Source organism: Mucilaginibacter sp. HD30 (genome assembly GCF_054061755.1).
This window is the reverse complement of the sequence record NZ_JBSSEO010000001.1, coordinates 1-230,686: the sequence shown is the minus strand read 5'-3', so window position 1 is coordinate 230,686 and position 230,686 is coordinate 1. Positions and strand designations below refer to the sequence as shown.

The following is a 230,686-nucleotide window of genomic DNA, read 5'->3' as shown; positions in this document are numbered from 1 at the left end:
TTAATGCCACATCAAGTTACTTGCCCATTCTTTATAGTATTGATAACACAACCTTTCAATCTTCAAATGTTTTTGCAGGGGTAGCCGGCGGCCTAAAAACGGTTTATGTTACTGACGCTAACAATTTTGGCTGCGCGGTTAACCAAAGCGTGACTGTACGCACACTTAATAGCTTATTAGTAAGCGACCCCTCTGTTACCGTTGCCGGAAACGTTAGCCGCTGGAATGCGGCGTTTAACCCGATCGTTTTTACTTATCAACGGCAGGACTTTGAGGTTTACAGCGTTGGGATGGACGGCGCGACCAGCAAGGCCAAATTGCTCATCAACGCGCCTATAGATAAATTGAGGAATGGCGACAAAGTTTATGTAAACGCGGGCAATTATAACGGTGTTTTTGAGGTGGTAAGCAGCCCGGCAGATAATACCTTGGTTATTGATGCCCCCTTCACAGCAAACGCTACAGGGTTTATCAACATTAATAAACTGAGACCTTACTATGCCATCAACACAAAAATCACGTACCAGGACCCCGTTACCGGTCAGCAAAAAACAATAGAATCAACCAACCGGCCTAATAATGCTGGTATGGTTAAGGCGGATATCTCTAACTTTTTGCAAAGCTTGATAAGCACGAAGGACGACAGCAACTTTACGAACATAAATTATAGAGATACCAACCTGAGCGCCAGCTACCGCATAAGTTTTGCCCAGCAGTGGGATGACGAAAACGGCAAAGAAATAACATCAGAATACACAGAAATTGCAGATACCTTTTTTGTGGCTTATGCCGCAAAGCAACTGGGGCAACGTTACGGTGGCAACCTGGCTGAGTATGTGCCATTCAAAACAATTACAAGCGGGGCGCAACCTGCAAGCTGGATAACAGATTTTGTAGAGCCGGCTTATTCTAACGCTTATCCATTTGATATTGGCTTTATTTATAGTGAAGACCTGCTTGGCTTGCAACTATACTGCGAGTTGAACCTACTCGATATCAATAGAAATCCAGTAGGTGGTGCAACCGAGACCATTGAGTTATTAAACGAAGATGGCTCATGGCTGCTTAATCAGGATGGCAGTAGATATGTAATTGCTAACCAAACGGCGTCAATCAATCCGCTGGCAGAGCAATTGGGTTTAAACCGTTTACTCATCAACAGTAGTTTTGCGCCGGAGGCGTATTATTTTACCCTCACCATTAAATATAACGATGATAATGATGTGAGGCACACTGTTACCCAAACACAAACCATACGCATTGATGATGCTATTGATGACAATTCTGTTTACCTGCGCTGGATAGGTTTAAGCGGGTCATGGAACTACTATCGCTTTGTTTACAATCAGGAAGTGTCCTTAGATGTGCAAAACGCAACAATCGTTAAAAATTATGTTAGCGATTGGGAACACCAGGAAAGTATTGAAGAGGTGATCAGCAAATCTGCCGGGCAAAAAATAAAAGTAATGGCAGAGGATTTAACCGTAAATGATATTAAAGGGCTGCAATCCATTAAATACTCGCCCAAAGTGCAAATGCTGGTGAACAAAAACCCGGTTAAATGGCAAACAGTTGTTCTTAACACCGCCACCTTCAGCGAGTACGAAACCCGTAATGGGCAGGCGCCCTTTAGCGTTACGTTTAATCTGCCATCCATTAATATACAGACACAGTAGTTTTTTTTAAGTATCAAGTAGTTAGTATCAAGTAGCAAGACTTAACATATTGAAAACGCTATATCTGATACCAATAGCTTACTTATTTGGAAGGAAGTCTAAGCCAAAAAAATACTTGATACCTGATACTAACTACTTGATACTAAAACAATGAACCAACTTCAACTTTTCATAAATGATTCCCTCGTCGACTTGAGCGATGACAGCCCCATTGCGCTTACCTTCCAGATCAATAACCTGGCCGAGGTAAAGAACCAGCAGGGCAACACATCCAACCAATTTAAGCTGCCGCTTACGCAGCACAATAAGCGCATATTGGGTTTTCCAGATGATGTTGCCTTATGTTCAGAAGCGCCTTACAAAAAGTATCCGGCCAAGTTGGTGCAGGATGGTTTGGAGATCATCCCCTATGGGGTTGCCGAATTGAACGGTGTTGATAATGATACCGCCAGCCTTACAGTACTTTCAGGCAATGTTGATTTTTTTGACGCTGTCGATGCTAAGCTGTATGATATGGGTAAAACCTTTAAGCAATATGAGCATAAATGGAATGTGGAGAATGTTGCAGCATCACAAAGCCGTACAACGGGATGGATCTATCCGGTTATTGATTACGGCAATTTGCCAAGCCATCCTAATGATATCAACGTAAATAATTTACGGCCGGGATTTTTTATAAAAACCGCGATTGATGAGATAGTAAAATCAACAGGTTATAAAGCCAGTGGCTCTTTATTGACAGATCCCCTGTATCCAAAATTGATAGCGCAGTTTAGTAACAGCAGTTGGGAACATGGCTCAGATTATCAGAATGATAATGCTAATAACCCACACACCTGCCTTGTAAAAACACACGCCGATCAAAACTTTGGCGACAATAATGCTTATGTGGGTAGGGTGGCCTTTTATAACCAGTCTGAAGATAATAACCATTTATGGCAAAATTCGCAGCAATATTACCGCGCACCTGCCAGTATATCAGCGTCGGTTACGCTTGAGTTTTCTGTGGAGATAACAGGCGACCTGAGTAAAAACAAACAAGGCGAGCACTTTGGCATTGTGCTGCGTTTGAGGAAACTACTTACTTCGGGCTACTGGGAGCCGATAAATGATATAACTATTGATCTGGGTAGTAATACACAGCATGTATCAGTTAATTTTTATAAGCGGGTGGCCAACAACATCAAACTGTCTTATGACCTCGACCTGGCAACCGGCGAGGGAGTATATGTAGAGTACAACGTTAATCACAATAAGCATGGCGTTATCACCCTTAAAAAAGACAGCACCCTAACAATTACCACCAAACGCCAAAAGGTGTTATTTGGGCACGATGTACAATGCGAACGCATTTTCCATGACATATCTGCCAAGGACCTGCTAAAAGACACCCTACAACGCTTCGGCATAATTTGCCAGACTGATAATGCCAAACGTACTGTTACATTCAACTCCTTCAGGGATATTGTGAATAACATCCCGCTGGCCAAAAACTGGTCGGGTAAGTGTTTAGATCAGGGTAAAAGTATTAGCTTTCAATTAGGTGGTTACGCGCAGGAGAACAAGCTGAAATATAAGGAAGATGAAGCTGTGTTGCCCGCAGGTTTCGCCGATGCGGTGATAAAGGTTAATGATGCCACGCTACCCGCCTCGGCAGATCTGTTTGAGAGCCAGTTTGCTCCTACCCTTCACACGCCTTACCTAAGCAGCAGCGTAGCTCAAATAAAAATGAACGATGCCGACAGCAGCGATTTTAGCACGGGTGTAACGCCGCGTATTTTAATTGACCAAAAACTGCCGCTTGAAGATGGTAAAACCGTAAAGTTTATTGACGGGCAAGGCAACAACCGGGTGGTTAACGACTACATAAGCACCCCCTACTTTTATAAACCCGATGCGCCCAAACTAAACGACACATATGGCCAGCCCAGTCTTAAGTTTGACGACCTGCGTAAACGTTATTATCCTGAGTTAGAGAAAATATTAAAGCAAACCAAGAAATTAGTACGCTATTTTTTACTAAGCCCGCGCGATATTTTAGAACTTGACCTGATGATACCTGTTTATCTGGAGCAAGACAGCGCCTATTACTATATTAATAAAATTGATGCCTGGCGCAAGGGGCAGGCTGCCAAAGTGGAGTTGGTGAAGTTGGGATAAAAAAGTTAATTTTATTTGCTTGGTGTATCTCTTAAAATTATATTTACCAAAAAAATTAGCAAATCTAAACTTTATTAAAATGAAAAAAATCCTATGCGTTTTTTTAATTGCTGTAACTGCTTGTAGTTGTAACCTGGGTGACACCAAAAGTAAAGCCGTCCAAAAAGCGAACTGGCTTTAATAAGGGAAATAAACATAGCTGACTCCAATTATAGGGCTCAAATTAATGAGATAACGCAGAATGAGGCTTACGAAATGAGCGTGAAAAGAATTTCTCATTTTATAGTAAACGACTTAAAAGGTAAAGCCGAAAATTGGGAAGCCCGAATTCAGGAGATTAATTTAGATGATGATGTTATAATTATAGACTTAATAATATCCAAAGGATTTCAATTTGACGAAAAAATTCCGGAGTACGAGGCGATTGCATTACAATGCAGTATAACAAACGACGAACGACTAAAAAATCTGATAAAGCCTTTGCAAAAGGGCTATGATGTGATAGTAAGTGGTAATTTTTTGACTGATAAAGATGCTGAGGGTAATATTACTTTCAAATCTTATGCCTTCGCTTCCTTAGGAAGCGAAGGCATCCTGAGAAATCCGGTATTTGACTTTAGCATTACTGATATTAAGTTCAAATAAATATTGCAGGTATTGTGCTTGAGGGCAATGCGGTATATGATTACATATGCCAAACGGCATAATTTTCACTTTTAAGACAAGCGGTCTATTTATAGTTTATATGCAATTACTCAAAGCATAAGGATGGGTCCTTATCTACATCCCTCATAGTAGTCTTTTCTATTATATAACGTTACACTCAAAAATTACCAGCCATGGATGATCATAATCAACTCAATCAATAAGCTAGGTGAAGGTAATATTTCACTTAGTAGTACTATCGGGAACGTGGGTATTGCATTCTCTAGTTTGAAAGGTATAACGGAAGGTGTGAGAGAGGTACTTGGATTACTTAAATTACAAGCAGCTGCGTTAAATACGACCTTAACTGGAGGTATTGGACTGGTATTAGCTTTTTTGCCGGAAATAATAAACATTGCCACATCCTTCTTCAAAGGCAAAGAAGCCGTTGCACAAATGACGGACAAAATGAAAGGCTTTAACGAGATTATCAAAACCGCTAACAGTGATACCGCCGCGCAAACTATAAAGCTTAATCTATTTTATAAATCGGCAACAGATGTTAAGAACTCTAACGAAGCCAGGGCTGAGAGTATTAGGTTATTAAAAAAAGAATATCCTGATTACTTTGGTAAGTTAAATGACGAAGATATTAAAAACGGAAGAGCAAATTCCACTTATTTAACACTTACGCGCACTATAATTGAAAACGCAAGGGCAAAAGCCGCATTGAATAAGATTACTGAAGAATCCGCCAAAATTCTGGATGCTGAGTATAAAGTACAGCAGGTTGCAGAAAGCTGGACGATTGCAGCTTAGGTAACAATAACACGTTAATTCCATGCGTACTACAAATCCCAAAAGCCTTTTTTAGGCAACTCAACATTTGGGTCGCCATAAAAAAAAATGACGTAATTACTTGAGCTAACTCCAGGTTCGGTAACAATAGTGAGAATGTCTTCTCGCTGGATATTTTGTTGATTAATAAATTTTGTCAATGCGTAATGAGCGGCAAATGTCTCAGATTTTACAATTTTCATGGCTGTATATTAAAACTAATCAATAATAAAAATAATGGCAGATAATAACAAAAACATATCTATAGATATAGAAATCAATGCTTCCGGGCAGCAACATATCAATCAATACAAAGCTGCATTTGATACGTTACGAACATCAATAAATAATCTATCACAACCAATAAATAAACTTAATAGTGAAATATCTAAACTATCCGGAGTTGTCGGTGATTTGAATAAGCAAAACAGTTCAGTTGGTGAGTCAATAATTAATGTAGCGGCAAATTACAAAAGCTTTAAAGAGACTATTGAGAAAGTTAAATTTGCTATAGAAGCTTTAAAAGCAGGAACTTTAACCTTATCAACTGCGTTAACCGGCGGCCTATCCATACTACTAACTTTTGCACCTGAGATTATTAGTCTTGTGTCCTCCTTCTTCAAAGGCAAAGAGGCCGTTGCCCAAATGACGGATAAAATAAAAGGTTTTAACGAGGTAATTAAAGCTGCTAACAGCGATACTGCTACGCAAACCACCAAGCTTAACTTACTTTATAAATCGGCAACGGATGTAAAAAACTCAGATGAAGCCAGGGCGGAAAGCATAAGACTTTTGAAAAAAGAGTATCCCGATTATTTTGGCAAATTAACAGATGAGGAGATTAAAAACGGGAGAGCAAACACCACATATTTAACACTTACCCGTACAATAATTGAAAATGCCCGCGCAAAGGCAGCGTTGAATAAAATTACAGAAGAGTCTGCTAAGGTCCTGGATGCTGAGTATAAAATAGAGAAAATAAAAAACGCACACGCGCAGGAACAGCAAATACTAAATAACAAGAAAAAAGATCTGCAGGAAAAGGCAAAAAGAGGCGGCGGACACGGATTAGGCGCGTTGTGGCAAGTGGATGAGGAGAAAAAGAAAAGCGATGAACGACAACAACAAAGCATTGCTGAAGCACGAAAAATAATTAACGATACCAATAAACTTATTGAAAGTTTTACCAAACTGGGCGGTGGGGCAAATAAGATTGCCGCTGCGGCAGCGACGGAAAACAGTGGTGCAAATACATCTGTCTCATTAGGTATGAGGAGGGGCAGCACAAAAACTTACCGACCCAAAGCCCCGAAGTCTGTTGAAGCCGATAGTAACAAAACTATGGGGGAGGCAATGCCCGGCTTAGAGTTTAACACAGGCAAATTTCTCAAAGATTCGCTTGATCAAAGTGTCCAGCAATCTTTAGATGCTAAAAGTAACGCGATAGTTAAAAGCACAGAACGAACTATTCAGCGTGTTTCTGAGCTTGATGCCGAAGCTGCAAAGAAAAAAATAGCCTTAGAAGAAGGCTTAAACAAAGCCAAAATAAACTTCGGTGATAAGTTTATTGACGCCGCTTTAAAGAACAGTAAAAAAGATTCGGCCATTTATAAAGCGGCTTTTCTGGCCAAAAAAGCAACGGCCATTGGAGATACCGTTATCAGCACCAAACGTGCCGTAATGGAATCATTTAAAGCCTACGCAGGTATTCCGTTCATAGGGCAGGCTTTAGGCATAGCCCAGGCAGTGTTTATGGGTGCGCAAGGTGCCATGTCAATATCAGAAATTGCCAAACAAAAACCAGGCTTTGCAAGCGGTGGTCAGTTTCGGTCAGACGGTAGAGGTTCCCTCCTATCCGGTTATAGTCGCACAGACGACACCAATGCCTACCTACGCTCGGGCGAGGCTGTGGTAGTATCAGAAGCTATGCGCAACCCCTGGGCGCGTAACCTGGTAAGCGCTATTAACGTGGCCCATGGCGGCAGGGATTTCTCTGTTGCCAATCCGGGCAGGGGTTACGCTATTGGTGGCATATTTACTGATGGCGGTAATGCTAACAGGTATTACAGTCAGCCTGCTAATGATGTTAAAGATTTAGCCAACACGCTGGCTTACCAAATGATCAACAACTTCCCTCCTGTTTATGTAGATGTTAAAGATATTAACACACAACAAAGCATAGTGGCCAGGACGGTGGATAGGGTAAATTTGTAGCCCCCTAACCCCCTAACCCCCTAAAGTGGGAATTATCAGCTTAAATAAAAATCTATTTATTAACCAATAAAAAAGCTTCCCCTTTAGGGGACGGGAGGGGTATGAATATAAAAACAGCTAACGCCTTATTTGATGAAGGCATATTTTCTGAATTATATAAAGCCGGTTTTATAACGGCCAAGGTATTTACATATCGCGAGATCTATTTATGGGTAATGGCCCAGATGCAGATACGCGGCATTACAAAAAACCAGGCGGTGCTGGAGGCCGAAGTTAAGTTCGACAAAGACGAACGCACCATTTGGCGGGCATTGAACAGCTTTACTGATGGTGACAAAACGGTGTCACCATTGGATAAAAATAATTTTACGACATTTGATATATGCCAATAGGCATAGTTTTCAATTAGCCTGCACTGTCATTCTGAGCGACAGCGAAGAATCTTGTAAACCATAACTGTACAGCGCGCTCGGTTAGTAAGCGTATAAGATTTTTCGCTATCGCTCAGAATGACAAAAACGATTACTGACAAAACAGTGTCACCACCAAGCCGGAAAATAGTACCGACATTTGTATAGTTCACATCTGAACAAAGATTCGCAGGATTTAAGGATTATAGGATTACTACCAGCGAATTGAGACTACTGACAAAACAGTGTCACCATCAGGTCGGAAAATAGTACCGACATTTGTATAACACCAGGCGGCAAGCCAGCCACCAAGCAATCTTTTTTACACCAATTAAACCTTCCGGACTTTCCGTCTTCCCGACTTCCGGACCCAAAAAAATGAACTACAAAATTTACTTATATGATACTGATACCGAGGGTATCGGATCGGGCAAGCTGTCATCCGCCCAAATAAAATTGCAGTTAGCAGCAGCGGCCGGCCAGGATGTAGACGTTCACATTAGCTCGGCGGGGGGCAGCGCGTTTGATGCCATAGCCATCTACGATCTGTTGAAGAAATACCCGGGCAATGTAACTACTTACATTGATGCGCTGGCCGCCTCAGCTGCCTCGGTTGTTGCCATGGCTGGTGACGACGTTGTGATGAGCAAATATGCCCTGCTGATGATACACAAACCCATGGTGGGCAGCGGCGGCAATGCAGACGAATTGCTGAAAGATATTCAGTTACTAAATGTGGTACAATCGCGCCTGGCGGCAATTTATGAAGACAAAACCGGGTTGGACGGCGTCACTATTAATAGTTTGATCGACTCCGTCACCTGGCTTACTGCCGACCAGGCGCTTGACCTCGGGTTTATTGACCAGATTGAGGATTACCAGGCAGAAATAACCAATACCGCCATTATTCAGAATTACACCACAACTGCACCAGTATTTTATCAGCGCTACATTAACAAAATCTTACAAAAACCCAATAACAACAGTATGAACACAGAAAATCAAGAACTGATCCAGAAAACCGCCTCGGTTTTGGACAAGATTATGAACTTCTTTAAAAAAGTGGTAAACAAACAAACTATTACAGACAAAGGCACCCTGCACCACGCCGGTGAATTATGCGAAGGCACAGAAGTTTACCAGGACGAGGAATGACCACCCCCGCAATTACCGACAACTACACTACAGCAACCGGCAAAAAAATAAAGATAAAAAGCGGCCAGGTTGAGAAGATTGACGGCGAAGATACAGACCCCGAAGCGGAGGAAGAAGAAGATATTTTGCCGGAAAGCATATTTAAATCTGGCAAACAAAAAGAAATTAAAAATCGCGTGCAGGAAATAAAAGCTAAGCTACATGCCCAAAATGGATTACTTACCGAAGCAAAAGCCGCGTTGGAAGAAGCTGGCCGCAGGCTAAACAAAACCCACACCGAAATTAAGAACGAAATTAAATCAGACTTTACACCCGAAGGTTCAAAACGCAGCAGCAAAGCAAAGACCGAAACCCAACCTTTTTTTGCGCCAAAAACCACCCTGGCGCAAAATGCGGTTAAGAAAGCAGTTTCTAAATAGTGTGTGGTGAATAGTGAGTGGTTGATTAGGTTAAATAGCTCTTACCCCTCCTCGATACTCACAAGCACTCACCTAATAAACATAATCAACTAATAACTCAATAAAAATTAATGGCTCAATTTACATTTACAAACAATACCTACGCCGGCGAAGCGCTGGCCGGGTTTATGGCAAGCACGCTGCTTGAGGCCGATTCGGTTAAGCGCGGTTTGCTAACCGTTATCAACGACGTAAAATCGCGCAAGGTGATACTTGACGTTGACGACGATGTGGTGCTGCAAAATCCATCAGGCACCTTTACAGACCAGGGCACAACCGCATCACAAAAAGAAAGCTACCTGGACCCTGTTGTGTACGAATTTATGAAACAGGAACAATGGGATAAGCTAGTACAATCATGGGAGGCGCAAAGCCTTAAACCAGGCGCCTTTATGGATTACGAAGGCGTGGTAGACCTGTCTGACTTTATGGTGCAGCGTTACCTTACCAAAATACAGATTGCTAACGAGCGTTTGTACTGGTTGGGAAAAGCATCAACAAGAGAGGCCGCATTTACGGCAAGTTTTGATGGCTTACTGCCTACCATCGCCGGCGCCTCAGGCGTCTACAAAGTGGGCTTGGGCAAGCTGGCAACTTCAATGGCTGCAACCGCTATCAACGCGTCAGGCATAGTAACAGTATCAAGCACCGCAACACTGGCAGACGGTGATGTTGTAAGCATTACGGCAGTAACCGGATCAAGCAAAGACACCACAAATGGAGGTGGCGGAATTGACGTGCAAGGACAATCGTACTTCATAAAGGTACTAAGCTCAACCACTTTTCAATTGGTGCGCAATTACAACGAGATCAACACACGCAAAGCGGCAGCATTCTCTGGCTCTTCTACCGCCGCCACTGTAAGCTACATTAACGCAAGCAATGTGCTGGATGTGCTAAGCGGAGTTTATGCGCAGCTGGATCCGGCTGATAGAAGTCAGGATGATTTCAATTTGCAGATACCTTTCCACGTGGGTTATGCTTACGCACAAGCGCAGGCTAACAAAGCGGTGAACGTATTGAACGCCTTTACCGACAAAAAGAAAATGGATTACCTGGGTTTACCATTGCAACTGATGAACCACTGGCAGGCCAATACCATTTTGGGCGCCCGCTCATCAAACCTTTTCCTGGGTGTTGATTTACTGGGCGATGCTTCAGAACTTTCAACCGTTTACATGAAGCCTTACACCAATGACAATGTGGTGCGCATGAAAGCCCGTATGAAAGCTGCGGTTAACTACAAATTTGCTAACGAGTTATTTTACCTGTCGGCGTAATATTAATGAGTGAATTAGTGATTGAGTGAGTTAGCGATTGCTGTCTTTAACTCACCAATCACATTCACTCCTTCACTCAATCACTAATTAAATAAATAATTACTCTATGTCAATTTACAATAAAATAAATGCAGGCTTTGCCCTGGGTGCTGATGACCCTATAACCTCCGGGGTTGAGGATGTGATCTACATCTTTAATCAGGATGACATTACCATCTCTTACGATACACTTAATCCCCTGATAGTAGAAGATCTTACAGCGGTCGGATCAGCTAAAGTTTACAAGTTTCAAGGCACAAATAACAGCTTTAACTCCATATCAAAAATTGCTAAAACAGCGGTCGGTCCGCGTTATACGGAAGAAATAGACTTTAACATTGCCGGTCTTTCTGTTGATATCAAAGCACAATTGCAAGCAATGGGCTACGGACGTGTATGCGCCGTGTTAGTTAACAACTACAAATCAAGCGACTCGGCAATTGAGTTGTTCGGTGCGGTAAACGGCTTGATCCTTACCGAAGCAGAGCGAAACGCAGCTGATGAAAGCCTTGATGGCGGCTACAAATTAAAGCTAACCAATCCTGATAAGTTGAAGGAGCCCTACCCCCCACGCGCGGTTTCTATCCCTCCAGTTAGCGGAAGCGCTACCTATGCGAGCACTATTGCAGCATTAGAGGCCCTGGTATCCTAATTATTTCCGGCGGCGGGGTGATACAGCCTGTCGCCGGAATCACCAAGTCCTTTTATAAACGTAAAACAATCAATACAACATGAAAACCTATCTGCCACAAATTGAGCGACGAATTTTAGTGAGACCCAACCAAACGTTTGGCATACTTAACTATGATCTGGACAACGCTTACCCTCAACGCATGCTTGAGCTGGTGGCGCAATCGCCAACTGCTAAAGATTGCTGGAACAAGCGCGCGAAATTCATTGCAGGTAATGGCTTTGAAGAACAAGACCTGGGCAAACAAATAATAAACCCCAATGGCCTCACTCTTGCTAAATTACTTAAGGCTGTGGCGCAGGATCTGGCGCTGTTCACCGGCTTTGGCATCCATATAAACTACAACGCCAACTTTAAAATAAGCTCCGTTAACTATATTAAGTTTGAAGATATCCGCATGGGCGATATTGACAATATTGAAACTGCTGATAAATACGGCATATATTCTGACTGGGGTAAAAAAACTTGGAAACACGTCTCGCGCAGCAAAATAGCCTTTATTGATAAGTACGATCCGGACGCCGGAATAATAAAAAAACAGGTTACCAAAGCGGGCGGTTGGAAAAATTACAAAGGGCAGCTTTACTACTTTAATCCTGCTGTTGATGATTACCCATTAATAGAGGCCGACAGCGTTTGGGAAGATTTTGAAACCGAGGCCGGTATAAAAACCTTCAATAATCGCGAGGTAACTACGGGTTTTTTGCCATCAACCATGTTGTTTATGCAATCGCGCAGGGAAGAGGCGGACAATGCAGGGCCAGATGTTGAACAAAGCGCGGGCAATCAAATATCGCAACTTGAAAAAGACCTTGGAACTTTCCAAGGAGCAAAAAGTGCTCAAAAGATCATCGTTATAGAGTATGAGGATGAAAGCCAGAAGCCAGAGTTTCAACCTTACTCTATTCAAAACAACGATAAGCTTTTTGAAGCGACCGAGAAATCTGTTGAAGCGCGGATAATTAAAGGCTTTTCTGTACCGAAAGAACTTATCAATGCCGAAAAATCATCCGGCCTAAGTAACGGTGGCGAGAAGAAACAAGCCATCAGGGAGTTTAATGACAACACTGCAGCAGAAAGGTCGGCCTTATCAGAAAGCTTTGAGGAAATATTCAATAACTTCTGCACTCCTATCAACCCGTCAGCTAACTGGAACATTATACCGGTTCCGGCAACTGTGGCCGATGACAGTCCGGGTCGTACCGCCGGTTCAAGCATCAATCAATTACTGTTGTCAGATCTACCTGCCGACAATAAAATAGCCATAATGGTTTACGCATACGGCTTTAAACAACACGAGGCGGAAAGCATGGTGACTCAATAATCCATCGGCCACGCAATAAATAATATATATGATTTTAATAGACCAGCTAACGTTTCAGCGGTACGAGGATATCTCTGCAAACATAAAACCCGAACGCCTGAAAGTTTTCGTTACCAAAGCCCAGGATCTTGATCTTAAGCCTTTTTTGGGCAGATCGCTTTACTATGATTTTATCAAGCATTTTAATGAAGACGGCACGATAAAAGACGATGCCTCGCAGCATTACAAGGATCTTTTGAATGGCAGTGAGTATTTAGACAAACGCGGACATATTGTTTTATACGAAGGGTTGCTACCAACGCTTTTATACTTTGCTTTTTCGCGATTTATTGAGGCTGATGCCATAAGGTATACCGCCACAGGGCCGGTACAAAAACAAGCCGACCAAAGCATTCGCCTATCACATTCCGAAATTACAAAGTTGGTTCAGCAACAGCGCAGCGTTGCTAATGCTCACGCTAACGATGTTGATAAATTTCTATGGGATCATCGCGCTGACTTTCCTCTTTGGGAACCTGGGAGCAAAAACCGCAGCGCAAGGCAGTCGGGACCGCGGATACGTAGTGTTGATAAATCGGATTATAACTACCCGGGCGACTTATTTAATCAACCTGATTACTTACCCATAAATAATTAACAATGGCAGATAAAAAACTAAGCGAATTACCTTTAACATCCGCCATAAACGCCGAAGATATATCGCTGTTGGTAAGCGATGGCACCGACTATAAATTCGCGTTCGGCACGCTGCTGCAATTTATTGGCAGTAATCTTAACGTTGGGGCAAAAGTAACTGTCGGCACAGTAATGCCTTCAAATTCAACCGGTAAAAACGGCGATCTTTTTATTAAAACGGATACCGGCGCGTTTGCCCAGAAAGGCTCAGGGGTTTGGACGGTGGTTTACACTATACCGTCATCTACAGGGGTAACAAACGGCACCATTTTATATGGCGTAGGCGCGCCGGGAAGTGGCACAGGTAGTGATAACGACACCTATATTAACACAGGTACCGGGATATTTTATAAAAAGACTGCAGGAAGCTGGAACCAGGCATTTTCTATGCAAACCGGGCCGCAGGGACCACAAGGTACTGCCGGAACCAATGGCACCAACGGAACAAACGGTTTCAGCGTACTTAATGGCACCACCACTCCCTCCAATATAAGCACCGGCGTAAATGGCGACTTTTATATTAATACGTCAACTTACACCATTTACGGGCCAAAAACCGGAGGTGTTTGGGGAGATGGGATGTCTTTAATAGGAACCAGCATTCCTAATGGTGGTACTGCCGGCCAGGCATTGGTTAAAACCAGCGATGATGATTTTGATGCGAACTGGGGCGATATTGATGTCGCGTTTGAGAATATAACAGGAGATGTCAACGATAATGCTTCACTATTGGCTGCGTTAGGTGGCAAAGCTGATCTGGTAGCCGGCAAAGTTCCATCGGCGCAACTGCCCAGTTATGTAGATGACGTTTTGGAGTTTAGTAATTTTGCCGCACTGCCGGCAACCGGCGAAACCAGCAAAATATACGTAACACTGGATACTAACTTTGAATACCGATGGAGTGGATCTGCTTATATTCAGATAGTTGCTTCACCGGGTAGTACTGATGCAGTACCCGAAGGGAGCGCTAATAAATATTTTACTGCGGCAAGGGCTTTAGCATCACTGTTAACCGGCATTGGCTTTGGCGACGCTACTGCAATTACGGCTACTGATAGCTTTTTGAGCGCCTTTGGTAAGCTGCAAAAGCAAATCACCAACTTTTTTGACATAGTTTATACAAAAGCGATATCTGTAACAAATAATGGCTTCATTTCGATAAACCGTACTAACAACACCAGGGGTATTTTTTTGACTGCTGATGGCCTTAAAATCATCACAGGTGATGGCACTGTTGTTGACGGTACATCAAATTTCACGGAGGTAAGTAAAGGCTTATTGTCGTTTAGGGATTTAGGTACTTACTGGCAAGAGATAAGGCCTAACGATGGAACACTAACAGGCAACGGTACCTTTAGGTTACCAAATAAAACAGGAAATAAGATTTTAGCAACTATAGATGATATAACGGGCGGTGGGACTACAACACCGGTTTGGAACCGTAAGGGCGTCGCTATTGAAGCTGAGTTACCAACTGACGAAAATGTGACTGGCGAAGCTACTGTATTGTACGAAACCGCCGCAACTATATTTACAACCACACAGGATGGTAAAGTTTTCAAATGCTGGTTTACGGTAGGCTGGGATAATCCTAATATTTGTTATGCTGAAAGCTTGGATGGCATAAAGTGGATTCGTCGTTCGGGCTTTGTGGTTGTGGATCACTATCGCAGCACTGTCCTTAAGGTAGGATCTACTTACTATATGTACGCCGCGTACAAAGGAGCCGCGCGAATTGACCGCTTAACGTCTACAGATGGCGTAACGTGGACGCTGACTAACACAGGTGTTGTAGTAAAAAACACCGGCAGCTGGAATAGCGGTACCGTACAAAATAGCTGTGTTATTTACGATTCGGGCACCTGGAAGATGATTTTAGAAGGTTATAACGCAGGGACAGGAGTGGCTTCTTTGGGCTATTATACGTCTACGGATGGCATTATTTGGACAGAATACGGGAGCAATCCTGTGTTATCCTTAAGTGCACGTTCGTGGGGTGGCCCCAATATCCATAAGGTTGGCTCTACCTTTTATATGTGGTGTCACGGCACCTCCGTTCCAAATTCTCAAACTCCTACTGATCTTTACCGATTTAGCTCAACCGATTTAATTAATTGGACAATAAACGCTGCTGGCGCACCTATTTTAAAACGGTTAATGAGCGATGAGGGGGTGAACAATTCACCCGGCCAGGTAGGTGATGCAGATGTAGTAGAAGCTAATGGCAAAACCTATTTATTCTACGCAGGGGTGATTAATGGGCTGGTGCAGTCAACGTACCATCTAAAGGTAGCGGTTGCTGATATGACAATGGCAGAACTTGTAACTACAAACGAAGGCGACGGTGGTATATTAGAGCACTCCACACCAGATGTTTACACAAAGACGCAAAGCGACGCTAAATATTTAACAAAAGGAACTCCGAACCCATTACAGGTTGGAAATATTGGTATACAGGGCTATTTGAGAGTAGCACGTAACGCGGGGGGTACATCTTCTCGGCCCCAAGCGCAATATGATGCAGATCAAATATACTTTTATAATTCAGCAGACGGCGGTGATGGTGTTAATTTTATAGGTGCGGGTGCTACCGGCTGGAATATCACTTCTATGGGGAGCGTAGCATTTACAAAATACGGCGGTGGTACTATGGCTGTTTTAGGACTCGATGGTAGTCTGGCGTTAGAAGGAGGTATAAGTGTAAAAGGTATAGGTTCCGATTATGTAGGTGGCGCGGCTTACGATGTTTTAGAGATGGGTAATAGCGGTAACGGCGGAATAGTTAGGGCTTCGGGTCGTACGTTTCGACGCGCTTGTTTTTCTAACAGTGACGCGGCTACGCGAAGCAACACCGCCGCTGAAGGCAGTGTTACGCCGACAGGAAACGGATCAGCATCCTTGCATTACCCTTACCCAAATTTAGTAGGGCGGCACTTTGTGTTTACGTTTAGTGGGGTATATTCTACGCCTGTTGGAGGCGGGGCTATAACTTTCCGGATTAAATACTGCGGCACTAATGTAGCCACTTGTACTTTAGGAGGGTTGGCAGCGTCCGCAAGCGCTTTGAGATTTGATGGTCAATGTAATATAGTTACAAAGTTTAAAAGTCCGGGTGAAGATGTACTGACCGGCGAGGCTTATGTAGACGGCGCAGTTACTTATTCAGTAGGAGACGACGCCGCGCCAAAAATGACGCAATTAAATAATGGCGGTGCTTTAATAACCGGATTGAATAATGGTTATTACAATGGCACCTATGATGTTACAGCGCAGTGGGACACGGCAGACGCAGCCAAAGTATTGAAAGTGACCCGCTTGCTAGTGGAAATGGTAGGCTAATCAGAAATCAATTTCTTGCCGACTTTTTGCATAGGTATTTCGATTAAATGATATAGCGGTATTGAAATTATAAGGCTTAATGAAAATGTCAATAAATAGTTCACGATAAAATTCAAGATAGCAGTGGGTTCATTTGTCGCGCCAATAGTGTTCCATGCAGCAGACTTTTGCAGCAGATAAAGCACGGCCCAATGCGTTACAAATATGGTATAACTTAACTCGCCAGTTAATTTAAAAAAAGAGTTGAACAATAGCCCATTATGATACCGATGCAATGAAAATATTATCATCGAAAATACCGCTGCTATTAAAAGATAGTCTGGCATAAAATTTGAAAAATCAATCGCCAGACCACAAGTTACAATGCACGTTCCTATAAAAAGAACTTTAGGCGAAATGCGATCATCCGTTTTGTAGATTACAAAGTATAATAAAATGCCCAGGCTAAAACACGGTAATTGGCTCGGTAGGTATAAGAACAAATAATCATTCCATAGCCTCGTATCAGATATTAACGGGTGCCTTTGTAAGGTAATGTGTAAAGCAAAGCGTAAGCAGATAGTAAACACTACGAAGATGAAGGCATGCTCCAAATGCCTTATTTTGTTAAATAAAAATGGCATAAACAAGTAAAACACTGTCTCTATTGCAACTGACCATTGCCCTGGAAATATGCTATTTATCCAGTATGGATTAAAGCTATTGGTGAATGTTAGTGTGCTTAAAACGTTGCCAACAGTTATGCCTGACGCATTGCCCAAAAAATAGCGGGGCCCGGTTCCATATAGCCAAAGATAGTAGCCAACGGCGACAAAAAATAGCGGGACTATTCTAAAAAAACGCCGAATAAAGTAATTTTTGATTGGTGTTTTTTCACCCTTTCTATTGCTGAACGACAAAAACAATGTGAAGGCACTTAAAATATAAAAGAGTTGAACGCCTCTCGCTCCATTGTCAAAAACAGAAAGTATATATGGGTGAATGTGCTGCATCCCGTCTGAATACATTCCGACATGCACCAATAGCACCATCAAAATAGCCACAGCTCTTAAAATTGTGATGCAGTCCAGTCGATTCATCATAAACAAATAAACAAAAACAAATTGTATCACATGAATAAAACTATATACTCTTTTCATGTGCTAACAATACTTAAACTAACCAACAGCTATGTTTGTCATTACTGTCATGAAATAGCCCATTTCACCAATTATCCGGTACCAGAATATCCTTTTCTTATAAAACCCACAAATTTCATTGCGATTGCTTCCAGCCAATCGGCTGAAGTATGTATTCATTTAAAAAACAATACCATCCCCATGCCGCTATCCTCACTACTACCCTTACTGTGCTCGGCCGCGTTCGGTACATTGCTAACTTTATTTGCAACACGAAAAAAAAACAACGCCGAAACGCAATTATTTAACACCGAAATATATAGCACCATGTTGGGTGATCTGCGTGCGCAACTTAATATGCAGGGCGAACAGTTAAAAAATCAGGCACAACAGATCCTTAATTTACAGAAAAAAGAAACAGAGAACGTGCGCATTATTAACCTGCAGCAAAAACGGGAGCGTGAGCACCTCACTAAAATAAAACAATTAGAGGCTACCATCCGCCAGATGGAAAGCCGCATTAATCACCTTCAATATCAATTATATGGAAAACAAAGCTAAACCCGGCTCAACATCGCCGTTTTACAAGTACTTATTAAAACACAACGAATATCTGTTGCTTGCATCAGCAATATTGATTTTCTGGCTCTCGCCGTTTGTATTAAGGGCCATTGACCCTACCGCCGGAAGTTATGATGTGGGCGTGCTACAAATACCTATAACCGCAATTATAAGCTTTTGCATTTTTCAGTCGGTAGTGTGGGTAACCATGAAGTTAAACTGGTTATCGCTTCGCACTTATTTTGAAGAAGAATTTATTTACGATTTTAAACAGCTTCCCTCATGGTTAAAAATTATTATCTCATTATTGGTTTACTTTTTATTAATGTTTTCGTTGGTGCTGCTCAACCAGGTAATACAAGGGCAAGCGTACAGCATACCTATGCCAGTCAAGTAGGCATACACGAGCTAACGGGCAATAACGACGGTAAGCAGGTGGAAGTTTATTTAAAGTATGTTGGTCTGCAAAAAGGCAATCCCTGGTGTGCGGCGTTTGTTTGCTGGGTGCTTGGTCAAAACGACGTAGCTAACCCTAAAAGTGGGTATTGCCCCATACTATTCACTGCTCAGAACAAAATATGGAAACGCATGTCAAAAACTAGTTTAATCCCATTAATGGGTGACGTCTTCGGAATTTACTTCCCGGAGAAAAAGCGCGTCGCTCATGTTGGCTTCGTAGACAGTTGGACTAGCAAAACCGTAATTACGGTTGAAGGAAATACCAACGATGCCGGTAGTAGAGAAGGCGATGGCGTTTACAGAAAAATAAGATTAACCAGGCAGATCTACGCCGTAACCCGATTTATAAAATGAAAAATAGTCACTTCTTATTATTGGCCTGTATGCTACTCTCTGCCTGCGCTAAAAAAACTTATTTAGCAGATAGCAACACACTTTCACATCAAATTAAAGCGATCACAGACTCAACAGAGCACAAAACATCTTTAATAACCGACAAAACCATCACCTTTATTAACAGAACAATTGATACTAATATAGTTGTTACCGGCAAAGCGCTTAGCGGTTATTTAGTTCGCTCTCATTCGTTAGACAAAGACACAAGTGCGCATTTTGAAAACGACGATTTAAATCTGTTTCTTCAGATAGATAGGACCGGTAAGGCCACAGCCACAGCCATTCCAAAAGTAAAAACCATAAAAGCAAAAGTGTTTGAGCGGATAGCTGTTTATAACAACCTAACAAGGGAAGAAAAAGCTGACGTTAATGTTAAAAGTGAATTAGCTGTTAAAACAAGCGATACTGTTAAACACACTAAAAAAGAAGTTTCAGGTAACACCACATTTAGCTTTAGCTTGATAATAATAATATTGTTGGTTAGTGTTCTTATCTGGATTACACAGAAATTTACTTTTCTGGGAAAGTTACTTAGATAATATATTAAAGGAGAAGTGCCCGGAACGAGATTCGAACTCGTACATCCTTACGAATGCCACCCCCTCAAGATGGTGCGTCTACCAATTTCGCCACCCGGGCCTGTAATCACTAAGTCCGGATGCTAAATCTAAATTCTGATTTATGCATCCGGACTTTTCTTTTTGGATGTGCCCGAAGAGAGACTCGAACTCTCAAGAGACAATTCTCAACGGCTTCTGAGACCGCAACGTTTACCAATTTCGCCATCCGGGCATGTAAGCGGCAAAAACCGGCCACTTATTGGGGATGCAAATATAATGCTTTCGGTCAATTTGCCATTTATTTAAATAAAATATGCTGCGCTAAACTTTCAATAGCTTAAATAACTTAATTTAGGTTAAATACATCTCAACATGAAAGTTAAATATCCGCTGGTTGTAACCTTTGTTTTATCGATGATGATAGGCCGCCTAAACGCGCAAAAGATACAGGTGATTGAAACAAATAAACCGGTAAGCATCCGCGGCTTGTCTGTTGTGACCAATAAAGTGGCCTGGCTAAGCAGCAGCAGTGGTTACACAGCAATAACGCGCGATGGTGGCCATACCTGGAACTGGCAACAGGTTAAAGGTTTTGAAAAGGCCGATTTTAGAGACATAGAGGCGTTTTCTGACAAGGAAGCTATTATAATGAGTTCGGGCACACCGGCGTTAATATTAAAAACCACCGACGGGGGCGCAAACTGGCAGTTGAAATACCGGAACGATGACAAGGCCTATTTTTTAGATGCCATGGATTTTTCAAACAAGAAGCATGGTTTAATTTTAGGCGATCCTATCGATAAAAAGTTTTTATTGCTGGAAACGAATGATGGTGGAGATAGCTGGCATAAGTTTGCCAATCTGCCGGATGCAAAAGAAGGCGAGGCTGCTTTTGCCGCGAGTGGGACGTGTCTGAGAATTAGGTATGGTGGTGAGTTTTTTTCCATCGTAACAGGAGGCACGATTGCCCGACATTTGGTATTAGAAAAGCCATTTAAAGAATGGGCCTATTATGATTTACCTATTACCCAAGGAAAAGCAAGCAACGGAGCGTTTTCAGTTTCAGAAGGTGGGCTTGTAATTGTTGGTGGCAACTATTCAAACGACAAATATGTCGACTCTATAAGTTCTTACTTTTCAGGTCACACACTATATGTCAAAAGCAGACAGGGTCCAAAAGGATACCAATCATGTGTTGAATTAGTTGCTCCGCAAACTTACCTTTCTACCGGCACACCTGGCAGTAATATTTCACTAGATCATGGCGTTACCTGGCACCAAATTGATACCACAAGTTTCAACGTTTGTCGTAAAGCAAAAAGCGGAAGGCTCGTTTTATTGGCGGGAGATAAAGGTAAAATTGGCATTTTTACCCCGTAGTTTACTGTTAATGAAGTGCTTAAAAATATATTAAAAAATAGCTTGCAGCGTGTACTGATAAATCCTATATTTGCACCACTTTAAACAAAACGTTTAAATGATTCCGTAGCTCAGCTGGTAGAGCATAACACTTTTAATGTTGGGGTCCTGGGTTCGAATCCCAGCGGGATCACTGGAAGACCCTCCAAAATTTGCAAAACCCTTCAAATGACACGATTTGAAGGGTTTTTTGTTTTCAGATTACATCAAAAAATCCATTAAAATCGGGCGTAAAAGGGGCTAAATCGGGAGTCGGTACCAATGAAATTAATCGACTCCCGATTTAGCTCATAAACATCTGTTTATCAACTTGTTCATTAATTGAACATCTTGACTGGAAAGAACACAGGGACTACTTTTATTCATCTTTAAAATTAAAAAAATGAAAAAGACATTTAAGGTGCTGTTCTACCTCAAAAAGTCAAGAACAGCCAAAGAAGAGCGATTTCCGATCTATTTAAGATTAACAGTAGACAGCAAACGGGTGGAATGGAACACACAAAGAATGTGTAGCGCAGAGCAATGGAGCACAAAATCCTGCCGGATTTCGGGAACAAGTAAAGAAGCGAAAGCAACTAATGCCTGGCTGGAACAATTGAACGCAAAGTTGTATGAAACACAACGAGAATTGCTTGCGTCCGGAAAAGAGGTGACGGCCAAATCAATCAGAAGCCTTTATAACGGCGAATCCGTTGATGATATTCCAATCCATAAAATTTTGGAAGTATATCAATATCATAACGATCAATTTGCCAGTTTGGTGGGCAAAGAGTTTGCCATAGGTACGCTGAAAAAGTTCAAGACGGCCTACAAATCGTTAGAAGCGTTTATCAAGCATAAATACAAGGTAAATGATTTGTCGCTGGACAAGTTGAATCACCAATTTATTACCGAGTACGAATATTATTTAAAGACGGTTAACAACATCCAGCATAATACCGCTATGGGAATGATCAAAAAGCTGAAGAAGATAGTCCGTCAATGCGTAGCTAATGACTGGCTGGTGAAAGACCCATTTATGGCCTACAAAATAAAAACACGGGAAACACACCGTGCCTATTTGAGTGAAACGGAGATCGAAGAACTGACAAAAAAGAAATTCTCGACCGCTCGCCTCGAACTGATTAAAGATCTTTTCCTGTTTAGTTGCTTTACGGGGCTATCCTATGCCGACCTAATCGCGTTGAAGCCTTCAGATCTTGTTATCGGTATTGACCGGGAAATTTGGATAAACACCACCCGTACAAAAACGGGCACCTTATCACGTATACCACTACTGCCTCAAGCTTTAGAAATTATAGCCCGTTATCGTGATGATCCGAGGGCCCTTAATGCCGGTACTGTTTTCCCTTCGATTACTAATCAAAAAGTAAACGCCTACCTCAAAGAAATAGCAGATTGCTTAGGCATACAGAAGGAGTTGACCTTCCATTGTGCGCGTCATACATTTGCCACCACAGTTACTTTAACTAATGGCGTACCTATCGAAACCGTAAGCAAAATGCTTGGCCACCGTAGTTTGCGAACTACCCAAATTTATGCAAAGGTATTGGATAAAAAGGTGAGCGATGACATGGCTGTTTTGAAGAAGAAATATAGTAATGGCTAGTATTATATTGATCTGTACACACTAGGTCATTACACCGCTTAAACAACCGGAGCCGGAAGCAGGGAATTTGTCAAGGGCAACGGCGATAGCCGTTGTTCATATACCCTTGGCTATTTCACTGCGCGGGTATCTTTGTGACGGCGGTGCGGTGACCGTACTTGTTATGTGCGTTGGAGAAGCAGGCGTGTAGGAGGAACAAATACTACCTGCGTGAGTCGGCGAGGCGGATTGCTGAATGGAACCCGGCGTTAAGCGCGTGGTGCAATGCAGCAACCTGCCGCAGCCGCATAGTGTTTATTTTCCATTACATTGAATATCCCTGACTTTGATCATTATCGTGTCCATAGCCGCGACCTCTCTTTCTTTTCCGCCGCTGGTGGTCATCCTGAGTAGGTGAGCCTCCAATAGACTGACCACCTTTCAACAAGATATCAATCAGGCTGGCACCATGGCTATGACCCTGCTCGACAACAATCTTGTTAGCCTGCTGCACACGGTACTGTTCTTTTACTTCCTTTTTCTGCTCGTAAGAGCCATGTTTAAGCGTATTGGCATACTTAAACGACTCCTTGACATCCCGGTCGTAATCAAACATCCGGTCAAACAAAGCTTCTGACATCTGCTTAAACGCAACCCTGTCAAATTGCCCGACCTTTTGGCTATGAGCGGCATTTTTCCCTTTTGAATTATTGAGCGGGCTCAGCTTTATTCTATCGCTCGCGTCCTTACGGCTAACAATGATTTGAACGTGCATCTGTTCGCCTGGCTTGATGTCGCCTTTAGCTGCCTTTCCTTTTCTTACCTCCAGGTCTTTATAAGTATAGTAGCGGTTCTGCTCCAACTTGCCGTAATAAACCAGGTCTTTGTTGCTATCGATGCCGCTGCGCTTAAAGTTTCTGGCATAAGCATCCATGACCAGGTTAGCATAATCTTTCAGGTAAGCCTTCGCGCCTTGTCCGCCATACAGTTCCTTTAGGTATCGGATTTCCTTTTCGCTTGGGCTGATATTGATGAGAAAGAACTTGGTATCGTCCTTTGAAAGCTTTGCTATATTACCATCGATGCCCTGCCTGACCTCATAAGGCTGAATGTTATTCCGGTCATGGCTGAACCAATATTCCGGCTGATGATTTTGATCCAGCTTTTCGGCCAGCCGGTTTTCCTTTTCCAGGTAAGCAACCAGTTGACTGCTGCTGCCTTTGTTGTTGCCGGTCTCGCTCTTAGTAATATTAATGTGCATAATCGTTATTTTTGAAATTGTCACAGCTCCGTATACGTAATTATCTATAAATTATTTACCTGTTCCCTGGTAAAGCGCATTAGTTCGTCTTTATCCGCCTGCTTACTGAGCATGGTCATCTTTTCCCGCTCGGTCATGTAATATTCCAGAATTCCGCTGAAGTGTTTCTTTAATTTGTTCTTATCAAGCTGTGCGGTATCTAACCTGTTTAAAAACTCGGCAATACGATTGATAGCCGTTACCTGTCCTGTATAAGCTTCCCGTTGCTGCTTGTTATGGACGATAACATGCTGGTTAAAGCCATCCAATATCTTACCCTGCGCCGCACTCATTCTTTCACCATCCTTCTTGATCGGTATCAATAAATCTTGTTCCTGCGTTTTGATAAAAGCCACGATGTTATCGGTCTTACGGTTGATTGCGTTCTTTAGCAAATCATCGTTCAAGTCCCTTGGATCTTTCTTGGTCTTATAGAAATAATCTACCATGTAAGTAAACAAATCCAGCTTCGATAGCCCGCATTTATTAGCGACTGTTTGCAGCTTATTATCCGTTTTCTCCAAAAATCGTATCGTCTTGTTATTTTCATTTGTTGCCATCATTCACACATTATCATTGTCTGGTATACCGCCAGGTATACTGATTTCCTTTTTAATAGTAGAAAGCGGGGGCAAAGTATACCATCGGTATACGCAAAACCGCCTTAGCCCCGCAGGGCGAGCGGAAAAAGTCGGGTGCGCCCGACTTCCGCTCGCTCCCCCCGCTTTCGCGGAAGCACATGAGATACCCCGATAGGTCGATCCATAGATCGGTCGATATAGAGATATTCTTTTTCATCAAGATTTTAAGATTTGCCAGTCGTCGGGCCAGCAAACCTGGCTGCCGAGTTTTGGATGATAAGACGGTTGGTAGCTGATGTAACCATAAGCATCCAGCTCCCTGATACCTTTATGGTAAGTCGCTATCGATGCAATCTTGCTGTAAGCCATCAGTGTCTTGCGTGTAATGGCAAATGGACTAACAAAGCCGCTTCGCCGCCAGTGGACGAACAGTCCGGTAAAAAGGCTAACATGAGTTGCGTTTAACCGTTCGTCTTTACTCATGCATCGGAGCAATTTTGCATAGCCTGAAAGTTCTGGTGTTAAAACAGTCGCCTTCATTTCATACCACCTTCCAACAGCTTGTTGATGTCCTCAAGCTTATAATAGATGATGCTGCCGATGCGGGTAAAGCTGAGTGAGCCATTGATACGCAAATTTTGCAAAGTACCTGGCGAGATTTTCAGCAGCTTCCTAACCTCGTTACTTTTCAGCCATTTCTTGGATGCGCCTTGCCCATCAAGTTGCACAAGCTTTTTTATCTCTGTTAATAGCCTGCTTTCAAACTCTCTTAAATCTTCTTTGGTGATGATCTCTAAATTCATTCTGCCCTCCGTGTTTTGGGTTAATAACTAAACCGGTTCGCGGGAACGATCATTTGGATTCCCTTGAACGCAATGGTTCAAAGGTCAAGGGCAAAAGAGCGAAATGAATGACCAATGATGGCGTTTGGTCAGATTTGAAGGGCAAACGCTATTCCCTGTCTTTAGGAACTATTTTGAAAAGCTTGTCTTCTTCAGCGATATTAATATACTTGGCAGGTTTATCATCCTTATTAGCCGGGAAGTAGTTATGGGCAGTGTCAATGGAGATGTCCTTATCGCCGTGTTTGAAATACTTAGCGATCATTTTATACCAGGGACTTTGCCCTTGTGAGCGGCCTAGCTTATTGTCATTAGGCAATTTCAAATCCTGTATCTGATGTATAACATGTATGAACGGAGCTAGGCCGCCCTTGCTTAATACGATCTTTTCACTGGCATCATATTTGGTTGCTTCTTTCAATTGTGCTTCCAATATTTCAATTTTAGAATTCAACCTGTCGATCTCCCGGTCTTTTTCTGCTATGACTGATTCAATAGGTTCAAGCTTATGCCAGCGGTCAACGGTTTTAATAAAGCTCAGGAATACTTCCAGCTTCCTGACGCTTGCCATGTGATTGGGATAGCTGGATGAAAACGGGTCCTTTTTCTTATAATGATCAATACGGTTGATGACGATATCCGTCACATGATTAAAGTACTGTTCTTCCTGGTCAGGGAGGCTTTTTGAAAAGTAATCAAAGTGGAAGTAGTAATATGGGCCGTATTCTTGTTCTTCCAAATCATAAAGCTTCTTCAAAAAAAAGTTGTCAGCAAGCCCTTTGTTTTGGATAATGGCATTACCTATCTCGAAACGGTGAGGTGAAAAGTCAAATGGGTTGCGGAATTTGAAGTAGGGTCTGTGTGTTGGCATATTATAAATTTGACAGTCTAAATCATAGCACAATGTGGATTCGGCATCACATAAAAACAATAAATATCATCTTGACTAAATGTTGCTATTTTTAGAAAATATTGTTGAATGTTTTTTTATCTACAAAACATAAAGTAGTTATTTAACAATCCTAATTTAAAACAAAATGTGTTTATTTATTCAAATTGGGCATAATATGTTAAATTGCGAGCATTATTACTATTATTATGCGCGATGTAAAATCGTAATTATAAAAAGATTTGACAAAACTCATTAAATTAATGTGAACTTTTTTATTAAAACGCCAATAAGCTATTTCGCCATGATATTTATTTATACAATAATTATACGGAGTACCCCCAGTTCATTATTAAAATCCAATGTGTTCCACTAATGAATGAAATAAATTCAAACATATTAAGCAAGCAAAGTAACAACGATGAAATGTCAATAAAGGAAGTGTTTGCATCATTACAAAGAGTCTACAGATATCTAATGTCAAAATGGCTACTAATAGCAGCTATAACATTTGTAGGCGTTTTGTTTGGCTTAATATATACTTACTATAAACCAACTATATATGTTGCTGATACTACATTTGTATTAGAAGACAACGATAAATCTGGAGGTTTGTTAGGACAATATGGAGGTATAGCATCTATGGTCGGTATAGACGTGGCTGGAGGTAATAATGGAATTTTTCAGGGTGATAATATCCTTGAGCTATATAAGTCAAGAAATATGATACGTCGCGCATTATTAAGTTCTATTGAAAACACGACAAATAAAAAACTGATAGACTATTACATTGATTTTAGTAATTTAAAGAAACAGTGGACAAGCCCGTCTTTGAAGTATATTAACTTTGATGTAAAGCCAAATATATCATTCTCAAGATTGCAGGATAGCGTGATCGATAAGATTACCGACGATATCAGTAAAAATAATTTAAATGTAAGTAGACCAGATAAAAAGTTAAGCATTATTGAGGTGGAAACGAAATCAACAGATGAATTTTTTGCAAAAAACTTCAATTTGCAAGTTGTAAAAACTGTAAACGATTTTTACATAGAAACTAAAACTAAGAAGGCTTTACAAAATTTATCAGTTTTACAAAAACAAACAGATTCAGTAAGGAATATATTAAATGATGCTATTTATAATACCGGTTCTACAACAGATGCAACACCTAATTTAAATCCAAACAAACAAGTACTTCGTATTCCTATTCAACGCGCTCAAATAAATGTAGAAACAAATAAGGCGATATTAACACAATTAGTACAAAACCTCGAACTGGCTAAAATTTCGATAAGACGAGAAACGCCACTGATACAAATTATTGACCAACCAATTTATCCATTAGTTAAAGAAAAAACAGGCAGAGTTAAAGGAATGATTGTGGGAGGATTTTTGTTCGGATTGATTTCTACCCTTTTATTTACCTTATCATTTACAATTAGAAAAATTATTAAAGGTCTTATTAGTGAATAATTCATCATTAAAAAAAATCTCCAGTTTCTTTATAAAAGGCCACCAAAGAACCTTAATAGCTAAAAAAAACATCCTTATATCGCTAATTGCTAAGGGCGGGTCAATGTGCGCTACGTTTTTATTGGTACCGATGACCATCAATTATGTTAATCCTAAACAATATGGTATTTGGTTAACATTGAGCTCCATTGTTGGATGGTTCAATTTTTTTGATATGGGATTGGGGCATGGCTTAAAAAACAGGTTAGCGGAGAGCAATGCTTTGGGTGAAAACGAAAAATCAAGAATATATATCAGTACAACATATACAATTATCGCAGCAGTTGCTCTGATAATTTTTATCGTTTTTTCAATTATAAGCAAGTTTATTGACTGGACAAAAGTGCTCAACACATCCGATTTATCTGACATTAAATTATCCACACTCGTTTTAATTGTTTTTGGTGCTTTTTGCCTTCAACTCGTAACACAGCTTATTTTTAGTATACTTACAGCATTTCATATGATATCCATTGTCTCTGTAGTAAATGGACTGGGACAAGTATGTTCTTTGATATCTGTGTTCTTACTGACGAAATTTGCACACCCATCCTTATTATATTTAGTACTAGTACTAATTATTTGTCCTATTCTTTGTCAGGTTATTACTTCTATAATATTTTTTTTAGGCAAGTTTCATAATTATTTTCCTAGATACAGTGATGTTGATTTTCAATATGCAGGTAAATTATTAAGCATCGGAGGAGGTTTCTTTTTTATCCAGATAGGTGCTTTATTATTATTTCAAACAGATAATATTGTGTTAACGCAAGTCTTCGGGCCTCAAGAAGTAACAACATTTAATGTAACTTATCGGTTATTTTATATGATTATTGCATTCTTCACCATTTTTATGGACCCTTTTTGGGCTGCATTTACAGACGCCTATACAAAAAAAGATTTTGATTGGATAAACCACACCTTTGTTAAAATATATAAAGTATGGGGGATAACTATATTAGGAACTCTAATAATGCTGTTTCTATCACCTTATATTTATAATCTGTGGGTTGGAAATAGTGTTAAAGTTAGTTTTATGGCGTCAACAATCATGGCTATTTATGCGATAGGGGTTTGCTGGATGACCATACACAATTATTTTGTAAATGGGTTAGGAAAAATAAGAGTACAAATAATTTTATATGTAGTTAGTACAATCATTAATATACCTTTGGCTATCATTCTAGCAAAGGTTTGGGGTATATCCGGTGTCATTTTTTCTAACTTTTTTATGGTTCTTTTGATGGGATCTATATTATATGTTCAAACTCAGATGATCTTAAAAGGGAAAGCTTTGGGTGTGTGGAATAAATGATTAAATATTAATAGTAATGAACAAAACATTTATTTACTTAAAAAAAAGTTATTTTTTCTTATACTTAAGGTATTGTCATTTTGTTACTAAGCTTTCCTTTAAATTAAACGGCGTAAAATTCAATAGTTTTTCTGCTATCGGGATCCCGATATTAGATGTTGATCTAAAAGGAAGTTGTGAATTAGGAACTGACGTTGGTATAGTAAGTGCTGCAAGATATGCTACACTCGGAAAAAGCAATCGATGTAAATTCGTTGTATGGTCAGGAGGCAAACTTATAATTGGAAATAAGGTAGGAATGAGTAATACAGCAATAATAGCCACTTTATCTATTACTATCGGAAATAACGTGCTTATTGGTGGTGGCGTGACAATTGTAGATACCGATTTTCACTCTTTAAACTCTGATCATTGGCATACAATGGCAGATTATGATCATATGATAAAAATGCCCGTAGTTATTAAGGATGATGTATTTATCGGTATGGATTCAATAATATTGAAAGGTGTAACTATCGGCTCTGGTGTAGTTATAGCGGCAGGATCAGTAGTAAGCAAAGATATTCCTGACAACGAAGTTTGGGGTGGAAACCCAGCAAAATTTATTAAAAGCAAAACTTCTTAATGGACGTAATAATTATTTTTAATGGTTTAGGTAACCAAATGTCACAGTATGCCTATTACCTAAATAAAAAACAAAAATCAAAATCAGTTTATTTACTAAATCTATGTGAAAGCAAAAGTCATAATGGATTTGAGCTTGGGAACGTTTTTGGTATAATTGTAAAAGAGAACATTATAACGTACTTTTTTAAATTGATTTTTAAATTCCTAACCGTTAATAAATATTTGTTTCTTACAATTCCTTTAAGGCAGGTTCTAAAAAAAATGAATTGTCGCATTATTTACGAAAATTTTGATTACACTTTTAAACCCGAGTATTTATTACCATCTGCGGGAATTACATTCTTTTATGGAGGTTGGCATTCTGAAAAATATTTTAATGCCTCAGAAACAATAGTTAAAAATACATTTGAGTTTACTCATTTTGATGATAACGATATTTTAAATATTGAACACCTTGACAATATTCACCATTCTAATAGTGTAGCCTTGCACGTTAGAAGAGGTGACTACCTTAACACAGAAAATATTTCAATCTTTGGAAACATTTCTACGAAAAAATACTTTGAAAATGCGATCTCCATTATGAATGGCAGTATTGATAATCCTCATTACTTTGTTTTTTCAAACGATGTTGAATGGGTAAAAGTAAACCTTGACATTAAGAATGTTACTTATGTGACAAATAATTCTTCTAAAGATTCATGGAAAGACATGTATTTAATGACCCAATGTAAACACAACATTATATCAAATAGTACATTCAGCTGGTGGGGGGCCTGGTTAAATAGTAATGAGAAGAAAATTGTAATTTGTCCGGCTAAATATTTAAATAATGATATCGTTTCAGAGATATATTCCCCATCATGGCATAAAATTATGGATTTATAACTGCCATTATATTCTTACCTTTATGCAATTTAATGTTTCTTTAACTTTATGACGGAAGTAATATTTACAATTTGTGCAAAAAATTATTTATCACAAGCACTAGCTCTGAAAGCATCTTTATTAGAAACTAATCCAGAAAAAGACTTCGTAATATTTGTTTCAGACACACAATCTGGAATTGAGGACGTAGATGTAATTTTCCCACATGAATCCTGGATTAGTGATTGGCAAAAGATGGCATTTAAATATAATGTTATAGAATACTCAACAGCAATTAAGCCTTTTTGTATCAATTTACTTAAAGAAAAATATGATAAGATAATTTTTGTAGATCCTGATACTTATGCTACTCATAGCTTTGATTATATTTTTCAGTGCTTAGATAGTGCGGATATTATGATCACCCCTCATATCAACAATATACAAGAAGTTTTTACAGGTGCTGTAAGTGAAGAAGAAATACTTTTTGTTGGAATTTGCAATTTGGGCTTCTTGGCAGTAAAAAAATCGGAAACCCTTAACAAAATGATCAAATGGTGGATGAAGAGATTACATGATAAGTGCTATGCTGATAAATTTGATGCACTTCATGTAGATCAAAAGTGGTTTGACTTTATCCCTGCATTTTTCCCCGACAAAGTGCATATATCTCATCACTGTGGGATTAACACGGCTATATGGAACTTACATGAAAGAGACCTATTATTAAAAGATGGAAAATATTTTGTAAAAAATGTTGATACCGATGAAACATATCCTTTAATATTCTTTCATTTTTCGGGTTTTAACCCTAATAACCCTACCTTAATCAATAGAAGGCATCCGAAGTACAGCCTCAAAACTTTTCCAAGTTTTGAATTACTGTTTAACAAATATACAAAATTGTTGTTTGAATCCGGTTATGACCGCTTTATAACTCTGCAATATGGCTATAATACTTTTAATGATTTCGAAAAAATCACACCATTGCACCGACGCCTATTCAGAGAAATCGAAAAAGTTATTGAATGTAAAAACCCGTTTGATATTAATGACTCGTTTTATCAAATCATGAAAGATGATAAGCTTTTAACCAATACAAAAATCTCAATTTCTTTCAATTCTAATCCTAACATTATACGTACCAGGGACAAAGAAATACAAAAAGGAATTCTATTTTTGAAATTCCTGAAAAAATTAATCGGCATTAAGTTTTATAATTATATACTAGTGTTTTTTACTGAATACCATAGATTAGAACGTCAAACTTTTTTAATCAGTAAAAAGAATATCGATAAGTTTAAAAGACAATAGTTTGCAAAAGAAATTAGAATTTAATGTTATTATTTGTGCGTTGGCCCGTGATTGTGCCACTGCATTGGAAAGAAATATTCCTAAAATTGAACAATTGAGGAGTCGATTTTTATCATCGTCAGTTATTGTAATAGAAAATGATAGCAAAGATTTGACCAAACATATACTAAAGCACTGGAGCGAAACCGAGAATGATGTAACTGTCATTTCGAATGATTTTAACAGTCCAACCATCCCAAATGCATCGCAGGAAAATCCATTCCCTCAAACCAGTTTGGAACGGATTAGCAAAATGGCCAGTTATCGCAATATGTATTTAGAATGGATCAAGCAATCTGATAAAAAGGTTGATCTTGTTATTGTTATAGATGTGGATATTAAAGGCTTTTCGGTTGATGCAATTATATCTTCAATAACAACAGCTCCTTTAAATTGGGGAGGTATTTTTGCAAATGGATATACGGATACCAGGATATTTAAAACACCGATTTATACCATGTATCATGACATGTATGCCTATGCTGAACATATACCTGCAAAGAAACCTTATTTTACATATAACGCTGCTTTTGCATTGAAGAAAACAATGAACCAAAAGTTAAAGGCAGCTAAATTTGTTCCTGTTATATCTGCTTTTGGAGGTATAGGGATTTACAAATGGGCTGCTATTTCTGGGAATCATTATGAAGCACTTGAAAACGGAGATATATATATGGAAGCTGTGTGCGAGCATATAACATTTAATGATAAAATACGCCAAAGAGGCTTTAGAGCTTACATAAGCTCTGAATTAAAAGTTTATTACGGCAAAAGTAATTTGTTAATAGTAATAAGGAATATTTTACCTCTTAGTGTATTTAAATTTTTATGTCTTATTGTAAAATTCAAAAAACTTAAAGCGTAAATTACCGCTTATAAAATAATTTGATAATTGATTTTATACATAGCATTATATTTCTTTTTTTTAGGTCTGAGTTTTTTAGACTATATAAAACTAATGCCCAAAATACGATGGCTATTAGTTTATGTGGGAGGAACCTTATGTTTTTTAATTTTGTGGTTGTTAGCCACGATCAGATGGGAAACCGGAACTGACTGGAATTCATATTACGACACCTTTACCTATTTTTCAGAAATTTATCGACAACTCTTTGAGCCCGGTTTCGGTTATTTGGTTTCGTTCATAAGAAGTTTGACAGACAATTACACCGTATACCTCCTGATATTCTCTTTTCTCTGCTTATCATTAAAATTTATATACATTAATAAGTATCATAAAGACACATTATTTACCGTTCTTTTGCTTTTCTTATGTTATTATTTTGCCGACATATTTGCAGTAAGACAAAATCTCTCGATTTCGCTTACATTAATCAGTACAATTTTTATTATTAAAAGAAAACCTATTTTATTTATTGTAGTAGTTGCTTTAGCTACATCCATTCATTTTACTTCTGCTTTATATTTTAGTGCATATTATATTTATTGGCGGCCTATTAAAGACAGAACTTTTTACATTCTAATAATAATTGCTGTAATATTGGGGCTAGTTGGTGTGGGTACAATTTTGCTGAATGGACTTCTTCAGATAGTCGGGGTTACAGGCCATGTAGGCGAAAAAATAACAGGTTACTTGAGTGGAGATAATGATACGCTAAACACGAATAATAATCCATTAGTAATTTATTTATTAGGAACCCTAAAGCGGTTTATATTCATACCTATCTTTGTCTGGGTTAAAAATGAAGCTAATAATAATAATAATACAAATTTAAACGGCTACTTTAACCTTTATATGGTAGGAAATTTTGTCTACTTTTTATTCGCAAAAGATTTGGCCGTTTTTGCACGGGCATCCGTGCCTTTCCTATTCTTTGAAATATTTTTAGTTGCTTATACTATGAGCTACTTTAAAAGTTCAAAAATTAAACTGGCCATAGTTTTCGTTGCCATGTCTTTTGTTGCTTTGAGTAGGTTTAATGCATTAATCAATTCTTATTATGATTTATATGTTCCATACTACTCCATATTTGATAAAAATATTAAGCGTGATTTAGAATAGTATGATTCTGATTAATGAGGTTGTTCACCCGGGAGAAGTCCACTTAGAGATTAATACAGCACTTTTAAAAATATTTTATCTCCAAAATAACAAATCTAATATTGCCTTCAGAGCCGAAGCGACCCATTGCCGGGCAGTCAAAAAAAAAATGGATGAAGATTCCAAATTCATTAGTTTTTTAGATTTTCAAACTTATTATAATCCGAAGTCTTATTCTTGGGCCAAGCGGATTAAAGGAGAAATAATTGAAATTTATCGTTCATTAAAGATTGGCAGAAAACTTGGCGCTGATATTTACATATGGAATTGCCTGTTTCCAACTGGTCACTTGTTTCTTAATTTATTGCTAATTTTCAAGCGAACAAAAAAGAAGCATGTTATTGTTTTACATGGTGAATTAGAATATCTAAAAGCAAAAAAATCCAACAGGTTTAGATTTGTTTTAGGGAAAATATTAAAAATAGCATTAAACATAAGTAAGAAAAATGTTGAATATATAGTTCTGGGAGATCGTATTAAAGAAAACCTTTTCGCCTATGTTAATAATGATTTAGCCGACAGCCTAGTTTCAATTGTGCATCCGTATAATTACAAGTCTAATCATGCGGTAGCAAATACAATAAAAACTATAAATAGCCCAGTCACATTTGGAGCGGTGGGAACGCAAATGCTAATAAAGAATTCTCAAAATATTTTTCATTTAGCTTCAAAAATAAAAAATCAAATTCAGACACGACAAATTAACTTAGTGACTATCGGAATGGTTTTACCAGAAATAGAACCGTATGATAATAAACTTGTTAACCATATTTATCCACATAGTTTTGTTCCTACTAACATATTTGATGAGCAGCTTGAGAAACTTGATTTTGCATTGTTTTTTTACGATAATGAAGCTTATAAGTTATGCGCAAGTGGAGCTATTTTTGAAATGATTAATGCAAATATCCCAATTATCTCCATTCACAACGATTATTTCGACTGGTTATTTTCGTTGTATGGATATATGGGTTTTTTATGTCGCGATTTAAACGAAATGGAAGCCGTAGTGCTATCAATTTTGAAAGGGCAGAGGAACAATGAAATAGATAACATACATAGAAATATTTCAAACTTTAAAATAAACAACAGTATAGAGGCAATTGCTTCTCGTTTTGTAATAAAATGAATAAAGATATTACTATAGCAGTTGTTATACCTTGCTTCAACTCTATCACTACAATACAAAAGTGCATCGAATCAGTATTTGAACAAACTGACAAAGTAAACGAGATTATCATTGTAGATGACGGAAGCACCGATGGATCTCAACTGAAAATAAAAGAGCTGTTTACTGAAAATAAAAATGATATAGTTAGTATCTTAATTGAGCAGGGTAATAGCGGACCTTCAGTTGCGAGAAATGTTGGAGTAAACGCTGCAAAATCTGATTATATTGCTTTTCTTGATAGCGATGATTATTGGTATGCAAACCATATAACTACGCACAAAACTTTTTTACAGTCATTAAATTGTCCTTCATATGATATTATCGCTACTAAATACAAGTCGGCAAAAATAAACTATAGCGGAAACGTTTCTTTTAAAATGCAATTGTTAAAAAATTATTTTCTTACTCCTGCAGTGATTGTAAAAAAGGAAAAATTCCAGGCATTGGGGGGCTTTGATAAAAATATGCGTTTTGGTGAAGATTATTTTTTGTGGCTTAAATTTGTTCATGATTCTGATGGTTATTTACTCCCATACATTGGTTCGTCAAACATTGAAAATAAAAAGATTTTTGGAGAGAAAGGTCTATCTGGAAATTTGATCAATATGCACAAAGGAATGATAATATGTTATAAGTCTTTGTTTGAAGAAAGGAAATTATCCAAAATAAATTACGCAATGCTTAGACTACTTGAAGAAGTAAAATATTTAAGGCGCAAGTTACTTTCATGATTGAATTTAAAACATGTTAATAAAAATGAGAACTATAGTTTTAATTGTGTTGTTCTGTGCTGGTATTTCAACTACGCAGGCGGCACATTCATCAAATACTACGATTACAAAACTTAAAATAACAGAAGTATCCGTATTAAGTTTTGGAGCAAAAGGAGACGGAATAAGTGATGACAGCAGAGCTATTGAGAAAGCTTTAGCATTTTGTATAACAAACAACAGAACTTGTTATATACCTAAAACAACCAAATTTTATAAAATCAATTCAACTATTAGAGTATCAATTAATCCTGGGCAACATGTGAAAATAAATTCTAATGGAGCCGTTATTAAACCTTTAATAATACCCACTAATAATACAGCCTATAATTTAACATCCTTTAGAGAGCACATTTTTATGTCAATTGGCAAACAAATCACTTCAATTAAAGATGTTAGTATGTTCAACTTTAGCACTAAAACAGCGGTTAGTATCTCTGGAATTACCTTTGACGGGAGTGATATGCCGATAAAGCTAGAATCTGCATCATTTAATACAGACATTTTTGTTGGCCTTCAGATATTATCAGAAGATGTCAATATCGTGAATTGTACTTTTAAAAATATTTTTGGGTATGGCTTAAGAGTGCACAATCTCAAGAATGCAGTAGTTGCTAACTGCACGTTTCAAAACGTAGGCGGGCGAGGCGCAACACCATATGCTCAAAAGATTGACTTTGATGGTTTAGGAGATGGAGTGTATTTTGCACTCGTTAAAAGTAATGGGAGCATTGAAGTAAAAAATTGTACTTTTAATGGGTTAAAATTTAAAAATATAAGGAGTCGGTCTGCCGTTACCTTTGAGTATTCAACATGCCCATATAAGATAACACTTTCAAAATTAACGATTTCGGGATTTGCGAAATGTATTCATGTAGAAGAACCAGCGCCTACTATAATTACGGTAAAAAAAGTGAAAATGTCTGATTTTAACTTTGGCATCGCTAATGTATTAAATAACAACACTAAAGTGTTTTTTAAAAGATGCCAAATAAATGTTGGTATTTCCGATGGACAGGATAATGGAGATGCTTTGGCTTTTCTGAATTATGAAAGTAAAGCTAAAGTTTACGTTGATAGTTGTTTCCTGGATTTTAATGGTCGAAAAGGAGCTTATCAAAGTGCTGTAGGATTGGCAGAGGTGAAAAACTCAACAATAAATGGACATCAAACCAATTTTTTCTTTGCAGACGGTAGTACAATTTTTAACAAGTGCATTTTTATAGGTTTTGGTGGCAAAGGTGTGTCATTTCAAGGGAACGAAAACAGTACTTACACACTTATTAATTGTAATCTAAAACAAAGTCAAAAAATTTCGGCTTTAAATCAAAAACTTAAGTTAATTATTAAATAGAAATATGAAGGTTCTTCAAACGGTAAAATATTACCTTCCGTCAAAAGGCGGTATGGAAACCGTTGTTAAAAATATAGTTGAGGGCATATCTGCTATTACGTCTGATACAAAATTTACGATATATGCAAACCATAACCATAAGAACTCAAAGGAGATCATTGAAGAGCGAAATATTAAAATTATTAAAGAAATAACTCCTTTTTTGTTCAAAAGTCAACCTTTGAATTTTAGATATTCAAGCTTACGATCTCTAATTGATGATGCTGATATTATTCATCATCATTATCCATTCCCAAACATGGAACTTGCTCTCATCAGGAATTTAGATCTTTTAAAAACAAAAAAATTAATAATTACCTGGCACGCTAATATTCAAAATTCACGATGGCGAATGTTGGCAAACATATACGACCCTTTAATAGAGAAGCTACTAAATATTGCCTTATTTATTGTTGTTACATCCCCCCAATTATTAGAATACTCAGATATTTTAAAAAAACACCAAGAAAAGGTCGTAGTAATTCCGCTAAGTTATAGCCCGAAAATGAATGTAAGCGAGGATTTTGTCCGAACAATTATTATTGATCGGCCCCGCAATGTCCTTTTTGTTGGAAAACTTAGGGCGTATAAAGGTGTGTGTTACTTGATAGATGCTATTACTCACACCGATTATTTACTAACTATTGTTGGAGATGGGGAAGAAGAAAACTCCCTTAAACAGCAAGTCGCAAATTTGAGCTTAGAATCACGAGTTCGCTTTTTCAAAAATGTTAGCGATGAGGAACTTTCAAATATTTATAAAAATTCAGACCTATTTGTATTGCCATCTGTTACAGAAGCTGAAGCATTTGGAGTGGTACAGCTTGAAGCGATGGCCAATGGTTTACCAGTAATAAATACCAATTTAAAATCTGGAGTTCCTTTTGTTTCCATACATCAAGTTACTGGGTTAACAGTAGAACCGCGAAATGTTGAGCAATTAACGTCAGCGTTAAAATATATTTTAAATGATTCAGAAGTATATAATAAATTTTCTGTTAACAGTAAAGAACGAGCAAAACTCTTTTCTATAGAGAAACTTGCCGAATCTTATCTGAAATTATACGAGTCATGACGTCCGCAATTCAAATAACAGGTTATTCAGGATTTGTTGGGAAAAATCTCATCAACTATCTTACAAAAAGTCAGCTTTGCATTTCTGTAATTGATAGAAAGCAGCTTTATACCCCCTTCCCTTTACAACAAGAATCTGTTTTTATCCACCTCGCCGGCAAAGCCCACGATCTCAAAAAAGCCTCAAACCCTCGCGAATATTATGAGGTGAACTATGAGTTAACCCAAAAACTTTATGATGCCTTCTTACAGTCTAATGCTAAAAAATTCATTTTCGTCAGCTCAGTTAAAGCAGCAGCCGATAGCGTTGATGGAACTCTGACAGAGGATGCTAACCCTGATCCTAAAACAGATTACGGCAAGTCCAAGCTAATGGCAGAGCAGTACATCCAAAGCCAGCCATTGCCGGATGGTAAATCATATTATATTTTAAGGCCGTGTATGATTCATGGCCCAGGGAACAAAGGGAACCTTAATTTACTATATCAGTTTGTTAAAAAAGGCATCCCTTATCCTTTAGCCGGTTTTGATAATAAAAGATCATTCCTAAGTGTCAAAAACTTATGCTTTATTATTAAAGAACTGATCGAAAAAGATAATATTCCTTCAGGAGTATATCATGTTGCTGATGACGAGCCTTTGTCTACAAATGAAGTAGTAAGTATTCTATCTGCTTCTATTAATAAAAAACCAAAGCTCTGGAAAATACCCCCCGGTTTAATCCAAACCGTTGCAAAAATTGGGGATGCACTACACCTACCCCTAACTACGGAACGTTTAAATAAACTAACCGAAAGCTACGTGGTCAGTAATCAGAAAATTAAGCAGGCTATTGGTAAAGATTTACCGTTATCCGCAAGAAATGGACTTGAGATTACAGCAGCTTCTTTTGCAGATAAATAAGATGCTGGTGATAAGTTGTTATGAAATCAGCCATCAATATTCCACAATTCCACCACTTTTCCCTATATTTACATAAGTTCTTTCCAACCAAGAAAAATTCAGGTGTCTATAAAGGGCGCAAATTTCAAGAGTAAGTTAATCAGCTAACAATCAATTAGCTAAAGAAATACAAGTGGTTCCAGCGGCATCACTGAAAACTCTCCAAAAGCTTCAAAAACCTTCAAGCTACAACTTTTGAAAGTTTTTTCCGACCATATTTGAGATTTCCCCGAAACTAACCAGCTTAATAACTGAATCAAAAAACAAAGGCCCTTGTAATTTAATTCTAGTTTCATCATCTAAACATGGGGAAGTTGGAAGTCACTTTTGAAATGCATTTTTAACAAGCAATTAACACAATGAAGTTGCGCTCAACTGCCAAGAAACTTTTAAAAAAGTTAAAAATCTCTTCATCTGCGGCGCAAACCACTCCTCCTCCGTCAATACATGATAGAGAGGTTGCGCGCTGTTTTGCTGATGGCGGCGATGAGATGTTTCGTTACACATTTGATTTAACAAGCGAATCTTTGGTTATTGATTTAGGCGGTTATTTGGGCCAATGGGCATCAGACATATATACAAGGTATAACTGCAAATATTGGTATTTGAGCCTGTCGGTACTTTTTTTGAAAAAATTCTACCCGCTTTAAACTAAATAAAAATATTACTGTATTTAATTATGTGCTTGGTAGTTCAAAGAGACAGGAGATGATAAACTTATCGCAAGATGGGTCTTCAGTATTTATTGAATCTGAAAATAAAGAAACGATCAACTTTGAGGATATTGTATGGTTTTTGAGCTAAACAAAGTTGTGTGGGCAGACTTGATAAAAATTAACATTGAAGGTGGTGAATACGATATCTTACTCCGAATGATAGAGTCGGGCTTGATCAGTAAAATAAAACGCCTTCAAATACAATTTCATGAATTAGAAAAAGACTCTTTTAATAAAATGAATAAAATTCGTGAAGGTTTATTGCTGACACACCGCCCAATTAATCAGTATGAGTTTGTATGGGAAGACTGGATCTTAATTTGAGTGCTGTGAATATGTGATCGCCCTGTTGATGATATGCATAATGAAGGGTGATTTGGCAATCAATGTTTACCGTAATAGGTTTTGCTAAATAACCTTATATTGCTAACTTAACATGAACTCAAAAAGGGTTGCTCCATTGGCTTTGCACTAACAATTACATGAAAAAAATTGCTGTTATAGGTTTAGGATATGTGGGACTTCCGCTTGCGATTGAATTTGCTAAAAAATACGAAGTTGTAGGCTTTGACATTAACAAATCAAGAGTTAAAAGCTTGCAAAGCGGATGTGATGTAACCTCTCAAATTAGTGAAACGGAGTTACAAAAGGTTTTATCCGGTTACGATGTTGTTTTGAAATTATCATCCAACCTGACAGACATAGCTCACTGTAATACTTACATCATTACGGTGCCCACTCCAATTGATAGATTTAAATCTCCAAACCTGTCTCCTTTATTAAATGCATCAAAAATGATTGGGAGTGTGCTAAAGAAAGGTGATATTGTGATTTACGAATCAACAGTCTATCCCGGTTGCACTGAAGAAGAATGTGTACCCATATTGGAAGAAGCGTCTGGTCTAAAATATAATAAAGACTTTTTCTGCGGCTACTCGCCAGAAAGAATAAATCCCGGCGATAAAGTAAACACGCTTACCAACATAAAAAAAGTAACGTCGGGTTCAACTCCGCAAATTGCAGATGAGGTCGATGCGCTTTATGCAAGTATTATCACTGCCGGCACCCATAAGGCGCCCAGTATAAAAGTTGCAGAGGCATCCAAAGCCATAGAAAATGCCCAGCGCGATATTAACATATCGTTTATGAACGAACTGGCCCTTATTTTCGATAAAATGGATATTGATACTACAGATGTTATTGAGGCTGCCAGCACAAAATGGAATTTTTTAAAATACACACCAGGCTTGGTTGGCGGGCATTGCATTGGGGTAGACCCTTACTATTTGGTGCATAAAGCACAGGCTTTAGGTTATCACCCCCAAGTTATTCTTTCTGGACGAAGAGTTAATGATAACATGGGGATATTTGTGGCCAACAAAGTAGTAAAATTGATAATAAGCAACGGGGGCTTGGTCAAAGGTGCAAACGCCCTTATTTTAGGCGTAACATTTAAAGAGAACTGCCCGGATATCAGAAACTCTAAAGTAATAGACATCTATAACGAGCTTTCTCAGTTCGGCCTGACGGTTGATATTTACGATCCTTATGCTGATAAAAAACAAGTGAGTGACGAGTATGGCTTGATTTTGATTGATAGTATTGACAAACAATACGATGCTATAGTGCTGGCCGTATGCCATGATGACTTTAAAGATTTAAATTATGCAGGCCTTAAAAAGCACCAGAGTTCTGTTATTTTTGATACAAAATCATGCTTAGATCGCCATCTGGTTAACGGAAGGCTTTAATCGCGACAGATATGAACATACTGATAACCGGAGGTGCTGGTTTTATTGGCAGCAACTTAGCTTTAAAACTCATTGAAACGGGCCACACGGTTACAGTATTAGATAACCTTTCCATCCAAATACACGGCGCTGATCCCGAAAGCACATCAGATCTGTTCAAATCAATAAATGGAAAAGTAAAATTTATTCGCGGCTCTGTTACCAGCCGTGAAGATTTGAGTAACGCCATCCAGGGTCAGGATGTAATTGTTCATTTAGCTGCCGAAACGGGTACGGGCCAGTCTATGTACCTCATCCAAAAATATGCAGATATAAACGTGGGTGGCACGGCCTTGATGTTAGATATTTTGGCTAACGAGAACCATCAGGTTAAAAAAGTAATTGTTGCTTCTTCCCGGGCTATTTACGGTGAAGGTAAGTATAAACTGATTGACGGCACATTGGTGTATCCTCATCATCGTTCGGCCGTGGATATGGATCGCGGCGATTTTGAGGTAAAGTTTAATAAACAAACCGTTTATCTGATGCCGACAGACGAAGAATCGAAAATACATCCATCTTCCGTGTACGGCATTACCAAGCAAACCCAGGAGCAACTCATCATGACGGTTTGTAAATCAATAGGCATTAATGCTGTAGCATTCAGGTATCAAAACGTTTATGGGCCGGGGCAGTCTTTGAAAAATCCATACACGGGTATATTGTCCATCTTTTCAACTCAAATAAAAAACGGCAACGATATTAACATTTTTGAAGACGGCGAGGAAAGCCGAGATTTTGTTTTTATTAATGATATTGTGGATGCTACCTTACTGGGTATTGAGAGAGAAGAAGCAAATAACGAAGTTTTTAATGTAGGCTCGGGCATAGCCACGCCGGTTACTGCTGTAGCCAACCATTTAATTAAAGCTTATAATGTAAAGGTGAAGCTTAACGTTACGGGCAACTATAGGTTGGGAGATATAAGGCATAATTATGCAGATCTCACCAAAATAAGCACTATTCTTGGCTATAAACCAAAGGTGTTTTTTGAAGAAGGAATAGAAAGGTTTTCAAAATGGGTTAATACACAGGAAACCGAGGCAGACAATTATGAGCAATCCATCGAAGAAATGAAGTTGCGCGGGCTGTACAAATAGCAATAACTTTATGCCAGTTATTCTACTTAAAAATATGATACCACACTTTGCCATATAGCTCATCGGGCAAAAAAGGCTTTACAACAATATCATCAATTCCTACATCTTGTATTTCCTGTTTTACTTCGTCTGGTAAGTTTGCCGTTAACGCAATTATTGGTATGGTAACCCCTTTTTCGCGCATCGCCCTCGCCGCCTGATAACCGTCCATAACAGGCATGTGCAGATCCATTAAAATGAGTTTGTGTTTGCTAATATCTAATTTCTCCAATGCTTCTGCGCCATTTACAGCTACATCAATACCGGCGCCCCAACGTTTAAGGAAAGTTTGCGCAACCATCACATTCAACGGATTGTCCTCTACCAGTAAAATGTCCATATTGGCAAAAGGCTTGCCCTGTTTTGGTAATTGGTTTTTAGATTTTTGTTCGGGTAATGACTCGCCCGCTTTGTCAAAACTCTGGATAAAGTAGAAGACAGATCCCTTTCCCTCTTCACTAATAAGTTGCAGCGTTGTATTTTGCAGTTCCAGTATGCGTTTACTGATAGCCAGCCCTAAACCCGTACCGCCAAAACCTCTTGAAGTTGATGAATCTGCCTGGGTAAAACGTTCAAATACCAATGCTTGCTTCTCTTTAGATATGCCAATGCCTGTATCCTTAACAGCTATCTTCAGTTTGATGTTTAATTCGCTTTGCTCTATCGCGTTTATGCTAACCTCTACATATCCGGATGGCGTGAATTTAATAGCGTTATGCACCAGATTGGTTATCACCTGAGACATGCGGATAGGATCGCTCAGCACTTTACTTTTTACCAGTTCATCTGTTGTCAATTTAAGTGCTATGCCCTTATCCTCTGCTGATGTTTGTAAACTATTTACTACGTTGCGCGCAATAGCAATTACATCCGTTTCAATATGTTCAAAGGTTACTTTTCCCGCCTCAATTTTGTTATAATCAAGAATATCGTTTACAATTCCCAGTAGGTTATTGGCAGAAAATATAATTACATCCAGTTGTTCCCTTTGGTCCTGGCGCGGATTGTTTTTTAGCAATAGATGACTCATCCCAACTACCGAGTTAAGCGGCGTTCTTATCTCATGGCTCATGGTACTTAAAAACTCTGTTTTGGCCTTAAGCCCCTCTTCTGCCTGGTGTTGCGCACTTTTCAAGATGAATGACACCCGGTGCGAGAGAACCAGCGATTGCAGAAAGAAAAAGCTAACGTAGCCCAAAAAGCTAACCACTTGCAACTGTGGAATAAAGGCCCAATAATGAAATAGCGATATGGCAAAAACTATCATCAATGAAATAGAGCTTAGCAATGAATACACAGAGCCGGGACGCTTACCCCTATAAGCCCGCAGATAAACAAAGGGGATATAAACCAGGCAAAACACCATCAATACCAAAAAAGGATTGATAAGCTGCGTAAAATAGTATGGCGGAAGTGTTAGCGAAGCCAACGCAAAAGTGAAACATATGGCGCTGATTATGTTAAGAATTGGCATGTGTACATCAAGCGGGTACAAGTACCTGCTATATAGGCCAAATAACCCTATTCCGGCAAATAAAGTAACATATTCCAACCTAACGGTAATGTACCAATCCAAATCGGGCAAAAGTGTGTGCAATACATAATTATCAATACCAATAATACGGTAGCTATAAACCATTACGTATACCGAAAAAAGCAGAATAGCTTTATCCCGGTTACCAAACAGGTACAAACCGAAGAAGAATAAGCCGCCCATAATTAAACAGCCAGTAAGTAACAGATCAATCGCTTCGTTACGCTGCCTGTCAAGTCTTATTACTTCCTTGTCACCGAAATATAAGGGCTTGGTTATTCCGCCCTTGCTATGCACAAAGTTGGCAATCTGCAATACCAAGTTAAGGGTATCAATGTTTTCGTTAAAGTCTATCGTTTTGTACTGCCAATGGGGTTCAAACCCTTCAGCAGTTTGGCTTACTTTACCGTTATCTGCGGCGGGTACGCCGTTTATATACAATTTATATGCACTATACATATCAGGCACAGATAAGCGCAATTCGCTGTGTCGTTTCGGCAAAAGAATGGTAAGTTGATATGTGGCATAGCCAAATGCGGGCAATTTCTTACCGCCTGTCTGATTCCCTGTGGTCCAAAGTGAAGGGAACTTTATTAAAGCGGGCTTGCCCTTGGCCTTATTTCCAGGACCTATTAATTGTTGCCAATAAAAAAGCCATTCTCCGTTAAGTTCAATCTTATCTGTTAATGCGGCCGAGCGCAGATCAAGCACACCATTTTCTGCCACCGGATGAGCAGGTACATTCATTGCAAAGGAGCCCTGACTTATAATGAATAATACGCTTAATAATCCGGGCAGCCGCTTTAACTGCCGAAATGTTTTAACGTAAAATGTAATTAGTGACATGGAGGATTAAAAGCAGCAGGTACAACAGGACGGCTGCATTCCAAAGATAAGCTTTAAATAGCTAAATGTGTAAGCGATAATAAACCCCAAGGCTTTGTGGCCGTTATTACGTACCCAATATGCCATTTATAGCAACTAAATCTTTGCTGTCGAAATTAGTTTTGGTAAAGCTATTCAGGGCATCTGTTATTTGCCATGGCTTACTGGCCCCTATTAAAACGGAAGTGATCCGGTTATCTTTCAGGATCCACGAAAGCGCCATTTGGGCCAGCTTTTGATCGCGCTGTTGCGCAATCTCATTCAGCTTTTTTACCTTCTCAATAATTTCGGGTTTTATGCTATCCACAGTAAGAAAATCACCGACCTTTAATGCTCTGGAATCAGGCGGGACACCATGCACATACCTGTCTGTTAGCAGGCCCTGCGCCAGCGGAGAAAAAGGAATACAACCAACTCCCTCCTGCTCAAGCAGATTCAGCAAACCATCTTCTACCCATCGCTCAAACATTGAATATTTGGGTTGATGAATAATTGCGGGTGTGCCCATTTCCTTAAGCAACGTTATTGCCTTTTTTGCTTCGGGCGCCCTGTAATTAGATAAACCAACGTACAACGCCTTGCCTTGGCGCACTATCAAACTAAGGGCAGCCATGGTTTCTTCCAACGGTGTTTCGGAATCTGGCCGGTGATGATAAAAAATATCCACGTAATCCAGTTTCATACGCTTAAGGCTTTGGTCAAGGCTTGAAACAAGGTATTTTTTTGAGCCCCAATCGCCATACGGTCCATCCCACATGGTGTAGCCCGCTTTTGTGGAAATTATCAGTTCGTCTCGATGATCGTGAAAATCTGTATGCAGTATCCTCCCAAAATTCTCCTCAGCAGAACCCGGTGGCGGCCCGTAGTTATTAGCCAGATCAAAATGCGTTATACCATTATCAAAAGCGGTGCGTAAAATCTCGCGGCAATTCTGTGGCGTATCATAGTCGCCAAAGTTTTGCCACAAACCCAATGATATTCTTGGCAGCTTCAATCCACTCGCGCCACTGCGCTTGTACTCCATTTGTTGATAGCGGGCCGGGGAAGGGATGTATGACATTATAAATTTTAACTTCTATTTTACCTGCGGATTATTCTTTTTAAAAAATGTACTGAAGTATAAAAGCTCATAATTAACAGCATTCGACCAATATCTCCAGTCGTGCGCGCCGGGGCGAACTATAAAATCATGCGCTATGTTGCGCTCCACCATCTTGTCGTGTAGTTCAGTGTTCACCTTATAAAAGAAATCTTCTGTGCCGCAATCAAAAATTATAGCCAAAGAGTTTGGCGTAAGCAGGTGCAATTGGTTAGTCACCGTATATTTTTCCCAATTGTCCGGATTAGTTGCATATTCGCCCAAACGCTTTGCCATGTCCCAGTTTTTGGGGAAGGGCCTGATATCAACTCCTCCGCTCATACTACCCGCGGCGCCAAACAAATCCTGATGCCTAATGCCTAAGTATAAGCCGCCATGGCCGCCCATACTAAGGCCGGTTATAGCGCGGCCACTACGGTTTTTTATAGTTTTATAGCTTTTGTCAATAAAAGGTATAAGCTCATTGGTTATATAAGTTTCGTATCTGTAGGTAGGATCAACCGGGCTGTCCCAATACCAACTGGTTACGCCGCCGTCTGCGCATACAATTATTATATTGTACAGGTCGGCGTTATCTGCCACCTTACCGCCCTTTTTAACCCAATCAGCATAATTACCACCTGCGCCATGCAATAAATAAACTACAGGGTATTGCGTGCCGGCAGCATAATTATCAGGCGTAACCACCACAGCCTTAATTTTCTTTTTCATTGCATCGCTGTAGGTTTCAACGGTGTCAATTTTGGCCGCTTTTACATTAACTACAAATGCGGTTAAACACAGCAGCAAGAGTAGGTTTCTTTTCATGATATTAGCTTTACTTATATAGATCCTAAGCGTTTGAATAAGCCTTTACAGTCTGCTTTGATGTTCCTAACCCATCAATGCCCAGTTCCATAACATCGCCGGGCTGTAAATATGCGGGTGGTTTAAGTCCCATAGCCACCCCTGCAGGTGTACCGGTTGTTATCACATCGCCTGGTAACAAGGTCATAAATTTGCTAACGTAAGCCACCACAAACGGCACATTAAATATAAAGTTGGCTGTGCTGCCGTTCTGCATCATTTTTCCGTTTACAGACAGCCACAATTTAAGGTTGCCAGAGTCAGCAATCTCATCTGCAGTAGCCACAAATGGTCCTATAGGTGCAAAAGTATCGCAGCCTTTTCCTTTGTCCCATGTTCCACCACGCTCTAACTGAAACTCGCGCTCAGATACGTCGTTGTGCAAGGTATATCCGGCTACGTAATTTAAAGCGTCGGCTTCTTCAACATAACTTGCCTTTTTACCAATTACCACAGCAAGTTCAACTTCCCAATCTACCTTATGTGCGTATTTAGGTATAACCACATCATCAAACGGACCAACTATAGCGCTGGTGGCTTTCATAAAAATAACCGGTTCGGCAGGCGTTGCTGCGCCTGTTTCTTTAGCGTGGTCGGCATAATTAAGGCCGATACAAATTAATTTTGACGGACGCGCAATTGGGCTGCCCCAACGTTCACCATCAGCAATTACCGGTAGTTTGGCTTCGTTATCAGCAACAAATTTCTCCAGGCGGTCTAAGCCTTCCGATTCAAAAAACAGCTCATTGTAATCTTCGCCAAAAGCCGAAGTGTCATAGCGTTTTTGGTTAATGATAACGCCCGTTTTTTCTTTACCGGTGCTGCCCCATCTTATAAGTTTCATTGGTGGTATTTAATTGGATCTAAGTATGCCGATAAAGCTATTATAAAATTTAAAATTATTAAAGCCTTAATTGGTTTTATCCTGCTTTTCTATTTCTGCCCGCTCTTTTTTAATGTCTATCTTGATTAAGGCGTAAATGCTCATGTACATATTGGCTATCCACACCACCGAGAAACCAGCCAGCAAATAACCCCTCCAATCGGGCAGTAAAAATTTAAAGCCCGTAAGTATCAGCATAAAAACTGTAACATAGTGGCTAAAGCAATACTCGCAGGTAAACAGGTAAAAAAACTTGCGCCCCAATATGGTTTTGCGGGTGGTGCTTTGCTTGGTGCAATATTCGCGTGGTTCTCGAAAAACCTCTTCGTGCGTAACTGTCCATGCAATGCAGGCTGTGGGTATGGCCAATAAAAAAAGCCAGGCAACCTGGGTTAATAAAGCGGGCATATTGTTGTGTGTTTTGCTTAAGCGTGCAACTATAGTACCAAAAAAGGCCGTAGCAGGTTTGTAGCAGGGTGTAGCCCCCCTTGCTCCGCTACACCATAATGCATCGTCATTTATTTATCTCAAACTGCCGCTCATAATAGGGGTTGTCGTTTTTCTTCTGCTTGTAGATGTCTCGGTCAAAAACCTTGTTCAGGTTGTTGCCGGCAAGGTCTTCAAGGCGTGCCGCAATACGCAGTTTATACGCTCCCATGGGCCACTCAGCATCGGGCGTAAACATCCATGCCTTGTCTTTATTAGCAAGCGTTACCTTACCCTCAACAGTTTTACAGCTCTCCGTTAAAATACTTAACGACTCCTGCAAAAGATAATGATCAACCGGGTAGCCTAAAGAAACAATAACCGGCGCTTTGGTACCCGCCTTGGACCCTGCAATGCGCCATTGGTTAATATTAAGCTGCGCATCGACACGAGGACCTACTACGAACTTTTTGCTGATGCCTTTCTGGAGAGACAAGCCGCGACGGTCTCTCCATCTACCGGCGATCACTAACTCGTACGCCTGGTGGCTATGCAACGGTTTACCTAACTCTTTATTCAAAACCAGATCGCGCTTTATACGCCCTGGATCTATCCACACGGTTAAAACCTTGTCTGCGGGGTCCCACAGTTCGGGTTTTAGATCCAAAAATATTCGCTGCAAGGTATCACGGTTCTTATCCAGCAAAAAAATGTGCTCAAGTGCGCTACCCGTTTGCATAGGCTCAGAAAACTCGATGTAAAACTTGAGTAAGTTTTCCGGCACGGTATCAGCCTGCGGATAAATTGTGCGCACGATTGGCGGCTTGCCGGAACTATTTGGCACCGCTATTTTGCCCACTACCCTGTTGTTTTGTAAAACGCCATATTCCATTCCCTGCGATAAGGGGATAAGCGGCTCAAATAATGTACCGCTATCTGTTTTAATAAAATCCCCTAAAACGTTGTGGTCGCTTCCGTTTAGCGATACAGCAAGCGGGTATTTATCCATATCCTCGATTAACTGCTCGGGGATGAGGATGCCTTTAGCTAAACCACTTTTCCATACCAAAGTGATTTTATCCGACCTATGCGATTGGCAGGCGGCAATAAAGCACAAAAAAAACACCAGGCTATATTTGAATAACCTGGTGCTCGTTATAAAATTTAAATTATATAGTCTTACCATCTGAGGTCCAAAGGTCTACATCGCCATTGGCTTTTTTCTGGATCACCACTGCCCGGCCATCATCAAGCTTGTCTAATTGCAATACCTTTTCGTAAGGCAATTTGGTAAAAACTGTACCACCTGAACCCGGAATAGGTGCAGTTAAGGATTCTTTAAATTGCTTAATATCATTATAGCCAACTTTAGCCGCAGGGCGGGCACTGTTGGCCATTACCAGGTAATTCTGATCGGTTCCTTTTAACCAGATCATGTCTGACGGAGTATTCATATTGCCCATTTCGGCAATTGTGCGGCCCTTAACATGCGCACCCGCTTTCAACTCATCCATCGCAAAAAGAACCAACGGGGTACAGGTATAGCTGGCCACCATGTAATTTTTACCATCAATAGTGGTGGTGGTAAAAGTACGTATCGGCGAAGTGGTTTCGTAACGGCCGTGAGAGGTGTGGTACATTTCTAAACTTGCTTCATCCTGCTTGTTAGCCGTAAACGGAAAACTGATAGTGCGGAATGATGAGCTAAACTCTTTATTACTTAAACCACTAACCATTAATTTACCATCTGCAAACCCCATATCAGATATTGAGGTCAAGCGCACTAAATTTCCGCGACGGTCCTTTTCATCCGGTCCGGCAACGTTATTAAGGGTTACGGTTGAGAAGTTTATATCCTTTAACGAAACTGCCTTTATTTGGTTATCGGCACTCATAGAAAGTAGTGCCGGCGTTCCATCTGCGCTTTTAACAGCTACATACAGGTTTTTTGAAACCGGATTAACCGCCATATCTGTTATGGTAATGTTCTCCTTGGTTGTACCCAAAGCAGCGGCAATTTTTTCATCTATTTTAGGTAGATCAAATGCCTTTACGTTTGATGCTTTCTTAGTGTCTTTGGTGTCAAAGGCCACAATGCTCGCATTTTGCGAATCGCCGATGAATAATACTCCATTCGGGCCAAAAGCTAAAGACGTAATTGATTTTACCTCGGGCGTGCCACTTGTAAAACCATAAGGCAACGCGGGTTTGCGGTTAATACCTGCAAAGAGCAACACGCCAACTATGGCCGCAGTACTCATTAAATAGATCTTTTTCATTGCATAAACGTTAAATGGGTTCTTTTTTAGATTCGGGGTGGTTTATAACAAATATAATATAAGCGCCTGCCCAATTGTTTAAATAAATTACTGATAACAAGAATATTACAAACGGCAAAGCCTGTTAATCAGCGTCGTGTGCTGTGGGTATTGTTGAACCATATCGGCCTTTTTGGCCATTTTAAACTCGCTAAAATCAAACCCAGGCGCAACCGCACAACTCACCAATGCATAGCCTTCGCCACTGGGCAAGTCTGCCGCAAACCATTGTCCAGCCTCAACCACAATCTGCAGATCACCGGTTATTTGGTCGGAAAGTTCATGTGTTGTAAGCCCGCCGTTTACGTCAATAACATGAATATGAAGTGGTCCGCCCTTATGGAAATACCATAGTTCATCAGATTCGATACGGTGAAAGCCTGAAAAATCAGCCTCGCTTATCAAGTAATAAATTGAAGTGCAAGCCGCTTTAAGGCCACCTGGTGGGTTACGCATAATCTGTTTGGCCGAGCGGTAAACTTCCTTGTAAAAGCCACCCTCGGGATGAGCATGCAGCTGCAGATGCTTCACCCAATGGTTTGCGTCTTCTATTATCATAATCAGTTAATTGGTGTAACTAATGTACACATTATTGATAATAGATAACATATATCATTAAACAACCCTATAGAATAAAACACTACTTTTTGGTGTATTGCTTATAGTTGATGAGCAACACACTTAAAAGTATGATACCCAAACCCACCAATTGCCACACAGAAATGTTTTCATTACCCACCCAAACGCCCAGCAAGACTGCTATTACAGGGTTAACATAAGCATGGGTGCTCACCTGTGTAGCGGGCCTTACCGAGAGCAGCCAAACGTATGCGGTGAATGCTATGATAGATCCAAATACGATTAAAAAGCCTATGGCCAGCCAGGCTTGTGTAGGTACTGTGGAAGGATTAAAGCCGGCAAACTCATTATGCAATGCGCTTATGGGCAGATAAACTATGCCCGCCGTAAGCATTTGCCAGGCGGTAGTTATACGCGCCGGACTACTGCCCGGTCGCTTTTTTGAGTATAAACCGCCTAACGCCCAGGCGCCCGGACCAAATATCAACAAGCCCAGGCTAATCAATTGCTCGCGGGTAAAGCTGCCATCGAGTGATTGTAGGATGGCTTCACCGAACAGCATACAAACGCCTGCGAAACCTATTACCAAACCGCCAACTGTACTTGCACTGCGCAGGTTCTTGCTCCAGTTGGGTTTATCCAATATCACAAACCACAGAGGGCCGATGGATACAATTATAGCCACCATAGCGCTGGGGATGGTGCGCTCTGCCCAGATAACTATGCCCATGCCGCCAACCAGCATAAGGCAGCCGCTTACCGCGGCGGTAGCAACATCGCCTTTAACCCAAAGTTTATCACCTTTTATGCCGCACCAGGCCAGCATTAGCCCGCCTGCTACAATAAAGCGCACCGCACCCATTAAAAACGGCGGGAAACCGTGGATAGCAACCTGGATAAAAAAGTAAGTGGACCCCCAAACCACATACACCAGCGCAAAGGCGATGATTACCCAAAGGGTTGGCGCGGGTTTGGTTGTGGTTGTCATTTTGTGCGGTTGTTGCTTAAACTGCAAGATGTGAATATTACTTGTGAATAGCGAACAGCTTTCATCACCCGAAGGTAAAGGATGTGTCTCGCTTGTCCCACGTGGGAGTGAGACATAGCGGGACATCGTGGGACACATTTTTTATTAATCGGCTGGCAACAAGCACTTTGCAGTTTTTGTGTGGGACAAAGTGAGACTACTTATTCGTCAGGAAATTTAGCTGTAAACAATATTTAATAAATTCATTTTCAGTGGGTTGTGAAAATGGGTTTTTTTGTCCCAAAAATCTGATTTTTTATAAAAATTCGCTATTGTCACCCCATCAACACCTTTCGCTTTTAACCTTTCTGCTTTAAGCCGCCACTATGTATATTTGTACTATGAATACAGCCGATCTGTTACAACGCGCCGCCGGGTTTGATTTTTTGAGTATGGAGGAGGGCGTTTATCTTTACCACAACGCCCCTACTGCCGAGCTGGCTTATGTAGCTAACGAGCTGCGTAAAAAAAAGGTGCCGCATGGTAAGGTTACCTGGCAGATTGATCGGAATGTTAACACCACCAATGTTTGTATAGCCAATTGCAAGTTCTGCAACTTCTTTCGCCGACCTGGGCACGAGGATAGCTATATAACCGATATTGAAACGTATAAACAAAAAATAGAGGAGACTTTCCGTTACGGGGGCGACCAGCTGTTGCTGCAAGGCGGTCATCACCCTGATCTGGGTCTTCAGTTTTATACCGATCTGTTTAAACAGCTAAAAGAGCTTTATCCTTCGCTTAAACTGCATTCGTTAGGTCCGCCTGAAATTGCGCACGTTGCCAAGTTGGAGAACATGAGTCATTTTGATGTGCTCAGCGCCATGAAAGCCGCAGGATTGGATTCATTACCAGGTGCGGGAGCAGAAATATTGAACGACCGGGTGCGCCGCCTGATATCAAAAGGCAAATGCGGTGGCAAGGAGTGGCTGGATGTTATGCGTGCTGCCCATCAACTTAATCTGCCCTCGTCTGCAACGATGATGTTTGGGCATGTTGAAACCATTGAAGAGCGTTTTGAGCATTTGGTTTGGATCCGCGAGGTACAGGCCGAAAAGCCCGAAGGGCATTATGGGTTTGTTGCTTTCATCCCATGGCCGTTTCAGGATGACGGAACGCTGCTGCGTAAAGTTCGCGGCATAACTAATAATGTATCGGGCGATGAATATATCCGTATGATAGCCCTGAGCCGCATTATGCTGCCTAACATAAAAAACATCCAGGCATCGTGGTTAACCGTTGGCAAGCAGGTTGCACAATTGTGTTTACACTCAGGTGCTAATGATTTTGGCTCTATAATGATAGAAGAGAACGTGGTATCTGCCGCAGGCGCACCCCACCGTTTTACGGCTAAAGGCATTCAAAACTCCATTGCCGAAGCAGGCTTTGAGCCGCAGCTGCGCAATCAAAAATACGAATGGCGCGAAACTCCTGCAGAACTGGAAGAACAGGTTATTAACTATTAAATTTTATTTAAAATCTGCAAAAAAGCTTCCCGGTACGAGCTTGATACCGATATTTTTTTTCCTGCTACAGTCAATTGATGTTTTTCAACCTTCTCAACTTTTGAAACCGCAACAACGAATGATTTATGTACCTGTACAAATTCATCCTTCGGCAGTTTAAGCAACAGTTTACTGAGAGTTGTACGCGTTAAAGTACTCTTTTGCCCTTCAACAATAGTTACGTAATTACCCTCTGCCTCGGCGTAGAGCAAAGCGTCAATATTTATTCGCACCCAATCATAACCATCTTTTACAAAAAGGCTGTTATCATTTACAACACTCTGCTGAACGGGGGCCGACAATCTTTTTTCTGCTAACTCACACGCTTGCAAAAACCGCCCGAAATTAATGGGTTTAAGCAAATAATCAGTGGCGGCGAGCTCAAAACCTTTTATAGCATGCTCCGGGTGCGCAGTTGTAAATACAATCTGCGCACGCCGGTTTACCAAACCCGCAAATTCAAGACCCGACAGATCGGGCATGTTAATATCCAAAAAAATAAGCTGCACCGGATTGCTCCTGATATACGTTAATGCCTCTGCTGCACTTAAAAAAGTAGCTACAAGGTCCAAAAGCGGGGTTTGTTCTGCATGATTGCGGATGATATTCAGCGCCATGGGTTCATCGTCAATAGCAATTGCCTTTATCATTTATAGGTTTTCGTTATTTTAAAAAAGTTAAAATTTCATCACTATCCGGGTTTGGAGCAGTATACGCCGCTATTTTACCGCTCTCGTCTATCAACAAATAATGTGGTATGGCCTTTATATCATAATCACCGGCGAATTCATTTTTAAATCCGCCCTTTCCTGCGTATAGCTGTAAGCCCCTCATTGGATATTTTTTAATAAACGCCCGCCATTCGCTTTCATTATCATCTAAAGAAACTGTAATAAATACCACATTTTCATTATTTCCATACAGCGCACCCAGCTTATTCCAGGCGGGTATAGCTGCAATACAGGGGCCGCACCATGATGCACTCATATCAAAATATAGTTTTTTTCCTTTAAAATTGTCCAGGGTATATACCTTGCCTGCTGTATCTTTTAAAATAAAGTCGGGAGCCTGAGCTCCTTTAGCAAACCTGACATCAGCAATTATCTTATCTATATTGGCTTTAACAATTTTTAAATTCGTGTTGTTATTACGTAAAAGCACCTTGATAAGATCATTGACAACGGCAGCCCTCTTTGCATCTTTACTATACTTCACATCGACAAGTACATCATTTAAAAATACAGCTTTAAAATCGTCTCTAACTTTAGTATTTGTTGTTAGCTCGTCAATAATATTCATGCACAGATCAAGGTATTTATTATCTGAAAACTTTTCGCCGGTTACTTTTATTTTTTTGAGGGCCATATCCCGTATCAGCGTGCAATAGAACGAGCGGTAATAATTGAGTGATAAAAGTTTAGGATCGTTAAATTCAGCGACGTCAGAATATTGATAATGATCCGGGCGATTGATCTTATATCTGTTCTGAATGAATTTAAATTTTTCAAAGTCAGATCCCTCAAAGGTCATCTTATAATAAAGGTCCATATAATGGAAACCGTTGGCTTGCTGTTCAATAAACCGCTGTTTTTCAGCGTGGTTTATTTTTGAAAAATAAATTTTAAGAAAGTTTACCCTATCATTTGTTATTGAATCCTGTACCAAGAAATATTTACCGCTGAATAATTTAGATTCACGTTCAAAATCCGGATTTCTTTTGTTGTACTCAGCCGCAATCTTTCTCCAAAAATCACGATCATCTGCATAATAATTAGCAAACACTGCTGCGTCGCCACTAAATTCCGGCTTAGCCTTAAGGTCAATATTAAGCGAATTGCCGGGTACCGCCCACAGTTGCACAGTTGATTTTCCGTACCGCAGGTAAACACTTTGCGGTGCTTTTATTTTAACAATGTATTTAAGCTTTTCGGCACTATTCAATTTAACTGTATCGGTAACAGTACTAATACCGTATTTATCGGGTACTGCTACAAGTAATTGTGGATTGCTCCCGTCAGATGTTATAAACAACGTTGCACTGGTAGCTTGCGCATTTACTTTTGGAAAGTAAATGATACAGCAAATGCTTAGCATATAAGCTATGCTTTTAAAATTTTTCATATTGATTGGTTAAATAAGTTTAACAGAGAGCTCTACTTTATAAATTTCGCCGGGGTCTTCATGCCGAAGCGAATAGTTATTTTCGTAGAGTAGTTCAAGCCGTTTGCGGGTATTGACAATACCGGTGTTATTGCCTCCCACGTCAACGTGTTCAGTTATTATACGGTTTTTAATGCTCATGGTGAGGTATCCATCGCGTATGTCTATCGTTAAATCAATAAAACAGGGGTGATCAATACTAATACCGTATTTAAAAGCATTTTCTATAAAAGGTAAGAGTATAAGCGGCGCTATTTGGTAGTTACCATTGTATGCAGTTACATAGGTTTTTATGTTGATAGAATCTTTTTGGGGCAAACGCGCACGTTGTAACGATAGGTAATTGTTTACAAATTTTAGTTCGTCTGTTAAAAGCACAAAATTATTACGCATGCCTGCAATGGTATACCGCATCATTTCGGATATCATGTTAACAATCTCGGCAGTTTTACCAGCTTTTTCATCAAGCGCTGTACCATACAAATAGTTAAGGCTGTTAAAAAAGAAGTGAGGGTTTAACTGCGATTTTAGCGCGTTCAGTTCATTCTCGCTGCGCTGAAGTTTCATTTCTTTTGATAGCGCGCGTTCATGCAACGCTTTGCGCACAAATCCATATGCTAAAGCATAACAGGCAAAAACCAGCGTGGCTTGTATTATTGAAAACGGCTCATTATTAAAACGGTCCCGATTCCAGGGGATGTGATGAATTACTGCAATTAAAATACCAATAGCAAAGCAAGACAGTATAGCGGAACGCATCAAATTTCGCCTGAATAGAAACCACCAGGTAATTTCCACTAACGGAACAAAAAGAAAAAGTTTGCATATAAGGTAGTATACATTGCTTGGGTAGTAATTCAAAAGCAGGAAATACTCCCAGGCTGTGGTAGCGGTACCATCGGCTTTCCATAGATAATTACCATGCAGATGTACACGGTATACGTAAGGCAAAACAAAATTGATATTCAATATAACCCACCATGCCAGCATGTGAATTATTGTTGAGCGTATGATTTTCTTATTCATTTTGACTGACCGTTTACCAAAGGAAGCAAACAGTTTGGCCATCAAAAAATAAATGTGACAAAGTGCTATGGGAATGTTGTAAAACAGCAATGCCCGGTGATATACCGGGCATTGCTGTAATTAAGATTAACTGATCTTTTTGCTTATTTAACCCCAAAAGGCGTTACCAACGGCAGCACTTGTGCCATGGTTAATGGTTCGTCAAAGCTGGCAGTTGCAGCGTTAATAGAAATGTTACCGCCTACGCCTGCTAAACTTGTTATAGTAACAGGGCCTTGTGTTATGTTATCCTCGCCTGCGTAGTTAGCATTTACAGCAGATATGCCTGTATCATTGGCGCCGGTTATCCAAGGTTTGGTGCCGGTAGCGCCACGGCTTCTGCGCAACTGGCGCACAGCAGCCGCATGGCGTGCTTCAACCGAGTGAATGTTTAATGCTGCAGAAAGTGCCACACCATCTTTTTGTAAGTTAGGTGCCTGTCCTTTATAAGCACGTACGCCTGTATCTTCTAACGCTTGTGCAACCGCTAAGAAAGTATCAACGCTGGTAAAAACTGTTGGGAACGTGCCACCGGCTGTAAAATCGTAAACACCGGCTGTACCTTGGGTTGATTGCGCAACAGCGGCACTACCTAAAACATTTTTCAAAAAGGTAACGTGTGCATTCTCGTGACCTTGAATGGTTTGCACGTATGATTTTTCGCTTGCAGAAAAAGCAAGGCTTGATGCAGCACCTGTGTTGTAAAACGCAGCTTCTAAGTACTCTAATTTTAAAGCATAGTTAAGCACATCAGCTACAGACGGAGTAGCCGTTTGACCGTAAGCTTTTTTAAACAAAGTGGCAAACGCAAATGGCATAGCTGCTATGGCTACTTTTGAGCCAAAGCTTGTAATATTGCGTATTGCTGCGCGGCGTGGGCTGATCCTGTCTTTAAACTCCGGATCAACGTTTTCTATTTCTTCAATTATGTTCAATAAATTCATGATCGTTATGTTTTAAGCGGTGTAACCATAAGCGTAAGCATTCACCTTAGTTTTCAAAAAGGTGTTGGCAGTTGCTAATACCATAGGGATTGTTTTAGGTTTATCCATCCCGAAACCATCAAGAATGGTGGCATCTGCAAAGCTGCCCGGGTTAACCAAATTGCGTATATAAGCCGCGTGCCTTGCTTCAACAGAAACAATTTTACCCGCTATAGTTAAATAAGCAGCATCTTTTATCATAAAGCCTGCACCATTATATGCAGATACGCCCAAATCTTCAAAAGCCTGTGCAGTAGCTAATACGCTTGCTTTGTTGCTAAAATTTACAGCAGTAAAATCAGGCGTAAGTGCCTGTATGGCGTTGCTGCCTAAAGCTGCTTTAAAAAATTCGCGGTGAGCCAGCTCATGGTCGCGGATGTCTGTAAATAAAGCTATCTCATCAGCAGATGCGCCGGTATACATATTGGCAGTAACCTGGGTGTAAAATGCTGCTTCTAATTGCTCTAAGGCATAAGCGTAGTTAAGTATGGCAAAATCGCCTTGTGCGCCTAAGTCAATGCCAACGTTGCCGCCGCCTACAACTCCGCCCTCATCTTTTTTACAAGCGCCCGCTGCTAAAATGCCAACCCCGGCAAGGCCTGCACCTGCGTAACGCAAAAACGACCGCCGCCCAAGGCTGGCGCCATCTTTTTCGAATAGTGTTTCTGTTTTCATAATGATGTTACTTTATTATTAAATACTGGTAGGTTTGTTTACATTATCTACGCAATTTTCATACTACGGTTTTGCGCGGGCAAGTATTTGATACTTCTTTATGGAATAAAATCTTTCTTTCAAGTATAAGCCACTCCAAAATGGAGTAAATTATATTTCCCGAAAAGTAAAAACCATCATTTTCATATAGTTTGAAGTGGGCAGAAAGATTAGTAATTTAGGACAATGGAGCAGCCGGAACTTTATATTGAAGCCTTGATCTTCGCATCAGAACAAAGCATACGTATTGAAGAGATAATGTATTGCCTGCAAACAGTATTTGAACGCGACTATACTACCGAGGAAGTGAGCGGCTATATTAACAGCATTGAGCTTAAATACAAAGAAAATAACACGGCTATTGAACTGGTAAATATTAATAACGGATACCAGTTTCTGACAAAAAAAACATATCACCCGATAATAAATTTGTTGCAGTTACAGCGGGCTAAAAAGAAACTGAGCCAGGCCGCTTTAGAGACCCTGGCGGTAGTTGCTTACAAGCAGCCGGTAACCAAAACAGAGATTGAACAGATACGGGGGGTTAATTGCGATTACTCCATACAAAAACTGCTGGAAAAGGAACTGATAAGCATTGCGGGCAAATCTGATACGGTAGGTAAACCGCTTCTTTACAGCACAAGCGGGCAGTTTATGGATTACTTTGGCATAAACAGTATAAACGAATTACCTCATTTAAAGGAACTTGCAGACAATTCATCAATTATTGGCGAGCAGGTAGAATAATTTGTATTTGTTTTTCTTTAAAAATGATTTTTAATTATTTTTACTAATAATAACACCACACTATAACCAGTACTAAAACTATACACAAAAAATTCAACGCACATGGGAGCGCCAAAAAAAATTGCAGACAAAAACATTCCTAAAAGCACAGAGGAAGATGATGACGATGATGATTCGTTAGAGACGGGCACAAAAGGAAAAGTAGTTGAAGATGAGGACGATTTTGACGGCCCGTTAGACGACCTTGCCTTTGAAGATTTCGGCGACGAGGATGACGACGACTTTTAAGTAATAAATTATAAATAGAGATTTAAAAGCATTCGCAGGTTTAATGCCTTCGGATGCTTTTTTTATATTCAGACGGTTTTAAATATTGAATGACAGTTTTAGAAGTAACAGACAGCAAAACCAAAAAGGCGTTTTTAGATGTGGCGCGCGCTATTTATAAAAATGATGAGAACTGGGTTTGCCCCCTTGACAATGATGTTGAGGCGGTATTTGATCCTAAAAAAAATAATTTCCACCAATTTGGGAAGTGTGTAAGATGGATACTAAAAGATGACGCGGGGCAACTTATTGGCCGCATTGCTGCTTTCATTAATAATAAAAAAGCATTTAACTATGAGCAGCCAACGGGTGGCATTGGCTTTTTTGAATGCATAAATAACCAGGCCGCAGCCAACCTGTTATTTGATACCGCGAAAAGCTGGTTGCAGCAAAATGGCATGCAAGCTATGGACGGCCCTATTAACTTTGGCGAAAATGATACCTTTTGGGGCTTGCTGGTTGATGGTTTTAATCCACCATCATACGGCATGAACTACCACCTGCCCTACTACCTTGCCCTTTTTGAAAGTTATGGTTTTAAAACACTTTACGAACAGATAACCAACCAGCTATCTCCGCGTGTTCCGTTCCCGGCGCGTTTTGAAAAAATTGCACGCTGGGTATCGCAAAAGCCGGGCTATGAGTTTAAGCACTTAAAGGTTAAACAGATAGAAAAATTTGCTGCAGACTTTGTTGAAATTTATAATGACGCCTGGAGCGATTTTGAAAACTTTGTACCCATAAACCATGGCACCATATTAGAAAGCTTTAATAAAATGAAACCCATTTTAGATGAAAAGCTAATATGGTTTGCCTATGTAAACGGCGAACCGGCAGCATTTAACATTGTTTTGCCTGATGCCAACCAGATGATAAAACCCTTAAAAGGTAAGCTAAACCTTATAGGTAAATTGATATTTGCTTATCGCAGATGGAAGGGTGTTAACCGTATGCGCGCCATTGTAATGGGCACCAAGAAAAAGTTTCAAAATCACGGCATCGAGTCGGCGCTGTTTATCACATTAGGCGATTATGTTTTACCGCTTGATCAGTATGATACGCTGGAACTATCGTGGGTAGGAGACTTCAATGAGAAAATGCTGGCGCTTCACCACTCAATGGGTGCTACATTTGCCAACAAACATCTTACAATGCGTTGTATATTTTAAACACAATGGGTTAGCAGTTAAGCAGTTGCTTTATTATGGCGCAGCTCTTCAAAAAGTTCAATAACTTTCTTTTGCAAGTCAATTATCTCTATCTCTCTATCGGTTAACTTTTTGTTTACCACCTCAAGCTCATTCACAAATTTTTGCTCTTGCTCGTGGTCGTTAAAGGTAAGCAGCTGCACAACAGACATGTCAAACAATGTAGAGATCTGCTCAAGGCGAGACAGGTTAATATCTGTTATTCCGGTTTCTATCTTGGAAAAAGCAGGAATAGATATGTCAAGCCTTTTTGCAACATCTTCCTGGCTCCATCCTTTTTGATGACGCAATAACCTGATTTTTTTTCCTAATGATTTCATTTCAGCTCAAATAGTGGTAAGGGTTTCTCAATAGTTAATAAAGTTACTATTTTTTTTGAAATCCAAACACTAATTATAATATTTTATTTTTTAGTTCAATTAAATCCAATCCCCCGAAATTTCCTGAACTCATCATTAACAAATTGGCATTCAGCACTTCAATACTTTCCAGGTAGGTTTTTAAAGCTGCCGGTTGGTTAAAAAATATAATATTTCTTGCAAAAGCTTTCTCAACAATCTCTGCCGGATAGGGCTCCATTTTCTTTTGCTCGAAAGTTTTGTTATCTATAAAGACAATTGCTTCGTCGGCTTCGTCCATTGTGCCGGCATATTCCGCTAAAAAATCTTTGTTCAGGCTGCTAAAAGTGTGCAGTTCAATACAAGCTATTAGTTTGCGTTGCGGAAACTGTGTTTTAACAGCCTTAATTGTGGCAGAAAGCTTGGACGGCGAATGCGCGAAATCTTTAAATAAACTGGCGGTATCATTCTTGCCCACCAGCTCCAACCGTCGCGCTGCGCCTTTAAAGGTGGTTATATAACTGTAAAAATCGGCCGATGAAATACCCTGACTTTCGCAAGCCAAACGTGCTGCCTGCATATTTAACAGGTTATGCTCGCCAAAAACCTGTAAAGGGTATTTTTTTCCTTCGGATAAGATGGTGGTGATGCCGTCTTCAATAACATATTCAGGCAAGGTATAAGGCAGCTTATCAACGGGTGCCGCGCTTTCCGTTACAACCTTATTTAAAACCTCGTCATCTTCACTGTATATCAACCTGCCACCGGGTTGTATGGTATCAATAAATATTTTAAACTGATCAATATAGCTCTGAAAAGTTGGGAACACGTTAATATGGTCCCAGGCAATGCCGCTTATAATGCCAACGTTAGCCTTGTAAAGATGAAATTTTGGTCGCCTGTCAATTGGCGAGGCCAGATACTCATCGCCCTCAATAACCATAACCGGCGCTTTTGCCGTGAGCTTCACCATGGTGTCAAAACCTTCCATTTGCGCCCCAACCAGGTAATCAAAATCTTTACCGGCCGCCTGTAAGGCATGCAAGATCATGGATGTAATGGTAGTTTTGCCATGGCTACCGCCGATAACAATCCGCTGCTTATCTTTTGATTGCTCGTATACATACTCGGGGTACGAGTATACTTTTAAACCTAATTCCTGTGCTTTAAGCAGCTCGGGGTTATCTATCCGCGCGTGCATACCTAAAATAACAGCGTCCAATTGGATTGTTATCTTTTCAGGATACCAGCCGTTTTCGGCAGGTAATATGCCATGTTTTTTTAGGCGAGAAACGGAAGGCTCAAACAACACATCGTCTGATCCGCTTACCTCAAATCCCTTTTTATGCAGCGCGATGGCAAGATTATGCATTGCCGCACCGCCTATAGCTATAAAATGTATCCTCATACCCTATTATTTTTAGCTGAGTTTTATAAATTTTGCCGCCACCCAGTCTTTATCTTTTTTGTGTGCTATATAGCTTAAACCACATTGGTTGGCAGCCTGCGTTATAATATCCAGATCGGGTGTTTCATAAAAACCACTGAAAAATATGGTGCTATTCGGTTTTAATACCTCAGCATATTTATCCATTTGATCTAACAGGATGTTACGGTTAATGTTGGCCAATATAACATCAAATTGCTCCGCAGGAATGGCTTCCTTTGATCCGCATAGCGCCTTAATATTTGCTATGCCATTCAATTGCGCATTCTCTATAGCACTCTCATAACAAACGGGATCATAATCAATGGCTGTAATATCACCTGCATTTAGTTTGGCAGCCATTATAGCTAAAATACCGGTACCGCAGCCCATATCCAACACTTTTTTATGGGTGAAGTCTTCATCCAACATCAATTGCAATATCATTGATGTAGTTTGATGATGCCCGGTACCGAACGCCATTTTAGGGTCTATAACTATCTCGTATTTCACATCCGGCCTGGCCTCATGAAAAGTGGCGCGCACAGATATTTGGTCGCCGATAACCAATGGCTCAAAGTTACTTTCCCATACCTCGTTCCAGTTTTTTTGCTCAATTAAATTGTCTTTATGGCTAAACGGAAACTGCTCAAAAAAAGGATTAAGCGTTGCGGTAAGCATTTCCTCGTTAAAGGTATCGGCAGGTATATAGGCGTTAAAGCCCTCTTCATTTTCTTCAAAAGTGTCAAAACCTATTTCGCCTAAAGCGTGGATCAACAGGTCGCGGCGAAAGCCTTCATCGTCCTCAACAGTAAAAGATATTTCGTAATAATTCATGCTTCTTTTTCTTTCTTCGCTTGTGTTTTTTTTATGATAAGGTCTATAATAAATAACAACGCAACATTGATAAGCCAGTACATTCCCTGCACACCAAACAGCGCCCCTATTGAACGGTATAAACTGTCTGTGCCTAAAGCCTTATCCCAAATAGCATAGCTAACACCTACAGCCAACACCAAACTTGCCGATACCACCCACAGCAGCGTGATAAAGGCTGCACGAAACAATCTGGCATTTAACCTGTCCCAAATAGGGAGGACAACAACGTATTGCGTTAAAAAAAGTATAACGTATAAATAGGGAGATGCGTACCTGAAATAATACATCAGGCTGGCGAGGGATATTTCTGTTAATTGCCCTGCAATGTCTTTATGCGCTTCATCCAAAGCGGTATACCTCGCGAATATAAGGTACGGGATAAGTGTAGGAAGGAGCAGCTTTAAAACGGTTTTCATTGGCAGGATAAAAGATTGGATATTAAAGATCAAAGATTGGCTTTTGTTTGCTTTGTAACCAATCTTTAATCTTCAAATGCTAATCTTTATTAGTTGAAAGCCTTTACTATATCCGTAAAATTGCGCGATTTTAGTGATGCGCCGCCTATTAAACCGCCATCAATATCAGGCTGTGCGAACAGCTCGGCCGCGTTTTTAGGATTGCAGCTGCCTCCGTATAAAATGGTAGTAGCATCAGCCAGAGCCTGGCTATATTTTGCAGCAATTTCTTTGCGGATAAAAGCATGGATCTCCTGCGCCTGTGCAGATGATGCGGTAACGCCTGTACCTATGGCCCAAACGGGCTCGTAAGCGATAACTATTTTAGCAAAAGCCGTTTCATCTAAATGGAAAACACCTTCAACCAACTGGCTTTTTATAATATCAAAATGCTGGTTAGCTTCGCGCTCCTTCAAGGTTTCGCCAATACAGAAGATGGGTTTAAGATCATTAGCTAAGGCAGTATCTGTTTTTTTAGCCAGCAGTTCATTGCTTTCGCCAAAATACTGGCGGCGCTCTGAGTGCCCTAAAATAACATATTCAGCACCTACAGATTTTACCATTTTAGCAGAAGTTTCGCCGGTAAACGCACCCGACTCATTTTGATGCGCGTTTTGTGCACCTACCGCTATATTAGCATAACCTTTAGCCAGCTGCGCCAGGCTGTGTAAATGAATAAACGGACTGCATACCACCACCTGCTGGCTGCCGGTAGCTTCGTCTTTAACCATATTGATCACTTCAGAAAACAAGGACAAACCCTCGTTGTAATCCATATTCATTTTCCAGTTACCGGCTACTATTTTTTTTCTCATCTTTTTTGGTTTATTAGGTTGATTGAGTTTATTGGGTTGATCAGTTAGTTTTTCTTACCACCACTCACCGCTTAACTCAATCAACCACTCACTATAAATTAAAATATCTCTCTATACTCCTGCGTCAGTTCAAAAACCTTCTCCAGGATGCTTTTCTCTGTATCGTCAAAAAGACGGTCGCGGCGGGTGTACACACGCTCGGCGGTTTCAAACATTTTTTTGAGGGAGTAGGTGCCAAAATCTGTTCCGCCACCCCAGGCAAAATCAGGTACAAAATTAAGCGGCATACCCGATCCGAATATGTTGGCACTCACCCCTACCACAGTACCGGTGTTAAACATGGTGTTAATACCACATTTAGAATGATCGCCCATTATCAGGCCGCAAAACTGTAAACCTGTTTTACGGAAATGCTTTGATGGGTAATCCCACAGTTTTACATCGCCGTAATTATTTTTAAGGTTAGAGTTGTTGCTATCGGCGCCAATGTTGCACCACTCGCCCATTACAGAATTACCTAAAAAGCCGTCGTGCCCTTTAGATGAATAACCCCAGATAACCGCATTGCTGATCTCGCCCCCTACCCTTGAGTAAGGCCCAATGGTTGTAGCGCCATAAATTTTTCCACCCATTTTTACCTGCGAATGCTCGCACAAAGCAAAAGCGCCGCGGATATGGGTACCCTCCCAAACCTCGGTATGTTTACCTAAGTAAATGGGGCCGTTAGTGGTGTTAAAAGTAGAGCATTCGGCCACCGCGCCATCCTCGGCAAAAAAATCATTGCCAATAATAACGTTGGTTGACGATATAGTTGCGCTGATCCGACCTGCAGTTAGCAGCTCAAAATCCTTGCGCAGCTCAACGTCATTCTTTTTAAAAATGTCTTCGGAGTATTTTATGGTTACCGGCTCGCCTGTATAATCAACTTTTTTATATGCAGATAAATTGTTGTCGTCAAATTCTTTTGCATCCCATTGGTTTAGTTTAACGGCAATAAACAAACCATCTTTAACCAATGCTTCGGAACCATGCAGCGTTAGAATGGCTTCGTAAAGTTCCTTATCCGGACAAACCGAACCATTGATAAACAAATTACTTTCCTCAATTTGGACCGGAAATTTGTTTTGAAGGTAATCAGCGGTGCTAAAAGAATATGTTAAATTGAAGTATTTGGCCCATTTTTCGGCAATAGTAAGTATGCCTATCCGGAGGTCGGCAACAGGGCGGGTATATGTTAAAGGTAATAAAGTTTGATGCGAGTTATCGTCAAACAGGATAATTGCCATGCAACAAAAATAAAAAAAGTCCCGAAGCAAAGGCCAGGGACTTTCAAATAATTTATACCGCTATTACTTTTTAGCGTAACGTGTACGGAATTTATCGATACGACCAGCTGTATCAACCAGTTTCATTTTACCGGTGTAGAACGGGTGCGAAGTATGCGAAATTTCGAGTTTTACTAATGGATATTCGTTACCGTCTTCCCACTTTACTGTTTCGCGGGTATCGATGCAAGATTTAGTTACAAAAGAGTAGTCGTTAGACATATCTTTAAATACAACTAATCTATAATTTGATGGATGCAGATCTTTCTTCATTGCTTTACTTCTTATAAAAGAGGTGCAAATGTAGTGATTTTTTTGACATTTGAAAATCTTTTTAATCAAATATTTGATAAAGATTATCTAATGAACCTACAAGGTAATCGAGAAAAACGCGAGTAAATTTATAAGACAATATGGCGTTACCTGCGGCCCGCGCTATGAATTTAATATTCTATATTAAGCAACAATGCAAGTTCTGCAGTACTCACTACGCGTTCAAACCCCATAGTTTTAATATGATTTGAAAGTTTTTTGTCACCCGTCCATAATATGCCGCCCGTCTGTAATGCCAGTGCTACAAAAGCAATATCTTTACTATCAACATCTTTTGTAAGCTGGTCAGCTTGCTCCCAATACTTCGGACTAATCGTGCTTTCATCATAAAACGTCACGTGTTTCAGCGTTTCAAAAAGCAGGGCGTCTAATTTATCGGCCGGAAGCTTGGAAGCTTTAATAAGTTTCTCACGGTGTTGGGTAAGTTCATCAACCGCATAATGGCAACTTATACGCTGTACATCAGGAAATGCTCTGAAAAATATTTCGGAAAGCTTATTCTTTTTCTCTGTGGCAATGCAAACACTAAAAAGAATATTACTATCAACAATAATAATCATTTAAGAAAACGGTGCTTATTATTTGCCCACCATTTTTTATCAACTTCTTCGGCAAGCGTAGCTGCTTCTTCCTCTGATCCTTTTTTTTGAGAAGCGATCTCCAAAACGTTAATATAATCAATCAGCTGCTGAACCGCTGTCATATTTATTGATTGGTTTGCTTTGATAATTATATTGTCATTATCGCGTGTGATAATCATCGTTTCCTCCTCTTTATCCAAAGATAGTGTGTTTTATTTCAAAAGTCAATAATCATAAAGCTTCTATCGCTAACGCATTGTCTGAACCAGGATTAATAGGATTAAAAGATTTCAGGATTTTAAACGTTGGTCTATAATCCTAAAATCATACGAATCTTAGTTCAGACAAATAATGGCGTTACCTGCGGCCCACGCTATCCGCTCATACGCCTGCAGGCCTTAGGCTCGTGGCCGGTATCCGCTGCTATCGCTAACGCAACAAGAGAATATGTTGGGGAAGTTAATAATTTGGATTATGGATTCTTCATATAGGCTAACCCTCTGCAACCATCAGGGTCACCAACACTTAAAAGAATGTACAATATATTTGATTTTTTGAAAATCAAATTACCTGTTTGTAATCCATCGATCTCCATAATACAAACGCCTTTATCACAAGTTAAACCTCATTTTCCAGCTTTAGTAATATATTGACCGTTAGGTTCTCCAAAATCGTCCGTTAGCCAATCAGGGGCATTTACAATTTCACAGGTCTTATCATCCTTCAAATTGATAGTGCTATTTGAAATTCTTGAGTAGTTACCCTCATATTTCATTACCTTTTTAGAATAATCGGTCAGGTTATAACTGCCAATCAACTCGCGCTCTTTAACATCTTTTACTTCTTTGAAACCCATATCCCACATACAAAACAAAGGATGGCAGCCTTGTAAGAACAAAAGCATGAGGCAAAAAGACAGTATAATGGTTGACTTATATAATTGATTATTTTTCATGTATGTTCAATAAATAACCACAACTCTCACAAACCAACCGTTTATATCTTGATCGACATTCTCTATAGTCCTCAAATCCATAAAAATCATCGTTCATAAAACTGCCAACTAAAAACTGCCCACTGCTAACTAAATACTCTGTACCAACTCCACCAACACCCCACCCGCACTCTTCGGGTGCACAAAACAAACCAGTTTATTATCGGCACCCGGCTTGGGGTCATCACTTAACAAAACAAAACCTTCACTTTGTAATCTTGCCATTTCGGCAACTATATCATTCACCTCAAAGGCTATGTGGTGTATGCCCTCTCCTTTTTTCTCTAAAAATTTGGCTATTGGGCTATCTGCTGAAAGGGCTTCCAACAGTTCAATTTTATTGGGGCCGCTTTGCAAAAAGGCTGTGGTTACCTGCTCTGTTAGTACAGTTTCGGTTTTGTACACAACGGTATTTAGCAGCTTCTGGTATAAAACAACAGACGAGGCCATATCCTTAACGGCTATACCTATATGCTCTATTTTGTTCATGTCCAAATATTGTAAATTATTAGCTTAGTGCAGTTGCATAGAATGATTTTAAATAAAAGTTTAATATCTTTGTGTAATATAATATACAGTACAATTATGGAATTGCCAATATACCTTGACAACAATGCTACTACCCCAATGGACCCACGGGTGCTTGAAGCTATGCTGCCTTATTTTACCAATAAGTTTGGTAATGCAGCCAGCCGCAACCACCATTTTGGATGGGTGGCCGAAGAGGCCGTTGACTATGCGCGCGAGCAGGTAGCAAAATTAATAGGTGCAAGCGAAAAAGAGATCATTTTTACTTCGGGCGCTACCGAGTCGGATAACCTGGCTATTAAGGGCGTTTTTGAAATGTATAAAGAAAAAGGCAACCACATTATAACAACGGTTACCGAGCATAAAGCAGTATTAGATGCCTGCAAACACGTTGAAAAATTAGGTGGCAAAGTAACTTACCTGCCGGTTAAAGAAGACGGCTTAGTTGACCTTGCTTTGTTAGAGGCTGCCATGACGCCCGAAACCATCCTGGTATCGGTAATGTATGGTAACAACGAGATTGGTGTGATACAACCTGTAAAACAAATATCAGACATTGCCCACAAACATGGCGCTTTGTTTATGACTGACGCTGTACAAGCTGTTGGTAAAATACCGGTTGACGTTAACCGCGACGGTATTGACCTTTTGGCTTTATCGGCACATAAATTTTACGGACCTAAGGGCGTTGGCGCTTTATACGTACGCCGTAAAGGACCACGTGTTAAAGTTACTGCGCAAATGGACGGTGGCGGCCACGAACGCGGTATGCGCTCTGGCACCTTAAACGTACCGGGTATTGTTGGTTTAGGTAAAGCCTGCGAACTTTGCTTACTTGAAATGGAAAGCGAAGCGGCACGTTTATCAGCCCTGCGCGATAAATTACAGGCGGGCGTAAGCGTGTTAGAAGAAAGCTATGTAAACGGCAACGTTGATCATCGCTTACCGCACGTAGCTAACATCAGCTTTAAATATGTTGAAGGCGAAGGTTTAATGATGGCTATGAAAGATCTTGCGGTATCATCAGGTTCTGCGTGTACATCAGCATCATTAGAGCCATCTTATGTATTGAAAAGCTTAGGTCTTTCAGACGATCTGGCACACTCTTCGATACGTTTTGGCTTAGGCAGATTTACTACCGAAGAGGAAGTTGATTACGCAATTGAAGTAACCAAAACAGCGGTTACCAACTTGCGCAACATGTCGCCACTTTGGGAAATGTTTAAAGAAGGCATAGACCTTGACTCAATTGAGTGGGCAGAACACTAAGAGGATTTGTAAATATGCAGATGTGCGAATGTGCAGATGCTTGTTAAAAATATAAAAACGAGTGATTTGAGAAGAATCACTAATTCACTCAATCACTAATTCAATAATTAAAAAGAAAATGGCATATTCAGATAAAGTAATCGATCATTATACCAACCCGCGCAACGTTGGTACTTTAGACAAAAGCAGTCATAAAGTAGGTACCGGCCTTGTTGGTGCACCTGAGTGCGGCGACGTAATGCGCCTGCAAATAGAAGTTGGCGAAGACAACGTAATTACCGACGCTAAGTTTAAAACTTTTGGCTGCGGTTCGGCAATCGCTTCATCATCATTAGCTACAGAGTGGCTAAAAGGCAAAACCATTGACGATGCTATGAAAATTGACAACATGGATATTGTTGAAGAGCTGGCATTACCACCGGTAAAAATTCACTGCTCTGTTTTAGCAGAGGATGCTATTAAAGCAGCCATTAATGATTACCGCGTTAAAAACGGTATGGAAGCTTTAGAGCTTGAAAAATCACACCATTAATAAATTAGATGTGAGACGTTAGATATGAGACGTGAGACTTATATCTGATTTTAATTATTACCTGGTTTGGGTGTGATGTGTGGCTGTTGTCTCAAATCTCAGATCTCAAATCTCAAATCTCCAAAATGGTAACTATAACTGATAAAGCAAAGGAAAAAATAGATAACCTGATGCACGATTCGGAGCTTGATGCTTCGTATTTTCTGAGGGTATCTGTTCAGGGCGGGGGTTGCTCGGGGTTATCGTATAACCTTGATTTTGATAACGAAGAAAAAAAGGGCGACCAGTTTTTTGAAGACCGCGGCATACGTATGGCTTTGGATATGAAATCTTTTTTATACCTGGCTGGAACCGAGCTTGATTTTAGCGACGGATTAAATGGTAAAGGTTTTGCCTTTAACAATCCTAACGCAAGCCGTACCTGCGGTTGCGGCGAGAGTTTCTCGGTTTAATTTTTTTGATTGATTACACGGATTAATTTCTAATTGCACAGATATTAAAAGCGCTCCACCATGGTGGAGCGCTTTTCTTTTACACATTTGTCATGCCGAACTTGTTTCGGCACCTCACACGCTAAGCGCGCGTTCCTGTCCTTTGGGATGCTGAAACAAGTTCAGCAAGACGGGAGGTTTATCAAAACATCCCATTTTCATGCATCATCTTCTCGGGCACAGGTTGCTTGGCACCCCAATGCCCCGTAAGTTTTCTCCCCTCAAACTTAAAAATATCAAATAAGGCTATTGATCGCTCGCCATCTTTCGCTTCGGCATGAATTGCTGTAAGATTTCCTTCTGATATTATACGATGAATGGTCACTGCGTGGTTAGCGTAAAGCCGGGTTAAGAAAAGCTTCGTGTCGTCAACAACAACATTCTGCTCAACTTTTATAAAGGGCTTGGTATCGCTGTTTGTTCCTCGGTCACATCCCAATGCTCTGCCGCTTTCCCATCCTGCATACGGAACACTTCAATTACCCTTATATCTTTCCCCATAAAGTGCAGGTCAAGGTGCGCTACAACAAGGTTGCCGTTTTCTATAAGATGTTCTATAGGCGACTTGTCTGTTTCTGCTACTGGCGGCAGTGTTTTTAAAATTCCACCATTTCAAAAAGGCCTTGCCGGCCATCTTTACCCATGGGGCTGTGTTGTATATAGTCTTCCCGAACATATTGGGGTATCAGCTCACTTTTGCGCTCGCGTACTACTTGCCGGTAAAAACCGACTATTATGTTTTTATTGGATGTTTGTTCCATCACATTGTGTTGTTGTGGCAGGTTTTACCCGCCGGGATAATATAATTGCTTGAATTTGGGCAAAGCGACATACCTGCCGCAATGACGGCATTCGCCCTTTGATAGGATGGATCAGAGATGATCCGTACTTAGTATGTGATGATAGTAATTATGGTATAAAGATAATTAATTAACACTGCATACAATACTTTACATATGCTGTTGTTTAACAATTTTGTATATTTACTTATGGATTTGCAGGCAGAAAAAATGAATATTTTGCAAACTATAATGAGCACAACTGACGAAGGGCTTATTATGGATGTAAAAGCTTTTTTGGGAAGCAGAAAAGCTGATTGGTTTGATGAGCTAACAATTGAGCAACAAACTGATGTATTGGAAGGCTTAGCACAGGCAGACAATGGCGAAACAGTAACTCATACTGAAGCAGTGAAGCTTTTTGCAAAATGGGGCCTGAAATAATTTGGACCAAGAAGGCTATCAACACCTTTAGTCATCGAATAAATTATTTACAGGAAAATTGGACCGAAAAGGAAATTTTCAACTTCAGCGAACGGGTTAATGAGTATTTAGTTACGCTTAAAACCCAGCCCTTGATGTTCCGAAAGTCAACTCGATTAAAGCATACTCATATTGGTGTTATTATCAAGCAAGTTTCTTTGATTTACCGTATCAAACCAAAAAGTAATACTATTGAACTGATTGCCTTTATTGATAATAGGCAAAACCCAAAAAAACAGCAATACCAATAGTTATTTACGGTAATCAACTGCCATAACGCCATTATTATTTTATTAGATTTGTTGGTATAAACCACTTTTAACCACCAATGAGCCAGCCTACCGAGCGCCCAACCATACCCAGCTTAATCAGATATCTGGTAAAAAATATCCACCCGGATACGCAGCCTTTTTTATCCCATAAAGTGGGCGATACCTGGGTTGATATTACTTACGCCGAGGCATTAGAAAAAATTGATGCCATATCTGCATGGTTTTTAAGCATCGGCATCAAAAAGGGTGATCGCCTGGCTCTTATTATGGACAACAGTCCCGATTATATTTTGTATGATCAGGCGCTGCAACAAATTGGCGGCGTAAATACTTCCATCTACCCTACTCTTTCTGAAACTGAAGTTGAGTACATATTAAATGATTCGGGGGCCAAAACCATTTTAGTGGGCAGTACTTTTCTGTTCCGTAAAGTGATAAAAGTGGCAGATAATTGCCCCGAACTGATCCGCATTATAGCCTGCGACCGCGCCGAAAGAAATAAAGAAAAGTCAACATTAAAAGCGGGCTTAACCGGACTGAACGCTGTAATTGATGAGGGCCGTAAGCTATTGCCCCAATATCAACAGGCTATAAATGCTGCCCGCGAAGCGATCTTGCCGTCTGACCTTTCCTGTCTTATTTATACATCTGGTACTACCGGCACGCCAAAAGGTGTAATGCTTACGCATTACAACCTGGTTGAGAATGTGCGCACCAGCCTCATCCAGATCCCGGTTGTTGAAAAGACGGACCTTTTCCTGTCGTTCCTGCCGCTATCCCACGTTTTTGAGCGGACCGCCACTTACCATATTTGCTTGTATGCTGGCTGTAAAATTGCCTTTGCGCAAAGCCTGGAACTGCTGGCCCGGAACATGGGCGAGGTAAAACCAACCATCATGAACTGCGTGCCGCGCCTGCTGGAGCGCATACACGATAAAGCCATTAAAAGTGGTACTGATGCAGGCGGCATAAAGGCCAGGATATTTTTATGGGCACTAAAAATTGGCCGTGCTTACCGATTAGCTAAAGAAGCCGGTAAATCGCCCGGTATAATATTGAGTGCCGAATATGCACTGGCAGAAAAACTGGTGTTCAGCAAGATAAAAGAAAAGACCGGCGGCCGCTTGAAGTTTATGATATCTGGCGGCGGTGCTTTACCCAAGAATATTGGCGAATTTTTTGGCGATCTGGGCATTAAAATACTGGAAGGTTTTGGCCTTACAGAAACTTCGCCCGTTATGGCTGTTACCGAATATCACCGTCAGGTTTATGGAACGGTTGGCCGGATTATACCGGGTATTGAAGTCGGGATCCAAAATGTAGATACCAAACACATCTACACGATACAAACGCACGATACTTTTAAAGAAGATTTTCAGTCTGATGAGGGCGAGATCATCGTTCGTGGCCATTGTGTAATGAAAGGCTACCTCAACAAGCCCGAAGAAACTGCGACCGCCATTGATGAAAATGGCTGGCTCCATACCGGCGATATCGGTAGGTATTTTAAGGGCAACCTACAGATTACAGACCGACTTAAAAACATGCTGGTTAACGCCTATGGCAAGAACATTTACCCTACACCTGTAGAGAACACTTACTTAAAAAGCCCCAAAATTGAAGGTGTATTTTTAATTGGCGATAAGCGCGAACACATTACCGCTATTATTATCCCGGCACGAGAAACCTTGCAGGAAACCTTCAAGCTTACAGAAGCTTACTTTGAGCAACCCGATGTATTTATTGAAGATAAAGAGATAAAAGACTGGATAGCGAAAGACATCAAGATCTACTCTAACGAACTGGCTAAGTTTGAGCGCATTAAAAACTTTAAGGTAAAACGCAAACCATTCAGCATGGAAGAAGGTGAGATAACACCCACCATGAAAGCCAAACGCAAGGTAATTGAGAAGAAGTATGCAGATGCGATAGAGGATTTGTATAAGCAGGAAGTAGAAGCGGATTAATAAAATAATAAAATTGTCATTCTGAGCGATAGCGAAGAATCCTGTATGTAATGCTAAGCAAAGCGCTTAAATTGAAAGGGTATAAGATTCTTCGCTATCGCTCAGAATGACAGAAAGGTTATATTAGCTCCAACACTTCCCTTATTCCCTCCACATTTTTAAAGCGTTCATTATCAATGCTCCCCTCAATCTGCTCGTGCGCCCAGGTGATGTGGAAAGGCACATGGATGGCGTGGCCGCCAATGTTGAGCACTGGCAGCACATCGCTTTTAAGGGAGTTGCCTATCATTAAAAACTCATCCGGCTGTATATCCAGGTGTTTAAGTAGTTTCAGGTAGTTAGGCTCATCTTTTTCAGACATCACCTCTACGTGGTGAAAGTAATCCATCAGACCAGATTTTTTAAGTTTACGTTCCTGGTCCAGCAGATCGCCTTTGGTGGCTACTACCAAACGGTATTTGCCTTTTAAAGCCGACAGCACATCCTCAACCCCATCCAGCAGCTCAATAGGCTGGTTAAGCATTTGCCGCCCCAATTCTAATATCTGCGCAATGCCCTGGGCGTTAATTGTACCGCCACTTATGGTTAACGCGGCTTCCATCATCGAAAGAATAAATCCTTTAATGCCGTAGCCGTACAACCCCAGGTTTGCTATCTCAATTTTCAGCAACTCCCGCTCCAGGTCGCGTTCGCTCATGTACTCGCCCATCAGGGCACAAAACTTTTCTTCTGAGGCTCTGAAATAGGGCTCATTCACCCAAAGGGTATCATCGGCATCAAAAGCTATAACTTTGATATTCATGAGGTAAATTTAAAGATTAGTTATTGAAGATTAAAGATTGGATATTAAGCTTTCGATTGCAGCATTAAATAACCTGTAATCTTCAATAACTAGTCACTATTTACCACGGGCTTTCCTGGTTGTCGCTTTCTATATCCTGACTAAAGAACTTTCCGTTTGGACCATCAGCTCCCAGCGTAGCATAATTAACAATAATTGCAGCGGCATCTTCTATTTTGCCCGGGCCATTGTGATGATTAAAATCTGTTTGGGTATAGCCGGGATCTACCGCATTTACCTTAAAGGCAGTGTCTTTCAATTCGTAAGCCAAAACAACGGTGTAAGCGTTTAACGCCGTTTTTGATGTGCCGTAAGCTGCAGTTTTAACCTGATAGTATTGCCAGTTGGGATCGCTGTGCAGGGTTAACGAACCAAGACCGGACGTTACATTAACGATCCTTGGCGCTGCCGATTTTTCTAAAGTGGGTAAAAAGGTTTGCGTTACGTTTATAGCGCCAAAAAAGTTGGTATCATACACTTCGCGAATAGTGCCTAAGTCCACCGTTTGTGCGCTTTGCTCCATGCCGCCAAGTATACCGGCATTATTGATCAATACATCCAGCTCTGCTACTTTTTTACCTGCCGCTTCAACAGATGCAGGGTCGCTTACATCTATCTGCAATAACTCAACATTATCAAAGCCCTCGCCTTTTAGTTTATTCACCGCCTCGTCGCCCCGCGAAGCATCCCGGCTGCCTAAATAAACGAAGTATCCTTTTTTTAATAATTGCCTTGCTGTTTCAAAGCCAATGCTTTTATTGGCCCCTGTTATCAATGCTTTTTTCATTTCTGTATCTTTTTGATTGTATGATACAAAGGTACAGCCCAGCTTTACGCTGCAATGTCACTATCATAGGTTTCAATGGTACATTTTGCGGATGTTTGTACGATAAGCCGCCGGGGTTGATTGAACAATACGTTTAAAGAACCTGTTGAAGTAAGATGCATCTTCAAAACCCAGGTTAAAAGCTATCTCTTTTATAGAATTATCAGTATGGAACAGCAGGCGTTTGGCTTCCAGTATAATGCGTTCATGTATATGTACAATGGCAGGTTTGCCGCTTTGCTCTTTAACAACATCACTTAAATGGCCTGCACTTATATTTAGCATGCCGGCATATGCCGCTACCTCATGTTGCTTTAAATAATCGCTTTCAATCTTCTCTAAATACTTTTTTAACAGCGCCCGGTCTGCATGCAAACCAAACGGGCTGAATTGTTCAGTATATAATCTGCTTAAATAAATAAACAGAATGCGCATATAGCCCATTAACATGCTGTTGGCCCAGTTGCCCCCGGCCAGGTTTTCTTCGTACACCTTCTCCAGCATATCCTCAACAAATTCCACGTCTTTCTCGTTCAAACTAAGCTCATGTTCGCTATGCGGGTTTTGTATTATGGGTAATTGCCGTAACAAACTATTCTCTTCCATGGCTAAAAATTCTGCAGTAAACGCCACAATTATCCCCTTTACGGGCTTGGCTTCCTCTTTTAAATGCACCTGGTGCGGGGTACTGAAGTGAAAAGAATTGTTGGTAAGCTGGTAAGGTTTGGTGTCTATCCAATGCCGGCTGCTGCCTTCCTTTACAAATGCCCAAAAAAAATAATCCTTACGGTGCGGTATTAAAAAATCTGCGCGGATAAGGTTAACCGTTCCATCAGCTTTTACAATGCTGAACATTTTACTGCCGGTAGCCAGATCAGGCGCGAGCGGATATTTAGGAATTACAACTTCGGTATCAATAGCGTACATAAGTCAAAGTTAAGCTAATCCTGTGCACACCAATAAAAAATCCTATTTTTGCAGCCTTAATAAAATAGCGTTACACAACATGAGTATTGCATTATCCGAACAGGAAATTATTCGTCGCGAATCTTTACAACAGCTTCGCGCTTTAGGTATTGACCCCTATCCTGCCGAAGAGTATAAGGTTACCGCCTTCGCACAGGACATTGCCGATAATTTTAATTCTGCGCCGGATAAGTATAAACAGGTTACCATAGCCGGCCGCATCATGACGCGCCGCATTATGGGCAGCGCTTCTTTCTTTGAGATACAGGATAGCACCGGCCGTATGCAGGTGTACATTAAACGTGATGACATTTGCCCTGACGAGGACAAAACTTTATACAACACTGTATTTAAAAAACTGCTGGATATTGGCGACTATGTAGGCGTTAAAGGCTTTGTATTTACCACCCAAACCGGCGAAATCTCTGTACATACCGAGGAGTTGACCATACTGGCAAAATCATTAAAACCACTTCCTGTTGTAAAACGCGACGAGGACGGCAACATCCACGATGGGTTTACCGACCCTGAAATGCGTTACCGCCAGCGTTATGTGGATTTAACAGTTAACCCTGATTTTAAACAGATCTTCATCAAACGCTCAAAAGTTATCAGCGCCATGCGAGATTTCTTTAACCAACAGGGATGGATGGAGGTGGAAACACCCATACTGCAAGCCATACATGGTGGTGCGGCGGCTCGTCCGTTCAATACGCACCATAATACTTTAGATATGCCTCTTTATTTGCGCATAGCTAACGAGCTGTATTTAAAGCGCCTTATTGTTGCCGGTTTTGATGGCGTATATGAGTTTGGCAAAATGTTCCGTAATGAGGGCATGGACCGTACCCATAACCCGGAGTTTACCGCCATGGAGATCTATGTAGCTTATAAGGACTATGTGTGGATGATGAACATGGTAGAGACCTGCCTGGAGAAGGTTACCCGCGCCGTACACGGCATTGCTGCTGTGCAGGTGGGTGGTAACGAGATCAACTTTGCAGGGCCTTACACCCGCTTATCAATGTATGATTCTATCCTGAAATATACAGGCATTGATGTATCTGCCATGGACGAAGCAGGCTTGCGCGAAACATGTGCAGAACTGGCGATTGAGGTAGATGCTACTATGGGCAAAGGCAAACTGATTGACGAGATCTTTAGCGCGAAAGTTGAAGCCAGCCTGATACAGCCAACCTTTATAACCGACTACCCTATTGAAATGACCCCGCTGGCTAAAAAGCACCGCAGCAAAGAGGGTTTGGTAGAGCGTTTTGAATTATTTGTAAACGGAAAAGAAATAGCAAATGCCTACTCAGAACTGAATGACCCGATAGACCAACGCGGGCGCTTAGAAGAACAATTGATCTTGGCCGGCAGAGGTGACGACGAGGCGATGGCGATGGATGATGACTTTTTACGCGCGCTTGAATATGGCATGCCGCCAACATCAGGATTGGGTATTGGTATTGACCGCCTGGTTATGCTGATGACCAACCAAAGTACCATACAGGAAGTATTGTTCTTCCCGCAAATGCGTCCTGAAAAGAAAGCAAAAGTTGCTACAGCTGATGACTTTATTAACATTGGCGTACCAGCAGAATGGGTGCCTGTACTGAATAAAATGGGCTTTAACACTGTTGAAGAGTTAAAAGCGGGCAACCCTAACAAGGTGTTTAATGATTTAGGCGGGATGCGTAAAAAACTAAAGCTGGATATTACCATGCCAACTAAAGAAGAGGTGATGGCTTGGTTTGCGTGATCTCCCACTGTCATGCTGAACTTGTTTTAGCACCTCACAAACTTAAGCCTGCGGGTATGATGGGGTGCCGAAACAAGTTCGGCATGACAGCATAAAAGTCAAAGCAAGTTACCTAACTAATAATTAACATCAGTTATTAACAATTCTTTAATATAAACATAAAATTATCAAAACTTTGGCATTGAATGTGTTGAGTATTTTTACGAACACACATTTATTAGATAAGTTATGACTAATTCTATTTTAGAGATCACGGAAAACGAATACCTGATTAAACTAAACAGACAAAATTTTAATCTGTCGTTTATCAGAAGTTTGTTAAAAATTGTTGAGGTTGCTGATCCGGCTGCCGAAGCTGAAGTAACAGAAAGATATACATCAAGAGCTGACTTCAGCAGATCTGAACCAGGCTATTTCGGTTCTATCGAAGAAAAATAGGCTTTAAAACCGTTGGTTTTAAAGCCTATTTTATTTTACCCATTTACCTATACCTTAATACTGCGGGCGAAAGCCTTTTACTACTTGCTTATCCATTTGGTTTAGCTGGCCCTTCATCATCTTTATCTGATCTGCCAGCAGCTTGTTTTTATCATCCTTAGTAGCTTCTGATAAGTACATCTGTGCTTCGCGTTTGTTTCGTTTTGCCATTGAAATACCTGCAAGGCTTATTTTAGCCAATGCTGTGTTATGAGACATGGTCATGCCCAGCGCCAAAGCCTTTTTAAAGTACTTTTCAGACTTCAATGGTGCCTTACGCGACTCGATTAAACCTATAAGCAAATTGTAATATCCGTGCTGGTTTTTATGCAATTGCTTTTCGTAATCGGTTATTTTCAATAACCACTCTTCAGATTTTTCAGTATTCTCTTTCCGCAAATAATATTGCGCTATCAGCATATTCTCATTGAAGAAAAAGGTAAGCAGGATAAGGCCCCCAATAAAAAACACAGGTACACCCCATCCCCAAAAACCAAAAACACAAAGTGCTATTGATCCTCCTAAAACTGCGCAAGCTATTACAAGCCGGATAATATTTGACATAATTTTCTTTTGTTCCTGTTAAAATTCAGAGTGCAAATATCCGTTTATTTGTACTGTAAATCAACAGCTGCATTAATATTTATGGCGATAGAATTAGAACCTTCGTGGTTGCAAGTTTTGGGTAATGAATTTGAAAAAGATTACATGCTAAAACTGAAGCAGTTTTTAAAAGAGGAGAAACAAGCCGGCAAAATTATTTACCCAAAGGGAGGCGACATTTTTAATGCATTTTGGAAAACACCTTTTGATAAACTTAAGGTAGTGATTATAGGGCAAGACCCTTACCATGGTGCTAACCAGGCGCATGGTCTATCCTTCTCTGTGCAAAAAGGCATATCAACTCCACCATCGCTTCAAAATATCTACAAAGAATTAGCTACAGATATCCCCGGCTTTGTTATCCCGCGAAGCGGAGATCTGACCCATTGGGCCGAGCAAGGTGTTTTACTGTTAAACGCCACGCTTACCGTGCGCGCCGGCGAAGCTGGTTCACATCAAAAAAAGGGCTGGGAACAATTTACAGATACAGTGATAAAAACCATATCTGATAAAAAAACGGGCGTAGTATTTATCCTTTGGGGAGCCTACGCGCAATCAAAAAGTGTATTGATAGATGATACAAAACACCTGGTGATCAAATCAAGCCACCCATCGCCCATGGCTGTTATAAAAGGTAATTTTTACGGATCAAAGCCCTTCTCAAAAACAAATGCTTATTTAGAGAAGACGGGGAAGAAAGCTATTGATTGGCAAATTTCTTAGAGAAGCAAGAATCATGAGCCAAGAATCAAGATTAAATTTCATGTCTTGACTCTTGATTCTTGATTCTAATATTCAAGCGGCACTATAGGCTCCTTCTTACTCGTGCTCATTATCATCATGGTTTGGAAGGTTTTAACTACGCTTATGCGGCTGATCTTTTCCATGATGAGCTGTTCATACGATTTAATATCTCGCACGTAAACTTTCAGTACAAAATCGCATTGGCCGGTTACGTGATGGCACTCCGTTATTTCTTTTATGTTCTTTATCTCGTCGATAAACGTTTGTATAGTATTTTTCTGATGAAAATCAAGCGAGATCTGGATGAAAGTTTTAATACCAAGGCCAAGCTTCTCCTCATCCACCAGTGCATGATAGCTTTTAATGTAACCGGCATTTTCTAATTTACGCACGCGCTCTAAAGTGGGCGCCGGCGACAGGCCAATTTCATTGGATAACTGAAGATTGGTTATCCTTCCGTTTTCCTGTAAAATTTTAAGTATCTGCAGATCAATCTTATCTAATTCAGCGGCCATGGTGACAAATTTTTGTACAATTTACAAAATTATATTTTTTTAAAAGTTCAAAAAAAGAATAAAATTCTTTACAATTTTTTAGACAAGTCTAAATTTATAATTAGATTTGTTTAAATGAATACATTAGCCGAAGAGAATTATTTAAAAGCCATCTATCACTTATCGTTAAACAACGTGAGTGTGAGCACCAATCAAATTGCTGCATCGCTAAACACAAAAGCGGCCTCGGTTACGGATATGTTGAAAAAACTTGCAGAAAAACTTCTGATAAATTACGCTAAATATCAAGGCGTTAGCTTAACACCGGCAGGTGAAAAAATTGCAGTGAACATTATAAGGAAACACCGGCTTTGGGAATATTTTTTGGTAGAGAAATTAAATTTTAAGTGGGACGAGGTGCATGATATGGCCGAAGAAATGGAGCATATCTCGTCATTAGAACTGATAGACCGCCTTGATAAATTTATGGGCTACCCCAGGCACGACCCACATGGCGACCCTATACCCGACCGTAATGGTAATATTAAAAAGAACAACCTTGTTAGCGTGGCCGAGCTTGAAGTAAATAATTGCGGAATAGTATCAGGCGTGCGCGACCACTCGCCTGCATTTTTGCAATATCTTGAAAAGCTGCAACTTATTATCGGAAAAAAAATAGCTGTTATTGATGTGATTAATTATGATAGATCAGTCGTGTTGAGCATGGAAGGCAACAGCATTAACATAAGCCGCGAAGTGGCAAGTAATTTATTAATAGCACTATGAGCACAGGGAAGGAATCATTAAGCAATGTGCACAGCTCTGTGCAAACCGCCAACAAAACCGGCTGGCGAAAGATCCTGGCCTTTATTGGTCCGGCTTACCTGGTAAGCGTTGGCTATATGGACCCGGGCAACTGGGCAACAGATATTGCCGGTGGCAGCGCCTTTGGATATAGTTTAATATGGGTGTTGCTGGCCTCTAACCTCATAGCGCTGCTTTTGCAATCGCTAAGCGCGCGGTTGGGTATAGTGCGTGGGCTTGATCTGGCACAGGCGTCAAAAAACACCTATCCCGGCATAGTTAATTTCTTTCTATATATACTGGCGCAACTGGCCATTATAGCTTGTGATCTGGCTGAGATTATAGGTATGGCTATTGGTTTACAGCTGTTATTTGACCTGCCGCTGATATGGGGAGTATCGCTTACTATAACAGACACCCTGCTGATGCTGTTTTTGATGAACAAGGGCATGCGCAAATTGGAACTATTTATTGTATCTATGATATTTATAGTGGGACTATCGTTCCTGATAGAAATGTTTATCGTTCAGCCGGATGTTGTGGAGGTAGCCAAAGGTTTTATACCGGGCAATTTATCAGGCAATGCGCTTTACATAGCCATAGGTATAATAGGCGCTACCGTGATGCCGCATAACCTGTACCTGCACTCATCATTAGTGCAAACCCGCCAGATAGTGCGCACCGACGAAGGCATTAAAACAGCCATAAAGTTCAACTTTTTTGATACCGTAATTGCGCTCAACCTTGCGTTTTTAGTAAACGCTGCCATATTAATTTTGGCTGCCAGTGCATTTTTCAAAAACGGCTACTTTCAAATTGCTGAAATACAGGATGCGTATAAGTTACTGGAGCACATTTTTGGTAAAATTGCACCTGTCCTCTTTGCCGTAGCGCTGATAGCCGCCGGTCAAAGCTCTACTATAACCGGCACCCTGGCGGGCCAGATCATCATGGAGGGCCATATCAATCTGCGCGTTGAGCCCTGGCTGCGCAGACTGTTAACACGGATACTGGCCATTGTACCAGCTGTATTTACCATATTGTATTATGGCGAAGATGGTTTGGGTAAGCTTATTATTTTAAGTCAGGTAGTGTTGAGTTTGCAATTGGGGTTTGCTGTTATCCCGCTCATACACTTTACCAGCGACAAAAAAAAGATGGGCAAATTCGCAATTGGCAAATGGGCCAAAATAGGCGCATGGGCCAGCGCCATTGTAATTGTAGGGCTCAATGGCAAACTGGTTTACGAGCAGATCTATGGGTGGATAAATGAATCGTCAGGTATAACGCTGGTATTAATCTACGCGCTGGTGATACCTGCGGTAGCAGGGATTGTAACTTTGCTTCTGTACGTATTTTTAAGGCCGCTACTATTTAAACATAAGGATAACCCGATATTTGTTCCGCATGGTATTGCAACTGTGATTAGTGATCTGGATGCCATACAGTATCACCATATAGGCATAGCTATTGATTTTTCTAAGAACGATACCAATACCATACGGCATGGCATAATGCAGGGCGGTAACAAAGCCTTGTACACCCTGATACACGTAGTAGAGACAGCCGGCGCGCAATACAACGGCGTTGAGGTAATGGACCATGAAACACAAAGCGACGTAGACAATATTAATCAGTATGTGGCTGCTATGCAAAAGCTGGGCTACAACGCACAGGCTAAAGTAGGCTTTGGCATGGCAGCAAAATCAATAAGCAAGATAGTGCTTGAGGAAAAGATAGAGTTTGTAGTGATGGGCTCGCATGGGCATAAGGCGCTAAAGGACCTCATCTTCGGTACCACAGTAAATAAAGTAAGGCATATGATAGATGTGCCGGTATTGGTGGTTAAGCCGTTGAGGTAGTTTACTAGTGACTGGTTGATTGGTGATTAGTTGCTTTTCTGAAGGTAATGCCAACTATGCCGCAGACAACTAATCTCTAATCACCAATCAACTAATCACTAAAATGCATAAGTTTGCAGAGCGATGAGTCAGGATAAAGTCTACATAAAGAATAAGAAAGCCTATTTTGAGTACCAGATACTGGATAAATACACCGCCGGTATACAATTGCTGGGTACCGAGATAAAATCTATCCGAGACGGTAAGGCCAACATAAACGATGCCTTTTGCACTTTTATGGGCGGGCAGTTGTACGTGCGCAATCTGCATATCTCTGAATACTCCTTCGGCTCGTTCTATAACCACGAAGCCAAACGCGACCGTGTGCTGCTCCTCAACAAAAAAGAACTGAAGAAGCTACTAACCCGCGGCGAAGAAAAAGGATTAACCATTGTGCCCCTCGCCCTCTTTATCAGCGAGCGCGGTTTTGCAAAGTTGGAAATAGCCCTGGCCCAAGGCAAGAAAACCTTCGACAAACGCGAAAGCCTCAAAGAGCGCGATACTAAGGTGGAGATGGATAGGGCGATGAAAAGGTAGGTTTGATTTCGGATTTCGAATGTTCGATTTCGGATTTACATCTTTACATACCAAGTCAAACCTTTTAAATTCGAAGCGAACATCCGAAATTCGAAATCCCCTACCAGGCTCTCTCCCCTACCAACGGTACAAACCTGAAGGTATCTAATACATGCTTTTCGTAATCGTGCTCAGCGGTTTTTAGGATGGTAACCATTTTTTGCGATTCTGCATCACCAACAGGGATAACCAATATGCCGCCAATATTCAACTGACCGAGTAACACATCAGGCACCGTAGGGGCGCCGGCGGTTACAATGATCTTATCAAATGGTGCATGCAGGGCTATGCCCTTTGAGCCGTCGCCGCAAAAAAAGCGGGCGCGGTAACCTATATGGGGCAATACCTGCTTGGTACGTTCGTAGAGTTTTTCCTGGCGCTCAATGGTGTAGACTTTGGCGCCTACCTCAATTAACACGCAGGTTTGGTAGCCGGAGCCTGTGCCAATTTCCAACACTTTATCGCCTTTTTTAATGTGCAGCAGTTCTGTTTGGTAGGCTACAGTATAAGGTTGTGATATGGTTTGCCCCTCGCCTATAGGGAAGGCAATGTCTTTGTAGGCCTGCGCCCAGAAGGTTTCGTCGAAGAAATAATGGCGGGGAACTTTACCTATGGCCTCTAACACTTGGCGATCCTCAATACCCTTCTTTTTCAGCTCATCAACCAGCTTTTTGCGCGCGCCCTGCTCCCGGTAATTATCAACGTATTTATATGCCATTCTATAGCAAAGTTAACACGATTTGGCGCATTTAAACCTTGAAGCAAGGCAGATTTAAGTATGTGCCTGATAATCTGTTTTGTTCAATTTTTACAGTTAAATATGGGTGTTGCAAAAAAAACACGTTCCCCATGCAACAAAAAAGTTAATTAGTTGATTAAAAGCAAATTAAGCCTAAAACGCACAATAAACCTAAGCAAGCAAATTCAACTGTAAATACATCTTAAAATATTGATTATCAAGAAATTGAAAATTTTAAAAATTGCGTATTCTCGCCTCTTTGTGCAACACAATAGCAACAGATTAGCAACATTTTTGCAACACCGTTTTTTGAAGCTTAGTTAACCTCAAAACTTAGCCCATCTGCAAAGGCAGTAAAATCGGGTGTTAGCTTGCGCGATAGCACATCCAGTTTGGCGCCTTGCCGCCGTATTTCCAGGTAATGAAAAATGGGTTTATAGTCGGCTGCCAAATCGTTCATAACGGCATTATTGGGTCGCACATCCTGATGCAGACCGCCGCCGCCCCCAATAACAACAAAGTTTTTACCCTGTACTTTAAACTGTTCGTAGTTATGCGAATGCCCCGAAAGGAATAAGGCGCATTTAGCCGACGCTAAAAAAGGTTCCACAAAATATTGCTGTACCTGTGCAGATGGCTTAACAATTTTACTGTTGGTATAAGGGGAGTGGTGACACCCAACTAAGATGAGCTTTATAGCCGGATCGGCATCAAGATCCTTTAGTTTTTGTTTATACCAGCTGTTCTGTTTGCTGATATCTGCCGCAATCATTGCCCCGAAATTAGAATTGAGCAAAACCACAGCCACTGAATCAACCACCACAGTAAAGCCCGTTGGTTCGTAGGTTGGGAACCTCGTTTTAAAATTCTTCATGCCTTTTTTGGCATTGAACATCACATCATGGTTACCTAACGTGGCGTATACCGGGATAGAATCTTTCGAAGCCTGCCCCATGTACAGGTCTATATTTTTCCAGGCCCGCGCTTTTTTTCCGGATGATACTACATCGCCCAAAATAAAAAACGCCCGGGGTCGCCGTGCCCCAACCTCCTTAAATATCATTTGAGTAGCCTCCAGGTTATGGTCGGCTTTAAGAAAAAGTTTCTCTACCCACATGGGTTCCTGCGTGTCACTGGCAAAGGCCAGCAGGGGCGGCTTTTGCTGTGCAACTGCCGCATTTTGAACGGTTAATAATGCCAGTAATAATATGTAAGCAAATGGGCGCATTGTTTAAAAACGAGCTTGAGGCAATTTAATTGCAAGTTAACGTTTTTTGAGTTTTCCATAGCGATGGGTTTGAAACTATGAGTGTTCAAAACATTGTTAGCCACTAGAACTCCTTCATCGGGGAAGGGTGCGGCTGGTGGTGAAATGGCGGGAAGGGGTTAATAAAGTGGCTAAAACCCCTCCCTACACCCTCCCAGAGGGAGGGAATCGCACCGCCCACCGCTTCTTTTTAAATCTTTCGAACACTCATAGTTTCAAACCCACCGGTATGGGAACGCGATTCACTTCCATCAAAACAATATATTCAAAAGTAGTGTTTTAGTAAAGTTACCTACCCCTATGAAAAAGTACCGATTTTTAAACATCGCCTTAGCAGCGGCCATTCTTGCTATTGGCGCAACCGCTTGCAAAAAAGACGAAAAAGTGCATGCTAACACTGCAATAATTTTAAGCGGATCAAATCCGGGAGTAAATAGCTGCGGCTGGTTAGTAAAGGTAAAGGACGATACTGACATAACTAACGCGCAGAATAGTTTAAAACCCGTTAACCTGCCCCAGCAATATCAAACAGACGGGATGCATGTAAAAATAACCTATACTGTTCCAGACATGCCGGTTATTCAATGCGCGTCCGGCCCGGCCGACTTACAAGGTTATACGCAAATAAATATTTTGAGCGTTCAGCAAGTAAATTAATATGCGGCTATTGTAGCAAACAAGCGTTAGCGTACGTTTCATCAATAAAAAACCTGCAATGAAAAACTTAAACTTTAAATTACTACTGCTAACTGCATTGATCTTCACGCTAAGCATCTCGGCGTGCAAAAAAGACAACCCTGTATTTACTGATGCTACCGTTATAAACGCCGGCGCAGTTGCAGCAGATGGCTGCGGATGGGTAATAAAAATTGGCGATACCAACTATAGCCCAACCAACTTAAGCCAGGAGTTTAAACAAACCGAGCTTAAAGTAAGTATTCGTTATCGCACATTAACCACAAAATTTGAGTGCGGATGGGGTCAAAAAATATCCGAGATCACGTTGTTGGAGATAAAGAAGAGATAGGTTATCCTTCTTACCCCATATCGATGGGTTTAAACTCATCAATATGGGGTAAGAAATTATAATCTTTACAGCGCGTGAGGTAGGTGTCAGCCTGAGCTTGTCGAAGGGCGTGCGTAAAGGCCCGCTCACCATGGTTCGACAGGCTCACCATGACAATTTCTTATTTTGACTGCGCTTAATACGGATCAACATCCGCTTGCACAATACTACCCTTGCTAAGTTTTGTTGTTTGAAACTGCGTTATTACATCGCGTATGGTGGCTTTTACCTTATTTACAGAAACGCCATCCTTTTCAAATTTAAGCATGACGGATTTGATGTAATAGTTGCGTATACGGCTAACTAAAGGCGTTTCCGGACCAATTACTCTATCGCCAAAGCTTTTGCGCAGCTCGGTAGCCAAATAAGCCGCCTGGTTATATAACATCTCCGGGTCCTTATGTTTTATGTCGAGGTTAATAACCCTGTAAAACGGCGGGTAATTAAAACTCTTGCGCTCCTCCATTTCGGTAAAATAAAGGTCGCGGTAGTCGTTCTCAATAACCTGTTTAATTACACGGTGCTTAATATCATAGGTTTGTATCACTACTTTGCCCTGCTTGCCCCTGCGGCCTGCCCTGCCGCTCACCTGGGCCAACATCTGGTAGCTGCGTTCATTGGCACGATAATCCGGGAATTTAAGCATACTATCAGCATTGATAATACCTATAACGGTAACATCAGCAAAATCAAGCCCCTTGGCTACCATTTGGGTACCCACCAAAATATCTATCTTCTTTTCTTCCAGGTCATTCAATATATTTTGCAGCGAGTTGCGCGAGCGGGTGGTATCCAAATCCATCCTTGCTATCCTTGCATCGGGCAGCAGCATGGCCAGTTCGTCCTCAATCTTTTCCGTACCGAAGCCTTTGTATTCCAGGTGTGTTGATCCGCAAGCCGGGCAAACAGATGGCGTATCTTCTTTATAGCCGCAGTAGTGGCAATGCAATTTGCCACTGTGTTTGTGGTAAGTAAGGCTTACATCGCAATTAATACACTTAGGCGTGTAGGCACAAACTTTACACAATAGCACCGGTGCGTAACCTCTTCGGTTTTGGAACAGTATCACCTGCTCTTTATTTGCCAACGCCTGCTGTATATCTAACATTAAAACGCTGGTAAAGTGCGATTGGATGGTTTTCTTTTTAGTTTCCTCTACAATGCTTACCACTTCTGTAACTGGCAACGCTGTACCGCCAAAACGCTCGGTAAGTTCTGTTAAACCATATTTGTGGGTGCGTGCATTAAAATAGCTCTCGAACGATGGCGTGGCCGACCCTAACAGTACTTTGCCACTGTGCATATTAGCTAAAAATATAGCCGCGTCGCGGGCATTGTAGCGCGGTGCAGGGTCATATTGTTTGTAAGATACTTCGTGCTCCTCATCAACAATAATTAAACCCAGATCCTGAAAAGGCAAAAATACTGCGGAGCGTGCGCCCAGCACTACTTTGTACTCATTGTTCAGTACTTTCTGCCAAACCTCTACCCTTTCATTATCATTAAAGCGCGAATGGTAAACACCTATGTTGGCACCAAAATACTGGCGCAAACGCTCAATTATATGTGTGGTGAGAGCAATCTCCGGCAAAAGGTAAAGCACCTGCCTGCCTTGTGCTATGGCTTCCTCAATTAATCGAATATAGATCTGCGTTTTGCCGGACGAAGTGACGCCATGCAACAGCACTACATCTTTTTGTTCAAACTGATGCTGAATGCTTGCTAAGGCTTCCTGTTGCTGCACACTCAATTCAAAAACGTCAAATATGCCTTCATCCTCCATATGCAAGCGGCTCACATTTTTCTCCTGCGCTATAAAAACCTCTTTCTCAATCAGCGAGCTGATGCTTGATGCTCCTGCACCGCTTGCTTCTATCAATTCGTTTTTTGAAATAGCTTTTTGCTGCCGCGATAATTTAATATAGGCCAGTACCGCATCTGCCTGTTTGGGGGCACGTTTTTCCAGAATGCTAAATAACTCCCTTAGTTGGTCCTGGTTTTGATAAACCGGGTTAAGCGCCAAAAAGGTACGCATGCGGGGTTTGTACCGCTCGCTTACTTCTTCGGATATGTTGATAACGTTTTTCTCAAACAGCAGCTTCAATATGGGCATTACTGTTTTTTGGCCCAGCAGCTTGGCAATATCGCTTACTGTAAGTTCGGGCTGCAGGTCAAGCGCGTCCACTATCATAAACTCGCGGTCGTTCAGTTCTGCTTTATCAACCAAAAACTCGCGGTTAAGCGTTATTTTAGTTTCGCTGGCCAGTTTTAATGCTGATGGCAGGGCTGCGTTCATTACCTCGCCATCATTACACATATAATACTCTGCCATCCATTTCCAAAAGCCGAGTTGTGTTTCGGTAACAACGGGGCGGTCATCCAGCACCTCCAGTATATATTTGGCTTCGTATTTATCTGGCGGGGTTTCAGTTATTTTATCAATAATAGCGGTATACATTCTGCTTTTGCCAAACTGCACCACCACGCGCTTACCTACCTGCACGGCGCTGTTCATTTCAAACGGCACGCGGTAAGTATAATTTTTGGCGAGCGCCAAAGGCAGTATCACCTCAACAAAAAAGGTTTTACGCGAGTGGAAAGTAGCGTCGGCAAATTCAAGCATCCTACTTTTGCTTTAAAGCAGATAGTAACAGCATTAACCAGCCGCCAATAAACAGCAGGCCGCCTATGGGCGTAATGGGGCCAAAAAACTTTAGCCATTCCCAGCCCAGCGCGTAACGGCATGACAGCAGGTACAACGAGCCGGAAAAGAATATAATACCAAACGTAAACAGGTAAAAAGCCGCGTTGGTATAACTGCTGTTTTGCTGCGCGAAGAAAGCCAGAAACAGCAGCGCGAAAACATGGTAAAACTGGTATTGTACCGCTGTTTGCCAGGTTTGTAACTGCTCGGCAGCTAAAACTGCCTTTAACGCGTGCGCTCCGAATGCTCCGGCTACAACTGCCAGCATCCCGAAAATTGATGCTGTAATAATTATCTGCTTATCCATGCTTTTAATAAAAAGCTAAATTAACCAATTTGAAAGTATTACTTGAATGCTATCGGCTAAAAATCCTAACTTGCACATACTAAGCAAACATGAGGCGACACATAATACTATCGGTAATACTGTTTATAGCTATTGTGTTTTTAGCTGTGTTGTACTTCAGGAATTTAAGTACACCAGGCTCACGCACCACCAGTGTGTTACGGTCTATCCCCAACAATGCGGCGCTAATTTTCGGGTTTAATAACGAGGATAGTTTTTACGAGATCTATAACGGAAACAAGTTGTTTGCCGCCGTTATAGGCGATGAGCAGTTAAGTGAACTGGATACTTTGCGGAAACAATTATTAGCTAATAATTTACTCAGGCCGTTTTTTGATGGTCAGAATGTCTTTTTGTCCTTCCATCCCGGCAAAGACAATACCATTAACCTATTATTTACCACATCTGTTGATAAGAAAACAGACCCGGCTACACTCGATAAAATTACGCAGCAACAAAAGCCGGGGTTAAAAATTACCGCGGCAAACTATGGCGGCAACAAAGGTTATGATGTTTATCTGGATGTACTGAAGAAACATTTCTACCTAACAAGTAAAGAGAAGGGTATTTACGCCGGCAGTTTCTCAAAAGAAATGATTGATGCCTTTATAGCTTACACGCCGCAAAAGGATGAGAAAAACTTTATTTTACTGCCGCAACAGCAAATTTCGAATTCATTGGGCAACCTATATATAAACTATGCTCAGCTAAACCCCCTGTTTGATAAACTGCTGAAAAATAAAAACAGCGATATTTTTAAAAGCCAGCGCATGTTGCCGGCACTGGGCGTGCTCGATCTTAACTTTAAAAGTGATGCCCTTATGTTTAGCGGCTTTACCGAGACCGACCCCGCTAAGGCATCAAGTTACATCAGCCTGTTTTTAGCGCAGCAGCCTATTGTTAATAACCTGAAGGATATTTTTCCGTCAACAACGGCTTACAGTGCAAACTTCGCAGTTTCTGATCCTAAGAAATTTAAAACAGACCTTTCTAAATGGCAGGCAAAAGCCGGATTACAACACGAAAAGGATTCGCTTTTCAATAAAATAAAAACCGAAACAGGTATTGAACTGATACCTGAGTTTAACAAAGTTTTAGGTAAAGAATTTGCCGTTGTAACCACGCGTTTTATGGAAAAGCTGGCCCTGGTAACGCTTACCAATGGATCTGACCTAAGGCCGGTTTTGAACAACATAAGCACCATGGAGGGGGATGAGATTGGCAAATTCAATTATGGCAAACTACCTTTCTTTTTATTAGGCGATGCGTTCAGCATGTTTCATCACCCATGGTTTATGATAGTGGATAATTACCTCGTACTGGCAAACAGTAAAAACGAGCTGATAAGCTACCGCGACAGCTACTTTAACAGCAAAGTTCAAAGCAAGCAGCAGGCCTATATTAATTTTGACAAATTACTTACCCAGCGAAGCAATGTGAGCTGGTACATCAATTTTAAAAACAGCGGAAGTATTTTTAAACGCGACCTGAGTGATAATTTTTATAAAGCATTTAATGGCAACCAGCCCGGGTGGAAGAACTTTTATGCAGCATCATATCAATTATCGGCCACGGATAAAAACTTTTATACCGTTTTTTGTATGAATTTTAATGAGCCGGATACAACCGCCGCAAACAAATAAACTTTCTTTTATATTTAAATAAAGTACCCATAAAACGCAGGATGAAGAAAACGATACTACTAAGTTGTTTGCTATTATCAGCGGTGAAACTATTTGCCCAGCAGTATTCGCAATACAATACGGGTACTTTGTTTGATTCTTTTGAAAACCCATCGCAACGCTCCTTTATACCAGACTCAAGCAGGTCTGTAGCGTTTAACTTTTTTATTCCAAATTTTAGTACTGCTAACTTTATAACAGGTAATGCGCAGGACGCCCTATTTGATCGAGTTTTTTCGGGTTATTATAATACGGCTGCGGTACAGGTGGGTAAAGGCAAATACAGTAACATTCGCAGCAATACAAACGCGTATTGGGCCATGCTAAAAATTTTTACCAGCCTTAACGGCAACCGCGAAATTGGTGTCGCCCTGAGCAGCAGGGCCGAGGTAAGGGGTTATATTACTGACGAATCAATAGCTTTGTTTAACGGCGCGTTAAATTTTGACAAGCTGGCCTACACAAATACTTTCAATGATAATTATTCTTACCAGGCTTATCATCAGCTTTCTTTCTCCTATCGTGAACAGATTAATAAACGTTTGGCTTTGGGGGTAAAACTCAGCGCTTTAATGGGGCTTACCTATAATAAGGTAAACATCAACCAATCGGGCATTGTATTTGACCCGGACAACGATGCCGCCACTATTTCTTTAGCAGGAAAGGGCCAGACAGCAGAGTATAACAAGTGGTATAATTTCAGAAATCCCGGACTGGCCGTTTCCTTTGGCGCGGGCTATACTAATAGCAGCGGGTACCACTTTCAGTATAACTTAAAAGATCTGGGGGTGATAAGATGGGCGGATGGAGCAAACAGCGCTGAATTTGTAAACGAAGGGACACTTATAGAAAACATCTCAACCGGGCAGCGCGAAACCAATATTTTAAACGCTGTACAAAACATAACAGGGGGTAACACAGAGGCGCGCGGTTATTTTTACAGCAAAACCAATGCAATTGCCGAAGTGAGCGTAAATAAAACCTATTGGTTTGATTATGATAAAAGGCTTAAACTTTCGCCAACGCTTATTGCCTCAAAAGCGCTGTGGTATGATGATGCAACAGTTGCCGCTGTGGTGCCGTTTTCATACAATAATTACAGCATTACGGGCACTACATCATACAATACACTTGGCTTGTTTAATTACGGTGCGCAGTTTATGTATAAAACACCCAATGCCGAGTTTTACATTGGTACCGAGCGCTTGTATCAAACCACGCGTGCGGTAGTAGAGGCAACACGCAATAACCTGGTTGGCGAACAGGTAAAGCGCAGCTACCACAACTACAGCGGCGTAGATATATTTTTAGGTGTATCGTTTAAATTTGGTAACCTGATAGAGCATCCTATGAACGCCAGCTTTATACCGGATGGCGAGGATGACAAGGGATTTTTAGGCAGGATATGGAATAAGATATTTAAAGGGAAAGACAAAAATTACTAAGCCTTTTTTGTTACCAGGAAATCTTTCAGGTAATACGGCTCATAATACGCCACATCCTCAAATTGCCCAGCCTGAAATTTCTGATAAGCCTTTTTTGTTAAGTGCACGGCGGAGTTGGTAAAGTTACCAATAAACAGGGCATTGGCATTGCCGCTTAATGTTTCGCGGCATTTAGGCGCGCCATCTCCAAAAAATAAAATTTTACTTTTCTCTAATTGTGCAGAAAAGCTGTTTTCATCAATAATTGCAGCATTAGTAGCTTGCACCCGGTTACCTGCGGCATCAAATAAAGCAGTATACACCTCCATGCGGCGGGCGTCTATCATGGGGCATAGCAGTATATCTCCGTTAACCCCGCGCGCTATTATACCCTCAGCCATAGCTTCTAATGTTTCTACTGCTATTAAAGGTTTATCCAATGCATAGCATAAACCTTTAGCTGTTGATACGCCTATACGTAAACCTGTGTATGATCCTGGTCCGCTGCTTACCGCTACAGCGTCCAGCTCATTATACTTTATCCCTGCGTTTTTAAGTATCTCATCAATAAAAACAGTTATCACCTCGGCGTGTATGTTACGCTGGTCTATTTCCTTAAAGGCAATAACTTCGCCGCGGTTAGCTAATGCTACCGAACATACGGTTGTGGCTGTTTCTATTTGTAGAATTTTCATTGGTCAGTGGTTATTGTGTCACTGGTCATCAGTCATTAGTTGATAGTCATTGGATACTTGCCATTGCACTAATGATTAATGACTATTAAGGCACCGGATCATGGCCATGTCCGCCCCAGGGGTTGCACCGGCCTATCCGTTTCAAAGTTAACCATCCGCCTTTAAACGGCCCATATTTTTTAACTGCTTCTAACCCATATTGCGAACAGGTAGGCGTATACCTGCAAGATGCGCCGGTTAAAGGCGAAATAAAATACTGGTAAAACCGTATCAGCAAAACAAATATTGCACCTATGCCCGCTTTTAATATGTTACCTACGGCGTTCATTTGGCAATCCCTTCGCAGAGCAGATCAAACAGTTTCAGCATTTTCTTTTCAATAAGTTTATACTCATTGATCTCTTTACCGATGTAACTTATTGAAAGTGTAATGTTTTTATCAGCCTGCGATAAAAGATGATACAAGCGCATTTGTTTGTGCAGGCGATAGGCTTCGCGCATGCGGCGTTTTAGCACATTGCGGTCTACAGCGCGTTTATACCGTTTTTTTGCCACGGCAAACAACACCTGTACCGGCACCTCTTGAGGCCCGTTAACCACTAACCACGAAGCTTTAAAAGGATAACATAAAAAGGAAGAACCGTTATGAAAAAGCTCATCAATAAGCCTTTTATTACATAACCGTTCTTCCTTTTTAAAGGTTTGCATTTTCTTGTACTGAACCGAAATTGTTTAAAATAACCGGTTCAGGCCTCTATATGCTGATAAGAAGCAACCGGAGGGTTTATGCTTTATGACGACGCTCGTCAGATACACTTAATCTTTTTCTGCCTTTTGCTCTTCTGGCTGCCAATATTCTTCTACCGTTAGCAGTTGACATGCGCTCACGGAAACCGTGTTTATTTCTTCTTTTCCTTTGAGAAGGCTGGAACGTTCTTTTCATGACTTTTTATTCTTTTTGTTTTTAAAAACAAGAGCGCAAATGTAGTGGTAATTTTGTACTTTTCAAATACATTTATGCACATATTTTATTCTGATAAATTTACCGGGTAAATTACCTCTTATTGTCTTAACATGATGAACCTTCGTTTAGCCCTGCTTTTGCTTGTGTTTCCTGTTTTTGTTTACGGGCAAAACTATGCAGTTTATAATACGTCCACAAAAAGTAAAGTAACACTTAATGATGTTGCAGAGGCAATGAACAAGGCTGATATAGTATTTTTTGGCGAGTTGCACGATGACAGTCTGGGCCACGTTGCCGAGTTTGACCTGCTTAAAGCGCTGGCAGCAAAATATCCCGGCAAACTTGCCCTATCTATGGAAATGTTTGAAACCGATGTGCAACCTGTATTAAACGAATACCTGAGTGGCTTCATCCGCGAAAAGAATATGATAACTGATGCCCGCGCATGGCCAAGATTTAAAACTGATTACCGCCCCATGGTTGAGCTGGCTAAAAGCACCGGCATGCCTGTAATAGCCGCTAATGCACCCGCCCGTTACACTAATATGGTTACAACAGGCGCCTTTGACCGACTAAAGGTATTAAGTAAAACTGCGCTAAGTTATCTGCCGCCTTTACCAATTGATACAGCAACGGGGCCGTATTATGAAAAATTTGTTGCAGAAATGGGCGGGCACAGCGCAATGGGTGGTATGCACATCTACCAATCGCAAAGTTTGTGGGATGCTACCATGGCGTGGTCAATAGCCCGGTTCTACAAAAAACATAAAGACTACAAAATAATGCAGGTTAACGGCGGCTTTCACAGCGAGGAAAAAATGGGGATAGTGGCACAGCTAAAAAACTACGCGCCAAAAGCAAGCGTTGTTACCGTTAATGCTTATGCCGAAAAAGACCCGAACAACATTGACTGGGGCACCTATCAAAAAAAGGCAGACTTTATTATTTTGACTTCATCAAAATAGACCATAGCCGGTGGTCCATAGTCCATAGATTTTTTGTTCTACCAGTCGAAATCAGGTCAATTTACTATGGACCATGGTCTATCAACTATCGACTTTTCAAAATATCCCGTATCTCTGTAAGTAACACTTCCTCTTTTGTTGGCGCAGGTGGAGCAGACGGGGCAACTTCCTCTTTCTTTTTCATTGAGTTAATGGCTTTAACTATAATAAACAAAGCAATAGCCACAATAATGAAAGAAATTACCTGCGATAGAAAATTACCATATTTAACTGCCGTTCCGGGTATTACCAGTTCGGCCAGGTTGGTTAAATGGGCTGCTTTAAGGGCTGGTGTTAAAATTGCCGGCGTGATAATATCATCAACCAGTGAGCTAACAATTTTACCAAAGGCACCACCAATTACAACGGCAACCGCCAGGTCAACCACATTGCCACGCATGGCAAATTCTTTAAACTCTTTTACAATAGCCATGGCATCTAAAATTGAGGTTATAAAAAGTGTTAGTAAATTATTAATGCACCAAAAACAAATTAATTGATTTGCTATTTATTAGATAAATGTAACCATAGTAACTAAGTTTTCAAATTTAATGGTAATTGATGTAGATTTGCCCTAATCTATTTTATGCTTAAACAGAACCTTCAACAAAAATTATTACAGAAACTCTCGCCGCAGCAAATTCAATTTATAAAATTGCTGCAGGTGCCTACCGTATCTTTAGATACCCGTATAAAAGAGGAACTGGAAGAAAACCCCGCGTTGGAGGATCTGAGCCTTACCAACCTGAACGAACCCGAAGAACAATATCCGGACCGCGACCCTGATGAAGACAACTTTAACAGCGACGAAGAGCACGGTGAAATGGATGAGTTTAATATTGATGACTACCTGCAGGAAGACAACGTAAACGAGTATGGCTCGCGCTATGATCAGAATGGCGACGACGAAGAAGAACGTAAGGAAATGCCTTTGGCTGTCCAAAATTCGTTTTTTGAAAGTTTGCAGGCACAGTTGGATATGCTTCCCTTATCAGACAAAGATTTTATCATCGGCAAACAAATAATAGGCAGTTTAGATGATGACGGTTATTTGCGCCGCCCTATAACTTCGCTTACAGACGATCTGGCATTTTCGCAAAATGTGATGGCCGAGGACGAAGAAGTTGAGGATATGCTGAAGGTGATACAGGGTTTTGACCCGGCGGGTGTTGGCGCGCGCAGTTTACAGGAATGTCTGCTGATACAGCTGCGCAAAAAAGATCCGAATGACCTGATCATAAAAAAGGCCATTATGGTGGTGGAAGACTACCTGGATGAGTTTACCCGCAAACATTACGATAAGTTGGAACGCTCGCTGAACATGACATCTGAGGAGTTGCGTGCAGTAGTGAACGAAATATTGAAACTTAACCCCAAACCGGGCGATTCAAACGAGGTGAATAACAAGCAAATGCAGGTTATTCCGGATTTCCATATAAAAAACAGCGACGGCGTATTGATACTTACCCTTAACTCAAAAAATGCTCCTGAGCTGCGGGTAAGCCGCTCTTACCAGGAAATGTTTCAGCATTATGATAAGGCATCGCAAAGAGATAAGAAGCTTAAAGAAGCCGTTCAGTTTGTAAAGCAAAAGCTGGATTCGGCCAAATGGTTTATTGATGCCATTAAACAGCGCCAGCAAACCTTGCTTAAAACGATGAACGCCATAATGCAATATCAGTATGAGTTCTTTTTAACCGGCGACGACAAGAATTTAAAACCGATGATATTAAAGGACATAGCCGACCGGATAGGTATGGATATTTCTACTGTATCGCGCGTGGCCAACTCTAAATACGTTCAAACCGAGCATGGTACATTTCTGCTGAAGTCGTTCTTCTCTGAAGCCATCCAAACAGAAAGCGGCGAAGAAGTATCAAACAAAGAAGTTAAGAAAATCTTAGAAGAGCACATAGGCAAAGAAGACAAGCGCCACCCCCTTGCCGATGAAAAACTGACAGATATACTAAAAGATGCCGGCTATAACATAGCCCGCCGCACCGTTGCCAAATACCGCGAACAAATGAATATCCCGGTAGCGAGGTTACGCAGAGAGGTTTAACACGATCATAAAAAAATAGCGATGGGTTTAAAACCCATCGCTATTTTTTATGCCATACACTTAAAACTTCTCTACCCCTTTAACATTCATTTTTACAGAGGTTAACTTATCTGATGGGCCGGTTATAAATAAGATATTATTATCCTTTCCACCAAAAACGTTATTGTTTGCGCCACCTTTAATTGGGATGCCCAACACCTTTGTTCCGGCGGGATCAAAGGCGGTTATGCCCAGGCCGTTGCTGATGTAGACGTTCCCTTTTTCGTCCATTGACATACCGTCGCCACCCATATCATTAAACTTTTTCATATTAGTAAGCGTACCATCGGCATTAATATCAAACACCCAGGTGCCGCCCATGTTGTTACCCGCCCATTTATTCACATACAGTTTTTTACCGTCGGGTGTGCCAACCACGCCATTTGGCCATGAGTTAGCATCCCAACCGGCGGCTTCGGATGTTACCCTTACCAGCGCAGTTGCACCCGGAGCCAGGTAATAAACATGCCCCCCTTTACCTGTAGCCGCCTGCTCGGAGTGTGTTGGCTCCCAAGGCTGTTGCCGCGGATCGCCGGGTGCCCAGTAACCACGCGGAAAAATAGGATCTGTAATATATAAACCACCCGTTACCGGATTGATCCAAACATCGTTAGGGCCGTTTAGTAACTTGCCGTTGTATTTGTTTACAAGCACGGTTTTATTGCCGTTGGGCGCTATCTTCCACAGTTCACCATACATATCAGCGCAAGCAATAAGGTAACCATTCTTATCAAAAGCCATCCCGTTAGAGCGGCCGGTACCCACCAAAAATGTAGTTAACGAACTGTTGGACACATCCCATTTAAAAATTTTATCGTTGGGCTGATCCGTAAAAAATATGTTGCCTTGCTTGTCCACCGCAGGTCCCTCCGGAAATCCGAAATCTCGAGCTACAGTGTCTAACTTTCCTTTAGCGGCTGCCGCGACCAACCTGCCGGGATCAAAAATGTCTGATGCTACATATTCATCATCATTGTTGTTATTGTCCTTTTTGCATGATGACCAGGCCATTAAACACGCCATCCCGATTAAGAGTAATGTTTTCTTTTTCATAACAATAAATAAAAAGGTTAAAAAATAATTGGTTCCAACATTGTGCACAATGTTGTTATTTATCCGGCTTAGCAGCAGGATTGCTTAATAAATAAATAGTTTCTTTAGGGTAGATGTATTTAATAGAGGTTTAACTAAGGTAGCGGTACTTTTAATCAAAAACGTATAATAATTAACAATGGAGAATATTGTACATGTTTTAAAATAAAGAAACGCGGTGGAATTTTTAACCGGAAACAGACGGCTGTCTTGTATTTTCAAGCTTTCTCAAATTATCGAAATCAATTTGTTTAACTTGGTGTTAACTATAAAACTCACGCTGTTATAATTATATGAAGTTAGCTATTGAACGCAAGCCTGTAAGGGTAAATCCAGATCCAAAACGTGTTATTGCCCGGTTTTTTTTTAACGGAAACGACCGCGCCAAAGAAGTGATAGAGAGAGTGACGAATGTAAGCGAAGAGGCTGCTTTTAGTATTTTATCACCATTATTGCAGGAATATTCTAAACGCCACAGAAATATAACCCGTGTGCTTAACAGGCATTGCAGCAAGTTAAAACCATTGTTTGATGACCTGGGTATTGATTTTGACGGGCTTACTGTTTACCGTAAATTGCTTATTGGCTCTTACTTTACACACGAATATTCTATTGAATCTGCCGCGTTTTTCAATCCATCAATAGTTGATGATCCCGACCAGTCTGAACTTACAGAAGGCGAACGCCGTGTTATAATGAGCTTCCGCGCGGTTGGCGAGGGGCACATATCATCCATAACTTTTCGCCGGGCACTTATTGATAAAGATAACAACATTACGGTACTGCCTGCCGGCAATTATATAGACGAGGCCGAAATTGTACGCAACGCCGTTTATAACAAAAAACTCTTTTTTGAAAAGGCTGCCATCACACAGATAAATATTGATGTGTTGCATGAGTTAGAATCAAAACTGGATCATCACTTTGAATACGCCAACCTCAGAAGAATTATTCTGGACTCGCAGCGCCTGCAGGAAAGCGATTTAAAAAAGCTGGAATACGATAAGATCTTATGGTTGGCAGACTCGTATTACGAAATTGTTTTCTCGCTGGATACCGATATATCTGACAGGGTAATTTTCCCGATATCAGAATACGAACGCAAAGGTATTGAAGATGCCCGCTTTGTTGAATTTAAAAACGATGATGGCAGCTCTGTTTATTATGCTACTTACACCGCATATGATGGTGCGCTTATAATGCCCAAGCTTTTGCAAACCAATGATTTTTACAATTTTAAAATAATGCCTTTGTATGGTGCAGGAGCCCAAAACAAAAACCTGGCGCTCTTTCCGCGTAAAATAAATGGCAGATACGCTATGATATCGCGTATTGATGGGTGCAACAATTATATCATGTACTCAGACAAGATCAACATTTGGGAGAAACCTATTTTGTTGCAAAAGCCAAAATTTGCCTGGGAATTTGTGCAGATAGGCAACTGCGGGTCGCCTATTGAAACGAAGGATGGCTGGATAGTTATAACCCATGGCGTGGGCCCAATGCGCCGCTATGTGCTTGGTGCCAGCTTGCTTAAACTAGATGACCCTCAAGTGGAGATAGGCCGTCTAAGAGAGCCCCTGTTGATCCCCAACAGCGACGAACGCGAAGGGTACGTACCCAATGTTATTTATTCCTGCGGATCTATCATCCATAAAAACAAACTGATAATACCTTACGGCTTATCAGATTATTCAACCTCGTTTGCAGAAGTTGACCTGGATGATTTGATGGCTAAGTTTAAAGAAGACGGGGTAGATTAACTTATATTTTAGAAAAGAACACATTAAGATTCTTGTCTTAGTTCCCTTAGTTGCGAAAGCGTAATAATTTGCGTTCGCTTATATTTAGCAACATTTAACAATAACCTATCGCCGGTTACCAGATAGTGTGCTTTCGCTTTTAACGCTAGGGCAAATAAATAATCGTCTTTAGGGTCAGAGGTGATCTTTATAAGCTTTCCCGTTTTATAAACTTTTGTGACAAGGTCATGGAGTTCGATAACTTTTTTAATATCCGGCTGAGAAATAAACTTTGAAAATTTTGGCCGGTTAAGAACGTTGGCTATTTCGCTACGCAACTCAATACACGTTGGCAAAATAAAGCCTTCATCAGATAAGTCAGCGATAAGTTCTAACTGCTTGTTTAAAGTTAGTGTAACCCAAATATTGCAGTCTAAAACAAGAACCATCACAAACCGTCGCGCATATTTTTTATTTCAGCGACTATTTCATCCATGTCAGGCTTTAGCCCTGGTTTAATGCCCTCTGTTATTTCTTGAGCTAACAGCCTTGCTTTAGTACCATTCTGGATCTTAACGCCCAATTCCTTTAATAGCAACTTTACTAAAGTGCTCTTTTTTTCAGGTACGTTAATTATCAATGTTTCCATATAACAAATTTAACTAAAAGCGTTTAACAATACAATGCTACAGGTAACAGCTAATAATGGAGATTTAAGGAAAGATAGACCGTATTAAAAGTTCGTAATTGTTGGACACATACGCTTTAGCTTAATATTTTCTTATACAACTCAAAATAATCCTCAGCCATTTTCTTGCTGGAGAACTTGCTCTCGGCCCATTCGCGGCAATAGGTCCTGCTTATATTTTTCAGATCCTTAACCGTATCTACGGCTTGGTCAACATCTTTAACTAAAAACCCTGTTTCGCCATGTTTTATCAATTCGGGCATTGAACCGCGGTTGAAAGCAATAACCGGCGTTCCGCACAGCATGGCCTCGGCTACGCTCAAGCCAAAGGGTTCATCAAAATTTATAGGGTGTAAAAGCGCAACGGCGTCGCCTAAAAGACAATTCCGTTTTTCTGGTCCTGCGCTACCAATATATTGTATTTGCTCATCTAACAGGGGTTCTATCTTTTCTCTAAAGTAGCCCTCGTCCTGTATTATACCGGCAATAAGCAATTTGCATTTACTTTTTTTGGCAATGGCTATGGCCTCGGCTATGCCCTTATCAGGATGTATGCGGCTAAAGGATAACAGATAGTCCTGCGGATATTCGTTAAAAATGAATTTCGAGGCATCCAGTCCGTTGTAAACCGTAGCCAGGTATTCTAACTCCGGGCTTCTGTCTGAATTGCTTATAGAAACGTAATGACTGGTGCTATTGTACTTTTTATACACCGGAATAATACGCGGCGATGAAAAGCCATGTATAGTGGTTATAAAAGGTGTTTTTACTAAACGCGAATACGTTAGCGGCAAAAAATCAAAATTGTTATGGATGATATCAAACTCATTGGCCCTCTCTACCAGGTTGCTTATGTGCATGCACTCCAACACCTTGGCATCCTGCGACCTGTCCTCTTCATACCCTGTTTCGCAAACTGATTCCAGTTTACCCTCGGTTATTGAATCGCCGGTGGCAAACAAAGTAACTTCTGCACCTAATTTTATTACACCCTCGGCTATGTTTGAAGCCACTTGCTCCCACGGCCCGTAATGCCTGGGCGGTGTGCGCCAGGCAACAGGAGATAAAACGGCTACCCTCATTTAACGCCTATCAGTTTTTTTTGAGACAGCTTGTTATATTCATATTCCAGCTCAAAAGCCTGCAATACGGTAAGGTGCGATATTAAATAGGCCAATGTACTTTCTGCGCCCTGGTTACGGTTAATTCCGGTTGGCAGCAAGCCGTCGCAACAGCCTTTCGTTTCGTGGTCATATAACGGTGCACGTAAAGTATTCTCGCCCAGGAACCATTTATAGCACAAGAACATTTTTTCAATATGTTCCGGTTTCCTGAAGATCTGGTACGCCTGAAAATGCATCAGCACCATGGCCATGGTTTCAATGGCCTGCTGATCGTATGTCGGGAATGTGCCCCCGCGATAGTACCAGCCATCATTGCCCACAGGGCTCAGGTAACCGTTAGAAAGGGTTAGTTTATCCAAAAAGCCCATGGTGGTAAGTGCTATCTCTTTTACACGCTCATTGCCGGTTATTTCGCAAGAGTGCAATAAAGCCAGCGGTAAAATGGCGTTGTCATAAGTCATGCCTTCTTCAAACCACTCCCAATCGTCAGCACGGGTGTTTTCATAAGCTTCCACTAACGGATCGGTAAGGCGTATCATCTCTTTAACCATACCTTCATCGGTTGGATGCACCTTAAGGTAATGCGCAATACCTATAATAGTATTTGCCATGCCGCGCAGGTACCTAAGCGACCTAAAGTGCGGGAAAGACTTCTGGAATATCTCCGTTGCAAATTCGCGATAAGAGTTACTTGATGCGCCACCAATCAAATATCCTAATGCCCAAATGGTACGACCAAATGAATCTTCTGAACCAATATCGTCCAGATACATGCGGTTAAAACTTAAAAAATTGCGGAAGTTGCCATCATCAGTCTGCATGTAGTGAATGTAGCTCAAATAGATAGGCAGCAGATCAAAGGCTTCTTTACTATTATTACGCTTGTGCGCCATCAAAGCCATTATAAGTGCGCGCGAGTTATCGTCTAAACAATAACCTTCCTTCAGGTTAGGTATGCCATACTTAGCGTGCTGTACTATTCCTGTGTCATCGGTCAGACGAATAACATGGCCCAGGCTAAATTTCGGCATCACTTCCGGGTCAACAATACTGTTCTTTAATATTTTGTCCCTAAAATCGTGACTGTAGCAGGCTTCCTGCGCAACTTTAATAAATTCAGCACCTACAACAGGCCAGCGTAAATGTAGGCCATATTCATAGGCATTGGTGCGTAATTCGTTAAGCACACGGTCCTGGTCAAGCAGCTCAATTACGGTATCAGCCAGTGCTTCAGCGTTCTTAAAATCAAATAATCTTCCGCGGTTGTGTGCCAGCAATTCCGTGGCATGCCAGTAAGGTGTTGATACCACTGCCGCACCTGATCCTACAGCATATGATAATGTGCCGCTGGTTATCTGCGCTTCATTAAGATAAGGCGTAACATAAATTTCGGCAGCCGACAGGTATTGTATCAATTCTTCTTCGGCTACAAACTTATTAATGAAACAAAGGTTTTGAGATACCCCAAGTTGGCCGGCCAATGTTTTTAAATGGTCGCGGTATTCTTCGCCAGAGTTTTTTATAACCCCGGGATGTGTGTTACCTAAAACAACATAAGTAACATCCGGATGCTTTTGAACAATTTTCGGTAATGCTCTTACTACGGTTTCAAGGCCCTTGTTACGGCTTATTAAACCAAAGGTTAACAAAGCCCTGCGGTTTTTAAAAGGCGTAAGATTTTTTATCGGGTTGTCTTTGGGTGCTTCCAGATCCGGAACGCCGTGTTCTATTATCTGGATCTTGTCAGCAGGGATGTCGTAAATGGTGGTTAAAAACTCCACTGCACGTTGGCTCATCACAATAATTTTCGAAGACTGTTCAGCCATTTCCCTTATAATGATCCGTTGAACATAGCTTGGATCTTTAAGTACCGTATGAAGGATAGATATAAGCGGCTTTTCTAAACGATTTATTAGTGGTAATATATAAATACCGCTCTCGCCCCCATAAATGCCAAATTCGTGCTCAATTATACAAACGTCAGCGGTGCTGGTATTTATATAGTTAGCTGCGCGGATGTAGTCTTTTTGATGATTTTGCCTCACAATATATTTTACCTCATCCGGGTATTCGTACTCGTTCAGATTTTCCGAATCGGTAAGCGCAACAACGTAATCGGCTCCAAGCAAATTTTTCCTTTCAGGGAAATTTGCGCCAATTGCACGCATTAAGTTCTGATTGAATGTAGCAATTCCACACTCACGTGGCGGATAGGTTGAGATATAGGCTATTTTCATGTTTTTTAATAGATGGCTATAGTGGGTCATAACTATTTTATATGTGTATACTCAATTGACTATAAAAGCAATCAGTATTGGCTAGAAAATATGCATTTTCTGCCCTTAAAGGCATCTTTTGCGGTTATCCTGCTATAATTGCATAAACTATACCAAATAGTTAGGTAACGCGGCAACAATAGAGCGTACAGGAATGTTCGCCCTATAGGAATAAACTTAATAATCTGAAAATGTTTGGTTTAAAATTAAAAACCGACTTTCTGGTCAGGAATAAAAATTAATAGCTTCAATTATAACTGCACAAGCCTGTTTTATTTGGCTGGAGGTAATAATGAGCGGTGGCGCTACACGCATAGCATTACTGCAGTGCAAAAACCAATCGGTAATTACGCCATTTTCTATACAGCGGTCTATTATTTTTTTATTGAGGTCGAAATCTTCAAATTCAACGGCTAACATAAGGCCCATGCCTCGTATTTGTTTAATGGCAGGGTGTACAAGCAAGGTACGCATTAAACGTTCCTTCTCGCCTATCCCCTCTATAAGATTACTATCCAACAACACTTCTAATGCGGCCAGCCCCGCGGCGCAGCAAACAGGGTGCCCGCCAAAAGTGGTGATATGGCCGAGTATTGGGTTGTCTTTTAGCGCATCCATAATATGGTTTGATGTGACAAAGGCCCCTATTGGCATACCGCCGCCTAAAGCTTTTGCTAATAACAAAACATCCGGCACAATATCAAAATGTTCAAAAGCGAAGAGTTTACCTGTACGACCAAAAGCAGCCTGTATCTCGTCTAATATTAATAATGCTCCGGTTTCTGTGCAGCGCTTACGTAACGCTTGCATGTACGCAATATCCGGAACCCTTACACCTGCTTCGCCTTGAATTGTTTCAATAATTACGCAGGCAGTTTCATGAGTGATGTGCTGAAGGTCATCAACATTATTAAAGTTTATAAAACTAACACCGGGTAAAAGCGGACGATATGCCTGTTTATACTCCTCGTTCCCCATAACGCTTAATGCACCGTGTGTACTGCCGTGGTAAGAATTGTGGCATGCTACAATCTGCTGCCTTCCGGTAAAGCGTTTGGCGAGCTTAATCGCGCCCTCTACAGCCTCAGCGCCGGAGTTAACAAAGTAAACCGAAGAAAGACGTTCGGGAAGCACCGATACCAGTTTTTCTGCAAAGCGCACCTGCGGGGTTTGCACGTACTCGCCATACACCATCAGGTGCATGTATTTATCAACCTGCTGCTTTACCGCTTCAATAACTTTTGGATTACCGTGCCCCAAACTGCTTACGCCAATGCCCGATATCAGATCTGTATAGGCTTTACCTTCGCTGTTATATAAATATATACCCTCCGCGCGTTCAAACTCCAGCAGCAGCGGGAAGTTGGTAGTTTGCGCGTTGTTGGCTAAAAATAACTGGCGAAGCGTTGGCATGGCCCAAAAATACAAAAGGCCCGTCACTTATGCGACGGGCCTTTTAGGTATTACTATCTTTATTATTGGTGTTCGCCAACCATTCTTATCACTTCATCACTAAACTCACGTTCGCTTTTGTAAAGTTTGCTTAACTTTTCAGGCGGCAGTATCTTCAAAAACTCACCGTTATACCGGGTCTTTATCTCCACCAAACGGCCATCGTATTCCAGATCCTTTTTTACCTGCTCGCGACCATTGGCCTGCGCGTCAGAATTGTTTAATCTTTTTAACCTGCGCACCTCAATTATTTCGTCCTGGTATCGTTTGTATATGGGCCAAAAACGTGCCGCCTCATCAGTAGTAAGCTGAAGATTCTGATCAAGATATTTCTGCTTTATTGCCTGCAACTTTTGTACTCCGCCTGCATTAGGCATCTGGTTAAAACGTGGCTGCCTGTTATCAGGTCCTGCGGGGCGGAAACTGTTACGCGGAATACCCTGCGCTTTGGCACCAAAGCTTGCAACCAGTAGTAATAAAGCAATAAAAATATGTTTGGTAAACGCTTTCATTATCCTTAATTTATAGCTCATCCACATAATCCTTTACCTCGGCGTTAAAGGCCGCATCTTTAACCGGCAATTCTTCAATACCTACAGTATGCTGTACATCACCACCATCCATACTTACCTGAATATATCCTTGCAGCTCATCCAACGGTACGTTTGATAACTCTTTATGCAGATACGTTGCATTATGTGCCTCAATACTTGTTGCCGATGGCCACAACATAAAGCTTGCCCCGGCTACCAATACAAAACAAGCGGCAGTAGCATATTTAAACGCGGTAGATCTCATTAATCTGATAACCCCACCCTTGCGTTGTACCGCTTCCTGTGTAACTGTTTTATTTAAAATTTTGGCATTAAGCTGCTCAAAATAACCTTCAGGTACAGTAAATGCTTGCTCATCGGCCAAGGCTTCTTCAACAAACACGCGGCTTTGTATCTGGCTGCTCAGGCTTTCAAAATAACCAACAGGCACCTCAAAAGCTTCGCCGGCCTCCATTGCTTCCTCAACCGCAATGCGGCTTTGTATATTATCGCTTAAATTTTCAAAATAACCGGCAGGCACTGCAAAACCAACATCCTGCTTATCAAGAGCTTCTTCAACAGTTATTATGGCTTGTATATTGCCGGTTAACTGTTCAAAATACCCCTCGGGCACTGTAAATTCTGCAGCATCACTTTTCAGCTCCTCCATTCTCACGGCAGCCATTATACACTCATCTAATCCCTCAAAATAACCATCGGGCACCGCAAACGGGTTGGCTTTACCAACCAGATCTGGCAGTTTACCGTCTTCCGGCCATTCTTTATTTTCTATATCAATTGTCATGATACCCTATAGATGAAATTTAGATGAAAAGGTTTAACAACAAATTTAATTTATTCTTCGGCTAATAAAATAGCTTCAATTTTTTTTACTGCTAAATGGTATGATGCTTTTAAAGCACCAACGCTGGTACCTAATACATCAGACATTTCCTCGTATTTCATATTCTCGTAATACTTCATATTAAATACAAGGCGTTGCTTCTCGGGCAGGGTAATAATGGCTTCCTGTAGTTTTTTCTGTGCTTTATCGCCATTAAAGTAGCTGCCTTCTACCAGGGTATCGGCCAGCGAGTAGTCTACATCATCTAATGATATGTTGTTCTTTTGTTTCTTTTTGTTCAGAAATGTAATGCACTCATTACTGGCTATGCGATACATCCACGTATAAAGCTGCGAGTCGCTGCGGAAAGTGGCCAGGTTTTTCCATACTTTAATAAATACGTCCTGCACCAGGTCGTCGGCATCATCATGGTCCAGGACCATACGGCGTATGTGCCAGTAAATTTTTTGCTGATATTTTTTAAGCAACAGGTTAAACGCCTCATTGCGGGTGCGCTCATCCTGAAATTTGCTTAATATCTCTGCATCTTCTACCTGTGTTGACATATTTTTTATTTTAACTACGTATTAAATAGTTTTAAAGGTTTTTTGTTTCAGCCCTCTCTAAATCTCCCCGGCAGAGGAGACTTTTGACGTTCTTAATGTAAAATCAAAAAGCCCTCCCTTCCGGAGAGGGTTGGGCTATCCCACCAGATCAAGCACCTGCTGTGATGCTGCCTGCGAATCAACTTTATCAATAACATGCAGAATAACGCCATCAGCACCAATAATAAATGTTGTGCGTATAATGCCCATATATTCGCGGCCGAAAAGCTTTTTTTCGCCCCAAACATCGTAAGCATTTACAATTTTCATATCAGTATCTGCCAGTAAGGGAAAAGGCAAGCTGTATTTTTTAATAAATTTTTTGTGCGATTTCTCGTCATCTGCGCTTACGCCAATTACCTGATAGCCTTTAGAAAGCAACGACTGGTAATTGTCCCTGAAATCGCAGGCTTCTACCGTGCAGGTAGGCGTGTCGTCTTTCGGGTAGAAATAAAGTACAACGGTTTTTCCTTTAAAATCGATCAAAGAAACCGGCGTTCCATTCTGGTCTTTAGCGGTAAACCCGGGCGCTTTATCGCCTGCTTTTAATTGTGACATTATCTGTAAAATTCGGCTTTAAATTGTCTTGCGTTGTTTTTATAATCGCTTACGGTTAGCTCAAACAAGTGCTTACCTGCGGCAACAGCGCTATCAAAGGTATAACTTAACACGCGTGTTTTATAATCCCACTCCATTAAAACCCATTTACCATCAATATAGCCGTTATAACTTTTTATGCCCGATAGATTATCGCTTAACCTAAAAGACACCTTCTTTGCTGCCGCCAGGTTGCTACCTGTTTGTATATTGATGGGCGTAATGCCTGGCGCAACGGTATCTACCCTGATATAGTAATCGCCAAAAACGCGGGGAGTAGCTTTAAGGAACGCTCCGTCTATGGTTGTACTGTCGCAATAACCGGCAGTATTTACAATTACAGCTTTTTCAATTAGCTTGCCCATATCCGCATCCGGCTTTATCCAAAGCTCAAAATCTTCATGAATTGGTGTAAAACGGTTATGTATGCGGTGCGTTGCAGAAAAAGCGCCCTCACGTTTGGGTAGCAATGTATAGTTAAAGTCTACATCATCATACAAGTTACCGGGCGTTACGCTTACTTTAACTTTATCGGTAGTAAAATCATTCTTTTTATTGTAGCTAAACAATGTGCCTTTTACAGGTGCATCAGCAACAGATGGTTTAATTACCGACCGCACCTTTAATTTAAGCGTTGATGTATTACCGGCTATGTCTTTTACCACGTACGCTACATCGTGCTCGGCCACGTCATTAAAAGTTACAATACCCCGGTTCTCTGATTGTGGGTACAGCGAAATATTACTGCCGGGCATTATAAAACACTTTTGTATTTGCCTGCCCTGCAATAAATAAGTAGGATAATCAATATAGGCATTGATGGCATGCGTCTGATCAAAGGCAAAGCGCTCCACCGCAAATGTATAAACAGTGCGCCCATCAACTTTTAACTCAATTGAGTACACGCCGTTGCGGTTGGCCGAAGTGCTGTTAACATCAGTTGCACTTATACCAAAACCTGTATTGCCGCTAACTTCTATTACCTGCGGTTTGCTTAGCCGGTAATTGCCGGCATTACCGGTAACAGCCAAAAGTTTGTGTTGTGTATTCTCGCTAAATGGCTTATCGCCTAACTGGTAAACTGCGGCTGCTGTAATTGTTGGCGGCACTTTATCTGCTATGGTTAATCCAAACAGTTGCGGATTAATGGTTTGCTCGGTAGCAGCGTCGCGCAGCTCAAAATGCAGATGCGGCCCGGCAGAGGCGCCTGTGTTACCAGATATGGCAATAACCTGCCCCTGGTTTACCGGCATATGCAACGGAGGCACCTGAAAATCAACATCATATTTATGTTGGTTGTATTGAGCCTGCCGCACAGCCTCAGCAAGTTGCGGACTAAAACTCTGTAAATGCCCGTAAACGCTGGTAAACCCATTGGGATGCGTAATATAAATAGCGTTGCCAAAGCCACCAATCTGCACGCGCAGTCTTGAGATATACCCAACAGCCACCGCATGTACAGGATACCCGGTACGCTGGTTGGTTTTAAAATCAAGCCCTGAGTGAAAGTGATTGGGCCTTAACTCGCCGAATGAACCAGCGGTACTTGGCGCAAGATCAAGCGGGTATTTAAAAAACCCTTGCGGATATTGCCTGCTTTGTATGGTTTGGGCATTTGCAAAAAAAGCACAGCTTAAAAAAATCAGGGTTAAAAGTTTATTCATCAGCAGAAAATGGACAAAGCAGTTTTGCTGCTTTTAAATTGAACAGTTAATATGTTATACAAATAACATAAGCCCAAATTCGGTATTTTGTTTAACTACTTTATGTAAAAATCCAGTAGCTTTTCGCCTTCAAGGTAACCCTCTAACCTATCGCCTATGTTTACTTTGGCAACGCCTTGGGGGGTACCAGTAAATATCAGGTCGCCTTTTTTTAGGGTGATGTATTGGGAAACGAAAGAGATAAGGTATTCAAAAGAAAATATAAGATCTTTAGTGTTACCCACTTGCCTGCTCTCGCCATTTACATCCAAATTAAAATTAATGGCATACAGATCAGCAAATTGTGACTTGGGTACAAAATTGCTAACCGGCGCAGAGTTATCAAACGCTTTGGCAAGTTCCCAGGGTAGCCCTTTTTCTTTTTGGCGCTGCTGAATATCGCGGGCGGTAAAATCAATGCCGAGGGCAATCTCCTCAAAATAACTCCCTGCAAATTTCTCGCTTATGTGTTTTCCCTCTTTGCTTACTTTCAATACAACTTCAATCTCATGGTGTACATCCTGCGAAAAATCTGGGTGATAAAAAGGTTTGTTATCTTTTAGCAACGCGGTATCAGGCTTCATAAATATAACCGGCGAAGTTGGCACAGGGTTATTAAGTTCTTTAGCATGCTCTGCATAATTGCGGCCGATAGCGATGATCTTCATAGTTATTAATGAGTGATTGAGTGAATGCTTCGCCGGCCAAAATAATGATAAAAAGAATAATTACTGATGCGGCAATCGAATAATTACAATTACTCACTCATTCAATAATTCATTCCTTCACTAATTACAAAATGGATATCCGCTTTATAACAGATTCCGTACCGGCTATTACACGTATAAAATAAAACCCCTTGTTCATTGTTTTACTTATAGGGAAAGAACCTGTTTGCTCGCCGGGGTCAACCCTTCTTGAAAACAGTGTAAGTACGTCATTACCCAGTACATCAACCATTTTTATGGTTACATTGGTGTTTCTTGATATAGAATAGCGCAGGTTTATCTGGTCGGTTATTGGGTTAGGATAAATCTCAATGCCGCTCAGCAATTTATCGTCGGGTTTAGGTACGCTTAACTTAATATTTGATATCGTACCTGCTTTCCACGGTGGCACGGTAAAACTAAGCGCATTCTTTTTGGTTTTCTTTTTTGGGAAAACGTTGAAAGTAGTATCGCGTTGTTGGGGAGGGGCGGCAAATGAACGCGCAATGTTTGCAGGCACCACTATTGCGATGATACTTATGCACAAACATGTATACGTAAAAAGTCTCCTCATATTAAATCCCACGCAAAAGTATAAATAAACGCTTCATTACTTTTAAAACAGATAATTTTGTTACCCATTTTAACACTTTTTAACAATCAAGGTTTAATTGAGTAGTTGATTTATACGATTTTACTAAAAATTAGTTCTAAGCTTTTTATAATCTCTGGTAATCATATTTTTTTTAATTTTGGGCTTTTTATAACAAAAAATAGTGTCGCAACATAAAGATCTGTCAAAACTGTCAGCCGCCGGGCTCCTGATCAGTTTGGGAATAATTTACGGTGATATAGGTACTTCACCGCTATACGTATTTAAAGCCATTGTCGGTTCGCAAAGTATCTCTGAAGTATTAGTATACGGCGGTGTGTCCTGTATTTTTTGGACGCTTACCTTGCAGACCACATTAAAATATGTAGTAATAACACTTCGCGCTGATAACAAAGGCGAGGGTGGTATTTTCTCTTTATTTTCATTGGTCAGACGCAAGGCAAAATGGTTAATAGTGCCGGCCATTATTGGTGGTTGTGCTTTGCTGGCCGATGGTATAATTACGCCACCAATTACCATCTCGTCAGCAATTGAAGGCCTACAGACCTATTACCCCAATATATACACCGAAGCTATAGTTATTATCATTATAGCTATGCTGTTTATTATTCAACAGTTCGGCACATCATTGGTGGGCAAGGCCTTTGGCCCTATAATGTTTCTTTGGTTTACCATGATGGGTGTTTTAGGCATTCATTTTATATGGCAGCATCCGGCGGTATTAAAAGCGTTAAGCCCTCACTATGCGTTTGTATTGTTAAGTACCAATCCTTCGGCGTTTGCTATTTTGGGTGCGGTTTTTTTATGTACCACCGGAGCCGAAGCCCTTTATTCAGACCTTGGGCATTGCGGGCGCAAAAACATACAAATAAGCTGGATATACGTTAAAACCTGTTTGATATTAAACTATTTAGGGCAGGCGGTATGGCTATTGCAACATGATGGCCAGGTACTTGATCTTAACAAACTCAATCCGTTTTTTCAGATAATGCCTGAACAATTTTTAATAATTGGGATAGCCATAGCAACGGCCGCTGCTGTTATTGCCAGCCAGGCGCTTATATCTGGTTCTTTCACGTTAATAGCCGAAGCCGTGCGTTTAAACTTATGGCCCAAGGTTAAAATAAGATACCCGAGCGAACAAAAAGGTCAGCTATATGTACCCAGCATAAACTGGATACTTTGCCTGGGTTGTATAGGCGTGGTATTGTTATTTAAAGAATCGTCAAAAATGGAAGCAGCCTATGGGTTAAGTATTACCCTGGCTATGTTAATGACCACCATATTGGTGTCCAAATTTTTAACGCGCAAAAAAGTACCGCAATATCTGGTTGCACTCTTCCTGGTTATGTACCTGCTTATTGAAGGAACGTTCCTGGTGGGTAACCTGGGTAAATTTGCAGAAGGCGGCTGGTTCACACTTTCAATGGGCTTGGTTCTTTTCATAGTAATGTGGACCTGGCATCACGCTCGTCAAATCCGCAACAGGTATGTTAAATTTATTGAGATAGAGGATTATTACGGCATTTTAAAGGAGTTAAGCGACGATGAAACCGTACCTAAATATGCATCGCAACTGGTGTATTTAACCAGTGCCAATTTCAACTCAGAAGTTGAATCTAAAATTATTTACTCCATCCTTCAAAAACAGCCTAAACGGGCAGATGTATATTGGCTGGTGCATGTTGACGTGGTGGATGAACCTTACAAACGCGAATACGAAGTTGACGTTTTAGTGCCCAACAAACTCATCAGGATAGACTTTAAATTAGGTTTCAGGGTAGAGCAGCAGATAAACCTGCTGTTCCGTCGTGTTGTGGAGGATCTGGTAAAAAATGGCGAGGTTGATATAACAAGCACCTACAAATCTTTAAATAAACATAAAATTGTTGGCGATTTCCGTTTTGTTGTGATTGAAAAAGTATTGTCGCGCTCACATAACTTATCGCTTTACGAAAAGTTAACCATGTTACTTTACAGCTACTTAAAAAACCTGAGTCTGTCTGAAGAGCGCGGTTTTGGGCTTGACCTAAGCTTTGTTACGATTGAAAAAGTACCGCTGATGCTCACCGCGCCTGATGCTGTAGAGATTGAGCGGGTATATCCGCAAAGCGTACATTAACTATAAAAAACATATAGAAAAACCCGCACCCAAAATGCGGGTTTTTTATTTTAAGTAGGGCTTTAAAACGGCTTCCCATTTGTCATAACCCTTGCTGTTAAAATGAATCATATCCTGAACAAATAAAGCAGAATCTGGCAGAGCGGTGCCTGCTTTTAAAATAGGTGTAGCGGTATCAACAAAGTGCGTTTTGCCTTTTGTAGCTATAAATGCTTTTATCATGTTATTAGCTATAACTACATTATTATATGCATTAGCCCTGGCGGGGCTTTTTTTGATAGCTAAAAAATAGATCTCGGCATCAGGCAGCTTTTCTCTTATCATTTGCCAAAGCAGGCTAAACTGATCTGCTACATACTGTGCAGATTTTCCTTTAGCCAAATCATTGTCGCCTACGTAGATAAATACTTTGCCTGGTTGATAAGGCGTTACCATATAAGGCACATAATAGCTCACCCATTGACCAATCTCTGTGCCGCCAAGGCCCCTGTTGATAATAGGTACACCGGCAAAGCGCTGCTCTATATCGGCCCAGCGCCTTATTGATGATGAGCCAACAAAAAGAGCAGCACCCGGCTTAGGGAAATTCAGACTATCCTGGTGTTGAAATTGCTTAACTTCATTAGCAAAAGGGAAACTTAGCTGTGCATACGCACCGCAGTAAATGCAAGTGATTAGAAGCGCAAATAAAAAAAGTCTTTTCATAATTGTTAACCGTTTAGGCGTTCCTCAAAAAACAAAAATGGCAAAAACGTTTCAATGCCGTTAATTACCCAGGTTGGCCCTTCAAGGCAATACAATATGGTTTTTACAGGGGTGCCTTGCTTCTTCTCGTACTCGGCCAGCACCTGCAGGCATGATCCGCAGGAAGCTACCGGCTTAAGCAGCGCAAATTCTTCGGTGAACGCGGTTACAGCCATGGCCTCAATAGGGTCATTGGGATGGTTGGCGCCCCAATGGAACAGCGCCACCCGCTCGGCGCATAAACCCGAAGGATAGGCCGCGTTTTCCTGGTTACTGCCCAGTATAACTTTGCCACTTTGCAAACGCAGGGCCGCTCCCACTCTAAATTTTGAATAAGGCGAATGCGAGTTTTCCATAGCATTTACCGCCTGTTGGCACAGCTGCTGATCTGCCGCATCCAATTCTTTTACCGACTCGTATTCCTGAAAGGATATTTTTATTTCGTGGTTTGTCATTCTTTTTTTCTTACCCGATAGCTAATGTTATAACGGGGGGAAACAAGATAGGGATTAATATTTGTATTAAAAAGCTGGTACGGCAATGGTGCGGAAAGCAATATATTTGTGAATGCTCATCAAAGAAACCTCTTTACGCAAATTTACAAACGGGATATTTTTAGCCATGGGTTGCAGTGCGGAACATGCTGAACTGGCAACAAATGTATTACTGCTTGCCGATCTTCGTGGTATAGATTCTCACGGAGTGGCGCGTTTAACAGGCTATGTACGTTTGTGGGAGAAAAAGCGCATCAACGCCACACCCGATATAAAAATAGTGCACCAGACTGCCACCACCGCCACTGTTGACGGCGACGCGGGTTTGGGCCTGGTAGTGGCGCCGTTTGCTATGCAACTGGCTATTGAAAAAGCACAGACATACGGTTCGGGATGGGTGGCTATACGTAACTCTAACCATTTTGGCATAGCGGGCTACCATGCCTTAATGGCTGTTGAGCAGGACATGATAGGCTATGCCTTAACCAACGCAAGTCCGTTGGTGGTGCCTACCTTTTCTAACGAACGTATGTTAGGCACCAACCCTATTTGCTACGGTTTCCCGGCAGGTAAATACCCGCCTGTTATTATTGATATGGCTACATCCGCGGCGGCCAATGGTAAATTAGAGATAGCGCAACGGGCAGGCAAACCCGTGCCGGAAGGCTGGATACAAGCCAAAGACGGCAGCTATACTACCGATCCGTTTGCGTTAAAAAGTGGTGGCGGCTTGCTGCCATTAGGTAGCGACCGCGAGCATGGCAGCCATAAAGGTTTTGGCTTGGCTGCTGCTGTTGATATTTTGTCGGGTGTACTTTCGGGTGCTAACTACGGGCCCTGGGTGCCGCCTTTTGTGGCTTTTTTAGAACCGCCTACCGACCCCGTAGGCGCAGGCATTGGCCATTTTGTGGGCGCTATGCGGATAGATGGCTTCCGCCCGGCTCAGGATTTTAAGGACCATATCGATAACTGGATAAGCCGCTTTAAATCGGCATCGCGCGTTAACGAAGATCAAAAGGTAATTATACCAGGCGAGCCAGAGTTTGAAGCGGAAATTGACCGCCGCGCTAATGGTATACCACTGGTTGATGCTGTGGTGGATGATTTGAATGAGGTGGCCAAAAAACTAAACGTTAACCCCCTAACCCCCTGAAGGGGGAACTTTGGCGGGTAAATGAACACGTGTGGCGTTTCACAAAAACATACGACACGGAAGAAACGATTGAAACGCGATTTTCGGCTGGGTCAATGATTATCAGTTAGTTGACTTCCACTATTGAAACGCCATGAAACTACTTTTAAGTCAGTTTTTTTACCTGTAGATATTCATTAAATAAATGGAAATTAATTGTTTGCGAAATAGTTCGATTTACGCTTATAATTGAAACGCTTTTGCTAAGAGACTCTGCTCGCCTTCACGTTAGTCCGGATTTATAATCCCGGACTTAAATTTCACGTTAGTCCGGATTTATAATCCCGGACTTAAATTTCAGGGGATTTGCAATCCCCGTAATCCGGTGTTAATATCTTCAAGTACTGTAACCTCAAGCATTGCGTTATACTCACCTACATATTGAGCTGCCGAACTTAATACATAATCTTCGGCCCTGTATACCATACCTGCCGTTACAGGGTTTTCATGAATATAGTTGATCTTTTGTTCTATAAATTTAGACGTTGTCAACTCAATAGGATGCAGACCGTCCTGCCAAAATTTATAGTTTTTTATCTTGGGATTATATTTTCCGGCATAAGCAAAATGCCGTAGCAACCACTCGCGTCTGCTCTCAGCAATTTCAATTATGGATTGGATGATTCTTTTTGAGGTAAATTTTTTAAAATCGCGCATTACATCTGAAAGTGTGAACTCACCCTGGTTAACGGATACTATTAAATGTAAATGACTTGGCATTAAACACCATGCATAAATAATCAGTCCTTTATTTTGCTGGCAATATTTTAGCGATTCCACTAAATCATTACAAAGTTCCTTACGGGTAAATACGTCTATCCAGTCTACAACAGTTATTGTTAAAAAGTATAATTCGTCGTTAGCTGTGATACGGTATTTAAAGCCCATAATTAAATGTAAGGATTTTTCTACGCGGATTGCAAATCCGCCTGCGTTTTGAGTCCAGGATTATAAATCCGGACTAACACTTAAGAACTTATTGTTTGTGCACAAAAAAGCCCTGCGGTATACCGCAAGGCTCAAAAACTCTTAGTTCCCCCTTTAGGGGGCTGTGGGCTCTTAATTTATCCCTCTAAACAACCTGTTCCAGCGTATTTTGCTAAAGAAAGATCCATCGCTATCCCAACTCATCCAGATGAATAAGGCTTTACCAACGATATGATCCTCGGGAACAAAACCCCAGAAACGCGAATCCAACGAATCGTGACGGTTATCGCCCATCATCCAGTAATAATTCATTTTAAAGGTATAGGTGTCGGTCTTTACGCCATTTATCAGGATATTGCTACCCTCCTCTTTTAAGATGTTACCTTCATATACGGTGATAGCGCGGCGGTAAAGAGGCAGGGTTAAGCTATCTAATTTAACAGTCCATCCTTTTTTGGGGATAATTACCGGCCCGAAGTTGTCAACATTCCAGCCAAACTTATGGTCGTTAGCATATTTAAAGTCTACCGGAAAAACACCCTGATCGCCGCCGGTTTTAGGCTGCACGCGCGGTTTTATAGAAGTTACGTTTGAATAACCTTTTATAGTGTTGGCAGCCTCCTTGGTCATGGTGTAATACGGGTTGCCTTCATAGTTAGAAACGTGAAGCTCCCTTAAAACCTCGGGGTTAATATCTACACCGCTTGTTGTAACATCATAATCAATTTGCTGGCCGGGCTTGTCTTCTACAGCTTTGCCGTTGATATATACCTGCGCATCTATCAGTTTCACCGTATCGCCGGCAATACCTATACAGCGTTTAATATAGTTTTCGCGCTTGTCTACAGGGCGCAAATAAGGCGAATCGGCCTCCATAGGGTAGTTAAACACTACAACGTCCTGGCGCTTAATTTCGCTAAAACCAGGCAGGCGATGGTAGCCTAACTCCCAACCATCCCAATAAGCCTTGGTATTAATAATGGGCATGGTATGATGCGCAAACGGGAACGCGATAGGCGTCATTGGTGTACGCGGACCATAATTTAACTTACTTACAAACAAAAAATCGCCTACTAACAGTGAGCGCTCCATTGATGGCGTAGGTATAGTATAAGCCTCAATAAAAAAGGTACGTATAAGGGTAGCAGCTATAACGGCAAAGATGATAGCATCTGTCCACTCGCGGGTAGTGCTTTTTTTCTTTTTATCGGCGGTTTTAGTTTTTTTTCTGTTCCAGAATTTCCAGTTCATTTGTTTTTAAAATATCGTGTCAATGTTATCTATTATTTAGGGTAAAATCAAACATATCTTCTACAGAATAAAACCCTTGCTTATTCTGTATCCATTCGGCAGCTATAACGGCGCCTAAAGCAAAGCCGTTGCGGTTATGGGCGGTATGTTTAAATTCTATGGCATCTACTTCCGAGTCGTAAATAACGGTATGGGTGCCCGGTACACTGTCAATACGGTATGATTCTATTAAAACTTCGTCAGCAGTTATATTGTCTGTCCCTTCCAGGCCCTCGGCAGTTAAAACGTTTACCCATTGCTTTTTCGCATCAAGGTTCTCAATAATGCCCTCGGCAATGGTTATGGCCGTTCCGCTTGGCGAGTCCAGCTTTTGGGTATGGTGTATCTCTTCTACCTGCACATCATAATAACTGTACCCGTTCATTATTTTGGCAAGCATTTTATTTACATGGAAGAATATATTTACGCCCACACTAAAATTGGTACCGTAAATAAATGCAAGGCCCTCCTGTTCACAACGTTGTTTTATGGCAGGCAGGCTATCGTGCCAGCCAGTTGTACCCACTACAACCGGCACGCCGGCATTTAAACACTGCGTTATATTTGCTAACGCCGTGTGCGGTGTGCTAAATTCTATTGCAACATCGGCCTTTTGCAGGTTGTCTGCAGTTAATTCGTTTATGTTATCGTGATCTATTTTTAAAACGATTTCGTGCTTACGGTCAAGGGCTATCTTTTCAATGATCTTACCCATTTTGCCGTAACCTAATAATGCAATTTTCATCTCGTATTGATCCTTTCTTATAAAAGACAGGAGGTTTTAATGTGGTTAAAAATTTATCTAAGTGTAAAGGTAACTTTTAAACCCGGAACATAAGCACTCTGGATGCCATAAGCATACATTGGCTGGGTCATCAACTGCGGAGTTACCCTGAACGACAAATTATTATCCATGGTGTAGGAGTGGATAAATTTGGCATCAATATAAGCATCAATTATTTGTATGCCCCACATACCTGCAAAGCCCAAAATACTTAGATCGCGGTAACGGCGGTAACCTCTAACGGCATCGTTAATGGTGGCGTCGGAATAACCGTACTGTGCATATTGATTATAAGTTTCGTAATAAGGATCAGTAGCCTTTGGTACGTAGCCGCGTTTGCGATACTGTGCTATAGCCAAATTTTCTGCATAGTATTTTTGATTAAAGGCATAAGCCCAGCCAATTAGGCCCAGGGCACCGTAAGCGATAGGCACTTTCCACCATTTGTGGTTATAAACCTGGCCCCAGCCGGGTATCATGAGCGAATGCATAACCGCCTTTCGCGGGCTATGCGTACTATCCGGATGATATATTTTTTCATCGACAATACTTGGAGCAAAAACCTTAGATTTTAGCGAGTCCTGTTTAGCCTTAACACTATCGGCCTTGCTTTTAGGCGGGCTAAAGTCCGGCCGTTGCGCACATGCCGCACTTGCCAGTCCAAAAATTATTAAAAACGTTAAAACCGTTCTTTGCATTTTACCAGTCAAGCATTTCAAGAATGCGGTTAAGATCTTCTTCTGACAGGAATGGAATTTCAATACTGCCATTGCCCTGTGCGTTTATTTTTAACCTTACCTTGGTACTAAATTTTGAAGCAAGATCATCTTGTATTTTTTGTACCTGGAATGACATCGGCTCGGGTTGTTTTCCTTCCTTCTTCACTTTTGATCTTTGCAGATCGCGTACAATTTCTTCTACCTTTCTTACCGATAAACCCTGCTGTAATATCTGTTTAAAAATATACAGCTGCTGCGCCGGGTCATCAACGGTTATTAAAGCGCGGGCGTGGCCCATGCTAATACCGCCATCGCGTATGGCTGCCTGTATAGCAGGCGGCAGTTTTAACAAGCGCAGGTAATTATTTACGGTAGATCTGTTTTTGCTAACGCGATCGCCCAACTCTTCTTGTTTAAGGCTGCACTCATCCAGCATACGCTGAAAGCTTAATGCAACTTCAATAGCGTTAAGGTTTTCGCGCTGAATGTTCTCTATCAGTGCCATTTCCAGCATTTGCTGGTCATTAGCGGTGCGCACGTATGCAGGTATACTCTTAAGCCCCGCAATTTTTGACGCCCGCAGCCTGCGTTCGCCAGATATAAGTTGGTAACTATGCGCGTTAACCCGCCTAACGGTAATAGGCTGTATAAGACCTTGTAGCTTTATTGAGTCGGCCAGTTCGCCTAATGCTATTTCATCAAAATCAGTACGTGGTTGAAAAGGATTAACTTCAATTTCATCCAGCTTTATCTCATTTACCGATCCGGGGCTATTTACCTCATGTTCGGTTGTTGTTGTATTATTACTTCTTTTATAAGGCAGTACATCATCACTATCATTTAACAACGCGCTTAACCCTTTGCCTAAAGCTCTTCTTTTTTCTGCACTCATTATTTATACGGTTTCGGTAGTGTGCTGTACAGCATCTTTTACAAGGCCATTTTTACGCAGTATTTCGCGGGCCAGGTTAAGGTAATTAATAGCTCCTTTTGAGTTTGCATCGTGCATAATAACCGCCAGGCCAAAGCTTGGGGCCTCGCTTAAGCGGGTGTTGCGTTGTATAATGGTTTCAAACACCATGTCTTCAAAATGCGAGCGCACCTCTTCAACTACCTGGTTTGAAAGGCGCAGCCTTACATCATACATGGTTAGCAAAATACCCTCTATTGCTAAAGCGGTATTTAAACGGTTTTGTACAATTTTAACAGTATTTAATAATTTACCCAAACCTTCAAGGGCAAAGTATTCGCATTGCACCGGGATAATAACAGAATCGGCAGCAGTTAACGCGTTAACGGTAATAAGGCCCAATGAGGGCGAACAATCAATTATAATAAAATCATATTCATCCCTTATCTGAGCAAACACCTCGCGCATTCTAAACTCGCGGTTCTCCAGGTTTATCATCTCAATTTCTGCACCTACTAAATCTATATGCGCAGGTAACAGATCAAGGTTGGGCGTTTCTGTTTTAATTATAGCTTTATGCGGATCAACCTGGTTAATTATGCACTCGTAAATGCTGTTTTTTACATTGCGTGGGTCAAACCCGATGCCTGATGTTGAGTTGGCCTGCGGATCAGCATCAACCAGCAATGTTTTATAATCTAATACGGCCAGGCTTGCCGCCAGATTAATGGATGATGTGGTTTTACCCACGCCGCCTTTCTGGTTGGCTAAAGCAATAATTTTACTCATTACAGATATTCAAATTTGTGTAAACTGTGGTTATAACAACGAAAAGTAGCCATATAAATTTCTACCTTCGGAAAACTTTTTTAAAGCAGGCGCTAAGATACGGATTTAATACAACGCAAAATCCACAGGTTTTGGCAAATTACAAACATATTGCAGGCAATTAGTGCATGAGTAAGTTGGTGAATGAGCGATTTTTTATATTCATTAACCAGTAGCGAATAGTACAAATTATCCATTATTCTCTCAATCACTAATTCACTCAATCACTCATTAAACAATGATTACAATCATATCATCTACCAACCGCCCGGGCAGCTCAACTTATAAGCTGGCTTTATATTATCAAAAAAAGCTAAGCGAAAAAGGTATTGAGGCCGGTATTCTTTCTATGACGGAATTGCCTGGCAACCTGATAGAAACCAATATGTATGGTAAAAGCAACCCTGAATTTGAGCAGATACAGGCACGGGTAACCGCCACCCAAAAATTCCTTTTTATAATTCCCGAATATAACGGCAGTTTCCCCGGTATACTTAAGTTTTTTATTGATGCATGTGCTTTTCCGCAAAGTTTTTACGAGAAAAAAGCGGCGCTTGTGGGCTTGTCATCAGGCAAATATGGCAACATTACGCGGCATTGATCATTTTACCGGCGTGTGCCATTATATGCACCTGCATGTAATGGCTTTAAAATTACACATCCCCAATATAAGGGCAGAGTTTAACGAAAACGGCGATCTGTTTAAAGACGATACCTTAAAGTTCACTAACGAGCAAATAGACAAGTTTGTCTCATTTTAGTCGCTTCTACCATCAGCCTTTACTATTCTTTTATATTTGTGTACCTTATTCGCAATTATGAAACAACTCTTTGCTTTTTTTTTATTCAGCTTACTTTATTCTCAATTACATGCCCAGGGCAACTTTAAGCCAGGTTATGTAGTAAGTATTAAGGGCGATACGACCAAGGGGTTTGTTGACTATAAAAAGTGGGATCAAAACCCGCAGATTGTATTATTTAAACTGGCAGCTGTTGCTCAACAATATTCACCTGCTAACATAAAAGGCTTTGGTATTGATCGGTTTGAAAATTACGAAAAATACACCGGCCCAATAACCACAGGAGCTGTAAATCTAAAGAACCTGAGTAAAGGTATAGATACATCATTTGCAACCGAGACTGTATTTTTAAGGAGCGTGGTTAAAGGCAAAAATATTGCACTATATGCTTATAAGGATAAAATAAAAACAAGGTTTTTTATCTCAGAAAAAAATGGCTTACCGGTTGAATTAAAACGATATGTTTATTTAGACACTAAGCGGTCTGACAGGATTACAGAAAACAATGTTTTTATACAGCAATTGCTTGATCTGGCCATAAAATATCAGCCGGACAACGGCAAACTTGCAGACGAGATAAAGAAAGCACTTTACCGCGCTGACAACATTGAAAACGTGGTATTGACAATAGATGGCTCAAGTAACCAACTCAAAAAAACGACCAGTTCTGGTAACAGAATGGCACTGTTTGCCGGACTAAGTGCAAACTATTTTAAAACGACTGTAGCAGGCAATGATGATTTTTTAGCGGAAAGCAAACCATCTCAATCTATACTTCCGGGGGTAAATTTTGGCGTCGATATGTCTTTTAGTAAAAATGCAGATAATTTAATATTCAGAACTGAAATAGGTTTATCTGCAAATAATGTACGTTTAGCAAAGACAACCAACCAGGCGGATAATAATAATGGTTTTGTGCAAGACAATAAATTGTCGTTTAACCAATTCACAGTAAGTTTAACACCGCAGTTAATTTATAATGTTTTTCATAGATCCAACTTTAAAGCCTACCTGTCTGGCGGTGCTCAACTTAATTTAACTAATTATAGCAGTTTTGATGACCATTTGATGGAATATCTGAACAATACATTAATTAGCGATACTCACCGCACCGATGCTTATTTAAAAACGGTTTACTTCGGAGCCATTTTTAAAGCCGGCGTTGTTTTAAACAACCTGGTTGAACTGTATGCGGGGTATAGTACACGTGCCCACTTAGGCAACTATAACGAAAACGGCCAATCTTTTAATGTTGATGGCTACCGTGTTGGTATAAATTATCTGCTTGGCAAAAAGCATCAATAACTACAAGTTAAATTCATTGCCTTAAAACAAACCGTGCTTTACATAGGTTTTGCTATCAAAATAGCGTACTATGAAAAGCAATATATTAGTGTTATGTGCCGTGCTTGCTGCATCAGCAGCGGCTTGCCAAAACAAACAGCCCAACCCTGCAAAAGCTTTAACAGTAACAACCCGTAATGGGCAGAAGGTAAATTTGCCTGCCCCATATCAGACAAAATCAACGACGTTATATAGCAAAGTTGTGGGTTGGGGCAAAAACCAAACGCCTGTGGCGCCCGCAGCTTTTAAGGTTGAAAAATTTGCAGGTGCGCTAAACAATCCGCGTAATATTTACGTGGCACCAAACGGCGATATCTTTGTAGCCGAGGCCAATACAGAGGTTAGCGGCATTAAAAAAGTTGGCGCCGAGTTGAACGGCGCAGCCGGATCGCAAAAACTATCTGAAAGCGGTAACCGCGTGATTTTATTCAGAGATGTTAACGGCGATGGTAACGCTGATACGAGAACAGTATTTTTAACCGGCCTTAACCAGCCTTTTGGCATGCTGATATTAAACGGTTGGTTCTACGTAGCCAACACTGATGGTTTATGGCGATACCCTTATAAAACAGGCGATACCAAAATTACAGCCGCCGGCAAATTGATAACGGAACTACCCGCAGGCGGATACAATAACCATTGGACACGTAACCTGTTGGCCAATGCAAACGGAACTAAAATCTTTATCTCGGTTGGATCTGGCAGTAACATTGCCGAGCACGGGCTTGAAAACGAAGTTAGCCGCGCCGCAATATTAGAAATAAACCCTGATGGCAGCGGGAAACGCGTTTATGCCGGTGGCTTACGCAACCCTGTAGGTATAGCCATACAACCCGGAACAAGCACATTATGGGCAGCTGTAAATGAACGCGACGAGTTAGGTGATGAACTGGTGCCCGATTACCTGACCAGCGTTAAACCCGGCGGATTTTACGGATGGCCATTGGCTTATTTTGGACCCAATGCAGATCCATCCTACAAAGGCCCTGTTGATAAAGCATTAATTGCCCGCACCATTGTGCCGGAAGTAGCGCTTGGGGCTCACACTGCATCGCTTGGGCTGGCTTTTTACAGTGGCAAAAAATTCCCGGCTAAATATAATGGAGGCGCATTTGTGGGTCAGCATGGGTCATGGAACAGGTCGCAATTGTCTGGTTATAAAGTGGTGTTTGTTCCGTTTGCCAATGGCAAAGCTGGCATGCCTGAAGATTTTTTAACAGGTTTTATTGTTAAATCAGGCGAAAAAGAAGTTCATGGTCGCCCGGTGGGCGTTTCTGTTGCTAAGGATGGCACATTACTGGTTGCTGACGATGTGGGTAACTGCATATGGCGGGTACTTCCTAATTAATTAGTGCCTCAGGGCTATAACATTGGCGTGTATCTAACATCTTACAACAATTTTAGAATCTTTTGGAAGCAAAAAGGTATATTTTTGCTCCACCTAATAGAATCTATACAGTGAAAAGACTTTACATTTTTATGCTCAGTGGCTTTGCTTTTGCCGCTACAACCGCCAAAGCACAAACCAATAACGATATTGCAAAATCTGATACGATAAGAGAGTTAACCATAAGGGGCTATCTTTCAGAGCGACCCATGTTAACCACTCCCGCATCGGTTGGCGTTATTACGCCATCACAGTTACAATTGCAGGCACCTGCTACATTGGTACCCGCCATGAATACAGTACCGGGCGTGCGTATGGAAGAGCGCTCTCCGGGCAGCTATCGTTTATCGGTTCGTGGTAGTTTACTACGCTCGCCGTTTGGTGTGCGCGATGTAAAGATCTATTATGACGAGATCCCGCTTACCGATGCCGGCGGCAACTCTTACCTAAACTCGCTTGATTTTAACGCAGTACAAGGTGTAGAAATACTAAAGGGACCAGACGGCAGCTTATTTGGCGCTAACTCCGGCGGTGTGGTTTTACTAAGCCCGGTTAATCGCAACGTTACGCAAAACTTTGTTAAAGCAGGTGTAAATTTTGGTTCGTACGGGCTGTTTCAACAAAACTTTTCTACCCAGCAAACTAAGGGCAGAAATCAGTTCAATCTAAGCCAGGCTTATCAAACTTATGGCGGCTACCGCGAGCATAGCTACATGCAGCGCATATTTGTGCAAGCGTCTGACAAGATTGGCTACGGTAAATCCAACAGCCTTAAAGTATTGGGCTTTTATTCAGATCTGGGCTATCAAACCCCCGGTGGTTTAACAGCAGCTCAGTTAGCCGCTAATCCACGTGGCTCAAGGCCGGCCACTCCTACCCTGCCAAGTGCTATTACACAAGATATAAAAGTAAGCACCAAAATGCTTTTAGGCGGCGCGGTTAACGAGGTGCATTTAACCGAAAACCTGCGTAATGTTCTATCGGTTTACGGCAGCTACGTAAACTTCACTAATCCGTTTATTACCAATTGGGAGCAGCGCTATGAAGGTACTTTCGGCATGCGGTCCTACTTTGAGCTTAAGGGTAATCAAACACCAAATTTAGATTGGAAAGCCAACTTAGGTTTGGAGTGGCAAAAAACCAACTCTGATATCAACAATTATAATAATGATAAAAGTGTAAGAGGCAACCCCCAGGCATTGGATAAAGTAAATACTGATCAGCATTTTTTCTTTGCGCGTTATGAGGCTACTTTTTTTGGTAAGCTGCACGCAGAAGCGGCTGCCAGTTTAAACTTTTATAGCTATAACTTTAAAAACATATTCCCTGCTAACCAAAGCGCGTTTACCAAACGCACTTTTGACCAACAGTTTATGCCGCGTATAGCATTGTCTTACGCTATAACTCACGATTTTGTTTGGCGGGCATCTGTTAGCAAAGGCTATTCTACCCCTACTACTGCCGAGATCCGCTCGACAGACAACGTAGTTAACACCGGATTACAGCCACAGCAAGGATGGAACTACGAGTCGGGTTTCAGGTTCCGTACCAAAGACGAGAGCTTGCTGATAGACGCTTCGATATATTATTATCACCTAAAGAACGCCATAGTAATACGTAACAACCCCGGCGAAACGGCCACGTTCTTAAACGCCGGCGAGACCAAGCAATTGGGCATTGAAGCTTACGCTACCTGGTGGGCCATAAAGCAAAACGATAATGATTTTATTCGTGGCTTGCAGTTAAACCTGTCATACACCCGCAGCCGCTTTAAATTTGGCAACTACAATACAGGCGCAGCTAATTTTACCGGCAACTGGCTAACAGGCGTACCACAACACGTATTGGTGCCAAGCGCGCAGATCAAGTTCCCGGCTGCATTATACGCATTTATACAATATAACCGCACCAGCTACATCCCGCTAAATGATGCTAATACTGTATACTCTGCCCCTTATGATTTATTGCAAGCACGGGTAGGTTGGCAGTACAAACTATCAGCTAAAGCACGACTGGAGGTTTTTGCAGGAGCAGATAACATTTTAAATAAAGCTTACGGATTGGGTAATGATATTAACCCGGTTGGTAACAGGTTCTTCAACCCTTCGCCACCGCGTAACTACTACGGCGGTATGAACGTGATATTTTAATTAGCGATAAGAGGCCCGAATAATTCGGGCCTCTTATTAATTTTTGAGAAGTGTTTCTGCAATTTTAAAAATAGTTGCGCTTATTATTTACAAACCAAATTTAATCCAGCCCTCGCCTTCGTAGCCAAAAATAAATTGCTTAGGATAAATTATCTCGGCTAACAATTCTGCTTTATCTACAACATCCGTAGTTTCCGAAATAAAAAAATCGGCGTCAGTAATATAAAGCCTATTGGTTTTTACCGCTTTAATATCAGTAAAGCCAGGTTGCTGCAATAACTGAGGCATTGCCCCCATGGCTTCAACTGGCGATCCTGCTACTGGCATCACAATTAAAATATCGGGGTTTTGCTCCACAACAGTGTCATACACTTCTTTACCATCGGTAAAAACAAGGGGCTTCCCTCTCCGGCAAGCGCCACCAGTTCGTCCATGTAAATACCTGCTGATCTTACCTTGCCGGGGCCTTCAATACATGCCACTAAGGGCTTATCGGTCACAAATTTTAATTTGTGTTCAATCAGTTCTAATCTCTCGCGTTGGTATTCTGTAAGTTCAAGCATGTAGTAAACAAAGGTATTTGCGCAAAGTACAAATGTGCGGATAATAATAAAATTTATGTATTGATAATTTTAACTTAAAACAACGATGCGCACATTTGCACATCAATTCTGGGCTTAAAACCAAACCCTATCTTTACTTCATGATCGTACTCACCTTTTTTCTGGGCTTGCTGGCTAATTTTATCGGCTACATCCCGCCGGGAAATATCAACCTCACGCTGGTACGTATCACCATTAACCGCGGCTTTAAAGAGGCCCTGCGCTTTATTACGGCATTTTCTGTTGTAGAGTTCTTTTTTACGTTTTTTATTATGCACGCTGCTAAATGGCTCTCGGCACAGGTGCATTTAGATGTGGTGATAGACTGGGTGATGTTCGCATTGTTTTTAACGCTGGGGTTGGTTACGTGGCTAAGTGGTAACAAGCCGCCAAAAACCAAATACTCCAACCACGCCAGCATTAAATACGGTTTGCTGTTAGGCTTTATTAACCCCATGCAGGTGCCCTTTTGGATGATATGCGGAACCTACCTTATTACGCACGAATGGATCTTAGACGGACCTTTGGCGCTGGTGATTTTTAGTATCGGGTCGGCGGCGGGTTCTTTTCTGTGCCTTTTTTTATACGCCAAATTTGCGCTTTACATTCAGAATAAGTTTGCGTTAAGCACACGTTTAATTAATACAGCAGTAGCTATACTTTTTTTTGGCCTGGCAGGATATCATTTGGCTAAGCGGGTTTATTTGGCCGCGAGGGATAAGCAGGAGGTTACCAGGCAAATAAATTTGCAACATGGCGTCAAATTCACTAAACGTTCCTACGGAACGCAGGTGATTAACAACTTTAATACTACCAACCAAACTTTGCTATGGAATGATTATACTTTCTTCGTTCCATAGGAACGTTTGGTTGGTAGAAAAATAATTTATTTTAGTACGTTTCTCTTGAGAGGGAGCCCGTTGAATGTGCAGCTGCTGGGTGTATTAACCCGCCTGCATAACACCCCATCCCCCCCCTCCAATGACATTAAGTTAAGGTAACAAGAAGCTTTTATGACATTGCCCCTTAGGGGCTACCTGTTTGTAGCATACACGTATTATTTGTTTTTGCTCTGTAGGAGCTACCCATAATAGCGGTAATTGGAAACGGGGGCAGCACCTACGGAGCTCAGATTCCGGTAACTATATTTCTACAAACAGGTAGCCCCCGCTGGGGCATGGTTTCTTTATAGTATATTTTTCGCAACTATTCTGAGTTCAATTTTAATATTAAAGACCATGTCTTAACTTAATGGCATTGCCAACCCTCTCGAGAAGGGAATTGCACAGTCCAAGTTTCGCTTAACTCTTCCCCTTCAAATTCCAGATCTTCTCCGCCTTTCTTCCTATCACCCAGAACGAAGCAGCCAAAATGGCGAAGAACACGGCTTTGTTAATGTTGTCCCAAAAGTACTCTACGTATTTGGTGTAGATAAATATAATGAGAAACGTTATACCAAACTCGCGCGCTATGGTATCGCCGCGCTTTAAGCCGTATAGCATAAAACCACCCGCCACAACAGCCGATATAATACCCCAATAAAAAAAGCTGATCTGCTTTACGTTGTACCACCTATCCAGATTGCCATAGTTGCCAAAAATGCTGAGCATCCATAAGGACAGGAAAAGATATAATAAACCTACCACATAAGTATTCTCCCAGAAATAAGCAAACCATTTTCTGTTGCGCAATAATTGGCAGGCACCCACCAGCAGTAATCCAAACAGTACAAAACGCAGCGGATAATTCATCCCCAAAAAATAATCGGCCCAGCGGGTTTGATAGCCCGTTTCTGTACCGAACCAGCTACCTAATGATACCAGCGCGAACAACCATATTAACCTGGATTGCATACGCGAGGCTAAAAAGCCGTATACAAAAACTGATAATAGGAAAAGTAAAGAATAATGGCCCGATCCGTTATCAAACGTTTTGCCTAAATAGGCAATGCAGCAGGCGGTAAATAGTACACCTGTAAAAACAACAGCCTCGTTGCTAAAAACTTTTTCCGGGTAAAGCCGCTCGCGCCTGCGACCCAGGTAAAAAAGAAAGGCCGCAGCTATGCCGGAAATTATGCTGATAACAATATCGGGGGTGTAATAAAGGTTTTTAAGCCATCTTACAATGGTATCGTTAACTATCAGAAAGGTAAATGATACGCCGCCGCAAATGAGCGCTATCCAGAAAGAATATTTTGCCAGGCGCATCCAGTCAAAACCTTTAACTTCTAAAGTTGAGCGCAGCTCGGCGGCTTTATCGGTATGGAGCAGCCCGCCTTTTTCCCAATGTGTAATAGTTTCATTCAGAAAATCGTTCTCCTGCTTGTCTACTTTCAGTTTAGTCATTTGATAGGTATCTGTTATATCAACTTACCTGCAAAGTAAAAGGTTTTAATGAAGAGAAAATGAAAATGTTGGGGCGAGGGTCAGTCTGAGCATGTCTAAAGCCGCGCGTAAAGGCCCTCCCGCCATGGTTCGACAAGCTCACCATGACAGCCCTCTTTAATCACATTGCCACACCAGGAACCACCAACTATGATCCATGAACCATCAACTACAACCCAAAATACCTCAGTATCTCTTCCTTATCCAAGGCAATACGGGCCTTTAGTTCATCCAATCCATTGAGTTTCATGTCTCCGCGTACAAAGTGGTGAAACTCCATGCGTATAGTTTGGCCATAAATATCCTGATCAAAATCAAACAGGTTAACCTCAATATTGCGGGTGCTGCCGTTAACCGTTGGGCGGCTACCTATGTAAGCCATGCCGGTATGTGTTTTGCCTTTAACCAACGCCTTCACCGCAAAAATGCCGTCGCCGGGTATTAGTTTATACTTCTCTTCAATAGCGATGTTGGCCGTAGGGAAACCTATTTGCGTGCCTATCCTGTCGCCACGCATAACCTTGCCGGTTAAAAAGAAGGGATAACCCAGGCAAGCATTGGCTAACTCAAAGTTGCCTTCAGCCAGCGCTTCGCGGATGCGGGTTGAGCTTACAGCAACATCATTAATATCCTGCTCGGGTATCTCCACTACCTCATAACCGTAAATTGCAGAAAATTTGAGCAGATCAGCCAGGCCACCCTTTCTGTCCTTGCCAAAGTGGTGATCGTAGCCAATTACTATTTTGCGGGTGCCAATTTTATTCACCAGCACATCGCGGATATAATCTTCGGCAGTTTGGTTAGAGAAATCGCGCGAAAACGGCGTTATGATCAAATGATCCACGCCTAACTGCTCCATTAGTTCCGCTTTCTCGTTTATAGTGGTGATGAGTTTAATACTTTCATCCTCGGGATGCAAGATCATCCGCGGATGCGGAAAGAACGTAAGAATAACTGTTTCGCCACCTGCTGCCTGCGCCAGCTCTTTTATTTGCGCTATAATTTTTCGGTGGCCAACGTGTACTCCATCAAATGTGCCAATGGTAACCACCGCGTTTTTAACCGGCTTAAAGTCATCTATATTGTGGTAGATCTTCATTTAGATTTCGGATTTCGAATGTTCAATTTCGAATTTTGAATAGCTGGAATCAATAATTCAATATTATTATTTCGAATGTTCAATTTCGGATTTTGATGGTATTTTTTAGAATCACTCACTTAAAAATCACTCATTCACTCATTATTTTCTGCTCCTTAATAAAAGCAACCAGGTCCATTACCTCCCAGGCATTATCAATATGAAAGTTCCCGCTGCGGGTACGTGTTAATTTAGAAAGATATGCACCGTTGTTAAGCGCCTTACCAAAATCGTTAACTAAAGAGCGTATGTAAGTGCCCTTGCTGCATACTACCCTAAAATCAACTTCGGGCAATTCAATACGGGTTATTTCAAATTGGCTTATAGTTACATTGCGCAGGCGCAGCTCCACCTCCTCGCCACGGCGGGCCTTTTCGTACAGGCGCTCGCCATCAATTTTTATGGCAGAATGTGCCGGGGGGTATTGCTGGATATCGCCGGTAAACTGTGCACAGGCATTACGTATTGCCTCATTGGTAAGGTTGCCTGTATCAAAAGTTTGGTCAGCTTCGGTTTCCATATCATAGGATGGCCTGGTAGCGCCAAGTACAAGTGTACCTGTATACTCTTTCTCCTCGGCCTGAAAAGTATCTATCTGCTTAGTCATTTTGCCGGTGCAGATAATGAGCAGACCGGTAGCCAGCGGATCAAGCGTACCTGCGTGGCCCACCTTAAGTTTAAGCGGCTTAAACGAGTTGCGCAATTTGCCAACCACATCAAAGCTGGTCCATTTATAAGGCTTGTTTACCAGCAGCAATTCGCCCGCGGCAAAATCAAATACCTTTGCCTGTGTTTCCGTATCGTTCACGCGGCAAAGATAGTGATTAGGTATGTGTTGTCTGAACTAAGATTTATAGGATTCTAAGCTTAAAATCCTTTAATCTTAAAAACCCCAATTGTGACATTAAAAAGACACACAATAATATACCGATTGGTATATTTGTATAATGAATAAGGAATTATCAAAGGCAGAACGCACCCGCCAATACATTATTGAAGCTACCGCGCCGGTATTCAATAAAAAGGGTTATGCAGGTACGTCCTTATCAGACCTTACCGAGGTTACGGGCCTTACCAAGGGTAGCATCTATGGTAATTTTGAAAACAAAGAAGAGGTTGCGCTGGCTGTATTTGATTTTAACACCTGCCGCGTGAGCGATATGGTAGAACAGCACATGAAAGTAGCTGATACTTTTTTTGAAAAGCTGATGGTATATAGCCGTGTTTATAACGATGACCGATTAGCTGCACACGGTGGCTGTGCTATTTTAAACACTGCGGTTGAAGCTGACGACACCAACGAAGCGCTAAAAATTAAAGCGGCACAAGCTATATTAAGATGGAAAAAAAATATAGTTAGCCTGATAAACGGCGGTATAGCAGCCGGAGAGTTTAAAGCTGATATTAATGCTGAAGAAAATGCTCTGGCCATTATTGCCTTGATTGAAGGCGGCGTAATGATATCAAAGGTAACCAACAGCAGCAGTAGTTTACAGCAGGTATTAAATACGGTTGAAAATTTAATCAATCAATTGAGGAAGTAAAAAAATTTAACATAAAATATACCGATTGGTATAAAATATTCACAATAATTAAAACAAACAATATCATGAACATTAACAACAAAACAGTGCTGGTAACCGGTGGAGGATCAGGCATTGGATTAGCAATTGCACAAAAATTAAGCGAAAGAAATGACAGAGTAATTATAACCGGCAGAAGAGCAGAAACGTTGCAGGCAGCAGCAGCCACACTTAAAAATGTAACGGCGATAACAGCCGACGTTACCAATGAAGATGATGTTAAACGTTTGGTTGCTACCATACAAGCAGACTTTGGCGGTTTAGACGTTTTGATAAATAATGCCGGATTTGCGCATTACTATAGCATAGATGCCGACTCAAACACCTACCAAAAAGGCTTAGAGGAGTTTAACACCAACTTTTTCTCTATTTTAAACCTTACCGAACAGTTGCTGCCCGTGCTGCACAGATCTGCTGAAGCTGCGGTGGTGAATGTTTCGTCTATCCTGGCCCTGGTACCGCGCTCAACTATCCCCACCTACTCTGCAAGTAAAGCTGCTTTGCATTCTTATACACAATCGTTAAGGTTTGCCCTTAAAGATACCAGCGTTAAAGTTTTTGAGCTGATGCCCCCTTTGGTTAATACAGATTTTTCAAAAGAGATAGGTGGCGAGAACGGCATAGCACCAAGCCAGGTTGCCAATGATCTGATCAGCGCATTTGAAAACGATAACTACGAGATCCATGTGGGCGATACCGCGCATATTTATGCTTTAGCAGACGGCGATAGGTTTAACGCCATTAACGCGGCTTAAAGCACTTAATTGTCTCAGCGCCCTTTGCGCATCTCCCTGCTTCTTTTGCGGTTATAATAAAACCGTTAGATTGACAGCAGATGCGCAAAGGGCTTTGTTTTTTTACTTTTTGGGACAAAAACATGAAGATTCACAATCACCTGTAAATAAACTCGTTGATCAAGCTTTACAGCTAATTTTCCTGACTTATAAGTAGTCTCACTTTGTCCCAACAAAAAATAACAAGCTGCTTATTATCAAATATTTAATAAAAAAACTGTCCCATATTGTTCTGCTCTGTCTCACACACCGGTGGGACAGACTATCCCTGCCTGCGCACCATCTCGTTTATCCACAAAGGCGCAAACGGGGAGGTACAACCCTTTGGTGTTGGGTAGTCGCGATAGATACCCAGCCGCTCGCCAATAGCCAGCGCACGCTCGCGCAGCGCCGGGTGGTGAATGCCTACGTAGGCCAGCGCAATATTCATGGTCCACTGGGTTTCGGGCGGTGCGGTGGGCATTTCAGCTTCAATGCTGTCAAGCAGCGCCGGTATATCCAACCCTTCCGGACTGCGGGCTATGCGCCCGGCGGTAAGGCTCCAGCCTGCGCGGGCAGCCATAGGGTGGTCGCTCTGCATCCATTGCAGGCGCAGCTGCTCCCTATCAGCATGTTCTTTAATAATGTACGAGCTAAACCAGTCGGCCAAATGCGCAAAGGGTTCTGAGCGTACCATGTAATCCAACTCTTCAACCGATAGCTTCTTCGGGTTGATGATCAGCACCGCCAGAAAGCGCGCCTCAATATTACCGGTCTGCCAAAGCTCTTTAGCCAGCTCATGGTTGGTTTTGATTGTTTTAGCCAACGCGCGTATATCGCCCATCTTTACACCGAACTGATCGTCGCGGGCGCCTTGCTTTTTGTTAATGGCCCGCACTTTCTCGTTGCCGAGCGCTTCCAGTTGTTTGAGTATTTCTGTAACGGTCATGATAATAACTTGGTTGCCTTCTTAATAAGTTTAAAATTAGCACGTATTTCAATAACTCATCACATCAATTTACTAAATTTGAACAAAGCCTTTAATTATGAGCGAAGTAAACAAAGAAGATATTAAGCAGGAGGTATTTGACCTGTACGACGATTATGCACACAACCGCCTTGACAGGCGCGATTTTATGCAAAAACTCTCACTGTATGCCGTGGGCGGCTTAACGGTGCCGTCGTTAATGAGTTTTTTGATGCCGGATTATAAAGGGAACATCCAGATAAAGAAAGATGATCCCCGCCTTAAATCTGAGTTCATCAATTATCCATCGCCTAAAGGCGGCGGCACCATAAAAGCCTTATTATCTAAACCGATAGACGCGAAAGGAAAATTGGGTGGCATCCTGGTAGTGCACGAAAACCGCGGGTTGAACCCTTACATTGAAGACGTAGCCAGAAGGTCTGCTCTTGCAGGTTTTGTTTCGCTTGCGCCGGATGCGCTTTCGCCATTGGGTGGTTACCCTGGCAATGACGATGAAGGACGCACCATGCAGAGTAAACGCAACCCCAAAGAAATGGAAGAAGACTTTATAGCGGCCTACGAATATTTAAAAAACCACAAAGATTGCAACGGCAAGGTTGGTGTTGTTGGCTTTTGCTATGGCGGCGGTATAGCAAATATGCTGGCTGTACGCGTGCCAGACCTGGCTGCAGCGGTACCTTTCTATGGCAGCCAGCCTGCTGCGGCTGATGTGCCTAAAATAAAAGCGCCGCTAATGATCCACAACGCATCGTTAGATACCCGGATAATGGCCGGTGCGCCTGCTTTTGAGGCGGCACTAAAAGAGAACGGCAAAAAGTACCAGGCCTTTGTTTACGAAGGTGCCAATCATGGTTTTCATAATGATACCACCCCGCGCTATGATAAAGCCGCTGCAGAGCTGGCGTGGACGCGTACAATTGATTTCTTTAAACAGAATTTGAAATAAGCCATTCAGACCAACAAGCGTATAGCCCCCGGCACCAACCAGATGCCGGGGCTTTTGTTTTTTATGCGTTCGGGTTGTCGTTAAAGAGGCTCCTGTGGTCGCTTAAATGTTGTGCATGGTCTATATTAATTTGTTTATCAAGTACTTTTAATCACCTTAGCATTGTAATAATAACTGGTGCCATGAATAGATCCATTTTTTATCCTTTTGTATTGCTTTTGCTGCTTGCTGTATTCAATTCAGCATCCGCGCAGCAGCGTATTATTATTAGTGGTAAAGTGTCCAACGAAAAAACCGGAGATCCTATCGGTCGGGCAAGCATCAGTATCAACAACAAAGGAATAGGAACCGGTACAAATGATGAAGGACGATTTATACTCCTTATTCCGCAAGCCAATTTTAATGACACATTGAGTGTTTCGTGCATTGGCTTTGACAGCAAACGCATACCTGTGGCTGATCTGAAAAACGAACAGGAGCTCAATATAAAAATTGCTAAAAGCACTATTGAGCTGATGGAGGTTACCATTACGCATTACAATGCGGTAAAGATCCTGCAAAAAGCGATAGCCCGCATTCCGGAAAATAATATAAACCAGCCTCATTTGCTGCGCGGATTTTACCGCATGTATACCTTTAAAAAGGATGCCCCGTTGCAATTATCAGAAGCTGTTTTTGACGTTTTTAACTTTGGTTATGGCGATAAACGTGCTGACCTTTTCAAGCTGATAAAGGCCCGCAACGAAAAGAACACCCGCGATTTCAGTTCGCTTGAATTTGGTCAAAAACCCAATACCATTTTTGAGCAGGATATAGTGAATCACCTGCCTGCCTGGGGCTTTTTAAACGAGGAGGGGCTGGAGCGGCACGAGTATGAAGTTACCGGTGTAATTGACATTGAAGGACGCGATGCGTTTGAACTTGAATTTAAAGAAAAACGCGGTGAAACAAAAGACACTTACCGCGGGGTAATGTATATTGATACAAAAACTTACGCTTTTATATCTTTTGACTATAGCCTTAGCCCTGCAGGGCTGGAAACACCTGCCAAAAATAATTTTGTTTTGAAATCATTAATAGGTATAAATGGGGTTGGCCTTAAAATAACGGGCGACCGGATGCGGGTTAATTATCAAAAGGTAAATAATAAATATGTGCTTGCATCAGTAGAGGGAACAGATTCAGTAGCCGTGAACGGCCCGACGCCTAAAGACAATTTTAATGCGCAGATCAATTTCAATTATCAAATAACTACTGTTGACACAAAAGCAGATCCGTTTGAATCTACCATGGGCCGTAACGAGAGTATCAACAACTACAAAAGCAGTGGTGGCGAGAGGTTCTGGAAAGATTACAACATTCTGCTATCCGACTATAATGTGGATGATATTTTAAAGCAAATACAGACTATTAATAAAACCAAAACATCCTGAACCTAATCATAAATGAGCCGTTAGCACGGCAAAAAAAGCGGCGGGTCTTAAAACCCGCCGCTTTTTTTATTTTGATGATGTTTTGTGTGACACCAAACGTGCCCTGGCAACGTCCTATACATAAAGACGCTACAAAGAGACGTATTTAACCTGCTTTGCGCGCTGGTGGCCATACCCTATAAGCAATGGCGGGCTAATATTGTTGTTAAGTGCGCTGTAGTAAGGGCTGTTATTTCCCTGCGGCTATAGGCCGGTAGCTTATTAAAAAATTGTTTAACATTTAACTAATTAACCGAAATGAAAAAAATATTCATCATGGGAATGGCCTCTTTGTTTATCATACAGGGCGCAAGGGCACAATCCAAATTGACACAGGACCAAAAGTCTGAATTAATGGTACGGTTTAAAACCTATAAAGAAAAGTTGGATCTGGCTGACGAGCAGGCTATAAAAGTAAGGGCAATTGATTCTGCTTACCTTGTGGGGCTGGTAGCGCTAAAGCAGAGTGATGTGCGGCGTATAGCTAAATTTCAGCAGTTCAAACAAATCAGCGCCACTCGTGATAAACAGATGAAAGATGTTTTAAGCAAAGATCAGTTTAAAGAGTACGCTAAATTTAAAGACGAAATGCGTGGTGAGCTAAAAGAATTAAGACAGGCAAATAATAAATAACAAGCTTATGACAGGCAGGCTTTTTTTAATGCTGGCACCGCTTATTATATTTCTGTTTAGCGGAAGCGTAAAGTATGGAGAACGGGTCGATAAATACGACTTCTCATCTGTTGACAAATATATAGAGCAAAATATCGCTGCTTACAATAACCATGTAGCTGTTTTGATTACCCAAAACGACGAGGTTATCTATCGTAAAGAAGTAAACATGACTGTTAACACCAACTACGGAATAGCCTCTGCATCAAAATGGCTTTCGGCCGGGGTTATTATGGCGCTGGTTGATGAGCGCAAACTATCACTTGACGATACCATTGGCAAGTTTCTTCCTCTTTTCAGCACCTATCATAAAGGCAATATCACCATCCGTCAGCTATTTTCGCACACGGCAGGTTTTGGAGGTGATGCCGGTTCAATATTATCATTAAGCCGTAAATTTGAATACCGCAGCAATATTACGCTTGCGCAGGCTGTTGACTCGATTGCGGTTCACACAGCATTGGTTAACGCACCGGGTACAAAGTTTAACTACGGGAGCACCTCCATGCAAATTGGCGGGGGTATTGCCGAGGTAGTTTCAGGTAAGACATGGCAGCAACTTTTTGATGAGAAGATAGCTCAACCTTGCCAGATGCGGGCGGTGTATTTACAGTTAAGCATAAAAAACCCACTGTTGGCGGGTGGTGTGAGTACATCGGCAGCAGACTATATTAACTTTTTAGTAATGATTGCCAACCGCGGCACATATAAGGGCAAACGGGTGCTAAGCGAAAATGCCATCAACATAATGACGAGCGATCAAACCCGCAAAGCTGTTATACAACGAACGCCATATTCTGCCAATCCATATACAAAGCCGGTAGTAGCAAGCGTTAAATACGGTGTGGGCAACTGGCTGGATGTAGTAGATGCGGCCGGAAATGTGGTGGAAAGCAGCAGTCCCGGACTATTCGGCGCTCACCCATGGCAAGATTCCAAACATCACGTCGCGGGTATAATTTTTACAAAAACCTCGCAGCGAAAGAGCAATGCCATAAGCCTTAAAATAAGGCAAATGGTTAGAGAGATAATTGAAAAAGGATAACGAGCTTTTTAATAAAAAGGCCGCACTGCATTTATAGCGGAGCGGCCTTTCTGGGATGTTTAATGAGTACAATTATGGTTTTATGAGTGCCAAACTGCCATCAGCATTGTGGGTTAGCGCAGTAACCTTGATATTCCTTAAATGAGTTTTGCCTGATATTTCGGTATCATGATAAAAAATGTACCATTTACCTTTCCATTCAATAATTGAGTGGTGGGTTGTCCAGCCTTCAACAGGCTCCATAAATTTACCACCGTAAGTAAATGGGCCCATTGGTTTATCACTTGTAGCATAACACAAAAAGTGCGTATCGCCGGTTGAGTAGGTTAAATAATACTTGCCGTTGTATTTATGCATCCATGATCCTTCAAAGAAACGGCGGTCGTGGTCTTTAGCTAACAATGGCTTGCCATCTTTATCTAAAATAACAGCATCCTGTACTTTGCCATCAAAGCTCTTCATGTCTTTAGTCATTTTAACCACGCGACAGTTAATAGCAGCTTCTTCAGGTTTTTCCAGATCGGTTTTTGATTCGTTAACGCGTTTACCATCTTTCCATTGCTGTAACTGGCCACCCCAGATACCGCCAAAGTACATGTAGCTTGTGCCATCGTCATCAGTAAATACGGCAGGGTCAATACTGTAACTGCCTGCAATAGGTTGGGGTTCTGCTTTGAACGGACCTTCGGGTTTGGTAGAAGTAGCCACACCTATCTTGAATATATCCTGCTTATCCTTAACCGGGAAATATAAATAATAAGTGCCGTCTTTAAATGCAGCATCAGGTGCCCAAAGCTGGCGGCCCGCCCACGGAATAGTTGATACAGAAAGGCCCACGCCATGGTCAGTAACCTTACCGTTAACATCATCCATTGATAGGATATGATAATCCTTCATAGCAAAATGATCGCCATTATCGTTTTGAGCTATACCGGCTTCAATATCATGCGAAGGATAAATATAGATCTTGCCATTAAAAACATGCGCTGATGGATCGGCAGTAAAAATGTCGCGAATTAGCGGTTCGGCTAAATATTTTTTTCCTGTGTCCTGTACCGCGACTTTTGGAGAATCTGCTGCTTCTTTTTTTTCTTGCCCTCCGCAAGCGGCAAGCGCAAGCAGTAAGGCTAACGCTGATAGATTAAATGCTTTATTCATTTCAGTTTGATTGGTTTTATAGTTTATACTTATGCGGCGCAATAACTTTAGAGGTTGCCATTGTAATCGTCGTGATACAATATTAATCTTTTTTGTTTCAAAATTTAAATTTTACAGGTTTAATGAGTTGCATAAAATATCGCATTCGTTTGCGTTATTTATAAGGTGTTAACGCGCCAAATAAATCAGGAACATCGTACTTTGTACCCACCATTAAAAAATCAACCCCTACAATGAGAACTGTAAAAATTATTGCATCAGTCGCTTTTATGTTAATAGCAGCTGGCGCCTTTGCACAAGACACCAAAATTTGGAACAATAAACAATGCGCTGTAGTGCTTACTTATGACGATGCTATTGATATAGACATTGACAATGTTGCGCCCGCGCTTGACTCTTTAAACCTTAAGGGAACTTTTTATTTGATAGGCTCATCGTCTGTAATTGAAAAGCGCCTGCCCGAGTGGCGCAAAATAGCAGCAAAAGGGCACGAACTGGGCAATCACGGTTTGTTTCACCCTTGCGACGGCACCCCGGCCGGGCGTTCGTTTGTTAAACCAGATCATGATCTGAGCAAATATACCGTTGTACGCGCGGTTGATGAGATACGTGTTTACAATACCTTTTTAAAAGCAATTGACGGCAAAAGTAAACGCACGTATGCCTATCCCTGCGGCGACCTTACCATAAACGGCGTTCCGTTTTATAAAGATCTTGAAAAAGACTTTGCAGGCGCACGCGGCACAACCGCAGGCACTCAGAGCGCAGGCGAAGTTGATCTGAATAATATTGATTGTTATATGATAAACGGGCAGTCTGCAGAGTACATGATAGACCTGGTAAAGAAAGCGCAACAATCTCATAAACTTGTAGTATTCCTTTTTCACGGAGTAGGTGGCGGACACAATATCAATGTCAGCTTAGATGCGCACAGTAAACTATTGCATTACCTGAAAAGAAATGAAAAAGATATTTGGGTTGCCCCAATGGTTACTGTGGCAGAGCGGGTTGCGGCGTATCAGAAAAAATAATTCAAAAGCACACCAGTTTAAAGGCTGTGTAAATATAACCGCATAACAATAATTAATAAAGCCGCCTATATCATTAGGTGGCTTTATCAATTATTTTACTACAAGTCCGTTTCTATATGACTTGAAACAAACATAAAAACATTCTCGTATGACGAATTCAGGTAGTAAACATGCCCTATGTATTTATAGCCACCATGTACAGTATCATCGGTAGTACCGCTTGACCAACTGGTTACAGTGGTCAAACTAGTGTCACTGTTCTGTATCACCATGTCAGTAATAGTTCCCGGATAAGATCCGTTAATGTAAAGCGTTCTGCCCCCACTGAGCGCAATTTGCCCATTGTAACCAGGTAACCAGACTAAAGTTGGTTTTTTAAAAGAATAATGTGCAGGCTGTGGTGCTGCAAAAGATTGTAAGCCGATCATTAACACGCTTACTACGACTAGAGTTAAAAGTGTCTTTTTCATTTCAGTTAAATTTTAAGTAATACTAAAATTTAGTTTCCATTAAAGCAATATCTATTTTTCAAAAATGACTTAATGGTCAGTATTTAATTGCATTTAATCACCAGCCTTAATATGATGGGAATTTTAATTATTGCTTTTTTGCACAGTGAATATATTTATTAAATTCACTACATCGTATTAGTATAAAAAGTGTTGCCATTTTATAATTAATAATTTAAAAGCTCCCTATATTGGTGCCGAATTTTACATAAGAAGATGAGATCGCATCTTCACAAATACTATATAAATGTCTTTATCAACAAATGCCAAAGTAGCTGTTGTTACCGGAGGCGCATCCGGACTGGGATTGGCAACAACAAAAAAGTTTGTAGCTCAAAATGTCAAAACAATAATAGTTGGCCGCAACGAAGCTAACCTGAAACAAACCGCTGATGAATTAGGCGAGCTTTGCAGCTATAAAGTTTGCGATCTGAGCGATCTGGCTGCTATTCCTGCCCTAATAAAAGAAATTGAAGCAGAATTTGGCACCATTGACATACTGGTTAATAACGCAGGCATCAACCTGAAGAAGAAATTTGAAGAAGTTAGCGATGAAGAATTTCAACGCATTATTCAAACTAACGTAAACTCGGTTTTTACTGTAAGTCGCGAAGTGGTAAAGATCATGTTAGCTAAAGGTGCAGGCACCATTGTTAATATCAGCTCTATGGCGGCACAATACGGCATTCCATACGTTATTGCCTATACCGCCGCTAAAACAGCGATAGACGGCATGACAAAAGCTATGGCTGTTGAATTATCGCCAAAAGGCATCCGCGTAAATTGCGTGGCCCCGGGCTTTATAAAAACTGCCATGAGCGCAAAAGCTTTAGACAGTGACCCGGAACGTAAAAACAAAGTTATGTCTCGTACGCCTATGGGTTACTTAGGTGTCCCCGAGGACGTTGCCGAAGCAGTTTATTTTCTGGCTTCTGACTCAGCTAAATACATTACAGGTGTAGTATTGCCTGTTGATGGCGGTAACTCTATAGGTTTTTAATTTTTGATTTAATATCATGATACCAGATTTAGAACAAACCTTCCGGTGGTTTGGCCCCAACGATGCGGTTACACTGCAGGCGATAAAACAAACCGGCGCAACAGGCATAGTTAACGCCTTGCACCACATACAACCCGGCCAAGTTTGGAGCCCGGAAGAGATAAAAAAACGCAAGGATATAATTGAAGCGGCGGGCCTTACATGGTCTGTTGTGGAGAGTGTTAACATTCACGAAAGCATAAAAATTGCAAGCCCCGGCCGCGATGAAGCGATAAAAAACTATATAGAAACGCTGGAGAATCTTGCAGCCGCCGGTATTTATACCGTTTGCTACAACTTTATGCCTGTATTGGATTGGACACGCACCAATCTTGATTTCAGGCTGCCGAACAATGCTTCGGCATTGCGTTACCACGCTCCTGCTTTGCACGCGTTCGATCTTTATATTTTGCAGCGCCCGGAAGCATTTGATGAGTTTACGCCGGAGCAGCAAAAAGCAGCTAAAGAATATTTGGATAGCCTTAACGCCGAAGAAAAAGACCTGCTAACCAATACCGTTATGGCCGGCTTGCCGGGCACTACTGATGTATTTACCATTGAGGAGTTTAAAGAACATCTTGATAAATATGAGCACATAGACGCGGCCACGCTTAAGGCTAACCTTGCTTACTTTCTACAGGCCATTATGCCTGATTGTGAAAGGCTGGGTATAAAAATGTGCATTCACCCGGACGATCCACCATTTGCGATATTAGGCTTACCACGTGTGGTTTCTACCGAGGCTGACCTGAAATTTTTGGTTGATGCTGCACCATCGCCAAGCAATGGCATTACGTTTTGCACCGGCTCGTTAGGCGCCCGTGGGGATAATGACCTGCCGGGTATTGTGGAGCGATTGGGCCAGCATTTTCATTTTATACACCTGCGTAATGTTAGGCGCGAAGCCGATGGCAGCTTCTACGAGGACAATCACCTGGAAGGCACTACAGATATGTATGCCGTAATGAAGGCCCTTATCTTAGAGCAAAAGAAAAGAGCAGACAGCGGAAGGACAGATCTGGCCATCCCGATGCGCCCGGACCATGGCCATAAGATATTAGATGATTATAATTACGATACCTACCCAGGCTATTCTGTAACCGGCAGGATGAAAGGCCTGGCAGAACTGCGTGGCCTTGAAATGGGTATAAAACGAACGATATTATAACATCAACATCAAATAAAAACGCTTGAATAGCTCTGCAAACGCAGGGCTATTTTTGTTTTGGGCAACAATTAACTTAGCTATTTGTTATTGTGAAGTAATTAAGCGAGGTCGATTGCAAGTATTATATAATCGATTAAAAAAATATTTATATTTAATCCGATAAATTAATAATCACGACGTTGCGAACGCGGCAATAAATACACCCTTACCAAATTGAAAAAAAAGGTACTTATCACCGGCGCAAGCAGAGGCCTGGGCCTGGCAATATCAAAACTATTAGCCCCACACTATCATCTGATATTGCACGCGTCGACCCCTGAAAGTTTTACTGAAAAAATTCCTGACAGTAATATATTATGCGCTGATCTATCAGACGCCGAACAGCTGACTGAATTCTGTAAACAATTAAAAAAACAACACGGCAGCGAGTTATATGGTGTTATTAATAATGCGGGGGTAACCTTTGATAATTCAATCATTTATCAGCCCGAAAAACATATTGATGCCATGTTGAATGTTAACCTCAAAGCACCTATCATGATCTGTAAAATGGCCATGAAACTGTTTAGTGCCAACGGTGGCGGGGTCATCATTAACATGAGTTCAATAGTGGGCCAAAGCGGTAACGCTTTTCAGGCGGTGTATTCGGCTACAAAAGCGGGCTTGGTGGCCTATTCCAAATCATTGGCTCAGGAGGCCGCTGCTATTAGTGATCAGCATAATATCCGTGTGCTTTGCGTTTCGCCGGGTTATATTGAAACTGATATGACGGCAAATATTCCCGCCGAAATGAAAGAGAAATATTTAAAAATGATTCCGGCGCAACGTTTAGGAAACCCGAATGATGTCGCCGAAACCATTTGTTTTTTACTATCAGACAAGGCCTCTTATATTAATGGCACCAACGTGCATATTAACGGAGGCTTATTTTAATCTATGGCCGATCCTAAAGAACCTATTTATCACGAAACACTGGTTGGCGACAAGCCTAAACAATGGCTATTGCATGGCGCTACCAAACGATTAATAGACAAATACCACTATCACTCGCCTAAAGTAGGCGTAATAGCCAGTTATACACCCAAAGAGCGCGACGTTAAAGATCACTTCGGCATTTTCAGAGGTGTTGACCAGGTTGAATCATTTGCGCAGGCAAGTATTGCATCATGCGGTACTTATGCGCAATGTAAAAAGCAGAACTGTAAGCCGGCTGATCTAAGGGACGATTTTGTGCCCGTGTTCCTCAGTATTGGCAGTGTTACTTACCATAACTATTTGCAAAAAGGTGAAACATTTATTAACATTGGTATCATCAAGTTCTACAAGTTCAGGCAGATGATTTGCGACGGAAGAATTTACAAAGTACCACCCGGTTTAGATTTGGATGCGTATTTTAGCGCCTTTACCGAGGAACGTTTGTTAGCATACGATCTCCCAAAAGATTTTAAACTTATAGCCGAACTGTTTGATATAACCGGCCAGGCCATAAAAAAAGAAATATTTAACTCCTTATAATACAGCATGGAAGATAGACAACAAATACTTAACGATCTGTTAGAAGTACTTAAAACTGTTAGAACAATTGATCCGGCAAAACTGGAAGGTGTAACCGAAGAAACAGATTTCCTGGCAGATATGAATGCACCAAGCACCGAGCTGATCAATATTGCTGTAAAGGTTGAGCAGAAATTTGATGTTGAGTTTGAAGATGACGATATAGACCGTTTGGGATCAAAGGTTAAAGACGTTATTGATCTGATAATATTAGCTAAAGAAAGAAGTAAATAATGCCTATACAAGGTAGAAAAGTTGCTGTAGTTGGGATGAGTGCCGCAGTGCCCACTTGTAAGGGGCTTGATAATTTTAGCAACAAGCTATTTGCCGGCGAAAGCATGATCCGTTTGTGGGACAAAGCTGTTGCACGCGGTAAACAAATGCGTTCTACCGTAGCGGGTTATATTACCCCCGAAGAGATGGACCTGGAGCCAATATACAACTCCATTTCGGAAGAATACCCGGAGACCTTTATTGATCTGCTGGGCCGCATACCCGATATTAACCTGGCCACTGCCGATATGGGCAGCATATGGGCCATGATAGGCGCAAAAGAATCTATTGAAATGGCCGGTTGGACCGAAGCCGAAACCCGATCGGAAAATACCGGGGTTGTTATGGCATCCGGCGGTGGCGGGCACGAAATATTACGGGTGGCATGGCATGGCTTTTTCCAGGAAGGAAAAAAAACGCGCTACGCCGGCTCACATACGGTAGACCGCGCTATGGGCTATCGTGAAGCTGCTAATGTATCCTGCCTGATAAAAAACCGTGGCGTTTGCGAATCTATTGTCTCTGCCTGTGCAACGGGTTTGGGTAACATTGGCTACGCTTATCGTTTAATAAAATTTGGTTTGCAGGATCGCGCCGTTGCTGGAGGAATTGAGGGTACAGCCTTAGAAACATTTATTGGCTTCGATGCCATGCAGGTTTTAGCAAAAGGCTTTAGTCCCGAAGAAAGCTCACGGCCCTTTGACCTTAAGCGCAACGGCTTTGTCTGCTCATTTGGCAGCGGCGTTGTTGCCTTAGAGGAGTATGAAATGGCTAAAGCGCGCGGCGCAAAAATATATGGCGTTATTGACGAATACTTCAATAACTCTGACGGTGACGGCGATATGTTTGCCCCATCATTTGCCGGTCAGCAACGTTTATGGGCAGGTTTGGCAGCAGGTGGTGCGCATATTAAGCCCGATGTGGTGAAAGTGCACGGCACCTCTACTCCTGTTGGTGATATTATAGAATTATTGAGTGTTGCCGATGTATTGGGCGAAAGTGGCTACCATATATCGGCACCCAAATCGCAGTTTGGCCATATGCTGGGGGCTGCGGGATCGGTAGAGTTGATCGCTGCATTGCAGATGTTGGACAAACAGAAAGTGTCGCCTTGTATAAATTCGGAAACATTGAATACCGAATTAGAGTTCTTCCAGTTAAAAGATGCATGGAAAGGCCCAATGAAACCTGTTGCCGAATACAGGCACCTGATACCACAGCAAACAGTTGAAAAAGAAATAAACCAGATAGTTTGCTTAAACTATGGCTTTGGCGGCACTAACAGCGCCCTTGCCCTATCACGAGACGTTTAAAGCATCATGATAAATAATCAAGGTAAAGTAGCGGTAATTTTTGGCGTTCGTAACGAAAGCTCTATTGCATGGGATGTGGCTTTAAAGCTGCACACATCGGGCTGTAAAGTGGCATTAAGCTACATGGCCGATACCAAAGCCGAGGTGCTGCATCTGATGGAACAAAACGGCATGGACACAGCATTCGCTGCTGAAGTTGATGTGCGCGATGAGGATCAGATAACCGCCTTTATAAAAGCTGCGCATGATGGCCTTGGCCCAATAAATTATGTACTCCACGGCGTAGCTTTCGGCAGTCAGAATGTAATGTGTTACACCATTCCCGGCGTTGACGAAGCCGCTCCCGAATACATCAACATACCATTTGAGGAATTTATGGATGCGTTCAACATCAGCGCTTACTCCTTGCTGCGGATAGCCCGCGTTGCCGAGAAATTCTGCACCGATGACGCTTCCATACTTACCCTCACTTACAATGCTTCACAACGGGTGTTTCCACCCTACGCCGGCATGGCCATTTGCAAAGCGGCGCTGGAAAATATCATGATCTACCTGGCCAGCTATTTCAGGAAAAGGAAAATACGCGTAAATGCTATATCTGCAGGGTTGGTGATGACCACCTCGGCAGGCGGAATAAACGGTGTACGCACGCTACGAAAGATAGGCAAATTTACTGCGCCGCTGGGCAATATCACCGCAAGCGACGTAGGCGATACGGCGCTTTATTACTTCTCTGACCTATCTAAACGGGTTACCGGCAATATTCATTATGTAGATGGTGGGTTTAACATTATGGGGCTTGGTGTAGATGGAGACAAAACTAACTGATACCCTTGATAGCTTAGCCGCACAACAATTTGCCGCAGGCAACGACCTGGTTTTTGTACCGGGCTTTGAAGCATCCTTAACACCCGGATTTAAAAACAAAGTTTATACATCTGATGAAATGGCTTACTGCGAGCAGTTTGCTGACTCGTTGCTGCGCTACGCATCTACCTGGGCAGCAAAAGAGGCAGTTTACAAAGCCGTTAAACAATTGGATAGAACAACAGCAGGCTGGAAAATGATAGAGATCATCCGCGAAAAAATTGGCGGCAGGCCGCATGTTATTTTGCACCAGCCTCAGCTTTCTAACATCAGCATTAGCTTAAGTATTACGCATGATGGGGATTATGCATGGGCGGTGGCGATAGCGAAAGTTGTAAATTAGTTTTATTAAAACTACCGCCCTTGGCAGCATGCGGTTGAATTGCTTTGGCGGAGGCGGGTTTGCCAATAACCCCTCCCTACACCCTCCCAAGGGAGGGAATCGCACAAGACCGATGCTTTTTTTGTGGCGTAAACTCCCTCCCTTGGGAGGGGTGCGGTTGAATTGCGCGTTGGCGGGGAGGGGTTAGTCCGATACCCCTGCATTACGCGAATTTTGTTGCAATTCTATTCCGGAATTTCCAACATGTAAGTAACACGCTTGAGCGGGTGGAAAAACGCCTCCCTACAAAGCTACGTCAAACTTGTCGGCGACTTCCGGTACAAGACGAGCTATGCATCCTGTATTTTCCCTTCAGATTTAAAACACTCAAATTTAAACTCATAGATAAATAATGTTAATGTTTAACCATTATTTTGGCTTGCTTACTCCCCACCAGCCCGCGCATATCTGCGCCATTGATAGTTAATGTATAAGTTCCACCTTTGTCGCCGGTATAAAAGCTTACGGTCGCCGATCCGTCTTGAGCGGTAATTATATTTGGATTCCAGTAAACAGTTGCGCGGCTATCAATTAAAGTTGGAGCGTAATTTTTAAATGTGTATTTAGGTGAGTAAAATTCTTTGGCCGACGCAAAAACCAAGGGCCTGTGCAGGTAAAAGCCAGGTGTTTTTTTCATAAAAATGCCGTTTCCGGAATAGGTGGTAACTTCGACAAATGTATAATTAGATGATTTGGCTTTGGGACTAACATAGGTGGTGGTGTATGGCATCTGATTGTTTCCGGTCGTCATAACCTCTATCCCTTTCACATCTTCCGCGGTAATATAATTGAATATCGTTGATAGGAACCTGGCGTAACTACCGTAACCATCGGAATCACTAAACATTCCCAGCGTAGAAATTCCGTCAAAAATAAAAACTGTTGAATGGGTGTATATATTATAAAGCATCTCGCCTTTATGCATATCACTAAACCCCTTTATGTTTTTCTTTAATACATCTCCCAAAGTAGCTTTTCCTTGGGCACGCATATCTTCCTCATTCATGGTAAAATCGGCTTCCCCGGGTCCAACTAAACTTTTTGAGTCCTTCACTATTTTTTTACTCCTTATCTGCACCTCTTGCATCTGCCGTACGCCAAGTAAGCTATCCTGCTCTTGGTTGTATAAGTTCCTGGTGTTAATGGTGCTGAATCTTTCCGGATCATTGTTTATGTACCACGGTATAAGGCGATGCTGAGGCAGAGGAAAAGAAGGCGCTTTAAATTCCTGCACATCAATTGTGGCATTTGCTGGTTTATCATTTTTATTTCTGGCTTGTAACGTATAAACAACGGTATCAGCAGGATACAAACCGCGAAATGTAAATTCGCCTTTATCATCTGTGGTTGTATCTGTAAACAAGGTTGGCTTTGTTGACAGTAATACTACCCGCATTTTTGCGGCCGGTTTACTTAAAAAACCTTTTACGTTACCCCTTATCATAAATTCCGGTTCGGGCTTAAATGCTAAATCGGGTTTGGTATCATCAAATGCCTCATCCCAATTATAGTTAACCCAGCCTTGTGTAAGGAGTAAATTATCAAGCGCGTTCGCTTTAGCCAATGTATCGCCTTTAGAAAAATACCAGCTTGGGTTTTCAACGTATCCTTTCACATCAGTTGTTAATACCAGGTTAACGGTTATGTTATCTATCCCGGCAGTGTCTGTTTTTACCTGGGCATCATCAGTTACTGATAGTGAAAAACTACCCACCGCGGGTGCTCCATTTTGATCTTTCGCTACTACCTTAAGGCTCACACTGTCACGTGTGCCATAGATCTGTTTAGATGAAACAATATTCAGGCTGATATTATCTTCCCGGTTAACAAAAATAAGACGTTCTGCTACCGGTTTATTAGCCAGATTAAGCACCGTAAAACGTGCTACGCCGGTTGGGAAAGCAGATCGGTTCAGACTAAAGCGGTTTAGACCTTTGCGGGCGTTTACCAGCGCTCCAAAATAAACCCTGCTACCGGTTTGCCCTATAACATAATATATGCCGCTGGCCAACTTAATATCGGGTGTTGGGTTTACTGTAACAATAATGGAGTCTTTGTAAGCTACATTGTTAACTTGTAACCTTAAACCTGAACTTTTTACAGACGGCAAACTAAAGCTCAGATCTTTATTTCTGTATTTAACTTTGGCTGTGTATACTTCGTTAGTTTCTGCGTTCAGCTCAAATAAACCCATACCCAAATGCGATGATCTAAAACTTGCTACCTGCTGCCCCTTACTGTTGTAAATGTTACCTTCTACTTCAACGCCCTTGCCGTTTTCATTGATAGCCTTAAATGCAATGCGGTTCAACATCCCGCCAATAATGCTCCCTCCCTCCGGCATAAATTGCACATCTGTTTTTTCATCTCGGTTAATAATAACAGGCACATTAAAGTTTACATCGCTGTTGTTACTTTTTTGGGAAAATAGAATATTTAACTGGTTTACATTGGTATTATCAGGCAAATTAAAATCAAAAGCCAAACTCCCGTCAACCCCGGTCCTTAACTTAGTACGATATAGTGAACTGCGTGCTGCTGTAATACGCACGCCAAGATCCTCAGCAAACATTTTACGCCCGTTGTTTCCGACAAATTCGAGGTTGGCTTTAATATTGTTAATCCCATTTTTTACGTTCAATTCAAAACGCGAACTTACCATCCAGTTTTCTTCCAGGGCACCTTCAATGTTAAACTGTTTGCTAAAAATGTAGTGGTCACCAAAATTCCGCATCCAGTTGGTATACGCGCGTAAAATGTATGCTCCTTCAGGATAACGGAGTTCTGTTAGCGCAATGTTGCCCCAACCAATGCCGCTGTTAAGCGATACCATATTACGGGTAAGTACTCGGTTGCTGGCATCTGCAATTTCAATATACATTAACCCGCTTTTTGCAGATGCCGCCAGCTCGGCATCAAACACATAACTTTTAAACCACAGAGTATCTCCTTTAAAATAGCTCCCCTTGTCTGTTTGTATAAAAATCTTCTCAGGTGTATGGTCGGTATTATAATTATTAATGGCAGCAACTTCCTGGCCTATCGCGCGTAAAGATTGGCCTCGTGCAATAACGCATAAAGAAGTTATAATGAAAGTGAGGAAAATGTTGGTAATGCAGCGCTTTAACATAGGCCGATGAGTGTTAGGTTGGTACTATTGGTATAAAGATACTTTTATCTTTATACTATACAATTGTTTATCATCTAAATCCCTAAGAATGCCGCCGCACGCACAAAATTTTAAGCACTACCACTTAAATAATTTCAACATTTTCTTAACTTCATTTATGAATTACAACCGTTAACATTCAGTATAGTTACGCCCCGATGAAAACCGTATTTGATAAATCAACCCGCGAGGAAATAATTAACAGGGTAGGTGCCATTAATGAAAAAAGCACGCCCCAATGGGGTAAAATGACAGCTTATCAAATGCTTAAACATTGCATAAAGTGGGAAGATATGCTGTTAAATAAAACACAGTATAAGCAATCATTACTAGGCAAAATAGTAGGAAAAATAGCGTTGAAAGATATGTTGAAAGACGAACCGGCCAAACGCAACCTGCCCACGGTATCCGGTTTTGACATTAAAGGCAGCGGCGATGTTGAGGATGCAAAAAAAGAATGGATAGATCTGCTTACCGAACATGATTATCAGGAAGCTACCGGTTTTTTGCATCCGTTCTTTGGTAAGCTAAGCGCTGATGAAGCCGGCCGCATGGCTTATAAACATACCGATCATCATTCGCGCCAGTTTAACGTTTAATTTTGAGGAAATATCACAATGACAAATTTGAAATCTCTTTACGTACTACTTATCGGTCTTGTTATAAACTCGGCCGCGGGGGCGCAAATTTTAAAAACCGAGACAGATGCAACAACAGGCAAAGAGATCAGATCGGCGGTAACGCTGTTGGGTAACGGCATGGGACAGCAGTTAAACTTTTTTGCTAAGGGGGATGAAAAACTTATTGAATTTGTGGAGGGAAGGGCCTTAGAAAGCTATCCAGAGAGACTTTTAAAAACAATGGAGATTAACATTACACTTAAAAACGATAGTGTATGCCATTTTCCGCTTGATGTTGCTAAGTATACCGCGCTTGATGATCATGGATTTCTGCGATTATCTTTGGTAGCTGTTGTGCAGGATAAACAGCTAACGACTTTACTCAGTAGTCCGGTCAAAACAATTGCCTTAGGTTTTGGCGACCAAAAAGATCTTAAAATTCCCGCCATATCAGATAACAACCGCCGGGAAATAAAACGCGGGGTGGCCTATGTAATAGGTAGTCAAAAGTAAATCGTCGCCCGTGCAAGCGTACCGCCTGGGTGTACAATGGTTCAGTGTTCCGCTTAAATGATGTCCTTAAAACTAATTCCAATGTAAAAATTTCTTCCGTTTTCGGGTTTGACAAAACTATGAGGCGTGTGCTAAGGTTAATTACTCATATTCGCTAAAAAAATATAATGGCACACCTTTTCTCTCCCATAAAAATAAAAAATATCGAATTTAAAAACCGTTTAGTGGTATCGCCCATGTGCGAGTACAGCAGCGAAGACGGCTTCGCCAACAACTGGCATCTGGTGCATTTGGGAAGCCGCGCCGTTGGCGGTGCCGCGCTCATCATTACCGAAGCAACGGCGGTATCACCCGAAGGGCGTATAAGTTATGCCGATCTGGGTTTATATAAAGATGAACACATTACCAGGCTAAAAGAAATAACCGACTTTATTCATCAACACGGCGCAATAGCGGGTGTACAGCTGGCGCATGCGGGCCGCAAGGCAAGTCATGAAGTGCCGTGGAAAGGTAACGCGCAGATTTCACCAGATCAACCTAACGGCTGGCAAACTTACGGGGCCAGCGCTATACCATTTAGCGAAGGGCAGCAGCCACCCGTGGAGTTGGATAAGGCAGGCATTGAAAAAGTTAAAGCTGATTTTAAAGCTGCCGCCCAAAGGGCTTTGCAGGCAGGCTTTAAGGTGATAGAAATCCATGGTGCCCACGGGTATTTGTTTCATCAGTTTTACTCGCCCTTAAGCAACCACCGTACTGACGAATATGGCGGAAGTTTTGAGAATCGCATCCGTTTATTGTTGGAGGTTATTGATACCGTTAAAGAGGTTTGGCCGGCAGAAAATCCACTGTTTGTGCGCCTTTCTGCAACAGACTGGACCGAAGGTGGCTGGACCATTGACGACTCTGTTCGGTTGGTGAATATTTTGAAAGATAAGGGCGTAGACTTTATAGATACATCATCAGGCGGTAACGTGCTGGCGCGGATCCCTTTAAAACCAGGCTACCAGGTTGAGTTTGCCGAAGCCGTACGTAAAACAGGCATATTGACCGGCGCTGTAGGCTTAATAACCACCCCTACCCAAGCCGACGAGATAATACAAACCGGCGAAGCTGACATGGTATTTTTAGCACGCGAAATGCTGCGCGATCCTTACTTTCCGCTGCATGCTGCTCATGTGCTTGGGCAAGATGTGAAATGGCCAAGCCAGTATGAGCGTGCCAAATTGAGCTAAAGGTGTAACTTTTAAGCATTTTGTATATCTTACAGCCATAGCTCCTAACCTATGGCCATCAATTACGCATCCATTTATAAATTTATCCCGCCCATTGTGTTATTGGTTGCAGGGTATTTTTTAAGCAACGGCTTGCTGGTTGAGCTGTCTATCAGCTGGATATTGTTGCTGCTGGTTGAGAAAAAAGATCTTAGGGTATTAGGCATAATCCCCACGCAAAAAAGGTTAATACAACTGCTAACAGGCTTTGTTATAGCCGCATGTTGCTGCGGCTTTTATTACTTTGTGCAAACGCTGCTTTCAGGATCTTCGTGGTTTGTCAACAAATCATATACCTTGCCAAAATTTCTCTCGGGCACGTGGTGGACAATGCAATCGGTATTGTACGAGGAGTTGATCTTTAGAGGGGCCTTACTTTACATCGCCATAAAAAAATTGGGGTCAAAGTGGGCGTGTATACTCTCTGCGGTCTGTTTCGGGGTATATCACTGGTTCTCCATGGGCGCTTTTGGCAACGTGGTTTTTATGGTTTACCTTTTTATCGGGACGGGTATAATGGGTTACGTGTTAGCCGTTGCCTATGTCAAAACTAATTCGCTGTACCTGCCAATAGCTTTACATTTTGGATGGAACATGGTAACCAATATTATTTTTTCCAGTGGACCAAATGGCCCTCAATTGCTTACCTCAACAAAGGGCACCCATTATACCTTGTTTGAAAACATAATTGTGCTGCTGGTTCAGTTTTTTGTACTGCCTGTCGTTATGTTTTTTTATATGAAAAGACTGAAAAGTAGCGCTAAGATTTAAGCGCAAACCATCCTAAAAATTATACTACAAAAAAAGCGCCCCGAAAGGGGCGCTCTAAGATAAGGACAGGTGAAATTATTTACCAGGCTTATCTGTTTTGCTGTGCAAAGCAACAGTTTCAGACTGGATCTTCTTCAGCATTTCGCTACCTATCAAAGCATCTATCAATCCATTACCCTGGCCGCTTGCGCCGCTTACCAAAATTTCGGGCACCAACTTAATGTGGTTAGCGGCCAGTGTTTCGGCTACGCGTACAATGGCGTATTGTTCAGAGCCCATGGCATCTGTTTTTTGCTTGGTAACTTCGGCTTCGGCCAAGCCTACTGCCTTAATTTTACCGGCCTCGGCGGTACCGTTCAAAGTTGTAGAGTTGGCATCGGCGGTAGCGTTAACGGTTTTAACTTCGGCATCCGCTTTGGCATTAATGGTCTTCACTTCGGCATCCGCTTTGGCGTTAATAGTTTTTGACTCGGCCTCGCCACGCGCTGTAGCCACTTTTGATGCTGCCAACTGTGTGTTGATCTCAACCTGGCGGGTTGATTTTACCACTTCGGGCTGCATATCAGCACCGGCCTTGGCACTCTCAAATTCCTGGCGCTCCAGTTGGGCGTTGCATTGTATCTCGTACGTGATTTTTTCCTGCTCGGCCAGTTTACGGTCGGTTAGGGTTTTCATCAAGGCTTCCGGTGGCACAATATCTCCAATCAGGGTATCAACACCTACCACGTTATAGTCTGACAATACTTTGCTGATGTGGTTTTTTGCTTCGTCCTGCCTTTGGATCCGGTTAGCCAGGAATTCTATCACATCGCTTTTTTGCGCGGAGTTGCGGAAATAGTTAGCAATGGTAGGTTCCAGCACCTGCGATACCAGGTTAAGCGTATTACCAAACCTTGCTATCACCTTTGGTGCTTCGTTACGCGGGATGTGAATGATCTGTGATACATCCAGATTAAAGGTAAACCCATCATGAGAACGCACTTTTATAGTACACAGATTTTTATCCAACTCGTGCGCCTCAGTGCGACTGTTGGCCCAGTTTAACACAATGTTGGTAGTAGGCACTATCTCAACCGCGTGGGTGTGAATGTTAATAGGATGCTTACCAGGATCAAGGGGCTCGTCCCAAACGCCTTTTTCCTGCTTTTTAACAATGTTACCGTGCTTAAAGCTCTCGCCGCTGGTATCGGTTCCTTCCGGCCCAACAAACGAGTTCACTACGCCTACATACCCAATAGGAATGTAGATCATATCCACCTGTTCCACTGTTACAAACCAAGGGTTAAGGTAATAAGTACCCGCCAGTATAACATCTTCCTGTAAACCCTTCATGCCACCCGCGTTGATAAAGGCTATCGGATCCTGATAGTTTTTATGGCCGGTTACCGGCATGCCTGCAATTTCGCCCTGACCCAGGGGTTCGCCGTCACGGGTGGTTACAATACCTACCTTGTTATCTTGAATTTGCGTAACAGGCACCATTTGCACCTCGAACAAAAAATTATTGATACGATAGCTACCCGGTGTTAAAAACGCGGCCTGAGCTCCTTTTTGCCCGTTATTATCCAGAAAAGCTATGGCATCCTGAAACTTGTCGCAATCAACAGGCTTACCCAGTACACGGCCTATATCCAGCGGAGCACCATCCTTGGCTTTTACCAGGCCCAGCATATTCTGCTCTATAATAGTGAAGGGCGCCATAGTAATCTCATACTGCCATGGCCACATCCGCCAGTACAGACCCGGTGCCAGGGTTTGTGCCTGCATACCGGCCTCGCCGTGAATGGCTACAATGCGACCGTCGGGAAGTCGCTTACTGTTTGACAGGGTAAATTTTTTAACTACCAAACCAATACGGTCATCTGGAACGATAACCATACCGCAAAAAACGCGCAAAACTGATTTATACAGCAATGCGAGGGCTATGACAGGCACAGCCCACCACAGTTGAACAATTAAATTATTCATTTTAAATTGAAATTATAAACCGGATCCCTTAAGGTGCGGGCTCCTACTGATCACGTATAGCTTTTGTTGAGACCTTAACTATAAAGTGTGTTGTTTAGCGAAAGGAATTAAAAGCCTTGCTGTCGAAGATTTTTCATAACCAAGTACATTATTTTTTGAACTTTTTGGCCGCTCAAATATCCATCTTTAGTTATCATCTGCATCTAAAAATGGCAAAACCTGTTTACAACTTTTGGTTGTATCGGCTAATTTAAACTGCCCACCAGCGTGTACGTAGGAGGTTATTACCCACCATAACCGGAGAACTAAATTATTCATTAATTATTTGATTTTTTCCGGAACCCTTAAGGTGCGGGCCCTCACAATACTTACAGCTTTTATTGGACCTTAGCTATATAGTGTTTATTTGACACTAACTATTTCTGTTTGTTACAGTAAACCGGACGATTTTTTTTAAGAACATATCCTAATTTATTTGTTTATACTATGTTCCTGCTACGCTTTAACATTAAATATCAGTGCTATGAAAACCAGCGATAAAGACACCAAACAGCCAGCCAAAAGCGGCGAACAACCCAAAAATGCCGTCCCGCCCGAAGAGATTAAAACCGACTTCCCCATGAGCGAAAAAGACGAAGTAAAACAAGCCGAACGCAACACGCAAAAGCAACAAAACAAAGGCAGATAATTTATTATTTTAGCCTGATGAAACCTATCAGCTTAAAAAATTACGCCAGCCTTATTCTATTGGGATCTTTGCTGCTTAGCGCCTGCAAACATACGGTTACCGCTACAGACCTGTACGGCAAATGGAACTACACCAAGATTGAAAATCCAGGCCAAACTACGCCCGGCGTGTCTGCTCTTGAACTTAAGCAACAAGCTCCCTATATTGAATTTACCCAAGCAGATAGCCTGCGCATGTTTTGGGGTGGAAAGCTGCTTTCGCACGGCACCTTTGCGGTTGATGGAACCAACATCCAATACAAAGAAATTTTGCCTGATGGCAGCACACGCAGTTTCCCTTTTTATATTTCGAACTTTAAAGATGGCAGCATGATCTTTGAAACCCTGGGCAAGGATGTTTCGAAGGTGACGGTGGTGAAAGAGTAGTTTGCAGTTGTGAGTTTTCAGTTTGCTTAGCGCTGCTTAAATAAGTTTTCTTACTACGTTGGTTATTCCAACCGATCTTTTATAACCAATGTACCGGCAATAAGATCATGCAAGCCCTGCTGCTTTTTATTGAAAAAGATGTATACATAGCCAATGCACAGGGTAAGCATGGAAAAGACTTTAGCCAAGTTTCTGCCCGCGCTATGTGCTAAGGTGAGGCGATTACCCTCCATATCGCAAACGCGTATTTGCAGCAGTTGCTTGCCATATGTACCCTGTTTGCGCCCACGCTCCATAATTGTATGATAAATTAAATTTACCAGCGGGATAAGGATGATCAGACCCACCGTCATTAAAATCCGGATAAGCTGACTATTGATGATCATTACACCAATAAACATAACAATGGCACATACCGTTGATACTAAAAACAGATCAATAGCTGATGCGGTTAGTCGCTGGTCAAACCTGCCATAGTATTGCATAAGCAAAGCTGCCTTGCTAAAACCAAATAACTCCCTTAATTCGGCAATTTCATGCGCCTCTTTATAGTCAACCATAGCCTCTGTTTTAACAAAGTCGGTTGGTTTTATTTTGTGTTCCTTTAGTTCGTCAATAGTAAATGGCCCTTCGGGTTTACCGTTGATAACAAGGATGTAGGTATTTTGAGTTGATGCCATTTCAAGCTAATGTAATACTAATCTTTAAAAAGGCAGTCACGAATATCAGAACAATTGAAGTAGTTATAAGTAAAGTTCTAACAATCCCGATTCTTCATCGGTTAAAAAATCCAATATCCTGCTGCTATGTTTGATAAGTACATTTGCTACTTGGTCAGTTGATACATTACCGGTTCTGAGTCAGATTATCTTGGGTGGAAAGGAAAGTAAATTTTGAAGGTCGGAAAAATCCTCGTCAAATGTCAGTATGGTATAATTATTTGCCTTTGCAAATTGCCATATCATCCTATCTGATAACCTTTCTATAGGGGTTATCTCATTGACAGGCAAAATTTCCCAATTGGGAATAAGCTTTTTTAATCGCCATGAAATATTTTCATCCGCAATCAGTCGCATGTTTATGCAACCTTTATAATCCGTTCCTTATTAGCGGCATACGATAAGCACGCTAATATTTTCTCCTCGCTTAGCTGAGGATAATCAGCAGTTATCGCTTCGTGACTTAACCCAGAGGCCAGCCATTGCAGAACATCGTAAACGGTAATACGTGTACCCTTTAGCACAGGCTTACCAAACCTTACATCGGGGCTAACTTCAATGTACTCCTTATAATCAATTTGCGACATACACAAACTTACTTAAAAAAATTAAAATGCTATCACATAGTAAACTATCCATTGCATGTACATTATATTAGTATCATGAAAAAACTTAACTTCCTTATTATATTCTTGCTTTGCTTCAATGTAAGCTTCGCCCAGCAAACTGATATCGCAGCTATAAAGCAAACCATAACAACCCTATTTGATGCAATGCGTAAAACCGACAGCACGCTGCTACGATCTACCTTTGCAAAAGACATGATACTGCACAGCATAGGCAAAGCTAAAGATGGTGGTACTGCTTTAATAACGGAAAGCGCGGATGAGTTTGTTAAGAGCGTTGGCACACCGCATAAAGGTATTTACGATGAACGCATCACTTTTGATGATATAAAGGTAGATGGCGAACTGGCCAGTGTTTGGGCACCTTATAAGTTTTATGTTGACGATAAATTTAGCCACTGCGGTGTAGATGTCTTTCAGTTGATGAAAACGGCAGGCGGATGGAAGATCATTTATATTGTTGATACGAGAAGAAAGGACAGTTGTGTTAATTAGCAATTCCAATAAATAACCTGACTATCACATGAGATTGACTTTAAACCGTTGGCAAACCTGGCTGCTCTTTTCGTCTTTATGTTTAATTACTGTTGCACGCACTTTACATTTGGAGATTTACTCGTCGTATTTCAAAAACAACCCTGGAGTATTCAGATCAATATATTTGCTAAATGGTTGTCTTATTGCTTGGTACCAGTGCTACTTGGTTATTGGATTTTTAAACTACTTTGAATCGAAATCGTTACTGATAAAATTAAATACGTTAGTTGCCCCTGTTTCCTTCACATTTGTATGCTTCATTTCATTTTTCAAAACATTTGTACAACCCAATCTTTTTGAAGTTAATGAACTGGGGCAGCCAATTGCACCTTCTATGGGTGTATCCGGTTGGGCGCTATTTTTCCTTTTAGCACTCTCGCTGATCAATTTTATGTATATCAATTACAAAGTTGTCACTAACAGACTTGCATTGCTTCGCGATATAGAAGATCAGTTATATGCGAAATTCAATTTCACCGAGCCTCTAAAAAACCTGCTGTCAGCTACCTATGGAGTAATTGCTATCGCTTACGTAATATCCCTTGCAATTAAATTTATAACAAGGGTTTAACTTTTACCATTCAGCTTATCCTTAATAAACTGCCAGTCGGCCATCATTAAACTTTCGGGCTGACCCCGTTTTTTCTCGGCACCTCTAATATATTTTTTTGCTTTCCTCAGTAAAAAACCTTCTTTCTTTGGAGCCAACGGATTGCTGTCAAAATTAGTTTGTGTAAAAAGATGCAGAAACTTGCCGTCAGTATAAAAATTATATCCCAATCGGACGGCAATAGCTTTTAATGATGCTTGATTATAAAATGATATATGCTGCCCAGTTTCCGGCGAAAAGTAAGTCCAGTCATCTACAGCCTGCACACCTTCAGGCTGCAGTTCTGTACTAAAAAGCAGGTTGTACCCATAGCTTAGCATTCGCTTAATATCTTCCAGCGGGTTAGCCAAATGCTCAAAAACCTCAAAAGCGGTAACCAACTCAAAACGCTGATTTGCAGGCAGCGTATTCATGTCAAAATACTCTGCAAATAAATTCTGGCAATAAGGGTCGGTATGGTAAAAGTTAAAGCCCTTGTCGCGCATAAGGCGGGTAAACAAACCGTAACCACCGGCGTAATCTAAAAACAGTGCGTCTTTATTAAAAGAAGAAAGCAGTAACTTATTGGTTCTTTCGCCCAACCGCAGGTTGCGGTACACCATACCCACATCCAGTTTGGTTATGGCCGATGAGTAAGCATCAGCCAACCAGTATGGCTCCTCGGTTTGAATAAAGCCGGTATCCGCGCAGCGATAAAACTTAACATCGTACTTATTAAGCACTTTGGCAGTGAACATTAAGTGGGTTGGCCCGCCGGTTATTTTGCTTTGCATAGGCTAATATGCAAACTTTTTCACTTTCAACGTCAAAAAAGCGTTAAACGTAATTAAAGATCATGCAGTTTACAAGGCCTATTTGTATTTGCGCCGGTATAGCAATTATTTGCCGTTATCAATAGCCAACAATGTTTTATGCAGTTTTTCCGGGTCGATTGTTAAATTACAGCAGTCTACACCCTCCAACACCAGATCTTCGTTATCCGGCTGGCCAAACAAATAATAGTAATCTAAATTCATGGCCGCACATAAGTGCCAATAACATTGGTTATGATAGATCCTGTCTCTCCTAAATTCTAAAACAGCACTACCCCTGTTCATAAACAGGGCGTTGGTAAGCCCGGCACCGTGCATTGAAACCATAGATTTAGCTGAAGCCATTGTAGAGATTTGCTCCACCCAACTTAAGTCTTCAAAGTGCGCTATCTCATATCCATGTGTTTTAACCACTTCTAATACGGCTTCTTCATTGAGTACCTTTCTGTATCTGGCTTTATCGCGGCTTACATAAATTTTATGCTGTACAGTTGCAATTTTTTGCTTTGCCAGGATAAACCCTTGCATTTCTCGCATCACCTTATCATTAGTGTAACCGGTTAAACAGGTGTGCGTGATGATTGATAATTGCTTAGCCCTTACCAATTCTCCTTCCTGTATAAACTCAATGCCGGCAGGATTTAAGTCAAAAAACGCTAAAGTAGCCAGGCCAATTTCTCTGATGTATTTTGAATCGGGCAGCAAGAGTATATAATCTTTTACCAATTCCCTCATTGAAAAAAGACGGGGAATTACGTCGCAAAACCAATGATAATGCGAATTAGACCACTCATCAAAAGCTAAAAGGTATCTGCCCTCACCTAAACTTCTTTTTCTTTTGAACATTACGCGTTTAACGTAATGCTTATAGGTGAGATCTTTTTTATAACGTTTCTCATCCAACAGAGAAAATTTATTTAGCATAAACTTACCCTGTTCGTAAGCAAAGCCCATGTAGTTAACCACACAATTTTTCAGCTCGATAATTCTTACATCATAGGTTTGATAAGAGAATTCTTTTTTGCAAAAATCAAGTTCACCCTCAACGTAGTTTACGGGCATTTCCCTGTTAATTGTGTAGCTATCTAAAATATGTTTTGATGATTCTATTTTCAAGGCCAATTACGGGTTAACTATTTAAAGTTTATAACGGATGTATTATCTATCAATTTATTAACAAAGCGGCAAACACAATATTATTAATTGCCCACCAGTACCTTTGCTTTGCTTCTGTTTATTAAAGAAACCATCGCGAAGGTGATAGAATAAGCTATTATTAACGTTGCTATTTTAAATGCCACAAACTGCGGAACGTTCATTGTTTTGCCATCCAGATTAAAATGGATAAATATCTCGGGCACTACAAATGCCACTATGATAGAATGTATAAGGTATATGCCAAATGTGGTTTGCCTTGGCTTTAAAAAAGACGTGAAAGCAAATGTTTTTATTTTTAACAGCAGCGCAAAAAATACCAAAGAATAAAGAAGATTACTATACCGCAAAGTATTAGTTATATCAGCGCTTCGGCCGGTTAATTGGTAGGTTTCAAGAACCGAAAGCCCGTAAGTTACAAGCAGCATAAGTATAATAAGTGCGTACGGCAGCTTTTTAATAATCAATTCTACCTGGTGCAAATGCCTGCGCAGTTGCGCCCCAAGCCATAAAAAAAACACAAAGCCTAAAATAGCTGTGGTATGGCGTGGTTCTATCCACTCAAAATGGATGTTAACAGCATAAAAAACTGTAAAAAGTAGCAGCGGAATACCCAGATATAAAGAGTACAGGTAGCGCCGGAAAATAAGGAGTATGGTAATGCTTATTAAAAAGTTGATGATGAACCAATAATTACTGTAAAGGTATACCTCCTGAATGCGAAAAAGGATATTGGCCAGGTTAAATTCGCCGCGGTGGTAAATGCGCTCTTTAACGGCCATATTTATTAACATGGCTGCCACATTAATGAGCGACCAAAAAACCCAGGGACCAAATGTTGTAGAGATACGCCTTTTTAAGTATTGTGCGGGCGAATAGGCCGTAAATTTATCGCTTATTAAAAATCCAGCAAGCAGAAAAAATGCTACTGTACCAAATTTTGTAAGCTGCACAAGGCCGATGTAGCCCCAGTAATTATCGGTACCCTTTGCGAAATTATAACTGCCAATACAGTGTTCGGCCACAATGGCAATCATGGCGAGGCAGCGTATAGCGTCAATAAAATCGTAATTTTTCTTAGTCGGAGCCTCGTTGATCAGATTCTGCATAGATGTGCTGCAAATATAAGGCATATTTTGTGCGTATAGCCCAAAGTCCAGTTAAAACAGACTTATAGGCCTGAATCAAAAGGTATAAAAACCTTATCCAGTTCTTTATAAACAACCTCGGTGCTAAAGCTGCTGTTAAATGCCCGGGTAGCCATAAGGCTTTGCTCAATATAAACGTCGGCATTATTAAGCAGCAAAATAATATGCTGAGCAAATTGCTTCGCATCGTCGGTAACCAAGCAACCATTCATGGTTTTGTTGGGCAAGCCGTCTACTCCGCGGGTTGTACATACAACAGGCAAGCCATGCGCTAATGCTTCAACTACTTTTACTTTTACACCTGTACCTGTGAGCATTGGGCAAAGCGCAATTTTGGATTGCGCATACAAACCGTCAAGATCATCGGCAAAAGCTATCTGTTGTGCTTCTTTCATTTCGCCCAAAACTTTATTGATACCGCCGACCAGGCATATCCTAATGGTGTTTGGCAGCAGGGGATAAACCTCGTCAAAAAACCAGCGGGCCGATCTTTCATTATGCACGTTATTGCTGGCGACATAGATCAGGTCGTATACTTTTTCAGCTGCTTTGTATTGCTCCGCTTTGGGTTTCATCATTAACGGCACAAGGAGCACATTGGTTTTGCAGAACTGCCCGAATACATATTGCTCTTCGCCTGAGATGGCCCAAACCTCGTTAAAGCGGTCAAGACGTTTTATTTCATCCTGAAACGTTATACCCAGGTTAAAGCTTTTGCGGTATTTAAACTGTGCGGTTATAAAATCGTGCGTATCAATATACGTCTTCGCACCTTTTAACAATGCTTTGTTTGATACCAGTTCGGCGTAGTAAATGTAACTGATAATGATATGATCATACTTATTATCTCTCAGCAAGCCCTCAAAAGCGCTTTTAAGCGTCAATGTCATGAATGTGGGAATGTCTGATCGTAACGGGAACGTGAACCAGTAGTAAATAAGGTCCCACAATTTATACCTTAGAAAATAAAACAACGGATTGCTTTTACCCGGCTTACGCGGCAACAAGTAAACATTTTGTGCCAAGCCCCTATCTTTTATAAAATCAATCGTCCCAGCCGGGCTCCCTCTGTCGGCATCTTCGTACTGCAGTGTGGCGAAATCAACTTCGATACCTCTTTCTTTAAAATATTTAAGCAATTCTAAGGCGCGCGTTTTATTACCCGCGTTTTGCTTAGCTACATTATCCGGAAAGAAATAAAGTACCTTTTTCATTTTATCAGCTTATAATTTCTGTACTCGCTGATGCGCCAGCCGGTAAGATCCTCTATTTTTTGCAGCAACCTGCGCCTGAAGGTTGCTTTTTTATGCAGTTGGTCCAGGTCAATATCTAAATTCCAGTTGGTAGCCGCAATACGTTTTTGCACAACGGTTGGGTGCGTTTCTGTAAAACGGATCAGTCTGTCGGCATTTTTATAATCAAACTCGTAGGTTTCGGGCACGTGCTGCTCAATCCAAGCATCGTCATGATAAAACTTATTAAAACTGCGCAGCTTATGTTTTAAGCCCGACGGTGGTTTAACCCAGCCATAATGATAAATATACGCATCTATCAGCTTAACATTCAGCTTGCGGTTATCATTCCACCTAAAACCCTGCGCATCGCGGTATGACCGGATACCTTTATTATTGCGCACTATCCTTATCTCGCGGCGATACCACCTGCGCGAATGTCCATAATAATCATACGAGCCATAAAAGTGTAGGTATTTAAAAAGCAGCCCCTCTATTTTTGGGTTGTTAAGATTGTCCTGCATTTCCTTTTTTATCACCTCATGATACTTTTCGTGCACGCACTCATCACCCTGGATATAAAAGGCCCAGTCAGCATCGGCAGCTACAACATCAAAAGCCTTGTCGGTTTCCTGCGCAAATACCGTCCCACCTTCGCGCAGGCTTTCATCCCACACGGTATTGATTATTTTTATCTTGGGCGAGTTGATTGCTTTTACCAATTCGGCTGTCTCGTCATCACTATTGCCTAAGGCCACAACAAACTCATCACAAAGCGGCAGTACAGAAGTAATGGCCTCAACAATAGGATAATCGTTTTTTACTGCATTGCGTATAAAAGTAAAGCCGGCAACCTTCATTTAAATTGTATGCGTTTTACGTTAAATAAAGTACTTATTTTGTGTACTTATTATTTAAACAGCAAGCACCAAATATACATTGTCTGTTATAAATAATTTGAATAATAGCATAGTGAAAGAAAACCCGCAGGTATCCATCATCATAGTAACCTACAACGCCGCAAAAACCTTACAGGCTTGTTTGGATAGCATTTACCAGCAGAAATACCCCGCCATTGAGATTGTTGTAATCGACGGGAAAGGTACCGATGGCACTGTAGACATTATAAAGCAAAATGCTAATAAGCTGGGCTATTGGGTTAGCGAGAAAGACGCCGGTATTTATGATGCCATGAACAAAGGCCTGCAACATATAAGCGGCGCCTGGGTTTATTTTTTAGGCGCCGATGATGTGTTGTTTGATGGGTTTAGTTATCTGTGTGCAGAGTTAAAGAATAATAAACTGATCTATTACGGCCGGGTGATGACCCTTGGCGGACCAACAATACCAGCTGATGCTTATGCTTTTGCCAAATATGGCTTATGCCATCAGGCTATGATCTACCCTAAAGAGGTGTTTAACGGCCGGCGATTTGATACGCGCTACAAAATATCCGCTGATTATGCTTTTAACATGAGCCTATTTAATAGCGGTCTCTTCTCTTTTGAATTTAAAGATCATTTGGTGGCCAACTTTAACCAAACGGGCGTATCAAGCACATCAACAGATAAAGATTTTGAAACCGACCGCAGCGCTTTGGTACGTAAATACTTTGGCTCAAGGATCTGGCTGCGTTATCTGTTTTGGAAGTTTAAGCGGTCGTTGAAAAGTAAAAAACCTTAAGCATTTAATAATTGCTCATATAGCTGCATATATTGTTTCGCGGCATTATCCCATGAGTATCTTGAAGCATGCGCCATCACGGCCGCTGCCCTGCTATTTTCAATATGATCTTGCAGGCCCGTTTTAAAAACGTGCTGCATGTGTTGCTGGTTAAAATTATTAAAGTAGTAGGCCGCGTTGCCACCAACATCAGGCAGCGAGGTAGCATTAGCTAAAAACACAGGTTTACCAAAGTACATAGCCTCAATAACCGGCAGCCCAAAACCCTCAGCTATTGATGGGAATACAAAGGCCAAACAGTTTTTAAAATACCAGGCCTTATCATTATCACTAACGGGCCCGGTTATAGTTACGCGATCAACACAGCCAAATTTTTCTGCGGCTTCAATTATAGTAGCTTTATGGGGGGTTTCAATTCCGGCAATTATCAAGTGCAGGTCATTATCCTGCAATAATGCCGGGATGTGTTGAAATCCTTTTTGCGGCGACAACAAACCTATGGTAAATAAAAAAGGTTTAACCGGCGCGTGTACGGGCTGATGTCCCTCGGGCACTATCAGTTTATCCCGCACCATTATAAATTACGCTCATTTTGTCGGCAGCCTCCGGGATATAACTTATTACATCATCAGCCACAAATTTTGAAATAGCCACCACCTTATCGCAATAGCTTATAAACTTGCGCAATTTGTTAACTCTTTTTTCAATGTTTCTTTTTGATTTAAAACCCAAATGCACGTTGTTAATATCGTGTATGGTCATTATTTTTTTGCCGCTAACGCGATATGGCCTTAGGCGGCAGGTTTGATCAGTAAAATGTACTACATCAAACTCGCGCCCATGCGGAAAAAATAAGCGGTGCAGCCTGAAAAGGTGAATAATATTAACGCGCTTATTAAAATAAGTAGTTATCCTAAATAAATAATATGTTAAGCTAAACCGGTCATTGTTTTGTTTCAACAGCGCATCGCCCAGCCCTTTGCCGAATGAGTAGTAGCCCGAGTTAGGGTTCTTCATTGAATCAAACGTTACTAAAACGGCTGGCTTCTTCATTATTTGCTTATCTTGCTGATGTATGCAATTATAAAGTATATTAATTTATGTTAGGATAATTTTATTCATTTGCAGATAAATGGCATCCGCGCAAAAAGCCCAGGCAACTATCACCTCCAACGATTTTAAAACCGTTGCCAGGGCGCTTACCATTGTAGAGAATGACCTGCCCGGAAGCGATGAACTTTTAAAAAATCTCCAGTTTACCAAGCCTTCTTCTATAATTGGCATTACCGGCCCGCCGGGCGCAGGTAAAAGCACCGTGGTGAACGAGCTGATAAACCGGTTGCTTGCCAAGGGAAGAAAAGTGGCTGTATTGGCTATAGATCCTACTTCGCCCTTTAATTTTGGTTCGCTACTTGGCGATAGGATCAGGATGTCTGCTCATTTTAACCACCCTGATGTTTTTATCCGTTCGTTGGCTACGCGGGGCTCCTTGGGTGGGCTGTCAGCAAAAACAATTGAGATGACCGATGTTTTGCGCGCTGCAGGATTTGACTATGTATTGGTTGAAACCGTAGGGGTAGGACAATCAGAAGTAGAGATAGCCGGTTTGGCCGATACAACACTGGTTGTGTTGGTGCCCGAAGCTGGTGACGAGGTACAGAACATAAAGTCAGGATTAATGGAGATTGCCGATGCCTTTGTGATCAACAAAGCCGACCGGCCCGATGCCAACCTGTTTGCCAATAATTTGAAAAAGATAATTCACCAAAAGCCCGGTGAGGAAATACCTGTATTTAAAACAGTTGGTACAACGGGCGCTGGTATTGATGTGGTAGCCGATTATATTTTATCATCCAAACCGGATAATAACCGCCGCAAGGCCATGCTACTGGCCGAAAAAGCTTACAGGCTGATACAGCAAAAACGTATGGCGGGGATTGATAAAAGAAAATTGCAACAGGATATTGGGGAAGCAATGGGTGATGATGGATTTAATTTGTACGGTTTTGTAGAAAACTACTACATCAATTTTTAAAGTTGTCGTTCTGAGCAATAGCAAGAAATGCTGTAAACCGTGATATACCGAGCGCTTGGATCGTAAAGCGTACAAGATTCTTCGCTATTGCTCAGAATGACAAATTCCTATTTAGTAAGTAAACTTAAATCCGAAATCGAAAATCCGAAATTAGAAATCAAGAATTCATTATCTCTTCAATTTCCTCCGCTTCTACCGGAATATCAGCCATCAGGTCAATATTGCCACCTTTAGTTATCAGGATATTATTTTCTAATCTAATACCAAGGCCTTCGGCAGGGATATATATACCAGGCTCGCAGGTAAGCAGGTTACCCACCTCAAATGGTTTGTAGCGACTGGCAAAATCGTGCACATCTAAACCCAAGTGGTGCGATGTGCCGTGCATAAAGTATTTTTTGTAAGCAGGTAGTTTTGGGTCCTGTTTTTCTACGTCGTGTTTGGTTAATAACCCTAATCCTATCAATTCGCTTGTCATTATCTTACCAACCTCGTCATGATATTCATTCCATACGGTACCCTCCACAATCATTTGGGTAGCTGCACGCATCACACGTAACACAGCATCATAAACCTGGCGCTGGCGCGGTGTAAAACGGCCGTTAACCGGTATTGACCGGCTCATATCAGCATTATAATTACCATACTCGGCACCAAAATCAAATAATATCACATCGCCGTCATTGCATATTTGGTTGTTATCTACATAATGCAGCACAATGGCATTTTTGCCCGAAGCTATAATTGGGCTATACGCATGCCCGGTTGCCCGCTGTTTGATAAACTCGTGTATTACTTCGGCCTCAATTTCGTACTCTGCTACACCCGGTTTTACAAATTTAAGTACCCTTACAAAGGCATCGCGGGTAATAGCACATGCTTTTTTGGTCAATTCTATCTCCGGTTCTGACTTTACAACACGCAAATCGCGCATAATGAGCGCAGAACGTTCGTAATGATGTAAAGGATACTTTCTGCGCAGGTCTTCCAACATCCTTATATCGCGATAGGGCACCGTATGTGCATAGCGATCGTTCTCGTTGGTATTAATATAAATATGGGTTGCGTAGTTAATAATACTATGTAATATATTGTCAAAATCAGTTAACCAGTATACATTTTGTATACCCGATGCTACACGTGCCTCCTCTTTGGTATACTTGTGTCCCTCCCAAACTGCAATGTGTTCGTTAGTTTGTCTTAAAAAAAGTACTTCTTTGTATAGTGGATTAGGACAATCTGGAAAAAGCAGCAAAATACTTTGCTCCTGATCTATGCCCGATAAATAAAAAAAATCAGGATTTTGCTTAAATAAAAAGGCCTGATCGCCGCTACGCGGGAATTCATCGTTTGAATAGAAGAGCGCTATAGAAGCCGGTTTTATTCTTAAAACGAAATTTTTTCTATTATTTGTAAATAAATTATTATCAACTGGGAGATATTTCATAGCGTTAATTGCAATGTGTACTATTTATACAACATTTTTCATTTATTTGTGTTATTATTTGTAATTTTTGGAACAGTATTTGGTAATCGTTTCAAACATAATTAGTATTTTTGAAAAAAATCACAATTAAAAAATTGTTTAATCTTAAAACTTATGAACTATTCTACATTAAAAAAAACAGTCGCTTTCTCATTTGCGTCTCTGTTGGTAGCGGGTGCCGTTAGTGCCCAAACCACAGGAATGGGATCGACCACCTCAGGCGCCAAATTGTTTGGCGGCGCGGGACAGTACAGAACCTGGGCCATCGGCGTTAATGCCGGTATCACCTCTCCTGCTCTTGTAACAGGCGGATCAAGTGATTTTAACGGAGTGCTTATCGGACCAGGCTTTGGTTTATCGTTAAAAAATCAATTATCACATGTTTTCGGCATTCAATTAGATTTGAACGCTGGTCGCGTTAGAGCTAACGCTGGCGACGGTGTACCGGGACAAATTGCTCAAAGACCGTTTGTTGGTGATGGTGTTACAAACCAACGTTTTGTAAGCTCTTCAACTAATTTCTTACAAGGAAGCATCAGTGGTACTGTTAACATCGGTTCTATTGATTTCCTTCACCGCGAAAATGCCATTAACTTCTTTGGTAAAGCAGGTTTAGGTATTGCAACTTACAAACCAGATATTAAAGGTTACGGCACTGACGGTACCAACGGTACCTGGGAAAAATACCGTGCTGCTGACGGAGGTTCTATCAGCGAATTGGTTATCCCTATCGGTGTAGGTACTAAATTTAAATTATCAGACGTTACTTCATTAAACATTGGTTATACCGAAAACTTTATTGACGGTGACAACTTTGATGGTGTACGTAAAAGCTACCCTACTAAAGATCGTTACGGTTATGGTTATGCTGGCTTAGAGTTCACTCTGGGTTCAAAATCAAAACCAGCTTTAGAGTGGGTTAACCCAGTAGCTATGATGTATGACGAATTGTACGATGCTGCTTTACGTCGTGAAGTTGAAGCTTTAAAAGGTCGCGTTACTAACGTTGAAAACGCAGTTAACGATCTGAAAAAAGATTCTGACGGTGATGGTGTTGCTGATCAATTTGACAAATGCCCAGGTACACCAGCAGGTACAAGCCCTGTTGATGGTTCAGGTTGCCCAATTGTGTTCCCTAAACCAGAACCAATGGCAATGGCTACTCCAATGACTGCTGGTTACAGCAACATTCAGTTTGAATTTGATAGCTCAGTATTAAGAACTTCTTCTTACCCTGTGCTTGATGCAACTTCTTCTGACTTAAGAACTACTGGTTCTTCTGTTGAAGTACAAGGCTTTGCATCATCTGAAGGTACTGCTGCTCACAACTTGAAATTATCAAGAGACCGTGCTAACTCAGTAAAAACTTACTTAGTTAACTCTGGTGTTGCTGCAAGCAAAGTAACTGTTAAAGCTTTTGGCGAAACTCAGCCAATTGCTGATAACTCAACTGAAGAAGGACGTGTATTAAACCGTCGTGTTCAATTCAAAAAATAATTTTTGATTCAGTTTAGAATATTAAGAAGGCTTTCCTTATCGGAAAGCCTTCTTTTTTTGCATTAACTTCGCCAAAAAAATATTGTAAATTTGCTTATATGTATTTTTTTAGAAAAAAAGATCCTAACAGGCCCAACAACATCAACCTTAAAATAATGCACATTATTAATGCAACAGCCATTATAATGTTCATTGGAGGGATTGTATGGAAACTGCTACAGTGGTTTGTACTAAAAAAATAACCAGCACAATACCTATATAATAAACATGAAAACTGTATTAAATACAACCGATGCCCCGCCACCAATAGGCCCATACAGCCAGGCTATAGTAGCCGGCAACCTTATTTTTGTATCAGGCCAGATACCTTTGCACCCTTTTACTAACGAACTGGTTACGGATAACATAACATCTGCCACACATTTGGTGATGGAAAACATAGGCGCTATTTTAACAGAAGCAGGTGCTGATTTTGACAACATAGTAAAAACCACTATTTTTTTAAAAAACATGGCCGACTTTGCTGAAGTAAACGAGGTATATGGCACTTACTTTACTGATAAATTCCCGGCGAGAGAAACCGTGCAGGCAGCGGCTTTGCCTAAAGGCGTTAGCGTTGAAATATCTGTTATAGCAACAAAATCCTGATAAACGCACATCTTGAACGGCCAGGCTTTACAAACCCCTGTTGAGTATTTAAAAGGCGTTGGGGCAACCCGCGCCGAAGTGCTTAAAAAAGAGCTGGCCATTTATACCTTTGACGATCTGCTGAAGCATTTCCCTTTCAGGCATATTGACCGTACCCGCTTTTACAAAATAAAGGATATTAATGACGACCTGCCTTATGTGCAGGTAATAGCCCGTTTGCTGCGTAAGGAGATCTTGGGCGAAAAGCACACCAAGCGCCTGGTAGCCGTTGTACAAGACGACACGGGCATTATGGAGCTGGTATGGTTTCAGGGTATAAAATGGGTGGAGAAAGCGCTGATACCCGGTAAGGCATACATTTTATTTGGCAAGCCGGGTTCATTTAATGGGAAGGCGCAAATGTCGCACCCAGAGATGGACCTATACTCGCCCGAGGTGATTAAACGTAAAGGTAACCTTACTTTGCAACCGGTTTATAGTTCTACAGAAAAACTAAAACAGTTTTCGCTGGATAGCAAGGGCCTGCAAAAATTAGTCGCTATTTTGCTGGAACAATATAGTAACACCATACCCGAAAATTTACCCCAGTATATTTTAAACAGGTTTAAGCTAATGAGCCGAGCCGACGCCTACCGCAATATCCATTTCCCTGAGGATGCGATAAAATTAGCAGAAGCTCAGCATCGCCTGAAGTTTGAAGAACTATTTGTATTGCAGCTAAAGCTGCTGCGTACCAAACTGTTGCGCGTACAAAAATTTAAAGGCAATATATTTGATAAGGTCGGCATGTACTTCAACGAATTTTATCATAACAAACTGCCATTTGAATTAACCAATGCACAAAAACGTGTTTTAAAAGAGATACGGCAGGATACCCAGCGTGGCGTGCAAATGAACCGTTTGTTGCAGGGCGATGTTGGCAGTGGCAAAACCATTGTGGCGTTAATGAGCATGCTGATAGCAATTGATAATGGCTTTCAGACCTGCATTATGGCACCCACCGAAATATTGGCCAATCAGCATTATCAAACCATAAAAAGCGTTATTGGCGATGATTTCTTAGAAGTGGCACTGCTTACAGGTTCTACTCCGCAAAAAGCACGAAGAATATTACATGAGCGCCTGGAAAGCGGCGAACTTAAAATATTGGTAGGCACACACGCGTTAATTGAGGATAAGGTGCAATACCAAAACCTGGGTTTTGTTGTAATTGATGAGCAACATCGCTTTGGCGTAGAGCAACGCGCCAAGCTATGGCGCAAGAATACCATCCCACCGCATGTTTTGGTAATGACGGCCACTCCTATCCCCCGCACGTTGGCCATGACACTTTACGGCGATCTTGATGTATCTGTAATAGATGAGTTGCCTGCTGGGCGCAAACCTATCGAAACGCTGCATTTTTACGAAAGCCGGCGCCTACGGATGTTCGGGTTTATGAAAGAGGAAATAGCGAAGGGCAGGCAGATCTATGTTGTTTATCCGCTGATAAAGGAAAGCGAAAAGCTTGATCTTAAAAATCTGGAAGACGGTACTGAAGTAATGCGACGCGAGTTCCCACTACCGCAGTACCACATCAGTATAGTGCATGGTAAATTAAAGCCGGCAGAGAAAGAGGCCGAAATGCAGCGCTTTATAAAAGGTCAAACTCAAATAATGGTAGCTACCACCGTTATTGAAGTGGGTGTAAATGTGCCTAACGCATCGGTAATGATCATTGAAAATGCGGAACGTTTTGGCCTCTCGCAATTGCACCAGTTACGTGGCCGGGTAGGTCGCGGAGCCGAACAAAGCTTCTGCCTGCTAATGAGCAAAGATAAACTTAGTCCCGATGGGCGTGTGAGGTTAAATACCATGGTTAAAACCAATAACGGTTTCGAAATCTCAGAGATTGATCTTAAGCTGCGCGGTCCCGGTAATATTGAAGGCACACAGCAAAGTGGCCTGCTGGATCTTAAAGTGGCAGACCTCACCACAGATCAGGAACTGCTGATCCAAATAAGAAAATTTGTTGAAGATATTTTTGCCAAAGACCCGCAGCTGGCTGCACCCGAGAACCAGGTTTTGAACCAGGCTTTTCAATCCAAACATTCCGGGTTAAGCTGGGACAAGATATCGTAGGATAGCTAAAAGTTAACTGCCATCCTGAGCGATAGCGAAGAATCTTGTACACAAACCTTGCGCCTGTAGCACAGCGTATAAGATTCTTCGCTATCGCTAAAAATGACGTAAAGGGTCTTTATTCCTCCTCTTCCTCACTAATCAATACCCCTTCCGCCTGTGCAAAATTGCTGCGCACAAAGTGGCACCAATCGCATTCTTTTTTACCGCAGCCGGTGTTAAAATCATGCACCTGTATTTTTTGGTAAACTGTGGTTATTTGCTCTGTTACTGTATCAATATCCTCAGGACTTATCACTACTTTTTCCTTGCGATAGTCATCTCCATCAGGCTCTACAAAATCAAAAATGGTAGTGGTTGCTTCCCAATCATTACTGCGGTCGTTATCAATCAATATCTTGTATAAAACAGCCTGGCGCCAGTAATCTCCCCCGTTGGGTTGCTCATCATCCGGCCCCTTTAATTTTTTAAGCGCGTTTTTTACTTTGCCTGTTTTATAGTCAACAATGGTTGCATGTTTACCTACAAACTCAATTTTGTCCAAATTTCCCTTTATAGGCACCCCTTCAACCTCAATGTTTTTTATAGGGCGTTCTGTTACCGCAAATTTGTTCCATACTAAAATGTTCTGCTCATAATATGGTGGTAAAATCTTTTCGCCATAATCATTACGCAGTTTAAACTCCTCTTTGGTAAACGAGTCGCGGTTGCGGTACATGTACCACCTAAACTCCTTCATAAACTGTTCGGTAGACGGGAAATTATCGTCATCGTCCTTAAGCCATCTAAACGCTTTATTGAGCGCCCAGTGTACGGCCTGCCCAAAAGTAGCCGATGGACTTTTACCTGATGGCACCCGAATAAGACACTGAAAATAGAAACGTAGCGGGCAATCTAAGTAGTTGTTCAGATGCGTTACAGATAGTGTATAGTTTTGCAGCAGCTGGTTAATGTAATTGGTATCCAGCAACTGCACTTTGGGTTTATCTGCTTCGTTAAAGCGTGTGGCGTAAAACTCAAGCATTGCGCTTTCGTGCACTAAAGGATGCTGCGGAACAATATCCGTCTCTGCCAATATCTCACCTATAAATTGCGAAGCTTCCTGATCTTTGCCGTTTTTGTCTTTAGCAGAATAAGATACTACCAGGTGCTGCTTTGCACGCGTAAGGGCCACGTAAAATAAGCGGCGGGCTTCCTCCCGCAAAGCAACTTCATCGGTTGGTGCCTGTGTTAGCGTATCCGGGTAAGTAAAGCTATTACTGCGGCCTTTGCCGTCCCAGGTTTTTTTGTCGCATCCAATAAAAAACACATGTTCAAACTCCAGGCCTTTTGATCCGTGGGCGGTTAAAAAATTAACGCCGTTGTCCGAATAGATCACCCTGTTAAGCTCCATTCTGATTTTATTGCGCTTCATCAAATCAATTATCTCCAACAGATCACGTAGCTTAATCTCAGGCAATTTCCGGCTTTCATCCTTCAGAAAATCGAAAAAGTTGGTCAGCATCTGCATGTACGATCCTTTGTCAGTCTGCTGCATGATATACCGCAGGATCCCCATTTTTGATATCACCTGTTGAAAAAGCTGCTGTAGGGTAACACTGGTGGCCTCCGTAAGCAGCAACTCAATGTTATTAATGAAATACTTCATCTCTGTATGGCTGCCATTATCAAAAAGACCGGGCTGCGCAGGGGCCCGCATCTCGGTAATGTAACGTCGCATTGATGTTTTTGGCTGATTGTTGGCTGAGGTGCTAAAGTTCTCTTTTGATACCGCAACGCTCACTTTGGCTATCTCTATCGGCGGGATGCTAAAGAAATCATAGTGCATAATCTCAAACAACAACTCATCGCCACTGTACGGCGAATCCAGCTCCATAGCCAGGTACCGCAAGATGTTAATGATCTTTTCGCCAAACGGAGCGGTGAGTATATCAATTTTACGGCGGGTGTTAACTGCTATTTTATGCGCATCTAAAAACTGTATCAGGTCCTCAACCTGCGCATGGTTACGATAAATTACCGCAATTTCGCCGGGCGGCGTGCCCAATTGAACCAGGTGTTTTATGTTGATTGCCACATCAACCAGTTCCTGATCGGCGTTATTGTACTCGCGCATTACAGGCACAACAATTTCTTCCCGAAAACGGCTATGCGACGAGCGCAGATCCTTATCGAGCGCCAGCTGTACTGTTAAGCGTTCTTTATTTTTGGCGATAAGCACCTTTGAAATATCAAGAATATGTTGATTTGAGCGATAGTTGTGCTTTAACACCACTGTAGACAGTGTGCTTACGTAATCACCAGCAAAATCAAGGATGTTTTTCATGTTGGCACCCTGGAATTTGTAGATAGACTGATCATCGTCACCCACCACAAAAACGTTAGGTGTTTCCCAATAGTTCAGCAAAAACTTAAGCAACTCGTTTTGTGAACCGCTGGTATCCTGAAACTCATCTACCAATATGTAATGATATCTTTCCTGATAGCGGCGCAAGATCTCACCGTTTTCGCGAAAGGCCTTTATCACCCACATGATCATATCGTCATAATCATACCGGCTTAGGTCCTTCATTTTTGTGGAGTAACGCTGGTATTCTGCCACCGCGGCAAGCAGGGTGGCCATTTTTTCCTTTGCCGCGTCTATATCTTTTTGCTTAGGATCGCCTGCTTTAATTCCTCTTGGGCCATTGGCGCGCTTATAAATAAATTCCTCGCGGTTGGGAAGATCTTCTATGTACTCATTAATAGCCTTAGCCATGTATGCCTCGTCCCAGTTTTCGCGCTTCATGTCAGAAAAAAGATTTTTTAACCGGGGCACATCATAATAAGTATCGCCGGTAAAACGCTTTAGCTGATGATCATTAGGCATTTCGTCAACCAATTCGCGAAAAAGCGTGGCCGACTCAAGGTCTGATAGGGGTTCCAGATTGAGCTTTCCAAAATACTCCAGGTTCTCCTGGATAACATCATTACAAAACGCATGGAAAGTATAGATATTAACCCGGTAAGCATCTGGCCCAATAAACTCGAACAACCGTTTGCGCATGGCAACCGCTCCTGCATCGGTATAAGTAAGGCATAAAATTTCGCTGGGCAGGGCATCGGTGTCGGTTAGTATTTTACCGATACGGGCGGCCAGTATTTGTGTTTTGCCTGTACCGGGGCCGGCAATAACCAGCACCGGGCCATCCATTTTATTAACGGCAGCCAACTGCTCAGGGTTTAAACCCGCCAGTGCCTCTTGGAATTTTATATTGTATTTAGTGGGATCGGTTTGCATAGGAGAATAAAGATAGAAAATGGCAGGGCATTGTTAAAATTAAACGAATGTCATGCCGAATTTATTTCGGCATCCCACACCGCATTTACGCAAGATAGTTTTATAAACTTTTCTGATGATCCCTTTCAAGAGTTCTCCTGAATAATGGTATGCTGAAATAAATTCGGCATGACGGTTTGGTTTCCTACAACCCCACCTGCCCCGCTCCTGTAGGGAAAAACTCATTTATACTAACAGGTAATTTACCCATTGGCTTAATTTGTTGTGTAATTGCCTTTACGGCTGCTTGCTGCATCTCCTCGCTGTTTTGATAGCAGAGCAATAGCGTGCGCGCCTTTTCAATACCTGTTACACCTGCTATTGCGTAGGGGTTAGCAAAAAAGCTGATAACCGTATTCTCGTGCGCCGTTAATCCAGCTATAAATTGTGTTACACCTGCGCTATAATCCAATTTACTTTGTGGGCGCGTGCGGGTATCGTGCACGCCCACAAATACCTGGCTGTACTCTTGCAAACTTTTAACTATCGCATTCAGCTCGTCAACAGGCGTGCTTTTGTTCACTAAAAAAAGCGTACTGTTAGGGTACCAGCGCCTTAGTTCAATTTCGTATGCCGCAGGATTGGTGACGCCTACGCCAATTATGGCGGTACGTAAAAGTGGATTTAGCTGCAGATCGCGGGAGCTGCCGCGCAATTGCGTTACAGCGGCATTACTTAACTGTTCTATCAATTCCTTAGTTGCAGGGCGGTTCAGATCAGCCACCACATTATCAACATTCACGTCCTGCCGTTTATTAAGCCCCACCCAGTATTTGGCCATCAGCACTTTTTTTACCTTCGTCTCAAACTCTTCAATGGGTAATTGATGATGGCGCATGGCTTTTAATATTTTATGAATAGCTTCTTTAGAATCCATTGACAACTCAATAATGTCATTACCCGCCATAAAGGCTCTAAGCTCAGCCTCACCATCAGGAAAATATTTAATAACGCCCTGCATCTCCATAGCATCAGAAACAACCAGTCCTTTAAAACCTAATGAGTCTTTTAACAGGTTGGTAACTATCCTGCGCGATAAAGTGGATGGCAGATTCTTAGTATCATCTAAAGACGGTATAGCCATGTGGGCAATCATAACTCCGCTAACACCTGCTTCAATAGCCTGCTTAAAAGGGTATAGCTCCAACGAATCCAGCCGTTGCCGTGAAAATGGCAGCAATGGCAAATCGTAATGAGAATCTACATTGGTATCACCATGCCCCGGAAAATGCTTTGTAGCAGTTAACAGTCCCGCACTTTGCATGCCTTTTAGGTAAGCAAGCCCTTTACTTGCCACGTTATATTTATTATCGCCAAAAGACCGGTAGTTAATTACCGGATTATTGGGGTTATTATTCACGTCCATAACAGGCGCAAAATTCATATGCATACCCAGGCGCTTAAAATCATAAGCTATTTGCTGGCCCATTTTATAGATCAAACTTTCGCCCTGTATGGCGCCAAGCGTCATTTGATAGGGGTATAAAAGTGTTGAATCCAGCCGCATACCAATTCCCCATTCTCCATCTTGTGCTATTAACAGGGGCACCCTGCTTTCGCGCTGGTAGCGGTTTATCAGATTAGCCTGCCTACCAGGCCCGCCCTGAAAGAATACTAAACCACCGACATGCTGATTATGAATAACTTTAGCTACAGAATCTTCGTATTTTTTACCCTTATTAGTATGCGCGCGAACGAAGAATAACTGGGCTATCCGTTGCTTTTTATTGAGTTTGTTGTAAACAGAATCAACCCATTGATTGGGCTGACTCAATAGTTGAATATAGGTTTTCTGTTGAGCAAACAAAGTATTTGCAAAAAATAGAATAGTTATAAAAATGCCGAAAGCTGAATTTCTTTTTAATGATCTCATATCCTTTTTCAAAAGTAATTTAAAAAAATACAGACTGGTGCAACTCTTTGTCATAAACATCGTATACAACATTAATTTCTGCGCAGAGAGACTTTATAACAGTATAATTTAACGATAGTAAATTGTAATATTATGAAACAAGCTCTCTATTTAATTATTGGGTTATTTATTACTGCTAACGCCAGTGCACAACAATTTTTTGGAGCACGTGGAGATTTTGACGATTCTTTCAGGCCGCGTTTTGGCTTTACTATGGGCGCAGCGTTTTCAAATGCCATACCATCCTCAAAAAGCAATTACGATACAGGTGCTACGGCAGGCTTTAGCATGGGCTTTACCTATAACCATCCCGTTTCTAACCTGCTTTCAATTGATGCCGAGGCACTTTATTCGCAAAAGGGCTACGCCGCCACCACGCAGTCAGGTAGGTTTAGCCAACGTTCGCAGTTTATGGACATACCTGTTTATGTTAAGCTGAAGGCAGGCCGTAACTTCAATGTATTTGCCGGCCCGCAGTTGTCTTACCTGCTATCGTCAAGCAACCGTTATAATGAAGGTTTTGATGAATCTTTGCGTAGTTTTTACCAATACAGCGGTGTAAAAACGTTTTTCGCCGGGGTTATAGGTGCAGGAATAGACCTTAACACACACGTTAACCTTAACGCGCGATATGCCATTGATTTGAAAGGTACTAATGCCAATGGTAACACTTATGTGCCCGAATACAAACATCAGGCCTTACAGCTTGCATTCGGGTTTAAATTTTAATCCTCTGATTAACTGATCATAATTACTACAGCCACCTCTGACCAGGTGGCTATTTTTTTGTTACCCTTACTTAATAATAGCCATTAACAGGCATATGCAATATTTAACAAATTGTTAAAATATTTTACCAAAGGTAAAAATGAACCAATCTTAATGCGTACCTTGCTCACTTATTAAAGTTAAGACAAATGCAAAAAGAAGGAACAGTGAAATTTTTCAACGACCAAAAGGGTTTTGGATTCATTTCACAAAGCGAGAACAGAAGTGATATTTTTGTTCACGCATCGGGTTTAATAGACGAGATCCGCGAAAATGATCATGTACAATACGATGTAGAAGAAGGTAAAAAAGGCCTTAACGCCATAAACGTTAAAGTTATTTAATCATAAAACATTAATTACGTGTAGGCATCCCGGCTTCCGGGGTGCTTTTTTTTTACATTTTATCCCGACTACGCTTTCCTATATTATACAACCTATTTAACAATTTAAAAATTAACATCATGAGCAAAGACAAAGGCATGAAAAATGTAAAAAAAGCCCCAACTGTTGGCGGTAAAACATCTACTTCAGACTATCAGGCCGGTAAAAAATCAGCCTCAAAAGACGACTCGTCTATTGGTAAAAAGAAATAGTAATAAGTAAACAAGTACGGGTGTTTAGCACGCCGTAATAAAACATCCTAAACCCGTACTTTATTTTGATATTTGCAGGCTGCTTTAAAGGGCGTATGGCTTTGCCATGTTATGATTTTACATCAATACATGAAAATACTTTTTGATCATCAAACTTTTTCAAACCAAAAATATGGCGGAATATCCAGGTATTTCGCTAATCTGCATTATGGTTTACGTGCTAAGACTAATGTAGAATCCAAATTGGGTTTGGTGTTTACGCATAACGCTTACATCAATAAAAAAAGTTTGCCCGCGGGAGGATTGCTTGAACCTATCATAAAAAAGCAATCACGCCGTAATAAGTACAATAAATGGTATTGCAGACACCTGTTAAGGCAAGGCGATTATGATGTTTTTCACCCCACCTATTATAATCCCTATTTTTTAGATTCGGTTAAAAAGCCTTTTGTTATAACTGTGCATGATATGATACATGAGCTGTATCCGCATTATTTTGCAAAGCAGGATGCTTTAACGGCAGGATATAAAAGACAGGTTATTAATAAAGCTGATCATATCATTGCCATATCAGAATGCACCAAACGCGATCTCCAAAAATTTTATTCTATACCTGATGATAAGATAACTGTTATATATCATGGTTATAAATTAAGCGATGATAGTATCTCTTCGCACCGGATTGAAGTAAACTATAAATATGTACTATTTGTTGGCGACAGGGCTGGTTACAAAAATTTCGAGTTGTTTGTTGAGGCTACGGCACCCTTGCTGTTAAAATATAATTTGCAGCTCATCTGCTCGGGAGGCGGCGATTTTACAGCAGCCGAACACCAACTTTTTAATAGTATTGATATAACCGATCGCATACAGCAAATATCAGCCAGCGATGCACAGTTGGCCGCTCTTTATAGCCAGGCAGAGGCATTTATTTATCCATCGCTTTATGAAGGGTTTGGCTTGCCGGTTTTAGAAGCTTTTACCAATAACTGCCCGGTAATTATGAGTAATACATCATCATTGCCCGAGGTTGGGGGCAATGCAGCACAGTACTTTGATCCAATGAGTAAACAATCAATAACTGCAGCTATTGATGCCGTTATAAGTAATAAAACCCTGCAATCAGAGTTAAGAACAAAAGGTAAGCAACGGTTAAGCTTGTTTAATTTTGATAATACTTTAAAGCAAACTATAAATGTTTACAAACAGGTTATGCAGCAATAGGCTGTAATTTGCATAGTTTTGCAGCATTAATTTTTAAATGAAGACTTATTTCAGACTACTCTCCTTTGCCAAGCCAATTGAAAAATTTGCTATACCTTATGTAATTGTTACCCTTTTTGCCATTTTATTTAACACACTTAACCTTGCGCTTTTAGCGCCGTTGATGGAGACGTTGTTCTCTGATACAAAAGCCGGTGTAACAGAGGTAGCGGCAATAGTAAAACCCAAATCATGGCTTGATATAATGGGTATGTTTAAATTCTTTGTGCAGGATCTTATAACAACTTACAATGGCAAGTTTGCTTTGAAGGTAGTTTGCGGGATTATTGTGGGATCAGTTATTCTAAGCAATATTTTCCGATACGCATCGCAGCGAATTATGGAAAACCTGAAGTTGCATACGCTTTTAAATTTGCGAAAGGCCGTGTTTGACAACGTGATGGATCTGCATCTTGGTTTTTTTAACAACGAAAGAAAAGGCGACATTATATCAAAAGTAGCTTCAGACGTAACCGTTGTTCAATACTCGGTTACCGGCACGTTACAAGTGGTTTTTAAAGAACCTGTGCAATTAATATTCTATATAGTTACTTTATTTCTGATTAGCCCCAAACTCACTTTTTTCTCGCTTCTTGTTGTACCAGTATCCGGCTTCATCATATCGCGCATTGTTAAGCGGCTAAAGGCCCAGGCAGTTGAATCGCAACAAAGGTTTGGCAACATGATAAGCTACCTGGACGAGGCGCTTTCGGGGGTGCGTATTATTAAAGCCTTTAACGCCTCAGAATTTATTAAACAGCGCTTTAACGACGAAAATAAGCGGTATTCGTCCATACTACGTTCTATGGCAAAACGGCAGCAGTCGGCCTCTCCTGTATCAGAAACGCTGGGCGTTCTAATGGTATCTGGTATTGTTTTGTATGGTGGGGGGATGATATTAGACGGTACTTCTACCCTGTCGGGCGGAGATTTCATCGCGTATATCGCCATATTTTCTCAGGTTATGCGCCCGGCCAAGGCCCTGTCTGACTCATTTAGTAACATACACTCGGGCATCGCCGCAGGCGAAAGGGTGCTGGAACTAATAGACGAAAAACCACTTATTACCGACGCGCCGGATGCCGTTACGCTCACCGGATTTAACGAAGGAATTCAATTTAAAAATGTATCATTCGCCTACAGCGATAAAACGGTATTGTCTGATATAAACCTTATCGTTCCTAAAGGGAAAACCATCGCCTTAGTTGGGCCTTCGGGCGGGGGTAAATCAACCCTGATGGATATGATTCCCCGTTTTATGGATCCGCAAGGGGGTAGCATATTGATTGACGGCACCAGTCTTAAACAAGTTACAGCGCATTCCCTAAGGGATTTAATGGGCATAGTTAACCAGGATTCCATTCTTTTTAACGATACTATTTATAACAACATTGCTTTTGGCAAAACGGATGTTAGCCCCCAGCAGGTTGAAGAAGCCGCGCGCATAGCCAACGCCCATAATTTTATAATGGAAACCGAGCAAGGCTACCAAACTAATATTGGCGATAGAGGTGCAAAACTATCCGGAGGGCAGAGGCAGCGCGTTTGCATAGCTCGCGCAGTTTTGAATAATCCACCCATTATGCTTTTAGATGAGGCTACGTCAGCGCTGGATACTGAATCGGAAAAACTGGTGCAGGACGCGCTGAACAACCTGATGAAGAACCGCACATCGCTTATTATAGCCCACAGATTAAGCACTATCCAAAGCGCAGACATTATTGTAGTGCTGGAGAGCGGAAAGATTATTGAACAAGGCACACATCAACAGCTTATACTGCATAATGGCTTATATCGTAAGCTAATAGATATGCAAACGTTTACTGACGGTTAGAGCTCAATCTGACAGCAAGCTTTTAAAACTACAACTTGCCCATTTTAGCCAAAGCATAAAACAAAGCTGTACAATGCAGGGCCTGCACTATCTTATTATCAGCCAACAATTGCTTAACCTCATCAATGGTATATTCTTCAATCACCAACTCTTCGTGTTCATCTAATGCCTGTTCCTGCACCTTAACGCCACCTGTGGCCAGGTAGCAAAAGGTTTTATTGTTAGCTGTAGATGGATTAGCATAAATTGTACATAAGGATTCCACATTATCAAATTGGTAGCCGGTCTCTTCCAGCAGTTCGCGGCGCATAGCCTCTTCGGGTCTTTCATCACCATCAATAACACCTCCCGGTATCTCTAACGAAACTATATTAGCGGCGTGGCGATACTGTGTTACCATTAGGATCTTGCCTTCTTGAGTAACCGCCACCGCGTTTACCCAATTGGGGTATTCTAAAACGAAATACTCATCAACAATACGCCCATCGGGCATTTCGCATTTGTCCGCACGTAAAGTGGCCCAGGGGCCTTTATGTATATATTGTGAACTAAGCAGTGTCCACTTTAAATTGTTATTCATAGTTTATTTCAAAATACCTGTATATAGTATTTCGTTTTGCAATGTTGTCAAGAGACTGAAAATGATATTTTTCTTCTAAAAGTTCAAAAATAGCCAGTACTTTTTTTAGCAGCAAATCGGTTTCTCGGTCGTTTTTAAAAGGCTCGGCAAACATATATAGCATTTGGCTTAAAGCGTTTAGCTTCTCTGAGTTGTATTTACCGGAGGTGATCAGTTCTTTAAACTGTTCTTCATTTAAAACAAGCAGCGCCTCCAGTTCGGTATTATATTCTTCTGAAAGAATACTCTCAAACTCTTTGGTGAATTCCTGTTGGGTACCTTGAGCCTTTATGCCCATTAATTTAGCTAGGATCAGCGCCATTTTACGCATCTCATCCACCACCATATCTCGATACATTTATATAAAAATTAAGTAAAAGCTACCAGCTCCCGCCGGAACCGCCACCGCCGAAGCTGCCCCCGCCAAAACCACCGAAGCCACCGCCGCCAGAACCACCACCACCGCCTGAGAAACCTCCAAAACCACCGCCGCCACGATTATTACCACTATTCATCAGGGAACCTGCCAACATCCACCACAGCGGGCTTGCGCTGCCGCGCCGCCCAATTATTTGGCCCCCACCACCGCCGCCTTTGCGGAAAATGGCAATCAATATAATTATAACTATAACTACTATAATTCCTATTGGCGAGCCATTGCCATCGTTATTTTTAACCCTGGCAGGTTTGGCGTCGGCCTTGTATTCGCCTTTAGTGTATTTAATAATAGCATCGGTACCGGCATCCAGCCCGCCATAAAAATCACCCTCCTTAAAGCGGGGATTCATTTCTTTTACGCGGATCTGCTGCGTAATAATATCGGGCAAAGCACCTTCCACGCCATAGCCGGTTTGTATAGAAAGTTTGCGGTCATCCTTGGCAACCAACACCATTATACCGTTATTTTTACCCTCGTGCCCCACTCCCCATTTGCGGCCTAACCCGGTAGCGTATTCGTTTACATCATAATCGCCAATAGAATGCATTATTACAACTGCTATTTGCGTAGAGGTAGAATCATCAAACACAACCAACTTATCCTCCAAACGCTGTTTTTCAACAGTAGATAGGGTGTTGGTATAGTCGGTTACCAGCGTGTTTGATTTTGGCGGGAAATCCTGCGCGGAAGAGAACAAGCCCATCAAAAGAAGACCAGAAAATATCAGAAGTTTTTTAAACATGAGTTTACGTTTATTCACCGTCCATAAATGCCACATCGTCCGATATCTCATTTACATCGTCGGTTGCGCAAGGGAAAAATGTACCCAGCTTTTCGCCGGCACGGGTAATACCTATTACTATTCCTTCAATTAAGTTGCCTTGCTTAAACTGCTCCAGCATCTCGTTTTTCGTGGTATCCCAAAAATCAACCGGAACCATTTTGTTTATACCTTTATCGCCAATAATGGCAAACTTGCGGTCAACAGTAGCTAAGTAGATTAGCACACCATTGCGCAATTTGGTTTTATCCATATCAAGCTGATAAAAATATTTAGCAGCGCGGTCAAGCACTTCATCTTTGCAGGTTTTTTCCACGCAGATGCGAATCTCGCCCGAGGTGTTTTTTTCCGCCTTAGCTACAGCATCGCTTATCTGCTGCTGTTCGTCGTCGTTAAATAGGCTCATTGATACAATTAGTGATTGAGTGAATTAGCGATTGCTGAATGCCGAAAGCGGTACTCATTAACTCACTCATTCACTCAATAGATTAAAATTTTACAGTAGGCGCTTTGTCTGATCCGGCTTCGGCCTGGAAGTAACCTTTCTCGGTAAAGCCAAACATTTTAGCAGTTAAATTAGCCGGGAACTTGCGTATTTTAGTATTGAAATCCTGCACAGCATCGTTAAAGTCTTTACGAGCCACGGTAATACGATTTTCAGTACCCTCTAACTGCGCCTGCAGGCCCATAAAGCTCTCATTAGCTCTTAACTGCGGATAAGCTTCTGAAACTGCCAGTAACCTGCCCAAAGCAGAACTTAACTGACCCTGTGCTGCCTGAAATTGCTGTATAGACTCAGGCGTTAATTTAGTTGGATCAACTTGAACAGAAGTAGCCTTGGCGCGGGCCTCAATTACTGCAGTTAAAGTGCTTTTTTCAAAATCAGCGGCGCCTTTTACAGTTGCTACCAGGTTAGGTATCAAGTCGGCACGGCGCTGGTATTGGGTTTGTACCGCACCCCATTTGCCTTTAACATTCTCATCCAGTTGCACCATACTGTTATAGCTGCATGAGCTTAAAGACATTGCACCTACTATTACTAATATTGCTGTGAGTAACTTTTTCATTTTCTATTGATGTTTTTTGAAATTAGATTACAAAACACGTACCGTTGTTACAAGCTATGTAAAACCTGCCACTTCGGCGTATTATGTAAATATAACAAGTTTAGATGGCTTAGGTTGTTAGGGGCATGTAATTTAGCAAACATTATAGTTAAGTGTAGCATAGCAGGTAGGGTGCTATACCCTGCTACAAACCTGCTACAATGTAGAAAGAGTCAGGCGTATCGTTTCACAAAATATATAAAACGGGCGAAACGTATGAAACGCTTTTTTTGTTATTACGTTTATTTTCAAGTGGTTACCAGTAGGGTATAAAACGCCCTGAAACTACTTTTAAGTCAGTTTTTTTAGCTGCAATTACTATATATAATTTTGATAATCAGAATGTTATAAAATTAAGGAATTATAATGTTAAATGAAACGCTCACTCAGAAGCTTATCATTAATCTATTTAACTTTTTAGATTGCGAAAACAGATTTTCAAAACTCGCAATTAACCAAAGGGTGCGGCATTGTCAACTTGATCCTACCATCGTATTCATCCTTTAAATCTTAGTCTTATATTTACGCCACATTAACTGATCGTATCCTCATGAAGCAATTCATATTTATCTGCATTGCCCTTTCGGGCTTTGTTGCTAATGCTCAAACCCGCCTTGTACAATACGTTAAACCCATTGTGGGCACCCAGCGCATGGGGCATACCTTTCCGGGTGCCACCGTCCCCTTCGGTATGGTTCAATTAAGCCCCGAAACTGATACCGTTAGTTACGATCTGAACGGCAAATACAACCCGGAGGTATACAAATATTGCGCTGGTTATCAGTATGACGATAAAACCATAGTAGGCTTTAGTCATACTCATTTTAGCGGCACGGGACATTCAGATCTGGGTGATGTATTGATCATGCCTACCATCGGCAAGCTTAAGCTGAATCCCGGCAGGGCGGATGTGCCGCATAGCGGTTACCGCTCGCCGTTCTTACACCAGAACGAAATTAGCGAAGCCAATTATTATAAAGTAAAGCTGGATGAATATAACATTACGGCCGAAATGACCACCAGTACCCGTGTAGGCTTTCATCAGTATACTTTCCCAAAAACAGACAGCGCGCATATTGTATTGGATATGATGGCTGGCATTTACAATTACCCCGATAAAAATGTGTGGACCTACCTGCGCGTGGTGAATGATACAACGGTTATTGGTTTCCGCCAAACCAATGGTTGGGCGCGTACCCGTACGCAGTATTTTGCTATCACGTTTTCTAAGCCCTTTATCTCGCATGGCTTTGCTAATTATACGCCGCGTAATGTTTATGGCGGGTTTTGGGGCAGGTTTGATCAAAGAAAAAATTTCCCCGAAATTGCGGGTAAGCAGATTAAAGCCTACTTCGATTTTAAAGCTAACGAGGGCGAAAAAATAAACATCAAAGTAGCTTTATCGCCGGTAAGCATGGAAGGTGCCTTGAACAATATGCGCGCAGAGGTATCCGGTTGGGACTTTGATAAGGTAAGAGCAGACGGGCAGCGGTTGTGGGAGAAAGAACTGCACAAAATTGAAATTGCAGGTAGCCAGGAAACTAAAGAGAATTTCTACACTGCCTTATACCATACCCTTATTAACCCGACGGTTTATATGGATGTTGATGGCCGGTACAAAGGCATTGATCAAAACATTCACCGTGCCGAAGGTTTCACTAACTACACTACATTTAGTTTGTGGGATACCTACCGGGCATTACACCCGCTGTTTAATATTATTGAACCTGAACGCAATGCGGATATGGTGCGTTCTATGTTGGCCCATTATCAGCAAAGCCCTGAGCATTTTTTGCCTGTTTGGTCAAACTCCGCCAACGAGAACTGGTGTATGAGCGGCTATCACAGCGTTGCTGTTATTGCTGATGCCGTTGTAAAGGGTAACGCTCCTTTTGATGCCGATGCCGCTTTAGAAGCTTGCGTAACCACCGCTCGGGGCCGTAAATACATGAACATAGGTTTATATATGGATAGAGGGTATATTCCTGATGAGCGGGATGGCAATTCGGTATCTTCTACGTTGGAATATGCTTATGATGATTGGTGCATTGCGCAAATGGCAAAAAAGCTGGGCAACACAGCGATCTACGAGGAGTTTAGCAAACGGGCAATGAATTATAAAAACGTTTATGATCCCGCTACGGGCTTTATGCATCCGCGATTGGATGATGGCAGTTTTCGTAAAAAGTTTGATGCGCTTACAACCATTGGTCAGGGATTTATTGAGGGTAACGCCTGGAACTATACCCTGTTTGTTCCGCATGACCCGGCGGGACTGATCAATCTGATGGGTGGCAACAAGCGCTTTGTTAGGTATCTTGATTCATTATTTACCATGCACCTGCCCGATAAATTTTTTGAAGAGACGGAAGACATTACGCGCGACGGCATCATCGGCAACTATGTGCATGGCAACGAACCATCACACCATGTGGCTTACTTGTATAACTGGACAGACAAGCCCTGGAAGACGCAGGAGCGCATCCGCATGATATTACCAAAAATGTATAGGCCAACCCCTGATGGTTTGGGCGGCAATGACGATACCGGGCAAATGAGTGCCTGGTACGTTTTTAGTTCGCTTGGCTTTTATCCTGTAGCACCGGGATCAGATCAGTATGCTGTGGGCAGCCCTGCGGTTAATGGTGCACTGATACAAGTGGGTAAAGGCAAAACCTTAATCATTAAGGTAAATAACCAAAGCGATAAGAATGTATATGTGCAAAAACTACTGCTCAACGGTAAGCCCGTTAGCGCGTTATTTTTAAATCATGATGACATAATGAGTGGTGGTGAGTTGACCTTTTTTATGGGCCCGAAGCATAAGTAATGCTCTTTACAGCGATTTTTGCGAGGTAATATGATCAACTATTTTTTGGGTAGCGCCAATATTTTGCTGCACATAAACCTGGGCCTTCCGAGCGGCCGAAGTTAAAGCGACGGCATCATTCATTAAACTTTTGGTAACGCTCTGTAGTTCATATTCATTGGCAATGGTAAAACCGGCCCCCTCAGCTATTAAGTCGCAGGCCTCTTTAAAACGTTTGTATTTAGGGCCAAATATTACCGGCAAGCCAAAGGCCGCGGCCTCAAGCGTATTATGTATACCTGCACCAAATCCGCCGCCGATGTACGCTAAATCCGCATATTGGTAAAGCGACGATAGCATGCCAATGTTATCTATTATTAAGACTTGAGATTTGAGATGTAAGATGTGAGATTCAATCTGTGAGTATTTGAGGGTTTTACCTGCAGGTAGCAGTTTAATTAAGCCGCTTATCTTGTCCTCTCCTATCTCATGCGGCGCAAAAACAAATTTCCATTCGGGATATTGTTTTAGCAGATCAACCAACAATGCTTCGTCAGCCGGCCAGGTACTGCCGGCAATGAACAGCTTTTGCCCGTTTTTAAATTTATCAATAAGGGAAATGTTTTTAGGCTGCTGGGCATTGGCCCAAACCCGGTCAAAGCGGGTATCGCCGCTAACGGCGGCATTAGTAATATTTACCTCGCGCAGCAATTGTACAGATCGCTCATCCTGGACAAAAAAATAATTTACAAAATGCAGCATCTTACGATGCAGCGCGCCATACCATTTAAAAAATACCTGACCGGGCCTGAATATACCAGATATAATATACAACGGCACCCGGCGCTGGTTTAGCTCAGCAAAAAAGTGATACCAATACTCATACTTGGTAAAAACAGCTAAAGCAGGGTCTATTTTTGAGATAAAATCGCGGGCATTGGCAGCTGTATCGAAAGGCAAATAATAAACTGCGTTGGCAAGGGGGGTATTCTTCCTAACTTCATAACCGGAAGGCGAAAAAAATGTAACAACAATTTCATGCCCAGGATATTGTTCTTTCAGCTGTTCAAGCACGGGCCTGCCTTGCTCAAACTCGCCCAACGACGCAAAATGGAACCACAAACTTTTTTTGTGCTGCTTAATTGATTGATGTTTGCGCCCACGCAACCATAAAGCAGCCTTATTATTAAATAAGGATGCCAAACAGATCAGCATATAATAAATATGAATGGTTGTATTATAAAGGAGCAACATTAATGCTAAATTACTATCTTAGTTCCAAACGAATCAAAAAATTTAAATCAATGCACCTTAATTGCGATTTAAAATACAAAAGGAATTATAAAAAAATTAAAGAGTTCGTAATAGTTTACGTGTAAAAATATAAAATCAATTTTCATACGTGCTTCTATTTATTAAATCTTTAATCTAAATAAGTATCTTAGCGGCAACATTACATTGAATAGCCGCGTATAAAATCGGACACCACAAAGCAAATTATGGCTCGTAAACGCATATTGATTACCGGTGCAGCCGGCTTTTTAGGATCGCACCTTTGCGATAGATTTATTAAGGAAGATTATCATGTTATTGGCATGGATAATTTGATAACCGGAGATCTTCGAAACATTGAACATCTGTTCAAACTGGAAAACTTTGAATTTTATAATCACGATGTTTCTAATTTTGTGCATGTGCCCGGAGACCTGCATTATATATTGCACTTTGCATCGCCTGCAAGTCCGATAGACTATTTAAAAATACCTATCCAAACCCTTAAAGTGGGTTCATTAGGTACGCATAACCTGTTAGGTCTGGCAAGGTCAAAAAATGCACGTATGCTAATTGCGTCAACATCTGAAGTATATGGCGACCCGAACGTTAACCCGCAGCCCGAAGAATACTGGGGCAATGTTAACCCCGTAGGCCCGCGGGGCGTTTATGACGAGGCTAAACGTTTTCAGGAAGCTATAACTATGGCTTACCATACTTTTCATGGTGTAGAAACGCGCATAGTACGCATATTTAATACCTACGGCCCCCGCATGCGCCTTAATGATGGCCGTGTACTACCCGCTTTTATTGGCCAGGCCCTACGTGGCGAGCCTTTGACAATGTTTGGAGACGGATCGCAAACCCGTTCTTTCTGCTACGTTGATGACCTTATAGAAGGCATTTATCGTCTGCTTTTTAGTGATTATGCTCAACCTGTTAATATTGGAAATCCCGACGAGATCACCATCCGCCAATTTGGCGAAGAAATTATTAAGCTTACGGGTACCGATCAGAAATTGGAGGGCAGGCCATTACCAACAGACGACCCTAAGCAACGCCAACCGGATATTACCAAAGCAAGGGCTATTTTGAACTGGGAGCCTAAAGTATCACGTAGCGAAGGGTTGAAAATTACTTATGAGTACTTTAAATCATTACCAAAAGAAACACTTGAAAAAGTAGAACATAAAGATTTTAAGCATTATAGTAAATAATTATGAGTAAGATTTTAGTAACCGGCGGGACCGGCTATATCGGATCGCATACAGTTGTTGAGCTTATAGAAGCAGGTTATGACGTTGTGATAATTGACAATCTCTCTAATTCTTCGAGGGATGTGTTAAACCGTATCGAAAAGATAACAAACAAACGCCCCGCTTTTTTCAAAACGGAAATGTGCAACTATGATGAACTGGAGCACGTGTTTGTAAAGCACCCTGATATTGCTGCGGTTATACATTTTGCTGCGTTTTTACAAGTTTTTGAGTCGGTTACAGAACCGTTAAAATATTTTGAGAACAACTTGTATTCACAGATCAACCTGATGAAATGCATGCGTAAATTTGGAATAAAGCCGCTGGTATTCTCATCATCGTGCACAGTTTATGGCAACCCCGAAATATTGCCGGTAACAGAAGAAACGCCAATTCAAAAGGCGGCATCGCCTTACGGCAATACCAAGCAAATGGGCGAAGAAATAATAGAGTTTACAGCAAAGGCAGGTCATATCAACGCCATATCGCTGCGCTATTTCAATCCTGTTGGCGCGCATAAAAGTGCGCTTATTGGCGAGGTGCAGCATGGTGTTCCGCATCACCTGATACCTTACATTACTGAAACAGCGTCGGGCAAACGCGAAGCGCTAAATATTTTTGGCAGCGATTATAATACGCCGGACGGCACCTGCGTACGCGATTATATACACGTGAGCGACGTAGCACGTGCCCACATAAAAGCAGTTGAGCGCCTGTTTAAAGAAAACGACAAGCAAGGTTGGTATGATGTTTTTAATATAGGCACCGGCGAGGGCTATTCGGTACTAAACATGGTAAATGCTTTTGCCGAAGCAACAGGTATTAAAATAAACTATAAATTGGTTCCGCGAAGAGGTGGTGATGTTGAAGCAGTATATGCAGATACTACTAAAGCCAACCAGGAACTTGAATGGGAAACAGTATATTCGCTGCCAGACATGATGCGATCAGCATGGGTGTGGGAGCAATCTTTTAAAGCTAATCCTATAAAATGAAAACGATAATTATTACCGGTGGTGCGGGCTTTATAGGTTCGCACATGGTACGCAGGTTTGTAAAGAATTATCCGCAGTATAATATCATTAATCTTGATAAATTAACATATGCCGGTAACCTGGCTAACTTAAAGGATATTGAAAACGAAACCAATTATAAGTTTGTAAAAGGCGATATAGTTGATATAGCTTTTATTAGCGAGCTGTTTGAGACTGAAAAGCCCGATGCGGTGATACATTTGGCTGCAGAATCTCACGTTGACAGATCAATCGCTAATCCTGCTGAATTTGTGATGACCAATGTGGTTGGCACCGTTAATTTACTAACCGCTGCGCGCGAGGCATGGAAAGGCAATTATGATAAAACCCGTTTTTATCATGTATCAACTGATGAGGTTTATGGCAGTTTAGGCGATGAAGGCATGTTTACTGAAGAAACAGCTTACGATCCGCACTCACCTTATTCTGCATCAAAAGCAGGTTCTGATCATTTTGTAAGGGCATATCATGACACTTATGGCATGGATACGGTTATATCTAACTGCTCCAATAATTATGGGTCATACCACTTTCCGGAAAAGCTAATACCGCTGGCCATTAACAACATTAAAAACAATAACCCTGTACCTGTGTATGGTAAAGGAGAAAACATACGCGATTGGCTTTGGGTTGAAGACCATGCACGTGCCATCGACGTTATTTTTCATAATGCAAAAGCAGGATCAACCTACAACATAGGCGGCCATAACGAATGGAAAAATATAGACCTGATAAAACTGCTTTGCAGTGTAATGGACACTAAGCTTAGCAGAGAGCCGGGTACATCTGCAAAATTGATTACCTATGTAACCGACAGGGCCGGGCATGATCTTAGGTATGCAATTGATGCAACAAAATTAAAAAATGACCTGGGTTGGGTGCCGGGAATTACATTTGAAGAAGGACTGGAAAAAACTGTTGACTGGTATCTTGAGAATGAAGACTGGCTGAACGATGTTACGTCAGGCCATTACCAGGCATATTACGCCGATCAATATAACGATAGATAATGTTTAATTTTTTTAAGAAAAAAGACAAACCTAAAAAAGAACCTACATTTAACTATGAGTCTATTGCGGTAGATATGCACTCGCATGTTTTACCGGGTATTGATGATGGGGCACAAAATGTTGAAGAATCTGTCATTCTTATAAAGCGGATGATAGACCTCGGCATTAAAAAAATTATAGCTACGCCCCATGTTATGGTCGATTTTTACCGCAACACGCCCGAAACCATCGGGAACGCGTTAACGCTTTTAAAAGAAGAACTGATAAAACAAGGCATTGACATACCGGTTGAAGCCGCGGCCGAGCATTATTTTGATGAAACTTTTGAACCGCGGATAGACGCAGGTAAACTGTTGACGTTTGGCGATAATTATGTGTTGTATGAATATTCGTTTGTAAATCAACCCCAAAACTGGTTTGAAGCCATGCGGAAAATGACGCAGGCAGGCTATAAACCCATTTTGGCCCACCCCGAAAGATATCCTTACTTAACTACCGACACCATGTCGATGATGCGTGGATGGGGTTGTAACATGCAGATGAACACCGTCTCGCTTACAGGTTATTACGGCCGCGAAACAAAAAAACGCGCCGAAGAAATGGTGGATCTGGAACTGGTTGACTTTATATCAAGCGATATGCACCACCCGCGCCATGCTGATGCATTAAAAGATGCATTATTGAGCCCCTATATTGAAAAATTACTTTTTGACGATTATCCGTTAAAAAATAAAGGGCTTTTATAATTTGCAGATAGGTAGATACGAAGAAGTGCGGATTGTATTCCTATCGTGTGATGAAAAGCTTAGCGCTGTAGCATGACATCAAATTTGACAACAACTCCGAAATCGAACATCGGAAATTATTCATAGCGCAGCGCTTCCACCGGATCAAGCTTAGATGCTTTTTTTGCAGGATAATATCCTGACGCCAGCCCAATAAATGTACAAATTAAAAATGCTGATAACAGCCAGATCCACGGAATAACAAATTTACCGCTTATTCCAACGGCTATGAGGTTACCAATGGCCATGCCCAATATCATGCCGCCTATACCGCCAATAATACATATCACAACAGCTTCTATTAAAAACTGCTTACGTATAACTGCCGGTGTTGCGCCTATGGCTTTCCGTACACCTATTTCGCGTGTGCGCTCGGTTACAGATACAAGCATAATATTCATTAACCCTATAGCCGCACCCAGCAAAGTAATAATACCAATGCCAAATCCGGCTACGGTCATGCCGGTAATCTGACCGGATAGTTGCTGCTGAACGGAGTCGCTACGCACAATCTCAAAATTGTCTGGCGCAGCCACGTTAAGCCCGCGTATGTTTCTGAACATAGAAGTGGCTTCACCGGTAGTGGCGTCAAGCGCCTCGGGGCCTTTAACCATTACTGCAATAGCGAATGAGGGATTAGCGGTTGTCGCAATTTGCTTTGCTTTTAAAATGGGAATAAGGCACATACGGTCGCCCCCGCCACCTACAGCCGACCCTTTAGGGGCAAATACCCCTATTACCCTATATTTATTGCTACCTACATAAATAGATTTATTTATGGGGTCAATTTTTTTAAATAATTTCTCTTTCACCTCGTCGCCGATCATAACCACATTAGCGCCATGCTGCAGTTCTGTGTCCGAAAAATTCCTGCCCAGTGCCAGCTTGTAGCCGTTGGTCTGTAAATAATTTTCGTTTGAGCCGGTTATACTAACGTTAGGGTTAGTTTTGTTACTGGCATATTTAGCAATGGCCGTTCCTGATACATTGAGGTTGATTGCTGTTAATACCGGTAACTTAAATTTATCTCTGAAACGAGCTGCCTGGCTATAAGTTATTGCCGGATAGGTTTTTCTGCGGCCACCGCCAAAACGTATGCCCGAGCCACGGTTTTGAATAGTGAAGGAGTTAGCGCCTAAACTTGAAAAAGCATCTGTTGTGTATTGTTTTATACCCTCTACGGCAGTTAATATCCCCACAAGCGCCATAATACCTATAGCAATAATAAGCGCTGTAAGCGACGTGCGTAAACGATTACCGGCAATAGATTGCAGGGCTATAGAAACATTCTCGCGAAAACTGGTTTTTACCGGCATGGTATAAATATAGAAAAACTAATTGTAAGACTATGGTTTGGGCGTATTGTTACAGAAATTTTGAACAAACAATAACGCAGCGTTATAAATTTTAATCGTTTTGTAATTAAAAATAAGCTTTAAGCGGTTAGGTGCTTTTTTTGTTATTTTTGCGCCTTATGGCAAAAAAAGGCATATTACTGGTTAACCTTGGCACTCCTGATAGCCCCGAAACGGCTGACGTGCGTAAATACCTTAACGAGTTTTTAATGGATGGGCGGGTAATTGACATTAACCCCGTATCGCGTGCTCTTCTGGTAAGGGGCATAATTGTACCCTTCAGGGCACCAAAATCTGCTAAATTGTATAAGGCGATATGGAGTAAAGAGACAGGATCGCCATTGCTGCATTATAGTATTTTACAACATAAAGCCTTGGTTGAGCGCCTGGGCGATGAATACCAGGTTGAGCTGGCCATGCGCTACCAAAGCCCTTCAATAGAAGCTGCATTAGAAAGGCTGAAGAAGAACCTGGTGAGCGATATCAAGGTTATTCCCATGTTTCCGCAATACGCATCGGCAAGTACAGGCTCTGTGCATGATAAGGTGATGAAACTGGTGAGCGATTGGCAAACTATACCTAATGTAACCTTCATTAATTCGTTTCACGACGATGACCTGATGATTAGCACTTTTGCACAAAACGCGCTAAAGTATCAGCCCGAAACTTTTGATCATATTTTGTTCAGCTTCCACGGCCTGCCGCAGCGCCAGATAATGAAATGCGACCATACCGGCAGCTATTGTTTGAAGGTGGATGGCTGCTGCGATACTTTGAATGATACCAATAAATTTTGCTATTCGGCACAGAGTTACGATACAGCGCGCCTTATTGCTGAACAATTAAATCTGCCTAAAGAAAAATATACGGTTTGCTTTCAATCGCGCCTGGGTAACGACCCTTGGGTACAGCCCTATACCAGCAAAGTAATTGAGCAATTGGCCAAAGAAGGTAAAAAACGCCTGTTGGTATTTTGCCCCGCCTTTGTTGCTGACTGCCTTGAAACTGTTTATGAGGTTACCGTTGAATATGGCGACGAGTTTAAAGCACTGGGCGGTGAACACGTTCAGTTAGTGGAAAGCCTTAATGATTCGCCAACGTTTATTGATGCGTTGGAGAGAATGGCCAGAGGGTAACAGACACTTTTTAAGTTTGCGATTTCGACCGTAGAGAAACCTATACGCAAGCTATTCCGTGGACCTGGCATGTGTATAGGTTTCTTTTTCGCGTTAACACAATGCCCATCTCTGCTCTATCTAAATGACATCTTTTACAGGAGCTATCTAATTATACCGCTATCGGCAAATCATCCTCTTCTTTAGCAACTATTATTGGGTTAACCGTCTCATCATCCTTTTCAACCCTTAAATTACCAATAATATGCTGCTGACGGGCGGGAGTATTCTTGCCCATAAAATATTCAAGCAGGCCCTTTATGTTGGCATCTCTTAATATTACTGGGTCAAGGCGCATATCTTTGCCAATAAACAAACCAAATTCTTCAGGTGATATTTCGCCCAATCCTTTAAAGCGGGTTATCTCGGGCTTAACGCCCAATTTGGCAATTGCGTTGCGGCGCTCTTCGTCGCTATAGCAGTAAATAGTTTCTTTTTTGTTGCGGACCCTGAACAGTGGCGTTTGCAGAATAGATACATGCCCGGCTTTTACCAAATCAGGGAAGAACTGCAAAAAGAAGGTCATAAGCAATAGACGTATGTGCATACCATCCACGTCGGCATCAGTAGCAATTACAATGTTGTTATAACGCAGGGCATCAATACCGTCCTCAATATTAAGCGCATGCTGTAACAAGTTAAACTCTTCGTTCTCGTACACCACTTTCTTTGTAAGGCCGAAACAGTTAAGTGGTTTACCCTTTAAACTAAACACCGCCTGCGTCATTACATCACGCGATTTAGTGATTGAGCCTGATGCCGAATCACCTTCGGTAATAAACAATGTTGTATCCTGTTTCCGCTCGTGGGTATCGTCAAAATGCACTTTGCAATCGCGCAGTTTGCGGTTGTGTAACGATGCTTTTTTGGCCCGCTCGTTGGCCAATTTTTTAATGCCGGCAATATCCTTGCGCTCGCGCTCTGATTGTAATATGCGCGCCTTTAAAGCTTCTGCTGTAGCCGTATTTCTGTGCAGGTAGTTATCCAGTTCTTTCTTTACAAAATCGCCTATAAAGCTTCGCACAGACGGCCCTTCCGGACCAACATTTTGCGAACCCAACTTTGTTTTGGTTTGCGATTCGAAAACAGGCTCCTGAACCTTAATGGCTATTGCCGCTACAATTGATGCACGTACATCGGCCGCGTCATAATCTTTATCATAAAACTCGCGAATGGTTTTAACTACCGCCTCACGAAAAGCTGCCTGGTGCGTACCACCCTGCGTGGTGTGCTGCCCGTTTACAAACGAATAATATTCTTCACCGTATTGCTGCCCGTGGGTCATGGCTATCTCAATATCTTCACCCTTAAGGTGAATGATGGGATAACGTAAGGTCTCAGAATTATCGGTTTTTTTGGTTAACAAATCAAAAAGCCCACGTTCCGAAAAATATTTTTGGCCGTTAAAGTTGATGGTGAGGCCCGAGTTTAGATAAACGTAGTTCCATATCATGTTCTCAATAAACTCCGGGATAAAACGGTAGTGCCTGAAGATAGAATCGTCGGGAAAAAAGTTAATAGCGGTGCCGTTGCGTTGCGATGTTTCTTTTTCGGCCTCGTCTCGTACTAATTCCCCTTTTTCAAACTCGGCTATTTTGGTGCGTCCATCGCGGTATGATTGTACAAGGAATGAGGTTGACAAAGCGTTAACCGCCTTTGTACCCACACCATTTAAGCCTACTGATTTTTGGAAAGCCTTACTGTCATACTTACCGCCGGTATTGATCTTTGATACGCAGTCTATAACCTTACCCAAAGGTATCCCCCTGCCGTAATCACGAACGGACACTTTATGGTCGCTTATGGTTACCTCAATGGTTTTACCGGCGCCCATTACAAACTCATCTATAGAGTTGTCAATGATCTCTTTTAATAAAACATAAATGCCGTCGTCATAAGCAGAACCATCACCTAATTTACCAATGTACATGCCCGGGCGCAGGCGGATGTGCTCTTTCCAGTCGAGCGACCGTATACTGTCTTCACTATAATTAACCTCAGCCATATGCAGATATGATATATTAGCGCCGAAAGACGCTGACAGCAAAAATAAAATTTAGAGGATGAATAAGGGCGTTAAATAAACTAACTTATTAACATTATTTCTCTCCCTTGTCTGATGACTTGAATTTCAGGCAATTACTTGCTTCAAACATGTTCCTGAAAAACTCAGGACCCTTGTTATTACTAAGGCAAATTGCAAATACGCTGCCTGTATTAAATTTTGCTAAAACAATCATCAAAGCGTACTTATAATGCTTTGTTACCGGCGAATCTTTTAGGTTAACTAAATAGGTTTTACCAACATCAGCATTGTATCGCGACAAAATAAACGGCGGAATGGGGCGTGTGAGCCAATCATTATCATTAGAAAAAACCAGCGCTTGCTGTTTTATAATAAATGAGTAGGCCGAATCTGCCGGCATACGCAGGTTATTGTCTTTTAAAAGTTCTTTATTTTCTTTTGGAGAGTTAACACGCAGCCATATTTCAAAATCTTTTTCCGGAAGTTCCAGGGCGTAGTTAAAATTAAAATCGCGGTTACTAACTGCTTTTATTTCTTTAAAACCAACCGGAAACGTAAAAGCAATGCCCGATTTGTTCAAAGCTTTATCAAAACTCTTAAACTGCTGGCCATTATCTAAACGAACGCCTTGGGCAAACACAGCCGGTACCGCGCATACCCATAGTATCGTTAATATAAAACGTGTAAGATTTAGAAAAATATTATTCATTTTGATTTAAACCGCGAAGATATTAGATCTACGCATGCCGCTTAGAGTTAAAAAACATATTTTAGTTTAAATATAAAAATTAAATAAAAAGATCATTTTTAAACTTACACGACAGTTAAAATTTTAACAAAATTGTTACTTCCTGTTTTAGCCTCAATTTAAATTTCAAGCAGGTAATCCAATATACGTTTTTGCGGGTAAAAAGGTTTCGTAACACCCAGCCCCATTCCTTTAACAGCAAAGTTCACTAATTCTTCATCCGATACGACCTGTTCCCCTTCTTTATCAGCAAAATATTGCCCGGCTTGCCTAATGGCGCTGAGTGGTATAAGCCCTATCAACTCGCTGCCTTTGGCCTCTAACCCGTAAACTTTGGCCCGATCAGCAATAGTTTCAAAAACCTGATGTATCGGCGTGAGGTTGATATCGGTAATATTGGTTGATACCTGCGCGCACTTATATTCTTCCATATACCAGCCTATCGCCTTTACTCCCTTAAGTAAACCCGGAACACGTTTTTTCCCTTCTTCATTCGCTATTAACCGTCCCGATTCGCGTACATCCGCAGCAATTTCAGCAGCTAAATCTATTGAAGCAGTATTAAGATTAACATTATAAGCTATTAAAAAATTTCTTGCGCCTATAACTGTAGCCCCCGCTTTGGCATTCATCTCTGCCGGGCCAAAATCAGGCTGCCACCCTGGTTGCTTTATCTTCTCAAAAAAACCCTCGTACTCGCCTGATCTGATAATCGAAAGATTGCTTCGGCGCCTATCAGGCTGCGAATACTCATATAAATAAACAGGTATTCTCAATTCGGCATCTACCCTTGCAGCCAATTGTCTGGCGTAAACATCAACCTCTGCCAAAGTTATATTGCTTACCGGCACCAACGGACAAACATCAGTGGCACCCATACGCGGGTGCTCACCTTTTTGGGTACGCATATCAATCAGCTCAGCAGCTTTTCTTATACAGTTAAAGGCAGCTTCAATAACAGCTTCGGGCGCTCCGGCGAAGGTTAAAACAGTGCGGTTAGCGTCGTGGCCGGCATCAACATTAAGCAATTCAACGCCTTTTGTCTGTTTTATTTCTGCAGCTATCTGGGCAATTATATCCGTATTAACACCTTCACTAAAGTTAGGTACGCATTCAATAATTGGTTTCATCAGGCGTGCAATTTAAATGTTTGATGTAACATCTTTGCCCAAAATTAGTCTCTATATAACAATAAAGTAAAAAACCTGTTGTTATGTTAAAATAGCAAAACATTATTGTAATATTGTTATTCTCAAATAAGAGGCAGACAATTAAGACTGTCTTTTTTTGTTTATATTTAATTAGCCTGCTTTAGGCACAAGTATTGTATTGATGTTTGATTTAGTTCCTGATTTTAAGACAGTAAAGGATATGTTTAAGAGATTTTATTTCGTTTTGGCCCTTGGCGGCGCGCTTGCCTGCAATGCTGCACCCTCAAAACCTGTTAAGGTTGATGGTTCGCTCAATTTAGAGCCAACCGAGCAGCAAAGGACAGCTGTTAAGGCCGTGGCTTCGCTTATATCAGGCTACAACTACAAAAAAGTTCCATTGAACGACTCTTTGTCGGCTATTATATACGATCGCTTTTTGAAAAGCATGGATGAAAACCATGTTTACCTTTTAGCATCTGATATCGCTGATTTTGATAAATACAAAACAAAGCTTGATGATGACATTAAGGCCGGCAACCTTAATAATGTATTCTACATTTTTAATGTATTTCAAAAACGGTATGCCGAGCGCCAAAATTACTCATTAGCGCAACTGAATAAAGAATTTGATTTTACTAAGGATGACGCTTTTGTTTATGACCGGGAAAAGTTGCCATGGGCATCGCAAACCGAGATAGATGCTTATTGGACACAACGTGTTAAATATGACCTGATCAACCTGAAGCTTGCCAGCCAGGATGTGGCTAAGAATAAGGAAACTTTAAAGAAACGCTACGACAACTACTTATCGCAAAACAGCAAATTGCAAAGTGATGATGTGTTCCAGATATTTATGGACGACTTTACTGAAGCCATTGACCCGCACACCAATTATTTTAATCCGTTTAACAAGGCGCAGTTTAAAATGGAAATGTCGCGCTCGCTTGAGGGTATAGGCGCCACTTTAGAAACTAAAAATGAGTATATCAGCATCAATAGCTTAGTAGCCGGTGGCCCTGCAGACAAAAGCCACGTAGTTAATGTAGGCGACCGTATTGTAGCTGTAGCACAAGGCAAGGATGGCGAATTTCAGGATATTATTGGCTGGCGGATAGATAACGCTATAAAATTGATTCGCGGCAACAAAGGTACCCTTGTAAGGTTGAAATTACTGCCACAGGGAAAGGCAGTTTCTGATCCAACCAAAACGGTAGAAATTATTCGCGAAAAGATTGTATTGAAAGATCAGTTAGCAAAACAAGAGATCCGCAATTATCAGCAAAACGGCAAAAATCTTAAAATAGGCATTATAAATATACCTGCGTTTTATGTTGATTTTGAGGCGGCCCGTGCCGGCAATCCAAATTATCAAAGTACCACACACGATGTTAAAATGATATTGGATTCGCTTAAGCGCGAAAATGTTGACGGCATTGTAATTGACCTGCGCTCAAACGGTGGCGGATCATTAACAGAAGCTATTTCACTTACCGGCCTGTTTATAAAATCAGGTCCGGTGGTGCAGGTTCGTGATACCAAAAATGATATTGAAGTTGACAAAGATGAAGATCCGGAAATTTCCTACTCAGGACCGTTAGCGGTTTTAGTTGACCGTTTTAGCGCTTCTGCTTCCGAAATTTTTGCAGGCGCTATACAAGATTACGGTCGCGGTATAGTTTTAGGTACCCAAACTTATGGCAAAGGCACCGTACAAACACAAATAGATCTGGATAAAGTTGTAGCGTCGTCACTGGGCAACAGGATCGCGTCAACCGCAACAAAAATAACCGGCGGAGCGGCAGATAAAGACCAGGATTACGGTCAGCTTAATCTTACTATTGCTAAATTTTACCGGATAAGCGGCGGGTCAACACAACATAAAGGTGTTATCCCTGACATTAAATTTCCAACTGCTATACCACTTGATAAATACGGAGAAGATACCGATCCTTCTGCCTTGCCTTTTGATATAATTGCAAAAAGCCAGTATGCTACAGTTGGCGATTTTAATCCAGTTTTGCCGCAGCTTACCAAACTTCACGAGGATCGTATGAAAAACAGCGTTGTGTTTAAAAACATGCAAGAGGATATATCCGAATTCAGAAAGAATGAAGCAAGCAGAACTATTATATTAAATCTGGACAAATTGAAATCTCAGCGCGAGAAAGACGAGCAAAAAACCTTTGAGAGAGACAATGCCTTACGCATTGCATTAGGTCGCCCTGCTTTGAAAAAAGGCGAAGCTAAACCTAAAAAAGAAGATTTGGACGCTATAAAGTTCGAGGCTGGTCAGATATTGGTTGATTATATTACCATTGCCGATAAAGTAGCACGTGTTAATAAACCTGCCTTTTAAAACCGTACGTTTTAACCGTATATATGCAAAAGCCCACGCCTTAGTGCGAGGGCTTTTGTGTTAAAACCAATTGCTTAGAAACGGGTTGTTTATACATGGCAAATAAACCGCTAATAGAGTTTACAGATAATGGCATTTACTGTGCACAAGGCAAGTTTTATATTGATCCCTGGAAACCTGTTGATGATGCGGTAATAACCCATGCACACAGCGACCATGCCCGGTGGGGAAACAAGCGATACCTGGCTCATCATTTATCAAGAGAAGTATTGCTTTACCGGCTTGGGGATATTAGCTTACAAACCATAGAATACGGCGAAAAGATCCTGAAGAATGGTGTAGAGATATCGCTTTATCCGGCAGGCCATGTTATTGGCTCAGCGCAGGTGCGAATTGAATATAAGGGTGAGGTTTGGGTAATATCAGGCGATTACAAAACGGAAGATGACGGTGTTTGCGCCCCTTTTGAACCTGTAAAATGCCATCACTTTATTTCGGAGTGCACCTTCGGGATGCCTGTGTTTCAATGGAAGCCACAGCAGCAGCTTTTTGATGATGTAAATAATTGGTGGCGGCAAAATGCTGAAAATAATATAGCCACCGTGCTGGTTGGTTATTCTTTAGGCAAAGCCCAACGGATTCTGCAAAATCTTGACCTGTCTATTGGCAAGGTTTATACCCACGGCGTAATTGAAAACACCAACGAAGCTCTGCGCAGAAACGGCATTATATTAAACGAGACACACCGCATAACACCCGAAACGGCGAAAGAAGAAGTACGCAAGGGCTTAATACTGGCGCCGCCGTCTTCAGTAGGTACGCCGTGGATGCGCAGGTTTCAGCCTTATAGTTTTGGCTATTGCTCTGGTTGGATGGCGCTTCGCGGCGCGAAGCGCCGGCGCGCTGCCGACCGTGGCTTTGTACTATCAGACCATGCCGACTGGAATGGCCTGATAAGCGCTATTGATGCCACAGGCTGCGAAAAAGTTTACCTTACCCACGGCTATACAGCACCTTTTGCGCGGTACCTTACCGAAATTGGCTTCGACGCTCATGAGGTGCATACTTTATTTGGCGATGATGAAGCTACCAACGTTACGCCTGTGGAAGAGGGAGAAACCCCCTCTAAATCTCCGCCGGAAGGGGAGACTTTGCCTGTGGAATTGATGAGCTCCTCCCCTGCCGGGGGAGGCCGGGAGGGGGCTGCTATATGAAAGCCTTCGCTCAACTCTTTCTCTCGTTAGACGAGACAAATAAAACTAACGAAAAGGTTAAGGTTTTAAAAGACTACCTCAATTGCGTACCCGATTCTGATAAGATGCACATGCTGGCCTTGTTTACGGGGCGCAAACCCAAGCGGGTTATCAACGCCACGCAGATCCGTACGTGGGCAAATGTTGTTACCGGCATTCCGGTTTGGTTATTTGAAGAGAGCTACCATATAGTGGGCGACCTTGCCGAAACGATGGCACTGCTGCTACCACAAAACACTGTGAGCAGCAGCGACAAAACCCTTACCGACTGGATGGCGGAGCTAAACACCCTAAGCATCAAAACGGAAGAAGAGCGTAAGCTCTGGCTCACCGATGCCTGGGCCATATTAGACACCCAGGAACGCTTTGTATTTAACAAACTGCTCACAGGAAGTTTTAGGGTTGGTGTGTCGCAGAACCTGGTCATTAAGGCCTTGGCAGATATCTCCGGTATAGATGCTGCTACGCTTACCCACCGCATTATGGGCAACTGGATGCCCGACACTTACTCCTACGAGCAATTGACGCAAAAGGAAAGTGCCTCTGACGATATCTCGAGGCCCTACCCTTTCTTTTTGGCCTATCCTATACAAGAAACATCAGACAAACAAAAATCAGCAGATGAGTTAAAGGTGACTTTAGGCGAGGCTGATGAGTGGCAAGCCGAATGGAAATGGGATGGCATAAGAGCGCAATTAATTAAACGCGATGGGCAGATCTTTATTTGGAGCCGGGGTGAGGACCTTGCTACCGAGAAATTCCCCGAGCTGCACCCTTTTTTAAACGCGCTGCCAGATGGGACGGTAATGGATGGGGAGATCCTTAGCTTTCGCGATGGTTTGCCCCTACCCTTCAATGTGCTTCAAACGCGGATCGGTAGAAAAAATATCAGTAAAAAAATATTGGAAGAGAGCCCTGTGGCGGTGATAGCTTATGACTGTTTGGAATACAGGGGCGAAGACATCCGTTATAAAACACAGTCAGAGCGGCGGGTTTTGCTGGAAGACTTGCAAAGCGCTACGCCGCATCCTGAAATATTCAGGATCTCGGCCCTCATAAAATTCAACAGTTGGGATGAATTGGGCGAGATACGCGCGCAATCTCGGGCTATGATTGCGGAAGGCATAATGCTAAAACGTAAAAGTGCTACCTACCAGGTGGGTCGCCGACGTGGCGACTGGTGGAAGTGGAAAATAGATCCGCTGTCTGTAGATGCTGTTATGATTTACGCGCAAAAGGGTCATGGCCGCCGGGCGGATCTGTACACAGACTATACCTTCGCCGTTTGGGATGGTGACAAATTGGTGCCCTTTGCCAAGGCCTACTCGGGTTTGACAGATGCAGAGATAAACAAGGTGGATTACTTTGTAAAACGCAATACGCTGGAAAAATTCGGTCCGGTGCGTACGGTTAAACCGGAACTGGTTTTTGAGATCGGTTTTGAAGGCATTAACCGCTCAACCCGGCATAAATCCGGTATTGCATTGCGTTTTCCACGCATCCTGCGCTGGCGGCATGATAAACCTAAGGAAGAGGCCGATACGCTGGAGAATTTGAAGGCGCTGCTGGGAGACTGAAGGATTTCGAATGTCGAATTTTCAATTTCGAATTTGAAACTTTATTATTCAGGTTTCGAGATTCGATATTATTGCAATTCGTTATTTCTGTTTTCAACCAAGGCCGGGTTAGTAATTGCCATATCATTACCAACATCATACAGCTCAACATGCTCCGGGTGGCGTGGGGCCCAGAGGATGTAATAATAAGCCAGGCTGCATACACCCATCAAGAATGGCACTATGGCCATTTGCTTAAAGGTTATACCGCCATACACCGTTAATGCGTCTATCCCTAAAAACTCAGTCGACATCCAGTAGGAGTTAGCTAAGATCCATAATGTAATGGCCAGGTTATGCGTCAGCTCGGCCATCATATGGCGGGTGCGCCATGCTATTACAATCGAGATAATCAGCGTGGGGAATATCATCATAATGCCTAAAGGCTTCCAGATAAGGCACCAGCCTATATCTTTAAAGATCCAGAAAACGATGTGAAGATTCTCCATCTTCCGGTACTTAAGCGGGATAGTATAAACAGACATAACGCTAAAATAAATAAAAATCGGAAAAACAATTGCGAAGCGTTTATCAACAGGAAATGCGGGTGTTACAGAAAAAATGTGTTCCCCGGATTTTAAAAACGCAATTTAATGATAATTATTAGTTTAGCATTTTAAACTACCATAAATTTAAATTAGCAAATTTAGCTGTAAATGATACCTAAAACACTAATTATCAATTAATTGATAATTGAACCGATTGACACTTTCTGCAACAATTTAGCAACGCTTTAGCAACACAATAGCAACACTTTTGCAACACTTTTTTGAATTGACCCGTCCTAAAAAAAGTTTACACTGTTGGTTATTAATACTGGACCTGATTTACACTTTTTAGTTTAGTCCTAAAACAGGTTTACACAATTATATAGTCATACCTACCTCCATTTCTCTTACAGGGTAATAATTGCGCCATCTACGCCTAAGCGGCCCTGTTCCTTGATGTGCTTTCTCAGGAGTAAGCATATCTAAACTACTGTGTGGACGTGCAGTATTGTAGATGTGTATAGCGTCTTTAACAGCTTTATAAGCGATATTAATGTTATTGTATTTTTTGTCCAAGAACTCCATTTTAAGTATGCCATTTACTCTTTCAGCTATGGCATTGTCCCGTGGATTACCGCTTTGGGTCATACTGATAGTAATGTTCTTCTTGTTGAGCAATTCAGTATATGCCTTACTACAGTATTGTGTACCCCTGTCTGAATGATGTATCAGTGGCTGATCTGTAAGACGTGTACTTAAAGCCATCGTTAAGGCACTCAAACAATTGTCCGTAGAAAGATCATGGCTCAATTCAAAGCCAATGATCTTTCGGCTGTAGGCATCCGTTACCAGGCTCAGGTAAGCAAAGTCTTCTTTAATACGAATGTAGGTAATGTCACTTACCCATAGCTGATTAGCGCGTTCCGGTACCAGATCGCGCCTCAGGTCAGGATACTTTCTGAAACGGTGAGATGAAAAAGTAGTTCTTACCCGGTACCGTTTTCTGCGCACCAGCAGTCCGTTATCTCTGAGCAGCTCAAAGAAAGCATCACGACCTATACCAGGCTGTATCAGCTCAAACAGCTTTCTGGTTCCTATTCGTGGTTGTAATCTGCGATGCGCTAATACCTGCTGAATGATCTCTTCATGCCTGAAGGTCCGCTTCTCTGTCTGACAATTGTATTGATAATAAGCTTGTGAACTATAACCAAGCAGTGTGCATAACCCGCGCAAAAATCTGGAAGCTATAATTGCAGAGAAAACGGTGCTTGAACAAGGCCTGCAGGCCAGCCAGCAAAGGCTGCAGCGCTATATTAGATACCATGGCCGAAGGGGTTGTAATAACGGATGTAAATGCTCACGTAACTTATGCCAACGCCATGGCCCAGCGCATTATGGGTTTGCCCGAAGAACGCATAAAAGCACGCAGTTATAATGATGCCCAATGGACGAACGAACGCTTAGACGGAACGCCGCTGCCGAGTGCAGAACACCCTATTTATGTTGCAATGCGCACCGGTAATGCGGTGTACGATAAAGAAATAGGGATCCGCATACCTGGCAAGGATATTATGTACATATCAATTAACGCAGCGCCGTTGGTTGATGACGCGGGCGCTGTTAACGAGGGGGTTGCTACTTTTACTGACGTTACCAGCCGCCGCATGATATTACAGCAAAAAGATGATTTTATAAGCGTGGCCAGCCACGAGTTAAGAACGCCGGTAACGGCGCTCAAAGCTTCTTTACAATTGCTGGAACGGATGGATAAAAATGTTAAACCCGAGCAGTATGAACGACTGGTAGGCCAGGCAAACAGAAGCCTTAATAAATTGAGCGAACTGATAAACAGCCTGCTTAACAGTAATCGCATTAGCCAGGGGCGCTTTCCTATCCATAAAACTCAATTTCTGTTAGTTGATCTTATTAACGGATGCTGCGACCATGTCCGTGCTGCCGGAACGCATGACATCATATTTAAGGGAGATAATACATTGCAGGTTTTGGCTGATGAGCAATTGGTTGATCAGGTAATTGTTAATATGGTGAACAACGCTGTTAAGTATGCGCCCCGCTCACGAGAAATTTTAATTGAAGTGAAAAAACTTAATGACAGGATTAAAATATCCGTAAGCGATTCGGGCCCGGGCATTCCGCCTGATAAAATTGAGCACTTGTTTGAACGCTATTATCAGGCAGAAGGCGGCGGACGGCAGTTCTCCGGGCTTGGTCTTGGCCTTTACATATCGGCAGAGATCATTCGCAAACACGGCGGCGAAATAGGTGTAGACAGCGAAGTAGGCAAAGGCAGCACTTTTTGGTTTACCCTGCCGGTCGAAGATAACTAAGCCATCTTCGCTTCCTTGCTTTGTTATTAATTCCCTGCTCTTCCGGCCTCTGCCTCTGCCCCGGTACTATCGTGTTTTCTTTGATTTTTTGTGCTTGAGCCAAAGTTGTAACTAAAGCCTAAAATAACAAGCCTGTTGGCGTTATCGTTATGGTAAGTGGCCTTTACATTGCCCAGGTTGGTGATCTCCCCGGCCGAGAAACTGCTTCTGAAAATATCCCGTGCAGTTAGTTTAATAGCGCCTTTGTTATTTAAAACCTTTTTTTGCAGGCCGATATTAACCTGTTTACGCGCCTGGCTAATAAACTGCCCCCAAACGTTCTTAGACTGGTAGGTGCCCATAAGCTCAGCGCTCCAGCCTTTGCCGAAAGTAAACTGACTGGTGGTGGTGGTATAAAAAAACGTACGGGCAGAAGTAAGGTAAGCGTTTTTAAGCTGACCCTCATAACTGTTACGGTAAAGCTGAGCATACAAAGTAAAGTTCCACCATTTGGCCGGGGGGAACGTAAGGTTGGCGTTTACCCCTTTGGAAATAGTTTTACCCAGGTTAATGGAACTGGCAAAAAAGATATCGCCTTGCTGATAGTCGTGTTCTACCTGGTAATCTGTAAGTAAACTGTATACCATTGAAACAGTGATCAATTTTTTATAACTATAACTCAGCTCATAGTTATTTGAATATTGCGGACGGAGGAAAGGGTTGCCTACAAAGGCGCTGTATTTATCCAATATCACCACAAACGGGTTCAGATCCTGGTAATATGGCCTGTCAATCCGCCTGCCGAATGATGCGCGGACAGAGCTGTTACCTGCTGTATCTAACTTATACTGCACATAAGCCGTAGGAAAAAAACTGGCATAACGATTTACAAACGACGAATCTGCGCCTTTTGAATTGCCTAACTGGTGCCCGTGCACGTCAGTATATTCCATCCTTAAACCGCTTTGAAAAGACAGGCGCTTCCATTCTTTATTAAAATTAAGGTAAGCCGCTTGTATGGCCTCTTTATATAAAAAGCGGTTGGTACGGCCTTCATCAACAGTTTCAGCCCCGTTTTTTACATTATAGTAGCGAGCTGCATTATCGGTATTAACATAACTTGTTTTTACTCCGCCGGACAGATTTGCCTTTTTGCCCAGTGGTTGCGAATAATCAATTTTCGCTGTGTAAATATTTATGCGTGTAGGCAGTGTATCAATTATATGTTGTGATGTAGCCGGCAAACCAAACTTGTTAAATGAAGTGTTTTGAAAAAGCTGCGTACGGTTATTATCATAACCCAGGTAATTAAGATCAAAACTGATAGATCTGCCCAGGCTATCAAATTTATGCAGCATGTTAATGTTAACACCGCCATTTTTGTAATTATTTCGGGTGTCATTATCAGCTACGATAGTAGAATCTACCAGGCCGGCGGCATTTGTTAGCTTACTCGTCACCGGGTTGGGCGTACCACCCTTTGTAAAATTCCCGCTGAATACAATGCCCAAAGTAGTTTTTGGCGACAGATCATAATCAACGCCCAATTTAACGTTGCCGTTATTATACTTGGAATGGAAATACGCTTCTTCTGTATAACTGCCTGTTTGCAAGCCACTGTTATCAAAGTAACGCCTTACCAGATCAAGCTTGCGGTAATAATTTTGCAGATTGTAAGCACCGTTTAAAAACACATTAAACTTGCCTTTACGATAATTCAATGTGATACTTTCATTAGTAAAAGGATAAGCCGCCTTACCTGCTGAAGCGTTAATTGTACCGTTAAAACCCGCCGCTTTTGATTTTTTTGTTTTGATGTTAATGACGCCCGCATTGCCCGATGCATCATAACGCGCAGGCGGGTTAGGCATCAGTTCAATGGCCTCCAGTTGCGAAGCAGGGATTGATTTAAGGTAATTAGCCAGATTCTCGCCGGAAAGGTAGGTGGGTTTATCATCTATCATCACCATTATACCTGTCTTTCCTTTAAAGGTAATGTTGCCGCTTTGGTCAACCAATACCCCGGGCATCCTCTCCAACACTTCCAGCGCGCTTGCACCGGTGCTTGATATGGAGGCGCCAAGGTTTACCACTGTACGGTCAACCTTTTGCTCTATTACATCGCGCTGCGCGGCAATCTCTACCTGGTTAAGGCTTACCGCATCTTTCTGTAAAGTAATAACGGGCACGTCCGCAGCAGCTGATTCAGTACCTAAGCGAATCAATGCGCTGCGCTGACCTTTAAAACCAACGGCGCTAACTTCAACGTTAAAATCACCGGGTTTTAGATCATTAAAATTAAACCTGCCCTTAATATCGGTCTGGGTGGTTGCCACTACTAACGTATCAGCCAGCCGGATAAGCTTAACGGTGGCTGCTATTGCAGGTTCACCACCGACCTCGCGTACCAAACCTGATATATTGCCTGCCGGCGTTTGTGCCTGTGCTAAAGTTAAGGCAACGCAAAGCCATGCGCTTAAAAAAGCGAAGATTTTGGTTTTCATAAATGCTGGTGTTTTTTGCCTGCTTACTTAGCCTTGCGAATAAAGATATTGCCGTTAAAGGTCCTCATGGTTAATTCAGGACCGCCTCCGTTTAACTTGCCTGTAACCCATTCCTGATCGCTGTAACGGTAGCTTCCGTCTTTTCCGCGTGTTGTGGTTGGGGTGCTTGCTTCTACTGCCACATCAAAATCGCTGAAGATCTCTCCCCTGTCGGTATGTAGTTTAATATTGGCTTTAACTGTAGCTGGCACAGTAATATCAACCTTTCCATTTAAGGTGGTGAACGCCATCGGGGCCTTTGCGTCAATAGTTCTAAAAACTACTATAACATCGCCATTAGTTGTGTTAGCTACTACTGAGCCGGAAACGTTACTGAGTTTTATGCCACCGTTGGTATTACTCACTTCAATTTCGCCGCTGATATCAGTTGCCGTAATTCCGCGTGCATTTACGGTACTCAATTTAAACGTATTAGAGCCCCTGGGCACCTTAATTTTCACATTTCCCCTCTTGGCCATGGCATCGCCGGTTATATTTACCTTGTTATCTTTTTCAATGGCGGTAACACTGGTACTGCCTCCGCCAATAACACGCATGCCGCCTGAGTTGGTGGTCGGTTTGGGTTTTGTATCATCAGTCACAACATCTATCAATATTTCATTCCCATCATAAGCAGTAACGTCAATTGTGGCTGTTAGAAAGCTTACATTTAATGTAAACGGCTTACCCGGATTAGTCAAAGGTATTTTCAATTGCGATGTTGTTTGCGCCATTAATGGCCCACCCATTATTGTGCTGATTAGCAGCAGTGCTATAAATTTTATTGTCTTCATTTTATTATGTATTAAATATATGATTAATTATTATTTTCTTTTTCGGATATGAATTCCTCGGCTATCTTATTGACATATTTAAAAAAATCGGCTGATGCAAAATCGCGGTTAGCCAGAATGCACACAGACAAATGATAGTCTGGGAATAGTACAAACATGGCGGTGCCCCCGCTTGCGCTTCCACCATGATGGATCTGCCTTACACTCTTGGTTCCGTTAAACAGTTTAACTGTATCCACTTTCCAACCAATGGCATAGTTTATACCATTAATTTTTCCGTTGTTTAGCTTTTGTGGCGTCCACAAAACGGTGGTGGTTGTTGCGTTCAGGATCTTGCCCGATAAAAGCGCGTTCCCAAGTTTTACCATATCTGACGGTGTTGACAGAAAGCCACCACCGGCCCACTTGTTGCTGATATTAACTTCGGGCGCTTTTTTATACTTTCCTGCTTTTGCATCATAGTTATAAAACTCGGCCTTGTCTGCTATTGCCCGCAACTTATAATCAGCTGTGGTATTATTCATGCCCAATGGCGCAAACACAGTTTTCTGCATATAATCAAGAAAGTTGGTTTTGGTGATCTGCTCCATGGCAGCGCTTAATACAGTATAGTTATAGGTCGCATAAGCAAATTTTTCGCCGGGCTTAAACAACAGCGTATCGTACATAAAAACCTTCATACTTTCTTCAATACCGGGATATTCTGCATCGCTATTGAACTCTTTATCTTTGTAATTCCTGATACCGGAAGAATGCGAAGCCAATTGCCTTACAGTGATACGGGGCTTAGCGGCATCAAAAAAAGGAACATAATAACGAATGCCTGAATCAAGGTTTAATTGCCCGCTTTCTATTAATTTACCCAATCCCACAGATGTTATGGATTTGGATGAGCTGCCTATCCTGAACTTAGTTTTAATGTCTGCCGCTTCTTGTTTTTCCAGATCTTTATAACCAATGGCTTTTGTCCAAATTATCTTGTTATTGATACCCACCGCAACAGAAATTGATGGTGTTTTAAGGCTGTCAAGCGCCTCATCCAACAACTTTGATGAATTGCTTTTTGCCCTGGCAAAATCATTCCTCGCCTGTCCCTTTGCTAAAAAGGAACTTCCGCAGCTTGCAATCAACAATATCAGGATCGGTTTTTTCAAGTCGGGGTATTAATAATTTGTTTATGATCTTTTCAGGTAGATATTCCCGTTCAATGTTTCAAAAGTGGTTAGCTTGCCGCCGTTGCCAATTCGCAGACGCCTGTTTTTATTAATACGGTAAGTGGTACCTCCGCCAGATTTATTTTTTGTAACCTCCGGTTGTGTAGCTACCCCCTGCACATTGTCAAAATCTGTATAAAACTGACCGTTAAAGCTTTTGTACTGTACATCGCCTGCATATGCTGCCGGGTAGGTAACTTCTACCTTGCCGTTAATGGTTTGATAGCTGGAAGCTTCAGCAGGAACAGCCAGGTAAGTTGCAGTAACGGGGCCATTAACGGTATGTGCCTGCGTAGCGCTTTTAGCATTGGTGATAGCTATTCCGCCGTTAACATTCCTTACATTTAAGCCACCGTACACATTGTTTATGCTGATGTTGCCATCGTTTATGGTAACGGTGTGTAAATTGATATTGTTAGGCACCTTAACCGTATAGTTAAGCTTTACATAATAACCCTGCCATTGGTTATATACATTCCTAAAACCCGGTCGGTTATTCTGCGGCGCGGCGGTGTAGGCTATAATGCTATCGGTAGTTTGAATAAATCCTGTTTTAAACTCGCTTTTAGCCTTTTGCAAATCTTCGGCGGTTTTGGCATAGATGGTTTGTTCTGCCTCAATTATTACATCGTTTCCGTTGTATCCCTCTACCGTTATACTGCCCCACGTATTATAAAGCCCGAAAGTGGTTTTAGCTGCAGCAGTAGTAAGTGTAAACTTTTTGCTGAAGTGATCAGTAGCGGTAAACTCGCCTTTTTTTTGGGCAAAACAGTTGCCCCACCCTGCTATCAGCAGGATCAATATTATCCTTTTCATGTTGTAATGGGTTAAATTAAACTCTTGATGGTTTCTGTTAATTTCTCGCGTACACCTTCATTTAAACCGGGTGCTTTAAGCAGCTTTTTTAACGGCTTTACGGCCCGTTTCTCCTGCAGTTTGAGCATTATATCCGCAATGGCCGACTGCATTAAAGGCGATTCCTGCTGTGTTACGGATCTGATCAATCCTTCCCTAACCTCCGGATGGTCGGCAAGTTTGGCCAGGGCCTCTAATGTGGTTAACCGCACGTTTACGTTAGCATCATTATTCAATGTGCTTAACAAAGCCGCAATAACTTGCTGATCTGCGTTGTCCAGCTCTTCGGTATAGCTAACCGCCTTCATCCGCTCAGATGCTGATGGATTCTCAAGCATGGCCAGCATCATGGTTTGCTTCAGCTCGTTTACCTGGCCGCTCAATTCTGCAAGCTGTTTATCCTGCTGCGCACCTTTTCCTTGCCAAAAAACCATGTATCCGCAGAAAAAACTCAGCAACACAACCACCAACTGGTAACTCAATGGCCATGCCGAAGGCCGGTTCCATAATTGCGCTAAACCTTTGCGAAGTTTAGCCAACGCACCTTGTTTGGCCTCCGCTTGCTTATAGTTTTGCAGCATGGCGTTAAAATTGTCCTCCATTGCCGGTGAAGGTTCGGGCGTTTCAATGGTTGCCATATCCTGCCAAACCATGCTTAACGCTGCCAGTTCTTCGCGGCAGGCGGGGCATGCTTTTAAATGTTGCTCCAGCCCGGCAGCTTGCTCGCTGTTAAGTGTATTTTGTAATCTTCCTATAAACAATTCTTCATAATGCTCACATTTCATAGCGCTCTTTGTTTAATGTTGTTAAATAAACATGCTTTAACTGATGCATGGCCCGGTGCAGTCTAACTTTTACCGCCCCCTCTGTTATGCCAAGTATCTCTGCCACTTCCTGGTTCTTCAGCTCCTGAAACCTGCTTAACGACAATATCTCGCGTTCAGCATCATTCAGAGCACTCATCGCACGTCGCAGTTGCTCGGCGCTTTGTTTTCGCTCCAGGGCCTCCTCTACATGTGTATGACCGGGTACCATATCAATCATATCATCAATGTGCGCGGCAGCCATTGGCAGTTTTTTACGCCGGCCCTGATCTTTTATCACATTGCGGGCAATGGTAAACATCCAGTGCAAAAATTCGCCGCTGCCCGTAAAGCTTTCGCGGTATTTCAGCATCCGGTAAAAAACCTGCTGCGCCAGATCCTCGGCAACGTCGCGCTGATAGGTCATATGATACAAAAAGTTAAACAGTGTCTTGTGATGGCGTTTAAACAACAGCCCCATCAGGTCAAGATTCCCTGCTTTTACTTTCAGCATAATGGCGTTATCAGTAAGCGTGTTCAATTAATATATTGTGTTATTATCCATGTAAACTCCTCCAAAAATATTTGGTTACAGAAATTTAGGTTTTTTTTGCTAAATCGGTATTAGTAATTGGAGATTAGTTAATTAGTGAGGGTATTATTGTTGGCGCTATCTCAGAAAATTATACACCCGGCTATTATTAACACGCTTGGCCAAGCCGCGGAGGCTTTGCATACGGTTGGCCCTTCGCTCTTGCTTTGCCCGCTATGGCCGCGGAGGCCTTCTTCTTTTTTCTTGATAAAAAAGAAGCAAAAAATCAAGTCAGGCTGATCGCTGCCACTTCACAGGCCAGACTCCCGGCCGCGCACCCTGACGGGCCTTTGCGCTTCTTTTCTTTTAGCACTATTTATTATTGGAAGAGAACCCGTCAGCAGGACAGCTTCGGACGAAATCAGGCAAAAGACGGTGGGCATGTGCGCAAGCAGGGGCATAGTAATTTTTTGCTGAAGCCGGGGCGCGCGCGAGCGAGAGCGGGGCAAAAATTTTACAGCCCGTGTTTTTGCCTTATTTGCAGGGCAGGCCACGTGCGGCAAAGAAGCCTTTCTGCTGACTTGATTTTTGTTTCTTTTTATTAAGAAAAAGAAAAAACGCCTCCGCGGCAAATGAGCGGGGCAAGCCAAGTGCGTAAAAGCCTCGCCAGCGATAGGTAATGTGGTTAGCAGCTCATCTTTAATACAAGAAAAAGAAAAAAGGCCTCCGCGGCAAATGAGCGGGGCAGGCCAAGTGCGTAAAAGCCTCGCCAGCGATAGGTAATGTATTTAGCAGCTCATCTTTTAATACAAGAAAAAGAAAAAAGGCCACAGCGGGGAAAGATAGGCGCGTCGGCCTTAACAGGCTGTTTACAGCAACAACGTATCAATCCTATGCGCATGCACCATCTCCATATCTGGCGCCCAGGCAAAAACGGTAAAATGCCCATCCTGCGATGCTACCAGGGCAATCGCATCCCGCTGATCATACACAAACTGGGCAGCCGCTAAATGGCGCGTACCGCCGCTTTTGCTGGGATGAACGTAGCGCGGCACCGAATCAATAACCGGCTCGGTAGTAATGATCTCATCCACCGGCGAACTCATTTCCGCCCGCGCCACTTTAGCGCCAAAAGCCATCACCTCGTAATCGCGGTTAATAATGGTGGCCCCGTCAACAGCAGTAAAGCCGCCCACGGTATCAATAGCGCGGTGCAGGGCATCGCGCCAGCCCAACCGCAGCCGCTCAGTAGCGTTCTCCTGCATCAGCGCTGCAACGCCGGTAAATGGCGGCGTAACAGGGTAAGCAATTGGCTGCACAATAGATTTCATCCAGTCATCAGTGTACGACGGCACAATCAATACCAGTCCCCCCCGTTTGTGCGACCGCATGGCAGCCGCCAGCTCAACAATAATATTAACAGACTCCTCCAGTAAAAACGAAGGCATATTGGCTAATGACGTTAACAGGCCCGGGCAATGCAGCAAACCCGTGTTCTGCTCGTCAATCACTTTTATCTCATCACCTTTTAAAACGGCAATGTTTACAAACTTGCCATAGCCATCAATGCGGCTGTGTTTTACCACCAACATGCCCGGCTCAATAACCTCTAAAACCAGGCAAATACCCGGTATGGCCAGCGTGGTGCCCCACACGTACAGCTCTTCGTTATCGTCAAACCAAACGCCCAAATGTATCCCGGGGCTCTCAACCGCCGGGGCCAGTTTGGTAAGGTTGTGCGGCGTAAGGCGCAGCCGGTTACCAAAAACCAATGGGTGTATAGCCTGATGAGGCGGCAGCAACGCCAGCGAAATCTTTGGCGATTTACCCTCCTCTTTACGCAAACTTGCCCAAAAACAAACATCAATTACCGACTCAATAATAGCCGCCGATGGTTCGCAACCCAAATCAAGCGCACCCTGCAGCCGCGCATCAGCCAGGTGAGTAGCAAAATGGGCCTCAATAGTTGGCGCCACTACACGGGCGGGTATGTAAGTTGATTCTGATAGCATGCGGTTTACTGCTGTTGCGGCCTTAAGATAGATAATTAAATGATGTTCTTCAAAAGTAGGCTAATTAGTTTTAAGCTTTGGTCATTTGTAGGTTAAGATTGGGGTTTGCGTGAGTTTAGGTAGCAGCAGTGGCGGGTGGCAGGTGATGAGTGGTTGGGTGATTAAGTGGATGGTTGATTAGGAGGATGGTTGATTAGGTGATTAGTTGCAATTGCCCAAATATTGCACTATTACTATAGAAGCACCACGTCAGCAGATCAGCTTCGGGCGAAAACGCAATGCGCAACTGGCCCGCGCGTTGGGAAAGGCATCAGTAACGTTGCGGTACAGGCTAACAAAGCGGACTGGTTAACCCGCCGCAACGGGACGTAGCCGTGGCGCATTGCGTTTTGCAGCGCAAAGGCCATGTGCGGCAAAGAAGCATTTTCTGCTGAATGATTTATTCACTTGTTGTTTGTTTTTTATGTTCATGAGATCGCTGCGCTTAGTTTTGTTTCTTTTTATCAAGAAAAAGAAAAAAGGCCTCCGCGGCCAGAGCGGGGCAAGGTAAGCGCGGTGGGCATATGCGCAATTAATAACAATGGCGTTGCCTGCGGCCCGCGCTATCCACTCATACGCCCGCAGGCCTTAGGCGCTGAGGCCGGTATCCGTTGCTAACGCAAGACTGTTGGTTCAGTAGCATAACGCGACGGTTTGCAATAACGAGACGGTACACCCGGTACGCGTGTGCAGCCGATGGAGGAATGGACTCCGGCAGCGATTGAAAGCCTGCAGGAGAATGTATACCGTTTATCTTCAATTTATTAGATTACGAAGTAATTAAGTTGAATTTTATAGAGTCTCCGTTTTCAATGTAGCTGTCCGTCGCAGCTAATATTTCAGAAATGTTGGGCGCAATATTTTCTTTTAATAATCCAGGCTGAACTGCAACAATTTTAAATTGAATCATTTTGTTTAAGGCAAAGATTTTGTTTAAGAGGATGTTGTCCCCAATTATAAAAGTCGAAGGATTCGTTCGACTTAGTCTCTTTTCTATTTTATCTTTTAGGATTGCTGAATTGGTCCATACGCCAGACTTTATAGATTGGCCACAAACTTCATATACGTCGTCAACTCTATTTCCTGTCAATTTACCCCCTGATCCCTTACAGTGATACAATTCGATTTCCAACGAATATGTTCCATCTTTAATGAAAACGAAATCCGCCATTTCCCCTGAACCATGGTCATAAATTAGTACATCAGGGTTTCTACCTATCAAAAAGTTTTCGATTTTTCTATGTATGTGAATTTTTCCAGCTGAATTGCCGGAAAATTCGCACTCAATGTCCGTATCGCTCCAGTCTAAAACATTCACTTTTTGGATATTGAAAGACGAACCATTTCTTATTGACTTCTCACTGATTTCGTTTAATCTTAATGAAGCGAAATCTTTAAAATAAAATGTTATCGGATATTCATGTAAGAAGGTGGATAATTCAATACTCTCAGCGTCTTGCGTAATTACAAATAGTTTGTTATACCCAATGGAATTCCGAACAAAGAAATCTTCTATAGTGAATTTATATTGCTCCATGAATACCTCATTGCCAATATAGAAGCATATCTCATTTTTACTTGATTGAACTAAATCAATAATGATTTCTAAATCTATGAGCGTCCCAAAATGCAAAAATCACATCTCCAGGTATAGCTGCAACCACTTTTCTCATGCTAATTTTATCCAGGTCAGTATTTGTCACTACTTCCTTAGTATTAAGAATTTTTATGGAAAGGGCAGAACACCATTTTATAAAATCTACGATTGTCGAGGTTGCATTACTCCAAACTTTGCTCGAACTACTATACCCAATCGTCTTGTAAGATCCACCTTCCTGACCTCTCAAAAACATATGCCCACCTTCATACAAGTTTATTTCGTTTGACTTAATAGCGTTTTGAACATGTGACCCTGCTTTTATTAAATAGGACTCAGCATTATTGATAGTATTTTTGCTTCTTAATCCTAAATTGAATACTTCAGGATTACTTAAGTCTGCAATTACCTTATATATTAACTCCAATGGTAATTGTTTAGGTATACCATCTAAATACTGTTCGGCAATTTGTTTATAGGTATCAAGTGTTTTTCGTGTAGAGTTTATATATAGTAATTGACTATTGGAGTCATAATAGATTATAAACAAATTAAAATTAACATTTATAAGTTCATCTGTGGATAACCATTTCGGCTTTTGGATTTCTTTCGTAATGTACACTGCTACAGATAACTCTTCGCTGACGAAATGCTTATCAATATTGTTATCCGGAATTATAATCTGCTTTAAAATATTGATGCTTCTTGGCACCTCATATATTTTTACGTGATGGAATGGTTTCAGAGAGTATAATGATATATCCCTTTCATCTTCAAATTCGACCGGCTGTGATACAAATTCCTTGAGAGTTTTTCGCACGTTTAATTCACTTGCAATAGTATTTTCGCTAATCTCAACTATAATGTCTTTCCAAACCGCGCCTTCCTGGTATAATTCTAATTTAAGAAATTCTATTTCATTCGGAATTGCAAGGAATTTTGCCGAACCAATGTTTGCAGCGTTTGTTCTCGCAAATCTTCCTATGAATTGAAGTGTGACCGCCAAAGATTTGTGTGGATGATGTATTACTCCAATTTTTAAATGAGGAAAGTCGAACCCTTCCCCAAGCATGTCAACACAAATAATTCCATCCAATTCCTCCTTTAGAAGTTGCGAGATAATTCCATTAACCTGCTTTGACGAAAATGTACTATCGATGCGCTTCAGCCTTAAAGTGGTGTTTTTTGAATACACCTCCAAAAGTTCCTTGGAGTGTGTTTTTGTATCAGTCCTGATTAGTAAGTAGTGTTTAAAACCCTTTTTTTTATCCGCGTCAAAAACCCGCTGCGCTTCTCCTGCCAGACTAATATCGTTTGAACGGCCCGCATACTCTTTAACTGCTATAAAATCAATAGGCCCAAATATGTTATCCTCAAATGCTTTCGAAATCGGATAATTATATATAAAACTACCTTTTATTTCTTTTTTATCTCGCCTAAACGGAGTGGCGGTAAACAAGATTTTCTTAGCTTTTGTAAAATGTTTCAATAGAGAATTCCATGTATGCGCTGGGCTGTGATGAGATTCATCAATTAATACTAGGTCAAATAAACCGTCGGGAGGATTTACCTGCCAACTGTTAATTGGCAAGCTATTTGGCGTAGAGACTACGACATCAAAATTTGATAAGTCGTTCCATTTTGCGTCAGTGTCAAGAACCTCAGTAACTTCTTTGACTTTTGGCGTTTTAATGTTTTTGGATAAAATTCCGTTATCTATCAATACGCTTAAGTTTCCAAATCCCTCAGAAATTTGATTTCTGACGAGTTTACTTGGAGTAATTACTAACACCCTCCTAACCCGTAAAACAAATGCAGAAAGGAATAGAACTCCAGTCTTCCCCGAACCTGTTGGCATAATAATAATAGCTGGTTCTCGGTCGTGAATTGTGAAGTGACTTGATATAGCATGGATTGCTCCAAGTTGAGCATTTCTCAGCCCTTTTTTTGTGCCTGTTTGGATAGGATATGATAAAGAATCATAGTTATCACTGAAATAACTCATTGATTTATAATTAGGTTAGCCCAAAGATAATAAAAATACTACACTCCCATTAACGCGCGTATGCAGCACGGCTAAATTTTACTCTTCCCAATCTGGCGCGAGTATGCAGCGGGCGGCAAAGGTGTGGGAGTACTCGTGACTTTCTTGTAGCTATCATGTCTTTTCAAGCGCCCTACGTTTCAAAAGCGTTTCACCATCCCCCTAAAAACGATGAAAATTCAATCTTTACCAACCACTTGATAAACAGTAAGTTAACGCGATTTTACAGCTAAATTTTCCTAACGAATAAGTAGTTTCATTCTGTTTCACCCTAAAGTTGCAAACCAATTATAATCAGGCATTTACGGTAAAAGGCGTTTCATTTGTTTCGCATGTGTCGTATATTTTTGTGAAACGCATACATCCTGCCCACTGCCGCACTTGTGGGATGACAACACCTGGAGGCTGCATAATAGCACCAACACCCATCCAACCTCAGCTTGTTAACTACTAATTAAATATATATATTTGGTTATAAGCACAGCCTGTAATGACTACCACAATTTGCAAAAACTGCCAGCACGACCTGCCCGAAACATTCTGCCCTAACTGTGGCGAAAAACGCTTCGATAAGCATCAATTAACCATTAAACATTTCGCCGAAGAAACGCTGGAGGGCTTAATCCATTTCGATACCAAGTTTTTGCGCACCATAAAAACGCTGTTTACCAAACCCGGTCAGCTCGCGTCAGACTTTGTAGAAGGGCGGCAAACCCGTTACATGAAACCCATTGCGTTTTTTATAGTAATAAACCTGCTGTTTTTTATGCTGATGATGTTTAACCCTTACAGCCTTTCGCTATATAACTACACCCATTATAAACCTTTTACAAATTATGATACCGAGCGCATTGTGGCTCAAAAAATAGCAGATCTGAAGGTTACAGAGAAATTATATGCAGGTGTTTTTGATACCAAAATAAAAAGCGAATCAAAGGCCTATATTTTTGCATTTATCCCAATTTACGGCATCATGTGCAGTTTATTATTTATTACCTACAAACGCATGTTTGTGGAGCACCTTATATTCGCCCTGCATTTTGTGGCCTTTATTTTATGCGTTTTCTTTTTAGAAATTTATTGCATTATGTTCCCGCTTGCAGCCTTTTTTAATGGCAAGCACCAAAGCGACATTGACCAGTTAGTAGGCATATTAACGCCAATTTTAGTAGGAATATACTTCTTCCTTTCCGTCAGGCGTTTTTATGGCTCCAATATCTGGTGGAGCCTTGTAGCCGCCGGTGTTATAGCATTTACTTTTTTCGATCTGATACAAGCCTACCGGATGCTGTTATTTTTTAAAATACTGTATTTATAAAGGCCTTAAAAACACGCTAAAACGTGCCAGAAAGTGCTCGAAACGCTCAAAAACATAGCGTTATTATTGAATATGTGTTTTACCCGCTTTTGTGGCGGCTAAAATTCCCTTAATTAACAGGTATTTGAATATTTGTCCCCACCTGTCCCAACTTGTCCCAGGCATATACTGCAAACTGTTTATTACCAGCTGCTTAGTTAAACCAGGTGTCTCAGCTGTCCCACATTGTCTCATCCGCACGGTGGGACGGTGCGGGGATGTGGAGATGGTTGATGGTAAAGAGTGCCATGAACTAATGACCAATGACAGCGCAGCTTAAGGTAAGGCATAAAAAAAGCCCCACATCTTTCGATATGGAGCTGATTTAAGATTGGGCACCGACCTACTCTCCCACGTTTTACCGCAGTACCATCGGCTCTGGCGGGCTTAACTTCTCTGTTCGGAATGGGAAGAGGTGGACACCGCCGATATAGGCACCTGAAGATTTTTTGTTAGTATTTAGTAGCGGGTATCAAGTAACAAGACCTGTATACCGCTTAACCAACAGTTTTTTATTTGTTTGTTCTATATCTGTACGCTGTATCTTGATACTTGATACTAACTACTTGATACTTAAACCAAACAATGACATATTATTGAAAGAAGCAAATGAATTCGAGAAAACAACAGCATTAATTAGAATCTATCTGTGTTGTGTTGTCAGGGTGCAGACAAGTCTGCACCCCTATATTCCAACCGAAGAAAGCTTCGGGCGATTAGTATTACTCGGCTATGATGTCACCACCTTTAGACCTGTAACCTATCAACGTAGTAGTCTGCTACGACCCTCAATGGAAGTCTCATCTCGTGGCTAGTTTCGCACTTAGATGCTTTCAGCGCTTATCTATTCCCAACGTAGCTACTCTGCAGTACACCTGGCGGCATAACAGATTCACCAGAGGTTAGTCCAACCCGGTCCTCTCGTACTAAGGTCAGCCCCACTCAAACTTCCAACGCCCACAACAGATAGGGACCGAACTGTCTCGCGACGTTCTGAACCCAGCTCGCGTGCCACTTTAATGAGCGAACAGCTCAACCCTTGGGACCTTCTCCAGCCCCAGGATGTGACGAGCCGACATCGAGGTGCCAAACCTCCCCGTCGATATGAGCTCTTGGGGGAGATCAGCCTGTTATCCCCAGCGTACCTTTTATCCTTTGAGCGATGGCCCTTCCATGCAGAACCACCGGATCACTATATCCGTCTTTCGACCCAGCTCGACTTGTCTGTCTCACTGTCAAGCAAGCTTATGCTATTGCACTCCGCGTACGGTTACCAAGCGTACTGAGCTTACCTTTGAAAGCCTCCGTTACCTTTTTGGAGGCGACCACCCCAGTCAAACTACCCGCCAAACAATGTCCTCCGCTATGCGGAGTTAGACACCAAATACAGAAAGGGTGGTATTTCAACGTTGACTAACTGACTCCTAGCGAAGCCAGATCACAGTCTCCCACCTATCCTACACATCCTGTATCCGATATCAATGTTAAGTTGTAGTGAAGGTGCATGGGGTCTTTCCGTCCCGTTGCGGGTAACCGGCGTCTTCACCGATACCACAATTTCACCGAGCTCATGGCTGAGACAGCGCCCAGATCGTTACACCATTCGTGCAGGTCGGAACTTACCCGACAAGGAATTTCGCTACCTTAGGACCGTTATAGTTACGGCCGCCGTTTACCGGGGCTTCGATTCAATGCTTCGCCTTGCGACTAACATCCCCTCTTAACCTTCCGGCACCGGGCAGGTGTCAGGCCTTATACGTCATCTTTCGATTTTGCAAAGCCATGTGTTTTTGTTAAACAGTCGCCTGGGCCTTTTCACTGCGGCTGATATTGCTACCAGCGCCCCTTCTCCCGAAGTTACAGGGCCATTTTGCCGAGTTCCTTAGCCATGATTCACTCGAGCACCTTAGGATTCTCTCCTCGACTACCTGTGTCGGTTTACGGTACGGGGTTTTATAACCTGAAGCTTAGCAGGTTTTCTTGGAAGTCTGATTACCTGAACTATCCCATCCCCCGAAGGTTCCGAGTACTATCGGCTTTCAGCAAAGTCTGCGTACTTAACTACAAACTCTATACCTACGGCCTTTAACGAACTATTCCGTCAGTTCGCGTCAGTTTCACTACTCCGTCACTGCATCGCAGTTATAAAACGTACTGGAATATTAACCAGTTGTCCATCGGCTACGCCCTTCGGCTTCACCTTAGGCCCCGACTAACCCTGATCCGATTAGCGTTGATCAGGAAACCTTAGTCTTTCGGTGGGCGGGTTTCTCTCCCGCCTTATCGTTACTTATGCCTACATTTGCTTTTCTATTCCCTCCACAGTCAGTTACCTTCCTGCTTCGCCGCAAATAGAATGCTCCCCTACCAGATGCATTACTGCAAATCCATAGCTTCGGTATACCGCTTAATGCCCGTTTATTATCCATGCCCGATCGCTCGACTAGTGAGCTGTTACGCACTCTTTAAATGAATGGCTGCTTCCAAGCCAACATCCTAGCTGTCTGTGCAATCGGACCTCGTTAGTTCAACTTAGCGGTAATTTGGGGACCTTAGCTGATGGTCTGGGTTCTTTCCCTCTCGGCCATGGACCTTAGCACCCATAGCCTCACTCCAGCGTATATTATAAAGCATTCGGAGTTTGTCTGGATTTGGTAGGATTTGACTCCCCCGCACCCAATCAGTAGCTCTACCTCTTTATAACTCAACCGCCAGGCTGTTCCTAAAAACATTTCGGGGAGTACGAGCTATTTCCCAGTTTGATTAGCCTTTCACCCCTACCCACAAGTCATCCGGAAACTTTTCAACGTTTATCGGTTCGGTCCTCCAGTACCTGTTACGGCACCTTCAACCTGCTCATGGGTAGATCACAAGGTTTCGCGTCTACCTCCACTGACTATGCGCCCTATTCAGACTCGCTTTCGCTTCGGATCCGTGTCTTAAACACTTAACCTTGCCAGTGAAGAGTAACTCGTAGGCTCATTATGCAAAAGGCACGCCGTCACCCCAGAAGGGCTCCGACCGCTTGTAAGTATACGGTTTCAGGTTCTATTTCACTCCCCTGTTCGGGGTTCTTTTCACCTTTCCCTCACGGTACTGGTTCACTATCGGTCTCTCAGGAGTATTTAGCCTTACCGGATGGTGCCGGCAGATTCCCACAAGGCGTCTCCGACCTCGCGGTACTCAGGATACCACTATCTTATCATTACTTACCCGTACGCAGCTCTCATGCTCTATGGCCGGGTTTCCCACCCCGTTCCGGTTCATTTTGATAGTCATATTGTGGTCCTACAACCCCGGTTATGCCGTAACATAGCCGGTTTGGGCTTCTTCCCTTTCGCTCGCCACTACTCAGGAAATCATTATTATTTTCTCTTCCTCTGCTTACTTAGATGTTTCAGTTCAGCAGGTTTGCGCTATTGCAACTAGTCTTCAACTAGTTAGGTTTCCCCATTCAGAAATTTACGGATCAAATCTTATTTGCAAATCCCCGTAACTTATCGCAGCTTATCACGTCTTTCATCGCCTCTGAGAGCCAAGGCATCCCCCGTATACCCTTTCTTACTTTCTTCTACCTTTGCCGCCTTTTGCTCGGCATGGTATGTCTTTATTATTTCAGTCAGTTGCTTTTTTAGTATCAAGTTTTAGTATTAAGTAGCAAGATTTACATCTTGTTTCTTAATTCTTAGTTCTTGATTCTTAAAAACAACGTCCCTACTGTTGTTTTCTCGTTTTTCAATTACTTCTTCCAATATGTCAAAGAACGTTTTGCTTCGCAGATTTGAGTATTGAGATTTGAGTATTGAGATTGACTTACGTCTTTTCTCATATCTCACGTCTCATGTCTCACATCTTTGAGGCATCGTGGAGAATAACGGATTCGAACCGTTGACCCCCTGCGTGCAAGGCAGGTGCTCTAGCCAGCTGAGCTAATCCCCCTTAAGATTTTAGTATTAAGTAGCTAGTATTTAGTATCAAGACTCTCATCTTGCTACTTGATACTTACTACTAAGTACTTCACCTTGTAGTCCCGAGCAGATTTGAACTGCTGACCCCTACATTATCAGTGTAGTGCTCTAACCAAGCTGAGCTACAGGACTTCTCGATTTCGGATCGCTGATTTACGATCTCGGATTTTTAGTCAATCGTAACTCGTAAATCGTAAATCGTAATTTCTTACAATCCCGCCTCTCAGATGTTATCGCCACTGTGGCTTCATCTTTTGGGTTTTCCTTAGTGTTTGTAATTAGTGAGTTAGTGATTGAGTGAATTAGTGATTGTTTCCTTTCGGTTACTAATCTCTATTCAACTAATCTCTATTCAACTAATTTAAAAGATAATCATGTAGCGAGCTGTCCTGCTCAGTTATCTGTCAGAAAGAACAGATCAGGGTGGGTATTGCTCCAGAAAGGAGGTATTCCAGCCACACCTTCCGGTACGGCTACCTTGTTACGACTTAGCCCCAGTTACCGACTTTACCCTAGGACGCTCCTTACGGTTACGCACTTCAGGCACTTCCAGCTTCCATGGCTTGACGGGCGGTGTGTACAAGGCCCGGGAACGTATTCACCGCGTCATTGCTGATACGCGATTACTAGCGAATCCAACTTCACGGGGTCGAGTTGCAGACCCCGATCCGAACTGTGATCAGCTTTGTGAGATTGGCATCCTGTTGCCAGGTAGCTGCCCTCTGTACTGACCATTGTAGCACGTGTGTAGCCCCGGACGTAAGGGCCATGATGACTTGACGTCGTCCCCTCCTTCCTCTCTATTTGCATAGGCAGTCTGTTTAGAGTCCCCACCTTAACGTGCTGGCAACTAAACATAGGGGTTGCGCTCGTTGCGGGACTTAACCCAACACCTCACGGCACGAGCTGACGACAGCCATGCAGCACCTAGTTTCGTGTCCCGAAGGACTAGAGCGTCTCTGCTCTATTCACTAACTTTCAAGCCCGGGTAAGGTTCCTCGCGTATCATCGAATTAAACCACATGCTCCTCCGCTTGTGCGGGCCCCCGTCAATTCCTTTGAGTTTCACCCTTGCGGGCGTACTCCCCAGGTGGAATACTTAACGCTTTCGCTTAGACGCTGACCGTATATCGCCAACATCGAGTATTCATCGTTTAGGGCGTGGACTACCAGGGTATCTAATCCTGTTTGATCCCCACGCTTTCGTGCCTCAGTGTCAATATAACCATAGTAAGCTGCCTTCGCAATTGGTGTTCTGTGACATATCTATGCATTTCACCGCTACTTGTCACATTCCGCCTACCTCTAGTTAATTCAAGTTCTTCAGTATCAAAGGCACTGCGACAGTTAAGCTGCCGTCTTTCACCCCTGACTTAAAAAACCACCTACGCACCCTTTAAACCCAATAAATCCGGATAACGCTTGGATCCTCCGTATTACCGCGGCTGCTGGCACGGAGTTAGCCGATCCTTATTCTCAGAGTACATTCAGCTCGATATACATATCGAGGTTTATTCCCCTGCAAAAGCAGTTTACAACCCGTAGGGCCGTCTTCCTGCACGCGGCATGGCTGGTTCAGGCTTCCGCCCATTGACCAATATTCCTTACTGCTGCCTCCCGTAGGAGTCTGGTCCGTGTCTCAGTACCAGTGTGGGGGGTCATCCTCTCAGATCCCCTAAACATCGTAGCCTTGGTATGCCGTTACCACACCAACTAGCTAATGTTCCGCATGCCCATCTTGATCCTATAAATATTTGATTGCTTTATGATGCCATATTGCAATGTTATGCGGTCTTAATCTCTCTTTCGAGAGGCTATCCCCCTGATCAAGGTAGGTTACATACGTGTTACGCACCCGTGCGCCACTCTCATTAGGAGCAAGCTCCCAAATCCCGTCCGACTTGCATGTATTAGGCCTGCCGCTAGCGTTCATCCTGAGCCAGGATCAAACTCTCCATTGTAAAATGTTGTGTTTGATAACTTCCTGACTCTACTTATCTTTTTATTCTTTGGAATTGTCTAATAAATAGAATCTCTAGTTATTTGTATTATATATCTTTATACAATACCCTTCCCCCTATATTCAATCTATCCTTCTTCTTTTCTAAACTAAACAGTTTGACTTGATTTCTCCTCCACTCGCTTGCGCTTGCTTCGAATCCCTCGCGTCTTACCGCTCGTTACATGATTGCATCTTTTAAAAGAACTTTCGTCGTTCTCTGTC

At 41.8% G+C, this 230,686-nt stretch carries 226 protein-coding genes, 5 tRNA genes, 3 rRNA genes and 1 pseudogene (1 of these 235 cut by a window edge); 114 read left to right on the top strand and 121 right to left on the bottom strand.

Features of this window, described 5'->3' with window-relative positions:
- The 4 genes from ACVW2L_RS01175 to ACVW2L_RS01160 all read left to right on the top strand — a co-directional run.
- On the top strand, positions 1-1,676 hold the 3' portion of the coding sequence (locus tag ACVW2L_RS01175) for a hypothetical protein (RefSeq protein WP_457126115.1). The gene continues 418 nt to the left of window position 1, outside the view; only the last 1,676 of its 2,094 coding nucleotides appear in the window; the start codon falls outside the window, past its left edge; its stop codon occupies positions 1,674-1,676.
- Positions 1,677-1,826: 150 nt separating this feature from the next.
- Positions 1,827-3,836 carry a hypothetical protein gene (locus ACVW2L_RS01170; protein WP_457126114.1) on the top strand — a complete coding sequence of 670 codons (2,010 nt, stop codon included), beginning with the start codon at positions 1,827-1,829 and terminating at the stop codon, positions 3,834-3,836.
- A gap of 261 nt (positions 3,837-4,097) precedes the next feature.
- On the top strand, positions 4,098-4,481 hold the full coding sequence (locus ACVW2L_RS01165) for a hypothetical protein (RefSeq protein WP_457126113.1): 384 nt from the start codon (positions 4,098-4,100) through the stop codon (positions 4,479-4,481).
- A 198-nt stretch (positions 4,482-4,679) separates the two neighbouring features.
- The gene (locus ACVW2L_RS01160; RefSeq protein WP_457126112.1) at positions 4,680-5,300 is read left to right on the top strand and encodes a hypothetical protein; all 621 of its coding nucleotides are present in this window, start codon (positions 4,680-4,682) and stop codon (positions 5,298-5,300) included.
- Between the two features lie 29 nt (positions 5,301-5,329).
- Here ACVW2L_RS01160 and ACVW2L_RS01155 read toward each other — a convergent pair whose 3' ends face one another.
- Positions 5,330-5,521: a hypothetical protein gene (locus ACVW2L_RS01155; protein WP_457126111.1), complete on the bottom strand. Its 192-nt coding sequence runs from the start codon at positions 5,519-5,521 to the stop codon at positions 5,330-5,332.
- Positions 5,522-5,555: 34 nt separating this feature from the next.
- Here ACVW2L_RS01155 and ACVW2L_RS01150 point away from each other — a divergent pair, with 34 nt between their 5' ends.
- The 9 genes from ACVW2L_RS01150 to ACVW2L_RS01110 all read left to right on the top strand — a co-directional run bounded on the left by ACVW2L_RS01150 (position 5,556) and on the right by ACVW2L_RS01110 (position 16,903).
- A complete protein-coding gene (locus ACVW2L_RS01150) occupies positions 5,556-7,532 on the top strand; it encodes a hypothetical protein (protein WP_457126110.1) in 1,977 nt (658 codons plus the stop codon).
- Between the two features lie 101 nt (positions 7,533-7,633).
- Positions 7,634-7,924 carry a hypothetical protein gene (locus ACVW2L_RS01145; protein WP_457126109.1) on the top strand — a complete coding sequence of 97 codons (291 nt, stop codon included), beginning with the start codon at positions 7,634-7,636 and terminating at the stop codon, positions 7,922-7,924.
- Between the two features lie 396 nt (positions 7,925-8,320).
- Complete coding sequence (locus ACVW2L_RS01140; RefSeq protein ID WP_457126108.1) at positions 8,321-9,097, top strand: head maturation protease, ClpP-related; 777 nt, start codon at positions 8,321-8,323, stop codon at positions 9,095-9,097.
- A complete protein-coding gene (locus ACVW2L_RS01135; RefSeq protein ID WP_457126107.1) occupies positions 9,094-9,516 on the top strand; it encodes a hypothetical protein in 423 nt (140 codons plus the stop codon). The genes ACVW2L_RS01140 and ACVW2L_RS01135 overlap by 4 nt, the downstream gene beginning before the upstream one ends.
- Positions 9,517-9,626: 110 nt before the next feature.
- Positions 9,627-10,835, top strand: a complete 1,209-nt coding sequence (locus tag ACVW2L_RS01130) for a hypothetical protein (RefSeq protein ID WP_457126106.1) — start codon at positions 9,627-9,629, stop codon at positions 10,833-10,835.
- A gap of 106 nt (positions 10,836-10,941) precedes the next feature.
- Positions 10,942-11,526: a hypothetical protein gene (locus ACVW2L_RS01125; protein WP_457126105.1), complete on the top strand. Its 585-nt coding sequence runs from the start codon at positions 10,942-10,944 to the stop codon at positions 11,524-11,526.
- Positions 11,527-11,605: 79 nt separating this feature from the next.
- Positions 11,606-12,889, top strand: coding sequence for a hypothetical protein (locus ACVW2L_RS01120; RefSeq protein ID WP_457126104.1), 1,284 nt, complete (start codon positions 11,606-11,608; stop codon positions 12,887-12,889).
- 28 nt (positions 12,890-12,917) lie between these two features.
- Positions 12,918-13,526, top strand: coding sequence for a DUF6712 family protein (locus ACVW2L_RS01115; protein WP_457126103.1), 609 nt, complete (start codon positions 12,918-12,920; stop codon positions 13,524-13,526).
- 2 nt (positions 13,527-13,528) lie between these two features.
- The gene (locus ACVW2L_RS01110; RefSeq protein WP_457126102.1) at positions 13,529-16,903 is read left to right on the top strand and encodes a hypothetical protein; all 3,375 of its coding nucleotides are present in this window, start codon (positions 13,529-13,531) and stop codon (positions 16,901-16,903) included.
- Here the strand turns inward: ACVW2L_RS01110 and ACVW2L_RS01105 are convergent.
- The gene (locus ACVW2L_RS01105; protein WP_457126101.1) at positions 16,900-17,985 is read right to left on the bottom strand and encodes an acyltransferase family protein; all 1,086 of its coding nucleotides are present in this window, start codon (positions 17,983-17,985) and stop codon (positions 16,900-16,902) included. The genes ACVW2L_RS01110 and ACVW2L_RS01105 overlap by 4 nt on opposite strands.
- Positions 17,986-18,015: 30 nt before the next feature.
- Between ACVW2L_RS01105 and ACVW2L_RS01100 the strand changes: the two genes are divergently transcribed.
- From ACVW2L_RS01100 to ACVW2L_RS01085, 4 genes are read left to right on the top strand one after another with little or no spacing between them, the layout of a single operon-like run.
- Entirely contained in the window at positions 18,016-18,582 is a 567-nt protein-coding gene (locus ACVW2L_RS01100; RefSeq protein WP_457126100.1) for a hypothetical protein, read from the top strand.
- Entirely contained in the window at positions 18,566-18,979 is a 414-nt protein-coding gene (locus tag ACVW2L_RS01095) for a hypothetical protein (protein ID WP_457126099.1), read from the top strand. The genes ACVW2L_RS01100 and ACVW2L_RS01095 overlap by 17 nt, the downstream gene beginning before the upstream one ends.
- Positions 18,865-19,395, top strand: coding sequence for a CHAP domain-containing protein (locus tag ACVW2L_RS01090; protein ID WP_457126098.1), 531 nt, complete (start codon positions 18,865-18,867; stop codon positions 19,393-19,395). The genes ACVW2L_RS01095 and ACVW2L_RS01090 overlap by 115 nt, the downstream gene beginning before the upstream one ends.
- A complete protein-coding gene (locus ACVW2L_RS01085; protein ID WP_457126097.1) occupies positions 19,392-19,976 on the top strand; it encodes a hypothetical protein in 585 nt (194 codons plus the stop codon). Before ACVW2L_RS01090 ends, ACVW2L_RS01085 begins: the two co-directional genes overlap by 4 nt.
- Before the next feature lie 16 nt (positions 19,977-19,992).
- Here the strand turns inward: ACVW2L_RS01085 and ACVW2L_RS01080 are convergent.
- A tRNA-Leu gene (locus ACVW2L_RS01080) sits at positions 19,993-20,076 on the bottom strand.
- A 69-nt stretch (positions 20,077-20,145) separates the two neighbouring features.
- Positions 20,146-20,229 (bottom strand) — tRNA-Leu (locus tag ACVW2L_RS01075).
- A gap of 140 nt (positions 20,230-20,369) precedes the next feature.
- On the opposite strand from ACVW2L_RS01075, the gene ACVW2L_RS01070 reads away from it, so the two are divergent.
- The 3 genes from ACVW2L_RS01070 to ACVW2L_RS01060 all read left to right on the top strand — a co-directional run bounded on the left by ACVW2L_RS01070 (position 20,370) and on the right by ACVW2L_RS01060 (position 23,025).
- Positions 20,370-21,377, top strand: a complete 1,008-nt coding sequence (locus tag ACVW2L_RS01070; RefSeq protein ID WP_457126096.1) for a WD40/YVTN/BNR-like repeat-containing protein — start codon at positions 20,370-20,372, stop codon at positions 21,375-21,377.
- Between the two features lie 99 nt (positions 21,378-21,476).
- Positions 21,477-21,549, top strand: a tRNA-Lys gene (locus tag ACVW2L_RS01065).
- A 249-nt stretch (positions 21,550-21,798) separates the two neighbouring features.
- Positions 21,799-23,025 carry a site-specific integrase gene (locus ACVW2L_RS01060; protein WP_457126095.1) on the top strand — a complete coding sequence of 409 codons (1,227 nt, stop codon included), beginning with the start codon at positions 21,799-21,801 and terminating at the stop codon, positions 23,023-23,025.
- 304 nt (positions 23,026-23,329) lie between these two features.
- Here the strand turns inward: ACVW2L_RS01060 and ACVW2L_RS01055 are convergent, their stop codons facing one another.
- From ACVW2L_RS01055 to ACVW2L_RS01035, 5 genes are all read right to left on the bottom strand, one after another.
- The gene (locus ACVW2L_RS01055; protein WP_457126094.1) at positions 23,330-24,265 is read right to left on the bottom strand and encodes a DUF5712 family protein; all 936 of its coding nucleotides are present in this window, start codon (positions 24,263-24,265) and stop codon (positions 23,330-23,332) included.
- A 44-nt stretch (positions 24,266-24,309) separates the two neighbouring features.
- A complete protein-coding gene (locus ACVW2L_RS01050) occupies positions 24,310-24,867 on the bottom strand; it encodes a BfmA/BtgA family mobilization protein (protein ID WP_457126093.1) in 558 nt (185 codons plus the stop codon).
- 234 nt (positions 24,868-25,101) lie between these two features.
- A complete protein-coding gene (locus tag ACVW2L_RS01045; protein WP_457126092.1) occupies positions 25,102-25,368 on the bottom strand; it encodes a hypothetical protein in 267 nt (88 codons plus the stop codon).
- Positions 25,369-25,421: 53 nt separating this feature from the next.
- Positions 25,422-25,688 (bottom strand): helix-turn-helix domain-containing protein, encoded by a 267-nt coding sequence (locus tag ACVW2L_RS01040; RefSeq protein ID WP_457126091.1) that lies wholly within the window; start codon positions 25,686-25,688, stop codon positions 25,422-25,424.
- Between the two features lie 148 nt (positions 25,689-25,836).
- On the bottom strand, positions 25,837-26,598 hold the full coding sequence (locus tag ACVW2L_RS01035) for a hypothetical protein (protein WP_457126090.1): 762 nt from the start codon (positions 26,596-26,598) through the stop codon (positions 25,837-25,839).
- Between the two features lie 444 nt (positions 26,599-27,042).
- On the opposite strand from ACVW2L_RS01035, the gene ACVW2L_RS01030 reads away from it, so the two are divergent.
- From ACVW2L_RS01030 to ACVW2L_RS00955, 16 genes are all read left to right on the top strand, one after another.
- Positions 27,043-28,092: a Wzz/FepE/Etk N-terminal domain-containing protein gene (locus ACVW2L_RS01030; RefSeq protein WP_457126089.1), complete on the top strand. Its 1,050-nt coding sequence runs from the start codon at positions 27,043-27,045 to the stop codon at positions 28,090-28,092.
- Positions 28,085-29,446: a lipopolysaccharide biosynthesis protein gene (locus tag ACVW2L_RS01025; protein WP_457126088.1), complete on the top strand. Its 1,362-nt coding sequence runs from the start codon at positions 28,085-28,087 to the stop codon at positions 29,444-29,446. The genes ACVW2L_RS01030 and ACVW2L_RS01025 overlap by 8 nt, the downstream gene beginning before the upstream one ends.
- A 16-nt stretch (positions 29,447-29,462) precedes the next feature.
- Positions 29,463-30,071 carry an acyltransferase gene (locus tag ACVW2L_RS01020; RefSeq protein ID WP_457126087.1) on the top strand — a complete coding sequence of 203 codons (609 nt, stop codon included), beginning with the start codon at positions 29,463-29,465 and terminating at the stop codon, positions 30,069-30,071.
- The gene (locus tag ACVW2L_RS01015; protein ID WP_457126086.1) at positions 30,071-30,961 is read left to right on the top strand and encodes an alpha-1,2-fucosyltransferase; all 891 of its coding nucleotides are present in this window, start codon (positions 30,071-30,073) and stop codon (positions 30,959-30,961) included. Before ACVW2L_RS01020 ends, ACVW2L_RS01015 begins: the two co-directional genes overlap by 1 nt.
- A 48-nt stretch (positions 30,962-31,009) precedes the next feature.
- Positions 31,010-32,254, top strand: coding sequence for a hypothetical protein (locus ACVW2L_RS01010; RefSeq protein WP_457126085.1), 1,245 nt, complete (start codon positions 31,010-31,012; stop codon positions 32,252-32,254).
- Position 32,255: 1 nt separating this feature from the next.
- Positions 32,256-33,158 (top strand): hypothetical protein, encoded by a 903-nt coding sequence (locus ACVW2L_RS01005; RefSeq protein ID WP_457126084.1) that lies wholly within the window; start codon positions 32,256-32,258, stop codon positions 33,156-33,158.
- A gap of 93 nt (positions 33,159-33,251) precedes the next feature.
- Positions 33,252-34,316, top strand: a complete 1,065-nt coding sequence (locus ACVW2L_RS01000; protein WP_457126083.1) for an EpsG family protein — start codon at positions 33,252-33,254, stop codon at positions 34,314-34,316.
- Between the two features lies 1 nt (position 34,317).
- Complete coding sequence (locus tag ACVW2L_RS00995) at positions 34,318-35,484, top strand: hypothetical protein (RefSeq protein ID WP_457126082.1); 1,167 nt, start codon at positions 34,318-34,320, stop codon at positions 35,482-35,484.
- Positions 35,481-36,257 carry a glycosyltransferase family 2 protein gene (locus ACVW2L_RS00990; protein WP_457126081.1) on the top strand — a complete coding sequence of 259 codons (777 nt, stop codon included), beginning with the start codon at positions 35,481-35,483 and terminating at the stop codon, positions 36,255-36,257. The genes ACVW2L_RS00995 and ACVW2L_RS00990 overlap by 4 nt, the downstream gene beginning before the upstream one ends.
- Positions 36,258-36,282: 25 nt before the next feature.
- Positions 36,283-37,650: a glycosyl hydrolase family 28-related protein gene (locus ACVW2L_RS00985; RefSeq protein ID WP_457126080.1), complete on the top strand. Its 1,368-nt coding sequence runs from the start codon at positions 36,283-36,285 to the stop codon at positions 37,648-37,650.
- 4 nt (positions 37,651-37,654) lie between these two features.
- A complete protein-coding gene (locus ACVW2L_RS00980; protein ID WP_457126079.1) occupies positions 37,655-38,764 on the top strand; it encodes a glycosyltransferase in 1,110 nt (369 codons plus the stop codon).
- Positions 38,761-39,666, top strand: coding sequence for an NAD-dependent epimerase/dehydratase family protein (locus ACVW2L_RS00975; RefSeq protein WP_457126078.1), 906 nt, complete (start codon positions 38,761-38,763; stop codon positions 39,664-39,666). Before ACVW2L_RS00980 ends, ACVW2L_RS00975 begins: the two co-directional genes overlap by 4 nt.
- 398 nt (positions 39,667-40,064) lie before the next feature.
- The gene (locus tag ACVW2L_RS00970; RefSeq protein WP_457126077.1) at positions 40,065-40,355 is read left to right on the top strand and encodes a hypothetical protein; all 291 of its coding nucleotides are present in this window, start codon (positions 40,065-40,067) and stop codon (positions 40,353-40,355) included.
- 138 nt (positions 40,356-40,493) lie between these two features.
- Complete coding sequence (locus tag ACVW2L_RS00965; RefSeq protein WP_457126076.1) at positions 40,494-40,745, top strand: FkbM family methyltransferase; 252 nt, start codon at positions 40,494-40,496, stop codon at positions 40,743-40,745.
- A 158-nt stretch (positions 40,746-40,903) separates the two neighbouring features.
- Entirely contained in the window at positions 40,904-42,172 is a 1,269-nt protein-coding gene (locus ACVW2L_RS00960; RefSeq protein ID WP_457126075.1) for a nucleotide sugar dehydrogenase, read from the top strand.
- Between the two features lie 11 nt (positions 42,173-42,183).
- Entirely contained in the window at positions 42,184-43,311 is a 1,128-nt protein-coding gene (locus ACVW2L_RS00955) for an NAD-dependent epimerase/dehydratase family protein (protein ID WP_457126074.1), read from the top strand.
- 22 nt (positions 43,312-43,333) lie between these two features.
- On the opposite strand, the gene ACVW2L_RS00950 is transcribed toward ACVW2L_RS00955, so the two are convergent.
- From ACVW2L_RS00950 to ACVW2L_RS00910, 9 genes are all read right to left on the bottom strand, one after another.
- On the bottom strand, positions 43,334-45,730 hold the full coding sequence (locus tag ACVW2L_RS00950) for an ATP-binding protein (protein ID WP_457126073.1): 2,397 nt from the start codon (positions 45,728-45,730) through the stop codon (positions 43,334-43,336).
- A 106-nt stretch (positions 45,731-45,836) separates the two neighbouring features.
- Entirely contained in the window at positions 45,837-46,829 is a 993-nt protein-coding gene (locus ACVW2L_RS00945; protein ID WP_457126072.1) for an aldo/keto reductase, read from the bottom strand.
- Positions 46,830-46,844: 15 nt separating this feature from the next.
- Entirely contained in the window at positions 46,845-47,675 is an 831-nt protein-coding gene (locus ACVW2L_RS00940; protein WP_457126071.1) for an alpha/beta hydrolase, read from the bottom strand.
- A gap of 25 nt (positions 47,676-47,700) precedes the next feature.
- Entirely contained in the window at positions 47,701-48,558 is an 858-nt protein-coding gene (locus ACVW2L_RS00935; RefSeq protein ID WP_457126070.1) for a fumarylacetoacetate hydrolase family protein, read from the bottom strand.
- Positions 48,559-48,624: 66 nt separating this feature from the next.
- Complete coding sequence (locus ACVW2L_RS00930; protein WP_457126069.1) at positions 48,625-49,005, bottom strand: hypothetical protein; 381 nt, start codon at positions 49,003-49,005, stop codon at positions 48,625-48,627.
- A gap of 106 nt (positions 49,006-49,111) precedes the next feature.
- Complete coding sequence (locus tag ACVW2L_RS00925) at positions 49,112-50,092, bottom strand: hypothetical protein (protein WP_457126068.1); 981 nt, start codon at positions 50,090-50,092, stop codon at positions 49,112-49,114.
- Between the two features lie 100 nt (positions 50,093-50,192).
- Positions 50,193-51,302: a hypothetical protein gene (locus tag ACVW2L_RS00920; RefSeq protein WP_457126067.1), complete on the bottom strand. Its 1,110-nt coding sequence runs from the start codon at positions 51,300-51,302 to the stop codon at positions 50,193-50,195.
- Between the two features lie 105 nt (positions 51,303-51,407).
- Complete coding sequence (locus ACVW2L_RS00915; RefSeq protein WP_457126066.1) at positions 51,408-51,899, bottom strand: cupin domain-containing protein; 492 nt, start codon at positions 51,897-51,899, stop codon at positions 51,408-51,410.
- A gap of 82 nt (positions 51,900-51,981) precedes the next feature.
- Positions 51,982-52,908 carry an EamA family transporter gene (locus ACVW2L_RS00910; protein WP_457126065.1) on the bottom strand — a complete coding sequence of 309 codons (927 nt, stop codon included), beginning with the start codon at positions 52,906-52,908 and terminating at the stop codon, positions 51,982-51,984.
- A gap of 380 nt (positions 52,909-53,288) precedes the next feature.
- On the opposite strand from ACVW2L_RS00910, the gene mqnC reads away from it, so the two are divergent.
- The gene (gene mqnC / locus ACVW2L_RS00905; protein ID WP_457126064.1) at positions 53,289-54,413 is read left to right on the top strand and encodes a cyclic dehypoxanthinyl futalosine synthase; all 1,125 of its coding nucleotides are present in this window, start codon (positions 53,289-53,291) and stop codon (positions 54,411-54,413) included.
- Here mqnC and ACVW2L_RS00900 read toward each other — a convergent pair.
- The 5 genes from ACVW2L_RS00900 to ACVW2L_RS00880 form a co-directional block, all read right to left on the bottom strand.
- Positions 54,410-55,102, bottom strand: a complete 693-nt coding sequence (locus tag ACVW2L_RS00900) for a LytR/AlgR family response regulator transcription factor (protein ID WP_457126063.1) — start codon at positions 55,100-55,102, stop codon at positions 54,410-54,412. The two genes, mqnC and ACVW2L_RS00900, sit on opposite strands and share 4 nt — an antisense overlap.
- Before the next feature lie 13 nt (positions 55,103-55,115).
- Entirely contained in the window at positions 55,116-56,573 is a 1,458-nt protein-coding gene (locus ACVW2L_RS00895; RefSeq protein ID WP_457126062.1) for a TlpA family protein disulfide reductase, read from the bottom strand.
- 9 nt (positions 56,574-56,582) lie between these two features.
- Positions 56,583-57,638 (bottom strand): sensor histidine kinase, encoded by a 1,056-nt coding sequence (locus tag ACVW2L_RS00890; RefSeq protein ID WP_457126061.1) that lies wholly within the window; start codon positions 57,636-57,638, stop codon positions 56,583-56,585.
- A 143-nt stretch (positions 57,639-57,781) separates the two neighbouring features.
- Complete coding sequence (locus tag ACVW2L_RS00885; RefSeq protein WP_457126060.1) at positions 57,782-58,621, bottom strand: ferritin-like domain-containing protein; 840 nt, start codon at positions 58,619-58,621, stop codon at positions 57,782-57,784.
- Positions 58,622-58,633: 12 nt separating this feature from the next.
- Positions 58,634-59,335, bottom strand: a complete 702-nt coding sequence (locus tag ACVW2L_RS00880; protein ID WP_457126059.1) for a ferritin-like domain-containing protein — start codon at positions 59,333-59,335, stop codon at positions 58,634-58,636.
- A 225-nt stretch (positions 59,336-59,560) separates the two neighbouring features.
- Between ACVW2L_RS00880 and scpB the strand changes: the two genes are divergently transcribed.
- The 3 genes from scpB to ACVW2L_RS00865 all read left to right on the top strand — a co-directional run bounded on the left by scpB (position 59,561) and on the right by ACVW2L_RS00865 (position 61,617).
- Positions 59,561-60,121, top strand: a complete 561-nt coding sequence (gene scpB, locus ACVW2L_RS00875; RefSeq protein ID WP_457126058.1) for an SMC-Scp complex subunit ScpB — start codon at positions 59,561-59,563, stop codon at positions 60,119-60,121.
- 102 nt (positions 60,122-60,223) lie between these two features.
- Positions 60,224-60,409 (top strand): hypothetical protein, encoded by a 186-nt coding sequence (locus ACVW2L_RS00870; protein WP_457126057.1) that lies wholly within the window; start codon positions 60,224-60,226, stop codon positions 60,407-60,409.
- Between the two features lie 89 nt (positions 60,410-60,498).
- Positions 60,499-61,617 carry a GNAT family N-acetyltransferase gene (locus ACVW2L_RS00865; RefSeq protein ID WP_457126056.1) on the top strand — a complete coding sequence of 373 codons (1,119 nt, stop codon included), beginning with the start codon at positions 60,499-60,501 and terminating at the stop codon, positions 61,615-61,617.
- A gap of 17 nt (positions 61,618-61,634) precedes the next feature.
- On the opposite strand, the gene ACVW2L_RS00860 is transcribed toward ACVW2L_RS00865, so the two are convergent.
- The 11 genes from ACVW2L_RS00860 to mce form a co-directional block, all read right to left on the bottom strand.
- A complete protein-coding gene (locus ACVW2L_RS00860; RefSeq protein ID WP_457126055.1) occupies positions 61,635-61,976 on the bottom strand; it encodes a helix-turn-helix domain-containing protein in 342 nt (113 codons plus the stop codon).
- A 73-nt stretch (positions 61,977-62,049) separates the two neighbouring features.
- Positions 62,050-63,402, bottom strand: a complete 1,353-nt coding sequence (locus tag ACVW2L_RS00855; RefSeq protein ID WP_457126054.1) for a UDP-N-acetylmuramate--L-alanine ligase — start codon at positions 63,400-63,402, stop codon at positions 62,050-62,052.
- Between the two features lie 12 nt (positions 63,403-63,414).
- Entirely contained in the window at positions 63,415-64,257 is an 843-nt protein-coding gene (gene prmA / locus ACVW2L_RS00850) for a 50S ribosomal protein L11 methyltransferase (protein ID WP_457126053.1), read from the bottom strand.
- Positions 64,254-64,715, bottom strand: a complete 462-nt coding sequence (locus ACVW2L_RS00845; RefSeq protein ID WP_457126052.1) for a hypothetical protein — start codon at positions 64,713-64,715, stop codon at positions 64,254-64,256. The genes prmA and ACVW2L_RS00845 overlap by 4 nt, the downstream gene beginning before the upstream one ends.
- 89 nt (positions 64,716-64,804) lie before the next feature.
- Complete coding sequence (tpiA, locus tag ACVW2L_RS00840) at positions 64,805-65,569, bottom strand: triose-phosphate isomerase (protein ID WP_457126051.1); 765 nt, start codon at positions 65,567-65,569, stop codon at positions 64,805-64,807.
- Between the two features lie 98 nt (positions 65,570-65,667).
- A complete protein-coding gene (locus ACVW2L_RS00835) occupies positions 65,668-66,855 on the bottom strand; it encodes a GlmU family protein (RefSeq protein ID WP_457126050.1) in 1,188 nt (395 codons plus the stop codon).
- Between the two features lie 63 nt (positions 66,856-66,918).
- Positions 66,919-67,167 (bottom strand): type B 50S ribosomal protein L31, encoded by a 249-nt coding sequence (locus ACVW2L_RS00830; RefSeq protein ID WP_457126049.1) that lies wholly within the window; start codon positions 67,165-67,167, stop codon positions 66,919-66,921.
- A gap of 170 nt (positions 67,168-67,337) precedes the next feature.
- On the bottom strand, positions 67,338-67,787 hold the full coding sequence (locus tag ACVW2L_RS00825; RefSeq protein WP_457126048.1) for a PIN domain-containing protein: 450 nt from the start codon (positions 67,785-67,787) through the stop codon (positions 67,338-67,340).
- Positions 67,784-68,008 (bottom strand): hypothetical protein, encoded by a 225-nt coding sequence (locus ACVW2L_RS00820; RefSeq protein WP_457126047.1) that lies wholly within the window; start codon positions 68,006-68,008, stop codon positions 67,784-67,786. Before ACVW2L_RS00820 ends, ACVW2L_RS00825 begins: the two co-directional genes overlap by 4 nt.
- Positions 68,009-68,433: 425 nt before the next feature.
- On the bottom strand, positions 68,434-68,763 hold the full coding sequence (locus ACVW2L_RS00815; RefSeq protein ID WP_457126046.1) for a hypothetical protein: 330 nt from the start codon (positions 68,761-68,763) through the stop codon (positions 68,434-68,436).
- A 129-nt stretch (positions 68,764-68,892) separates the two neighbouring features.
- Positions 68,893-69,291: a methylmalonyl-CoA epimerase gene (gene mce, locus ACVW2L_RS00810; protein WP_457126045.1), complete on the bottom strand. Its 399-nt coding sequence runs from the start codon at positions 69,289-69,291 to the stop codon at positions 68,893-68,895.
- 96 nt (positions 69,292-69,387) lie between these two features.
- On the opposite strand from mce, the gene ACVW2L_RS00805 reads away from it, so the two are divergent.
- The 3 genes from ACVW2L_RS00805 (at position 69,388) to ACVW2L_RS00795 (ending at position 71,583) form a co-directional block, all read left to right on the top strand.
- Positions 69,388-70,599 (top strand): IscS subfamily cysteine desulfurase, encoded by a 1,212-nt coding sequence (locus ACVW2L_RS00805; RefSeq protein ID WP_457126044.1) that lies wholly within the window; start codon positions 69,388-69,390, stop codon positions 70,597-70,599.
- Between the two features lie 118 nt (positions 70,600-70,717).
- Positions 70,718-71,131, top strand: coding sequence for a Fe-S cluster assembly scaffold IscU (gene iscU, locus ACVW2L_RS00800; protein ID WP_294795241.1), 414 nt, complete (start codon positions 70,718-70,720; stop codon positions 71,129-71,131).
- Positions 71,132-71,256: 125 nt separating this feature from the next.
- Positions 71,257-71,583: a HesB/IscA family protein gene (locus ACVW2L_RS00795; protein WP_457126043.1), complete on the top strand. Its 327-nt coding sequence runs from the start codon at positions 71,257-71,259 to the stop codon at positions 71,581-71,583.
- 181 nt (positions 71,584-71,764) lie between these two features.
- Here ACVW2L_RS00795 and ACVW2L_RS00790 read toward each other — a convergent pair whose 3' ends face one another.
- Positions 71,765-72,061, bottom strand: a complete 297-nt coding sequence (locus tag ACVW2L_RS00790) for a nuclear transport factor 2 family protein (protein ID WP_457126042.1) — start codon at positions 72,059-72,061, stop codon at positions 71,765-71,767.
- Positions 72,062-72,218: 157 nt separating this feature from the next.
- Entirely contained in the window at positions 72,219-72,383 is a 165-nt protein-coding gene (locus ACVW2L_RS00785; protein ID WP_457126041.1) for a hypothetical protein, read from the bottom strand.
- A gap of 228 nt (positions 72,384-72,611) precedes the next feature.
- Between ACVW2L_RS00785 and ACVW2L_RS00780 the strand changes: the two genes are divergently transcribed.
- The 3 genes from ACVW2L_RS00780 (at position 72,612) to ACVW2L_RS00770 (ending at position 75,123) form a co-directional block, all read left to right on the top strand.
- Positions 72,612-72,845, top strand: a complete 234-nt coding sequence (locus tag ACVW2L_RS00780) for a hypothetical protein (protein WP_457126040.1) — start codon at positions 72,612-72,614, stop codon at positions 72,843-72,845.
- Positions 72,830-73,135: a type II toxin-antitoxin system RelE/ParE family toxin gene (locus ACVW2L_RS00775; RefSeq protein ID WP_457126039.1), complete on the top strand. Its 306-nt coding sequence runs from the start codon at positions 72,830-72,832 to the stop codon at positions 73,133-73,135. Before ACVW2L_RS00780 ends, ACVW2L_RS00775 begins: the two co-directional genes overlap by 16 nt.
- A gap of 77 nt (positions 73,136-73,212) precedes the next feature.
- Positions 73,213-75,123 (top strand): AMP-dependent synthetase/ligase, encoded by a 1,911-nt coding sequence (locus ACVW2L_RS00770; protein WP_457126038.1) that lies wholly within the window; start codon positions 73,213-73,215, stop codon positions 75,121-75,123.
- Between the two features lie 118 nt (positions 75,124-75,241).
- Here ACVW2L_RS00770 and ACVW2L_RS00765 read toward each other — a convergent pair whose 3' ends face one another.
- From ACVW2L_RS00765 to ACVW2L_RS00755, 3 genes are all read right to left on the bottom strand, one after another.
- The gene (locus ACVW2L_RS00765) at positions 75,242-75,925 is read right to left on the bottom strand and encodes an HAD family hydrolase (RefSeq protein WP_457126037.1); all 684 of its coding nucleotides are present in this window, start codon (positions 75,923-75,925) and stop codon (positions 75,242-75,244) included.
- 100 nt (positions 75,926-76,025) lie between these two features.
- A complete protein-coding gene (locus ACVW2L_RS00760; protein WP_457126036.1) occupies positions 76,026-76,751 on the bottom strand; it encodes an SDR family oxidoreductase in 726 nt (241 codons plus the stop codon).
- 72 nt (positions 76,752-76,823) lie between these two features.
- Positions 76,824-77,717: an AraC family transcriptional regulator gene (locus ACVW2L_RS00755; RefSeq protein WP_457126035.1), complete on the bottom strand. Its 894-nt coding sequence runs from the start codon at positions 77,715-77,717 to the stop codon at positions 76,824-76,826.
- A 79-nt stretch (positions 77,718-77,796) separates the two neighbouring features.
- On the opposite strand from ACVW2L_RS00755, the gene lysS reads away from it, so the two are divergent.
- Together lysS and ACVW2L_RS00745 are read left to right on the top strand one after the other, a co-directional pair.
- Complete coding sequence (gene lysS / locus ACVW2L_RS00750) at positions 77,797-79,518, top strand: lysine--tRNA ligase (protein ID WP_457126034.1); 1,722 nt, start codon at positions 77,797-77,799, stop codon at positions 79,516-79,518.
- A 228-nt stretch (positions 79,519-79,746) separates the two neighbouring features.
- Positions 79,747-79,956, top strand: coding sequence for a hypothetical protein (locus ACVW2L_RS00745; RefSeq protein WP_457126033.1), 210 nt, complete (start codon positions 79,747-79,749; stop codon positions 79,954-79,956).
- Positions 79,957-80,010: 54 nt separating this feature from the next.
- Here ACVW2L_RS00745 and ACVW2L_RS00740 read toward each other — a convergent pair whose 3' ends face one another.
- Entirely contained in the window at positions 80,011-80,559 is a 549-nt protein-coding gene (locus tag ACVW2L_RS00740) for a DUF2892 domain-containing protein (protein WP_457126032.1), read from the bottom strand.
- Positions 80,560-80,640: 81 nt separating this feature from the next.
- Here ACVW2L_RS00740 and ung point away from each other — a divergent pair, with 81 nt between their 5' ends.
- Positions 80,641-81,321: a uracil-DNA glycosylase gene (gene ung / locus ACVW2L_RS00735; protein ID WP_457126031.1), complete on the top strand. Its 681-nt coding sequence runs from the start codon at positions 80,641-80,643 to the stop codon at positions 81,319-81,321.
- A gap of 65 nt (positions 81,322-81,386) precedes the next feature.
- Here the strand turns inward: ung and ACVW2L_RS00730 are convergent, their stop codons facing one another.
- Positions 81,387-81,857: an Lrp/AsnC family transcriptional regulator gene (locus ACVW2L_RS00730; RefSeq protein ID WP_294794146.1), complete on the bottom strand. Its 471-nt coding sequence runs from the start codon at positions 81,855-81,857 to the stop codon at positions 81,387-81,389.
- Between the two features lie 114 nt (positions 81,858-81,971).
- Between ACVW2L_RS00730 and ACVW2L_RS00725 the strand changes: the two genes are divergently transcribed.
- From ACVW2L_RS00725 to smpB, 3 genes are all read left to right on the top strand, one after another.
- Positions 81,972-82,622, top strand: a complete 651-nt coding sequence (locus tag ACVW2L_RS00725) for a metal-dependent transcriptional regulator (protein WP_457126030.1) — start codon at positions 81,972-81,974, stop codon at positions 82,620-82,622.
- On the top strand, positions 82,619-84,502 hold the full coding sequence (locus tag ACVW2L_RS00720) for an Nramp family divalent metal transporter (protein ID WP_457126029.1): 1,884 nt from the start codon (positions 82,619-82,621) through the stop codon (positions 84,500-84,502). The genes ACVW2L_RS00725 and ACVW2L_RS00720 overlap by 4 nt, the downstream gene beginning before the upstream one ends.
- 123 nt (positions 84,503-84,625) lie before the next feature.
- Positions 84,626-85,078 carry an SsrA-binding protein SmpB gene (smpB, locus tag ACVW2L_RS00715; protein WP_457126028.1) on the top strand — a complete coding sequence of 151 codons (453 nt, stop codon included), beginning with the start codon at positions 84,626-84,628 and terminating at the stop codon, positions 85,076-85,078.
- Positions 85,079-85,178: 100 nt separating this feature from the next.
- Here smpB and ACVW2L_RS00710 read toward each other — a convergent pair whose 3' ends face one another.
- The gene (locus ACVW2L_RS00710) at positions 85,179-85,835 is read right to left on the bottom strand and encodes a protein-L-isoaspartate(D-aspartate) O-methyltransferase (protein ID WP_457126027.1); all 657 of its coding nucleotides are present in this window, start codon (positions 85,833-85,835) and stop codon (positions 85,179-85,181) included.
- Between the two features lie 337 nt (positions 85,836-86,172).
- The gene (locus tag ACVW2L_RS00705) at positions 86,173-87,084 is read right to left on the bottom strand and encodes a metallophosphoesterase family protein (RefSeq protein WP_457126026.1); all 912 of its coding nucleotides are present in this window, start codon (positions 87,082-87,084) and stop codon (positions 86,173-86,175) included.
- A 339-nt stretch (positions 87,085-87,423) separates the two neighbouring features.
- Here ACVW2L_RS00705 and ACVW2L_RS00700 point away from each other — a divergent pair, with 339 nt between their 5' ends.
- Entirely contained in the window at positions 87,424-87,780 is a 357-nt protein-coding gene (locus ACVW2L_RS00700) for a hypothetical protein (RefSeq protein ID WP_457126025.1), read from the top strand.
- A gap of 58 nt (positions 87,781-87,838) precedes the next feature.
- On the top strand, positions 87,839-88,150 hold the full coding sequence (locus tag ACVW2L_RS00695) for a hypothetical protein (protein WP_457126024.1): 312 nt from the start codon (positions 87,839-87,841) through the stop codon (positions 88,148-88,150).
- Between the two features lie 175 nt (positions 88,151-88,325).
- On the opposite strand, the gene priA is transcribed toward ACVW2L_RS00695, so the two are convergent.
- Both priA and ACVW2L_RS00685 read right to left on the bottom strand, forming a co-directional pair.
- Positions 88,326-90,812, bottom strand: a complete 2,487-nt coding sequence (priA, locus tag ACVW2L_RS00690; protein WP_457126023.1) for a replication restart helicase PriA — start codon at positions 90,810-90,812, stop codon at positions 88,326-88,328.
- A gap of 1 nt (position 90,813) precedes the next feature.
- Positions 90,814-91,200, bottom strand: a complete 387-nt coding sequence (locus tag ACVW2L_RS00685) for a DUF423 domain-containing protein (protein WP_457126022.1) — start codon at positions 91,198-91,200, stop codon at positions 90,814-90,816.
- A gap of 89 nt (positions 91,201-91,289) precedes the next feature.
- Here ACVW2L_RS00685 and ACVW2L_RS00680 point away from each other — a divergent pair, with 89 nt between their 5' ends.
- Together ACVW2L_RS00680 and ACVW2L_RS00675 are read left to right on the top strand one after the other, a co-directional pair.
- Entirely contained in the window at positions 91,290-92,882 is a 1,593-nt protein-coding gene (locus ACVW2L_RS00680; protein WP_457126021.1) for a hypothetical protein, read from the top strand.
- 41 nt (positions 92,883-92,923) lie between these two features.
- On the top strand, positions 92,924-94,366 hold the full coding sequence (locus ACVW2L_RS00675; RefSeq protein WP_457126020.1) for a DUF5723 family protein: 1,443 nt from the start codon (positions 92,924-92,926) through the stop codon (positions 94,364-94,366).
- On the opposite strand, the gene tsaB is transcribed toward ACVW2L_RS00675, so the two are convergent.
- The 4 genes from tsaB to rpmH form a co-directional block, all read right to left on the bottom strand.
- The gene (gene tsaB / locus ACVW2L_RS00670) at positions 94,363-95,040 is read right to left on the bottom strand and encodes a tRNA (adenosine(37)-N6)-threonylcarbamoyltransferase complex dimerization subunit type 1 TsaB (RefSeq protein WP_457126019.1); all 678 of its coding nucleotides are present in this window, start codon (positions 95,038-95,040) and stop codon (positions 94,363-94,365) included. The two genes, ACVW2L_RS00675 and tsaB, sit on opposite strands and share 4 nt — an antisense overlap.
- Positions 95,041-95,125: 85 nt before the next feature.
- A complete protein-coding gene (yidD, locus tag ACVW2L_RS00665) occupies positions 95,126-95,368 on the bottom strand; it encodes a membrane protein insertion efficiency factor YidD (RefSeq protein WP_457126018.1) in 243 nt (80 codons plus the stop codon).
- A complete protein-coding gene (locus ACVW2L_RS00660) occupies positions 95,365-95,748 on the bottom strand; it encodes a ribonuclease P protein component (RefSeq protein WP_457126017.1) in 384 nt (127 codons plus the stop codon). Before ACVW2L_RS00660 ends, yidD begins: the two co-directional genes overlap by 4 nt.
- A 76-nt stretch (positions 95,749-95,824) precedes the next feature.
- A complete protein-coding gene (gene rpmH, locus ACVW2L_RS00655; RefSeq protein ID WP_157526498.1) occupies positions 95,825-95,983 on the bottom strand; it encodes a 50S ribosomal protein L34 in 159 nt (52 codons plus the stop codon).
- A gap of 131 nt (positions 95,984-96,114) precedes the next feature.
- Here rpmH and ACVW2L_RS00650 point away from each other — a divergent pair, with 131 nt between their 5' ends.
- Positions 96,115-96,969 (top strand): ChaN family lipoprotein, encoded by an 855-nt coding sequence (locus tag ACVW2L_RS00650; protein ID WP_457126016.1) that lies wholly within the window; start codon positions 96,115-96,117, stop codon positions 96,967-96,969.
- 85 nt (positions 96,970-97,054) lie between these two features.
- Here the strand turns inward: ACVW2L_RS00650 and mscL are convergent, their stop codons facing one another.
- Complete coding sequence (mscL, locus tag ACVW2L_RS00645) at positions 97,055-97,441, bottom strand: large-conductance mechanosensitive channel protein MscL (RefSeq protein ID WP_457126015.1); 387 nt, start codon at positions 97,439-97,441, stop codon at positions 97,055-97,057.
- A gap of 153 nt (positions 97,442-97,594) precedes the next feature.
- On the opposite strand from mscL, the gene rpoN reads away from it, so the two are divergent.
- Positions 97,595-99,070, top strand: coding sequence for an RNA polymerase factor sigma-54 (rpoN, locus tag ACVW2L_RS00640; RefSeq protein WP_457126014.1), 1,476 nt, complete (start codon positions 97,595-97,597; stop codon positions 99,068-99,070).
- 60 nt (positions 99,071-99,130) lie between these two features.
- On the opposite strand, the gene ACVW2L_RS00635 is transcribed toward rpoN, so the two are convergent.
- On the bottom strand, positions 99,131-100,162 hold the full coding sequence (locus tag ACVW2L_RS00635) for an SMP-30/gluconolactonase/LRE family protein (protein WP_457126013.1): 1,032 nt from the start codon (positions 100,160-100,162) through the stop codon (positions 99,131-99,133).
- 332 nt (positions 100,163-100,494) lie between these two features.
- Between ACVW2L_RS00635 and ACVW2L_RS00630 the strand changes: the two genes are divergently transcribed.
- On the top strand, positions 100,495-101,964 hold the full coding sequence (locus tag ACVW2L_RS00630; RefSeq protein ID WP_457126012.1) for a glycoside hydrolase family 130 protein: 1,470 nt from the start codon (positions 100,495-100,497) through the stop codon (positions 101,962-101,964).
- A 23-nt stretch (positions 101,965-101,987) separates the two neighbouring features.
- Here the strand turns inward: ACVW2L_RS00630 and ACVW2L_RS00625 are convergent, their stop codons facing one another.
- The 12 genes from ACVW2L_RS00625 to ACVW2L_RS00570 all read right to left on the bottom strand — a co-directional run bounded on the left by ACVW2L_RS00625 (position 101,988) and on the right by ACVW2L_RS00570 (position 113,046).
- Positions 101,988-102,392, bottom strand: a complete 405-nt coding sequence (locus ACVW2L_RS00625) for a putative toxin-antitoxin system toxin component, PIN family (RefSeq protein ID WP_457130174.1) — start codon at positions 102,390-102,392, stop codon at positions 101,988-101,990.
- Positions 102,392-102,592: a hypothetical protein gene (locus ACVW2L_RS00620; protein ID WP_457126011.1), complete on the bottom strand. Its 201-nt coding sequence runs from the start codon at positions 102,590-102,592 to the stop codon at positions 102,392-102,394. The genes ACVW2L_RS00625 and ACVW2L_RS00620 overlap by 1 nt, the downstream gene beginning before the upstream one ends.
- A gap of 116 nt (positions 102,593-102,708) precedes the next feature.
- Positions 102,709-103,713, bottom strand: coding sequence for a glycosyltransferase family 4 protein (locus ACVW2L_RS00615; RefSeq protein WP_457126010.1), 1,005 nt, complete (start codon positions 103,711-103,713; stop codon positions 102,709-102,711).
- Positions 103,710-105,992, bottom strand: a complete 2,283-nt coding sequence (locus ACVW2L_RS00610) for a glycosyltransferase (protein WP_457126009.1) — start codon at positions 105,990-105,992, stop codon at positions 103,710-103,712. The genes ACVW2L_RS00615 and ACVW2L_RS00610 overlap by 4 nt, the downstream gene beginning before the upstream one ends.
- A gap of 264 nt (positions 105,993-106,256) precedes the next feature.
- Positions 106,257-107,444 (bottom strand): aspartate aminotransferase family protein, encoded by a 1,188-nt coding sequence (locus ACVW2L_RS00605; RefSeq protein ID WP_457126008.1) that lies wholly within the window; start codon positions 107,442-107,444, stop codon positions 106,257-106,259.
- A 62-nt stretch (positions 107,445-107,506) separates the two neighbouring features.
- A complete protein-coding gene (locus ACVW2L_RS00600) occupies positions 107,507-107,995 on the bottom strand; it encodes a hypothetical protein (protein WP_457126007.1) in 489 nt (162 codons plus the stop codon).
- Positions 107,996-108,005: 10 nt separating this feature from the next.
- On the bottom strand, positions 108,006-108,821 hold the full coding sequence (locus ACVW2L_RS00595; protein ID WP_457126006.1) for a hypothetical protein: 816 nt from the start codon (positions 108,819-108,821) through the stop codon (positions 108,006-108,008).
- Between the two features lie 50 nt (positions 108,822-108,871).
- The gene (locus ACVW2L_RS00590; protein WP_457126005.1) at positions 108,872-109,426 is read right to left on the bottom strand and encodes an RNA polymerase sigma factor; all 555 of its coding nucleotides are present in this window, start codon (positions 109,424-109,426) and stop codon (positions 108,872-108,874) included.
- A gap of 135 nt (positions 109,427-109,561) precedes the next feature.
- Complete coding sequence (gene bcp, locus ACVW2L_RS00585; protein WP_457126004.1) at positions 109,562-110,023, bottom strand: thioredoxin-dependent thiol peroxidase; 462 nt, start codon at positions 110,021-110,023, stop codon at positions 109,562-109,564.
- Positions 110,023-111,726 (bottom strand): M23 family metallopeptidase, encoded by a 1,704-nt coding sequence (locus ACVW2L_RS00580; RefSeq protein ID WP_457126003.1) that lies wholly within the window; start codon positions 111,724-111,726, stop codon positions 110,023-110,025. The genes bcp and ACVW2L_RS00580 overlap by 1 nt, the downstream gene beginning before the upstream one ends.
- Before the next feature lie 95 nt (positions 111,727-111,821).
- The gene (locus ACVW2L_RS00575; RefSeq protein ID WP_457126002.1) at positions 111,822-112,433 is read right to left on the bottom strand and encodes a fumarylacetoacetate hydrolase family protein; all 612 of its coding nucleotides are present in this window, start codon (positions 112,431-112,433) and stop codon (positions 111,822-111,824) included.
- A gap of 124 nt (positions 112,434-112,557) precedes the next feature.
- Positions 112,558-113,046, bottom strand: coding sequence for a T9SS type A sorting domain-containing protein (locus ACVW2L_RS00570; protein WP_457126001.1), 489 nt, complete (start codon positions 113,044-113,046; stop codon positions 112,558-112,560).
- Positions 113,047-113,248: 202 nt separating this feature from the next.
- On the opposite strand from ACVW2L_RS00570, the gene ACVW2L_RS00565 reads away from it, so the two are divergent.
- A complete protein-coding gene (locus tag ACVW2L_RS00565; protein ID WP_457126000.1) occupies positions 113,249-115,207 on the top strand; it encodes a KUP/HAK/KT family potassium transporter in 1,959 nt (652 codons plus the stop codon).
- A 45-nt stretch (positions 115,208-115,252) separates the two neighbouring features.
- Here ACVW2L_RS00565 and ACVW2L_RS00560 read toward each other — a convergent pair whose 3' ends face one another.
- Both ACVW2L_RS00560 and ACVW2L_RS00555 read right to left on the bottom strand, forming a co-directional pair.
- Complete coding sequence (locus ACVW2L_RS00560; protein WP_457125999.1) at positions 115,253-115,912, bottom strand: GDSL-type esterase/lipase family protein; 660 nt, start codon at positions 115,910-115,912, stop codon at positions 115,253-115,255.
- 5 nt (positions 115,913-115,917) lie between these two features.
- On the bottom strand, positions 115,918-116,406 hold the full coding sequence (locus tag ACVW2L_RS00555; protein ID WP_457125998.1) for a cytidine deaminase: 489 nt from the start codon (positions 116,404-116,406) through the stop codon (positions 115,918-115,920).
- A 112-nt stretch (positions 116,407-116,518) separates the two neighbouring features.
- On the opposite strand from ACVW2L_RS00555, the gene ACVW2L_RS00550 reads away from it, so the two are divergent.
- Positions 116,519-117,598, top strand: coding sequence for an Ldh family oxidoreductase (locus tag ACVW2L_RS00550; RefSeq protein WP_457125997.1), 1,080 nt, complete (start codon positions 116,519-116,521; stop codon positions 117,596-117,598).
- Between the two features lie 336 nt (positions 117,599-117,934).
- On the opposite strand, the gene ACVW2L_RS00545 is transcribed toward ACVW2L_RS00550, so the two are convergent.
- The 6 genes from ACVW2L_RS00545 to ACVW2L_RS00520 all read right to left on the bottom strand — a co-directional run bounded on the left by ACVW2L_RS00545 (position 117,935) and on the right by ACVW2L_RS00520 (position 123,056).
- The gene (locus tag ACVW2L_RS00545) at positions 117,935-118,525 is read right to left on the bottom strand and encodes an REP-associated tyrosine transposase (protein WP_457125996.1); all 591 of its coding nucleotides are present in this window, start codon (positions 118,523-118,525) and stop codon (positions 117,935-117,937) included.
- A 171-nt stretch (positions 118,526-118,696) separates the two neighbouring features.
- Positions 118,697-119,815: a signal peptidase I gene (gene lepB / locus ACVW2L_RS00540; RefSeq protein ID WP_457125995.1), complete on the bottom strand. Its 1,119-nt coding sequence runs from the start codon at positions 119,813-119,815 to the stop codon at positions 118,697-118,699.
- 25 nt (positions 119,816-119,840) lie between these two features.
- Entirely contained in the window at positions 119,841-120,599 is a 759-nt protein-coding gene (gene dapB / locus ACVW2L_RS00535; protein ID WP_457125994.1) for a 4-hydroxy-tetrahydrodipicolinate reductase, read from the bottom strand.
- 53 nt (positions 120,600-120,652) lie between these two features.
- Positions 120,653-121,336: a DUF5683 domain-containing protein gene (locus ACVW2L_RS00530; protein ID WP_457125993.1), complete on the bottom strand. Its 684-nt coding sequence runs from the start codon at positions 121,334-121,336 to the stop codon at positions 120,653-120,655.
- A 1-nt stretch (position 121,337) separates the two neighbouring features.
- Positions 121,338-122,249, bottom strand: a complete 912-nt coding sequence (locus ACVW2L_RS00525; protein ID WP_457125992.1) for a ParB/RepB/Spo0J family partition protein — start codon at positions 122,247-122,249, stop codon at positions 121,338-121,340.
- A 3-nt stretch (positions 122,250-122,252) separates the two neighbouring features.
- Positions 122,253-123,056: a ParA family protein gene (locus ACVW2L_RS00520; RefSeq protein ID WP_457125991.1), complete on the bottom strand. Its 804-nt coding sequence runs from the start codon at positions 123,054-123,056 to the stop codon at positions 122,253-122,255.
- A gap of 277 nt (positions 123,057-123,333) precedes the next feature.
- On the opposite strand from ACVW2L_RS00520, the gene ACVW2L_RS00515 reads away from it, so the two are divergent.
- From ACVW2L_RS00515 to ACVW2L_RS00495, 5 genes are all read left to right on the top strand, one after another.
- Complete coding sequence (locus ACVW2L_RS00515; protein ID WP_457125990.1) at positions 123,334-123,696, top strand: NADPH-dependent FMN reductase; 363 nt, start codon at positions 123,334-123,336, stop codon at positions 123,694-123,696.
- Complete coding sequence (locus ACVW2L_RS00510; protein WP_457125989.1) at positions 123,674-123,856, top strand: hypothetical protein; 183 nt, start codon at positions 123,674-123,676, stop codon at positions 123,854-123,856. The genes ACVW2L_RS00515 and ACVW2L_RS00510 overlap by 23 nt, the downstream gene beginning before the upstream one ends.
- A 57-nt stretch (positions 123,857-123,913) precedes the next feature.
- Complete coding sequence (locus ACVW2L_RS00505; RefSeq protein WP_457125988.1) at positions 123,914-125,200, top strand: hypothetical protein; 1,287 nt, start codon at positions 123,914-123,916, stop codon at positions 125,198-125,200.
- A gap of 70 nt (positions 125,201-125,270) precedes the next feature.
- Positions 125,271-126,587: a PQQ-dependent sugar dehydrogenase gene (locus ACVW2L_RS00500; RefSeq protein ID WP_457125987.1), complete on the top strand. Its 1,317-nt coding sequence runs from the start codon at positions 125,271-125,273 to the stop codon at positions 126,585-126,587.
- Between the two features lie 110 nt (positions 126,588-126,697).
- Positions 126,698-128,776 (top strand): TonB-dependent receptor, encoded by a 2,079-nt coding sequence (locus ACVW2L_RS00495; RefSeq protein WP_457125986.1) that lies wholly within the window; start codon positions 126,698-126,700, stop codon positions 128,774-128,776.
- 87 nt (positions 128,777-128,863) lie between these two features.
- Here the strand turns inward: ACVW2L_RS00495 and ACVW2L_RS00490 are convergent, their stop codons facing one another.
- Positions 128,864-129,103 (bottom strand): hypothetical protein, encoded by a 240-nt coding sequence (locus tag ACVW2L_RS00490; RefSeq protein ID WP_457125985.1) that lies wholly within the window; start codon positions 129,101-129,103, stop codon positions 128,864-128,866.
- Between the two features lie 5 nt (positions 129,104-129,108).
- Entirely contained in the window at positions 129,109-129,339 is a 231-nt protein-coding gene (locus ACVW2L_RS00485; RefSeq protein ID WP_457125984.1) for a hypothetical protein, read from the bottom strand.
- 140 nt (positions 129,340-129,479) lie between these two features.
- On the opposite strand from ACVW2L_RS00485, the gene ACVW2L_RS00480 reads away from it, so the two are divergent.
- Complete coding sequence (locus ACVW2L_RS00480; protein ID WP_457125983.1) at positions 129,480-130,238, top strand: LysE family translocator; 759 nt, start codon at positions 129,480-129,482, stop codon at positions 130,236-130,238.
- A 441-nt stretch (positions 130,239-130,679) separates the two neighbouring features.
- On the opposite strand, the gene ACVW2L_RS00475 is transcribed toward ACVW2L_RS00480, so the two are convergent.
- The 3 genes from ACVW2L_RS00475 to truB form a co-directional block, all read right to left on the bottom strand.
- The gene (locus tag ACVW2L_RS00475; RefSeq protein ID WP_457125982.1) at positions 130,680-131,723 is read right to left on the bottom strand and encodes a DUF2157 domain-containing protein; all 1,044 of its coding nucleotides are present in this window, start codon (positions 131,721-131,723) and stop codon (positions 130,680-130,682) included.
- A gap of 208 nt (positions 131,724-131,931) precedes the next feature.
- The gene (locus tag ACVW2L_RS00470; RefSeq protein ID WP_457125981.1) at positions 131,932-132,861 is read right to left on the bottom strand and encodes a bifunctional riboflavin kinase/FAD synthetase; all 930 of its coding nucleotides are present in this window, start codon (positions 132,859-132,861) and stop codon (positions 131,932-131,934) included.
- Between the two features lie 130 nt (positions 132,862-132,991).
- Positions 132,992-133,708 carry a tRNA pseudouridine(55) synthase TruB gene (gene truB, locus ACVW2L_RS00465; protein ID WP_457125980.1) on the bottom strand — a complete coding sequence of 239 codons (717 nt, stop codon included), beginning with the start codon at positions 133,706-133,708 and terminating at the stop codon, positions 132,992-132,994.
- A gap of 139 nt (positions 133,709-133,847) precedes the next feature.
- On the opposite strand from truB, the gene ACVW2L_RS00460 reads away from it, so the two are divergent.
- Positions 133,848-134,444, top strand: coding sequence for a TetR/AcrR family transcriptional regulator (locus ACVW2L_RS00460; RefSeq protein ID WP_457125979.1), 597 nt, complete (start codon positions 133,848-133,850; stop codon positions 134,442-134,444).
- A gap of 65 nt (positions 134,445-134,509) precedes the next feature.
- The gene (locus ACVW2L_RS00455; RefSeq protein ID WP_457125978.1) at positions 134,510-135,238 is read left to right on the top strand and encodes an SDR family oxidoreductase; all 729 of its coding nucleotides are present in this window, start codon (positions 134,510-134,512) and stop codon (positions 135,236-135,238) included.
- 301 nt (positions 135,239-135,539) lie between these two features.
- Here ACVW2L_RS00455 and ACVW2L_RS00450 read toward each other — a convergent pair whose 3' ends face one another.
- Positions 135,540-136,205, bottom strand: coding sequence for a DNA alkylation repair protein (locus tag ACVW2L_RS00450; protein WP_457125977.1), 666 nt, complete (start codon positions 136,203-136,205; stop codon positions 135,540-135,542).
- A gap of 97 nt (positions 136,206-136,302) precedes the next feature.
- Between ACVW2L_RS00450 and ACVW2L_RS00445 the strand changes: the two genes are divergently transcribed.
- The 4 genes from ACVW2L_RS00445 (at position 136,303) to ACVW2L_RS00430 (ending at position 140,379) form a co-directional block, all read left to right on the top strand.
- Positions 136,303-137,190, top strand: a complete 888-nt coding sequence (locus tag ACVW2L_RS00445) for a dienelactone hydrolase family protein (protein ID WP_457125976.1) — start codon at positions 136,303-136,305, stop codon at positions 137,188-137,190.
- 182 nt (positions 137,191-137,372) lie between these two features.
- Positions 137,373-138,623, top strand: coding sequence for a carboxypeptidase-like regulatory domain-containing protein (locus ACVW2L_RS00440; protein ID WP_457125975.1), 1,251 nt, complete (start codon positions 137,373-137,375; stop codon positions 138,621-138,623).
- Positions 138,624-138,920: 297 nt separating this feature from the next.
- Positions 138,921-139,295: a hypothetical protein gene (locus ACVW2L_RS00435; protein ID WP_457125974.1), complete on the top strand. Its 375-nt coding sequence runs from the start codon at positions 138,921-138,923 to the stop codon at positions 139,293-139,295.
- 7 nt (positions 139,296-139,302) lie between these two features.
- Positions 139,303-140,379: a serine hydrolase domain-containing protein gene (locus tag ACVW2L_RS00430; RefSeq protein ID WP_457125973.1), complete on the top strand. Its 1,077-nt coding sequence runs from the start codon at positions 139,303-139,305 to the stop codon at positions 140,377-140,379.
- 72 nt (positions 140,380-140,451) lie between these two features.
- Here ACVW2L_RS00430 and ACVW2L_RS00425 read toward each other — a convergent pair whose 3' ends face one another.
- Entirely contained in the window at positions 140,452-141,537 is a 1,086-nt protein-coding gene (locus tag ACVW2L_RS00425) for a glycoside hydrolase family 43 protein (protein ID WP_457125972.1), read from the bottom strand.
- 233 nt (positions 141,538-141,770) lie between these two features.
- On the opposite strand from ACVW2L_RS00425, the gene ACVW2L_RS00420 reads away from it, so the two are divergent.
- Positions 141,771-142,568 carry a polysaccharide deacetylase family protein gene (locus tag ACVW2L_RS00420; RefSeq protein ID WP_457125971.1) on the top strand — a complete coding sequence of 266 codons (798 nt, stop codon included), beginning with the start codon at positions 141,771-141,773 and terminating at the stop codon, positions 142,566-142,568.
- A 98-nt stretch (positions 142,569-142,666) separates the two neighbouring features.
- Here the strand turns inward: ACVW2L_RS00420 and ACVW2L_RS00415 are convergent, their stop codons facing one another.
- On the bottom strand, positions 142,667-142,996 hold the full coding sequence (locus ACVW2L_RS00415) for a hypothetical protein (RefSeq protein ID WP_457125970.1): 330 nt from the start codon (positions 142,994-142,996) through the stop codon (positions 142,667-142,669).
- A gap of 328 nt (positions 142,997-143,324) precedes the next feature.
- Between ACVW2L_RS00415 and ACVW2L_RS00410 the strand changes: the two genes are divergently transcribed.
- The 8 genes from ACVW2L_RS00410 to ACVW2L_RS00375 all read left to right on the top strand — a co-directional run bounded on the left by ACVW2L_RS00410 (position 143,325) and on the right by ACVW2L_RS00375 (position 149,634).
- Positions 143,325-144,077 (top strand): SDR family NAD(P)-dependent oxidoreductase, encoded by a 753-nt coding sequence (locus tag ACVW2L_RS00410; RefSeq protein ID WP_457125969.1) that lies wholly within the window; start codon positions 143,325-143,327, stop codon positions 144,075-144,077.
- A gap of 16 nt (positions 144,078-144,093) precedes the next feature.
- Positions 144,094-145,284, top strand: coding sequence for a mannonate dehydratase (uxuA, locus tag ACVW2L_RS00405; protein ID WP_457125968.1), 1,191 nt, complete (start codon positions 144,094-144,096; stop codon positions 145,282-145,284).
- 213 nt (positions 145,285-145,497) lie between these two features.
- Entirely contained in the window at positions 145,498-146,217 is a 720-nt protein-coding gene (locus ACVW2L_RS00400) for an SDR family NAD(P)-dependent oxidoreductase (protein WP_457125967.1), read from the top strand.
- A gap of 3 nt (positions 146,218-146,220) precedes the next feature.
- Positions 146,221-146,799 carry a hypothetical protein gene (locus ACVW2L_RS00395; RefSeq protein WP_457125966.1) on the top strand — a complete coding sequence of 193 codons (579 nt, stop codon included), beginning with the start codon at positions 146,221-146,223 and terminating at the stop codon, positions 146,797-146,799.
- Positions 146,800-146,805: 6 nt separating this feature from the next.
- Complete coding sequence (locus tag ACVW2L_RS00390; protein ID WP_457125965.1) at positions 146,806-147,072, top strand: acyl carrier protein; 267 nt, start codon at positions 146,806-146,808, stop codon at positions 147,070-147,072.
- Positions 147,072-148,424, top strand: a complete 1,353-nt coding sequence (locus ACVW2L_RS00385; protein WP_457125964.1) for a beta-ketoacyl-[acyl-carrier-protein] synthase family protein — start codon at positions 147,072-147,074, stop codon at positions 148,422-148,424. The genes ACVW2L_RS00390 and ACVW2L_RS00385 overlap by 1 nt, the downstream gene beginning before the upstream one ends.
- Before the next feature lie 6 nt (positions 148,425-148,430).
- Positions 148,431-149,252 (top strand): enoyl-ACP reductase FabI, encoded by an 822-nt coding sequence (locus ACVW2L_RS00380; RefSeq protein WP_457125963.1) that lies wholly within the window; start codon positions 148,431-148,433, stop codon positions 149,250-149,252.
- Positions 149,233-149,634, top strand: coding sequence for a holo-ACP synthase (locus ACVW2L_RS00375; RefSeq protein ID WP_457125962.1), 402 nt, complete (start codon positions 149,233-149,235; stop codon positions 149,632-149,634). Before ACVW2L_RS00380 ends, ACVW2L_RS00375 begins: the two co-directional genes overlap by 20 nt.
- A gap of 394 nt (positions 149,635-150,028) precedes the next feature.
- Here the strand turns inward: ACVW2L_RS00375 and ACVW2L_RS00370 are convergent, their stop codons facing one another.
- Complete coding sequence (locus ACVW2L_RS00370; RefSeq protein ID WP_457125961.1) at positions 150,029-152,803, bottom strand: hypothetical protein; 2,775 nt, start codon at positions 152,801-152,803, stop codon at positions 150,029-150,031.
- Positions 152,804-153,000: 197 nt separating this feature from the next.
- Between ACVW2L_RS00370 and ACVW2L_RS00365 the strand changes: the two genes are divergently transcribed.
- The 4 genes from ACVW2L_RS00365 (at position 153,001) to ACVW2L_RS00350 (ending at position 156,017) form a co-directional block, all read left to right on the top strand.
- Positions 153,001-153,441, top strand: coding sequence for a DinB family protein (locus tag ACVW2L_RS00365; protein ID WP_457125960.1), 441 nt, complete (start codon positions 153,001-153,003; stop codon positions 153,439-153,441).
- Between the two features lie 18 nt (positions 153,442-153,459).
- Positions 153,460-153,975 (top strand): hypothetical protein, encoded by a 516-nt coding sequence (locus tag ACVW2L_RS00360; RefSeq protein ID WP_457125959.1) that lies wholly within the window; start codon positions 153,460-153,462, stop codon positions 153,973-153,975.
- 167 nt (positions 153,976-154,142) lie between these two features.
- The gene (namA, locus tag ACVW2L_RS00355; RefSeq protein WP_457125958.1) at positions 154,143-155,207 is read left to right on the top strand and encodes an NADPH dehydrogenase NamA; all 1,065 of its coding nucleotides are present in this window, start codon (positions 154,143-154,145) and stop codon (positions 155,205-155,207) included.
- A 51-nt stretch (positions 155,208-155,258) separates the two neighbouring features.
- A complete protein-coding gene (locus tag ACVW2L_RS00350) occupies positions 155,259-156,017 on the top strand; it encodes a CPBP family intramembrane glutamic endopeptidase (RefSeq protein WP_457125957.1) in 759 nt (252 codons plus the stop codon).
- 75 nt (positions 156,018-156,092) lie between these two features.
- Here the strand turns inward: ACVW2L_RS00350 and ACVW2L_RS00345 are convergent, their stop codons facing one another.
- A complete protein-coding gene (locus tag ACVW2L_RS00345) occupies positions 156,093-157,985 on the bottom strand; it encodes an SPFH domain-containing protein (RefSeq protein ID WP_457125956.1) in 1,893 nt (630 codons plus the stop codon).
- Positions 157,986-158,171: 186 nt separating this feature from the next.
- Complete coding sequence (locus tag ACVW2L_RS00340; RefSeq protein WP_457125955.1) at positions 158,172-158,303, bottom strand: hypothetical protein; 132 nt, start codon at positions 158,301-158,303, stop codon at positions 158,172-158,174.
- Between the two features lie 205 nt (positions 158,304-158,508).
- Here ACVW2L_RS00340 and ACVW2L_RS00335 point away from each other — a divergent pair, with 205 nt between their 5' ends.
- Together ACVW2L_RS00335 and ACVW2L_RS00330 are read left to right on the top strand one after the other, a co-directional pair.
- Positions 158,509-158,673, top strand: coding sequence for a hypothetical protein (locus ACVW2L_RS00335; RefSeq protein WP_457125954.1), 165 nt, complete (start codon positions 158,509-158,511; stop codon positions 158,671-158,673).
- 17 nt (positions 158,674-158,690) lie between these two features.
- Positions 158,691-159,098, top strand: a complete 408-nt coding sequence (locus tag ACVW2L_RS00330) for a hypothetical protein (RefSeq protein ID WP_457125953.1) — start codon at positions 158,691-158,693, stop codon at positions 159,096-159,098.
- 62 nt (positions 159,099-159,160) lie between these two features.
- Here ACVW2L_RS00330 and ACVW2L_RS00325 read toward each other — a convergent pair whose 3' ends face one another.
- The 3 genes from ACVW2L_RS00325 to ACVW2L_RS00315 all read right to left on the bottom strand — a co-directional run bounded on the left by ACVW2L_RS00325 (position 159,161) and on the right by ACVW2L_RS00315 (position 160,404).
- Positions 159,161-159,778, bottom strand: coding sequence for an RDD family protein (locus tag ACVW2L_RS00325; RefSeq protein WP_457125952.1), 618 nt, complete (start codon positions 159,776-159,778; stop codon positions 159,161-159,163).
- A gap of 180 nt (positions 159,779-159,958) precedes the next feature.
- A complete protein-coding gene (locus ACVW2L_RS00320; protein WP_457125951.1) occupies positions 159,959-160,174 on the bottom strand; it encodes a DUF5615 family PIN-like protein in 216 nt (71 codons plus the stop codon).
- Between the two features lie 2 nt (positions 160,175-160,176).
- Complete coding sequence (locus ACVW2L_RS00315; RefSeq protein WP_457125950.1) at positions 160,177-160,404, bottom strand: DUF433 domain-containing protein; 228 nt, start codon at positions 160,402-160,404, stop codon at positions 160,177-160,179.
- 75 nt (positions 160,405-160,479) lie between these two features.
- Here ACVW2L_RS00315 and ACVW2L_RS00310 point away from each other — a divergent pair, with 75 nt between their 5' ends.
- Entirely contained in the window at positions 160,480-160,938 is a 459-nt protein-coding gene (locus ACVW2L_RS00310) for a nuclear transport factor 2 family protein (protein WP_457125949.1), read from the top strand.
- Between the two features lie 205 nt (positions 160,939-161,143).
- Positions 161,144-161,551, top strand: a complete 408-nt coding sequence (locus tag ACVW2L_RS00305; RefSeq protein WP_457125948.1) for a hypothetical protein — start codon at positions 161,144-161,146, stop codon at positions 161,549-161,551.
- Here the strand turns inward: ACVW2L_RS00305 and ACVW2L_RS00300 are convergent.
- The 5 genes from ACVW2L_RS00300 to ACVW2L_RS00280 all read right to left on the bottom strand — a co-directional run bounded on the left by ACVW2L_RS00300 (position 161,548) and on the right by ACVW2L_RS00280 (position 166,797).
- The gene (locus ACVW2L_RS00300; protein WP_457125947.1) at positions 161,548-162,363 is read right to left on the bottom strand and encodes a class I SAM-dependent methyltransferase; all 816 of its coding nucleotides are present in this window, start codon (positions 162,361-162,363) and stop codon (positions 161,548-161,550) included. The genes ACVW2L_RS00305 and ACVW2L_RS00300 overlap by 4 nt on opposite strands.
- 105 nt (positions 162,364-162,468) lie before the next feature.
- Positions 162,469-163,518 (bottom strand): glycosyltransferase family 61 protein, encoded by a 1,050-nt coding sequence (locus ACVW2L_RS00295; protein ID WP_457125946.1) that lies wholly within the window; start codon positions 163,516-163,518, stop codon positions 162,469-162,471.
- Between the two features lie 83 nt (positions 163,519-163,601).
- On the bottom strand, positions 163,602-164,666 hold the full coding sequence (locus ACVW2L_RS00290) for an acyltransferase family protein (RefSeq protein ID WP_457125945.1): 1,065 nt from the start codon (positions 164,664-164,666) through the stop codon (positions 163,602-163,604).
- 62 nt (positions 164,667-164,728) lie between these two features.
- Positions 164,729-165,919 carry a glycosyltransferase gene (locus ACVW2L_RS00285; protein ID WP_457125944.1) on the bottom strand — a complete coding sequence of 397 codons (1,191 nt, stop codon included), beginning with the start codon at positions 165,917-165,919 and terminating at the stop codon, positions 164,729-164,731.
- Positions 165,916-166,797 carry a glycosyltransferase family 2 protein gene (locus ACVW2L_RS00280; RefSeq protein WP_457125943.1) on the bottom strand — a complete coding sequence of 294 codons (882 nt, stop codon included), beginning with the start codon at positions 166,795-166,797 and terminating at the stop codon, positions 165,916-165,918. The genes ACVW2L_RS00285 and ACVW2L_RS00280 overlap by 4 nt, the downstream gene beginning before the upstream one ends.
- A gap of 112 nt (positions 166,798-166,909) precedes the next feature.
- Between ACVW2L_RS00280 and ACVW2L_RS00275 the strand changes: the two genes are divergently transcribed.
- Positions 166,910-167,620 carry a glycosyltransferase family 2 protein gene (locus ACVW2L_RS00275; protein WP_457125942.1) on the top strand — a complete coding sequence of 237 codons (711 nt, stop codon included), beginning with the start codon at positions 166,910-166,912 and terminating at the stop codon, positions 167,618-167,620.
- On the opposite strand, the gene ACVW2L_RS00270 is transcribed toward ACVW2L_RS00275, so the two are convergent.
- Together ACVW2L_RS00270 and ACVW2L_RS00265 are read right to left on the bottom strand one after the other, a co-directional pair.
- Positions 167,617-168,195, bottom strand: a complete 579-nt coding sequence (locus ACVW2L_RS00270) for a glycosyltransferase (RefSeq protein ID WP_457125941.1) — start codon at positions 168,193-168,195, stop codon at positions 167,617-167,619. The two genes, ACVW2L_RS00275 and ACVW2L_RS00270, sit on opposite strands and share 4 nt — an antisense overlap.
- Positions 168,182-168,673: a glycosyltransferase gene (locus ACVW2L_RS00265; RefSeq protein ID WP_457125940.1), complete on the bottom strand. Its 492-nt coding sequence runs from the start codon at positions 168,671-168,673 to the stop codon at positions 168,182-168,184. The genes ACVW2L_RS00270 and ACVW2L_RS00265 overlap by 14 nt, the downstream gene beginning before the upstream one ends.
- Before the next feature lie 79 nt (positions 168,674-168,752).
- Here ACVW2L_RS00265 and meaB point away from each other — a divergent pair, with 79 nt between their 5' ends.
- On the top strand, positions 168,753-169,655 hold the full coding sequence (gene meaB / locus ACVW2L_RS00260; protein WP_457125939.1) for a methylmalonyl Co-A mutase-associated GTPase MeaB: 903 nt from the start codon (positions 168,753-168,755) through the stop codon (positions 169,653-169,655).
- A 157-nt stretch (positions 169,656-169,812) separates the two neighbouring features.
- On the opposite strand, the gene ACVW2L_RS00255 is transcribed toward meaB, so the two are convergent.
- Entirely contained in the window at positions 169,813-171,102 is a 1,290-nt protein-coding gene (locus tag ACVW2L_RS00255; protein WP_457125938.1) for an aminopeptidase P family protein, read from the bottom strand.
- 153 nt (positions 171,103-171,255) lie between these two features.
- On the opposite strand from ACVW2L_RS00255, the gene ACVW2L_RS00250 reads away from it, so the two are divergent.
- The 4 genes from ACVW2L_RS00250 to recG all read left to right on the top strand — a co-directional run bounded on the left by ACVW2L_RS00250 (position 171,256) and on the right by recG (position 175,407).
- Positions 171,256-172,638 carry an OmpA family protein gene (locus ACVW2L_RS00250; RefSeq protein WP_457125937.1) on the top strand — a complete coding sequence of 461 codons (1,383 nt, stop codon included), beginning with the start codon at positions 171,256-171,258 and terminating at the stop codon, positions 172,636-172,638.
- 98 nt (positions 172,639-172,736) lie between these two features.
- On the top strand, positions 172,737-172,880 hold the full coding sequence (locus ACVW2L_RS00245; RefSeq protein WP_457125936.1) for a DUF6728 family protein: 144 nt from the start codon (positions 172,737-172,739) through the stop codon (positions 172,878-172,880).
- Positions 172,881-172,905: 25 nt separating this feature from the next.
- The gene (locus ACVW2L_RS00240) at positions 172,906-173,286 is read left to right on the top strand and encodes a RidA family protein (RefSeq protein ID WP_457125935.1); all 381 of its coding nucleotides are present in this window, start codon (positions 172,906-172,908) and stop codon (positions 173,284-173,286) included.
- A 12-nt stretch (positions 173,287-173,298) separates the two neighbouring features.
- The gene (gene recG, locus ACVW2L_RS00235; RefSeq protein ID WP_457125934.1) at positions 173,299-175,407 is read left to right on the top strand and encodes an ATP-dependent DNA helicase RecG; all 2,109 of its coding nucleotides are present in this window, start codon (positions 173,299-173,301) and stop codon (positions 175,405-175,407) included.
- Between the two features lie 118 nt (positions 175,408-175,525).
- Here the strand turns inward: recG and ACVW2L_RS00230 are convergent, their stop codons facing one another.
- Positions 175,526-178,687: an ATP-dependent DNA helicase gene (locus ACVW2L_RS00230; RefSeq protein WP_457125933.1), complete on the bottom strand. Its 3,162-nt coding sequence runs from the start codon at positions 178,685-178,687 to the stop codon at positions 175,526-175,528.
- A gap of 184 nt (positions 178,688-178,871) precedes the next feature.
- Positions 178,872-180,599 carry a glycoside hydrolase family 3 protein gene (locus tag ACVW2L_RS00225; RefSeq protein WP_457125932.1) on the bottom strand — a complete coding sequence of 576 codons (1,728 nt, stop codon included), beginning with the start codon at positions 180,597-180,599 and terminating at the stop codon, positions 178,872-178,874.
- A 132-nt stretch (positions 180,600-180,731) separates the two neighbouring features.
- Between ACVW2L_RS00225 and ACVW2L_RS00220 the strand changes: the two genes are divergently transcribed.
- The 5 genes from ACVW2L_RS00220 to ACVW2L_RS00200 all read left to right on the top strand — a co-directional run bounded on the left by ACVW2L_RS00220 (position 180,732) and on the right by ACVW2L_RS00200 (position 185,098).
- Positions 180,732-181,367 (top strand): porin family protein, encoded by a 636-nt coding sequence (locus ACVW2L_RS00220; protein WP_457125931.1) that lies wholly within the window; start codon positions 180,732-180,734, stop codon positions 181,365-181,367.
- 188 nt (positions 181,368-181,555) lie between these two features.
- Positions 181,556-181,750, top strand: a complete 195-nt coding sequence (locus tag ACVW2L_RS00215) for a cold-shock protein (RefSeq protein ID WP_457125930.1) — start codon at positions 181,556-181,558, stop codon at positions 181,748-181,750.
- A 119-nt stretch (positions 181,751-181,869) separates the two neighbouring features.
- Positions 181,870-182,001, top strand: coding sequence for a hypothetical protein (locus tag ACVW2L_RS00210; RefSeq protein ID WP_457125929.1), 132 nt, complete (start codon positions 181,870-181,872; stop codon positions 181,999-182,001).
- Between the two features lie 129 nt (positions 182,002-182,130).
- The gene (locus ACVW2L_RS00205) at positions 182,131-183,225 is read left to right on the top strand and encodes a glycosyltransferase family 4 protein (protein WP_457125928.1); all 1,095 of its coding nucleotides are present in this window, start codon (positions 182,131-182,133) and stop codon (positions 183,223-183,225) included.
- A gap of 37 nt (positions 183,226-183,262) precedes the next feature.
- Complete coding sequence (locus tag ACVW2L_RS00200; RefSeq protein WP_457125927.1) at positions 183,263-185,098, top strand: ABC transporter ATP-binding protein; 1,836 nt, start codon at positions 183,263-183,265, stop codon at positions 185,096-185,098.
- Positions 185,099-185,126: 28 nt separating this feature from the next.
- Here ACVW2L_RS00200 and ACVW2L_RS00195 read toward each other — a convergent pair whose 3' ends face one another.
- The 5 genes from ACVW2L_RS00195 to ACVW2L_RS00175 form a co-directional block, all read right to left on the bottom strand.
- The gene (locus ACVW2L_RS00195) at positions 185,127-185,678 is read right to left on the bottom strand and encodes an NUDIX hydrolase (protein WP_457125926.1); all 552 of its coding nucleotides are present in this window, start codon (positions 185,676-185,678) and stop codon (positions 185,127-185,129) included.
- Positions 185,671-186,075, bottom strand: coding sequence for a hypothetical protein (locus tag ACVW2L_RS00190; protein WP_457125925.1), 405 nt, complete (start codon positions 186,073-186,075; stop codon positions 185,671-185,673). Before ACVW2L_RS00190 ends, ACVW2L_RS00195 begins: the two co-directional genes overlap by 8 nt.
- Positions 186,076-186,097: 22 nt before the next feature.
- Positions 186,098-186,898 (bottom strand): TPM domain-containing protein, encoded by an 801-nt coding sequence (locus ACVW2L_RS00185; RefSeq protein ID WP_457125924.1) that lies wholly within the window; start codon positions 186,896-186,898, stop codon positions 186,098-186,100.
- 10 nt (positions 186,899-186,908) lie between these two features.
- The gene (locus ACVW2L_RS00180; protein ID WP_457125923.1) at positions 186,909-187,343 is read right to left on the bottom strand and encodes a TPM domain-containing protein; all 435 of its coding nucleotides are present in this window, start codon (positions 187,341-187,343) and stop codon (positions 186,909-186,911) included.
- Positions 187,344-187,425: 82 nt separating this feature from the next.
- The gene (locus ACVW2L_RS00175; protein ID WP_457125922.1) at positions 187,426-188,004 is read right to left on the bottom strand and encodes a LemA family protein; all 579 of its coding nucleotides are present in this window, start codon (positions 188,002-188,004) and stop codon (positions 187,426-187,428) included.
- Between the two features lie 589 nt (positions 188,005-188,593).
- Between ACVW2L_RS00175 and ACVW2L_RS00170 the strand changes: the two genes are divergently transcribed.
- On the top strand, positions 188,594-190,873 hold the full coding sequence (locus tag ACVW2L_RS00170) for a GH92 family glycosyl hydrolase (RefSeq protein ID WP_457125921.1): 2,280 nt from the start codon (positions 188,594-188,596) through the stop codon (positions 190,871-190,873).
- Positions 190,874-190,879: 6 nt separating this feature from the next.
- Here the strand turns inward: ACVW2L_RS00170 and ACVW2L_RS00165 are convergent, their stop codons facing one another.
- The gene (locus ACVW2L_RS00165; protein ID WP_457125920.1) at positions 190,880-192,106 is read right to left on the bottom strand and encodes a 3-deoxy-D-manno-octulosonic acid transferase; all 1,227 of its coding nucleotides are present in this window, start codon (positions 192,104-192,106) and stop codon (positions 190,880-190,882) included.
- A 245-nt stretch (positions 192,107-192,351) separates the two neighbouring features.
- Between ACVW2L_RS00165 and ACVW2L_RS00160 the strand changes: the two genes are divergently transcribed.
- From ACVW2L_RS00160 to ACVW2L_RS00145, 4 genes are read left to right on the top strand one after another with little or no spacing between them, the layout of a single operon-like run.
- Entirely contained in the window at positions 192,352-193,341 is a 990-nt protein-coding gene (locus tag ACVW2L_RS00160) for a UDP-glucuronic acid decarboxylase family protein (protein WP_457125919.1), read from the top strand.
- Between the two features lie 2 nt (positions 193,342-193,343).
- Positions 193,344-194,375 carry a UDP-glucose 4-epimerase GalE gene (galE, locus tag ACVW2L_RS00155; RefSeq protein ID WP_457125918.1) on the top strand — a complete coding sequence of 344 codons (1,032 nt, stop codon included), beginning with the start codon at positions 193,344-193,346 and terminating at the stop codon, positions 194,373-194,375.
- On the top strand, positions 194,372-195,424 hold the full coding sequence (rfbB, locus tag ACVW2L_RS00150; protein ID WP_457125917.1) for a dTDP-glucose 4,6-dehydratase: 1,053 nt from the start codon (positions 194,372-194,374) through the stop codon (positions 195,422-195,424). Before galE ends, rfbB begins: the two co-directional genes overlap by 4 nt.
- Positions 195,424-196,170, top strand: a complete 747-nt coding sequence (locus ACVW2L_RS00145; protein ID WP_457125916.1) for a tyrosine-protein phosphatase — start codon at positions 195,424-195,426, stop codon at positions 196,168-196,170. The genes rfbB and ACVW2L_RS00145 overlap by 1 nt, the downstream gene beginning before the upstream one ends.
- Positions 196,171-196,286: 116 nt before the next feature.
- On the opposite strand, the gene ACVW2L_RS00140 is transcribed toward ACVW2L_RS00145, so the two are convergent.
- Positions 196,287-197,525, bottom strand: coding sequence for an ABC transporter permease (locus ACVW2L_RS00140; RefSeq protein ID WP_457125915.1), 1,239 nt, complete (start codon positions 197,523-197,525; stop codon positions 196,287-196,289).
- A 158-nt stretch (positions 197,526-197,683) separates the two neighbouring features.
- On the opposite strand from ACVW2L_RS00140, the gene hemH reads away from it, so the two are divergent.
- Positions 197,684-198,700, top strand: coding sequence for a ferrochelatase (hemH, locus tag ACVW2L_RS00135; RefSeq protein ID WP_457125914.1), 1,017 nt, complete (start codon positions 197,684-197,686; stop codon positions 198,698-198,700).
- A gap of 151 nt (positions 198,701-198,851) precedes the next feature.
- On the opposite strand, the gene ACVW2L_RS00130 is transcribed toward hemH, so the two are convergent.
- The 3 genes from ACVW2L_RS00130 to ftcD all read right to left on the bottom strand — a co-directional run bounded on the left by ACVW2L_RS00130 (position 198,852) and on the right by ftcD (position 202,643).
- Positions 198,852-200,744, bottom strand: coding sequence for a DNA topoisomerase IV subunit B (locus tag ACVW2L_RS00130; protein WP_457125913.1), 1,893 nt, complete (start codon positions 200,742-200,744; stop codon positions 198,852-198,854).
- A 94-nt stretch (positions 200,745-200,838) separates the two neighbouring features.
- Positions 200,839-201,474, bottom strand: a complete 636-nt coding sequence (locus tag ACVW2L_RS00125; protein WP_457125912.1) for a hypothetical protein — start codon at positions 201,472-201,474, stop codon at positions 200,839-200,841.
- Between the two features lie 158 nt (positions 201,475-201,632).
- Positions 201,633-202,643 carry a glutamate formimidoyltransferase gene (gene ftcD, locus ACVW2L_RS00120; protein ID WP_457125911.1) on the bottom strand — a complete coding sequence of 337 codons (1,011 nt, stop codon included), beginning with the start codon at positions 202,641-202,643 and terminating at the stop codon, positions 201,633-201,635.
- Positions 202,644-202,884: 241 nt separating this feature from the next.
- On the opposite strand from ftcD, the gene ACVW2L_RS00115 reads away from it, so the two are divergent.
- The 3 genes from ACVW2L_RS00115 to ACVW2L_RS00105 all read left to right on the top strand — a co-directional run bounded on the left by ACVW2L_RS00115 (position 202,885) and on the right by ACVW2L_RS00105 (position 207,850).
- Complete coding sequence (locus ACVW2L_RS00115) at positions 202,885-205,020, top strand: carboxy terminal-processing peptidase (RefSeq protein WP_457125910.1); 2,136 nt, start codon at positions 202,885-202,887, stop codon at positions 205,018-205,020.
- A 95-nt stretch (positions 205,021-205,115) separates the two neighbouring features.
- Positions 205,116-206,234: a ligase-associated DNA damage response exonuclease gene (locus ACVW2L_RS00110; RefSeq protein ID WP_457125909.1), complete on the top strand. Its 1,119-nt coding sequence runs from the start codon at positions 205,116-205,118 to the stop codon at positions 206,232-206,234.
- Complete coding sequence (locus ACVW2L_RS00105) at positions 206,231-207,850, top strand: ATP-dependent DNA ligase (RefSeq protein WP_457125908.1); 1,620 nt, start codon at positions 206,231-206,233, stop codon at positions 207,848-207,850. Before ACVW2L_RS00110 ends, ACVW2L_RS00105 begins: the two co-directional genes overlap by 4 nt.
- A 68-nt stretch (positions 207,851-207,918) precedes the next feature.
- On the opposite strand, the gene ACVW2L_RS00100 is transcribed toward ACVW2L_RS00105, so the two are convergent.
- Positions 207,919-208,374 carry a hypothetical protein gene (locus tag ACVW2L_RS00100; RefSeq protein WP_457125907.1) on the bottom strand — a complete coding sequence of 152 codons (456 nt, stop codon included), beginning with the start codon at positions 208,372-208,374 and terminating at the stop codon, positions 207,919-207,921.
- Positions 208,375-208,755: 381 nt separating this feature from the next.
- Positions 208,756-209,610: an IS3 family transposase gene (locus ACVW2L_RS00095; protein WP_457125906.1), complete on the bottom strand. Its 855-nt coding sequence runs from the start codon at positions 209,608-209,610 to the stop codon at positions 208,756-208,758.
- Between the two features lie 17 nt (positions 209,611-209,627).
- Between ACVW2L_RS00095 and ACVW2L_RS00090 the strand changes: the two are divergent.
- Both ACVW2L_RS00090 and ACVW2L_RS00085 read left to right on the top strand, forming a co-directional pair.
- A pseudogene (locus ACVW2L_RS00090) lies at positions 209,628-210,029 on the top strand (PAS domain-containing protein); the annotation flags it as partial.
- Between the two features lie 12 nt (positions 210,030-210,041).
- Positions 210,042-210,725: a sensor histidine kinase gene (locus tag ACVW2L_RS00085; RefSeq protein WP_457130173.1), complete on the top strand. Its 684-nt coding sequence runs from the start codon at positions 210,042-210,044 to the stop codon at positions 210,723-210,725.
- 26 nt (positions 210,726-210,751) lie between these two features.
- Here the strand turns inward: ACVW2L_RS00085 and ACVW2L_RS00080 are convergent, their stop codons facing one another.
- The 6 genes from ACVW2L_RS00080 to ACVW2L_RS00055 are packed head-to-tail and all read right to left on the bottom strand — an operon-like array spanning position 210,752 to position 217,454.
- Positions 210,752-213,208 (bottom strand): TonB-dependent receptor domain-containing protein, encoded by a 2,457-nt coding sequence (locus ACVW2L_RS00080; protein WP_457125905.1) that lies wholly within the window; start codon positions 213,206-213,208, stop codon positions 210,752-210,754.
- 23 nt (positions 213,209-213,231) lie between these two features.
- Positions 213,232-214,041: a DUF4097 family beta strand repeat-containing protein gene (locus ACVW2L_RS00075; protein ID WP_457125904.1), complete on the bottom strand. Its 810-nt coding sequence runs from the start codon at positions 214,039-214,041 to the stop codon at positions 213,232-213,234.
- Positions 214,042-214,064: 23 nt separating this feature from the next.
- Positions 214,065-215,195: a serine hydrolase domain-containing protein gene (locus ACVW2L_RS00070; RefSeq protein WP_457125903.1), complete on the bottom strand. Its 1,131-nt coding sequence runs from the start codon at positions 215,193-215,195 to the stop codon at positions 214,065-214,067.
- Positions 215,196-215,216: 21 nt separating this feature from the next.
- On the bottom strand, positions 215,217-216,071 hold the full coding sequence (locus ACVW2L_RS00065) for a hypothetical protein (RefSeq protein WP_457125902.1): 855 nt from the start codon (positions 216,069-216,071) through the stop codon (positions 215,217-215,219).
- 11 nt (positions 216,072-216,082) lie between these two features.
- Positions 216,083-216,895 carry a HEAT repeat domain-containing protein gene (locus ACVW2L_RS00060; protein ID WP_457125901.1) on the bottom strand — a complete coding sequence of 271 codons (813 nt, stop codon included), beginning with the start codon at positions 216,893-216,895 and terminating at the stop codon, positions 216,083-216,085.
- Positions 216,885-217,454, bottom strand: a complete 570-nt coding sequence (locus tag ACVW2L_RS00055; protein ID WP_457125900.1) for an RNA polymerase sigma factor — start codon at positions 217,452-217,454, stop codon at positions 216,885-216,887. The genes ACVW2L_RS00060 and ACVW2L_RS00055 overlap by 11 nt, the downstream gene beginning before the upstream one ends.
- A gap of 227 nt (positions 217,455-217,681) precedes the next feature.
- Here ACVW2L_RS00055 and ACVW2L_RS00050 point away from each other — a divergent pair, with 227 nt between their 5' ends.
- Positions 217,682-218,050 carry a hypothetical protein gene (locus ACVW2L_RS00050; RefSeq protein ID WP_457125899.1) on the top strand — a complete coding sequence of 123 codons (369 nt, stop codon included), beginning with the start codon at positions 217,682-217,684 and terminating at the stop codon, positions 218,048-218,050.
- A gap of 264 nt (positions 218,051-218,314) precedes the next feature.
- Here the strand turns inward: ACVW2L_RS00050 and ACVW2L_RS00045 are convergent, their stop codons facing one another.
- The 3 genes from ACVW2L_RS00045 to ACVW2L_RS00035 form a co-directional block, all read right to left on the bottom strand.
- Positions 218,315-219,457: a putative sensor domain DACNV-containing protein gene (locus ACVW2L_RS00045; RefSeq protein WP_457125898.1), complete on the bottom strand. Its 1,143-nt coding sequence runs from the start codon at positions 219,455-219,457 to the stop codon at positions 218,315-218,317.
- 808 nt (positions 219,458-220,265) lie between these two features.
- The gene (locus ACVW2L_RS00040; protein WP_457125897.1) at positions 220,266-221,033 is read right to left on the bottom strand and encodes a hypothetical protein; all 768 of its coding nucleotides are present in this window, start codon (positions 221,031-221,033) and stop codon (positions 220,266-220,268) included.
- 55 nt (positions 221,034-221,088) lie between these two features.
- A complete protein-coding gene (locus tag ACVW2L_RS00035; RefSeq protein ID WP_457125896.1) occupies positions 221,089-223,098 on the bottom strand; it encodes a DEAD/DEAH box helicase in 2,010 nt (669 codons plus the stop codon).
- Positions 223,099-223,627: 529 nt separating this feature from the next.
- On the opposite strand from ACVW2L_RS00035, the gene ACVW2L_RS00030 reads away from it, so the two are divergent.
- Positions 223,628-224,455, top strand: coding sequence for a DUF3667 domain-containing protein (locus ACVW2L_RS00030; protein WP_457125895.1), 828 nt, complete (start codon positions 223,628-223,630; stop codon positions 224,453-224,455).
- A 369-nt stretch (positions 224,456-224,824) separates the two neighbouring features.
- On the opposite strand, the gene rrf is transcribed toward ACVW2L_RS00030, so the two are convergent.
- The 5 genes from rrf to ACVW2L_RS00005 form a co-directional block, all read right to left on the bottom strand.
- A 5S ribosomal RNA gene (gene rrf, locus ACVW2L_RS00025) occupies positions 224,825-224,936 on the bottom strand.
- Between the two features lie 254 nt (positions 224,937-225,190).
- A 23S ribosomal RNA gene (locus ACVW2L_RS00020) occupies positions 225,191-228,066 on the bottom strand.
- Positions 228,067-228,359: 293 nt separating this feature from the next.
- Positions 228,360-228,433 (bottom strand) — tRNA-Ala (locus ACVW2L_RS00015).
- 86 nt (positions 228,434-228,519) lie between these two features.
- A tRNA-Ile gene (locus ACVW2L_RS00010) sits at positions 228,520-228,594 on the bottom strand.
- A gap of 307 nt (positions 228,595-228,901) precedes the next feature.
- A 16S ribosomal RNA gene (locus ACVW2L_RS00005) occupies positions 228,902-230,423 on the bottom strand.
- Together the 16S, 23S and 5S rRNA genes with 2 tRNA genes alongside form the textbook arrangement of a ribosomal RNA operon.
- Between the last annotated feature and the right edge of the window lie 263 nt (positions 230,424-230,686).

Coding starts and splice junctions, on each gene's coding strand:
- ACVW2L_RS01170 (WP_457126114.1), top strand. CDS start 1,827: ATGAACCAACTTCAACTTTTCATAAATGATTCCCTCGTCGACTTGAGC.
- ACVW2L_RS01160 (WP_457126112.1), top strand. CDS start 4,680: ATGATCATAATCAACTCAATCAATAAGCTAGGTGAAGGTAATATTTCA.
- ACVW2L_RS01155 (WP_457126111.1), bottom strand. CDS start 5,521: ATGAAAATTGTAAAATCTGAGACATTTGCCGCTCATTACGCATTGACA.
- ACVW2L_RS01150 (WP_457126110.1), top strand. CDS start 5,556: ATGGCAGATAATAACAAAAACATATCTATAGATATAGAAATCAATGCT.
- ACVW2L_RS01145 (WP_457126109.1), top strand. CDS start 7,634: ATGAATATAAAAACAGCTAACGCCTTATTTGATGAAGGCATATTTTCT.
- ACVW2L_RS01140 (WP_457126108.1), top strand. CDS start 8,321: ATGAACTACAAAATTTACTTATATGATACTGATACCGAGGGTATCGGA.
- ACVW2L_RS01135 (WP_457126107.1), top strand. CDS start 9,094: ATGACCACCCCCGCAATTACCGACAACTACACTACAGCAACCGGCAAA.
- ACVW2L_RS01130 (WP_457126106.1), top strand. CDS start 9,627: ATGGCTCAATTTACATTTACAAACAATACCTACGCCGGCGAAGCGCTG.
- ACVW2L_RS01125 (WP_457126105.1), top strand. CDS start 10,942: ATGTCAATTTACAATAAAATAAATGCAGGCTTTGCCCTGGGTGCTGAT.
- ACVW2L_RS01120 (WP_457126104.1), top strand. CDS start 11,606: ATGAAAACCTATCTGCCACAAATTGAGCGACGAATTTTAGTGAGACCC.
- ACVW2L_RS01115 (WP_457126103.1), top strand. CDS start 12,918: ATGATTTTAATAGACCAGCTAACGTTTCAGCGGTACGAGGATATCTCT.
- ACVW2L_RS01110 (WP_457126102.1), top strand. CDS start 13,529: ATGGCAGATAAAAAACTAAGCGAATTACCTTTAACATCCGCCATAAAC.
- ACVW2L_RS01105 (WP_457126101.1), bottom strand. CDS start 17,985: ATGATGAATCGACTGGACTGCATCACAATTTTAAGAGCTGTGGCTATT.
- ACVW2L_RS01100 (WP_457126100.1), top strand. CDS start 18,016: ATGAATAAAACTATATACTCTTTTCATGTGCTAACAATACTTAAACTA.
- ACVW2L_RS01095 (WP_457126099.1), top strand. CDS start 18,566: ATGGAAAACAAAGCTAAACCCGGCTCAACATCGCCGTTTTACAAGTAC.
- ACVW2L_RS01090 (WP_457126098.1), top strand. CDS start 18,865: ATGGTTAAAAATTATTATCTCATTATTGGTTTACTTTTTATTAATGTT.
- ACVW2L_RS01085 (WP_457126097.1), top strand. CDS start 19,392: ATGAAAAATAGTCACTTCTTATTATTGGCCTGTATGCTACTCTCTGCC.
- ACVW2L_RS01070 (WP_457126096.1), top strand. CDS start 20,370: ATGAAAGTTAAATATCCGCTGGTTGTAACCTTTGTTTTATCGATGATG.
- ACVW2L_RS01060 (WP_457126095.1), top strand. CDS start 21,799: ATGAAAAAGACATTTAAGGTGCTGTTCTACCTCAAAAAGTCAAGAACA.
- ACVW2L_RS01055 (WP_457126094.1), bottom strand. CDS start 24,265: ATGCACATTAATATTACTAAGAGCGAGACCGGCAACAACAAAGGCAGC.
- ACVW2L_RS01050 (WP_457126093.1), bottom strand. CDS start 24,867: ATGATGGCAACAAATGAAAATAACAAGACGATACGATTTTTGGAGAAA.
- ACVW2L_RS01045 (WP_457126092.1), bottom strand. CDS start 25,368: ATGAGTAAAGACGAACGGTTAAACGCAACTCATGTTAGCCTTTTTACC.
- ACVW2L_RS01040 (WP_457126091.1), bottom strand. CDS start 25,688: ATGAATTTAGAGATCATCACCAAAGAAGATTTAAGAGAGTTTGAAAGC.
- ACVW2L_RS01035 (WP_457126090.1), bottom strand. CDS start 26,598: ATGCCAACACACAGACCCTACTTCAAATTCCGCAACCCATTTGACTTT.
- ACVW2L_RS01030 (WP_457126089.1), top strand. CDS start 27,043: ATGTCAATAAAGGAAGTGTTTGCATCATTACAAAGAGTCTACAGATAT.
- ACVW2L_RS01020 (WP_457126087.1), top strand. CDS start 29,463: ATGAACAAAACATTTATTTACTTAAAAAAAAGTTATTTTTTCTTATAC.
- ACVW2L_RS01015 (WP_457126086.1), top strand. CDS start 30,071: ATGGACGTAATAATTATTTTTAATGGTTTAGGTAACCAAATGTCACAG.
- ACVW2L_RS01010 (WP_457126085.1), top strand. CDS start 31,010: ATGACGGAAGTAATATTTACAATTTGTGCAAAAAATTATTTATCACAA.
- ACVW2L_RS01000 (WP_457126083.1), top strand. CDS start 33,252: ATGCCCAAAATACGATGGCTATTAGTTTATGTGGGAGGAACCTTATGT.
- ACVW2L_RS00995 (WP_457126082.1), top strand. CDS start 34,318: ATGATTCTGATTAATGAGGTTGTTCACCCGGGAGAAGTCCACTTAGAG.
- ACVW2L_RS00990 (WP_457126081.1), top strand. CDS start 35,481: ATGAATAAAGATATTACTATAGCAGTTGTTATACCTTGCTTCAACTCT.
- ACVW2L_RS00985 (WP_457126080.1), top strand. CDS start 36,283: ATGAGAACTATAGTTTTAATTGTGTTGTTCTGTGCTGGTATTTCAACT.
- ACVW2L_RS00980 (WP_457126079.1), top strand. CDS start 37,655: ATGAAGGTTCTTCAAACGGTAAAATATTACCTTCCGTCAAAAGGCGGT.
- ACVW2L_RS00975 (WP_457126078.1), top strand. CDS start 38,761: ATGACGTCCGCAATTCAAATAACAGGTTATTCAGGATTTGTTGGGAAA.
- ACVW2L_RS00970 (WP_457126077.1), top strand. CDS start 40,065: ATGAAGTTGCGCTCAACTGCCAAGAAACTTTTAAAAAAGTTAAAAATC.
- ACVW2L_RS00965 (WP_457126076.1), top strand. CDS start 40,494: ATGGTTTTTGAGCTAAACAAAGTTGTGTGGGCAGACTTGATAAAAATT.
- ACVW2L_RS00960 (WP_457126075.1), top strand. CDS start 40,904: ATGAAAAAAATTGCTGTTATAGGTTTAGGATATGTGGGACTTCCGCTT.
- ACVW2L_RS00955 (WP_457126074.1), top strand. CDS start 42,184: ATGAACATACTGATAACCGGAGGTGCTGGTTTTATTGGCAGCAACTTA.
- ACVW2L_RS00950 (WP_457126073.1), bottom strand. CDS start 45,730: ATGTCACTAATTACATTTTACGTTAAAACATTTCGGCAGTTAAAGCGG.
- ACVW2L_RS00945 (WP_457126072.1), bottom strand. CDS start 46,829: ATGTCATACATCCCTTCCCCGGCCCGCTATCAACAAATGGAGTACAAG.
- ACVW2L_RS00940 (WP_457126071.1), bottom strand. CDS start 47,675: ATGAAAAGAAACCTACTCTTGCTGCTGTGTTTAACCGCATTTGTAGTT.
- ACVW2L_RS00935 (WP_457126070.1), bottom strand. CDS start 48,558: ATGAAACTTATAAGATGGGGCAGCACCGGTAAAGAAAAAACGGGCGTT.
- ACVW2L_RS00930 (WP_457126069.1), bottom strand. CDS start 49,005: ATGCCCGCTTTATTAACCCAGGTTGCCTGGCTTTTTTTATTGGCCATA.
- ACVW2L_RS00920 (WP_457126067.1), bottom strand. CDS start 51,302: ATGAAAAAGATCTATTTAATGAGTACTGCGGCCATAGTTGGCGTGTTG.
- ACVW2L_RS00915 (WP_457126066.1), bottom strand. CDS start 51,899: ATGATAATAGAAGACGCAAACCATTGGGTGAAGCATCTGCAGCTGCAT.
- ACVW2L_RS00910 (WP_457126065.1), bottom strand. CDS start 52,908: ATGACAACCACAACCAAACCCGCGCCAACCCTTTGGGTAATCATCGCC.
- mqnC (WP_457126064.1), top strand. CDS start 53,289: ATGAATACAGCCGATCTGTTACAACGCGCCGCCGGGTTTGATTTTTTG.
- ACVW2L_RS00900 (WP_457126063.1), bottom strand. CDS start 55,102: ATGATAAAGGCAATTGCTATTGACGATGAACCCATGGCGCTGAATATC.
- ACVW2L_RS00895 (WP_457126062.1), bottom strand. CDS start 56,573: ATGAAAAATTTTAAAAGCATAGCTTATATGCTAAGCATTTGCTGTATC.
- ACVW2L_RS00890 (WP_457126061.1), bottom strand. CDS start 57,638: ATGAATAAGAAAATCATACGCTCAACAATAATTCACATGCTGGCATGG.
- ACVW2L_RS00885 (WP_457126060.1), bottom strand. CDS start 58,621: ATGAATTTATTGAACATAATTGAAGAAATAGAAAACGTTGATCCGGAG.
- ACVW2L_RS00880 (WP_457126059.1), bottom strand. CDS start 59,335: ATGAAAACAGAAACACTATTCGAAAAAGATGGCGCCAGCCTTGGGCGG.
- scpB (WP_457126058.1), top strand. CDS start 59,561: ATGGAGCAGCCGGAACTTTATATTGAAGCCTTGATCTTCGCATCAGAA.
- ACVW2L_RS00870 (WP_457126057.1), top strand. CDS start 60,224: ATGGGAGCGCCAAAAAAAATTGCAGACAAAAACATTCCTAAAAGCACA.
- ACVW2L_RS00865 (WP_457126056.1), top strand. CDS start 60,499: ATGACAGTTTTAGAAGTAACAGACAGCAAAACCAAAAAGGCGTTTTTA.
- ACVW2L_RS00860 (WP_457126055.1), bottom strand. CDS start 61,976: ATGAAATCATTAGGAAAAAAAATCAGGTTATTGCGTCATCAAAAAGGA.
- ACVW2L_RS00855 (WP_457126054.1), bottom strand. CDS start 63,402: ATGAGGATACATTTTATAGCTATAGGCGGTGCGGCAATGCATAATCTT.
- prmA (WP_457126053.1), bottom strand. CDS start 64,257: ATGAATTATTACGAAATATCTTTTACTGTTGAGGACGATGAAGGCTTT.
- ACVW2L_RS00845 (WP_457126052.1), bottom strand. CDS start 64,715: ATGAAAACCGTTTTAAAGCTGCTCCTTCCTACACTTATCCCGTACCTT.
- tpiA (WP_457126051.1), bottom strand. CDS start 65,569: ATGAGAAAAAAAATAGTAGCCGGTAACTGGAAAATGAATATGGATTAC.
- ACVW2L_RS00835 (WP_457126050.1), bottom strand. CDS start 66,855: ATGGCAATTATCCTGTTTGACGATAACTCGCATCAAACTTTATTACCT.
- ACVW2L_RS00830 (WP_457126049.1), bottom strand. CDS start 67,167: ATGAAGAAAGATCTGCATCCATCAAATTATAGATTAGTTGTATTTAAA.
- ACVW2L_RS00825 (WP_457126048.1), bottom strand. CDS start 67,787: ATGATTATTATTGTTGATAGTAATATTCTTTTTAGTGTTTGCATTGCC.
- ACVW2L_RS00815 (WP_457126046.1), bottom strand. CDS start 68,763: ATGAAAAATAATCAATTATATAAGTCAACCATTATACTGTCTTTTTGC.
- mce (WP_457126045.1), bottom strand. CDS start 69,291: ATGAACAAAATAGAGCATATAGGTATAGCCGTTAAGGATATGGCCTCG.
- ACVW2L_RS00805 (WP_457126044.1), top strand. CDS start 69,388: ATGGAATTGCCAATATACCTTGACAACAATGCTACTACCCCAATGGAC.
- iscU (WP_294795241.1), top strand. CDS start 70,718: ATGGCATATTCAGATAAAGTAATCGATCATTATACCAACCCGCGCAAC.
- ACVW2L_RS00795 (WP_457126043.1), top strand. CDS start 71,257: ATGGTAACTATAACTGATAAAGCAAAGGAAAAAATAGATAACCTGATG.
- ACVW2L_RS00785 (WP_457126041.1), bottom strand. CDS start 72,383: ATGGAACAAACATCCAATAAAAACATAATAGTCGGTTTTTACCGGCAA.
- ACVW2L_RS00780 (WP_457126040.1), top strand. CDS start 72,612: ATGGATTTGCAGGCAGAAAAAATGAATATTTTGCAAACTATAATGAGC.
- ACVW2L_RS00775 (WP_457126039.1), top strand. CDS start 72,830: ATGGGGCCTGAAATAATTTGGACCAAGAAGGCTATCAACACCTTTAGT.
- ACVW2L_RS00770 (WP_457126038.1), top strand. CDS start 73,213: ATGAGCCAGCCTACCGAGCGCCCAACCATACCCAGCTTAATCAGATAT.
- ACVW2L_RS00765 (WP_457126037.1), bottom strand. CDS start 75,925: ATGAATATCAAAGTTATAGCTTTTGATGCCGATGATACCCTTTGGGTG.
- ACVW2L_RS00760 (WP_457126036.1), bottom strand. CDS start 76,751: ATGAAAAAAGCATTGATAACAGGGGCCAATAAAAGCATTGGCTTTGAA.
- ACVW2L_RS00755 (WP_457126035.1), bottom strand. CDS start 77,717: ATGTACGCTATTGATACCGAAGTTGTAATTCCTAAATATCCGCTCGCG.
- lysS (WP_457126034.1), top strand. CDS start 77,797: ATGAGTATTGCATTATCCGAACAGGAAATTATTCGTCGCGAATCTTTA.
- ACVW2L_RS00745 (WP_457126033.1), top strand. CDS start 79,747: ATGACTAATTCTATTTTAGAGATCACGGAAAACGAATACCTGATTAAA.
- ACVW2L_RS00740 (WP_457126032.1), bottom strand. CDS start 80,559: ATGTCAAATATTATCCGGCTTGTAATAGCTTGCGCAGTTTTAGGAGGA.
- ung (WP_457126031.1), top strand. CDS start 80,641: ATGGCGATAGAATTAGAACCTTCGTGGTTGCAAGTTTTGGGTAATGAA.
- ACVW2L_RS00730 (WP_294794146.1), bottom strand. CDS start 81,857: ATGGCCGCTGAATTAGATAAGATTGATCTGCAGATACTTAAAATTTTA.
- ACVW2L_RS00725 (WP_457126030.1), top strand. CDS start 81,972: ATGAATACATTAGCCGAAGAGAATTATTTAAAAGCCATCTATCACTTA.
- ACVW2L_RS00720 (WP_457126029.1), top strand. CDS start 82,619: ATGAGCACAGGGAAGGAATCATTAAGCAATGTGCACAGCTCTGTGCAA.
- smpB (WP_457126028.1), top strand. CDS start 84,626: ATGAGTCAGGATAAAGTCTACATAAAGAATAAGAAAGCCTATTTTGAG.
- ACVW2L_RS00710 (WP_457126027.1), bottom strand. CDS start 85,835: ATGGCATATAAATACGTTGATAATTACCGGGAGCAGGGCGCGCGCAAA.
- ACVW2L_RS00705 (WP_457126026.1), bottom strand. CDS start 87,084: ATGCGCCCATTTGCTTACATATTATTACTGGCATTATTAACCGTTCAA.
- ACVW2L_RS00700 (WP_457126025.1), top strand. CDS start 87,424: ATGAAAAAGTACCGATTTTTAAACATCGCCTTAGCAGCGGCCATTCTT.
- ACVW2L_RS00695 (WP_457126024.1), top strand. CDS start 87,839: ATGAAAAACTTAAACTTTAAATTACTACTGCTAACTGCATTGATCTTC.
- priA (WP_457126023.1), bottom strand. CDS start 90,812: ATGCTTGAATTTGCCGACGCTACTTTCCACTCGCGTAAAACCTTTTTT.
- ACVW2L_RS00685 (WP_457126022.1), bottom strand. CDS start 91,200: ATGGATAAGCAGATAATTATTACAGCATCAATTTTCGGGATGCTGGCA.
- ACVW2L_RS00680 (WP_457126021.1), top strand. CDS start 91,290: ATGAGGCGACACATAATACTATCGGTAATACTGTTTATAGCTATTGTG.
- ACVW2L_RS00675 (WP_457126020.1), top strand. CDS start 92,924: ATGAAGAAAACGATACTACTAAGTTGTTTGCTATTATCAGCGGTGAAA.
- tsaB (WP_457126019.1), bottom strand. CDS start 95,040: ATGAAAATTCTACAAATAGAAACAGCCACAACCGTATGTTCGGTAGCA.
- yidD (WP_457126018.1), bottom strand. CDS start 95,368: ATGAACGCCGTAGGTAACATATTAAAAGCGGGCATAGGTGCAATATTT.
- ACVW2L_RS00660 (WP_457126017.1), bottom strand. CDS start 95,748: ATGCAAACCTTTAAAAAGGAAGAACGGTTATGTAATAAAAGGCTTATT.
- rpmH (WP_157526498.1), bottom strand. CDS start 95,983: ATGAAAAGAACGTTCCAGCCTTCTCAAAGGAAAAGAAGAAATAAACAC.
- ACVW2L_RS00650 (WP_457126016.1), top strand. CDS start 96,115: ATGATGAACCTTCGTTTAGCCCTGCTTTTGCTTGTGTTTCCTGTTTTT.
- mscL (WP_457126015.1), bottom strand. CDS start 97,441: ATGGCTATTGTAAAAGAGTTTAAAGAATTTGCCATGCGTGGCAATGTG.
- rpoN (WP_457126014.1), top strand. CDS start 97,595: ATGCTTAAACAGAACCTTCAACAAAAATTATTACAGAAACTCTCGCCG.
- ACVW2L_RS00635 (WP_457126013.1), bottom strand. CDS start 100,162: ATGAAAAAGAAAACATTACTCTTAATCGGGATGGCGTGTTTAATGGCC.
- ACVW2L_RS00630 (WP_457126012.1), top strand. CDS start 100,495: ATGAAGTTAGCTATTGAACGCAAGCCTGTAAGGGTAAATCCAGATCCA.
- ACVW2L_RS00625 (WP_457130174.1), bottom strand. CDS start 102,392: ATGGTTCTTGTTTTAGACTGCAATATTTGGGTTACACTAACTTTAAAC.
- ACVW2L_RS00620 (WP_457126011.1), bottom strand. CDS start 102,592: ATGGAAACATTGATAATTAACGTACCTGAAAAAAAGAGCACTTTAGTA.
- ACVW2L_RS00615 (WP_457126010.1), bottom strand. CDS start 103,713: ATGAGGGTAGCCGTTTTATCTCCTGTTGCCTGGCGCACACCGCCCAGG.
- ACVW2L_RS00610 (WP_457126009.1), bottom strand. CDS start 105,992: ATGAAAATAGCCTATATCTCAACCTATCCGCCACGTGAGTGTGGAATT.
- ACVW2L_RS00605 (WP_457126008.1), bottom strand. CDS start 107,444: ATGCCAACGCTTCGCCAGTTATTTTTAGCCAACAACGCGCAAACTACC.
- ACVW2L_RS00600 (WP_457126007.1), bottom strand. CDS start 107,995: ATGAAAGCGTTTACCAAACATATTTTTATTGCTTTATTACTACTGGTT.
- ACVW2L_RS00595 (WP_457126006.1), bottom strand. CDS start 108,821: ATGACAATTGATATAGAAAATAAAGAATGGCCGGAAGACGGTAAACTG.
- ACVW2L_RS00590 (WP_457126005.1), bottom strand. CDS start 109,426: ATGTCAACACAGGTAGAAGATGCAGAGATATTAAGCAAATTTCAGGAT.
- bcp (WP_457126004.1), bottom strand. CDS start 110,023: ATGTCACAATTAAAAGCAGGCGATAAAGCGCCCGGGTTTACCGCTAAA.
- ACVW2L_RS00580 (WP_457126003.1), bottom strand. CDS start 111,726: ATGAATAAACTTTTAACCCTGATTTTTTTAAGCTGTGCTTTTTTTGCA.
- ACVW2L_RS00575 (WP_457126002.1), bottom strand. CDS start 112,433: ATGAAGATCATCGCTATCGGCCGCAATTATGCAGAGCATGCTAAAGAA.
- ACVW2L_RS00570 (WP_457126001.1), bottom strand. CDS start 113,046: ATGAGGAGACTTTTTACGTATACATGTTTGTGCATAAGTATCATCGCA.
- ACVW2L_RS00560 (WP_457125999.1), bottom strand. CDS start 115,912: ATGAAAAGACTTTTTTTATTTGCGCTTCTAATCACTTGCATTTACTGC.
- ACVW2L_RS00555 (WP_457125998.1), bottom strand. CDS start 116,406: ATGACAAACCACGAAATAAAAATATCCTTTCAGGAATACGAGTCGGTA.
- ACVW2L_RS00550 (WP_457125997.1), top strand. CDS start 116,519: ATGCTCATCAAAGAAACCTCTTTACGCAAATTTACAAACGGGATATTT.
- ACVW2L_RS00545 (WP_457125996.1), bottom strand. CDS start 118,525: ATGGGCTTTAAATACCGTATCACAGCTAACGACGAATTATACTTTTTA.
- lepB (WP_457125995.1), bottom strand. CDS start 119,815: ATGAACTGGAAATTCTGGAACAGAAAAAAAACTAAAACCGCCGATAAA.
- dapB (WP_457125994.1), bottom strand. CDS start 120,599: ATGAAAATTGCATTATTAGGTTACGGCAAAATGGGTAAGATCATTGAA.
- ACVW2L_RS00530 (WP_457125993.1), bottom strand. CDS start 121,336: ATGCAAAGAACGGTTTTAACGTTTTTAATAATTTTTGGACTGGCAAGT.
- ACVW2L_RS00525 (WP_457125992.1), bottom strand. CDS start 122,249: ATGAGTGCAGAAAAAAGAAGAGCTTTAGGCAAAGGGTTAAGCGCGTTG.
- ACVW2L_RS00520 (WP_457125991.1), bottom strand. CDS start 123,056: ATGAGTAAAATTATTGCTTTAGCCAACCAGAAAGGCGGCGTGGGTAAA.
- ACVW2L_RS00515 (WP_457125990.1), top strand. CDS start 123,334: ATGATTACAATCATATCATCTACCAACCGCCCGGGCAGCTCAACTTAT.
- ACVW2L_RS00510 (WP_457125989.1), top strand. CDS start 123,674: ATGGCAACATTACGCGGCATTGATCATTTTACCGGCGTGTGCCATTAT.
- ACVW2L_RS00505 (WP_457125988.1), top strand. CDS start 123,914: ATGAAACAACTCTTTGCTTTTTTTTTATTCAGCTTACTTTATTCTCAA.
- ACVW2L_RS00500 (WP_457125987.1), top strand. CDS start 125,271: ATGAAAAGCAATATATTAGTGTTATGTGCCGTGCTTGCTGCATCAGCA.
- ACVW2L_RS00490 (WP_457125985.1), bottom strand. CDS start 129,103: ATGCCAGTAGCAGGATCGCCAGTTGAAGCCATGGGGGCAATGCCTCAG.
- ACVW2L_RS00485 (WP_457125984.1), bottom strand. CDS start 129,339: ATGCTTGAACTTACAGAATACCAACGCGAGAGATTAGAACTGATTGAA.
- ACVW2L_RS00480 (WP_457125983.1), top strand. CDS start 129,480: ATGATCGTACTCACCTTTTTTCTGGGCTTGCTGGCTAATTTTATCGGC.
- ACVW2L_RS00475 (WP_457125982.1), bottom strand. CDS start 131,723: ATGACTAAACTGAAAGTAGACAAGCAGGAGAACGATTTTCTGAATGAA.
- ACVW2L_RS00470 (WP_457125981.1), bottom strand. CDS start 132,861: ATGAAGATCTACCACAATATAGATGACTTTAAGCCGGTTAAAAACGCG.
- ACVW2L_RS00460 (WP_457125979.1), top strand. CDS start 133,848: ATGAATAAGGAATTATCAAAGGCAGAACGCACCCGCCAATACATTATT.
- ACVW2L_RS00455 (WP_457125978.1), top strand. CDS start 134,510: ATGAACATTAACAACAAAACAGTGCTGGTAACCGGTGGAGGATCAGGC.
- ACVW2L_RS00450 (WP_457125977.1), bottom strand. CDS start 136,205: ATGACCGTTACAGAAATACTCAAACAACTGGAAGCGCTCGGCAACGAG.
- ACVW2L_RS00445 (WP_457125976.1), top strand. CDS start 136,303: ATGAGCGAAGTAAACAAAGAAGATATTAAGCAGGAGGTATTTGACCTG.
- ACVW2L_RS00440 (WP_457125975.1), top strand. CDS start 137,373: ATGAATAGATCCATTTTTTATCCTTTTGTATTGCTTTTGCTGCTTGCT.
- ACVW2L_RS00435 (WP_457125974.1), top strand. CDS start 138,921: ATGAAAAAAATATTCATCATGGGAATGGCCTCTTTGTTTATCATACAG.
- ACVW2L_RS00430 (WP_457125973.1), top strand. CDS start 139,303: ATGACAGGCAGGCTTTTTTTAATGCTGGCACCGCTTATTATATTTCTG.
- ACVW2L_RS00425 (WP_457125972.1), bottom strand. CDS start 141,537: ATGAATAAAGCATTTAATCTATCAGCGTTAGCCTTACTGCTTGCGCTT.
- ACVW2L_RS00420 (WP_457125971.1), top strand. CDS start 141,771: ATGAGAACTGTAAAAATTATTGCATCAGTCGCTTTTATGTTAATAGCA.
- ACVW2L_RS00415 (WP_457125970.1), bottom strand. CDS start 142,996: ATGATCGGCTTACAATCTTTTGCAGCACCACAGCCTGCACATTATTCT.
- ACVW2L_RS00410 (WP_457125969.1), top strand. CDS start 143,325: ATGTCTTTATCAACAAATGCCAAAGTAGCTGTTGTTACCGGAGGCGCA.
- uxuA (WP_457125968.1), top strand. CDS start 144,094: ATGATACCAGATTTAGAACAAACCTTCCGGTGGTTTGGCCCCAACGAT.
- ACVW2L_RS00395 (WP_457125966.1), top strand. CDS start 146,221: ATGGCCGATCCTAAAGAACCTATTTATCACGAAACACTGGTTGGCGAC.
- ACVW2L_RS00390 (WP_457125965.1), top strand. CDS start 146,806: ATGGAAGATAGACAACAAATACTTAACGATCTGTTAGAAGTACTTAAA.
- ACVW2L_RS00385 (WP_457125964.1), top strand. CDS start 147,072: ATGCCTATACAAGGTAGAAAAGTTGCTGTAGTTGGGATGAGTGCCGCA.
- ACVW2L_RS00380 (WP_457125963.1), top strand. CDS start 148,431: ATGATAAATAATCAAGGTAAAGTAGCGGTAATTTTTGGCGTTCGTAAC.
- ACVW2L_RS00375 (WP_457125962.1), top strand. CDS start 149,233: ATGGAGACAAAACTAACTGATACCCTTGATAGCTTAGCCGCACAACAA.
- ACVW2L_RS00370 (WP_457125961.1), bottom strand. CDS start 152,803: ATGTTAAAGCGCTGCATTACCAACATTTTCCTCACTTTCATTATAACT.
- ACVW2L_RS00365 (WP_457125960.1), top strand. CDS start 153,001: ATGAAAACCGTATTTGATAAATCAACCCGCGAGGAAATAATTAACAGG.
- ACVW2L_RS00360 (WP_457125959.1), top strand. CDS start 153,460: ATGACAAATTTGAAATCTCTTTACGTACTACTTATCGGTCTTGTTATA.
- namA (WP_457125958.1), top strand. CDS start 154,143: ATGGCACACCTTTTCTCTCCCATAAAAATAAAAAATATCGAATTTAAA.
- ACVW2L_RS00350 (WP_457125957.1), top strand. CDS start 155,259: ATGGCCATCAATTACGCATCCATTTATAAATTTATCCCGCCCATTGTG.
- ACVW2L_RS00345 (WP_457125956.1), bottom strand. CDS start 157,985: ATGAATAATTTAATTGTTCAACTGTGGTGGGCTGTGCCTGTCATAGCC.
- ACVW2L_RS00340 (WP_457125955.1), bottom strand. CDS start 158,303: ATGAATAATTTAGTTCTCCGGTTATGGTGGGTAATAACCTCCTACGTA.
- ACVW2L_RS00335 (WP_457125954.1), top strand. CDS start 158,509: ATGAAAACCAGCGATAAAGACACCAAACAGCCAGCCAAAAGCGGCGAA.
- ACVW2L_RS00330 (WP_457125953.1), top strand. CDS start 158,691: ATGAAACCTATCAGCTTAAAAAATTACGCCAGCCTTATTCTATTGGGA.
- ACVW2L_RS00325 (WP_457125952.1), bottom strand. CDS start 159,778: ATGGCATCAACTCAAAATACCTACATCCTTGTTATCAACGGTAAACCC.
- ACVW2L_RS00320 (WP_457125951.1), bottom strand. CDS start 160,174: ATGCGACTGATTGCGGATGAAAATATTTCATGGCGATTAAAAAAGCTT.
- ACVW2L_RS00315 (WP_457125950.1), bottom strand. CDS start 160,404: ATGTCGCAAATTGATTATAAGGAGTACATTGAAGTTAGCCCCGATGTA.
- ACVW2L_RS00310 (WP_457125949.1), top strand. CDS start 160,480: ATGAAAAAACTTAACTTCCTTATTATATTCTTGCTTTGCTTCAATGTA.
- ACVW2L_RS00300 (WP_457125947.1), bottom strand. CDS start 162,363: ATGCAAAGCAAAATAACCGGCGGGCCAACCCACTTAATGTTCACTGCC.
- ACVW2L_RS00290 (WP_457125945.1), bottom strand. CDS start 164,666: ATGCAGAATCTGATCAACGAGGCTCCGACTAAGAAAAATTACGATTTT.
- ACVW2L_RS00285 (WP_457125944.1), bottom strand. CDS start 165,919: ATGAAAAAGGTACTTTATTTCTTTCCGGATAATGTAGCTAAGCAAAAC.
- ACVW2L_RS00280 (WP_457125943.1), bottom strand. CDS start 166,797: ATGAAGGTTGCCGGCTTTACTTTTATACGCAATGCAGTAAAAAACGAT.
- ACVW2L_RS00270 (WP_457125941.1), bottom strand. CDS start 168,195: ATGGTGCGGGATAAACTGATAGTGCCCGAGGGACATCAGCCCGTACAC.
- ACVW2L_RS00265 (WP_457125940.1), bottom strand. CDS start 168,673: ATGAAGAAGCCAGCCGTTTTAGTAACGTTTGATTCAATGAAGAACCCT.
- meaB (WP_457125939.1), top strand. CDS start 168,753: ATGGCATCCGCGCAAAAAGCCCAGGCAACTATCACCTCCAACGATTTT.
- ACVW2L_RS00255 (WP_457125938.1), bottom strand. CDS start 171,102: ATGAAATATCTCCCAGTTGATAATAATTTATTTACAAATAATAGAAAA.
- ACVW2L_RS00250 (WP_457125937.1), top strand. CDS start 171,256: ATGAACTATTCTACATTAAAAAAAACAGTCGCTTTCTCATTTGCGTCT.
- ACVW2L_RS00245 (WP_457125936.1), top strand. CDS start 172,737: ATGTATTTTTTTAGAAAAAAAGATCCTAACAGGCCCAACAACATCAAC.
- ACVW2L_RS00240 (WP_457125935.1), top strand. CDS start 172,906: ATGAAAACTGTATTAAATACAACCGATGCCCCGCCACCAATAGGCCCA.
- ACVW2L_RS00230 (WP_457125933.1), bottom strand. CDS start 178,687: ATGCAAACCGATCCCACTAAATACAATATAAAATTCCAAGAGGCACTG.
- ACVW2L_RS00225 (WP_457125932.1), bottom strand. CDS start 180,599: ATGAGATCATTAAAAAGAAATTCAGCTTTCGGCATTTTTATAACTATT.
- ACVW2L_RS00220 (WP_457125931.1), top strand. CDS start 180,732: ATGAAACAAGCTCTCTATTTAATTATTGGGTTATTTATTACTGCTAAC.
- ACVW2L_RS00215 (WP_457125930.1), top strand. CDS start 181,556: ATGCAAAAAGAAGGAACAGTGAAATTTTTCAACGACCAAAAGGGTTTT.
- ACVW2L_RS00210 (WP_457125929.1), top strand. CDS start 181,870: ATGAGCAAAGACAAAGGCATGAAAAATGTAAAAAAAGCCCCAACTGTT.
- ACVW2L_RS00205 (WP_457125928.1), top strand. CDS start 182,131: ATGAAAATACTTTTTGATCATCAAACTTTTTCAAACCAAAAATATGGC.
- ACVW2L_RS00200 (WP_457125927.1), top strand. CDS start 183,263: ATGAAGACTTATTTCAGACTACTCTCCTTTGCCAAGCCAATTGAAAAA.
- ACVW2L_RS00195 (WP_457125926.1), bottom strand. CDS start 185,678: ATGAATAACAATTTAAAGTGGACACTGCTTAGTTCACAATATATACAT.
- ACVW2L_RS00190 (WP_457125925.1), bottom strand. CDS start 186,075: ATGTATCGAGATATGGTGGTGGATGAGATGCGTAAAATGGCGCTGATC.
- ACVW2L_RS00185 (WP_457125924.1), bottom strand. CDS start 186,898: ATGTTTAAAAAACTTCTGATATTTTCTGGTCTTCTTTTGATGGGCTTG.
- ACVW2L_RS00180 (WP_457125923.1), bottom strand. CDS start 187,343: ATGAGCCTATTTAACGACGACGAACAGCAGCAGATAAGCGATGCTGTA.
- ACVW2L_RS00175 (WP_457125922.1), bottom strand. CDS start 188,004: ATGAAAAAGTTACTCACAGCAATATTAGTAATAGTAGGTGCAATGTCT.
- ACVW2L_RS00170 (WP_457125921.1), top strand. CDS start 188,594: ATGAAGCAATTCATATTTATCTGCATTGCCCTTTCGGGCTTTGTTGCT.
- ACVW2L_RS00165 (WP_457125920.1), bottom strand. CDS start 192,106: ATGTTGCTCCTTTATAATACAACCATTCATATTTATTATATGCTGATC.
- ACVW2L_RS00160 (WP_457125919.1), top strand. CDS start 192,352: ATGGCTCGTAAACGCATATTGATTACCGGTGCAGCCGGCTTTTTAGGA.
- galE (WP_457125918.1), top strand. CDS start 193,344: ATGAGTAAGATTTTAGTAACCGGCGGGACCGGCTATATCGGATCGCAT.
- rfbB (WP_457125917.1), top strand. CDS start 194,372: ATGAAAACGATAATTATTACCGGTGGTGCGGGCTTTATAGGTTCGCAC.
- ACVW2L_RS00145 (WP_457125916.1), top strand. CDS start 195,424: ATGTTTAATTTTTTTAAGAAAAAAGACAAACCTAAAAAAGAACCTACA.
- ACVW2L_RS00140 (WP_457125915.1), bottom strand. CDS start 197,525: ATGCCGGTAAAAACCAGTTTTCGCGAGAATGTTTCTATAGCCCTGCAA.
- hemH (WP_457125914.1), top strand. CDS start 197,684: ATGGCAAAAAAAGGCATATTACTGGTTAACCTTGGCACTCCTGATAGC.
- ACVW2L_RS00130 (WP_457125913.1), bottom strand. CDS start 200,744: ATGGCTGAGGTTAATTATAGTGAAGACAGTATACGGTCGCTCGACTGG.
- ACVW2L_RS00125 (WP_457125912.1), bottom strand. CDS start 201,474: ATGAATAATATTTTTCTAAATCTTACACGTTTTATATTAACGATACTA.
- ftcD (WP_457125911.1), bottom strand. CDS start 202,643: ATGAAACCAATTATTGAATGCGTACCTAACTTTAGTGAAGGTGTTAAT.
- ACVW2L_RS00115 (WP_457125910.1), top strand. CDS start 202,885: ATGTTTAAGAGATTTTATTTCGTTTTGGCCCTTGGCGGCGCGCTTGCC.
- ACVW2L_RS00110 (WP_457125909.1), top strand. CDS start 205,116: ATGGCAAATAAACCGCTAATAGAGTTTACAGATAATGGCATTTACTGT.
- ACVW2L_RS00105 (WP_457125908.1), top strand. CDS start 206,231: ATGAAAGCCTTCGCTCAACTCTTTCTCTCGTTAGACGAGACAAATAAA.
- ACVW2L_RS00100 (WP_457125907.1), bottom strand. CDS start 208,374: ATGTCTGTTTATACTATCCCGCTTAAGTACCGGAAGATGGAGAATCTT.
- ACVW2L_RS00085 (WP_457130173.1), top strand. CDS start 210,042: ATGATATTACAGCAAAAAGATGATTTTATAAGCGTGGCCAGCCACGAG.
- ACVW2L_RS00080 (WP_457125905.1), bottom strand. CDS start 213,208: ATGAAAACCAAAATCTTCGCTTTTTTAAGCGCATGGCTTTGCGTTGCC.
- ACVW2L_RS00075 (WP_457125904.1), bottom strand. CDS start 214,041: ATGAAGACAATAAAATTTATAGCACTGCTGCTAATCAGCACAATAATG.
- ACVW2L_RS00065 (WP_457125902.1), bottom strand. CDS start 216,071: ATGAAAAGGATAATATTGATCCTGCTGATAGCAGGGTGGGGCAACTGT.
- ACVW2L_RS00060 (WP_457125901.1), bottom strand. CDS start 216,895: ATGAAATGTGAGCATTATGAAGAATTGTTTATAGGAAGATTACAAAAT.
- ACVW2L_RS00050 (WP_457125899.1), top strand. CDS start 217,682: ATGGCCGCGGAGGCCTTCTTCTTTTTTCTTGATAAAAAAGAAGCAAAA.
- ACVW2L_RS00045 (WP_457125898.1), bottom strand. CDS start 219,457: ATGCTATCAGAATCAACTTACATACCCGCCCGTGTAGTGGCGCCAACT.
- ACVW2L_RS00040 (WP_457125897.1), bottom strand. CDS start 221,033: ATGGAGCAATATAAATTCACTATAGAAGATTTCTTTGTTCGGAATTCC.
- ACVW2L_RS00035 (WP_457125896.1), bottom strand. CDS start 223,098: ATGAGTTATTTCAGTGATAACTATGATTCTTTATCATATCCTATCCAA.
- ACVW2L_RS00030 (WP_457125895.1), top strand. CDS start 223,628: ATGACTACCACAATTTGCAAAAACTGCCAGCACGACCTGCCCGAAACA.